This is a genomic window from Amycolatopsis eburnea (genome assembly GCF_003937945.1).
GTDB classification, from domain to species: domain Bacteria; phylum Actinomycetota; class Actinomycetes; order Mycobacteriales; family Pseudonocardiaceae; genus Amycolatopsis; species Amycolatopsis eburnea.
This window is the reverse complement of sequence record NZ_RSEC01000058.1, coordinates 57,672-286,350: the sequence shown is the minus strand read 5'-3', so window position 1 is coordinate 286,350 and position 228,679 is coordinate 57,672. Positions and strand designations below refer to the sequence as shown.

Here is a 228,679-nt window from a genome sequence, read left to right as displayed (position 1 = left end):
CCGGATGATGACCGGCGTCGGCCGCCCGCAGTTCTCCGCGGTCGCCGACTGCGCGGCCGCCGCGCGCGAGCTGGGCAAGCACGTCTGGGCCGACGGCGGGGTCCGCCACCCGCGCGACGTCGCGCTGGCGCTGGCCGCCGGCGCGTCCGCGGCGATGGTCGGCTCGTGGTTCGCCGGCACCTACGAATCCCCCGGCGACCTGCGGTTCGACGAGCAGGGCCGGCCCTACAAGGAGTCGTTCGGCATGGCGTCGAAGCGCGCGGTGGGCGCGCGGACGCGCACGGACAACTCGTTCGACCGCGCGCGGAAGGCGCTGTTCGAGGAGGGCATCTCGTCGTCGCGGATGTCGCTCGACCCGCAGCGCCCGGGCGTCGAGGACCTGCTCGACTCGATCGGCTCCGGCGTCCGCTCGTCGTGCACCTACGCGGGCGCGCGCACCCTGGAGGAGTTCCACGAGCGCGCGCTGCTGGGCGTCCAGTCGGCGGCCGGTTTCGCCGAAGGCCGCCCCCTCCCCTCGGGCTGGTAAAAGCCGTGAAGGCCTCCTTACCGGCATTTATGACCGGTAAGGAGGCCTTCACGGACTGGGGGTCTAGCCGTGGTCTTCAAGCATTTCGGTGACCAGGGCGGCGATCGGGGAGCGTTCGGAGCGCGTCAGCGTGACGTGCGCGAACAGCGGGTGGCCCTTCAGCTTCTCGATCACCGCCGAGACGCCGTCGTGGCGCCCGACGCGCAGGTTGTCGCGCTGGGCGACGTCGTGCGTGAGCACCACCCGGGACGCCGTGCCGAGCCGCGAAAGCACGGTCAGGAGCACGTTGCGCTCCAGTGACTGCGCCTCGTCGACGATGACGAACGCGTCGTGCAGCGAGCGGCCGCGGATGTGGGTCAGCGGGAGCACCTCGAGCATGCCGCGGTCGAAGACCTCGTCGAGGACCTCCTGGCTGACCAGCGCGCCGAGGGTGTCGAACACCGCCTGCGCCCACGGCTGCATCTTCTCGCTCTCGGACCCGGGCAGGTAGCCGAGGTCCTGGCCGCCGACCGCGTAGACCGGGCGGAACACCACGACCTTGCGGTGCTGACGGCGTTCCATCACCGCCTCCAGGCCGGCGCACAGCGCGAGCGCCGACTTGCCGGTGCCGGCGCGGCCGCCGAGCGACACGATGCCGACGTCGGAGTCGAGGAGCAGGTCGAGCGCGACGCGCTGCTCGGCGCTGCGGCCGTGCAGGCCGAACGCCTCGCGGTCGCCGCGGACCAGCCGGATGCGCTTGTCCGCCGTGATCCGCCCCAGCGCGCTGGACGTGCCCGCGAGCAGCCGCAGCCCGGTGTGGCAGGGCAGCGCCGCGAGCTCGTCCATGCCCCACTCGACGGGGTCGACGGTGGCGCCGCCGAACAGCGTGTCCAGCACCTCCTGCTGGACGTCGACGTCCGCCATGCCGGTCCAGCCGGACGGCGTCACCTCCTGCGCGCGGTACTCGTCCGCCTCGAGACCGACGGCCCCGGCCTTGACCCGCAGCGGGATGTCCTTCGTGACCAGCGTGACCGCCTGGTTCTCCGCCGCGAGGTTGAGCGCGCAGGCGAGGATGCGGTGGTCGTTGGAGTCGGTCCGGAACCCCGACGGGAGCACCGACGGGTCCGAGTGGTTCAGCTCCACCTGCAACGTGCCGCCGTGGTCCCCGATGGGGAGCGGCGCGTCGAGCCGGCCGTACTGGCGGCGCAGGTCGTCGAGCATGCGCAGGGATTCCCTGGCGAACCAGCCCAGCTCCGGGTGGTGGCGCTTGGCCTCCAGTTCACTGATCACGACCAGCGGAAGCACGACGGCATGCTCGGCGAAGCGGGTGACCGCCCACGGGTCCGACAAGAGGACCGACGTGTCGAGCACGTACATGTGCTGCTGGGATTCGGGCGAGGTCGAGGCTTTCTCCGGGCCAGGAACGGCACCGGTCGAAGAGTGGCCAGAGGCCTTACGGGGCAAACGCTGCGCAGTCACGACGGCATCTCCCTCGAGGGCGTGTGCACCTCACGCCCGCACTCGCTGGGCCGGGCACCTCCCTGGCTGGACCACTCCTCCTGACCTGGGTCAGGTGGCGCGGCCACGAGGGCCGGGTGCCGGCCCCCTCGTGCGTCTCGTGGGCGGCTGCGCCGCCCCCTCGATCACCGTCACGACCAGGGCCTCCCGCGAGGACCCGCACGGAACGCGCGTCCTCTCTTCGGACGGTACCCACGAATGCCGGAACGCGCAGGGAGCCAACACGGTGATTCGCCAGATCGTCACCTCACTGTCGGTCGTCCGACATCGACGACCCGTGACGACTACCGTGGGTCACCGCCATCTCGATCGATGCACACCCGGCGGAATGATCTTGGCGAAATCGCTGACCCGTTGTATTCACAAGATCGATTGACGGGCTTTTACCACGCTCGGGTACCCCGCGCATTTTACGCCGCCCAGAGAGAACCGGTCCGGGTGAAAGCGCCTGCTACAGGCTCACACAATGGGCGTACAAGCCGTACGAGGCGTCCGTTAAGCGAGTAATTTTCTTGCTGCGGGACACACCACCGGACCCCCGGTGCCCCGGATCCCAACAGTTCTACCTAGGAGTGTGCGAAGTGCTGAAGAAGGCTGGTTTCGTCGCCGCCACCGCTGCGGGTCTCATGATGATCGGCAGCACCGCGTTCGCCGCGACGGGCGACACGACGGGCACGCCGGACCCGACGTTCGGCGACGCCTACGCCACGTTCATCGAGGGCGGCGGCGCCCTGGGCTACGGTGCGGCCTCCCTGGTCGCCGGCGCCTACACGGGCATCGCCACCACCCCGGCGCTGATCCTGCACTCGCTGGAGCACCACCACCACTGAGTGTGGCGCGCGAAGGGCCCCGGAGTCCGCTCCGGGGCCCTTCGCCGCGTTCAGGAACCGAACCGCCGGTGCCGCCAGGCGTAGTCGCGCATGGCACGCAAGAAGTCGACCCGGCGAAATGCCGGCCAATACGCTTCGGTGAACCAGAATTCCGAGTGCGCGGATTGCCAGAGCAGGAATCCGGAAAGGCGTTGTTCTCCCGAAGTGCGGATGATGAGGTCCGGATCCGGCTGCCCCGAGGTGTAGAGGTGCTCGGAGATGTGGTCGACGTCGAGGATTTTCGCGAGCTCGTGAATGGTCGTGCCCTCGTCGGCGTGCTGGAGCAGCAGCTTGCGCACGGCGTCCGCGATTTCCTGGCGCCCGCCGTAACCGACCGCGACGTTGACCTCCATCCCGGTCCGCCCCTCGGTGCGCGCGGCGGCTTCGCTGAGTCGCTTGGCGACCTCGCCGGGTAGCAGGTCGAGCGCCCCGACGATCCGCAGCCGCCACGGCGTCCCGGGCGCGGCGAGCTCGTCGGTGACGTCGGTGATGATCTTCAGCAGCGGCGTGAGCTCGTCCGGATCGCGGTTGAGGTTGTCGGTCGAGAGCAGCCACATGGTGACGACCTCGACGTCGGCCTCCTGGCACCAGCTCAGGAAGTCCGCGATCTTCTTCGCGCCGGCCCGGTGCCCGTCCGCGACGTCCGTGAAGCCCGCTTCACGGGCCCAACGGCGGTTGCCGTCGAGCATGATCGCGATGTGCCGGGGATGCCGGCCCGCGGCCTGCTGGATGAGGCGTCGGCCGTAGACGCTGTACACGACGTCGGACAAGAAGGAGCGCACACTCACGTCGAAGCAGCCTACGCACCCGATGTGAGGCGCGTGACTGAGCACTGCTGGAGAACCTACGGTCCCGTAACCTGGAAGGGTGAGCCTGACGACGGAACCGCCCGAGCCGGTAGTGGACCTCCGCCCGCGCCTGCGCGGCCACATCCACTTCTGGACCTTCTTCGGCGCTCTCGCCGCGGCGGCGGCGCTGATCAGCCTGGCGGCGTCCACAGTGTCCCCGGTGGCGGCGCTCGCGACGTCGGTCTACGGCCTGACCGTGCTCGGCCTGTTCGGCGTGAGCGCGTTGTACCACCGCCGGTTGTGGAGCCCCCGCGCGTACAAGTGGATGAAGCGCGCGGACCACTCGATGATCTTCCTGTTCATCGCGGGCACGTACACGCCGTTCACGCTGCTGGCGATGTCCAAGCCGACGGGCTACGTGATCCTGTCCATCGTCTGGGGCGGCGCGATCGCGGGCGTGGCGCTGAAGATGCTGTGGCCGCACGCGCCGCGCTGGCTCGGCGTGCCGATCTACATCGCGCTGGGCTGGGTCGCGGTGTTCGTCTTCCCGGAACTGCTCTCGCACGCCGGCGTCGCGGCCTTGGTGCTGCTGTGCGTGGGCGGCCTGTTCTACACGCTCGGGGCGGCGTTCTACGGCTTCAAGTGGCCGAACCACTGGCCGGAGACGTTCGGGTACCACGAGTACTTCCACGCGTGCACGGTGCTGGCGGCGGTTTCGCACTACATCGCGATCTGGCTGGCCATGTACGCCTAAGGCCCGCCCCGCCGAGCAGGGCCTCGCTCGCACTCCCCAGCGAACGAAGCCCCTCGGCGGCCGGCTTCAGCCGAACATGCCCGGCTGGTACTCGCCCGCCGGGTTCTGGACGATCACGTTCAGGCGGTTCCAGGCGTTGATCATCGCGATCAGCGAGATCAGCGCGCCGATCTGCTCGTCGTCGAAGTGCTTGCGGACCTCCGACCACGTCGTGTCGCTGACGCCCGTGTGCGCGTCCGCCAGGCGGGTCGCCTCCTCCGTCAGCGCCAGGGCCGCGCGCTCGGCCTCGGTGAAGACCACCGCTTCGCGCCACGCCGCCACCATCGCCAGGCGGACCGCCGTCTCGCCCGCGGCCGCCGCGTCCTTCGTGTGCATGTCGAGGCACATGCCGCAGCCGTTGATCTGGCTGGCCCGGATCTTCACCAGCTCCTGCGTCGCCTTCGGCAGCGAGGACTCCTCGACCGGGTGGGACGCCGCGATCAGCCGCTTGACGAACTTCGCGGTGACCTCGTTCTCGAACATGTTGAGCCGCGCTTCCATCGTTCTTCCTTTCGTTCGGTTCACAGACATGACGACGGGGCTCCGGGCGTTGTGACAGCGGGCGGAGTGGCGCCGGTCACATCCACACGTTCGCGTCACGCGCGCCGTGTCGATCACGCGCCGCATGCCGGGTCAAGCCGCGGCGGGCACCACGCACTGGCCCGCCGGCGGCGCCTCAAACCAGCACGTTCGGGGGTCACCCACGGGGACACCACGATGGTTGCCGTGATCACCGGGCGGGCAGACCGTTGGCCAACGGACCCAACGCGCGAAAGGAGCAGCCACGACCATGCAGCCGCAGGAGCTCATCGACAGTGCCGTGGTCGACCCGGCGGGCAACAAGCTCGGCAAGGTCGGCACCGTCTACCTCGCCGACGCCACCCACCAGCCGGAGTGGATCACCGTCAAGACCGGTCTGTTCGGCACGAAGGAAAGCTTCGTGCCGCTCTCCGGTGCGCACACGGACAAGGACGGCGTGCACGTCCAGGTCGACAAGGACGCCGTCTCCGACGCGCCGCGCATCGACGCCGACGGGCACCTCTCGCCCGAGGAAAGCACGCGGCTCTACCAGCACTACGGCCTGCCCGTGCCGCGGACCTCACCCGACGGCCGGATGGGCGACCGGACGCAGGGCCGCGATCCGGCCATGGGCGGCACCGGCCGGGGCAAGGCCGGCACCGACGCCGCGAGCCGGGGCAAGCACGGCATGGACGCCGCGGGCCGCGGGAAACCGGGCATGGACACCGCGGGCCGCGGCACGGCCGACGAGGGCATGATCCGGTCCGAGGAACGGCTGAACGTCGGGACCGAGCAGGTCGAGACCGGGCACGTCCGGCTGCGCAAGTACGTCGTCACCGAGGACGAGCAGGTCACGGTCCCGGTGCGGCACGAAGAAGTGCGCGTCGAACGCGAGCCGATCACGCACGCCGAGGGGGAGGTCGAGATCGGCGAGGCCGAGCAGGACGTCACCCTCCACGCCGAGAAACCCGTGGTGCGCAAGGAAGCCGTGCCGGTCGAACGGGTGCGGCTGCGGACCGAGTCGGTCACCGACGAGGAGACCGTGTCCGGCAAGGTGCGCAAGGAGCAGTTCGAAGTCACCGACGACGAAGGCAAGCGCCGCCGCTGAAGCTCCGCGGCGGGTGGCCGGTCCCCGATGCCGGCCACCCGCCGCGGTCACGAATTCGCGTGCTGGAGGCGGGGCAGGCCCGCGATCAGCCGCAGCCCCTTCTTCCGCATCGACGGCGGGAACGGCGGCATCGACAGGGCCAGCACCTGGTCCCAGCCGTGGATGCGGAGCTCGAACTTCACCAGGAAGCCGCCTTTCGGCTCGGTGATCGCGACGTGCGTGCGCGGCACGCCGAAGAGCGCCTTGCCGGGGCCGCCGGTGTGCACGTCGGCTTCGAAGAACAGCAGCTGACGGTCGGTCAGCAGCAGGTAGAGCTCGCGCTGGGAAGTGATCGAGAACATCGTCCCGCCGCTCAGTACCGCGGTCGCGACGCTGAGCGCGAAGTGCTCGCCCAGCACCTTCCGCAGCGAGCCGACCTTGGCCATGGCGATCACTTCGGGCGTTTCGCCCGGTTGCATCATCGGTGCGGCGGTTTCGAGCAAACGTCTTTCGCGGCGTGCGCCCATCGCGGGTCCTTCGGGGAGTTCGGGAAGCGGACGCGCAAGGCTAGATCCCCGCTACCGCACCGGTTCCGCCGCCCCACCGAAGGATCCGCGCAAAACGTCCATTCAGGACTTGAGCATCGGCGCCGCCAGGAACTGCTCCGGGATCGCGAACGCGTCCACCAGGGCTCGCGCGTGCGGCCGAAGCTGCGCGCACAGGCCGTTCACCGCCGCGGTGACGGCCTTCCCGCGCGACGCCGTCAGGCGGCCGTGGCCCAGGAACCACGCCAGGTCCTCCTCGATCGCCGACAACGCGTACAGGTCGCAGACGCGCTCCAGCAGCGTGCGGGCGTCCGGGTCTTCGCAGCGCTCTATCGCCGCCGCGAACGCCGTCAGCACCAGGCGCTCGACGTGGACGCGACCGGCGCGCAGCACGTGGTCCTGCGCCGAGTTGAACACGCCGAACGGGTCCGAAGCCGCCTTGCGCAGGCGTTTCGCCACGCCCTCCACGACGTGTTCCTCGCGGTCCTCGAACAGCCGGAGCTGCCACTCGCGGCGGAAGAAGACCTCCGCGTCGGAGCCCTCGGTCAGCGCCTCGACGGCCTTGCGCGCCGACGTGCGCTCCAGGACCGCGCTGACCACCTGCTCGGCGAAGAACCGCGCGGTCGCCAGCGGCGAAAGATCTTGGAAGTCCTGCTTGTAACTGGTCAGGAGCCCCTTCGCGACCAGCTGCAGCAGCACCGTGTTGTCGCCCTCGAACGTCGTGAAGACGTCGGTGTCGGCCTTCAGCCCGGGCAGCAGGTTCTCCGCCAGGTAGCCCGCGCCGCCGCAGGCCTCGCGCGCCGCCTGGATCGTCGCGGTCGCGTGCCAGGTGTTGAGGGCCTTCAGCCCGGCCGCGCGCGACTCCAGCTCGCGCTGCTCCTCCTCGGGCGCCGACGAGTCGATGTCGTGCAGCTTCGACACCAGCTCTTCCTGCGCGAAGTGGAGGGCGTACGTCTTCGCCAGCGCCGGCAGCAGTTTCCGCTGGTGCGCCAGGTAGTCGAGGATGACGACCTCTTCGCCGTCCGGGGTCGCGAACTGGCGGCGGTGCTCGCCGTAGCGGATCGCCAGTGCCAGCGCGCGTTTCGTCGCGCTGCCCGCGCTGCCGCCGACGCTCACCCGGCCGCGGATCAGCGTGCCCAGCATCGTGAAGAACCGGCGGCTGTCGCTCTCGATCGGACTCGAATACGTCCCGTTCTCGTCGACGTCGCCGAAGCGGTTCAGCAAGGCCTCACGCGGGACGCGGACGTGGTCGAAGCTCAACCGTCCATTGTCGACTCCGTTGAGGCCGGCCTTCGGGCCGCAGTCCTCGATGGACACCCCGGGCAGCGGGTTCCCTTCGGTGTCGCGGATCGGCACCAGGAACGCGTGCACACCTCGCGACTCGCCACCGGTGATCAGCTGCGCGAAGACCACCGCCATCCGGCCGTCGCGAGCCGCGTTGCCGATGTATTCCTTCTGCGCCATGGGGTCCGGCGTGTGGACGACGAACCCGCCGTCCTCGTAGGTCGCGGTCGTGCGCAGGTGCTGGACGTCGGAGCCGTGCCCGTGCTCGGTCATCGCGAAGCACCCGAGCAGGTCGAGGTTCACGATCGAGCGCAGGTACCGCTCGTGGTGCCCCTCGGTGCCGAGCAGCTGGACGGCGCCGCCGAACAGTCCCCATTGGACACCGGCCTTGACCATCAGGGACAGGTCGCCGTAGCCCAGCATCTCGAACGACGTCACCGAACCGCCGACGTCGCCACCGCCGCCGTACGCCGGGTCGAAGCCCAGGCCGGGCCGGTCGGTCGCGGCGAGCGCGCGCAGCTGGTCGAGGACCTGCGCGCGGTGCGGCTCGGTGGCGAGGTCGATCGGGTCCCGGAACTCCGTGCCCGCCATCTGCGCCCGCACCCCGCGGCGCAGCTCGGCCCAGCGGCCGTCGAGCACGGCGGTCAGCGAGTCCGGGTCCACTTTCGACGGCACTTCGGGGACGTCCACGGCTACCTCCGGAAGGACTGACGGCAGGCTTCCTACTCGTTGGTAGTAAGCCTGCCGCAGCCCCGGCGGCCTCGCAGGTTCAGAACCGCGGGAGGCCCCTAAACGTGGACTTCTTCACGCCAGGTCCGGGCCCTTCGAGCGCAGGTCGTCGACCTTGCTCATCGCCTCGCGCAGCTCGCCCAGCCACGTGTCGGCGTGCTCGCCCACCAGCCGGACCGCCCACGCGAGCGCGTCCGACCGGGAGCGCGCGACACCGGCGTCGACCAGCGTGTCCAGCACCAGGCGCTCCGGCTGCCGCAAGCGGGTCATCACCGGGGCCGAATGCGTCGTGAACAGCGCCTTCGTCCCGCCGAGGCGGGCGCCCCACGCCACCTTGCGCTGGTAGCGGTGCTCCGCCTGGCGCGCGATTTCGATGCGCTCGTCGCGCGTCTCCTCGCGGAACCGGCTGATCCGCCCTTCCTCCGCCGCCGCGCGGGCCGCGTCGTCGGCGTGCTCTTCGCTCAACGCCGGCAGCTCGCCGACCACGATGATCTCCTCGCGGTCGACCGTCACCTCCGGAGCGCCGGTGAACCAGCCGTCGGGCAGGCGCCCGCCGAACCAGGCCGCCGCGTCGTCCGCCGAAGGCACCTCGGCCTGCTGCCAGCCCCGGCCACCTCGCCAGCCTCGTCCCATGTTCGCCACCTCCGCGATTACATGATTACAACGCTACTGACGCTACGCCGAAGACAAGAGCAACAGGGACGCGTTCACCCAGGGCGATCAGAGCTGGGCGGTCAGCGCCTCGGCCGACGTGACCGGCCGGTCGCAGACGTACCCGCGGCAGACGTAGGCCGCCGCGGCGCCGCCGACCAGCGGGCGGTCCGCCAGCAGGGGGACGCCGGGCGCGTCCGGCTCGCCCGCCAGCACGATGCCGCCGCCGTGCACGCCCCGCGCCGCCGCCAGGCGCAACGCCGGATCCGCGCCGACCACCGCGACCTGCACCGGGCCGGCCTGCAGGGCCTCGGCGACCGACAGCCAGTGCCCGGCGAACCGCGGCACCCGCGCGGCCAGCACGCCGACGCGGCGAAGCGCCTGCTCGGCGGCGTCGCGGTAGCGCGCGGAATCGGCGTGCCCGGCCAGCGCGGACGCCGTCAGCAACGCGCCGGCCAGTGCGGACGCCCCCGCCGGGCTCGCGTTGTCGCCCGGGTCGGCCGGGCGCTGGACCAGCGTCTCGGCGTCGTCGGCGGTGTCGAAGTACGCGCCGGGGACGTCCGGGGACGCGAAGCGCGCCAGCGCCAGGTCGAGCAGCCGCGTCGCCTCGGTGAGCCACTTCGCCGCGCCGGTCGCCTGGTGCAGGGCCAGGAACCCGTCGGCGACGCAGGCGTAGTCCTCGAGGACCCCGGCGGACTCGCCGACGACGCCGTCACGCGAACTGCGCCGCAGCCGCCCGTCGACGACGTGCACCCGCAGCAGCAGTTCGGCCGCCTCGACCGCGCCGTCGATCCACTGTGGACGATCCAGCGCCACGCCCGCCTCGGCCAGCGCCTTGATCGCCAGGCCGTTCCAGGCCGCGATCACCTTGTCGTCCCGGCCCGGCTGCGGCCGCCGGTTCCGCGCCGCCAGCAGCGGGACCCGGATCGACTCCGGCAGCTCGCCGAACAGGCGCAACGTCGACGTGCCGTGCTCGAAGGTCCCTTCCTCGGTGACGCCGAACAGCTCGGCGGCCGCGTCGGCGTCGTCGCCGAGCACCTCCCGCAGCTGCTCCGGCGTCCAGACGTACGTCAGGCCTTCGACGCCGTCGGTGTCCGCGTCGAGTGACGACGCGAAGCCGCCCTCCGGCGTCCGCAGGCCGTCGAACAGGAACTCCGCGGTGCCGGTGGCCACCCGCGACGCCGTGGCCGAGCCGGTCCGGCGCCAGAGGTGCGCGTAGAAGCCGAGCAGCAACGCGTTGTCGTACAACATCTTTTCGAAGTGCGGCACGAGCCACTCGGCGTCCACGGAGTAGCGCGCGAACCCGCCGGCGAGCTGGTCGTACAGGCCGCCACGGGCCATCGCCTCCGCCGTCTTGTCCACAAGGGACAGCGCGGCCGGCGACCCAGTCCGTTCGTGGTGGCGCAGCAGGAACTCGAGCACCATCGACGGCGGGAACTTCGGCGCGCGGCCGAACCCGCCGTTGACCGGGTCGGCCTCCTGCGCCAGCTTAGCGACCGCGCCGTCGAGCACCGCTTCGTCCACAACGGACTCCTTGAGCGGGCCGGTCTGCTCGGCGAGGTGCGCGACGATCTGCTTCGCGCCCTCGAGCAGCTCGTCCGGCCGCTCGCCCCACGCCTCGGCGACGGCGGCCAGCAGCTGCCGGAACGACGGCATGCCCGGCCGCGGCGTCGGCGGGTAGTAGGTGCCGCAGTGGAACGGCTCGCCGTCCGGGGTCAGGAAGCAGGTCATCGGCCAGCCGCCCTGGCCGGTCATCGCCTGCGTCGCGGCCATGTACACGGCGTCGATGTCGGGCCGCTCCTCGCGGTCGACCTTGATGTTGACGAAGTGCGCGTTCATCACCGCGGCGATTTCGGCGTCCTCGAACGACTCGTGCGCCATGACGTGGCACCAGTGGCACGCGGCGTAGCCGACGGAAAGCAGGATCGGCACGTTCCGCCGCCGCGCCTCGGCGAGCGCGTCCGGACCCCACTGCCACCACTCGACCGGGTTGTCCGCGTGCTGGAGCAGGTACGGGCTGGTCGCACTGGCGAGGCGGTTCATGCCTTCAGGGTCGCACCCCGGAAAAGCGGACGCGCGGTCACCGGGTGGTCCGCCACACTGGGCCGGTGCTGCTGACCATCACCACGACCCGGAACCCGGCCACCGACTTGGGCTTTCTCCTCCACAAGCACCCGGAGAAAGCGCAGTCGGTCGCGCTCTCGGCCGGCACCGCGCACGTCTTCTACCCGGAAGCCGGGGCGGAGCGGTGCACGGCCGCGCTGTTCGTGGAGATCGACCCGGTCGGGCTCGTCCGCGGCGGCGGCACGGCGCTGACCCAGTACGTCAACGACCGGCCCTACGCCGGCGGCTCGTACCTGGCGGTCGCGCTGCGGGCCGCGTACACGACGGCGCTCGCGGGGCGCTGCACCGCGCGGCCGGAGCTGGTCGACGAGCTCTTCGACCTCGAGGTCCGCGTGCCGTCGCTGTCCGCGCGCGGCGGGGCCGAGGCCGTGCACAAGCTGTTCGAGCCGCTCGGCTGGCGCGTTTCGGCCACGCCGATCCCGCTCGACCCGCAGTTCCCGCAGTGGGGCGAAAGCCGCTACGTCGACCTGACGCTGTCCGGCACCCACCGCGTTTGCGACGCGCTGCGGCACCTCTACGTGCTGCTGCCCGCGCTCGACGGCGACAAGCACTACTGGGTCGGCCAGGACGAGGCCGACAAGCTGCTGCGCGCCGGCGAAGGCTGGCTCGCCGGGCACCCCGAGCGGGAGCTGATCGCGAACCGCTACCTGGACCGGCGCCGCCCGGTGGTGAACTACGCGCTTTCGCGGCTGGCCGAGTCCGACGACGTCCCGGCCGAGGCCGAAGCGCGGGTCACCGAGCTGCCGGACCAGCCCGAAAGCCTCGCGTCGCAGCGCCACGGCAGTGTGCTCGCCGCGCTGCGGGCCGCGGGCGCGCGGCGCGTGCTGGACCTCGGCTGCGGCTCCGGCGCGCTGCTGCGCGTGCTCGAGAAGGAGCGGTCCTTCGTCGACATCGTCGGCGTCGACGTCTCCGCGGGCGCGCTCGCCATCGCCGAAAAGCGGCTGGGCGGCTACACCCGGGTCACGCTGCGGCAGTCCGCGCTGACCTACGCCGACCCGGCGCTGGCCGGGTACGACGCCGCCGTGCTGATGGAGGTCGTCGAACACGTCGACGCGGACCGGCTGCCGGCGCTGGAGCACGCGGTGTTCGGCGTCGCGGCGCCGCGCACGGTGATCGTCACGACGCCCAACGCGGAGTACAACCGGCTGTTCGAGTTCCTGCCGATGGGGCATTTCCGGCACGCCGACCACCGGTTCGAATGGACGCGAGCCGAGTTCCGCGCCTGGGCGGACGGCGTCGCGACCCGGCGCGGCTACGAAGTCCGGTACCTGCCGATCGGACCGGTGGACCAGGAATCGGGACCGCCGACCCAGATGGCGGTCTTTTCGACCAGTGAGGAGGTGGCCGCGTGAAGCTGACCGTCCCCGACATGGCGCTCGTCGTGCTCGTCGGCGCTTCCGGTTCCGGCAAGTCGACGTTCGCGCGCACCCACTTCGCGCCGACGCAGGTGCTCTCCAGCGACTTCTTCCGCGGGCTCGTCGCCGACGACGAGAACGACCAGGCCGCGTCGCCCGCCGCCTTCGACGCGCTGCACTACGTCGCGGGCAAGCGGCTCGCGGCCGGGCGGACGACCGTCATCGACGCGACGAACGTCCAACGCGCTTCGCGGGCGAGCCTGGTGAAGCTCGCGAAGGAACACGACGTGCTGCCCGTGGCGATCGTGCTCGACCTGCCGCTCGCCGTCTGCGTGGCGCGCAACGCGTCGCGGCCCGACCGCGACTTCGGCGACCACGTCGTCCGGCGGCAGCGCGGCGAGCTGCAGCGGTCGCTGAAGTCGCTGGAGCGCGAGGGATTCCGGCGCGTGCACGTGCTGCGCTCGGAAGCCGAGGTGGCCGAGGCGGAACTCGTCCTCGAGCCGCTGCGCAACGACAAGCGCGAGCTGACCGGGCCCTTCGACGTGATCGGCGACGTCCACGGCTGCGCGGCCGAGCTCGACGAGCTGCTCGCCGAGCTGGGGTACGTCGACGGCGTCCACCCGGAGGGGCGGACCGCGGTGTTCGTCGGCGACCTGGTCGACCGCGGCCCGGACACCCCGGGCGTGCTGCGGCGCGTGATGGCGATGGAGTCGTCCGGGAACGCGCTGGTCGTGTGCGGGAACCACGAGCAGAAGCTGGTGCGCGCGCTGCACGGGCGGAAGGTCAACGCCGCGCACGGGCTCGCCGAGTCGCTGGCGCAGCTCGGCGCGGAGAGCGAAGAGTTCCGCCGTCAGGTGCACGAGTTCTGCGACGGGCTGATCGCCCACTACGTCCTCGATGGCGGCGACCTCGTCGTCGCGCACGCGGGGCTGCCCGAGCGGTACCACGGGCGCGCGTCCGGGCGGGTGCGCAGCATGGCGCTGTACGGCGACACGACCGGCGAGACCGACGAGTACGGCCTGCCGGTGCGGCTGCCGTGGGCGCGCGACTACCGCGGGTCCGCGATGGTCCTGTACGGCCACACGCCGACGCTCGAACCGGAGTGGGTCAACAACACGATGTGCCTGGACACCGGGTGCGTCTTCGGCGGGAAGCTGACCGCGCTGCGCTACCCGGAGCGGCAGGTCGTCTCGGTGAAGGCGCACCGCGTCTGGTACGAACCGGCCCGGCCGCTGGACGCTTCGCGGCCGCTGGGCGGACGCGAGCCGGCGGTGCTGGAGCTGGGTGACGTCACCGGGAAGCGGATCGTGCAGACCGCGCACCACGGCCGGGTCGGCGTCTCGGCGGAGCAGTCGGCGGCGGCGCTGGAGGTGATGAGCCGGTTCGCGGTCGACCCGCGCTGGCTCGCGTACCTGCCGCCGACGATGGCGCCGTGCTCGACGTCCGCGCGCGAGGACTACCTGGAGCGCCCGGAGGAGGCGTTCGCCGAGTACCGGGCCGCCGGGGTCGAAACCGTGCTGTGCGAAGAGAAGCACATGGGGTCGCGGGCGGTCGTGCTGGTCTGCCAGGACGGCGTCGCGGCCAAGCGGTTCGGCATCGAGGGCGGCGGGGCGGTGTACACCCGGACCGGGCGGCCGTTCTTCCCGGCCGCGCAGAACGACGAGCTGCTGGCGGACGTGCGCACGGCGGCGGCCGGGCTGTTCCGGGAGCTGGACACGGGCTGGCTGCTGCTCGACGCCGAGCTGCTGCCGTGGAGCGCGAAGGCGGGCTCCCTCATCTCGGAGCAGTACGCGTCGGTGGGCGCGGCCGCCCAGGCGGTGCTGCCGGCGGCGGTGTCGGCGCTGACGACGGCGGCGTCCCGCGGCATCGACGTCGCGGACCTGCTGGCGCGGACGACGGCCCGCTCGTCCACAGTGGACGCCTACCGGGCGGCCTACCGGCGTTACTGCTGGCCGACGTCGGGCCTGGAGGGCGTCCGGCTGGCGCCGTTCCAGCTGCTGGCGTCCGAAGGGGCGACCCACCACGACCGGCCGCACGCGTGGCACCTGTCGACGCTGGCGCGGCTGACCGGGCCGCGGTTCCAGCCGACCCGGACGCTCGAGGTCGACCTCCTGGACGCCGCGTCGGTCGCCCGGGGCGTCTCGTGGTGGGAGGAGCTGACCGCCGGCGGCGGTGAAGGCATGGTCGTCAAGCCGGCGGCCAACCTGACGCGGGGCGCGCGCGGCCTCGTTCAGCCCGGCGTGAAGGTGCGCGGGCGCGAGTACCTGCGGATCGTCTACGGGCCGGACTACACGCTGCCGCCGAACCTGGACCGGCTGCGCAAGCGCGGGCTGAACCGGAAGCGGACGCTCGCGCTGCGCGAGTACGCGCTCGGCCTGGAGGCGCTGGAGCGCGTCGCGCGGGGCGAGCCGCTCTGGCGAGTCCACGAATGCGTGTTCGCGGTGCTCGCCCTGGAGTCGGACCCGGTCGACCCGCGGCTCTAGCTGTCGGCCTTGGTGGCCGGGGAGTCCTTCGCGGGCTTCGCGGGCTCCTCGGCCGCCTCCGGCTCGCCGGGCTTCGCTTCCGGCTGCCCGGGCGCGGCGGGCGGGTCGTCGAAGCTCGCCGGGACCCGCTTCAGGTGCTTCGTCATCGAGCGGACCAGGAAGGCCACCGCCACGAGGAACAGGATCAGCACCAGGAAGCCGACCGGGGAGGACTTGCCGAAGTCCTCCCCCTGCCCGCCGTTGTCGCCGTTGCCCGGCTGCTGCGTCAAGACCAGGGCCGACGCGGTCACCGGAAGCGCCACGCCGGCCGGCAGCGTCAGACTCATGTACTCACCTTCTCCTTGATGCCGGCGAACAGGTCGTCCTCCGGCAACGTGCTGTCCACCAGCGACTTGACCAGCTCGTACTCCTCGGTCGGCCAGACCTCGCGCTGGATTTCCAGCGGCACCGCGAACCAGCGGCTGGTGGGGTCGATCTGCGTGGCGTGCGCCTTGAGCGCCTCGTCCCGCACCTCGAAGTATTCACCGCACTCGACGCGGGTCGTCACCCGCTCCATGACATCGGCCTTGTCCGGGTCCCACTTGGCCAGCCACTCGGTGTACGGCGACTCGAGCCCGGCCTCCTTGAGCGCCTCGTCGAACAGCGTCATCCGGGCCCGCGAGAAGCCGTGGCCGTAGTACAGCTTCAACGGCTGCCACGGCTCGCCGGCGTCGGGGAACCGGGCCGGGTCCGGCGCCGCGTCCCACGCCGCCATCGACACCTCGTGGGTGCGGATGTGGTCGGGGTGCGGGTAGCCGCCGTTCTCGTCGTACGTCGTGATGACGTGCGGGCGGAACTCCCGGATCACGCGCACCAGCGCCTCGGTGGACTCCTCCAGGGGCACGACCGCGAACGACCCCTCCGGCACCGGCGGCAGCGGGTCGCCCTCGGGCAGGCCCGAGTCGACGAAGCCGAGCCAGCGCTGGCTCACGCCGAGGATCTTGGCCGCGCGGGCCATCTCCTCGCGGCGGATCTCGGCCATGTTCGCCAGCACCTCGGGGCGGTCCATGGCGGGGTTCAGGATGCTGCCCGCCTCGCCACCGGTGCAGGTGACGACCAGCACCTCGTGGCCCTCGGCGGCGTAGCGCGCCATCGTGGCGGCGCCCTTGCTCGACTCGTCGTCGGGGTGCGCGTGCACGGCCATCAGGCGCAGGCGCGGCTTGGCGGTCTTCGTCAGCTGGTCCACCATGCTGCGAACGACTCCTTCTCTACCCGTATTCCGCGACCCACCTGCGGGCCGCCCACCCAGCGGGCGGATACTCGAAGCCGTACCCGCCCCACCATTGTCCCCGCGGGTACGACAAGAACGAGCAGGAGGCCCCGCGTTGGCAGGCGGACCGGCGGAAACGGCAGCCCCCGTGCTGCCCGAAGGCCGGTACGGCACCCGGCGGGCCGCGCCGTCGCGGCGGTGGCGCCGCTGGCTCTTCCTGGCCGTCGCCCTGCTGGTCAGCGGCGTGATCGCGTGGGTCGCGTACGTCAACCTCGGCGCCGCGCCGATCGACGCCGAGCGCGTCGCCTTCAGCGCCAAACCGGGCAACGCGATGGAAATCACCATCAACGTGACGCGGGACGACAACAGCAAGCCGGGTGTCTGCATCGTGCGGGCCCGCGACAAGACCGGCGCCGAGAGCGGCCGCAAAGAGCTCCTGATCCCCGCCGGCGCGAAGTACAGCAGGATGAGCACCACGATCAAGAGCATCGGGGAGCCGGTGACCGCCGACGTGTACGGCTGCTCGTACGACATACCACGGTATCTGTCAACCCCATAGCGGCCAACGGGGTGAACCGCGCGCCCAACGCCCGGGGCCAGCGGAATTAACGGGCGTCGACCTGTCGCGCCGTGATAGTCTGACCCCTCAGCACGGCCCACGACGGGCCGTGTTTTTCCTTTATCTCAGCCACGCGGGCAACTACGCCCGTGTGGGCCGGCTTGAACACGCAAGCCTGGCAGGCCCGACGAGGAGATGGTGACCGTGAGCGACACCAAGGTGACCTGGCTGACCCAGGATGCCTACGACCGGCTCAAGCACGAGCTCGACGAAATGATCGAGAATCGTCCGGTCATCGCCGCGCGCATCAACGACAGCCGCGAAGAGGGCGACCTCAAGGAGAACGGCGGCTACCACGCCGCCCGCGAGGAACAGGGCCAGGCCGAAGCGCGCATCCGCCACCTGCAGGAGCTGCTGCGCTCGGCCAAGGTCGGCGAAGCGCCCGCGAACGACGGCACCGCCGGCCCGGGCAAGGTCCTCACCGTCCGTTACGAGGGCGACGACGAGGACGAGAAGTTCCTCCTCGCGACCCGCGAAGAAGGCGCCGAGGGCGAACTGGACGTGTACTCCCCGGAGTCGCCGCTGGGCAAGGCCCTGCTCGGCGCCAAGGAGGGCGAGTCCCGCGAGTACGAGCTGCCCAACGGCAAGCTGCAGAAGGTGACCCTCGTCAAGGCGGTTCCCTACACCGACGCGAAGTAGCCGCGGATAGCGTGTCCTCCCAGGATCCACATTCTGGGAGGACACCGCTGTGAGCACCGAACCGATCTGCCTGGCGTGCGGCATGCAGTACGCCACCGCCCGCGACGACTGCCCGGTCTGCGAGGACGAACGCCAGTACGTCCCGCAGTCCGGGCAGCAGTGGACGAACCTTTCTTCCCTGCGCGAAAGCGGCACATACACGCCGCGGATCGAAGAGCAGGGCCGCGGCATCATCGGCGTCGGCTCGAACCCCGGGTTCGCGATCGGCGAACGCGCGCTGCTGGTCCAGGCGCGGTCCGGCAACTTCCTCTGGGACTGCGCGGCCTACCTCGACGACGCGCTGGTGGCGCGGGTCCGCGACCTGGGCGGCATCACCGGCATCGCGATCAGCCACCCGCACTACTACACGACGATGGTGGAGTGGGCGCACGCGTTCGACGTGCCGATCTACCTGCACGAAGGCGACCAGGAGTGGATCGGCCGGCCCGATCCGGCGATCAAGCTTTGGTCGGGCACGACCCTCGACGTCGCCGACGACCTGCGCCTGATCAACCTCGGCGTGCACTTCACCGGCGGCACGGTCCTGCACTGGCCGGACGGCGAGGACGGGCAGGGCGCGCTGCTGTCCGGCGACATCGTGCAGGTCATCCCCGACCGGACGCACGTGGGCTTCATGTACAGCTACCCGAACCTGATCCCGGAGCGCCCGCACGTCGTCCGCCGGGCGGCCGAGCTGCTGGCCGGGTACCGCTTCGAGGCGATCTACGGCGCCTGGTGGGACGCGATCGTCCGCACCGACGGCCACGAGGTCGTCCAGCGCTCAGCCCGCCGCTACCTGACCCACGTCGGCTAAGAGCGGCACTTTCACATGAAAGTGCCGCTTGTCCACAGGGCGGGGCGGAGCTTTCACGTGAAAGTGGCGGTTGTCCACAGGTCAGCTCCGCGCGGTCCGCTCCAGCAGGGGGCGGACCCGCGGTGGCACCGGCGTCGACAACGCGATCGACGTCGACGTCCGCAGCACGTCCGGCACGCCGACCACCTCGTCGATCACGCGCTGCAGGTCGTCGTTGCCCCGCGCCACCATCCGGACGAACAGGTCGCCCTGCCCGGTCGTCGCGTGGACCTCGCACACCTCGTCGATCGCCGAAAGCGCTTCCGTCACCTCCGCGCGGCGGCCCTGGGCGATCTCCAGCCAGGCGAACGCCGTCAGGCCGTAGCCCATCGCCGCCAGGTCCAGCTCGGGCGGGAAACCGCCGAGGATGCCGCGCTCGGTCAGGCGGTCGAGGCGCGCCTGGACCGTGCCGCGCGCGACCCCCAGCCGCCGCGCGCACTCCAGCACGCCGAGGCGCGGGGAGTCGGTGAGCAACAGCAGCAGTCGCGCATCCAGCGCATCGAGGTTCTCCGGCATGCACAGATTGTCCATGATGACCGTCGATGTCCGGCGAACACCTGGCAGATTGCCCAGTCAAAATGCAAACCATTGCTCATCTTGCCGCACAGGGCTGATCCTTCGAGGTATGACCCAGACTGCCGAACCCCAGAGCGGCCTCGACGACGTCAGCTACGACCAGCTGCGTCAGCTCGTCGGGCTTGTCGACCACGACGCCTCGACCGACCCGTTCCCGGTCAAGGCCATGGACGCGGTGGTGTTCATCGCGGGCAACGCCACCCAGACGGCCTGGTACTACCAGATCGCGTTCGGGATGCAGCTCGTCGCGTACTCCGGCCCCGAGACCGGCGACTTCGAGCGCAAGTCCTACGTCCTGAAGTCCGGCTCGGCCCGGTTCGTCATCACCGGTGGCGTGAAGCCGGACTCGCCGCTGCTCGACCACCACCGCAAGCACGGCGACGGCGTCATCGACCTGGCGCTGGAGACCACCGACGTCGACAAGTGCGTCGAACACGCCCGCGCGCAGGGCGCGACCATCCTCGAGGAGCCGCACGACGTCTCCGACGAGCACGGCACGGTCCGCGTGGCGGCCATCGCGACCTACGGCGAAACCCGCCACTCGCTGGTCGACCGGTCGCGCTACACCGGCGTCTACCTGCCCGGCTACGAGCCGCGCGAGAGCACGATCAAGCGGCCCGAGGGCGCGCCGAAGCGGCTGTTCCAGGCCGTCGACCACTGCGTCGGCAACGTCGAGCTCGGCAAGATGGACTACTGGGTCGACTGGTACCACCGCGTCATGGGCTTCGTGAACATGGCGGAGTTCGTCGGCGACGACATCGCGACCGAGTACTCGGCGCTGATGAGCAAGGTCGTCTCGAACGGCAACCACCGGGTCAAGTTCCCGCTGAACGAGCCCGCCGTGGCGAAGAAGAAGTCGCAGATCGACGAGTACCTCGAGTTCTACGACGGCGCGGGCTGCCAGCACATCGCGCTGGCCACCAACGACATCATCGCGACGGTCACCGCGATGCGCGCCGCCGGCGTCGAGTTCCTGGACACCCCGGACTCCTACTACGACGACCCCGAGCTGCGCGCCCGGATCGGCGAGGTCCGCGTGTCGATCGAGACGCTCAAGGAGCACAGCATCCTGGTCGACCGCGACGAGGACGGCTACCTGCTGCAGATCTTCACGAAGCCGATCGGCGACCGCCCGACCGTCTTCTACGAGCTGATCGAGCGCCACGGCTCGCTGGGCTTCGGCAAGGGCAACTTCAAGGCCCTGTTCGAGGCGATCGAGCGCGAGCAGGAGCGCCGCGGCAACCTCTGACCGCAAAGTGCCGTGAAGGCCACCATGAGGAACTCTATGTTCCCTATGGTGGCCTTCACGGCGTTTACGGGAACCGCGCGCGGCCCGGATCCGTCAGTGTGGTGGAGCAGAGAGAAGGGGCCGGGATGCCGGACAGCATCGACGCCAGCGACGCGATGATCGACAACTGGACCAAGCGGCTCGAGGAGAACGCCGCGCGGTACCAGGCGCTGGCCGATCGCGTGCAGGGCCAGACGGTCACCGAGCGGTCGAAGGACGGCACCGTCCAGGTGACGATCGATTCGCGCGGGCTGCTGAAGAACCTCGTCATCGCCGAAACGGCGGCCGGGAAGCGGATGGCCGAGGTGTCGGCGCAGGTGATGCAGCTGGTGCAGCGCGCGCAGGCCCGGATCCCGGAGCTGCTGCAGCAGGCCATGGCGGAGACCACGGGCACCGGCGACCAGGCCGCGGCGGAGATCGTCCGCGAGGCGCAGAGCACCTTCCCGGAGCCGCCGCCGGAGCCCGAACCGGCGTTCCCGGAGCCCGACCGCGTCCGCCGGTTCCTGCCGGAGGACACCGAGGAGCAGCCGCCGGCGCCGCCGCGCACCCCGCCGCCCCCGCCCGCGCCGCCGCAACCGCCGCGGCGCCGTCGTCCGATCGACGACGATGACGACGACTTCGGCGGACCGATCCTTTCCTGAGGGGGAACCGATGACGGATGTGGAACTCAGCACCGACCTGACCGCGCACGCCCACCAGCTCGACACCATCGGTGACGGGTTGCAGCAGGCCGTCGACGCGGCGAACCAGGTCAGCATGCCGACGGACGCGTACGGCATCCTCTGCCAGCCGTTCCGGATGATGCTCGACCCGGTGGAGCAGTACGGGATCGACGCGCTGAAGGACGCGGTGGAAGCGATGACGGCGGTGTCCGGCAAGGTCCGCGAAGCCGCGTTGGCGTACCACAAGTACGAAACGGGCGTCGCCGACGACCTGAACAAGTCCGCCGGCGGCGCGTGATGCCGGAGGGGAATCCGCTCGTCGCGGAGTCGAAGCAGGACCCGGACGGCCCGGGCGCGTTCACCGCCGGCAACGGCGACTACGGCTGGGCCGGCGGCATCGGCATCGCCGAGTCGTCGATGGACGCCTTCAACGGCATCAAGGACGGCGACTGGGTCTCCGGCGGTCTCGGCATGCTGTCGCTGGCCGGGGAAATCGCCGGGGCGGCGATCGACCCGTTCGGGTACCTGATGTCGTCGGTGGCGTCGTTCCTGATGGAACACGTGCAGCCGTTGAAGGACATGCTCGACTCGGTGGCGGGCAACCCGCCGGTGATCCAGTCGTATGCCGACACGTGGGGCAACGTGTCCAAAGCGCTCGGGGAGCGCAAGACCGACTTCGACAACGCGGTCAAGAACGGCACCACCGGCTGGACCGGCGCCGGCGCGGACGCCTACCGCAAGTTCGCCGCCGAGCATTCCGAGGCGCTCTCGGGTGCGGCGACGGTGGCCGGGGCGATCAGCACGGTCACGATGATCATGGGCCAGGTCGTGTCGTTCGTCCGCGAGACGGTCCGGCAGCTGATCGCGGACCTGGTCGGCAAGCTGATCGCGTGGGTGATGGAGGAGGTCTTCTCCCTCGGTTTCGGCACCCCGGTGGTGGTCGCCCAGGCCTCGGCGGCGATCGCGAAGTGGGGCAAGAAGATCGGGGAGCTGCTGAAGAAGCTCACCGACACCATCCGGAAGGTGTCGCCGCTGCTGTCGAAGCTGGTGGACGTCTTCGAGAAGATCGCGAAGGTGTTCGGGAAGGTCCTGGGCAAGGTCTCGGGTCTGGACGGGTTGAAGGTCAAGGAGGGCGGCTTCGTCCACAAGATCCCCAAGGGGGAGGGTGGCGGGGTCCACACCCGCGCCCACGGCGGGGACGGGGACTCCCCGGACGGGGATGGCTCGCACTCCGGGGACGGCGAGGGTTCTCACTCCGGTGAGGGCGACGGGTCGCGGGGCGATTCGGGCGAGTCCGGCCGCGCGGACGGGGATTCGCCGAGTTCGGACCCGATGAACACCGATTCCGCACCCGATGCGGGATCCCGCCGCGGCTCGGACCGGGACAGCTCCACCCACAACGGGGACGAGGCACCGGACGGCAGCCCCTCGACGGCGCGGTCGGACGATGGTGCGCCCACCCACAGTGGGGACAGCACGCCGTCGCGGACCAGCGACAGCAGTCCCTCGGCTGCCCGCGGCAGCGACGGCACACCGTCGCACACCGGGGACAGCACGCCGTCGCGGGCAACCGACAGCAGCCCGTCGCCCACCCGTGGCAGCGACAGCACACCGTCGCACACCGGGGACAGCACGCCGTCGCGGGCAACCGACAGCAGCCCGTCGCCCACCCGTGGCACCGACGGCACACCGTCGCACGGTGGGGACAGCACGCCGTCGCGGGCAACCGACAGCAGCCCGTCGCCCACTCGTGGCAGCGACAGCACACCGTCGCACGGTGGGGACGGCAGCCCCTCGCCCACCCGTGGCAGCGACAGCACGCCCTCCCACACCGGCGATTCCAGCCCCTCACCGACCCGGGGCAGCGACAGCACCCCGTCGCACACCGGGGACAGCACCCCCGCCCGGGCCAGCGACAGCCCCGCACCGACACGCAGCGGCGAACCCGCCCACACCGGCGGGGACACCAGCCCATCCCCGACACGAGGCAGCGACCCCGCTCCCACCCACTCCGGCTCCTCCCCCGCCGCACGCACCGATAGCCCCGGCTCCCACGCCGGCACCGACACCCCCAGCAGCGCCGCCCCACCCCGCGCCGACGGCACCACCTCCGCCAGCGGCACCGCCCCCACCGCACCCCGCACCACCGACCCCGGGACCGTCCCCGCGCCCCGCGGCGCCGACACCCCCGGTGTCCCGCCGCAGGGCGGGGCGCCCATGGCCGGGGGGATGCCGCCCGGTGGCGCACCCGCCGCCGGTGGTGGCGGGCTCGGCGGGGGCTCCCCGCGCGCCGGTGGTGGCGGGGGCTGGACCGGCACCCCCGGCAGCCCCGGCGCGCACGTCGACGCACCCGGGCGTCCCCGCCCCGGCGGCGACCTGCCCGGGGGCCGTCCTCGCACGCCCGAGGCACCCGCCCCGGCCGCCCGCGGCGGCTACGGGCCCGGCACCCACGCCCCCGACGGCAACGCGCCTGGCACCCGGCCTCGCTCCGACGCAGGCACACCCGGCACCCGCACACCCGGCGCCGACACCCCGGCCACCCGGCCCGGCACCCCCGGCCACGGCCCCAACGGCCCCGGCACCCACCGCCCCCACGGCACCGGCTCCGACGGCACCAGCCACACCCCCGACGGCCACAGCACCCACGACAACGGCCCCAGCCACCACGACCCCACCGACCCCGACACCCCCCACCACGACCCCCTCACCCCCGACGAAATCAACACCCGCCACTCCGAAAACACCCCCGCCGGCACCTCCTACCACGCCGGCGACCCCCACATGGGCGACCTCCCCCACCGCGTCCAACCCGACCCCCACGGCCGCTACACCGTCGACGTCCACGTCACCCCCGACGGACACGCACGCATCGGCGACCGCCTCTACACCCCCGAACAATTCGCCGACGTCCTCCGCCGCAACGCCGACTACGACGGACGACCCATCCGCCTCATCGGCTGCGACGCGAGTTCCAACGACTTCGCCCACCGCCTCTCCCGCGAACTCGACACCGAAGTCCTCGCCCCCACCCGACCCGCCTGGACCGACTCCCACGGCCGCGTCTTCTCCTCCGACTACGAAATCGGACCCGACGGCCGCATGCGACCCCGGATCCCGCCGGACGGCGAGTGGAACTCCCACCACCCCGACGGCTCCACCCACCGGGCCGGCGAGGACGGGTTCGCGCCGGACAGCCACCACGGGGACGCGCACGACGTCGATGCCGACAGCGCGCTCGCGCGGGGCAAGGACCACCCGGACATGCACGACCTCGACGAGGGGTGGCAGGAACCCGAGTACAAGCGGCACGAGGACGTCACGGTCGGGCGGAACGAGCGGTTCTACGACCCCGCGAACCCGCGGCACCTCGAGCCGAACACGCGCTACGAGATCACCGATCCGGACGGGCGGTTCACGCGGGTCTACACGAACGGCGAGACGCCGCCGCGGATCACGCACGTCGACGCCGACGTGCCGAACACCCGGGTCGGGAACGACCTCTACACCCAGGTCGGCAACCCCGACGCCTCCCACCTGCTCGGCGACGTCGACTACCGCGTCAACACCGGCCAAGGCCACTTCGAGTTCCACACCGACGTGGACGGGCGGCCCGAGCTGGACATCGACCACTTCGACCCGCCGATGACGCCGCCGCCCGTCGAGCGCCGGATCACCGGGTACGACCCGAGTCACAACGGCGACGGGCCGTTCGGGGCCACGCCGCCGGAGGACCTCAAGCCGAACAGCCGGTACGAGGTCTACTCGACGGCGCCCGACGGCACCGAACAGTGGCACGGCACCTTCTACACCAGCGGGGACAACCCGCCGGAGTTCACGCACATCAAGACGTGGCACGACAACGACCGCGGCATGATCAACCCGGAGACCGGCGACAAGCACACGATGCACGACCAGCACGCGCACAACGGCAACACCGACGGCATGCCGGTGCGCGGCGCCAAGTACGAAATCGGCGACATGCACTACCACGCCGACGAGCACGGGAACGCCGCCGTCTCGTGGGAGCCCGACTACACCAGCCCGGCGACCAAGCGGGTCAACACCGACGTCCAGGACCGGGTCGGCAAGATCGGCCAGGCGGACGACGGCACCAGCACCGTCAACCGCGGCGGACACACCGCCGACCACCGCTCGGGCGGGCTGCAGGGGCGCCTCGGCATGGTGCCGCAGGACTACTACCAGAACCACAGCGTGAGCGCGGACCCGGACAACTGGCGGCGGATGGAAATCGACCGCCAGACCTTCGAACGCCACGGCGGGGACCACGGCCCGGTGCGCGTCTACGCCGACGCGCCGTCGACCGGGGAAACACCCGACCGGCTGCACGTGATGTCCGAGAGAATCCACCCCGACGGCACCCGCACGTACAACTACAGGAGCTTCCCGAATGTCGCGAACCCAGCCCCCGTGGTACCCCCCACCCGGACCTGACCTCCGGGAGGCGGACGAGGACCAGGTGGTCCGCTGGATCGGCGGCTGGCTCATGGACGCCGCTCCCGAAGGCTGGCGGCGGATCGACATGACCGCCAGGCTGACCGTGGCGGTCGAGGAGATCGCGCTGGCCGTGGTGATGCCGGACGGCGCCGCCGCCCGCATGGAGCCGCCGCCCGACGTCAGCCCGCTGCTGTTCGAGCTGCGGAACAAGAAGTACATGCGCGAGCGCGGCAGCTGGCTGTCGCTGCGGCTGGTCATCGAGCCGGACGGCGACTACCGCGTCTCCTACAACTTCGACCTGGACCCGCTGTGGGACCCGCCGATCGAGACCGCGGTCTGGGACCAGGACTTCGAGGCGTTCCCCCGCGACGACGAATGGATCCCGGCCTGGTACCGGGAAGGAATCAAGGGGGAAAGCGGCGGAAAGCGGACACCCGACGAGCCCAACGCGCTGCTGAAGGGCATCGCCGACTACCTGAAGTTCACCCTGCCCGCGGGCTGGGACTACGTCCAGCTGCAGTACCGGGCGCTCGGCGACCACGAGGAGTCCGGCGCGGTCGTCCACTCGATCACCGGCACCGTCTACCCGTGGACCCCGCCGGAGCAGGTGCTCGACCTGCTCCGCCGCCACCGCGCCGCCTCGCTGTCCGACGGCCGGGGCACGTGGGTGAGCCTGAAGTACGAAATGAAGTTCCCCGACTCGGTCAAAGCGCAGTTCAACGCGACCGAGGACCCGGGCTTCCAGGAGCGGCCGCCCGCGGCGGCGTTCGCCGAAGAGCTGCGGCGCTACCCGCGCTCCGAGCGGCGCACGCCCGAGTGGCTGCGCCAAGGCGCCGAAGGAGCCTGACCATGACCCAGCCACCGGGGCCGCTGCGCCCGGACCAGCAGCAGGAGATCGTCCGGCAGATCGGCGCGGCGCTCACCGCGTCGGTGCCGCCCGGGTGGCGGCAGCTGCGGGTCGAGTACCGCGCCGCGGGCCGGCACGTCGAGGCCGATCTGCTGGTGACCGGCCCGGACGGGCGGCCGCGCGTGGCGCAGCCGCCGCCGGAGGCCGTGCGGCTGCTCGGCGTGCTGCGCTCGGGCATGTACCAGCCCGGCTTCGGCACCTGGCTGGGCGCGATCCTCGTGTTCGAGCCCGGGCAGGCGCCCGACGTCGACTTCGTGCGGCCGGACCTCGAACCGCCGTTCCGGCAGCAGCCGCCGCCGATCGGGTTCCAGGACGAGCTGCGGTTCTTCCCGCGCGCGGACGAGCACGTCCCGGGGTGGCTGCGAGAAAAGGCCGGGCTGACGCCGCCGCCGGGTGACGGCGAGGTGCGCACCCCGCGCATCTACGACGGCCTCGACGCCGCCGGGCGCCCGCTCATCCGCCGTCAGCCGCTCCTGCCCGCCGAGATCGAGCGGGTGCTCGCCTACCTCGACGCGGCGCCGGTGATCCTGGCGTCGCGCAGCAACGGGCCGGACGCGTTCGCCCCCGACCGCACGGACGCGGTGCCGATGAACTTCCGGACCGACGGTGCATGGGCGTGGCCCGGCGCGGTCGCGTACTACCTGCGCGAACACGGCGTGCCACCGGACCCGGACCTGGTCGCCCACATCCGGGCCCGGCGCTTCACCGCGCCGGCCGAGGTGCCGGAAGCCGCGAAGGACCTCGCGCTCACCGCGATCACCGGCGAGCAGCCTCAGACGACCGTGTAACCCGCGTCGGCCAGCGCGCGCTCGACGTCCTTGCAGTGCTCGGGCCCGCGGGTCTCCAGCGCCAGCTCGACGTCGGCCTCGCCGAGGTCGAGCGTGCCGGAGATGCGCGAGTGCTCGACGTCGAGGACGTTCGCGCCGAGCTCGCTGACGCAGGACAGCACGCCGACCAGGGACCCCGGCCGGTCCGGGACGCGCAGGCGGAGCCGCAGGTAGCGGCCGCCCGCGGTCATGCCGTGCTGGATGATCTGCAGGAGCAGCACCGGGTCGACGTTGCCGCCGGAGAGGATCGCCACGACCGGCGGCTCGAAGGCGCCGACGTGCTGCAGCAGCGCCGCGACGGGCGCCGCGCCGGCCGGCTCGACGACCAGCTTCCGCCGTTCCAGGCAGAGCAGCACCGCGCGGGACAGCGACTGCTCGGACACCGTCACGACGTCGTCGACCAGCGACTCGACGTGCGCGAAGCTGACCAGGCCCGGCTCGCCGACGGCGATCCCGTCGGCCATGGTCGAGGTCTGGCCCAGCCGCACCGGCGCGCCCGCGGCCAGCGAAGGCGGGTATGCGGCGGCTTCCTCGGCCTGGACGCCGACGACGCGCACGTCCGGGCGCAGCGCCTTGACCGCCGAGGCGACCCCGCCGACCAGCCCGCCGCCGCCGGTGGCGACCAGGACGGTCTTCACGCCCGGCACCTGCTCGAGGATCTCGAGGCCGACCGTGCCCTGGCCGGCGATGACGTCCGGGTGGTCGAAGGGGTGGATGAACACCGCACCGGTCCGCTCGCCGAACTCGATCGCGGCGCGGAGCGTCTCCTCCAGGAGCGCGCCGTGGAGGTGGACGTCGGCGCCGTACCCGCGGGTCGCGGCCAGCTTCGGCAGCGGCGCGCGCAGCGGCATGAAGACGGTGGACTTGGCGCCGAGCAGCGACGACGCCAGCGCGACGCCCTGCGCGTGGTTGCCGGCGCTCGCCGCGACGACACCGCGCTCGCGCTCGGCCGGGGTCAGGCCGGCGATGCGGGTGTAGGCGCCGCGAATCTTGAACGAGCCGGTGCGCTGCAGGTTTTCACACTTCAGGTGGACCGGACCGCCGTGGAGTTTGCGCAGGTCGCGTGCGTGCTCCATCGGCGTCACCCGGGTTACTCCTTTTAGGAGCTCCCGGGCGGCTTGGACGCGCTCGAGGGTGACGAGTTCCATGGGCCGGACTATGCCACTCAGGAGATCCACAGGTTGACCGGACCGCGGTCCGGGTACCCTGGGACGCGTCAACACGCGGTAAACAGGGAGCAACTCATGGCACGGGGGAACGACGCTCGACGGGCTCGCGCCACCCGGTCCGCCGGGCTGGTCCCGCTCGTGATCGGGCTGGCCTCGGCCGCGGCGCTCACCGGAGCCGCGTACATCACGGTGGACAGCGCCTCGTGCGGCTCGCCAGCCCAGTACATCCGCCACGACAGCCACGTCGAGCTGGTCGGCGGCTGCGTCGACGGCGCGAAGCTGCCGGCCACGGGCACGCAGCAGGCCGGCGGCGTGGTGCACGGCAACTACAACCCCTGAGGAACCCCCGTTGGCGCTCAAGCGGATGGACAACGTCCTCATCGTCGTCGAAGACCTGGACGCCGTCATCGCGTTCTTCGTCGAGCTCGGGATGCGCCTCGAAGGCAAAGGCCCGCTCGAGGGGCGCTTCGCGGAACGCGTGATCGGCCTCGAGGACGTCAAGCAGGACATCGCCATGCTGCGGATGCCGGACGGCAACGGCGGCATCGAGCTGGCGCGGTTCCACCAGCCCAAGGCCGTCGTCCCGGAGCCGAAGATCGCGCCGTCGAACACGCTGGGCTACCGCCGCATCATGTTCGCGCTCGACGAGAACCTCGACGACGTCCTCGACCGCCTGCGCCCGCACGGCGCCGAGCTCGTGGGCGAGATCGAGCCGTACGGGGGCATCTTCCGGCTGTGCTACGTCCGCGGTCCCGAGGGGATCGTCGTCGGGCTCGCCGAAGAGCTGAACTGACCGCTCCCGTCTCAAGCGCCCCAATGTGGCCTTCGGTGCGTCTGACGCACCCAAGGCGGCCTTCGGTGCGTCAGATGCAACCAAGGCCGCCTTGGGGCGCTTGGGTCAGTCCAGCGCCGCCAGCAGGTCGGCGACCAGGTCGCGGCCGTCCTCGATGCCGACCGAGAGGCGCAGCAGGTCGGCCGGGACCTGCAGGGTCGAGCCCGCCGTGCTCGCGTGCGTCATCTTGCCCGGGTGCTCGATCAGCGACTCGATGCCGCCGAGCGACTCCGCGAGGATGAACAGCTTCGTGCGCGAAGCGACTTCCAGCGCCGCCTGCTCGCCGTCCGCGTGGCTGAACGAGACCATGCCGCCGAAGCGGCGCATCTGCTTCGCCGCGATCTCGTGGCCCGGGTGTTCCGGCAGGCCCGGGTAGTAGACCTTGGCCACCTTCGGGTGGTTGACCAGCGCCTGGACGATGCGCTCGGCGTTGTCGCTGTGCCGCTCCATGCGCAGGGCCAGCGTCTTGATGCCGCGCAGCGTCAGCCAGGCGTCGAACGGGCCGGGCACCGCGCCGGCGGAGTTGCGGAGGAAGAAGAACTGCTCGCGCAGCTCGTCCTCGTTCGTGATGATCGCGCCGCCGACGACGTCGGAGTGCCCGCCGAGGTACTTGGTCGTCGAGTGCAGGACGATGTCCGCGCCCAGCGCGAGCGGGTTCTGCAGGTACGGCGTCGCGAAGGTGTTGTCGACGACCAGGCGGGCGCCGGCGTCGTGCGCGACACCGGCCAGCCCCGCGATGTCGGCGATCCCGAGCATCGGGTTGGTGGGCGACTCGCACCAGATGAGCTTGGTCTCGGGGCGGATCGCCGCGCGCACCTCGTCGAGGTCGGCCAGGTTCGCGACGGTGTGCTCGACGCCCCAGAGGCTGAGCACCTTGTCGATCAGCCGGAACGTGCCGCCGTACGCGTCGTTGCCGAGCACGAGGTGGTCACCCGGGCGCAGGGTACTGCGCAGCACCACGTCGGACGCGGCCATGCCGGACGCGAAGGCCAGCGCGTGCCGGCCGCCTTCCAGCGAGGCCAGCGCCTCCTCCAGCGCCGAACGGGTCGGGTTCGCGGTGCGCGAGTACTCGTAGTCGCCCTCGCGGGTCCCGCCCACGCCGTCCTGCGCGTAGGTCGAGGTCTGGTAGATCGGCACGATCACCGCGCCGGTGCGGGGGTCGGGCTTCTGTCCCGCGTGGATCGCGCGGGTCTCGAAGCCCAGTTCGGAGTAGTCGTCCACCATCTGTTCAGCGTAAGGCCTGGCGCGAACATTCCCGTCAGGTGGGATGGGTCTCACCGCGGCGGGCGGGTCGGCTGGTGGCCAGGTCACCGGTCACGTCGCGATCGACTTCGGCGGGCGCAAGTCCGCACGGGCGGAGATCAGGCCGTCCCGACCCAGCGGGCCGCCGGCCGGGAGGCGGCCAGCGCCAGGGTGGCGACCGACGGCGGCAGCACCAGTGCGAGCGCCGCCAGTCCGCCCGCGGCCAGGTCGCCCGGGCCGCCGAGGTCGACCACCGCGAGACCGGTAGCCGCCAATATCAGCGACGTCAGCGTCGCCAGGAGCGCCGCCGAGCTGCCGGCCACGCAGCCGATCCGGCCGACCGGGTGGCGGCGCAGCAGCAGGATGCCGCCGGGGAGCAGGGCCGACGCCAAGACCGCGTCGACCGCCGCGTGCAGGCCGACTCGGGCCGCGTCGGCCGGGAAGCGGGCCAGTGTGACCACGTCCAGCACGAACCCTGCCGTGTAGAGCAGGCCGCCCAGCAGGGACAGGGCCGCCGCCGCGAGCGCTGTGCGGCCTTCGGTGGAGGTGGTCACGGCGTCACCAGCCCGGGGGTCGGCCGCCCTGCTGGTGGGGCGGGTACTGCTGCTGAGGATACGGCTGGTGACCGTACGTGATCATCGGGGGCCGCTGCCGCCGGGTCCAGCGGCCGGTGGACGGGAGCGCCGCGAACACCAGCAGCAGCACGAACGGCAGCATCGGCAGCGCGCGGCGCAGCAGCACCGAGCCGACGTCGAACGGCGCCGGGCCCCCCGCGTAGAAGGAGAAGTGCCACTCGGCGAGCACCGTGCTGGCGACCAGCGCGAGCAGCGCCAGCGCCGCGCCGACGACGCTCAGCACGCGGCCCGCACCCTTGCGGGCGAGCAGCAGGATGCCGCCGAGCACCAGCAGCAGGCCGAGCAGCGCGTCGGCGAACTGGCCGGCGATGACCTCCGGGATCGGGTGGAAGCCGCTCCACGGGATGCCCGCGAAGAACCACAGACCGGTGATCAGGGCCAGCACGGCGGCGACCACCGCGGTCCCGCGGCGGCGGAACTCACCAACTCCGCGACGACGCCGAGTACGCGCCCTGACCGGCCAGCACGGGCAGCGCGGCGCGGTAGCGCAGGTACCGGAACGTCGGCGGCAGGAAGGCCAGGACCAGCACGAGCACCGAGAGCGTGGCGAGGCCGACGCGGTCGACCATGGCGAGGCCGCCGTGCGTGAACATCGCGTCGGCGAAGCGGCCGAGCGGCACGCCCATCGACAGCGGTTCGGTGAGCAGCGCCCCGATGGCCAGCAGCGCGCCGACGCCGAGCAGGACCGCGCCCGCCGTCGCGCGGAACAGCGTCGACAGCGAACCGAGGAGCAGGACGAGCCCCGCGACGAGGTAGCCGGCGAAGTCCGCGAGCACCAGGCCCGGCAACGCGCCGAGGCTGAATTCCGCGGGCATGTCGAGGAACATCTTGACCGGCACGTATCCCGCGGCGACCGCGGCCGGAATACCGAGCAGGCCGGCGAGCACCGCCGTTACTCCGGATGGCCGAGTCGATGAATACGAATGCGAACGCGCTACCGGAAAGCCGGTCACAAGTCCCCCATCAGGCAAGCCCAGTACGACGGCGCTCACCTTAGACCGGAATGGCGGGAGTAGTCCGGAATCGGAACGGAATTCGGCCGGACGGCGGAACCCAAGATCATTATTGTGCGGTAGCGGCGGAAATCATGTCACGCGAGCTTTTGTCCTCTTCGGACAATTGCGGATTCGGCCCGTGAATGCAGCGTGCCCCGGAGCCGAATGGGCTCCGGGGCACGGGATGGCGTTCAGTTCACCACTGCTGCGGCGGCTGGCCGGGCTGGCCGAACCCACCGCTCGGCGGGCCCTGCTGGCCCGGCTGCTGGCCGTAGCCCTGCGGCGGCTGGCCCGGCTGCTGCGGGTAGCCCTGCGGGGGCTGACCCGGCTGGCCGTACCCGCCCGGCTGCTGCGGCTGACCGGGGAAGCCCCCGCTCGACGGCTGCGGGAACCCGCCGCTCGACGGGTTGGTGCCGCCCGGCTGGCCGTAGCCCGGGGGCTGGCCGTAGCCCTGCGGCGGCTGCCCGAAGCCCTGCGGCGGACCGGGCTGGCCCGGCTGGCCGAAGCCGCCCGGCTGCTGCGGGCCACCGAAGCCCTGGGGCGGACCACCGAAGCCCTGCGGCCCGGCCGGCGCGGTACCGCCGCCGAGGCCGACGAACTGCGCGGTCGCCGGGATCAGGCCGAGCACACCCGCGATGAGGATGAGCACGCCGAGGATCAGCGGCGGGAGCCCGAGGCCGAAGGTGTCCTTCGCGGACGCCGAAACCTGCGCGAGCGCCTCGGCCTTCGGCGTCATGCCGATCTTGAGCAGCAGCGCGAACAGCGTGAGCAGCGCACCGCCCGCGACGACCACGATCGGGACGAGCTTCTTGATGCCGCCCAGCTTGCCCGCGAGGGCGAGGCCGACACCGCCGGCGAGGGAGAGCAGCGAGCCGACCAGGATCATGATCACGTAGAACCAGACGGTCCCCGGGCCGATGATGCCGAGCCGGTCGAGGACGTCCTTGATCGCTTCCTGGCTGGGCGCGCTGTCGAAGAGCTTGGAGTAGTCGCTCGCGTCGCCCATGTAGCCGAAGGAGATGATCAGCGCGATCAGGCCCATGACCGCGACGACGCCGCCGGCGATGTAGCCGTACAGGGCGTTGCCGCCACCCGCCGGAGCCGCGCCGAACGGCTGCGGCTGCCCGCCGAAGCCGGGCTGCTGCGGGCCGCCGAACCCGGGGGCGCCGAAGCCCTGCGGGGGCTGGCCCGGCTGGCCGAAGCCACCCGGCTGCTGCCCGAACCCGCCCGGCTGACCGGGCTGGCCGAAGCCGCCCTGCTGCTCGGGCTGGCCGAACCCGCCCGGCTGCTGGCCGAACGCCGCGGCCGGGTTGTCGGCCGCGCTCGGCGGCGGGGTGTACGGGATCCCCTGGGGCTGGGAGCCCGGCGGGACCAGCTGGGTGGAGTCCGCGCCCGGGGCGTCGCCGCCGCCGACCGGGTTCACCATCTGGGTCGCGTTCGCGTCGACCGGCGGCATCGCCTGGGTCGCGCCCGCCCCGCCCTCACCCGGCTGGGCAGGCTGGACGACCTGGGTCGGCTCCGGCGTCTCCCCGAACGGGGAACCGCTCTGGGGCTGGGCGGGCTGGACGACCTGGGTCGGTTCCGGGCTGCCGAACGGGTCCTGCTGCGGCTGGGGGCCACTCGGCGGGCCTTGAGGTGGCTGGCCGCCACCCCACGGCTGGTTCGGTGGCTGCGGTGCACTCATGTGGGTCTTGAACCCCCTTGACGAGGACGCGAAAGTGTTCTACTCGCGCCCACGCTATCGGATCACCCGGCAGGGCGCTCGTAACGCCCCTGCCGGGTCCGCCGATTAAGACACTTCTCAGGCTCTGTTCAACGCCCGGCCAGGAAGCCCAGGAGGTCGTGCCGGGTGACGACGCCCGCGGGCTTGCCGTCGATCAGCACGAGGGCACCGTCGGCGCTCTCGAGCGCGGTCATCGCCGAGCCCACCTGCTCGCCGCCGCCGATCGTCGGCAACGGCGGGGACATGTGCCGGTCGAGCCGGTCGGCGGGCTGCGCCTTCCCGGTGAACAGCGCGTCGAGCAGGTCGCGCTCGTTGACCGCGCCGACGACCTCGGCGGCCATCACCGGCGGCTCCGCGCTGACCACCGGCATCTGGCTGACGCCGAACTCGGCCAGGATCGCGATGGCCTCGGCGACCGTCTCGTTCGGGTGCGAGTGCACCAGGCTCGGCAGCGAGCCGCTCTTCTTGGTGAGCACGTCGGCGACCGTCGCGCCGGAGGAGTCGGGCGGCAGGAAGCCGAAGGACGACATCCAGGTGTCGTTGAACACCTTGGTCAGGTAGCCGCGGCCGCCGTCGGGCAGCAGCACGACCACGACGTCGTCCTCGGTGAGCCGTTCGGCGAGCTTGAGCGCGGCCGCGACGGCCATCCCGCAGGAGCCGCCGACCAGCAGCCCCTCTTCGAGCGCGAGCCGGCGGGTGATCTGGAACGAGTCGGCGTCGGAGACCGGGATGATCTCGTCGGCGATGTTGCGGTCGTAGGTCTCCGGCCAGAAGTCCTCGCCGACGCCCTCGACCAGGTACGGCCGCCCGGTGCCGCCGGAGTAGACCGAGCCCTCCGGGTCGGCGCCGACGACCTGCACGCGGCCGTCGCTGACCTCCTTGAGGTACTTGCCGGTGCCGGAGATCGTGCCGCCGGTGCCGACGCCGGCGACGAAGTGCGTGATCTTCCCGTCGGTCTGCTTCCACAGCTCCGGGCCGGTGGAGAGGTAGTGGCTCTCCGGGTTCTGCGGGTTGGCGTACTGGTTGGGCTTCCAGGCGCCGTCGATCTCGCGGACCAGGCGGTCGGAGACGTTGTAGTAGGAGTCGGGGTGCTCGGGCGCGACCGCCGTCGGGCACACCACGACGCGGGCGCCGTACGCCTTGAGCACGTTGCGCTTGTCTTCGCTGACCTTGTCCGGGCAGACGAACACGCACTGGTAGCCCTTGCGCTGCGCGACCATGGCCAGGCCGACGCCGGTGTTCCCGGACGTCGGTTCCACGATCGTGCCGCCCGGGCGCAGCTCGCCGGAGGCTTCGGCGGCTTCGATCATGCGCAGCGCGATGCGGTCCTTGACCGAGCCACCCGGGTTCAGGTACTCGACCTTGGCCAGCACGAGCGGCTTGAGCCCCTTGGTCAACGAGTTCAGCTTGACCAGCGGGGTGTTGCCCACGAGGTCTGCGATGTGCTCTGCGTACTCCACGCTTGCCAGCCTAAACGGCCGACCGGTGGCGTTGTCCACCTCACGCGCGATCGGGGCCCGGGGGCCTCCGGGTGCGCGTCGGTGATGCCGGGCAGCGGCAGCGAGGTCGGACGGCCCGGCGAGGACTCCTCAGGCAGCCACCAAGCCGCTCGTCCGCACCGGTTCCGGCCCGAGGGCCGCCGCACGCTGAGCCGTCATCCCGTCCCGGAGGGTCCACCCGGCGCCGATCGGCACGCGGCAACCCGTCCGCAAAACCAGGCACACCCGACCGGTGATCATCGCCAGTTCACCTCCCGTGTCGTGGAACGGCGACTTCACTGAGAACACGATCCTAGCGACGCTCCGGTTGTCCCGGCTCATCCTTTCGTGTCAATTCCGCCCAGCCCGGCCGGTCGGCGAGCGCCCGTTCTTCCCAGCCCGGCGGCCAGGTCCGGGGAAATCCGCGTTGCGCGGTCGAGCCGGCCAGCCGCGCCGCCGACTTGCTGCCGAAATCGGCCGGACCAGCGAAAACGGCGCCGTTGAAGGAATCGCGCTCGCCGCCGAAAACGGTTCCGCGGAAATCGGCGCGGTCCTTGAACTCGGCTTTGTTGAAGTCCGCTTTGGTGCGGAATTCGGTACCGCGGAACGCGGCCAGCTCGAAGAACGTCGTGCCGTAGCAGACGATCGACCGGATCGAGCAGTGCGTGAGCGTCAGCCCGACGAGCTTCGCCCCGGAGAAGTCGAGGTCGATGTCGGGCCAGAAGCCGCCGTTCGGGGTCTCGGGCTTGCCGGGCCGCAGGTGCAGCAGCAGGATGCGCTGCGCGGTCTTGCGGACCTGCAGCTCCTCGAGGTGCTCGGCGTCGTGCTCGTACGGCATCCGCAGGTAGGCGCAGAAGACGTTGACGATCGTCTGCCGGTGCTCGGGGTACCCGCCGGCGAGCCGTTCGAGCGCGTAGAGCCCGGCGAGCCGCACGGGCGCCTTGTCGCTGCCGAGCTGGTCGGCGGCCTTCCCGTAGATCTCGGTGACCCGCCGCTCGGTGGCGTCGTGGTCCTTCTGCACGAGGTCCAGCTCGGCGGACCGCTGCCGCCGCGCGGCGAGCAGCAGCGCGGCGGCACCCCCGGTCCCGACGACGATGTTGGCGGCGGTCTTGAGCGCGTCCAGCCGCGCGGAATCCTCCGGACGGCCGCCGCCCAGCAGGGTGAGCAGCAGGGTGGCCGACACCGCGGCGAGCACCAGGAGCCCGGCGCCCCACAGCAGGATCGTCCTGGTCCGCAGCACGCGCTCGAGTTCGTTGGCCACGGGCCCCGATCCTGCCAGTCACCGGGCGGTCGCACACCGGGTTCGGGACGGCCGGCACCGGCCACCCGCCCTCGGCTACCTCAAATCGCCGACGCTCGCCACGACCACCCCGTACAGGTCCGCGATCGTCGCCAGCGCGCTGTGGTGCAGCTGCTCGGCACTCACCTCCGCGACCGCCGTCGCCAGCGGCCGGGTCGCGCACGCTTCCGCCACCACCGTCGGGGTGTTGCCGCGCAGGAACGCGCCCTCCGCGGTGAACGTGACGCACATGTTGGTCATGAACCCGGCCACCACCACGGTCTCGTTGCCCGCCGCGTCCACCAGCTCGCCCAGGTCCGTGCCCACGAAGGCGTTCGGAGCGGCCTTCACGACCACCGGCTCTCCCTCGGCCGGGGCGACGTCCGGGTGGATGGCGCCGATGTCGGTCCGGACGTCGTACGCGCTGCCCGCGCCGCCGTCGTGGGCGACGTGGACAACCTTCGCGCCGGCCGTTCTGGCGCGGGTCAGCAGGTCCTTGGCGGCGGTCAGCGCGGGCCGCCAGCCGTCCAGCTCCATGACTCCCCTCGTGTACGTGTTCTGGTAGTCGACCAGGATCAGCGTCGACCCGGCCAGTGCGGCGGGGGTCCGGTCGAGCCCGCTCAGCTCCCGCAGCGTCGTCCTCGGCATTTCTCGTTCCTTTCGTCGGCCCCACCGACGCTAAAGTCGGCCGTGCGTGTCGGCAATGACATGCGAGACGCAGAAACCGACATGGGAGTGCGCACGGTGGAACGGCTGATCGTCGTGGTCCTGTTCGACGGGGCCGACCTGCTCGACGTGACCGGCCCGGCCGAGGTCTTCTCGCTGCTGCAACGGGAGCTGGACCGCCCGTCCGGCTACCGCGTCGTGCTCGCGGCCGGGGCGGCGGACCCGGTGACGACGTCGGCCGGCGTGCGCGTGCTGCCGGACACCACCTTCGACGACCTCGCCGGGCGGGCGATCGACACGCTGGTCGTGCCGGGCGCCGTGACCGTCGGGCCGCACCGGGAGATCGTCGCCGAGTGCGATCCCGCCGTGGTCGACGCCGTCCGCGAGCTGGCCGCGCGGGCGCGGCGGGTGGCGTCCGTCTGCGTCGGGGCGCACGTGCTCGCGGCCGCCGGGCTGCTCGAGGGCAAGCGCGCCACCACGCACTGGTCCACCGCCCGGCAGCTCGCCGAGGAGCACCCCGGGGTCGCCGTGGACGCCGACCCGATCTTCATCCGCGACGGCGACGTGTGGACCGGGGCCGGCCTGACCGCCTGCCTCGACCTCGCGCTGGCGCTGGTGGAGGACGACTTCGGCCCGGAACCGGCGGCCCGCGTCGCCCGCCAGCTCGTCATGTTCCTGCGCCGGCCCGGCGGGCAGAGCCAGTTCAGCGTGTCCCTCGAACCGGCGTCGGCGACCCGGCGGGTCGAGCAGCTGCGCCACCACATCGCCACCCACCTCACCGAGCCGCTGACCGTCACCGACCTGGCCGCGCACGCCCACCTCACCGACCGGCAGCTCACGCGCGTGTTCAAGGCGGAGCTGGGCATGACACCCGCCGCGTACGTCGAGCACGCGCGGGTCGAGGCCGCCCGCCAACGGCTGGAAACGACCGACGACACCCTCGCCCGCGTCGCCACGACCTGCGGGTTCGGCACGGTGTCGACGCTGACCCGGTCGTTCCGCCGCCGGCTGACCACGACGCCGGGCGAGTACCGGGAGCGGTTCCGGATCCGGTAGGCCCAGCCAAGCTCACACCGGCTTCGACTTTGCGCGCCGCGCTCCAGGCGGCACTATGTGAGCAACCGCTTAGTGACCGTCGATACGAGGATGTGTCCGTCATGCCCGAAGCCGTCATCGTCTCCGCCGCGCGCTCGCCCATCGGCCGCGCCAACAAGGGCTCGCTGGTCAGCCTGCGGCCCGACGACCTGACCGTGCAGATGGTCCAGGCCGCGCTGGCCAAGGTGCCGCAGCTGGACCCCGCCGACATCGACGACCTGATGCTCGGCTGCGGCCTGCCCGGCGGCGAGTCCGGGTTCAACATGGGCCGCGCGGTCGCCGTCGAGCTGGGCTACGACCACCTGCCCGGCTGCACCATCACCCGGTACTGCTCCTCCAGCTTGCAGACCACCCGGATGGCCTTCCACGCGATCAAGGCCGGCGAGGGCGACGTCTTCATCTCGGCCGGCGTCGAGACCGTGTCCCGGTTCTCGAAGGGCAGCTCGGACTCCTGGCCCGACACCCACAACCCGCTCTTCGCCGACGCCGAAGGGCGCACCCAGGCGACCGCGGAGTCCGGCACCGACACCTGGACCGACCCGCGCACCGAGGGCAACCTGCCGGACGTCTACATCGCGATGGGCCAGACCGCGGAGAACCTCGCGCGGCTCAAGGGCGTGTCCCGCGAGGAGATGGACGAGTTCGGCGTCCGCTCGCAGAACCTCGCCGAGAAGGCCATCGCGGACGGCTTCTGGGCCAAGGACATCACCCCGGTGACGCTGGCCGACGGCACGGTCGTCTCGAAGGACGACGGCCCGCGCGCCGGCGTCACGCTCGAAGGCGTCTCCGGCCTGAAGCCGGTCTTCCGCCCGGACGGCCGGGTCACCGCGGGCAACTGCTGCGCGCTCAACGACGGCGCCGCGGCACTGGTGATCATGTCCGACACCAAGGCGCGCGAGCTGGGCCTGACGCCGCTGGCGCGGATCGTGTCCACCGGCGTGACCGGCCTGTCGCCGGAGATCATGGGCTACGGCCCGGTCGAGGCGTCCAAGCAGGCGCTCTCGCGCGCGGGGCTGTCCATCGGCGACATCGACCTGGTCGAGATCAACGAGGCCTTCGCGGCGCAGGTCATCCCGTCCTACAAGGACCTGGGCATCGACCTCGACCGGCTCAACGTCAACGGCGGCGCGATCGCGGTCGGCCACCCGTTCGGCATGACCGGCGCCCGGATCACCTCGACGCTGATCAACTCCCTGCAGCACCACGACAAGCAGTTCGGCCTCGAGACGATGTGCGTCGGCGGCGGCCAGGGCATGGCGCTGATCATCGAGCGCCTTTCCTGATCCCGGAAACGAAGAAGGCCCCCGCTCGCGAGCGGGGGCCTTCTTCGTGTGTCAGCAGACGCTGTCGGTCGGCACCGGGTTCGCCAGCCCGAACAGCGGGCGCAGCTTCAGGCCGACCCACGTGCCGCCGAGCGCGAACACGCCCCACAGCCAGCCGTGCACGCTGCCGGTGGAGATGCCGCCGAGGTACGCGCCGATGTTGCAGCCGCCCGCCATGCGCGCGCCGACGCCCATCAGGACGCCGCCGAGGATTGCGGCGACGGCCGTGCGCCACGGGATCGAGCTGTGGATCTTCCACGCGCCCGCGGCCGCGGCGGCCACCGCGGCGCCGATCATGATCCCGATGTCGGTCAGGCTGGTCTTGTCCTTCCAGATCGGGTTGGCCAGCGACGTCGCGTTGGACTTCTGCTGCCAGAACTCCCACGTCTCCGGGTGCAGCCCGAACACCTGCAGGATCTTCGCGCCCCAGAGGGAAAACGCGCTCGTGACGCCCCAGATGCCGCCGGACACCAGGAACACCGCGCCGGCCAGCACGCCCAGCACGACCGCGCCGACGAGCAGCGGCCACGAACCGCGGAAGACCCGGGCGAAGCCGCAGGCGGTCGGCACGACGTCGACCGGCGGTGGCGTGCGGCGGCGCTGCACCGCGCGCGTGACCAGGACGATCGCGGCGAGCACGGCGATCGTGATCGCCCAGGAACCGAACCAGCCGACGTGGTCGGCCAGCAGCACGCCCTTGACCTCGGGCCAGCCCGACAGCACCGGGTACGCCCAGGTGTAGAGCACCGACCCGGCGATGAAGCCGCCGAGGGTCAGCACGATCGTGGACTGGCCGGACCCGACCGCGAACAGCGTGCCGGACGCGCACGCGCCGCCGAGCTGCATGCCGATCGCGAAGAGCGTCGCGCCGACGAAGAGGGCGAGGCCGAGCGCACCCGCCGTCGGCGCCGGCTTGCTGCCGAACAGGCCGCTGCCGGTGCCCGCGATCAGCGCGATGAGCGTCGCGGCGGTGCCGAGCAGGAGGGTGTGGGCCCGCAGGCCCTGGCCGTTGCCGACGGCGATGAGCTGGCGCCACGCCGACGTGAAACCGAAGCGCGAATGGAAAAGCGCGAGCCCGAGGCCCAGGCCGAGCAGCAGCAGGACGCCGAACTTGGCGCCGTAGCTCGCCCAGACGTAGGCGGTCAGGCCGGCCGCGAGGACGCCGGCGACGGCCAGCGGAACCACGCGGACGGGCTCCTCGGGCCGCGGCACGGGCGCCGCGCAGGAGGTCGGAAAATCGAGGAACTTCTTGTCACCGGCTGGGGATTCGGTCGTCGCCACCCGCTGAAGTTAGATCCGGTGATCGATTCACCGCAGCTCGTCGCACACTGTGGGACGAGCCGCGGTGAGCCGGGGACTACTCGTTCGTCTTGACGCACATCGTCGTCGCGGGCTCCGGGTACACGGCCACGCGCGTGGCTTCCGTGTCCTGGCACAGGTTCTTGTCCGCCTGGCCCGAGATGACCTTCACCAGTTCGCCGTCCTTGGTGGGGTCGGTGCAGGAGACCTTCACGTAGCCCTTGGTCGTGGACGTGAAGTTCGCGAGGCAGTCGCCCTGCTTCGCGTTGATCATCAGGCACAGCTTGTACGAGCTGCGGCCGCTCACGGAGTAGGTGTCGTAGCCGGCGTCGGAGCCGCCCGGGCAGTCCTGGGACGAGCTGTCGAGCTTGGCCGCGATCTTGACGTTGGCCTTCGGGTCGTTGCAGTCCGCCTTCGCCGGGTCGTCCCCGCCGCGGGTGAACTCGGTGATGGTGAGGCAGTCACCGGCCTTGGAGCTGGCCGGCGAGTTCGCGAACGACACGATCCCCACGACGACGGCGACGATCACGACGACGCCGATGACGCCGAACTTGATGAAGGTGCCGGCCTTCGACTTCTTCGGCACCGGCGGCGCGGGCGGGAAGCCCTGCTGCCCCGGGGGGAACTGACCCGGCGGGAACTGGCCGGGCGGCGGGCCGTACTGGCCCTGCGGCGGCGTGCCGGGCTGGCCGTACTGCTGCTGCGGGTGACCGCCGGGAGGCGGCCCGTAGGGATCGGGCTGACCCACCGGCTGCTGGCCCCCGGGGGCCGGAGGGGGAACGCTCACTGTGAACCTCACACATGTGAAATGAAGAACCGACCGGGACATCAAACACGCAGGGTGAGCGTGATCCGCAGCGGGGTCCCCGAATGCATGAATTACCCACAGAAAAGGCGCCCCGTTGATTACGGAGCGCCTTCACTGCGGGACTGTGAGCCAAGTTACTCGCGGAGGTACGACAGCAGCCGCAGGATCTCCAGGTACAGCCAGACCAGCGTCGTCATCAGGCCGAACGCGGTGTACCAGGCCCACTTCGACGGCATGCCCTCGCGGATCATCCGGTCGGCCTGGTCGAAGTCGAGCAGGAAGCTGAACGCCGCGATGCCGATGCAGACGAGGCTGAAGATGATCGCGATCGGGCCGCCGTCGCGCAGCGGGTTGAAGCCGAAGATCAGGGAGCTGATCAGGTTGAACAGCATCAGGATCGCGACCCCGACGACGGCGCCGACGATCCACTTGGTCAGCTTCGGCGTCACCTTGACCGCGCCGGTCTTGTAGACCACCAGCATGCCGATGAAGACACCCGCGGTACCGATGATCGCCTGCAGCGCGATGCCGGGGTAGACGACCTCGAAGACGCCGCTCAGCGCGCCGAGGAAGAGACCTTCGGCAGCGGAGTAGATCAGCGTCAGCGGACCGCTCGGCTTCTGGCGGAAGATGATCACCAGGGAGATGACGAGCCCGACGATCAGGCCGCCGATCATCGCGCCGACGAGGGCGCCGGAGAGCCGGCCCGTCTCGGCCAGCGAGGTCTGGGCCCAGATCGCGGTGACGATCCCGACGAGCAGCGCGAGGCCGAGGCTCATGCCGGTCTTGACGACGACGTCGTCCACCGTCATGGGGCGGTCGCCTTCGCCGGAGGCGGCCTGGCCGGGGCCGTACCCGGGCACGCCGCCCTGGGGTTGGTTGAAGCCCACCGGGGGCCCGTACTGCCCGTAAGTCTGGGTTCCGCCGTGGGGCAGGTTGCGGAACGCCGGGTTGCTACTGGAACGCACCTGATCCTCCTGGATCTGCTGCTTTGTGGATCGACGCTGCATCGGGTTCAACGACCGCCGGGGACGTGCGGTTCCCGTCGAGTAAAGACGACTTTACTCGACCGCGGGCCCGTGGCCACGGCAGACACGGTAAGCGATGGAGATCACGACCGTTCGGCGACGGCCACTCGAAGGGCGGTAGACAGCCGGGCCCGTTCGGAGCGACGCTCACTGGGCGTGCCCGGTCGTTCACCGAACGCGCGCCGGGGAGTTGATCAATCGTGTGACCTGCGGCGATGTCGCCGCACGTCCGGCTAAGGAGCCTGCACACCATGACGTGGTCGACACACCCGCGCGCGGTCCGCCGCGCGCTCACCGCCCTCGCCGGCGCGGCACTGCTCGGCGTGCTCTCCGTGACCGCCGGCGCGCCCGCCGCGTCGGCCGCGAGCCAGGAGGGCGTCGGCCACCGGGTCGGCGCGGAGCCGGCGCCGCGGCCGGTCTGGCTGGGGTCCTACGTCGTCGGCGGGCAGCAGGTGTTCTGCGTGAGCTTCCGGCTCCGCGCGCCGGACACCGGCGAGCAGTACCGGCCCGGCGACGAGCTGCTGACGAAGTGGGGCACGAAGCTGCCCGCGGACCAGGCCGCGAACATCTCGTACCTGCTTATGCGCTACGGCGGGACCAAGGACGCCGACGAGGCGACCGCGCTCGCGCACCTGCTGCATTCGTGGACCGCGGCGCCGCGCACCCCGGCCGACCTGAACCCCGACCTGCCGTCGGACAAGATCGCCTACGACGCGCCCGGATACCTGAAGGCGATGGGCAAAGGCTCGGCCGACGCCGTCGAGCGGCTGACGACGGACGCCGAGACCAACCGTGGGCCGTGGACCGCCTCGGTGACCGCGCCGAAGGGCGACCAGCACCTCGGCGAAGCGGCCGAGTGGACCGCCACCGTGAAGAACGCGCGCGGCCAGGGCGTCCCGGACGTCGCGGTGAAGCTGACGGCGACGGACGGCACCCTGGGCGAGCCGGCCACCGCGGGCAACGCGAGCCCGCAGGCGGCCGCGAAGGGCGTCACGCTGAAGACCGGCGCCGACGGCACGGTGAAGGTGAAGCTGACCCCGGACGGCGAGCGCCCGAAGCTGGTGGCCTCGCTGTCCGCGCCGGCGGCCCGGCCCTACGTCCGCGTGCCGGTCGACACCGCGGCGCAGCGCGTCGTCTCCACCGGCGGCGAGCAGGAGCTGACCGCGCAAGGCGTCGTCCAGGTGGCGAAGCCGGGCAAGGTGCAGGTGACGAAGACCGACGCGAACACGGGCAAGGGCGTCGGCGGCGCGGTCCTGCGGATCACCGGCGCGGACAAGACGTCGGCGGCGACCGGCAACGACGGCAAACCGCTCCTCGGTGCCGACGGCAAGCCCGCGGTGGTCACCACGGACGGCGCGACCGGCGGGGTGGTCGTCGAGAACCTGCGGGCGCCGCAGGAGATCTGCGTCGTGGAGGCGAGCCCGCCGCCGGGGTACACGAACGCGTACGACCCGGAGAACCCGCCGTCGGCCTGCGGGACGGTGAAGCCGGGCGAGACGTTGGCGCTGACGGTGACCAACAAGCCGAACGAGGTCCCGCGCGCGATCCCGGCCGGGGACGCGCCGGTGGCGATGATGCGGGGCTCGGTGGAGACGAGCTATTCGGGGCTTGGGCTGGCCGGGATCGGGTTGCTGGTGGTGCTGGGCGCGGGCTTGGCGGGCTTCGCCGCGCGGCGCGCTTCGCGGAGGTAGCGGAGTGGCGAGGGACGCCGGTTGGCGGGGCGAGGACTGGTTCGTCGAGGAGTGGCATCGGGGTGTCGGCTGGGCGGCGGCCGACGACGAACCAGCCGGTGACTACGGCCAGGCCGCGGTCGGCGGCGAGCGCCAGGGCACTGGCCAGGCCGCCTCGCCCGGCGGCACCCGCTGGGCAGCAACCGGCGACCAGCAACACCGCACCGGCTGGGCGGCCGCGGATGCCGAGCACGCCACCGGCTGGGCTGCGGTCGGCGGCCAGCAGCACCGCGGCAGCTGGGTGCCCGGCGGCGACGAGTGGTCCGGCGACCACCGGAACCCGCGCGCGCCGAAACCCCGTCGTGGTCGGTTGCTCGCCGGGTTCGCGCTCGGTGCCGCCACCGTGATCGCCGTCCAGCTGGGCTCCTCCGTGGTCGCTTCACCGCCCGTGGCCGTCGTGGCCGGGACCGCACTGCCCGCCGCCGGTGCCGCCGCCCCCGCGGCCCGGACGTCCACGCCACCGCCGACGAGCACCGCGACCGCCGCCGCTCCCGCCGCCCAGCCGTCGTCGCCCGTCCAGCCGCCGCCCGCGCAACAGCCCGGGACCGTCCGGCTGCCCTCCGGCGCCACCGCCACCCTCGTGCGCAAGGACCTCGGCCCGGGCGGCGAACTCCCCATCCCCGCCGATCTCGGGCAAGCCACCTGGTGGGGCGCGGAACTCGACGCCGCCGGGGGCGCCAGCGTCTTCGCCGGGCACGTCAACTGGCGGGGTGCCACCGGGCCGTTCGCCGAGCTGTGGAGCGCCCGGATCGGCGGGGCGGTGACCGTTGTGGACGGTGCCGGGAAGACCTGGCGCTACCGGATCTCCCAGCTGCTCACCGTGCACAAGGACGACCTGCCCGCGCAGGCGGACGACCTGTTCGGCCAGTCCGGACCGCACCGCGTGGTGCTGGCGACCTGCGGTGGCCGGTGGGTCGGCGGTTCGGACGGCTACGAGGAGAACCGCATCGTCATCGCGGAGCCCGAATAAGTTACTCGTGAGTAACTTCACGTCCCGCCACGGTGGTCACGAACCTCCCGATGCAGCACAATGCCCAGGGTCAGGGCGTGGAGCGAGAGGTGTGAAGACGATGGCGACGTTCTTGGTGACCGGGGCGACCGGACTGATCGGGCGCCAGTTCACCCGGCTGCTGCTCTCCCGTCCCGACGACGACCGCGTCGCGCTGCTCGTCCGCGCGTCGTCGCGGGCCAAGCTGGCCGCGCTCGTCGACCAGTGGCCGCACTCCGACCGCGTCACGCTGGTGACCGGGGACCTCGGCGAGCCGCTGCTCGGGGTGTCCGAGGCCGACCGCGACGAGCTGCGCGGGCACGTCGACCACGTCGTCCACCTCGCCGCCCTCTACGACCTCACCGCCGACGACGAGGCGAGCATCAAGGCCAATGTGGACGGCACGCGGGCCGTCGTCGACCTCGCCGCGGACCTGCGCGCCGGCTGCCTGCACCACGTCTCCTCCGTCGCCGTCGCGGGCGACCACGAAGGCGTGTTCACCGAGGAGATGTTCGACGCCGGGCAGCGGCTGGTCACGCCGTACCACCGGACGAAGTTCGAGGCCGAGAAGATCGTCCGCGAGCAGACCGAGGTGCCGTGGCGGGTGTACCGGCCCGCGGTCGTCGTCGGGCACTCCGAGACCGGCGAAATGGACAAGGTCGACGGCCCCTACTACCTCTTCCCCGCGATCAACCGGCTCGCCGGGCTGCCGGACGTGCTGCCGATCGTCGGCCCCGACCTCGGCGACACCAACATCGTGCCGGTCGACTACGTGGCCAAGGCGCTGCTCGAGCTGGTCGTCAAGCCCGGGCTCGACGGGCACGCCTTCCACCTGGTCAACCCCGAGCCGCAGCCGGTCGTGTCCGTCTACAACGCCTTCGCGCGGGCCGCGGGCGCGCCGACGATCTCCGTGCAGCTGGGCGAAGGGCTCTCCAAGCGGATCGTCGGGCTGGTCAAGCTGACCGAGCACATCCCCGGCGTCACCATCGCCCGCGACGCCGTGATGGAGCGGTTCGGCATCCCGCCGGTGCTGCTGGAGACCATGGCGTTCCCGTCGGTGTTCTCCTCGGCCGAGACCCGCAAGGCCCTCGCGGGCACCGTCGACGTGCCGCGGCTGGAGGAGTACGCGCCGACGCTGTGGCGCTACTGGCGCGAGCACCTCGACCCGTTCCGCGCGCGCAAGCACGGCCCGCGCGGTGAGCTGGACGGCCGTCGCGTGATCATCACCGGCGCGTCTTCGGGCATCGGGCGCGCGACGGCGCTGAAGGTCGCCGCCGCGGGTGGTGTCCCGCTGCTCGTCGCGCGGCGCCAGCACGAGCTGGAAGAGGTCCGCGACGAGATCGTCGCCGCCGGCGGCACCGCGTCGGTGTACCCGGCCGACCTGACCGACGAGGACTCGGTGCGCAAGGCCGTCGACGCGATGCTGGCCGAGCACGGCCGGATCGACATGCTGGTCAACAACGCCGGCCGGTCGATCCGCCGGTCGATCAAGCTGTCCTACGACCGGATGCACGACTACGAGCGCGCGATGGCGATCAACTACTTCGGCGCGGTCCGGCTGATCCTCGCGGTGCTGCCGCACATGTCGGAGCGGAAGTTCGGGCACATCGTCAACGTGTCGTCGATCGGCGTCCAGGGCATCGCGCCGCGCTTCTCGGCGTACGCGGCTTCGAAGGCGGCGCTGGACTACTTCTCGCGGATCGCGGCGACCGAGACGCACGGCGACGGGATCACGTTCACCACCATCCACATGCCGCTGGTGCGCACGCCGATGATCCGGCCGACGAAGATCTACGACGCGTTCCCGACGAAGTCGCCGGAACAGGCCGCGGACATGGTGCTGAAGGCGCTCGTCGAGCGGCCCAAGCACATCGGCACGCCCGCCGGGCAGGCGATCGGGCTGGCGTACACGCTCACGCCGGGCCTCACCGACGCCATCGCGTACCAGGGTTTCCGGATCTTCCCGGACTCGGCCGCGGCGGGTGGTTCGGGCGGGCTGAAGATCGGCCGTGGCGAGAAACACCTTTCCAAGGCGGCGATGGCTCTCGCCCGGTTGTCGCGGGGCTTTCACTGGTGACGCTGAGTTTTCCCGCTGCGGCCGTTCCGGCGACGCGCCGCCCGGATGGCGACACGTGTTGGTGATTTGTTAAGCCGAAGGGCGTAAGCGGTCCGTGCCCAGGTACGGTCGGGCGCATGGTTCCTGAGCGCGACCCCGCCGCAACCGCCCTCAACGGCCTCCTCCCCCTCCGTCGTGAGTACACCCAGGCTTGGCACGGCTTCGACCGCAACGAAGTCCGCCAGTACCTCGACCACGTCGAGGCGCAGCTGCGCCGGGTGCTCAGCGAGCGCGACGCCGCCGTGGCGCAGGCCGCGACCGCGACCCGGGAGGCGGAGTCCGCCCGGCAGCAGGTCGCTTCGCTGGAAGCGCGCGTCGAGGAGCTCAAGAAACCGCCGGAGCGGCTCGAGGACCTCGACGAGCGGATGCAGCGGACGGTGACGCTCGCGCAGGCCCGCGCGGACGAGATCATCAAGCGCGCCGAGGCCGCCGCGGAGAAGACGTGGGCGGGCTCGACCGAGGCGTCGACGAAGCTGCGTGAGCGGTACACGAAGCTGGTCGCGGAGCTGGACAAGCAGGCCGACCTGCTGCACTCCGAGCACGAGAACGCGCTGGCGGAGACGCGCGCCGAGGTGCAGCGGCTGACCGTCGAGGCGGCTCAGCGGCGGGAGCTGCTGGACAACGAGGCGGAGCGGAAGCGGCGGAAGCTCGAGCGCGAGTTCGAGGCGTCGCAGACGGCGCAGCGGACGGCGCTGGAAAAGCACATCGCCGACCAGCGCACGGCGAGCAAGAACCAGGCCGAGCGCCGGATCGCCGAGGCGACGGCGGAAGCCAAGCGGCGGCTCGACGAGGCCACGGCGGAGGCCAAGCGCCGCCTCGACGAGGCGACCACGCAGGCGGCCCAGCGCACGACGGTGGCGAACCGCAAGGTCGAGCGGCTGGCGGAGATCCGCGAGCAGGCACGCAAGAGCCTGGCGATGGCGGAGGAAATCCTCAACCGCAGCGAGACGCAGCTGGCGACGTTGCCGGAGGAAGCGGTGATCCCCCAGGCGTCCAAGCTGGTCGGCGGCGACACGGAATCGGCCACGACGCCCGCCGCGCCGGTCGTCCCGGTGGTGCAGCCGCAGATCCCGGCGAAGGCCGCCGCGAAGCCGGCCCCGGCTCCCAAGCCCACGCCCGTCGCGAAGCCGGGCAACTCGAACGGCCCGGCCACGAAGCCCGCGAACGGCAACGGCGCCAAGCCGCTTTCCCCGACGGCGAGCAAGCCCGGCTCCTGACGCTTCCAAAAGCCGTGAAGGCCTCCTTACCGGGCAAAAAAGCCGGTAAGGAGGCCTTCACGGCTTTTACTTGCGGGCCGTGCGGGGCCAGGGGTTGGCCGCCTCCAGCTGGGCGGCCAGGCCGAGCAGCAGTGACTCGCCGCCCGGACGCGTCACCAGCTGGACCGACGTCGGCAGGCCGGAGACCACCGATCGCCCCACCGGGACCGTGATCGCCGGGTAGCCCGCGAAGTTCCACTGGCCGGTGAACCCGGCCAGGCGCGTCGACGGGAACACGTTCGTCAGCCACCGCTTCTCGTGCCAGCGGCCCGCCTTCACCGGCCAGTGCGACAGCGTCGGCGTCATCAGGACGTCGTGCGCCTCGAAGAACTCCGCCGCCCGCGCGACCCAGTTCTCGCGGGTCCGCTCGCGGATCAGGCCCGCGCGCTGGATCAGCCGTCCCGCTCGGACGTGCGCACGGGTCCGCCGCTGCAACCGCGAAAAGTCGAAGTCGCGAGCCTGGACGGCGGGTCCGGCGAGCCAGCGGGCCGTCATGCCCAGGACCATCGTCGCCGGGTAGCGCGGGGCCGACGCCGTCAGCATGTGGCCCGCGGACGCCAGGTGTCCTGCCGCGGTCGAGACCGCCGCCACCAGCTCCTTCGGGACCGGCGTGCGCAGCAGGGGCACCGTCGTGGACGTGCCGATGCGTACCGCGGACGGCGTCGGGACGGAAGCCAGCGAGGGGTCCGCGGCCAGCACCGAGAGCAGCACCGCCGTGTCGGCGACCGTCGTGGCCAGCGGGCCGTGCACCGACATGCCGAACCAGCCGCCCTCGGCCAGCAGCTGCGCGCTCGGCTTCAGGCCGACCAGGCCGCACATCGCCGCCGGCAGCCGGACCGAGCCCATGCCGTCGGAGCCGTGGGCCAGCGGGACCAGCCCGGCCGCCACCGCCGCCGCGCTGCCGCCGGACGAGCCGCCCGAGGCGTACGTCGGGTCCCAGGGGTTGCGGGCGATGCCGTCCGGGGTGTCGCTCATCGGCCAGACGCACAGCTCCGGCACGCGCGTCAGCCCGACGAGCACCGCGCCCGCGGCCCGCAGCCGCGCCGCGACCACGCCGTCCGCGGTGGCCGGCGAAGACGGACCGGCCAGCGAACCGTGCGAGGCGAACTCGCCCTCGATCTCCGTGACGTCCTTGACCGCGACGGGCACCCCGGCCAGCGGCAGCGACGCGAGGTCGGGCCGCGCGGCGACCGCCGCGGCCTCCTTCAGCGCCTCTTCGGCACGCACCCGCCGGAAGGCACCGACGACGCCGTCCGCCGCGGCGATCCGGTCGAGCGCCTCCTGGGTCACCCGGACCGGGTCGAGGGTCCCGGCGCGGACGGAGGCCGCGATCTCCACTGCCGTCAGCACCATGATCGCGACCCTAGCCGACGGAACGGCTCAGATGGCGCCCGCTCGCAGCGCGTAGGCGACGGCGTGCGCGCGGTTGTTGAGGCCGCAGCGGGTCATCAGGCCGTAGAGGACGTTCTTCACGGTCCGCTCGGAGTAGCACAGCTTCGCCGCGATCTCCTCGGTCCCGAACCCCTCGGCGACCAGGCGCAGGACGTCGCACTCGCGCGCGGCGAGCCCGGACAGCGTGAGCCCGTTCGGCTCCAGGACGTCCTTGCGCATCCGCTGGACCTGCGAAAGCAGCGCTCCTTGCAGCCGCGGCGGCAGGTTGGCCGTGCCGTCGCCCGCCGCGAGCACCGCCGTCACCAGCTCGGCGCCGCCCGTCTCGCGTCGCGGCAGGATCGCCACGACCCCGCACTCCAGCACCGCCATCAGGTCGCTCTCGCGGAAGTGCTCGACGACCAGCACCACGTGGGACGCCTTGGCCGCGCGGATCTCGCCCAGCACCGCCTCGGTGACGTGCTCCTCCATCACCAGCAGGACGTCCGGCACCAGGTCGGTCACCCGGACGTCCGGATGCGACTCCAGCAGGCTCTCGGCGCCGGCGTGCGTGATCGGGTCCGAGGCGAGGACGGTCACTTCCACGGGCTTCATGACCGCAGTGTGGCGGGCGCGCCTTCACGCCTTCCCTATTCCGTCTTCACGCGCGTGAAGACGTCTCCAGCTCCTCGACCGCCGCCCGCGCCCGCGCCAGCGAGCCGGGCATCCGCTCGGCCGCGCGCGCCCATTCGCGCTTGGCCCGCGCGTACTCCTCCCGCGCGGCGCCGGTCCAGCCGGCCAGGCCCGGTTCGACGTCGGTCTCCAGCTCGGCGAGCAGCTCGCCGAGCTCGCCGGTGATCGACCCCATCCGGTCGAGCACGAGGCCCGCGAAGCCGAACTCGAGTTCCCGCCGCGTCACGGCACGCGCTGCCGCGGCACCGGGCCGCCGCCGGTCGTCTCGAGCAGCCGGGCCAGCCGCGAGAGGATCACGTCGAACTCCTGCTCCCAGTCGTTCATCGCCTGGCCGAAGCGCACCGCGGACTCGCCCCGCCACGACGCCTGCACCATCGCCATCTCGCTGTTGACGTCGCGGAGCCGGGCGCGGGCCGCTTCGATGGTGTGCGCGAAGCGGGCGGCCGCCCGCCGCATCTCGTCCGTCGGCGCGGCTGTGGCCATGCGGAACTCCTCTCGAGGCGTTCCGAGGGTGGCAAACGCGGCGGCACCGGCGGAACCCCGCTCCCCGCCCGTTGCCCGAATGTCCGCCATCCTTGCCTGCCGGTTCACGACACCCGCGTATGCTCACGTCAGGCATCCGGCGCGTGACGTTTCGTCAGCGCACGAAGGGAGACCGATGTCGGCTGCGGACCGCTCCGCACCGAGACTCCAGCTGCTCGGCCCGGTCAAGGCGTGGCACGGCGAGGTGGAGCTCGACCTCGGCTCCGCGCACCGGCGGACGGTCCTCGCCGCGCTCGCGGTGAACCCGAACCGCACGGTCTCGCGCGAGGAGCTGATCGACGCCGTCTGGGGCGAGGCGCCGCCGCAGAGCGCCCAGGGTTCCATCTACACCTACGTCTCCGGCCTGCGGCGGGCGCTCGAACCCGGCCGCGCCAAGGGTGAAGGCCCGCAGCTGCTCGCGTCGATCGGGTCCGGCTACTCCCTGCGCCTCGACGCCGGCGCGATCGACGTCCACCGCTTCGAAGCCCTGCGCGAACAGGCGCTGCGCAAGCAGTCGGCCGGGGATCTCCGCGGCGCTCGCGAGGATCTCGAGGAAGCGCTCGGGCTCTGGCACGGCGTCCCGCTGTCCGGCCTGCCCGGGCCGTTCGCCGCCGCCCAGCGCGCGCGGCTCACCGAACTGCGGCTCGCGACGGTCGAGCGGCGCGCCGAAGTCGTCCTCGAATCGGGCGGGCACACCGAACTCGTCGCCGAGCTGACCGCGCTGACCCGCGAACACCCGTTCCGCGAAACGCTGCGCGGGCTGCTCATGCGGGCGCTGGTGCGCGCCGACCGGCGGACCGAGGCGATCGCGGTGTACACCGACGTCCGCGACCGGCTCGTCGAGTCGTCCGGCACCGAGCCCGGCCCGGCGCTGCGGCGGCTGTACGACCAGCTGCGCGAACAGCCCGCGGCCGCACCGGAACCGAAGCCCGCGCCGCCCGCGCGCCCGGCACGGCTCCCGGTCGCGGCGGTGCCCGAGCGCGCCGAGCTGTTCGTCGGCCGGGACGCCGAACTGGCCCGGCTCCGCGAAGCCGTCGACGGGCTCGGCGCGGGGACCGGCCGGTCGGTGTGGGTCGAAGGCGAGCCCGGCAGCGGCCGGACGGCGCTGCTGGCCGAACTGCTCGCCGAGGCCGCGGACTACACCCCCGCCTTCGCGGCCGCGGACGCGCTCGACCAGCGGTTCGCCCTGCGGCCGTTGCTCGACGCGCTGGGCGTGCACCCCGGCGCCGCCGGGCAGCGGGCCGTGCTGGCCACCCGGCTCGCCGAGCAACCCGGCGAGGACCCGGTCGACGGCCTGCTCGCGCTGGTCCGCGAGCTGTGCGCGGAAGGGCCGCTGGTGCTCGTGGTCGACGACCTGCACTGGGCCGACGACGCCACCCTGCGGGTCTGGCGGTACCTGAGCCGGGAGACGCGGCAGCTGCCGCTGCTGCTCGTCGGCGCCTGCCGCCCGGTGCCACGACCGGCCGCGCTCGACGAACTGCGGGCCGAGCTTGACAACGATGACACGACTGTCCTGGCACTGCCGCCGCTGCCGGAAAGCGCGGCCCGGGAGCTGGCCACCGAGCTGGTCGGGGCACCACCCGGGCCGGGCCTGCAGCTGCTGGTCTCCTACGCGGCCGGGAACCCGCGCTACACCAGGGAAATCGTCGAGACGCTGCTGGCGCAGTCGATGATCGTGCTCGACGGCGTCCACGCACACCTGGACGGCAACTCGTGCCAGAGCATCCCGGCGCCGCTGGGGTCACGGATCACGCTGTACCTGAGCTTCCTCTCCAGCGGCACGCGCGACACCCTGCGCTGGGCCGCGATGCTGGGCCGCGAGTTCTCGCTGTCGGACATCGCCGTCGCCACCGAACGGCCGCCGACGGCGCTGGTCGGCGCGGTCGACGAAGCGATCGCGTCCGGGGTGCTCGTCGAATCGGGCGACCGGCTGGCGTTCCGGCACCCGCTGGTGCGCCGGGTGCTCTACGAGAAGACGCCGGCGGCGATGCGCGTGGCGCTGCACCGGCAGCTGGCCGAGGCGTTCGCGGCCGCGGGGGCGCCCGCCGTCCGGGTCGCCGAACAGCTCGCCGCCGCGCCCGCGCAGGTGGACCCGTGGGTGACGACGTGGCTGCTGGAGCACATCGGGACGGTCGCCACCGAGACCCCGCGGATCGCCGTGGACTTGCTGCGCCACGCCATCACGCAGGGCGCGCTGGCGCCGGATGCGCGCGAGACGCTGACCGCGACCCTGGCCCGGCTGCTGTTCTGGCTCGGCCGGGAGCCCGAGGCCGAGGCGCGTTCGGTCGTGGCGCGGACGGCCGACAGCAGGCGCGCGGCCGAGATGCGCTGGATCCTGGCCTACGTCTACTACCGCCGCGGCGACTTCGCCGAGGCGACCGCCGAGCTGAAGCGGACCCTCGACGACTCCGACGTCCCGGAGATGTGGCGCGGGCGGCACGAGTCGCTGCTGGCCACGCTGGAGCGCCTCGGCGAGCAGACCGCGTTGGCACCGGCCGGGCTGCACCCGCTGGACGACGCGGCGCTGTCGGTGCCGAAGCTCGACAGCCTGGACGAAGCCGCGGAGCCGCTCGACGCCGCCCGCCGGATCGCCGCGACCCGCGCGGTGCCGGGCGAGATGCACCTGGCCGGCGCGGTGCACTACTACTGGCTGGGCCGCTGGCCCGAAGCGCTCGAAGAGCTGGACGCGGTGATCCGCGACGGCGCGGAAACGGCGTCGTACGTGTTGCGCAGCCCCGGGTCGACGTTGCTGGTGCACGGCGTCGGCGCGCTGATCGCCGGCCACCGTGGCGACCCGGACGGGGCCAGGACGCACCTGGACGCGGCCGACCGGCGGCAGTGGCCACCGGGCCTCGAGCCCGACGGCGGCGACTTCCTGCTGGCGGCCCGGGCGTTGCTGGCCGAGCAGGAGGGCCGCCCGGAAGCCGCGTTGGCCGCGCTCCTGCCGCTGCTGGAGGAGAACTACCCGCCCGCGGCCCGCCACCAGTGGCTCCCGGACCTGGTCCGGCTCGCGCTGCGGCTCGGCGAACCGCAGCGCGCCCACCAGGCCCTGCACCTGCTGGACCTCGAGGACGCTCCACCAGCCCACGCGGCGGCCGCCGCGCACTGCCGCGGCCTGGTGACCGGCGACCCCGAGCCGGTGCTCACCGCCGCCGGCCACTACCGCGTCGCCGGCCGGCTGCTCAAGCAGGCGAAGGCGACGGAGGACGCGGCGATCCTGCTGGCCGAGTCCGACCGGCTCGACGAGGCACGAGCGGCGTTCCGGGGCGCGTTGACGGCGTACACCGGGATGGGCGCGGTGTGGGACGTCCGGCGCGCGGAAGGCCGCATGCAGCCGTTCGGCATCCGCCGCGCGCACGCGGTCCGCCAGCGAGCCGCCGCCGGCGAGTGACCACCCTCCGGTCCGCACGCCCCCAATGTGGCGTTCGGTGCGCTCAACGCACCCAATGTGGCGTTCGGTGCGTCTGACGCACCCAACGCCACATTGGGGCGCTTGGGGTGCGCGCAACCTCTGCGGGGGTTGCCACGTCAGTAAGGTCACCGGTGTAACCGAGATGTCCCTGGGGGAATGGGGTCTGGGGCTCCGAGCCCCAGAGGGGACGGCAGTGGAATGCCACGGGATGCGGACAGCGGCCTGCGGGTGGGTGTGCTCGGCCCGCTGCGGGCCTGGCGCGGGGCGGCCGAAATCGGCCTCGGCCCCGCGCGTCAGCGTGCCGTCTTCGCCGTGCTCGCGGTCAACGCCGGGCGGCCGGTGCCCCGGGCCGAGCTGATCGCCGGTGTCTGGGGTGACGCCGCGCCCGCGAGCGTCGAGGGCAGCGTCCACACCTACGTCTCCGGGCTCCGCCGCGCGCTCGAACCGGACCGCTCGCGCTGGTCGGCGGCGAGTGTCCTGGTGTCGGATCCGGCCGGGTATTCGCTGCTGCTCGCGGAAGACGCGCTCGATGCCGCGCTGTTCGAACGGCACCGCGAGCACGCCCGGCGCCACCTCGACGGGGGCGATCCGCGGGCCGCCGTCGAAGAACTCGACGCCGCGCTCGCGCTCTGGCAGGGCGAAGCGCTTTCCGGGGTGCCGGGCGGGTTCGCCGAGCGGCACCGCGAATACCTCGCCGAGCTGCGGCTGGACACGCTCGAACGGCGGGCCGAGGCGGTGCTGGCCCTCGGCGGGCACCTCGACCTCGCGCCGGAGCTGGCCGTGCTGGCCGGCGAGCACCCTCTGCGGGAGTCCCTGCGCGAGTCGCTCATGCTCGCCCTCTACCGCAGCGGGCGGCACGCCGAGGCGCTCGACGTCTTCCGCGACGCCCGCGCCACGCTCGTCGAGGAGCTCGGCGTCGAGCCCGGCCCGGCCTTGCAACAGCTGCACCAGCGGATCCTCGCCCAGGACCCCGGGCTCGACGCACCCGCGGCGCCGGTCGTGGTCACCGGGCACCGGCTGTTCGGGCGGGAAGCCGAAACCAAGACCCTCGCCGGACTCGTCGCCGACGTCCGCGCCGGCCGCGGGCGGGCCGTCTGGATCGAGGGCGAGGCGGGCATCGGCAAGTCCGAGCTGCTCGCCGGTTCGCTGCCGGACGGCCCCGGCTACCAGCGGCTTTCCGCCGCCGCGGACGAGCTGAGCACCCGGTTCCCCTTGCAGGTCATCCTGGAGTGCCTGGCGATCGACGTGCATTCGGCCGACCCGCGGCGCGCGCGGGTGGCGCAGGAACTCGCCGGCGAAGGCCCGGTGCGGCGCAGCTGGGGCCCGGCCGACCCGGTGCTCGGCGCCGTCGACCGGCTGCTGGCCCTGGTCGACGAGCTCTGCGCGCACTCGCCGCAGGTGCTGGTGATCGACGACCTCCAGTGGGCGGACGAGGCGTCCGTGCTGGTCTGGCACCGGCTCTGCGCGGCGACCCGGCAGCTGCCACTGCTGCTGGTGGCCGCGACCCGCCCGGCGCCGGACCGCGCCGAGCTCGCCCAGCTGCGCCGCGGCGTCCAGGCGCGCGACGGCGTCGTGCTCGACCTCGCGCCGCTGACCGGCGACGACGTCGGACGGCTGATCGAGGACCGGATCGGGGCGCCGCCCGGGCCGGGGCTGCGCGAGCTGGCCGCCCGTGGCGCCGGGAACCCGTTGTACGTCAAGGAAATGGTCGACGTCCTGCTGCGCGCCGGCGCGGTCGAGGTGAGCGGCGGCGAGGCCGACGTCGACGACCCGGCCGAGTTCGAGGCACCCAGTTCGCTGGTCGCCGCGGTCGACCGGCGGTTGGACTTCCTCAGCACGCGGACGCAGGAAGTGCTGCGCTGGGGTGCGTTGCTGGGCATGGAGTTCGCGGTCGGGGACGTCGCCGCGGTGCTCGGCAGCCGGCCGTCGGACCTGCTGGAGCCGCTCGAAGAAGCCGTCTCGGCGAACGTCCTCATCGACACCGGCACGCAGCTCGCGTTCCGGCATCCCCTGCTGCGCCAAGCGCTTTACGACCGGTTGCCGGGGGCGACGCGGGCGGCGCTGCACCGGCAGGCGGCCGAGGCGCTCGCCGGGATCGGCGCGCCGGTGAAGCGGGTCGCCGAACAGCTGGTGGCCGCACCGGCCACAGTGGACGAATGGGTGCTGGACTGGCTCGCCGGGCACCACGCCGCCGTCTCCAACCGGGCGCCGCTGATCGCCGTCGAACTGCTGGAACGGGCGCTGGCCGCCGGGGCCGGGTCGCGCCGGGAGGTGCTGCTCGTCGCGCTGGTCAAGGTGCTGTTCCGGCTGGAGCGAAGCCCGGAAACCCAAGCGCAGCAGGCCATCGAGGTCGCCACCGATCCGGATTCCGTCGAGGAGATGCGGCACATCGTCGCGGCGCTGCGGCACCGCCGCGGCGACACCGAAGGCGCGGTCGCCACGCTGGCCGGCGTGGTCGACGACCCGGCCGTGCCCGAGATCTGGCGGGTCAAGCACCGGCAGCTGCTGGCCAACTTCCGGCGTGGTGATCTGTCCGATTTGGACGCGGCGGAAAAGGCGGCACGAGAGACCAAAGCGCTCGCCGGTGGCGACCGGTACGTGACCGCGCACGCGCTGCAGACGTTGTGGCTGGTCGATTCGGTGCGCCGCGAGCACGACCGCGCGCTCGGCCACGTCGACGCGGCGATCGAGGCCGTCGGCGACGAGCACGAGCTGGCCGACCTGCACCTCGACCTGCTCGACAACCGCGTCTTCACGCTGCAGAACCTCGACCGCCTCGCCGAAGCGGGCGACGCCCTGCGCGCGGCGGGCGAAGTCGCGGCACGGCATGCGCTACCCGTCGGGTTGCAGGTTTCCGCGGCCGTGCACCGGTACTGGGAAGGCCGCTGGGACGAGGCGCTGGTCGAGCTGGACACGGTCATCGAGGACGGCCCGGCGATCACGTTCTACGGCCTGCGCGAGCCCGGTCCGGCCGCGCTGCTGCTGCACGGCGTCGCCGCGCTGATCGCCGGCCGCCGCGACGACCGGGCCCAGGCCGCCGCCCACCTCGACGCGGCGGAGGAGTACGCCCCGGCGACCGGCGCCGAGCGCGAAAGCTTCGACTTCCTGCTGGTCGCCGACGCCCTCGCGGCCGAACAGCGCGGCGACCGGGTCCGCGCGCTGACCGTCCTCGAGCCGATCCTGAACCCGACGTACGCGGCGATGATGCTGCGCCACCAATGGTTGCCGGCGTTCGTGCGGCTGGCGATGGAGCAGGACGACCGCGTGCGCGCGCGCCGCGCCCTCGACGTCTGCGAAGAAGAGGCGGCGAAGGAACGGCGTCCGGCGCGGGCGCACGCGGCGGCGTCGTGGTGCCGCGGCCTGATCGAGGAGGACCCGGCCGCGGTGCTGGCCACGGCCGAGCACTTCCGCGCGGTCGGCCGCCGCCCGGAACTGGCGACGGCGCTGGAGGACGCGGCCGTGCTGCTGGCCCGCGCGGGCCGGCTGGACGCGGCGCAGGCGGCGTTCGAGGAGGCCGCCGAGCTCTACACGGTGTTGTCCGCGCGCTGGGACCTGCGGCGCGCGGAGACCCGCCTGCGCCGCCTCGGGGTCCGCCGCGGCGCGGTGTTCTCGCCGATCCGCCCCGGGCACGGCTGGGAATCGCTCACGCCGATCGAGGTCCGCATCGCCGGCCTGGTCGCCGAAGGCCGCTCCAACCCGGACATCGCGGCCGAGCTTTCGCTGCCGCGGCGGACGGTCCAGGCGCACGTGGCCCGCCTGCTCGGAAAACTGGAGACGCCCTCACGCTCCGGCGTCGCCGACGCCGTCCGGCGGCGCACCTAGCGCGTTGGCCTTCGCGACCCGGCCGAGGTACCGGCCGGAGTCCTTGACGGTCCGCCGCTGGGTGTCGAAGTCGACGTGCACCAGGCCGAAGCGCTGGGTGTACCCCATCGCCCACTCGAAGTTGTCGAGCAGCGACCAGGCGAAGTACCCGCGGACGTCGGCGCCGCCGCGGATCGCGTCGTGCACCGCTTCCAGGTGTTCGGCGAAGTAGTGGACGCGGTCGTGGTCGCGCACCCGGCGGTCGACCACCTCGTCCACAAAGGATGCACCGTTTTCCGCCACGATCAACGGAAGCCCGCCGGACCGCTCGTCGATCCACCGGAGCAGCTCGGTCAGCGTGCCCGGCGACTGTTCCCAGCCGAACGCGGTCAGCGGCGGCGGCGCGGGCAGCACGTCCAGGCCGCGCAAGCCCGGCAGCGGACAGTTGCTGGGGCCAACCGGGTCTTCGAGCGGGGTCACGCGCGCGGGGGCGTAGTAGTTCACGCCCAGCCAGTCGATCGCCGCCGCGATGACGTCGGTGTCGCCGTCGCGCACGGCCGCGGCGAACCGGCCGCCGTGGTGCTCGACGTCCGCTACGACGTCTTCGGGATATCCCTTGCCCAGCACGGGGTCCAGGAAGAACCGGTTGTGGATGCCGTCGAACTTGCGCGCCGCCTCGCGGTGGGCCGGGGTGTCGCCGTCCGGGATCGCCGGGGCGAAGTTCAGCGCCAGCGAGAACTCGTGCCCCGGCCGCGCCTGCTCGGTGAGCGCGCGCGTCGCCAGGCCGTGCGCGAGCAGCAGGTGGTGCGCCGCGACCAGCGCGGTGTCGTAGTCCTGGACGCCCGGCGCGTGCACCCCGCTGCCGTAGCCGAGGAAGGCCGCGCAGAACGGTTCGTTGACCGTCGTCCACTGGTTCACGCGGTCGCCGAGCGCGTCGTGCACGGCCACCGCGTAGTCGGCGAACCGCGAGGCGGTGTCGCGTTCCGGCCAGCCGCCGTCGTCTTCCAGCGCCTGCGGCAGGTCCCAGTGGTAGAGCGTCAGCACCGGGACGACGTCGCGGCTCAGCAGCTCGTCGACCAGCCGGTCGTAGAAGCCGAGGCCGGCCGCCGACTTCGTCCGCCCGTCGGGCATCACCCGCGGCCAGGCGACCGAGAAGCGGTAGGCGTTGAGGCCGAGGTCCGCCAGCAGGCCGATGTCTTCGGGGTAGCGGTGGTAGTGGTCGCAGGCGACGTCGCCGGTCGCGCCGCCGAGCACCTTGCCGTCGGCGGCCGCGAAGGTGTCCCAAATGGACGGTCCGCGGCCGCCTTCGCCGACGCCGCCTTCCACCTGGTACGACGCGGTCGCCGCGCCCCACAGGAACCCCGGCGGGAATTCGGGTCCGGTCACACTGGCGCCCCTTTCAGGATTCCCTGGACGATGTAGCGCCCCAGCAGCAGGAACAACGCGATGACGGGCACGACGCCGAGGGTCGCGCCGGTCAGCATCAGCGCGTAGTCGGTGTAGTAGCCGCTCGCCAGCCGTGACAGGGCCACCTGCACGGTCGGTGTTTCGTTGGGGTCGAGTACCACGAGCGGCCAGAAGTAGTCGTTCCACGTGGCCATGAAGGTGAGCATCGCGAGCACCGCGGCCGGCGCGCGCAACGCGGGCACGGCGACGTGCCAGTAGGTGCGCAGGACCGAGCAGCCGTCGACGGTGGCGGCGTCGACGAGGTCGGCGCTGATCGCGTTCTCGCAGGCCTGGCGCATCCAGAACACGCTGAACGCGCTGACCAGCGCCGGCACGATCACCGCTTCCAGCCGCCCGTACCAGCCGAGGTCGCCGACGACGAGGTACAGCGGGATGACCCCGAGCTGCGCCGGCACCATCGCCGAACCGACGACGAGCAGGAAAAGCGTGTTGCGGCCGGGGAACCGCAGCCGGGCGAAGGCGAACCCGGCGAGGCTGGCCAGCACGACGTTGGCCGCCATGACCGTGGTCGCGACGATCAGCGAATTCCCGGTGGCGAGCCAGAAGTCGACCGTGTCGAAGACGCGGCGCACGTTTTCGACGAGGTGCCCGCCCGGCACCAGCACCGGCGCCGGCTCCCCGATCGCCGCGTTGTCGCGCGTGGCCACGACGAACGACCAGTACAGCGGGAAGACGGACGCGCCGAGCACGCCGGTCAGCACCGCGTACACCCAGCCGCCCGGACGGCGCCGCGCGGTCACGGCGCACCCACGAACCGGCGCACCAGCCGATAGTTGACCAGCGCGAAGAGCGCGCAGACCACGAACAGCACCCACGTCAGCGCCGCCGCGTACCCGGCGTTGAACTGCGTGAAGCCCTTTTCGTAGAGGTACATCACGAGCGTCTGGAACTGGCGGTCGTTGCCGCCGGTGGCGCCGGAGCCACCGGCGTCGAACAGCTGCGGCTCGGCGAAGAGCTGGAGGCCGCTGACCGTGCCGGCGACGGCGGTGAACGCGATCGCGGGCCGGATGCCCGGCACGGTGATCGACCAGAACGTCCGCCACCGCGAGGCGCCGTCGAGCTCCGCGGCTTCGTAGAGGTCGCCCGGGACGGCCTGCATCGCGGCCAGGTAGATCAGCGCGTTGTAGCCGGTCCAGCGCCAGAGCACCATGCTCGCCACGGCGAAGTGCGACGTCCAGGTCGTCGCCTGCCAGTTGACCGGCGCGACGCCGAACCAGCCGAGCACTTCGTTGACGACGCCGTAGTCGCGGCTGAACAGCTGCCCGAACACCAGCCCGATGGCGACGACGGAGACGACGTTCGGCAGCAGGATCCCGGTGCGCCACCAGGTCGCGGCGCGCAGCGGCCGGTCGAGCAGCGCCGCGATGCCCAGTGCCAGCAGGAATTCCGGGACGGCGGCCAGCAGGAAGATGCTCACGGTGTTGGCGAGCGCGTTGTAGAAGTGCGGGTCGGCGAGCAGTTCGCCGTAGTTGGCGAGGCCGAGCCGGCCCTGGCCGCCTTCGAGCAGGTTCCAGTCGTGCAGCGAAACCCACGCGGTGTAGAGCAGCGGGTAGACGCCGAAGACGGCGAACAGCCCGAAGAACGGCGCGACGAGCAGCAGCGGCGTGACCTTGCGGTCGAAGCGGGCGAGCCGGTGGCGCACTATTTCAGCAGGGCTCGGGCTTGCTGGACGGCTTGCGCCCAGGCCTGGTCGACGGTCTGCGTCTTGTCCTCGATCCGCCCGAGCGCGCGGCCGAACTCCGGCCGGACGTCGGCGTCGTGCAGGCCTCGGTAGTTCGGCCGCAGCCGGTCGGCCGAGGCCGCGAAGATCCGCCCGGTCGGCGCGTCCCCGAAGTACGGATCGGTGTGCGCGATGACCTGCGGGTCTTCGTAGACGGACGGTTCGCTGGGCAGGATGCCTTCGGCGAGGAACAGTTTCTTCTGCTGCTCCGGCGCGGTCAGCCAGCGCGCGAGCTCGTAGGCCTCCTTCTGGTGCGTGCCCTGCTTCGGCACGGTCAGGAACGAGCCGCCCTGGTTGCCGCTCTTGCCCGGCACGGTCGTGACGTCCCACTTGCCCTTGTTGGCGTCCCCGCCGGCTTCCTTGATCTGGCTGAGCATCCACGCCGGGCACGCGACGGTGGCGAACGAGCCCTGCTTGATCGCGACGTTCCACGCCTGCGTGAACGTGGTCGCCGCCGCCGTCTGCCCCTTCGCGGCGATGCCGCCGGACAGCTCGAAAGCCGTGCGGACGCTGGGATTGGTGTCGGCGATGAAGGAGTCGTCCCGCTGGGAGAAGTAGTTCTCGGGCGACTGGTTGAGCATCGCCGTGTAGACGGTGCCGGCGGAGTCGGCGAACTTCACGCCGGGCGTCTTCTGCGTGAAGCGATCGGCCGCGGCGGCGTAGGCGGGCCAGTCGGGGATGAGCTTCGCGACCTCGTCGCGGTCGGTCGGCAGGCCCGCGGCCTGGAAGAGGTCGCGCCGGTAGCAGAGGGCGAGGCTGCCCATGTCGGTGCCGAGCCCGAGCACGAAGTCCCCGTCGGTGCCCTGCGCCCACTTCCACGGCGCCCACTGCTTTTCCAGGTCACGGGCACCGAAGGACGCGAGGTCGGTGAACTTGTCCTTCGCCTTCCGGTACTGCGGGATGTACTGCTCTTCGATCGCGACGACGTCGGCGGCACCGCGCCCGGTGGCGAGCTGCGTCGCGAGGCCCTTGTGGTGGGTGTCGAAATCGGTGACGCGGTTCTGCACCGTGATGTCGGGGTGCAGCTTCTCGTACTCCGCGATCAGCGGCGCGTAACCGAACTCGCCGAAGGTCGCGATCGTGAGCTTCGTCCGGTCACCGGACTCGGCGGGGCTGCAGGCGGCGAGCAGGGTCAGCGCGGCGACCGCGGCGGCGGTCCGGCGAACGGTCGTGGGCACGGGCTCCCTCAGATCACCCCGGCCCGTACGGCGTACGCGACCGCGTGCGGCCGGTTGCGCAGGTTGAGCCGGTTGGTCATGGCGTAGATGACGTTCTTCACGGTCCGCTCCGAGTAGCAGAGCTTGCCCGCGATCTCGGCAGTGTCCCAGCCTTCGGCCATCAAGCGAAGCACATCCACCTCGCGCGGCGTCAGCGCGGCCCCGCTGCCCTCCTGCGCCAGCGCCTCGACCTGCTCGCGCAGCGACGTCGTGCGCCCCCGCGCGGCGGCGAGCACGCTCTCGGTGAGCCGGTCGAGCGCGGTCCGCGGCAGCACGGCGGAGACGTGGCAGTCGGCCAGCACGCTCAGGTGCGCCGGGTCGACGTGCCCGGCGACGAGCACGATGGCGGCCGGCGACTCGGCGGCCGCGGCCCGCAGCGCGGCGACGACCTCCCGGTCCACCTGCCCGACGGCGAACACCAGGACCGAAGCCTCACCCCGGCGGGCCCGCGGGACGACCAGCAGCTCCGGACGCGACTTCAGGTGGTTGATCAGCCCGGTCAGGGCGATCGGGTCCGACGCCCACGCCGCCACTCGCACCTGGTCCATCGAGCCCTCCTCAGCCATTTTCCGACAGCCTCACTCTGCTGGGGGCGCCTTCACGAATTCTCTAACCGCGGTGGAGCCGTTCTTCACGCCGTGAAGTCGACTACGGTCGTGGGGCACGCAGACGAGTGAAGGGACCGATGAACCGCCGACGTCTTGCCGCCTTCGGGGTGGCGTTCTCCCTCGTGGCCGGGTGTCTGCTGGTCGTGGGCCTGCAGCCGCGGACGGTGTCCGGACTGGCGTTGCCCCTGGCTTCCCCGCCCCCTTCTTCCGCCAGCGCGGCTGTCCCGCCCGCGGCGCCGGCCCCGACGTCGAGGCTGGCCCGCCCGGGCGACTGCGCGTCGCTGGCCGGGACCCTCGACGCCCGCGCCCAGGTCGCGCAGCTGGTCGTCGTCGGCGTCTCCGGCGACAACCCGGCCGCCACGGTTTCCCTGGTGCGCGAGCACCAGGTCGGCGGGATCTTCATCGGCGGTAACGCAACAGCGTTGTTGAAAGACCGCGCCCTGGCCGCGGTCCAGGCGGTGGCCAGGGTGCCGGTGGCGGTGTCGGTCGACGAGGAGGGCGGCCGCGTCCAGCGCATCGACGACCTCGACGGCGACCTCCCCTCGGCCCGGACGATGGCCGCGACGAAGTCCCCGGACCAGGTCCGCGCCCTGGCCGCCGAGCGCGGCCGCCAGCTGCACGCCCGCGGCGTGACGGTCGACTTCGCCCCGGACACCGACGTCACCGACTCCCCGGACGACGACGTGATCGGCGACCGCTCCTTCAGCCCGGACCCGGCGCGCGTGAAGACGTACGCGAAGGCGTTCGCCGAGGGTCTGCGCGAGGCGGGCGTCCAGCCGGTGCTGAAGCACTTCCCCGGCCACGGCCACGGCTCGGGCGACTCCCACAAGGGCACGGTCGTGACACCCCCGCTCGCGCGGCTGCGGTCGGTCGACCTGGTCCCCTACCGCGACCTCGCCGACTACGGCCCGGTCGCGGTGATGGTCGGCCACCTCGACGTACCCGACCTGACCGCCGGCGTCCCGGCGTCCCTGGCACCCCCGGCGTACCAGCTGCTGCGCGGCGAGTTCGGCTTCACCGGACCGGTCCTCACGGACGACCTCGGGGCGATGAAGGCGATCACGGCGCAGTATTCCTTGCCGGACGCGGTGCTGAAGGCCCTGCAGGCCGGCGCCGACCAGGCGTTGTGGTCCTCCGGGGGCCGCGTGGACGAGGTACTGGACCGGCTGGTGAAGGCCGTGCGGTCCGGGGAGCTGCCGCAGCAGCGGGTGCAGGAGTCGGTGACGCGCGTGCTGCGGGGCAAGGGCCTCTGCGGCTGAGTTTCCCGCTCGGCGCTCGGTAGTGTCGCCCGGTGGGGTTCGGACAGCGGGCACGCCGGGTGCCTGGCGCACGGGCGACGGGTCGCGGCCCTGTGTTCGTGCGTGGGTCCCTACCACCCGATCGGGCACCGGGCGCTTCCCCGCCGAGCTGGCCGGGCCCTACCAGCGGCACGAGCGCGCGGGGCTGCGTGCGCTGGCGGCGCTGGAGGTCTGGCGCGCGGTGGCCACGGCGTACGAGGTCCGCGCCCTCGTCGTTCGCTGCATCGCCTCCGGCGCCCGGCTTGCCTCCGACCAGCCGGGGTGGCCCTCGTGGCATCCGCCGCGAATCTCCGAAAAGATTTCGCCGGCGGTGTCGGATCGGCGCGGTGGCGTTCGTAGCAGGGGTGAGGCCGCCCGCGAGGGGCGGCGCCGAGACGGAGGAGCCCCACCATGAAGCTGACGACCGTGACCCAGCTGACCCTCGACGGAGTCGTCCAGGGCAACGGCGGCGCGTCCGACGAGGACCGCCGCAACGGCTTCGACCGCGGCGGCTGGGCCCTGGGCCGGGGCGACGACGAGACCCGGGCGTTCATCACGCGGACCTACCAGCGCGCGGACGCCTTCCTGTTCGGCCGGCGCACCTACGACCTGTTCTTCAGCTCCTGGGGGACGGTCGACCAGATGCGCGCGCACCCGATCGGCGTGGCCCTGGAGCAGGCCCCCAAGTACGTCGCGTCGACGACGTTGACCGACCCGGCGTGGCCGGGCACCACCGTCCTGCCCGCCGACCTCGCCGCGGCCATCGGCGAGCTGAAGGCCAAGCCCGGCGGCGAGCTGCAGGTGCACGGCAGTGGCACCCTGGTCCGGTGGCTGCTGGCGAACGACCTGGTCGACGAGCTGGTCCTGACCGTGGTCCCGGTCGTCCTCGGCCAGGGCAAGCGGCTCTTCCCGGCCGACGGCCCCGACCTCGCGCTCGAGCTGGTCGAGTCGCGAGTGGACTCGAAGGGCGTGACGACCCAGGTCCTCCGCCCCGCCGGCCGGCCCCAGTACCCCGCGACCGCGTGACGCCCCCGACCACCCAAGACGAGGAGTTTCGGATGCAGTACCTGGTTTCCGTGATCGACGACAAGGACAACCCCGGCAGCACGGACCGCCAGCCCGCCATCAGCGAGTTCAACGAACGCCTGATCGCCGAGGGCTACTGGGTCTTCGCGGGCGGCCTCGCGGCCACCGACGCCGCCACGGTCGTCGACAACCGCGGCGAGCAGACCGTGGTCACGGACGGGCCGTTCGTGGAGTCGAAGGAGTACCTCGCCGGCGTCTGGGTGTGGGAGGCCCCCGATCTGGACGTCGCCCTCCGGCTCGCCACCGAGGCGTCGAAGGTCTGCGACCGCAAGATCGAGGTCCGGCCGTTCCTGTGACCGACGCCGAGGAAGCGATCACCCAGGCTCACCACGAGGAGTGGGCGCGGGTCGTGGCCGCACTGACCAGGCGCTTCGGCGACCTCGACATCGCCGAGGAGGCCGCGGCCGAGGCGTTCGCGACCGCCGTCGAGCGCTGGCCGTCCGACGGCGTGCCGCCCAACCCCGGCGCCTGGCTGACCACCACCGCCAACCGCAAGGCCATCGACCGCATCCGGCGCGAGAGCAAGCGCGACGACAAGCAGAAGGAGGCGCAGCTGGTGTACGACGACGACCCACCCGAACCCCTCGGCGCCATCGACGACGACCGGCTCCGGCTGATCTTCACCTGCTGCCACCCGGCGCTGGCGACCGAAGCCCGCCTGGCGCTGACGCTCCGCATGGTCGGCGGCCTGACGGTGCCCGAGATCGCCCGCGCCTTCCTGGTCGCCGAAACCACCATGGGGCAACGGATCACCCGCGCGAAGGCCAAGATCAAGGCCGCTCGCATTCCGTATCGTGTGCCGTCCGCAGAGGACCTCCCTTCCCGCGTTTCCGGCGTGCTCGCCGTGTTGTTCCTGGTCTTCAACGAGGGCTACCTGGCGACCGGCCCGGACACCGATCCCGTGCGCCAGGACCTGACGGCCGAGGCGATCCGCCTCACCCGCCTGATCCGCGCCCTCCTCCCGGAGGACGGCGAGGTGACCGGCCTGCTGGCGTTGATGCTCCTCACCGAAGCCCGCCGTTCCGCTCGTCTCTCGGCGAGCGGCGAACTGGTCGCCCTCGACGAGCAGGACCGCGGCGCCTGGGACGCGGAGCTCATCGCCGAGGGGCATCGGCTGGTGCGCGAACGCCTTGCCAGCGGGGTCGCCCCGGGGCGGTATCAGGTTCTTGCCGCGATCAACGCCGTGCACACCTCCGCTCGGGACATGCGCGATACCGATTGGTCACAAGTCCTCGCTCTCTACGATCAGCTCGTCCGTCTTGATCCGTCGCCGGTCGTCGCGCTCAACCGGGCTGTGGCGGTCGCCGAGCTCGACGGGCCCGAGGTGGCGCTGGCTGCTGTGGGTCGTCTCGAGTCCCGCTTGGCCGGTTATCACCCTTTCCACGCCACACGGGCTGATTTGCTGCGTCGGCTGGGTCGTGGTGAGGAGGCGCGGGCGGCTTATGACGAGGCCATTGCTTTGGCGGGCAACACCGCGGAGACCGCCGCGTTGACTCGCCGGCGGGATCAGTTGGGCGGGGCATGATCGGGCCCGTACAGGTTCAAGTCTTCACAGTGATCTCCTTTCGCGGGCCCGCTCTCCCGGCCACACCACCAACGCTACCGAACAAGCGTGCGAAAGATCATCGCTGGATCGGGTGAAACCGAGCCGTCGTTTTCCCTTGCGCCGCAACGGAAATCGACGTGAGCAGCCCCCAATTCCATCCTACCGGCGACCACCGACAAAACCGGTCGCGCCGAGGTGCCGCCTACACTCCACACAACAGCACCCGACGCAAGGAGCGGCATGGCGAACCTGGGCGGCACCTACCCCCTCGGCGGCGAATTCACGGTCACCCGCATGGGATACGGCGCCATGCAACTGGCCGGCCCCGGCGTCTGGGGGCCGCCGAAGGACCACGACACCGCCGTCGCCGTGCTGCGGGAGGCCGTCGACAGCGGGGTCACCCACCTCGACACCAGTGACTACTACGGTCCGCACACCGTCAACGCGCTCATCAAGGAGGCGCTCCACCCGTACCCCGAAAACCTGTGCATCGTCACGAAAGTCGGCGCGCGGCGGAGTGCGGACAAGGCGTGGCCGGCCGCGTTGTCGGCGGAGGAACTCACCCAGGCCGTGCACGACAACCTGCGGAACCTCGGGGTCGACGCGCTCGACGTCGTCAACCTGCGGCTGAGCAACGCCGCCGGGGACTACCCCGTCGAGATGTCGCTCGCCGAACCGTTCGGGGTGCTCGCGGACCTGCGGGCGCAGGGGCTCATCCGGCAGCTCGGCGTCAGCCACGTCACCGCCGAGCAGCTCGACGAGGCCAAGGCCATCGCGCCCGTCGTGTGCGTGCAGAACCAGTACAACCTCGCGCACCGGGAAAACGATCCCCTCGTCGACAAGTGCGCCGCCGAGGGGATCGCGTTCGTGCCGTACTTCCCGCTCGGCGGGTTCAGCCCGCTGCAGTCCGGGCTGCTCGACGACTGCGCCGCGCGGGTCGGGGCCACGCCGATGCAGGTCGCGCTGGCCTGGCTGCTGCAGCGGTCGCCGTCGATGCTGCTGATTCCCGGTACCTCCTCGCCGGAACACCTGCGGGAGAACCTCGCCGCCGCCGAACTCGAACTGCCCGGCGACGTTCTCGCCGATCTCGACCGGATCGGCGCGCCCTGATCGCTACGCTGAGCACGCACACAGGCACGAGAACGGAGAAAAGCGTGGCGCAGTGGGGCGATCTGGTCGCTTACATCAGGGAGTCGTACCGGGTGGTGCGCGACGAGCCCGACGAGATCCGCATCCGCCTGGTCTTCGGCGACGAGCCCGACACCGAACAGCGTGCGCAGATCGTCGTGATCGCCCGCGAAATCCTCGACCAGCGCGAGGACTGGGTGCAGATCGCGACGCCGTTCGCGCGGCACGACGAGGTCGACCTCCTCGCCGTGCTGACCGAGGTCGGCGAGGCGATCGTGGTGGGCGGGATCGCCGTGATGGGCGACCACCTCGTGCTGCGCCACTCGCTGCCGCTGATCAACCTCGACATCAACGAGTTCACCGACCCGCTCGAGCTGGTCGCCGGCGCGGCAGAGCTGCTGGAGCAGCAGTTCACCGGCCGCGACGACTACTGAGCGGGACCACGGCGGCGGCCGCGGCGACGACCAGCCCGGCGCCGAGGCCGAGCGGTGCCGTCGCGGTGCCGCTGCCCAGGTAGAGCCCGCCGAGGAGGGCGACGCCGAGGGTGCCGCCCAGCTGCTGCACGGCGTTGAGCAGTCCGGCCGCCGAGCCCGTCTCGTGCGGCCGGACGCGGGCCAGCGCCGCGGTGAAGAACGGCACGGTGAACGTGCCCATCCCGAGCCCGCACAGCGCCAGCGCGACCGGCAGCGGCCACGGGTAGCCCGGCACCGAGGCGTAGACCGCGACCGCGGCGAGGATTCCGAGCAGCAGCAACGCCAGCCCGCCGAACATCACGCGCGCGCCGAACCGCGGCACCAGCCGCGCGCCGGCGAACCACGACGAAACCGCGAGCCCGGCCGAGAGCGGCAGCAGGGTCAGGCCCGCAGTGCGGACGTCGGCGCCCAGACCGAGCTGGAGCTGCATCGGGACCACCTGCATCAGCCCGGTCATCGCCGCGAAGAACAGCAGCGACCCGGCGAGCGCCGCCGGGAAGCCGCGGTGGGTGAACAGGCTCGGCTCGACCAGGGGTGCGGCCGAGCGGCGCTGGTGGAACCCGAACGCGACGAGGGCCGCGGCGCCGGCCGCGAGCAGGCGCCAATCCGGGCCGGCCGGGTCGAGGAGCGGGTAGACGAGGAGGGCCGTGCCCGCGACGACGAGCGCGGTGCCGATGGGGTCGATCCGGGGCCGGGCTTGCTCTTCGGGCGACCTCGCACCGGGAAGCGCCGGGTCCGGTTGCGGCCGCGCGGCGGCCTGGTCCTCGCACGACCCCGTAGCGGCGGCGAGCGCGGTGCCCGCGGGGTCCGGCTGCGGCCGCGCGGCGGGCCGGTCCTCGCACGACCCCGCACCCGCTGAGTCGATCTGCGGCCAGGCTGCGGCCCGCTCGCCGCGCAGCCCTGCCCCGGCAACCGAGGTGCCCGCGAGGTCCAGCTGCGGCCGCGCCACGGCCCGGACCTCGCACGACCCCGCACCCGCTGAGTCGATCTGCGGCCAGGCTGCGGCCCGCTCGCCGCGCAGCCCTGCCCCGGCAACCGAGGTGCCCGCGGGGTCCAGCTGCGGCCGCGCGGCGGGCCGCTCCTCACACGACCCCGCCGCAGCGGGACCGACCCGCGGCCGGGCGGCTTGCACTCCGCCCGGTCCCGCACCGGCAAGCGCGGCCTGGTCGACCCGCGGCCCCGCCGTAGCACCGTCCTCGTGCAACAGCCGCGCCGCGAAGAACACCGTGAGGCCGAGCGGGACGTTCACCAGGAACGCCGCCCGCCACGACACCGCCTCCGTGAGCAATCCGCCGAGCAGCGGACCCGTCACCGCCGACAGGCCCATCACCGGGCCGATCGTGCCGAGGGCCTTCGCCAGCTCCGCGCCGTCGAAGAGGGCTCGGATCAGGCCGATCGTCTGCGGGATGACCAACGCCGCCGCCGCTCCCTGGGCTGCTCTCGCGCCGATCAGGACTCCCGCGTTCTGGGCGGCCGCGCACGCCACTGAAGCCAGCACGAAACCCGCCACGCCGATCTTGAACACCTTGGCGCGCCCGAACACGTCGCCCAAGCGGCCGCCGGTGATCAGGAAGGCCGCGAACGGCAGTGTGTACGCCGCGGTGAACCACGGGACGGCGGCGGCCGGGGCCGGGATCGCCGGGCCCGCGACCTGCACGATCGTGGCGTCGAGGAGGTTCATCGCCTCGGCGGTGAGCAGGACGGCGAGTGCGGCCCAGCGGAGGCGGTACGTGGTGATCGGCATGAGGCAACCCTTTCGCCGGCCACCACCGGGCTTCCAGCTGCCAGCGGAAAACTGCGGATTTCTTCCAGGCAAGACCCCTAAAATGACGGATATGGACGACCTCGACCGCGCGCTGATCCACGCGCTGCACGTCGACGGGCGGGCGCCGTTCACGAAGATCGGGGACGTCCTCGGCGTCTCGACGCAGACCGTGGCGCGGCGCTATCGGCGGCTTCGCGCCGAGGCGTCTCTACGCGTCGTCGGGTTGCCGGATCCGCAACGCGCCGGGCAGGCCGAGTGGATGGTCCGGCTGATCGCGACGCCGCACGCCGCGCAAGACCTCGCGCACGCGCTCGCGCGCCGCGCGGACACCGCGTGGATCAAGCTCATGTCCGGCGGTACCGAAATCTGCGTCAACGTCCAGACGCCCGCCGCCAGCGACCATTCGCTGCTGCTGCGGGACATCCCGCGCACGGCGAGCGTCACGGCGGTGTCGGCGCACCAGCTGCTGCACCGCTACTTCGGTGGCCCGAACGCGTGGCTCGGCCGGGCGAACGCGCTCGACGCCGCGCAGGTCTCGGCGTTGACGCCGCCGTCGCCGGGCGGGGGCAAGCCGCTGACCGGGGACGATGCCGCGTTGCTGGCCGCGCTGCAGCGGGACGGCCGTGCGAGCCTCGCCGAGCTGGCCACCGCGACGGGCTGGTCGGCGGCGACCGTCGCGCGCCGGCTGGCCGACCTCCAGGCCGGGGGCACGGTGTTCTTCGACCTGGAGATCGACCCGGCGCTGCTGGACGCGACGACGCAGGCGCTGCTCTGGATGGCCGTCGCGCCGGCGCGGCTCGACCACGTCGCGAGGACGCTCGCGACGCACGAAGAACTCGCGCTCGTCGCCGCGACGACCGGCCCGGCCAACCTGGTCGCGCTGGCCCTCTGCCCGGACGCGGCCGCGCTGCACCGCTACCTGACCCACCGGCTGGGCGCGCTCGACGCGATCCGGACGCTGGAGACCGCGCCCGTGCTGCGGACAATCAAGGCCGCCGCGTCCCGCTGAAGCTCACTCCGGTTTCCGCGCCAGCACCCTCCCCTGCGGCACCCGGGCCGCCGGATCGCGCAGCACCTGCGTGACGACTTCGAACCCGGCGCCGGTCACCAGCTCGCAGACCCGCTCCACGGGCAGCCAGTAGATGTCGAGCGAGAACCCCTCCTTGCCGTAGCCGTCACTGCGGTGGTGCCGCTTGTCGCCGACGTGGAACCCCAGCTGCAAGTAGCCGCCCGGGCGCAGCACCCGGAACAGCTCGGCGCACACCGCAGGCAGCCGCGACGGCGGCGTGTGGATGATCGAGTACCACGCCACCGCACCCGCGAGACCACCGTCCGGCAGGTCGAGCGCCAGCAGCGAGCCCACGGAAAACCGCAGGCCGGGGTGCTCGCGGCGGGCGACGGCGAGCATCTCCGGCGACAAGTCGACACCGACGACGTCCAGGCCCGCTTCGGCCAGGAACGCCGTCACGCGACCCGTGCCGCAGCCGAGGTCGGCGACCGGGCCGTCGCGCACCAAGTCGGCGAACGCCGTGAACAGCCCGCGGTCTTGGACGTCTTCGGCCAGCGGCGGCACGAACTCGTCGTAGCTCTCGGCCACGATCGCGTACGTGTGCCGGGTCGGGTTCAGGAACTGGTCGTCAGTCACGTGCCGGACCGTACCGGCGGGCACCGACAATTCCCGGCAGAGTCCTAAGTGGACTTCGCTTGGACGAGGTGGTCGAGCAGGCCGCGGACGGCCTCGAACTCGCGCACCTCCCGGCGGCAGTCCTGGCACGCCGCCAGGTGCCGCTCCACGCGCGCCGCCTCGGCGGTCTCGAGCAACCCCAGGCTGTAGGCCCCGAGGTCGGTCCGGTCGTACCGGCCCATGGATCGCGTCTCCGTTTCCGCGTCCCGCGAAGGAACACCCGTACTACCGGACGTCTCCAGGGTCCTGGCCGGGACGCGCGACCGGCGAGGTTCCCCCGTTTTCCACCCGATCGGCGGACAACTGCAGTAGGCATCCGCGCCGTGTGAGTGAAAAGCGGTCACGGTACCGACCGGTCACGACACGGAAAGCGTTTGTGCGCGGAACTTCGCCGATTCCGCGTCATGGCTCCCCGACTGCGTCGTCCGACCTGCGTCGGACCCGGATTTTCCGGCTCCGACCTGGGTAAGCAGGGCGATCCGAAACGAGGAGAGCGATGACCGTACGGAGCCACCGGGCGGACGACGTCGTGGACGAGGTCGGGGTGTGGCTGGCCGGGGAGTTCGCGGGGCGGCTCCCCGCCTCGGAGATCGACCGCGTCGTCAAGGTGACGCGGGTCGACCTCGAAGGGAGCATCGCGCCGGAGGAGCTCGGGGAGATGCTCCACCGGCTGGGCCGCGCGCGGCTGCAGCGCATCCTGCAGTTCGCGCCGGCCGCACAGGTGCGGATCCCGCAAGCGCGGTGACGAGGGGACGGCCGGGCCCGGGCCCGGCCACTCCCCCGCGAAGCACGTGATCCCGCGGTGAAGAACCGGCTCCGAGACCGCGTCCGGAGCCGGGGCGGAGCGGACGTTCGCGCAGACCCGTTGCCCGGATCGCCGGGTTTCTTGACTGGACTAGACCAATCTGCTCTAGTGACCGGTGTCACCCTCGTCTCGGCCGGATGAGCACACCCCTCCGACACCGGGCGCCCCCGCGTCCGGACTCCGTCGTGGCCGAAGGAGTGAGCCAGTCTTGAGAAGACGTCTTGTCGCGGTCCTGTCCGCGTTCGCCGCCGCAGCCGGGCTCGTGCTCGGCGTGCCCGCCGCCACCGGGCAGGCCCCGCGGGCCGCGGCCGCCGCCTGCAGCGCGCCCAACTGGGTCGCCGGCCAGTGGTACGACGTGGGCGCGGTCGTCAAGTACACCAACGGCGGCTACTACCGCGCCAAGAACGCCAACCCGGGCTACGACCCCGTCATCAGCACCTGGTACTGGGAGCCCTACAGCTGTGACGGCGGGGGCGGCGGCACCACCTGCAGCTACCCGAACTGGGTCGCGGGCCAGTGGTACGACGTCGGTGCGATCGTCAAGTACACCAACGGCGGCTACTACCGCGCCAAGAACGCCAACCCGGGCTACGACCCGATCATCAGCACCTGGTACTGGGAGCCGTACAACTGCGGCGGCGGCACCAACCCGGGCAACCCCGGCTCGTTCGTCGTCAGCGAGGCGCAGTTCAACCAGATATTCCCCGGCCGCAACAGCTTCTACAGCTACAGCGGCCTGACCGCGGCCCTCTCGGCGTACCCCGGCTTCGCGAACACGGGCAGCGACACCGTGAAGAAGCAGGAAGCCGCCGCGTTCCTCGCGAACGTCAACCACGAAACCGGCGGCCTCGTCTACATCGTCGAGCAGAACACCGCCAACTACCCGCACTACTGCGACGCGAGCCAGTCCTACGGCTGCCCGGCCGGCCAGGCCGCCTACTACGGCCGCGGCCCCATCCAGCTCAGCTGGAACTTCAACTACAAGGCCGCCGGCGACGCACTCGGCATCGACCTGCTCGGCAACCCCTGGCAGGTCGAGCAGAACTCCGCGATCGCGTGGAAGACCGGGCTCTGGTACTGGAACACCCAGACCGGCCCCGGCACGATGACCCCGCACAACGCGATGGTCAACCAGCGCGGCTTCGGCGAAACCATCCGCAGCATCAACGGCTCGATCGAGTGCAACGGCGGCAACCCCGCCCAGGTCGAGAGCCGGGTCTCGAAGTACCGCCAGATCGCGTCGGTCCTCGGCGTCGACCCGGGCGCGAACCTGTACTGCTGACCCCGGGGGCGGCCGGCTCGCTCAGCGGGCGAGCCGGTCGCCGATCAGCCGGATGACCGCCGGGGCGTGGTCGTTGAGGTAGAAGTGCCCGCCCGGGTAGGTGTGCAGCTCGAACCCGCCGGACGTGCGCTCCGCCCACTGCCGCGCCTCGTCCTCGGTGACCTTCGGGTCGCGGTCGCCGATCAGGGCCACCACCGGGCAGCTCACGTCCGGGCCCGGGCGGTAGCGGTAGAGCTCGGCGGCCTTGTAGTCGCTGCGCAGCGCGGGCAGCACCATGCGGAGGATCTCGTCGTCCTCCAGCACCCGCGAATCGGTGCCGCTGAGCCGCTTGACCTCGGCCAGCAGCTCGTCGTCGTCCTTCTCGTGGACCCGCTCGTCGCGGAACGCCGAAGGCGCGCGCCGTCCGGACGCGAACAGGGCGAGCAGCCGCGTGCCGCGCTCCTCGAGCCGTCGCGCGACCTCGAACGCCAGGCTGGCGCCCATGCTGTGGCCGAAGAACGCGACCGGCCCGCCGAGCTCCGCGGCCAGCACGTCGGCCAGCCGGTCGGCGAGCACGAACAAGTCGTCCACCGGCGCTTCGGCGTACCGGTCCTGGCGGCCGGGGTACTGCACGGCCAGTACCTCCACCGACGGCGCCAGCGCGGCCGACACGGGGTGGAAGTAGCTCGCCGATCCCCCGGCGTGCGGGAAGCACACCAGCCGCGCCGGCGCGGCCGGCGCCGGGTGGAAGCGCCGGATCCACTCCGCGGCTTCGATGGAAATGCTCATGCTCGCCAATCTGGCAGGCGAACCGTCCCGCGTCGACCCCTAACGGCGGATTCTGGGGGGTCGGCGGGCCCCGGTGTGCGGACCGGGACCCGCCGGTTCTTCCCTCCCTCCTCAGGAGCACCTCTGACGGGAGGTCACCCGGCCCGCCACAGGGCCGGGACGTTCGGGGGTTCCCAGCCCGGCTGGGCGGTGTGCCCCTGCAGGCACACGTACCCCTGCCCGCCGTAGGTGACCCGGGCACCCGCCGCGTAACTGGTGCCCACCGCCCAGGTGGTGCCCCCGGGTGGCGTGGAGGTCGGCCCGCCCGTCGTCGACGTCGGCGGGGTCGGGGTGCCGGTCTGCGGCACGTTGAGCACGAAGTCGAACGCCGCCTCCTTCGCGGAACCGTTGTCGCGCACGGTCATCAGCAGCCGCGCGTCGAAGATCGTGTCGGTGTTGTTGCGCGGCTCGTTGGGGAAGTAGAGCTGCGTGGTCAGGATCGGCCGGCCGGGGGCCTGCACCTTGACGTGGATGTGCCGCGTCCGGCCCGGGTAGAGGCCGGGCACGATCGTGGACAGCGTGAACGCGCCCTGTGCGTTGGTGTACTGGTGCCCGCGGAAGGTGTAGCCGACGTTGTCGTACGCGCCGTTGACGTCCGCCTGCCAGAAGTCCAGCAGAGCGCGGCTGACCGGCTGGCACGCGAGACCGAAGACGTACCCGGTCACGGTGAGCCGGGTGCCCTGGGTGCCGGGCGTGACGAGGTTGGTCCGCTCGGGCGAGTTCGGCTTGAAGTACGGGCCTTCGGTCTGCTCGATCGTCGGCTCGTCGCCGTCGTGGCATTCGGGAGTCAGCGCCGGGACGGCGCCGTTGGCGACGGTGGTGCGGGCGAGCGCGGGGCCGCCGATCAGCGCGACCGGCGCGGCGACGCCCGCCGCGAGCGCGGCCTTGAGCACCGTCTTGCGGCTGAGCTTGTTCTCTTCGTCCATGCCTTGCTCCTCGTGGGGGCGTCGGGGATCCCCTCGAACGTAGGCAGCCCACCGGCCGGGCGACGATGGACTGGACCGGTCAGTCGTGGTGAATCTCCCCGCCGCGCCGGAAGTCGCCGGGGCTCAGCCCGGTTTCCCGGCGGAAGAACCGGCAGAAGTAGGCCGGATCGGCGAACCCGACGCGGCTCGCGACCTGCCGCACGGTGAGGTCCGTCCGGAGCAGGAACCGTTGCGCCTCCCGGATCCGGGCTTCGCGCAGCAGCTGCGCGGCGGTGCGGCCGGTCGCCGCCTTCACGGCTTCGGTGAGGTGGCCGGGGGTGACGCCGATGCGTTCGGCGTGCGCGGTCACCGACCACAGCCCGAGCTCGGTGCGGGCGGCGAGCCGGGCGAACTCCGCCGCCACCGCGCCGGCGGGCGCGGGCGGCGCTTCTGGCGTCCCCGGCAGCCGTGCCGCGCGCACGACGAGGACGTGCAGCAGCGCGCGCAGCACCGACTCGGTGTCGTCGCCACCGCGCCGGTATTCGTCCTCCAGATCGGCGATCAGCCTGGTGACACCGGCGTTCGCGCGTGCGTCCAGTTCCAGCCACGGCCGCGCGCTCAGCCGGCGCAGCAGCTCGCGGTCGGCCGGGTAGTCGAGGAGGAAGTCGTCGGTGAACACGACGACGTGCCCGTCGAGGCCGCGGACGTCCGCCCACTGGTGCACCTGGCCCGGCGCGATGAAGCCGAGGTGCGGCGGCCGCAGCGGCCAGCGCGCCAGCTCGACGACGTGCGCGCCGGTGCCGCCGGTGACGTGCACGAGCTCGTGGAAGGTGTGCCGGTGCGGGAACTCCGCGCGCGACAGCGGTCCGAGCGCGTCGAACGTGCCGACGGCGATCGGGGGCGCGTGCGGGGCCGGCACCTCCAGCCGGTGCATCGGCAGTTCGCCCGCCCGCGGCGTCGGACAGGGCGTGCCCAGCGGAACGGTGGTACCGCGCATGGCCGAAAAGTCTAGACCAATTACGGGGTGATTCGTCTGGTTGTACCCCGATGATCGCAATCCGAACGTCGGGGAAACGAAACGGGGCCGGTCCACTGTGGACCGGCCCCGTTCGCGGGGTCTTGCCTACGCGCGGCTGCGGCGCCGGTTGAGCAGCAGCATCAGCGCGCCGCCGCCCAGCAGCAGGCCGCCGACACCGAACGGAACCGCGGCGTCGACACCGGTGTTGGCCAGGTCGCCGCCACCGGACTGGGCGCCACCCGGGGTGGTCGGCGCCGGGCTGGTGGCCGGGGCGCCCGCCTCGGTCCAGCTCGCGGCCGCCTTCGCGGTCACCTGGGTCTTCTCCGAGTCGGCGACGATCAGCGACTGCGCCGGCTTCTTGGCGTAGTTGTCGGCGACGAACAGGCGGCCGGTGTCCAGCTCGCCGGTGACCTTGAGCGAGAACGAGCCGTTGCCCGGCTTCGCGTCCGCCGGGACGTCGACGAACAGCTTGCTGCCGTCCTTGACGTCGGTGGACTTCAGCTCCTTGCCGTCGGCGTCGGTGACCTTGACGCCGTCGGGCAGCTCGGTGCTCAGCGACGTGATGTCACCGGAGGTGGCGACGCTGAACGGGCCGATCTTGGTGCCCGCGGCACCTTCGGTCTTGTCCGCGGCGATGTTCAGGGTCGGCTTCGGCTGCTGCGCGATGCCCTTGTTCTCGTCACCGGTCAGGTAGCCGTACAGCGCGGCGACGTCGGCGTTGGTCTCGGCCGGGTTGTTCTCGGCCAGCGGCTTCGTGAGGTTCAGGTTCACGCCGTCGCTGAAGTGCCACACGGCGGCCTGCGTCGCGGCGATGGCCTCGCGCTCGGAGATGCCGTCGTTGACCTTGACGCCGGCCTTCGACAGCGTGCTGCCCAGCGCGTCCAGCCCGACACCCGGGTAGCCGTGGTGCAGCACCCAGTTGATCTTCGCGCTGTTCTTCTCGAAGGGCGAGTTCTCGGCGGGGTACTTGTTCCACGGGCGCTCGACCATGTCGACGTCGGTGCGCATGCCGACGGTGATCTGCACGCAGTAGAGCTTGAGCGTGCTGCCGTCGGACAGCTTCAGCGAGAACAGCTTGGTGATGTAGTCGCCGCCGCCGTCGAGGTTGAGCCGGTAGCCGACGGTACCGGCGTTTTCGCTGACCCGGCCGCGCGCCGCGCCGTCGTCCGCGAGGGCCGACGGGGCGCCGACCATGACCGCGGCGGCCGCGGCGAGCACCGCGATCCCGCCACGCACGAGAGTGGACCTGACCTGCATAAATCTCCTATCCGAGCCCGAACCACGACGTGGGGGCCGCGCAGAGGACAGACGTCGATCGCTGCGGCCACCGATTCGGGTGAGTGATCACCCGGTCAAGCGAGTCCGGAGCTTACACAGACCGCACAAGTACTACTCAGGGTGCCCCCTTAAACACGAATGTGCCCGAATGGCCGCGAAAGCTGCCTTGAAAAAGGCAGCTCACAGTGTTCTTTCCGGCCCCGGCGGCGACCCGGCGTCGATTCATCGCCGTTACCCCGAACGGCGCAACCCCGAAGCCATCCGGCCGATGACCGCCGCGTATTCCGCCTTCAGCCGCGCTTTGTCCACATCGGACGCTTCGGCCAGCGCCATCCCGGCCGTGCCGAGCATGCCGAACACCAGCCGGGTCGTGGTTTCCAGCGGCTGGCCGTCGAGGTCGCCGTCGTCCACCAGCGCCTTGATCAGCTGCTCGACGAGGCCGTACGCGAACTGCTCCTCGGCCGCCTGCCAGCGCAGCCAGCCGAGGGCGATCGGGGCTTCCTGCCAGACCAGCCTGCCGTACACCGGGTCGCAGCAGCGGTCGAGGAACGCGTCGAGCGCGGCGAAGGCCGCCGCCCAAGGGTCGTCCGCGCCGGCCGCCGCGGCCGCGGACAGTTCCATCGCCTCGGTTTCGAGCTGCTCGAACACCGCCTCGAAGAGCGCCGTCTTGTTCGCGAAGTGGTGGTAGATCGCGCCGCGCGTCGCCTGGATGTCGGTGGCAATGTCCTCCAGCGCCGTGCCGCCGAAGCCGTGTTCGGCGAAGCGGCGGGTGGCCGCCGACAGCAGAGCGGCCCGCGTGGCCTCGGAGTACTGCTCCCGCCGGCTCTTGACGGTCGACATGCGCAGAGCATACGACATACACTGTGTATGTCACCGACACGGCGTAGGTATCTCTGGGGGTTTGCGATGACGAACACCGACGAGCTGCTCTTCAACCCGTTCGCGCCAGGGTTCTTCGAAGACCCGTACACGCAGTACAAGCTGCTTCGCGACGAGGATCCGGTGCAGAGCCACCCACTGGGTTTCTGGTTCGTCTCGCGCTACGAAGACGTCTCGGCGCTGCTGCGCGCCGGGCTCTCGGTGGAGATGCGGAACCTGGCCGAGGGCCCGTTCCTCGACCAGCAGGCCGCGCTGACCCCGGACGGCGAACCCGGCGCGCTGAACCTGTCGATGCTCGACCGCGACCCGCCCGACCACACCCGCCTGCGTTCGCTCGTGACGAAGGTGTTCACCCGCCGCGCGGTCGCGGCGCTCGAACCGCAGATCGCCGCGCTGGTCGACGCCGCGTTGGATCGGATGGCCGAGAAGGGCACGTCGGACCTGGTCGAGGAACTGGCGTTCCCGCTGCCGTTCGCGGTGATTTCGGCGATGCTCGGCATGCCGCCGACCGACCACGCGCGCATCCGCGAGCTGAGCGGAACCCTGGTGCGCTCCCTGGAGATCGTGGCCGACGACGACACGATGCGGGCGATCGCGGCGGCGGACGCGGAGCTGTCGGCGATCACCCGTTCGGTGATCGAGTGGAAGCGCGACCACCCGGCCGACGACCTCCTCACGGCGCTGATCGCGGCGGAGCACGACGGCCAGGTCCTCGACGGCGACGAGCTGGTGGCCCAGGTGGTCCTGCTGTACGTGGCCGGGCACGAGACGACGGTCAACCTGATCGCCAACGGCGTGAACGCGTTGCTGCGGAACCCGGACCAGCTCGCGCTGCTGCGTTCCCGGCCCGAGCTGGCGCCGAACGCGGTGGAGGAGTTCCTGCGGTACGACTCGCCGGTGCAGCAGACCCGGCGGATCACGACTTCGCCGTATTCGGTGGCGGGCAAGGAAATCCCGCCGGGCACGTTCGTGCTGGCCTGCCTGGCTTCGGCCAACCGCGACGAGCGGTTCTTCGGCCCGGACGCGGCGGACCTGCGCCTGGACCGCGCGGAGGCCCGCCACCAGGTGTCCTTCGGCGCCGGACCCCACCACTGCCTGGGCGCGGCGCTGGCCCGGCTGGAGGGTCAGGTGGCGATCAGCCGGCTGGTGCGGCGGTTCCCGGACCTGGAGTTCGCGGGGAAGCTGGAGTGGAACGGCCGGATCAACCTGCGCGGCCCGGCGAAGTTCCCGGTGACCGTCCGGGGTTGAGCGTCGCACGCGCCTCGGCGATCTCCGTCCCGCTGACCTGGGTGGATGGTGCCCCCGACGGGACTCGAACCCGCACTGAGTCGATTTTAAGTCGACTGCCTCTGCCGATTGGGCTACGGGGGCACCACACACTCTAGGTCACGCGCTCGGTTCACCGGTGAACACGGCGAAGTCCTCCCCTACACCTCGACGACGCCACCGTCGAGGAGACCCGGGCCGCGCTCGCGGCGCCAGTCCTCCGAGCGGCGGCGGCGCCGCTCTTGTTCGCGCGTGATCCAGTCGCGCCCTTCCGCGGACACCGCCTCCAGGACGTGCAGGGCGCCCGCGATTCCGGAGACCTCGAGCGCGATGCGCTGGAGCGCCGTCTCGCTCTCGAGGCTGGTGTCGGTGAGGCCGTCGAAGCTCTCCGCCACCACCGAAATCTGCTCGCCGCTGATCAGGCTGAGCCGCAACGCGCGCCGGCGCAGGGATTCCGACTGCAGGAGCGTTGCCTGGTCGCCGCTGAGGATCTGGTAGCGCCAGCCGTCGGCGTAGCGGATGCCCACTTCGGCCACGCGCGCGGCGGCCAGCGAGGTGTACTGGAACGACGTCCGCTGCTCGTTGTGCACGTTCCCGGTGAGGAAGTCGAGTTCGACCTCGATCTCGCGCACGCCGCTTTCGGACAGCAGGAAGATCAGCACGACGTACCGCGAGTACCGCATCGGGCCGTGGATGACCCGCGCCCGCAGCGCGTTCGCCGCGCCCTCGGTCAGCACCACGTGCGTGACCAGGTCGCGGTTGCTCAGCCCGTGCCGGCGCAGCGCCTCGGTCTTCAGGAACGTCTTGTCCAGGTCGAGCCAGCGGGCCATTTCCGCGTCGTCCGGCCGGTCGCGCAGGACCGCGAGCCACTCCGCGTAGCCCTGCTCCTCTTCCGCGAGCAGCTCCCGGCCGCGCAGCTCTTCCTCGGCGCGGTGCCGCCGCTCCGCCACGATCTTGATGGCGCCGTTCACCGCGAAGAACCCGCCCAGCGCCAGGAAGACCGCCGCCACGGCGAAGCCGCTCTGCCCGCCCAGCATCAAGAGCGCGCCGAAGATCGCCGTGCCGAGGCCGATCCGGTGGACGGCGACCGCCGTGCCCGACGGCCGCAGCTCCTGCCGGTAGGCGAACAACGTCCCGGCGCGCCACTGCGCCGCCGCCCGCTTCGCGTGCCACCGGATGAGCCAGTCGACGGCGTTGGCCTCGACCTGCGCGTTCCCGAACAGCGCCACGAAACGCCACTTGTAGTACTCGCAGAGCCCCTTGGTGTCGTTCAGCCAGCTGCCCTCGACGTGCGGGCGCGCGTCCCAGAACCGGGCCTCCACCAGCTTGTGGATCTGCTGGACGAAGTCCGTCCGCACCCAGTGGCCCGGCGACGCGGCCGCCTGGTACTGCAACGGGATCCCGTGCTCGCGGTCGCGCTGCACGAGCCGGCGCAGGGCCAGTTCCCGCTCCGCGCCACCCCAGAACGCGGCCGCGACGCCGGCCGCGAAGAGCAGCAGCGCGGGGATGGCGATCCCGGGCCGGCCACTGCCGAAGCCGCCGAGGAAGACGACCAGGCCGAGCAGCACGCCGAGGCCGCCGAGCACCGGCTTCGCCCACTCCGACGCCGAAAGCGCCGTCGCCTGGGTGGTGAAGTACCGCGGCGCCGCCGGGTCCGGCTCGAAGAACTTCCACGCCCGGCCCGCGCGGTCCGGCTGCAGCCGTTCCTCGCGGACGCGCTGCGCGTCCTCGGCGTCGAGGCTGTCCTGCAGCGCACCGCCGAGGACCATCGCGAGGTGCCGGGTGATCTCGCCCTGCCGGTCCTTGGGCAGCTCGCGGAAGTTCGAGAGCGCTTTCGCGAGGTCGGCCGCGTCGAGCGTCTCGCCGATTTCCTGCCGCCACACGCAGGAGATCAGCTCCCACACGACGTTGAGCGCGGTGCGCCAGCCGTCGTGCGGGAACCGGCGCGCGGTCACGTCGGCGGCACGGAACCGCAGGTAGACGTCGTCGCCGATCTCGTTGAGCGAACGGTCGCTGAGCACCGAGAGGGCGTAGTAGTAGGCGAGCCGCGTCGACGCGTCGCCGTGGTGCAGGAGGTCCTGGAAGATCGACTCCGCCATCCGGGACGTGCCGCCCTGCAGGTGGTTGAGCGCCACTTCGAACTTCCGCTCCGGAGGGTCCGACTCGTGGATGTTGTAGATCGTCTCGTTGCGGTGGAAGGTGCCCCCGAAGATCGCGCCCACCTGCTGCTCGACGTGCGCCTGACCGCTCGCCTCGTTGGTGTTGTGCATTCCCGGGAACCCTTGGGGGAACGTCATTTCCGGTCTCCTCGCTGCGGCCCGACGGTCAAGTCCCCGTACACGGCGCCGATCTGCTGGCCCACCCGCGCGTGGCCGGTGGCGACGTTCTGGTTGCTGAACCCGCGCGGCTCCCGCGCCGGCTCGGCGGTGGCTTCCGCGTCCTCGTCGTCGATCTCGGCGATGAGCGCTTCGGCGAAGGCGGCCGCGTTGCCGGCCGCGACGGGCTGCCACCCGGCCCCGTCGGTGACTTCCTTGGCGCCGCCCGCGTGGTCGCTGACGCCGCGGACGCTGATCGCCGGGAGGTCGTCGTTGAGGTGGCCGGCCAGCGCGAAGCCGGCGCTCTCCATTTCGACCGCGACGGCGTCGGCGTAGTGCTCGTGCAGCCACCGCGCGACCTCGGACGTCCGCGAGTCGAGCACGACTTCGCCCGAGGCAACGGGCTCGAAGTGGACACCGGGACGGCCGTCCGGCGGCACGGCCGCGCACCATTCGCCCGCGCGCCCTACCGACCGGGCGAGCTCCAGCAGCCGGTGCGACGGCGCCCACGCCTGCGGGCGGCTCCGCATGCCGTCGTCCGTGCTGCGACCGCCGTGGTAGCCGTAGACCTTGGTCGCCACGACGACGTCGCCGAGCCTGGTCCAGTCGCGGAGCCCGCCCGCGACGCCGACGAACACCATCGCGGCCGGCGAGAACTCCGCCACGGCGCGTTCGGCGATGGCGGCGGCCGGGGCGTTGCCCGCCCCCACCAGCCCGAGGGCGACCCGGCGCCGGCCGAGCTGCCCGACGTGGAACAACGTGCCGGCCCGGTGCGCGCGGACCGCGGCGCCGGTCATCCGGTCGAGCACGGCGGACCGTTCGACCTCCAGCGCGGTCAGGACGACGATCACGCGATCACCACTTCCCCGCGTTCCACCATGGCGTTTCCTCCCTCGTTGCGATTTGCCGGGTGCAAAGTAGTCCTGACGGACCGTTCTCGTCAACGAGACGAATATTGACCGCCCGCTACACTGTGCACTATGGACAGTTCCGTCGTGATCGCTTCCCCGGTTGTCGAACATGCCTGAACCCGAGGAGTGGACGATCCCCGAGGTAGCGCTCGCCGTCGACCTCGCCGTCTTGACGATCCACGACGGTTCCCTGCAGATCATGTTGATCAGGCGGGGAATTCCCCCGTACGAGGGGATGCTCGCGCTCCCCGGCGGCTTCCTCGCCTCCACGTCCGAGGACCTCGACCGCGCCGCCACTCGTGAGCTGTCCGAAGAAACGGGTCTCGACGCGAATGCGTTACACCTGGAGCAGCTGCGCACGTACGGCGCACCCGGACGAGACCCCCGGCAGCGCGTGATCACCGTTTGCTACGTCGCGTTCTCCCCCCAGCTCCCGGCCCCCATCGCGGGCGGCGACGCGCGCGACGCCGTGCTGATGCCGGTCGAGAAGGTGCTCCGCCCCCGGACGCAGATCGCCTTCGACCACAAGAAGATCATCGCCGACGCGGTGGAGCGCGCCCGCGCCAAGCTGGAGTACACGACGCTCGCGGCGGCGTTCTGCGCGCCGGAGTTCACGATGACGGACCTGAGGGAGGTTTACGAGATCGTCTGGGGTGAGCAGCTCGACCCGCGCAACTTCCACCGGAAGATCACCGGTGTCGAGGGGTTTTTGATCCCGACCGGGGAGCGCGTTTCGCGGCAGCCGGGGCGGCCGGCGGCGTTGTACCGGCGGGGGCCGGCGACCGTGCTGCACCCGGCTATGCTGCGCGGCCGGTCGTAATCGTCAGCTTGACAACAATGGGATGGAGAGGGTGATCTGCCCGCCGGGATGGTCGACGGCCAGGGTGAGAAGGCGTGCTTGCTCCGGTGGACCTGGTTCGAACGTGCGCCTCTCGGCGAACAGGGCATGCGACCCCGAGCCACCCCCGCTTCCGCCTCGGTACTGGGTTCCGGCGTCATCCCACCCGCGCCAGCGCACACCCGGTCCGAACCGTTCCCGCATCCGGCGCGCATCGATGCCGACGTGCGCGAGGTTCAGCACGAGGAAGGTCGACCACGCCTCGATGCCCGCTCGCTTCGCCACAACCTCGCCACTGCTCGTAGCCGAGGCTTCCTGTCGAACGACCGTGAGCCGACCGGACCGCCGCAGAGTCTCGTCGAGGTCGGCGAGGATCTGCTCGGCTTCCGCCTGACGAAGCGCTCCCGCGGCCACCAGTCCGATCGCCACCCCGCGGATCTCGAACCGGAAGGCAACCGCTGAAACGCCGAAGACCTCCCGCACCAAAACGGGAGGCCTTCGAAAGCGAACCGTCAGGACTTCGAAACCCGCGCGAACTCGTCCTTCGGGTTGTTGATCTGCCCCAGCGAAATCACCTCACGCCGGAACAACCCGCCGAGGATCCAGTCGAACAGGATGCGGATCTTGCGGTTCCAGGTCGGCATCGCCTTGAGGTGGTACGCGCGGTGGAAGAGCCACGCCGGGAAGCCCTTGATCTTCAGGTTCAGCGCGTCGGCCACGCCCTTGTGCAGGCCCAGGCTGGCGACCGCGCCGAGGTTCTTGTGGTAGTAGTCCTTCGGCTTGCCGCCGCGGATCACCTTGATGATGTTCTTCGCCAGCAGGGTTGCCTGGCGGACCGCGTGCTGCGCGTTCGGCGGGCAGGTCGCCGTCGGGTCCTCTTCGGTGCGCGAGAGGTCCGGGATCGCCGCGTTGTCGCCCGCGGTCCAGACGTCCGGGTGGCCGACGACCTGCATGGCGGCCGTCGCCTCGACGCGGCCGCGCTTGTCGAGGGGGAGGTCCGAGTTGGCCAGGACCGGGTTGGCCTTCACGCCCGCGGTCCAGATCAGCGTGTCGGTGTCGAACTCCGTGCCGTCCGAAAGCACGACGTGGCCGTTTTCGAACGACTTCGCCGCGGTCGAGAGGTAGACCTCGATGCCGCGCTTCTCCAGCTGCTCGACCGTGTACACGCCCAGGGTCTCGCGGACCTCGGGCAGGATGCGCCCGGCGGCCTCGACGAGCACCCAGCGGACGTCGGACGGCTGGATGTTCGGGTAGTAGTTCTCCACCGCGAAGCGGGTCATGTCCTCGAGCTCGGCCAGCGCCTCGATGCCGGCGAAGCCGCCGCCGACGACGGTGAAGGTCAGCAGGCGCTTGCGCAGCTCGGGGTCGAGCGTGCTGGCGGCCTCGTCGAGCTTGGTCATGATGTGGTTGCGCAGGTAGATCGCCTCGCCGATGGTCTTGAAGGCGATGCCCTCTTCGACCAGGCCGGGGATCGGCAGGATGCGCGCGACGGCGCCGAGCGCGACCACGAGGACGTCGTAGCCCAGCTGCTCGATGTGGCCGTCGGCTGCCTCGACCGTGACCGACTTCTTGTCGTTCTCGATCTTGGTGACGCGCGCGGTCAGCACGTGGCAGCGCTTCAGCACCCGCCGCAGCGGCACGACCACGTGCCGGGGCTCGATCGCGCCGGCCGCGGCCTCCGGGAGGAACGGCGCGTAGGTCATGTGGGGCTGCGGGTCAACGACGGTCACGGAGGCCTCGTTGGCCCGGAGCATCTTCTGGAGGCCGTACGCCGTGTAGAGCCCGACGTACCCACCACCGAGGACGAGGATCCGAGTCGGTTCCGACTTCGACTTCGCAGCAGCCATGTCCTCATGGTGACACCTTCGCGGGCGGCCCGCTCGGGGACCCCATCCGGCTGTGACCAGCGTCGCGGCGGTTTCCGTAACGATTCAGTCGTGGCCCGTCACCGAGGTCGCGGCGCGGAACACGGCCGCCACCATGTCGTGGGTCACGCGGTGTGTCTGGACATTGCGCGGCGAGACGTGGTAACAGCCGAAAACACGCAGGTCGCCCAGCTTCAGGACGGCGCCGTGGGCGAACGCCGGCCGCGGCTGCGGGACCGGCCAGCCGGCCGCGGCGAGCACGGGCAGTAACGCCTGCCAGCCGAACGCGCCGAGCACCACGATCGAGCGCAGTGTCGGACGTAACAGCGTCAGCTCCTCCGCGAGCCACGGACGGCACGTGTCGCGCTCGGCCGGCGTCGGCTTGTTCTCCGGCGGGGCGCAGCGCACCGGCGAGACGAGGCGCGTGCCGTACAGCTCCAGGCCGTCGCCGATGCGCTCGGACGTCGGCTGGGACGCGAGCCCGACCTCGTGCAGCACCCGGAAGAGGAAGTCACCCGACGGGTCGCCGGTGAACATGCGGCCGGTGCGGTTCGCGCCGTGCGCCGACGGCGCCAGGCCGACGACCGCGAGCGACGCGTCGGGCGGCCCGAAGCCCGGCACCGGGCGGGCCCAGTACTCCTCGTCCCGGAACGCGGCCTTCGTGCCCGCGACGCCTTCGCGCCAGGTCACCAGCCGCGGGCAGGCCCGGCAGCCGGAGACAGCCGCGTCCAGCTCGGCGAGCGACCTCATCGCAGCGCCGCCCGGGACAGCCGGTCGGCCCGGCGGGTCGTCTCGGGCAGGCGGTAGCGCGGGGTCAGCGCCAGGGTCAGCCGGCAGGCGTGGGCCAGGCCGATCCGGTGCCCGGCCGAGACGTACACCGGTTTGACGCCGTCCCGCGTCCGCAGCACCGCGCCGACCTCCTCCCCGGCGTCGACCAGCGGCACCGACGCCCCGCGGGCGGGCCCGAGCGGCTCGTGGGTGCCGACGAACCGCGTCTTGCCGACGCCGAACGCGGGCCGCCCGGTCAGCACGCCGAGGTGGCAGGCCAGGCCGAAGCGCCGCGGGTGGGCGAGGCCGTGGCCGTCGCAGACCAGGACGTCCGGCTCGCGTTCCAGGTCCGAGAGGGCGGCCAGCAGCGGTGGCAGCTCGCGGAAGGCGAACAGGCCCGGCTCGTACGGGAAGACGGCCTTCGCGCGGTGCGTCCGCTCCTCGACCACGGTGAGCCCGGCGGTCTCCAGGGTGACGACCGCCGCGGCGATGCCGTCGTCCTCGTCGTAGGCGACGTCGAGACCGGTCACCGTCGGCGGCAGCTCCGGCAGGTCGTCGGTGAGCTCGACCCGCCCGCGCAGCGCTTCCTGGACGGCGAGGGCCTCCTCGGCCGTCGACGGCCAGTCCCCGGTGTGCACCAAGTCACCCTGCCACAACTAAGTTGGGGGCCATGGCGGACACGACCCCCGAAGAGGCTCCCGAGCAGAAGGCGCCGGAAACCACGGAGATCCCGGCCGAGCCAACCGACGACATCGTCACGACCAAGCACACGCTCACCGTGAAGCGCAAGAAGCTCGCGTACACGGCGAAGGCGGGCCGGGTCGTGCTCCGCAAGGAGGTCTTCAAGGACGGCAAGTCGGAGGGCTTCAAGGCGAAGGCCGAGGTGTTCGTCACCTCCTACACCCTCGACGACGCCGACCCGGGCACGCGGCCGGTGACGTTCGCCTTCAACGGCGGTCCCGGCTCGTCGAGCATCTGGCTGCACCTGGGCCTGCTGGGCCCGCGCCGGGTGCTGTCCGGCGACGTCGACGACCTGGAGCCGCCGCCGTACGGGCTGGCCGACAACCCCGAGACGCTGCTGGCGCACAGCGACCTGGTGTTCATCGACCCGGTGTCGACCGGCTACTCGCGGGTCGCGGGCGGCGAGGAGACCAAGGACTTCCACGGGTACCAGGGCGACATCGAGTCGGTCGGCGAGATCGTCCGGCTGTGGGTGTCACGGCACCAGCGCTGGCTGTCGCCGAAGTTCCTGGCCGGCGAGTCGTACGGCACGCTGCGCGCCGCCGGGCTGGCCGCGCACCTGCAGGACCGGCACGGGCTCTACCTGAACGGCCTGCTGCTCATCTCGTCCGTGCTCGACCTGGGCACGCTGCAGTTCACCGAGGGCAACGACCTGCCGTACTCGCTGTACGTGCCGACGTACGCGGCGATCGCGCACTACCACGGCCTGCACGGCGACCGCCCGCTCGACGACGTCCTGGCCGACGCCGAGGACTTCGCGGCGAAGGAGCTGCCGTGGGCGCTCGCCCGCGGCGCGCGGCTGTCGACGCAGGACCGGGCCGAGGCGGTGGCCACGCTGGCGTCGCTGACCGGGCTCACCGAGTCCTACGTGGACCGGGTGAACCTGCGGATCGAGCACGTCCGGTTCTTCACCGAGCTGCTGCGCGACCGCGGCCTGACGGTCGGCCGGATGGACGGCCGCTTCACGACGTGGGAGCCGGACGGCGGCCGCGAGCACATGAGCGACGACCCGTCGATCTCCCGCGTGGTCGGCGCCTACGCGGCGGCGTTCAACCACTACGTGCGGGCGGAGCTCGGGTACGAGAACGACCTGCCGTACGAGATCATCCACGAGGACACGTTCAAGGCCTGGTCGTACAAGGAGTTCGAGGGCCGCTCGGTGTCGGTGGCCGATTCGCTGGGCGCGGCGATGCGCGCGAACCCGCACCTGCGCGTCCACGTGGCGTTCGGCCACTACGACGGCGCGACGGCGTACTTCGCGGCCGAGCACGTGCTGGCCCACCTGCAGATCCCGGAGGAACTGCGCGACAACATCGACACGGCGTACTACCCGGCCGGGCACATGATGTACATCCACGAGCCGAGCCGGGTGCAGCAGTCGAAGGACCTGGCGAAGTTCGTCAAGAAGGCGTCGAACCGCTGACGTAGCGCCGACCAGCGGGTCGACCAGAACGGGAACGGTCCGGAGCGGCAGTCCGTCACGCCGCTCACCGGGCCTGCGTTCCGTAGTGGCCGGGCGGCAGGCGGTGGCGCCGGACCTCGATCAGCGCGCAGCTGTGGACCGCCACCCCGAGGACGGAGTACGCGGCGCCGATCACCAGCGCCGCGGCCCAGGCCACCGGGTGAACGCCGATCCCCGCGCACAGGACCGCGCTGCCGGCGAACGTCGTGGCCACCGCGGCCAGGTACCACCAGCCCACCTGGCCCGCCGCCGGCCGCGCACCCGCCGGAACCACCCGGACGGCGGCGCGATCGGCATCGCGGACCCGGCGCCACCGCAGCAGTGGATGAGCGACGACGAACGCGGTGAAGACCAGGAACCGGGCGAGCACCGGGACCTGCGGCAACACGGCAAAGGCCCAGACCACGCCGGACAGCACGCTGTAGACCGGGAAGGACCACGTGGCCAGCACCCGGGGCCCCGACGCGCAGCGCGAGCAGCGGCGCCGGCTCGTCCACCTCGGCGCCGTGCCGGGCCAGCCACATCCGCGCGCCCTGTCTCTCGGCGAGCGTCGTCCGCACTGTTGTCACCATCGAACCTCCCCGCCAGGACACACCCGAGACGCCGAACCGGTTTACCGGCCGTAGCAGCCGGGTGGCAGCCGGCGGTGGCGACGGCGGGCAAGCAGCCAGCCGAGCAGCTGCAGCACCAGCACGACGACCAGGTACGCGAGCGAAATCCAGCCCAGCGGGCCCGGCCACGCCCAATCGACCACGTAGATCGGCATCGCCAACACCGCGTACGCGGCGCTCGGGGCGAACCGGTAGGGGTCCTCGGCGCGCAGCACCCCGTCGACCGCGTGCGATGCCGCGTCCTCGGCGATCACCGGCGCGCGCAGCACCCGGCCGAGCACCAGCGCCGTCGCGCCGGCGCCGAAGGCCAGCGCGAACGTGTTCAGCCCGATCGCGACCTCCGGCGGGTACCAGTGCTTCCAGGTGAACCGCGGCCCGGTCAGGAACGCCGCCGCGCACAGCGCCGCACCGCCGAGGAACGTGAGGCCCGTCGAGACCAGGTACCACCAGCCGACCTGCCCGGCCGCCACCCGCAGCGGCGGCGGCACCGCGGCGCCGGTCAAGCCCTCGGCGAGCTGCTCGCGGCTCTGCGCCCGGCGCCAGCGCGTCACCTGGAACGAGGCGTAGAGCACGGAGAGGGCCGCCGCTTCGCCCGGCAGGTCGTGCCGGCGGAACACGGCCCCGGTCAGCGCCCACAGCACCGCGAAGACGATCGCGTAGACCGGTGTTCCCCGGGTACCGAGTCCCCGCCCGCCGAGGCGCAGCGCGAGCACCCGGGTCGGCAGCCAGACCGCCACCCCGCGCCGGGCCAGCCACGCCCGCGCCTTGCCGACTTCGAGCACCGTCGGCTCGCCCGGCCACCGCGGATCGACCGGGAGCGCCGGTTCACGCACGTCCACGCCGAATCCCCCTCGTTCGGCTCTACCACGCAGCCGGCCCCGGGGAGGTTGCCTCCCCGGGGCCGGCTGCCGGAACTTCCGCTACTTCAGGTACTGCGACCCGCGCGTCACCGCCGCGTAGGCGTCGACCGCGCCGTGGCCGTAGAAGCCGTTGAACGACGGGTCACCCTGGCAGGTCGCGGTGAACGTGGCGTCGCGGCCTTCCTTGAGGTAGTCCACCGTCCGCGGGACCGGGCAGGCGATCTCCGACGCCGTGCCCTCGAGGACCCGCTGGACCTTGTCCGGGTCCAGGCCGAATTCGCCGTGCGACTTCTTGCCGTACTGCGAAACGATCAGCGCCGCGACGCCCGCGGCGTGCGGGGTCGCCATCGACGTGCCCTGCAGCCACTGGTAGTAGCCGACGCGGCCGTCCGGCGCGGTGGCCTTCTTGACGCCCGCGGCCAGGCCGGCCTCGGTGATGTTGCCGTCCGCGTCGATGTTCCCGTCGACGATGCCGACGTTCTTCGGGTACGCCGAGAGGATCTCGTTCTCGACCGTGCGGTACCACGGCGTGCCGAAGCCGTCGCGGAAGAAGCCGCCCGGGGCGGACACCGAGATCTGCTCGGTGCCGTAGTTCGAGTAGTCCGCCTTCTTCTGCGACGGGCCGAACGAGCTGACGCCGATGGTGTGGTTGCCCTCGACCGGCAGGTTGAGGCAGCTCGAGTTGTCGATCGTGCGCGGGTGCGTCGTGTTGGCCGGGTAGTCCGGGCTGGTGGTGTCCGGCTGCGGCGCGCCCAGGTCGGTGTGCTGGTTGCCCAGCGCGACGACCATGGTGACGCCCTTCTTGTGCGCGTAGTTCAGCGCGCGCTGGGTGGCCTCGATGATCGTGCGCTGCTCGGCCTGCTCGGCGGCCGAGTCGGCCGGGTTCGCCGTGCAGTTGTACAGCCACGGGTCGGTGTAGAACGACATGTTGACCACGTCGATGCCGGCGTCGCCGGCGTAGGTCAGCGCGTCTACGGTCGGCTGCAGGAAGAAGTAGCCCGAGTCCTGGCCGGCGCGGATGTTCACCAGCGTCACGTTCGGCGCGACACCGGAGATGCCGAAGCCGTTGGCCGCCGCGGCGATCGTGCCGGCGACGTGCGTGCCGTGCGCGCCGTCGTCGTGGTTGACCGGGTCGACGCAGCCGCGGAACTCGCACGGGCCGTCGACCTCGACGCCGTTGACGTCGAACGGGATGTCCTTGACGAAGTTGCGCGAGTCGGCCTCGTCGAAGTTCGGCGCGATGTCCGGGTGCGTGCCGTCGACGCCGGTGTCGATGACGCCGACCTTCACCTGCTTGCTGCCGGGCTGCTTGGTGCGCGACAGGTCCGAGCGGACGGACTTGAGGCCCCAGAGCTGGTCGTCCAGCGGGTCCATCCCGGCGGCCTGGTTCGCCGCGGCCTTCTTCGCGGCGGCGCCGCGGCCTTCCTTCTCGACGTTGTCGCTCTTGGTCTTCTTGCCGTCCTTCGGCACCGAGCCGATGACCTGCGCCTTGGCGGCGCCGAACACCGCGCGGTTCGAGGACACGCGCTCGGTGAACCCGGTGGCCGGGGCGCTGGCCTTGATCAGGCCGACCGCGGAGTTGGTCTCCAGGACCGTGCCCCCCGCGGCCCGGATCGCCTGCTGCGCGGTCGCGATGCTGCCGACGTCCTTGGCGAGCACGGTGAACTCGGTCGCCGGGCCGGCCAGCGCGGGCTGGGCCGTGGCCGCCGGCACCGCGACGGCCGAGATCGCTCCGAACAGCGGAACGGCCATGGCCGCGGCGAGAAGCCTGGGTCTCTTCACGATTCTCCTCCTCGGGAAAGCGGTTCCTGCACCGTATAGATCGGACATTGCGCAAACAACGGCCAAACGTACGTTATGGAACAACCGACTTCTGCTCCGCGAAGTGACAAGCTGACAAGTGCCCGTCCGTCCTGGGCGCGAGCGCAGGTACCTCCTCCGCGCACTTCTCCTGCGCTTTCCAGCACCGCGTGCGGAACCGGCACCCGGACGGGGGATCCAGGGGACTCGGCACGTCGCCGGTCAGCCGGATCACCTGGCGGCGGCCGCGCACGGCCGGGTCCGCCACCGGTACCGCGGACAGCAGCGCCTGGGTGTACGGGTGGGACGGTCGTTCGTAGATCTCCTCGTCGGTGCCGACCTCGACGATCTTGCCGAGGTACATCACCGCGACCCGGTTGGACAGGTGCCGCACCACCGACAGGTCGTGCGCGATGAACACGTACGACAGCCCGAACTCGCTCTGCAGGTCGCCGAGCAGGTTCATCACCTGCGCCTGGATCGAAACGTCCAACGCGGACACCGGCTCGTCGCAGATGATCACCTTGGGCCGCAGGGCCAGTGCCCGCGCGATGCCGATGCGCTGGCGCTGCCCGCCGGAGAACTGGTGCGGGTAGCGGTTGATGTGCTCGGGGTTGAGCCCGACCACCTCCAGCAGCTCACGCACCTTCGCCGCGCGCGACCCCTTGGGTGCGACGTCCGGGTGGATCTCGAAGGGCTCGCCGACGATGTCGCCGACCGTCATCCGCGGGTTGAGCGAGGTGTACGGGTCCTGCAGCACGATCTGGATCTCGCGCCGCAGCCTGCGCAGTTCGGCGCCGCGCAGCGAGAAGATGTCACGGCCCTCGAACTTCGCGGTGCCGGCGGTCGGCTCCTCCAGCCGCATCAGCACCTGGGCCAGGGTGGACTTGCCGCAGCCGGATTCGCCGACGACGCCGAGGGTTTCGCCGGGCATCAGGTCGAACGAAACACCGTCGACCGCCTTGACCTGGCCGATCGTGCGCTTGAACAGGATTCCGGTGCGGACGGGGAAGTACTTCTTCAGGTCGGTGACCGACAGGATGGGCTCAGGCACGGGAGTTCACCACCTCTTCGGCGAAGTGGCACGCGCTGGTCCGGCCGAAGCCGATCCCGAGCGGTGGCGGGACTTCCTCCGCACAACGGGCTTCGGCGCGCTTGCACCGCGGGTGGAACGCGCAGCCGGGCGGGATGTCGAGCAGGCTCGGCGGCAGGCCCTTGATGGTCTCCAGTGTCTGTCCTTTGAGGTCCAGCCGCGGCAGCGAGTCCATCAGCGCGGCGGTGTACGGGTGGCCCGGGGCGCGGAACAGCTCGCCGACGTCGGCCTGCTCGACGATCCGGCCCGCGTACATCACCGCGATCCGGTCGGCGACCTCCGCCACGACGCCGAGGTCGTGGGTGATGAGGACGAGCCCCATCTTCCGCTCGGCCTGGATCTCGGCCAGCAGGTCCATGATCTGGGCCTGCACGGTGACGTCGAGCGCGGTGGTCGGCTCGTCGGCGATGAGCAGGTCGGGGTCGAGCGCGAGCGACATCGCGATCATCGCGCGCTGGCGCATGCCACCGGAGAACTGGTGCGGGTAGTCCTTGACCCGGCGCTCGGCGGCGGGGATGCGGACGGTGTCGAGCAGTTCGATCGCCCGCTTCCGGGCGTCCTTTTTGGACATCCCGAGCCGGACGCGCAGCTGCTCCTCGATCTGGAAGCCCACGGTGAACACCGGGTTCAGCGCGGAAAGCGCGTCCTGGAAGATCATCGCGATCTCGCTGCCGCGAACCTCGCGGCGGCGTTCTTCGGACGCCGTCAGCAGGTCCTCGCCGCGCCAGCGCACGGCGCCGCCGGTGATCACGCCGGGCGGCACGTCCAGGATGCCCATCACGGTCTGCGCCGTGACGCTCTTCCCGGAGCCGGATTCGCCCAGCACGGCCAGGGTTTCCCCGGCGTGCACGGAGTAGCCGACGCCGTTGAGGACGTTGGCCACGCCGTCGGAGGTCCGGAACTCGACGTGCAGATCCTCTACTTCGAGCAGGAGTTCGTTGTCGGACAAGGGGATCTACCTCGACTTCGGATCGAGCGCGTCGCGGATGCCGTCGCCCAGCATCACGAAGGCCAGCACGGTCAGGGTGACGAAGGCGCCGGGGAACAGCAGCATGTGCGGGTCGACGCGGAAGTAGTCCCGCGAGTCGCTGATCATCACGCCCCACGAGATCACCGGCGGGCGCACCCCGATGCCGAGGTAGGCCAGCGTCGCTTCGGCGCCGATGAACGCGCCGAGCGCGATGGTCGCGTACACCAGCACCGGCGCGATCGTGTTCGGCAGCAGGTGCCGGAAGATGATCCGCGGGGTGCTCGCGCCGAGGCCGCGCGCGGCCTTGACGTAGTCGAGCTGCTTGGCCACCAGCGTCGCCGAGCGCATGATGCGCATGGCCACCGGCCAGCTCAGCACCGCGATCGAGCAGACCACCTGGACGATGATCGTGACCGCGCCGGGGTTGGTGCCGGGCGCGTTGAACGTCGTCAGGATGACGATCGCGCCGAGCACGAACGGCAGTCCGGCGAAGATATCGCCGAAGCGGGACAAGAGGCTGTCGACGAGCCGGCCGTAGTAGCCGGCCAGGATGCCGACGATCGATCCGATGAGGACGGTCAGCAGTGTCGAGAACACCCCGACCAGCAAGGACGCGCGGGCGCCGTAGATGGTGCGCGCGTAGACGTCGTAACCCTGGTTGTCGTAGCCGAACCAGGCGTCCGCGGACGGGCCTTCGTTGGCGTGCGTGAGATCGCTGAAGCCCGCGTCGCGCGAGCTGAACAGGCCGGGCGCGATCGCGATCAGCACGACCAGGGCGATGATCACCGCGGACGCGACGAACGCCGGCTTGCGCCGCAGCTGGCGCCACGCGTCGTTCCACAGGCTGCGGGGCTTGTGCGGGCCGGTGGCGGAGTCGTCGACGCGGGACAGCTCGGCCGCGTCGGCCCCGCCGCCGCCCACCAGGTTCGGGTCAGTCATAGCGGATCCTCGGGTCGAGAACGGCGTAGAGCAGGTCGACGATCAGGCTCATCAGCAGGTACACCAGCACCAGCAGGACGACGACGCCGACGACGGTCGCGCTCTCCCGGTTCTGGATGCCGCGGAAGATGAGCCCGCCCAGTCCGTTGATGTTGAACACGCCTTCGGTGACGATCGCGCCGCCCATCAGGGCGCCGAGGTCGGTGCCGAGGAAGGTGAGCACCGGGATCACCGAGTTGCGCAGCAGGTGGACACCGACGACGCGGCTTTGCGGCTGGCCCTTGGCGATCGCCGTCCGGACGTAGTCGGCGCGGCGGTTCTCGGCGATGCTCGTCCTGGACAGCCGCGCGACGTAGGCCATGGACAGGCTGCCGAGCGCGATGCCCGGCACGATCAGCTCGCCGACGCCCGGGTTGTCGGAGACGCTCGCTTCGATCAGGCCGAGCCCGTTGCTGCCCAGGGCGAGCTGCAGCACGATCGCCGTCACGAACACCGGCAGCGAGATCAGGAACGTGGTCGAGACCAGCACGAGGTTGTCGAGGAAACCCTTGCCGCGCAAGCCGGTCAGCACGCCGGCGGTGAGGCCGATGACCGCCTCGATGATCACCGCGACGACCGCGAGGCGCAGCGTGATCGGGTACGAGGTGCCGATCAGCTCGCCGACCGAGGTGCCGTTGAAGGTTTCGCCCCAGTCACCGGTGAACAGGCTCCCGAGGTACTTGAAGTACTGGACGAAGACGTTGTCGTTCAGGTTGAACTTCTCGGTCATCTGGGCGATGTAGGCCGGCGGGCAGGCGGTCTGGCCGCACTTGCCGGAGAACGGGTCGCCGGGCACGGCCCAGACGAGGACGTAGATCAGGAACGTGGTGCCGAAGAACACCGGGATCAGCTGGAGCAGCCGTCGCAGGACATAGCGGATCATGACGAGTTCCTAGTGCGCGCCGGCCGTCGTGAGTGTTTAGGGCGGTTAGAACCGCCCTAAACACTCACGACGGCGTGGTGGTGGGTGCGATCGGTCAGCGCGTCACTTCTTCAGGACCTCGATGGACGGGTAGTCCGGCATGCGGCGGAAGTCCAGCGCCGCCGACTTGAGGTTCTTCGACTTCGCCGCGACACCCTTCTCGTCCCACACCGGGATCGAGGGCAGGTCCTTGGCGATCAGGTCCTCGGCCTGCTGGTACAGCTTGACCGCGGCGTCCTTGTCGGCCGTGGCGTCCGCCTGGGCGAGGATCGCGTCGACCTGCGGGTTCGAGTAGGTCGAGTCGTTCGAGGACCCGCCGGTCTTGTAGATCGGGTTGAGGAAGTCCTCGATGGACGGGTAGTCCGCCGACCAGTCCGAGCGGCCCATGCCGGTCAGCTTGTGCCCGGTCACGATGCTGCGCCACTGGCCGAAGTCGGTCGCGGGCACGAAGTCGCACTCGACGCCGAGGGTGTTCTTGATGCTGTTGCACGCCGCGACCAGCGGTTCCTTGCGGCCACCGTCCGCGTTGGACGCGATGGTCAGCTTGCCCTTGAACCCGGACTTCGCGAAGGCCTCCTTGGCCGCCGCGGGGTCGAACTTGCAGAACTGGCAGACACCGGCCCGCGCGCCCGGGATGCCCTGCGAGATGTAGCCGTCGGCCGGCACGTAGGTGTCGTTCATGACGGTCTTGGTGATCTGCGCGCGGTCGATCGACATCGAGATCGCCTTGCGCAGCTCGAGGTTGTCGTACCCCGGCACGTAGTACGGCACGGCGATGGTGCTGATGCCGAGCAGGTGGCCGGTGACGAGCCGGTCGCCGAGGTCGGCCTTGTACTTGCCGCCCGCGACCGCCGACGGCGGCAGCGCCTCCATGAAGTCGAGCCGCCCGCTCAGCAGGTCCTGGTAGGCGGTCTCCTGGCTGGAGTAGATCTTGATGTCGAGGTTCTTGAACTTGACCTTGTCCTCACCCTTGTAGTCGTCGTTGCGGGTGAGCTTGATGTCCTGGTTCGGCGTCCGCGACACGAACTTCAGCGGGCCGTTGCCGATCGGGTGCTGCTCGAAGGCCTTGGGGTCCTTGAAGAACGAGTCGGGCAGCGGCGCGAAGGCCTGGTAGCCGACCTTGATGTCGAACACCGAGAACGGCGCGTTCAGCGTCACCTGGAACTCGTAGTCGCCCTTCGCGACCAGGCCGGACATCTTGTCCGTGGCCGGCTTGGCGTTCTCGTCCTCGGGGTGGACGTCCTTGTAGCCCTGGATGTTGGAGAAGAAGTCGGTGTTGAGCTGGCCGTTGGGGCCGTAGGCGCCGTAGTTCCAGGCGTCGATGAAGTTGTGCGCCTTCACCTCGGTGCCGTCGTGGAACTTCCAGCCCTGCTTGATCTTGATGTCGTAGACCTTGGAGTCGGTCGTGGTGATCGAGTCCGCCATCAGGTTGAACGGCTTGGCGTCCGCGCCCTTGAAGCCGACGAGCGTGGCGAACATCGGCTGGATCGCCTTGGTGCCGCCGAGGTCGTTGATGTTGGTCGGGACCAGCGCGTTCTGCGGTTCGGTGCCGTAGACGCTGACCGTGCCGTCCGGGTCCGTCCCGCCGGCCCCCGCGGAACTGCCCGACCCGCCACCGCACGCGGCGAGCGCGAGCGCCAGCGAAGTCATCACCACCGTGGGTCCCCAGAGCCTGCGCGAACGACGCATGATCCCCTCCATCTCCGTCTGCCCGAAAGGTGAGACGCACGCTATCGGGGGCGGTGAAGCCGATCACAGGACTGCGGTGTTGCAAATCAGTGACGACCGTCAGGACCACCTGGTTGGAGCACAACCAAGGTAGTAAACGGGATGCTCCGGACGGCCCAGCGCGGACTGCTGGTCATCACGCGCTCACCCTGGGTTTCCCTTGTGGCGCAAGCTCTTTGGGGCGGCCGAACGGTCGGTCGGGAGGCTGGGGGTGCCGACGCGGACGAGCGGGGACCCGACGTCATGAACGAGTCGTTCACCCGCGCCCGGCGACAGGGCTCCGGCAAAGTCGCCGGGCCGACCGCCCCCGGTCTGAACCACCGGCGCGGACCGTGGCGAGTGCGCCGGGCGGTCCTGCGGTGTCTTGAATGAGTCATTCAAGACCTCCGAAGACCTGAATGACTCATTCAAGACGACGGCACAGCCGCCGCCGGGCGAACCGCCGCGACTTTGCCGGGACCCTGGCGCCCGGCGAGGTGAACGACCCGTTCATGACATCCGGGAACGGGAAGCTCAGGCGAGGGACAGGGCGATGCCGTCCAGGATGTCGTGCTCGCTCACCACCAGCTCCGTCGGGCCGCCGCGGGCCGCGAGCTGCTCGGCGAGGGTCTGGACCACTACCGCGCCGCCGCCGATGACGTCGACGCGGCCCGGGTGGATGACCGGGTTGGCCGCGCGGGTGGCGTGGTCGCTCTGGAGCAGTTCCGAGGCCAGCCGGTCGATGTCCGCCGGGCTCAGCTTGGACAGGTGGACCCGGTCGCTGTCGTACTCCGGCAGCCCCAGCGCGATCGCGGACAGCGTGGTCACCGTGCCGGCGACGCCCACCCACGTGCGCGCGCGGGCGACGTCGACGACGTCGAACGCGTCGGTCAGGACCTTGCCCGCCAGGTCGCGGGCGGCGGCGATCTCGTCGGCGGTCGGCGGGTCGCTCTTGAGCGCGCGCTCGGTGATCCGGACGCAGCCGATGTCGACGGACTTCGCGGCGAGCACCTCGGCCTGCCTGCCGTCCCAGGTGCCGAGGACCAGCTCGGTCGAGCCGCCGCCGACGTCGACCACCACGAAGGGGCCGTCGTCCGGGTCCTGCTCCCCGACGGCGCCGGTGAAGCTGAGCCGCGCTTCCTCGTCGCCGCTGATCACCTCGGCCTCGACGCCGAGGGTCTCGCGGGTCATGCGGAAGAAGTCGTCGCGGTTCTTCGCGTCCCGGGTGGCGGAGGTGGCGACCATGCGCACCTTCTCCACGCCCTTGCGCCGCGCGGCGATCGTGTAGTCGGCGAGCGCGGCCCGCGTGCGCTCGAGCGCCTCGGGCGCGAGCTGCCCGGTGGCGTCGACACCCTGGCCGAGCCGGACGATCCGCATCTCGCGGTGCAGGTCGCGCAGGTCGACCGTGCCGTCGTGGCGCGGCGTCAGCTCGGCGACGAGCAGGCGGATGGAGTTGGTCCCACAGTCGATCGCGGCAACACGAGGCATGCGATCACCCTAACCGGCGGCCGCCGTCGTCCCCACGGTCGTGGTCGTCGGCGTGGTCGACGTCGTCACCGAGGTGATCACCGCGCCGCAAGTCGGCTTCGGCGGGGTGGTCGTCGGCTGGGACGTCGTCCCACTGGGGGACGGCGGGTCGGTCGGCGACGGCTCGGTCGTGACGCTCGTGACCGTCGTCGTGGTCACCGTCGTCGTCGGCGGCGCGCACGGCACCGTCGGCTTCGACGTCGGCACGGTCGGCGTGGTCGTCGTCGGCGGCGGTGTGGCGACCGTCGTGGCCGGGACCGGCGGTGGCGGGATCGGCGGCGGCGCGGGGAGCGCCGCCGCGTTCGGGGCGCCGATCGGGACCGTGCTGTCCGGGACCTGCATGATGCCGTTGCGGTAGGCGTCGGCCCAGAGGATCACCGTGTTCACGTACGTGTCGGAGTTGTTGTACCGGTAGATCGCGCCGCGCAGCTGGTCCGGCTTGGCCAGGTCGAAGCCGCCGGAGCACAGGTAGCGGCCGGTGGCCAGCGCCGCGTCGTAGATGTTGTTCGGGTCGGACTTGCCGTCGCCGTTGCCGTCCGAGGCGTAGCCCTTCCACGTGCCCGGGATGAACTGCGTCGGGCCGACCGCGCGGTCCCACACCGGGTCGGTGTCCAGCAGGCCCTGGTCGGTGTCCGGGATCGCGGCGAAGCCGCCCTGGCCGTTGAGCTGCGGGCCGAGGATCGGCTCGCGCGTGGTGCCGTTCGCGTCGACGTAGCCGCCGCGGGCGTGGTTGGACTCGATGCGGCCGATGCTGGCGATCAGGGCCCAGTCGATGTGGCACGCGGCCTGCTCGCGGCCGAGGATGTCGGCGGCGTTCTTGTACGCGGCGAGCGCGGTGGCCGGGATGCCTAGCGGGCCGTCGGGGAGCTCGTAGGCCGGGAGGGGCAGCGGGGTGGGCGCGCCGGGCAGGGTCCCGTCGACGGCGATCTGCTGGATGGCGGCGTGGCCGGGGTCGTAGCCCTGGCCGAGCGCGGCGTCGCGGGTGTGGTCACCGCTCCCGCCGAGCCAGCCGAGGGTGCCGCCGCCGGCGAGCAGGGCCGGGATCACCGCGAAGATGCCGGTGATCAGGGGGTACGCCGTGCGGTGGCGGAGCCCGAGTCTTCGGCTGTAGCTCCCGACTGCGTCTGGCAGCCGCCGCACGCGCATGACTCAGAGCCCTCCTGGCCGGATCGATCCCGCTCTCGGGTGACAGCCTGCCGTACCCGAGGCAAGGTTTCACCCCTTCGAGAGGCCCGATCGGGGTTTTCGCTCACCCAGCCCCGTTATCTCTTCACACGGCGCGAGTGTTACGCGGCGCAGTCACCCGAGGGCCACCCGTTCGCCTTAAGCATGGCGAGAGTCTCGTCACCGAACGGGTTCACGCCGGGACCGACGGCGAGCGTGTGGGCCACGTGCACGTGCAGGCACTTGACGCGCCCGGGCATGCCGCCGGCGGTGACCTGGTGGCCGAGCGGCTCGATGGCGTCGCGCTCGGCGAGGTACGTCTCGTGGGTGCGCTGGTAGTGCGCGGCCAGCTCGGGATCGGTGGTGAGCCGCTCGGTCATCTCCTTCATGATCCCGGACGCCTCGATGGTGCCGATCATGGAGTTGAGCCTGGGGCAGGTCAGGTAGTACAGCGTCGGGAACGGGGTGCCGTTCTCCAGCCGCGGGCTGGTCTGCACCACCGACGGGTGCCCGCTCGGGCACCGCGCGGCGACGGCGCGCAACGCCCGCGGCGGCCGCCCGAGCTGCTCCGCGATGACCTCGCGGTCGGCTTCGGTGACGGGCTCGAACCGGTGCTGCTGCGTGCTGTTCACGGGCCCAAGGTTAATGCGTGGCCACCGCCACCCGGCCCGCGCCCCAAGCGCCCCAATGTGGCCTTCGGTGCGTCTGACGCACCCAAGGCGGCCTTCGGTGCGTCTGACGCAACCAATGTGGCCTTGGGGCGCTCGGGACTCAGCCGCCCGAGACCTGGTTCCAGAGGTTCTCGTACCAGGAGCCGCCCGCGACCTGCTGCTGTCCCGGCGGCGGGGCCGCGTCCGGGGCCTTGTCCTCCGGCAGCTGGACGATGTACGGCGTCTCGCCCGGCTTGACGTACCGCAGCCGCCGCCGGGCTTCGGCCTCGACCTGCGCGGGGTCGCTCAGCTCCGCCTTGCGGCCCTGGAGCTGAGCGACCTCCTGCTGCAGCTGTGCCTGCTGCGCCTGCTGTTCGCGGACCTCGGTCCGCTGGGCGAGGTACGTGCGCAGGGGCACGGCGATGGTGAACGCCAGCGCGCACACCACGATCGCCACCACCGCCGCGCGGCGGGTGGTGGACATGCCGAGCACCTTCGCCGCACCCGACGCGCGCTTCGCCGCCAGGCTCCGGCGCAGCCGGGCCCGGGTGGTGTCCGCGTCGCCGGTGCGCCGCCGCGCGGCCGCCGTGCCGTCGGCGGGCCGACGCGCGCGCGCCGCTTCGGGGCGGCGGGTCCGCGTCGGCCCGCCGACCCGCGAAGCCCCGCCGCCGCCCCGGCGGTTGCGCGTCGTCCTCCCCCGGTCCGCCATGCGGGTCAGCCCTCGGCGCTGAACCGCGGGAAGGCCAGCTCGCCGGCGTACCGGGCGGCGTCACCGAGGGTCTCCTCGATGCGCAGCAGCTGGTTGTACTTGGCGATCCGCTCGCCGCGGGCCGGGGCACCGGTCTTGATCTGGCCGACGCCGGTGGCGACCGCCAGGTCCGCGATGAACGTGTCCTCGGTCTCGCCGGAGCGGTGGCTCATCATCGACTTGTAGCCGAACGACGTGGCCAGCGAGATCGCGTCGAGCGTCTCCGACAGGGTGCCGATCTGGTTGACCTTCACCAGCAGCGCGTTGGCGGCGCGGCGGGTGATGCCCTCCTCGAGGCGGTCCGGGTTGGTGACGAACAGGTCGTCGCCGACGATCTGGACCTTCTCGCCGACCTCGGCGGTCAGGGTGACCCAGCCGTCCCAGTCGTCCTCGCTCAGCGGGTCCTCGATGGACACGAGCGGGTAGTCGCGCAGCAGCTCGGCGTAGTAGGCCGACATCTGCTCGGCGCTCTTCTTGCTGCCTTCGAAGGTGTACGCGCCGTCGGCGAAGAACTCCGTCGCGGCGACGTCGAGCGCGAGCGCCACGTCGCGGCCCGGGGTGTAGCCGGCCTTCTCGATGGCCTGCAGGATCAGGTCGAGCGCCTCGCGGTTGTTCGCCAGGTTCGGCGCGAAGCCGCCTTCGTCGCCGAGGCCGGTGGACAGGCCACGGCCCTTCAGGACCGACTTCAGCGAGTGGTAGACCTCGGCGCCCCAGCGCAGGGCCTCGCGGAAGGTCTCCGCGCCGATCGGCGCGATCATGAACTCCTGCACGTCGACGTTGCTGTCCGCGTGCGAACCGCCGTTGAGGATGTTCAGCATCGGAACGGGCAGCACGTGCGCGTTCGGCCCGCCCAGGTAGCGGAACAGCTCCAGCTCGGCCGACTCCGCGGCGGCCTTCGCGACGGCCAGCGAGACGCCGAGGATGGCGTTCGCGCCGAGGCGGGACTTCGCCGGCGTGCCGTCGAGGTCGACCAGCTTCTGGTCGACGATCCGCTGGTCGACGGCCTCGATGCCGACCATCTCCGGGCCGATCTCGTCGAGCACCGCGGCGACCGCGCGCTCGACGCCCTTGCCGTTGTAGCGGCCGGTGTCGCCGTCCCGCAGCTCGACCGCTTCGTGCTCACCGGTCGACGCACCCGACGGGACCGCGGCCCGCGCCAGGGTGCCGTCGTCGAGAGCCACCTCCACCTCGACCGTCGGGTTGCCGCGCGAGTCCAGAATCTCGCGCGCGCCTACCTGCTCGATGAGAGCCACGCCATGCTCCTCGGTGCGTCGTGCCTGCGGGTTCGCGCCCAGCCTAGCCGTCGCCGCAGTTCACCCGTTGGAGGCACGGCCGGTCGCTCACCCGTCGGTGCGGATCGCCTGCCAGCCCGGCGGCAGCTCCACGGTCTCGGACGTCTGCTGCCAGAACGTCCAGCTGTTGCCGCCGAGATCGGCGACGGTGAACACCCGGGCGCCGTAGGGCTGGTCCTGCGGCGGGTCCAGCTCGCCCTCGTCGCCGAGCGCGGCCTCGATCCGGCCGAAGTGCTCGTCGACGTCGTCGACGTAGACGATGTTGAGCTGGCCGACCGGCCCGTCGACGCCCTTGGCCTGCCAGTAGTCCGCTCCGACGCCCGCGATCTGGACCTTCGCGTCGCCGACGCGGAGCGTCGCCTGGAAGACCTCGCCCGCCGCGTCGCAGAAGCGGACTTCCTCGGTGAACCCGAAGACCCTGGTCAGCCAGGCGAGGGCCGCCGTGGCGTCGGCGTAGTAGAGGTAGGGCGCCAGGCCCCGGTACCCGCTGCTCATGGCGGGACAGTCCATCACGTCCCGTTCGGCGGCGTGTGCAACCCCCTCCTCCGGGGTAACGTGGGAGTGACCATGACGGACGCCGCAGCTGCTTCGCAGCCTCCCGAAGAGTCGCGGTTCCACGCCTTCCGCCAGGCCGAAGACCTGGTCGCGCGCCGCCGTCCGCTGGACGCGCTGAAGGTCCTCCAGCCCTTGCTGGACGCCGAGGAGGACAAGCCGTCGGTCCACCTGCTGGCCGGGCGCGCGTACTTCCACTCCGCCCAGCTGCGGCGCGCCGAGCAGGCGTTCACCCGGGTGCTGGAACTCGACCCGACCGACCACTACGCACGGTTCGTCCTGGGCCGGACCCTGCAGCGCCTCGGCCGGTTCGTCGAGGCGCTGGCGCAGATCCGGATGGCGTCGGCGATGAACCCGGTGCCCGAGTACCTCGAAGCGGCCAGCGAGGTCAAGGCCCGCATCGCGCTGCGCGACGCCTGAGACCAGGGCCGTTCGGCCCCTCGGCGATCAGACTTTCGGCCGATCGACGCGGGCCCGTCGGCCGATCCGCGGACCCCCTCCCGGCGGCGAAGCTGGTTCCAGACCGAACAGGGAGGAACCAAGATGTCGATCTTCACCACGTTGGGCGCGTACGCCGGGGTGCTGCTGCTGGTGCTGACGGCCGTGACGCCGTTCTTCGCCGACCGCGAGCTTTAAGGCGCGACACTCGCTTCGGCGTAGGCGTCCGCCGCGCTGAAGACGTCCTGGCCGTAGGCGACCGCCTGGTTGTAGAACAGGATCGCCCGCCACCAGCCGGCCGGGGTGCCGAGGTCGTCGCCGCCCGAACAGAGGAAGCGGGCCGCCGTGAAGGCCGCGTCGTCGACGTTCTGCGGGTCCGGCGCGCCGCCGTCGCCGTTCGCCCGCTCCTGGTACTTCTTCCACGTCGACGGCAGGAACTGCATCGGGCCGATCGCGTGGTCCCACGACTTGTCGCCGTCGAGCTTGCCGCCGTCGGAGTCGTGCACCGCCGGGACGCCCGGCGAGCCGTCCAGCGGCGGGCCGACCACCGGTTTCACCAGGCGGCCGCTCGCCGCGATCGCCGCGAGGTCGAAGTCGCCGCGCTCGGTCTCGACCCGGCCGATGCCCGCCAGGGTCGCCCACGAGAGGTGGCACGTCGGCTTCTGGCGCTGCATCCACATCTCCGCCCGGCCGTACGCGGCGAGCACGCGCGCGGGGATGTGCGTCTTGTCCGCGACCCGGGTCGCCCACGCGTCCAGCTCGGCCTGATCGGACACCTGCGGCCGGTCGACCGGGGCGGCGAGGCCGGCCCGCGGCGCTTCGGCGCCGGGCTGCGGGCGCTGTTCCGGGATGGCCAGCGCCGGCTGGACGGCCGGCGGCGCGGCGGGCGCGTCCGGGTTCCGGACACCGATGGTGACGACCAGGACGACGCCGGTGACCACCAGGCCCAGCGAGAGCGCGATCCGCCCGACGTACCGCCGGGGCGGGCCGCCCGGGGGCGACGACGGGGGCGTGACGGTCGGCTGAGCGGTTTCGGCCACCCGATCAGGTTACGGAGCCACTCAAGAGGGTCACCCGAGAGCCTGATCAGGCAAGCGGATGGTTAAAACAACGCCACTGCCAGCGACATCACAGATTTCGTTATCGAGTCGACGCGCAGGCCCCTGACCTGCGGTTACCCTAACCTAACTTCGATCCGCTGCCCTGTTTGTCCGATTGCATCGTTTCGAGCCGGCGGCCGCCCCCTGGACTTACAGGTGAGCCTTACCTAAAACCATCTCGGAAGCAGAACTCAGGGAGGCGGACCGGTGTTGTTCTCGAGCGCGCTGATCGGGCTGCGCGAAGGCCTGGAAGCCGCGCTGGTCGTCAGCATCCTGGTGGCCTTCCTCGTGAAGACCGAGCGGCGGCACGCGCTGCGCTGGGTGTGGCCCGGCGTCGGCGCCGCGGTGCTGCTGTCGGTCGCCGTCGGCGCGGTCCTCACCTACACGACCGCGCAGCTGTCGTTCGAGCACCAGGAGCTGCTCGGCGGGAGCCTGTCGATCGTCGCCGTCGTGTTCGTCACCGCGATGATCTTCTGGATGCGCAAGGCGTCGAAGAGCATCGCCGCCGAGCTGCGCGGGAAGATGGACGACGCGCTCGACGTCGGCCCGGCGGCCGTGCTGCTGCTGTCGTTCCTCGCGGTCGGGCGCGAAGGGCTCGAGACCGCGGTGTTCTTCTACTCCGCCGTCCAGACCGCGCAGTCCGACACCGTGCAGCCGCTGATCGGGTTCGCCATCGGCATCGCGGCCGCCGTGGTGCTCGCCTGGCTGCTCTACAAGGGCGCCGTCCGCTTCAACCTGGGCAAGTTCTTCACGATCACCGGCGTCCTGCTCGTGTTCGTCGCCGCGGGCGTGCTCGGCTACGGCCTGCACGACCTGCAGGAAGCCGCGTTCCTGCCGGGCATCGGCACGCTCGCCTTCGACGCTTCGGCGACGCTGCCCGAGACGTCCTGGTACGGCGCCCTGCTCAAGGGCGTCTTCAACTACTCGCAGCAGACGACGGTGCTGCAGGCCGTCGCGTGGGTCGCCTACGTCGCCATCGTGCTGCCCCTGTTCCTCAAGCCCAGCAAGAAGACCGCGCCGGCACCCGCCGTCGCGGCCGCCCCGAAGGAGTGACCGTGCGCAAGACCACCCCGTTGGCCGTCGTGGCCGGCGCCGCCGCCCTGGTGGCGCTGTCGGCCTGCGACAGCAAGAGCGACACCGCCGGTGCCGCGGCGGACGGCGGCCCGATCAAGGTTTCCGCGACCGACACCGCGTGCGAGGTCTCCGCGACCACCGCGGGCGCCGGCAACGTGACGTTCGAGATCACCAACAAGGGCACCAAGGTCACCGAGTTCTACCTCTACGCCGAGGGCGACCGGATCATGGGCGAGGTCGAGAACATCGCGCCCGGGCTGAACCGCAGGCTGATCGTCGAGGTCGCCAACGCGGGCAAGTACCAGACCGCGTGCAAGCCGGGCATGGCGGGCAACGGCATCCGCGGCGACTTCACCGTCACCGGCGGCGTCGCGAAGCAGAACGACACCAACGCGCAGAAGGGCGAGGCGACCAAGAGCTACGCGAGCTACGTCGCCAACAACACCGCGGCCCTGCAGGACGAGACGGCGAAGTTCGCCGACCTCGTCAAGGCGGGCAAGGTCGACGAGGCGAAGGCCGCGTACGCGCGCACCCGCGTCTACTACGAGCGGATCGAGCCGGTGGCCGAGAAGTTCGGCGACCTCGACCCGGCCATCGACGTCCGCGAGGCCGACCTCGAGCCGGGCCAGCAGTTCACCGGGTTCCACCGGCTGGAGAAGGACCTGTTCAAGACCGGCCTGCAGGCCGACAGCGCGCAGATCGCCGACAAGCTGGTGACCGACGTCAAGGACCTGGTCGCCAAGTCCAAGACGCTGGAGCTGTCCGCGCTGGACCTCGCCAACGGCGCCAAGGGCCTGCTCGACGAGGTCGCGACCGGAAAGATCACCGGCGAGGAGGAGACCTTCTCGCACACCGACCTGTGGGACTTCCAGGCCAACCTGGACGGTTCGAAGGGCGCGATCACGTCCCTGCGCCCGATCCTGCAGGCGAAGGACCCCGCACTCGTGTCTACTTTGGACAAGGAGTTCGCGAACGTCCAGGGCCTGCTGGACAAGCAGCGCGCGGGCGACGGGTTCAAGCTCTACACCGACCTGTCCCAGGACCAGGTGAAGGAGTTCGCCTCGGCGGTCGACGCGCTGAGCGAGCCGCTGAGCAAGGTTGCGGAGGTCGTCTCGAAGTGACGTCGGCAGAGGGCACGCGGGTCTCGCGGCGGAAGCTCTTCGGCCTGGCGGGCGCGGGGGTCGCGCTCGCCGGGGCGGGGGCCGCCGCCGGCATCGGGATCGACAAGGCGACCAGCGGCAACGCCGAGGCGTCGGTGAACACCGTCGACTTCCACGGCGAGCACCAGGCGGGGATCGTCACGCCGACGCAGGCGAACCTGCACTTCGCGGCCCTCGACGTCACCACGAAGGACCGGGAGAAGCTGCGGCAGCTGCTGAAGACGTGGACCGACGCCGCCCGCCGGATGACCGCCGGCCAGGAGGTCGTGGCGGGCGGCGCGGTCGACGGCGGCCAGTACGCCCCGCCCGGCGACACCGGCGAGGCGCTCGACCTGCCGCCGTCGAACCTGACGCTGACCATCGGCTTCGGGCCGTCGCTGTTCGACGGCCGGTTCGGCCTGGCGGGCAAGCGGCCGCCGCAGCTGATCGACCTGCCGCTGTTCCCGAAGGACAAGCTCGACCCGGCCCGCAGCGGCGGCGACCTGTGCATCCAGGCCTGCGCGGACGACCCGCAGGTGGCGGTGCACGCGGTCCGCAACCTCGTGCGGCTCGGCTTCGGCGTCACCGAGGTCCGCTGGTCGCAGCTGGGCTTCGGCCGCAGCTCGTCGACGTCGCGGGCGCAGGCGACGCCGCGGAACCTGTTCGGCTTCAAGGACGGCACGAACAACATCAAGTCCGAGGACGCGGACTTCCTGCGCGACCAGGTGTGGGCCTCGGCCGACGACGGCCAGGCCTGGATGGCGGGCGGCTCGTACCTGGTGGCGCGCCGGATCCGGATGCACATCGAGACGTGGGACCGCGAGTCGCTGGACGGCCAGGAGAAGATCGTCGGCCGCACCAAGGGCACCGGCGCCCCGCTCGGCCAGACCGCGGAGTTCGACGAGCTGGACCTGGACGTCGGCGGCGCGGGCGGCGAGAAGGTGATCCCGGAGGACGCGCACGTCCGGCTGGCCTCGCACCAGGCGCTGAACGGCGTCCGGATCCTGCGCCGCGGCTACAACTTCGTCGACGGGTCCGACGGCGTCGGGCACCTGGAGGCGGGGCTGTTCTTCCTGGCGTTCAACCGGGACACGCGCAAGCAGTACGTGCCGATGCAGCAGGCGCTGTCGTCCAAGGACGCGATGATGGAGTACGTCCAGCACACCGGCTCGGCGCACTTCGCGGTCCCGCCGGGCGTGACCCGCGAGTCGAGCTGGGCGGACGCCCTCTTTTCCTAAAGACTTTAGGCTGAGCTACACTCCCTTTAGGCAAGAGGGAGTGAGTTCATGGTTCGAGCCGGGTTGACCACCGAACGCGTGGTGCGCGCGGGCGCGGAGCTGGCCGACGAGGCCGGCTTCGAGAACGTGACGCCGTCGGAGCTGGCGCGGCGCTTCGACGTCAAGGTCGCGAGCCTGTACTCGCACGTCAAGAACGCACACGACCTGCGGACGAAGATCGCCCTGCTCGCGCTGGACGAACTCGCCGACCGCGCCGCCGCCGCGCTGGCGGGCCGGGCGGGCAAGGACGCGCTCGTGGCGTTCGCCGACGTCTACCGCGACTACGCCCGCGAGCACCCCGGCCGGTACGCCGCCACGCGGTTCCGGCTCGACCCCGAAACCGCCGCCGCGAGCGCGGGGCCCCGGCACGCCGAGATGATGCGCGCGATCCTGCGCGGCTACGCCGTGTCCGGGCCGGACGAGACGCACGCCGTGCGCCTGCTGGGCAGCGTCTTCCACGGGTACGTCGACCTCGAAGCCCACGGCGGGTTCGACCACAGCTCGCCGTCCTCGCAAGAGTCCTGGAACCGGATCCTCACGGTGCTCGACACCGTCCTCCGCGATTGGCCCGCCCCGTGATCACCACCCCGCTCACCGCCGATCTCGTCCGCGGCGCCCTCGAACTCGAGCACACCGGACGGGGCCTCGCGCCGCACCGGCTGCCCGCCCGTGCCCGCGCGCAGAACACCGACCCGCGGCTCGCCGTGGCCGAAGCGCAGCCCGCCGGTGTCCGGCTGCGGTTCCGGACCGCCGCCGACGTCGTCGAGCTGGAGACGTTGCCGACCAAGCTCGTCTACACGGGCGCGCCACCGCGGCCGGACGGCGTCTACGACCTGCTGGTCGACGGCGAACTCGTCGCCCAAGGGACCGTCCAAGGCGGCAACACGCTCACCGTCGACCCGCGCACCGGAGCGGGCGAGCGGCGTGCGGGATCAGCCGGGACCGTGCGGTTCGGCGGGCTGGGCGCGCACCCCAAGGACGTAGAGATCTGGTTGCCGCACCACGAGATCACCGAACTGCTCGCCCTGCGCACCGACGCGCCCGTCGAGGCCCTGCCGGAGCGCCGGGTGTGGCTGCACCACGGCAGTTCGATCAGCCACGGCTCCAACGCCGCGAGCCCGGCGGGCACCTGGCCCGCGCTGGCCGCCACCGCGGCCGGCGTCGACCTGGTCAACCTCGGGTTCGGCGGCAACGCGCTGCTCGACCCGTTCACCGCCCGCGCGCTGCGCGACACCCCCGCCGACCTGATCAGCGTCAAGCTCGGCATCAACGTCGTCAACGCCGACCTGATGCGCCTGCGCGCGTTCGGCCCGGCCGTGCACGGCTTCCTCGACACCATCCGCGACGGCCACCCGGACACGCCGCTGGTCGTCGTCTCCCCGCTGTACTGCCCGATCCACGAGCGGACGCCGGGGCCGGGCGACTTCGACCACGAGGCGCTGGCCCGCGGCGAGGTCCGGTTCCGGGCGACCGGGGACCCCGCCGAACGCGCCGCGGGCAAGCTGACCCTGGAGGTCGTCCGGGACGAGCTGGCCCGGATCGTCACGCAGCGGCAGGCCGAGGACGCGAACCTGCGCTACCTCGACGGCCTCGCCCTGTACGGCGAAGCCGACTTCGCCGAGCTGCCGCTGCCGGACGCCCTCCACCCGTGCCCCGCGGCCCACCGCCGGATCGGCGCGCGGTTCGCCGGGCTGGTCCTTGACTTCAAGGGAGCTTGAAGTCCGAGACTGGCCGCATGTTCACGGACGCAGAACTCGCCTACCTCGCCGCCCAGCCGCTGGGCCGCCTCGCCACCCGGCAGCCGAACGGGACGCTGCAGGCCAACCCCGTCGGCTTCCGGTACAACCCGGACGAGAAGACCATCGACGTCACCGGGCACAACCTGCGGAACAGCAAGAAGTTCCGCAACATCGCCACCGACGACCAGGTCGCCTTCGTCGTCGACGACCTCCCTTCGACGAACCCGTGGCGCGTGCGGTGCCTGGAGATCCGCGGCCGCGCCGAGGCGCTGACCGGCGTCAACCTCCCGGACAACCACTTCGACGACGCCGTGATCCGCATCCACCCGGAGCGCATCCTCGCCTTCGGCGTCGAGGACTGGGACCGGGAGCCGCTGGAGCTGGAGACGAACATCCGCAACGTCTGAGCGTCACGGCACCGGCACCGGGGCCGCGGCGAGCCCGGCCAGCTCCGGCGGCAGCGGGCCCCGGTGCAGGACGCCGAGGCGCTGGGTGGCGCGGGTGAGCGCGACGTACAGCTCGGCCGCGCCGCGCGGCCCGTCGGCGAGGATCCGGTCCGGGTCCACGACCAGCACGGCGTCGTACTCGAGGCCCTTCGTCTCGGACGCGGGTACGGCGCCGGGCACCCCCGGCGGCCCGATCACGACGCTCGTGCCCTCGCGCCCGGCTTCCGCATCGGTGAATTCCGCGACGGCCGCGGCGACTTCGTCGTCGGTGACCCGTCGCGCCCACGGCGGGACCCCGCACGCGCGGACCGATTCCGGCGGCCGCACGTCGGGCGCGAACCCGGCCAGCACCGCGGCGGCGACGCTCATGATCTCCGCCGGGGTGCGGTAGTTCACCGTCAGCGAGCGGTAGACCCAGCGGCCGGGCACGTACGGGTCGAGCATCGCGCCCCACGACCGCGCCCCGGCTTCCGACCGGCGCTGCGCGAGGTCGCCCACCACCGTGAAGGACCGGCCGGGGCACCGCCGCATCAGCACCCGCCAGTCCATTTCGGACAGTTCCTGCGCCTCGTCGACCACGACGTGCCGGTAGGTCCAGTCCCGGTCCGCCGAGGCGCGTTCGACGAGGGTCCGGGTGTCGGTTTCGACGAACCGGTCCGCCAGCTCCTCCCCGAAGAGCAGGTCCTTGGCGATCAGGCCGACGTCCTCGTCGACATCCTCGCGTTCGATGAGGTTGTCCAGGACGTCGGCGGCGTAGGCGGCCTTGGCCTTGCGCTCCCGCTCGGCCGCCCGTTCCGCTGCCTTTTCGGCCGCGAGGTCGCGGCCCAGCAGGTCGACCAGCTCGTCGAGCAGCGGCACGTCCGACACCGTCCAGGCGTCCCCCTCGGCCCGCGCCAGCACGGGGTCGCCGCCCGCCGCGCGCAGCCGTTCCGGCGACGAATACAGCTGCGCCAGCAGGGTTTCCGGGGTGAGGATCGGCCACAGCTCGTCGAGCGCGCGGGTGAACACCGCGTCGGCGTTGAGGTCCTTGACCAGCTCGGCCCGGAACCGTTCCCACTCCTCGCGGTCGTCGCGGCTCAGCCAGCCCTGGGCGATCCGCTTCATCGCCCGTTCGGTGAGCACGTAGGTGACGATGTCGGCGAACACCGCGCGGGCTTCGTTGTGCGGCTGACCGCTGTCGCGCGCCTCCTGCCGGGCCCACTCCGCGGTCGCGGCGTCGATCCGGACGGTGGCGTCCCGCAGCTGGATCTCCACGGGCTCGGCCGGCAGCCGCTGCCGGTCGGCGATGGCGGCGGCGAGCACGTCCAGGATCTTCCGGGATCCCTTGAGCCGCGCGGCTTCCGGCCCGTCCTCGGCCGTGACGTGCAGGCCGGGCACGAGGTCGCCGGTCGTCGTGAAGACGACGTCGGTCTCCCCGAGCGACGGCAGCACGCGCCCGATGTGGTTCAGGAACGCCGGGTTGGGCCCGACCACGAGCGCGCCGTGGCGTTCCATCCGCTCCCGCTGGGTGTAGAGCAGGTAGGCGACGCGGTGCAGCGCCACCACCGTCTTCCCGGTGCCCGGCCCGCCTTCGATCACCAGCACGCCCGGGTGGTCGAGCCGGATGATCTCGTCCTGCTCGGCCTGGATCGTCGCGACGATGTCCCGCATGCCTTCGCCGCGCGGCGCGTTGACGGCCGCGAGCAGCGCCGCGTCCCCCGAAGCGTCCCCGCCCGGACGGCCGAGGTCCTCGTCGGTGAAGTCGACGACGTCCCGCCGGTGGGTGTGGAACTGCCGCCGTCGCCGCATGCCCTCCGGGTTCGCGCCGGTCGCGGTGTAGAACGGCCGCGCGGCCGGCGCCCGCCAGTCCAGCAGCACCGGTTCGTGGTCGCGGTCCTCGTCGAACAGGCCGATCCGGCCGATGTACGAGCGCTCCCCCGAAACGGCGTCGAGCCGCCCGAAGCACAGCCCGTTGTCGACGACGTCGAGCCGCCGCACTTCCCGGCTCAGCGCCCGCACCCGGACGTCCCGTTCCATCGCGCCGAGGTCGTTGCCGCCGAGCGCCGCCTGGTACTCGGCCCGCACGCGCTCGCGTTCCGCGTCGAGCCGGGCGTAGAGCCCGGCGACGTGAGCGCGTTCGGCGCGCAGTTCCGTTTCGTGTTCCGTCATGCGTCCCCTCACGCCTCGGCCGGCGCGCCGAACCACCGCGCCAGCCGGTCCTGCAGCTGTTCCTGGTCTTCGCCGACCCACGCGACGTGGCCGTCCGGCCGCACGAGCACCGCCGGCGCGGCCAGCTCTTCGCTGACGTCCACGACGTGGTCGACCCGGGCCGCCCAGCCGGCCACCGACAGGCTCCCGGTCTGGTCGAGCAGCAGGCCGCGGCCGCTGTGCATGAGGTCGTACAGGCGCCCTTGCTTCAGCGTGAGGTCGCGCAGCCGCCGTCCGACGAGGTCGGTCTCGTCGCCGAAGTCGTAACGGATCTCGATGCCGACGATCCGCCCGATCAGGTACCGGTTCACCTCCTCGAAGTCCATCAGCTTCGCCAGCAGCCGCCGCACGGCCTGCGGTCCGGCGTCCGGCCGCATCAGCTCGCCCTGGGCGCGGGTGTTGTCGAGCACGTCGGCGGCCACCGGGTGCCGCTCGGCCTGGTAGGTGTCGAGCAGCCCGGCCGGGGCCCACCCGCCGAGCTCGGCGGCCAGCTTCCAGCCGAGGTTCAGCGCGTCCTGGAGCCCGAGGTTGAGGCCCTGCCCGCCCAGCGGCGGGTGGATGTGCGCCGCGTCGCCGGCCAGGAAGACCCGGCCGTCCCGGTAGCGCTCGGCGAGCCGCGTCGCATCACCGAAGCGCGACAGCCACAACGGCGAATGCACGCCGAAGTCGGTGCCCGCGTAGGCGCGCAGCTGCTGCTTGAACTCGTCGAGGGTCGGCGGGACCGAACGGTCTTCGCTCACCTGCGCGGCGGGCACGAGCACCCGGTACCGCCCCGTCTGCCCGAGCGGGCCGAGCCCGAAGAACTTCTCCGTCTTGCGGATCTCGGTCACGATCGCGGCCACCTCTTCGGCCGGCGCGGTCACCTCCATCTCGCCCAGGAGCGTCTCGTGGCTGGCCGGTTCACCGGGGAAGCCGATGCCGAGCAGCTTCCGGACGGTGCTGCGCCCGCCGTCGCAGCCGACGAGGTAGCGCGCCCGCAGCCGCTCGCCCCCGGCCAGCTCGACCGTGACGCCTTCGTCGTCCTGGCTCAGCCCGGTCACCTCGGCGCCGCGCCGGACCTCGGCGCCGGCCTCGAGCGCGTGCTCGGTCAGCAGCCGCTGGGTGACCGGCTGCGGGATGCCGAGGACGTAGGCGTGCGCGCTGTCCAGCCGTTCCGGCCACGGCTTGTCGATGCCGGCGAAGTACCCGGCCATCTGGAACTGCTTCCCCTCTTCGAGGAAGCGGTCCAGCAGGCCGCGCTGGGCCATCACCTCGATGCTGCGCACGTGCAGGCCGAGCGACCGGACCTCCTTGACCGGCTCCGCCTCCCGCTCCAGCACGACCACCCGCACGCCGTGCAGCCGCAGTTCGGCGGCCAGCATCGTCCCGGTCGGGCCGCCGCCGGCCACGATCACGTCGATCATGAAATCCCCTGTTCGTCTTCGTCGGTGGTGGTCAGGCGGGCTGGGTTTCGCGGCTGCCGAGCAGCAGCGTCGCGGCTTCACCCGCCCCGTCGGCGCGGATCGCGGCGGCGACCGCGGCCGCCCGCGCCCGGGTCGCCGGCGCCAGCGCCGTCTCGAGCGCGGCGGACAGCGAAGCGACGGTCGGCACCGGACCGTCGTGGGCGACCCCGGCGCCCAGCGCGGCCACCCGGCCCGCCCAGTACGGCTGGTCCGTCGCCTGCGGCACCACGACCTGGGCCGCGCCGGCCCGCGTCGCGGTCATCGTCGTGCCGGCGCCACCGTGGTGCACGACGGCCGCGACCCGGCCGAACAGCTCCTGGTGGTTGACCTCCCCGACGACGAAGCAGTCGTCGCCGTCGTCGAGCAGGTCGAGGTCGGCCCAGCCGCGCGAGACGACCACGCGGCGCCCCCGCGCCCGGACCGCCTCGACGGCGACCTGGGCGACGTCCGCCGCCGCGGCCATCGGCATGCTCCCGAAGCCGACGTAGACGGGCGGCTCACCCGCCGCCAGGAACTCCTCCAGCGCGGCGGGCAGCGGCCGCTCGTCCGGCACGAGCCACGCGCCGGTCTGCACGACGTCGAGGCCGGGCACCGCCTCCCACGGGTCAAGCACCGGGTCCGTGGCCAGCCAGACCGGGTTGCGGAAGACGTACCCGCGGACGTCGCCGACCGGCGGCAGGCCGTTCGCGACGCGGTGGGTGTTGAGCCCCTCCCGGAAGAGCGCGTTGACGTTCTCGGCGTCGTGCTCCCACAGCACCCGGTTGTCGGTGACCCCCGCCGGGAACGGCTTGCCCGGGTACGCCAGCGGCGCGTGGTGCGGCGACGGCAGGACCACCTTTTGGAAGGCGACGGCCACCGCCCGGATGCCCAGCTTTTCCGCGATCGACAGCGCACCGGCCATGGTCGGCAGCAGGCCGGTCGCCACGACCACGTCACAGCCCCGCGCCGCCGCGGCCACGACGTCGAACTGCGCCGCGATCAGCTGCGCGGCCCGCTCCGGCAGCGACGACGGCGCGGGCGCCGCCTTGGTCAGCGCCTTGGCCGACGGTCCGTAAGGCACGAACTCCACCCCGGCCTCGGCCAGCCGCCGGGCGAAGTCCTCGTCGGGCGGCGCGCACACCCGCACCTCGGCGCCCCGGGCCCGCAGCGCCGCCCCGAACCCCGCCACCGGTTCGACGTCCCCTCGCGAGCCGTACGTCGACAGCAAAACACGCACTGGCAAAACCCCCGTTTGATCCCTGAGCCGGGGTTTTCCGGCTCAGGGCGACGATTTTGCGGGATGACCGGGGTCTTGTGGCAAGCCCCCCAATGCGGTATACGTTTAACATGGAGGGAGTTGGTTTTCCCTCGTTCACACTTCCGGGGTCCTTCAGCGACGCCCTCCCCAGGCCGTGTATGCCACCGCACCGGCCACCGCCAGCACTACCGCCGTCCAGGTGGCCGCCGGTGTTCCCGGGGGTTGCAGCAACCACGCCGTGACGCGGGCCGCCGTCGTGTCCTCCCGCGGGACGAACGGGCTGATCGCGCACCAGGCCAGCGGCAGCGTCCAGCCGAACTGCCCGCCCGCGACCGTGGCGGCCAGCCCCGCCAGCCCGGCCAGCCCCACCGCGTCCCGGATGACGATCGCGAGGTCGACCGCCGCCGTCCCCAGCTCCTGCACGCCGGCCACCAGCACCCCGGCGGCCACGGCCACCAGCGCGAGGTGCGCGAACCGCCGCGGCGGCCACGGGAGCGCCGCGGCCCGGTCGAGGTCGGCGTCCTGCCCGCTCAGGCCGATCGCCGCCACCGCGATGCCCGCCGTCAGCGTGACGGCCACCAGCACGAGGTTCCAGGAGCCCCGCCCGAGGAACCACACCCCGAGCGTCACGGCGAGCAGCGCCGCGGCCGCCGCCGGCAGCTGGCGCGAGCGGGCGTACAGCGCCGCCCACCTCATCTGAGCGCTCCGGGCACGAGCGTGTCGAGCGGTTCACCCGTGCAGGTCAAAAGAGCCTGCCGCAGTGCGGCGATCCGCGTGGCTTGGACGTCGGGCGGCAGGGCGCGGAACTGCCGCCACACCTGCTCGATCGACGGCAATTCCCGCTTGAACCAGTTCCGGGTGTATTCGGGCAGCAGTTCGAGCTTTCCGGTGAAATACCCCGCCGCGATCGCGCGGGCGGCCTGGTCCGGGATGCTGCCGACGCTCGGCCGCACGCAGCTGGGCACCCCGCCCCCGGATAGGACGGCCAGCCGCAGATCGGCCGCGCCCGCGGTGAGCAGCAGGTCGTTGCGCTGGAAGTCCAGGTAGACGACGTGCGGATCACGCCGCGGCGGCTCGGTCACCGGCGGCGCCAGCACCTGCTCTTCGATCCGGGTGGGCGGATCGGGCAGTTTCGCCAGCATCGCGAGCGCTTCGCGACCGGGGTCCCGCAACGCGGCGAGCCGGTCCCGGTGCAGTTCGGACACGCAGATCGGCCCGTCGCAGACCTTCCGGCCGGCGACGCTGTCGGTCGTGAGCGCGTCGGCGGGCACCGCCGGGAACAACGGCAGGGCCACGGCGAGCCCCGCGGCGAGCGGCAGCAGGCTGAGCAGCCGCGCCCGCACGGAACGCGCGGACAGCAGCAGGAACGACGTTACGGCCAGCCCGAGGAACCACACGCCCTGCCCGAGGTCGAGCGACGCGGTGGTCGTCACCATCTCCCCGCGCGGCTCCGCGAGCGACGGCGCCAGCGGCCCCACCCGGGCGGGGAACACCGGGTCCAGCCCGCTCTCGAGCGACATCCAGCAGAGGATCGTCAGGACGAACGCCAGCACGGCCACCCCGGGCGCGGCCAGCGGGTGCGGCAGCAGCCGCCCGACCGCCAGCCCGAGCCAGCTGCCCGCGAGCACCCCGAGCGCCCCGACGAGCAGCACCGGCAGGAAGCCGAGCGAGAAGAACCCGTCGTGCGCGAGGACCTCGACGGCCCCCACGGCGAACACGACCAGGAAACCGGCCACGCTGAGCCCGCCGACGGCCCCGGCCAGCCGCGCCAGCCGCTGCCAGCCGGGCCGCGACGTCGTGGCAAGCAGCTCGACCATCCCGGAGCGGCTGTCACGCATGCCCTGGATGGCCCCCGCGCCGACGACGATCGGCCAGAGGAAGACCAGCAGGAACCGCAGCCACAACGCGGTGGTGGTGCTGTGCGCGGTCCACGCCGCGGGCGCTTTCCACCACGGCCCGGTGAGCAGGAAGAGGAACCCGACCGCGAAGACGACGACCGCCAGCCCGGCCCAGGGCGCGATGGAGCGCCGGAGTTCGGTGCGGAGGATCATCGGGCCACCGCCCGGGTGATCGAGGCCGCAGGCACGAGTTCGACCGTGCCGCGGGCCCGCGCGAGCACGACCGGGCGGCAGCTGAGCGCGAGTCCATGCCCGACATGGCCCGCCGCAAGCCCGGGTCCGCCACGACTCGCCGCAAACCCGGCAGCAAGGCAGGCAAGCCCAAGCCCGGCCCCGCCATGACCCACCGCGAGCCCAGCCCCACCGCGGCTCGCCGCAAACCCGGCAGCAAGGCAGGCAAGCCCAAGCCCGGCCACCCCACGGCCCAGCGAAAGTCCGGCAGCCTCACGCCCCTGCGCCAGTCCGCCCCCGCCGAGACCCCGCGCGAGTCCAGCCCCGCCACGGCCCACCGCAAGCCCGGCCCCGCCACGACCCAGTGCCTGTTCCACGGACATCACCACGCCCCCTTGCCCGGTTCGTGGTTCAGCAGCGCCGAATAGCCGCGCTCGATGGGGCTGTCGCCGACGTGCTCCGGCGTGCCCGCTTCGGCCAGCTCGCCCGGCGTCCCCTGGAAGACCAGTTTCCCCTCCGCGAACAGCACCACGTCCGAGCACGCCGTCGCGACGTCCTCGACCAGGTGCGTCGAAATCAGCACGCACGAGTCGCGGCCCAGCTCCTGCACCAGCTCGCGGAAGCGCACGCGCTGCGCCGGGTCGAGGCCCGCCGTCGGCTCGTCGAGGAGGAGGATGTCCGGGTCGTTGACGATCGCCTGGGCGATGCCCACCCGGCGCACCATGCCGCCGGACAGGGTTTTCATCCGGTCGTCGGCCCGGTCGGCGAGCCCGACGCGCTCGATCGCGCGCTGAACCGCGCCCGGGATGTCCTCTTTGGACACCTCCTTGAGCCACGCCAGGTACTCGACGAACTCCCGGACCGTGAACCGCTTGTAGTAGCCGAAGTTCTGCGGCAGGTACCCGATCCGGCGGCGCAGGCCGCGGTGGCCGGCGTGCCCGCCCGCCGGCGTGCCCAGCAGCGTCAGGCTGCCCGCCGCCGGCCGGAGCACCGTCGCCAAAGCCCTGATCAGGGTCGTCTTGCCCGCGCCGTTGGGCCCGAGCAGGCCGTGCACCCCCTTGCCGAGGGACAGGTCCAGCCCGTCCACGGCCATCTTCCGCCGCCCCACCCGCACCTTCAGCCCCTGCGCCCGGATTTCCCAGGCGTAGGTCGCCGGTGCGACCTCGGCGGCCCCCACTGCCCGCATGCTTGCCTCCCTAGTGGTGCGCGCCGAGCCGGGTGTACGCCGCCTTGTGCAGGGCGACGACCACCGTGGTCAGCGCGAAGATCCCCGCCCACACCGGCAACGCGCCGGTGGTGAGCGCAAACGCTTGCCCCCGCTGGACGAACGCGGGCAGCACGACGATCGCCACCCACACCGCGATCAGCGCGTACGCCGCCCGGCTGACGCCGAACACCCCGCCGAGCGCGAGCGTGCCGGTGGTGAACGCCAGGCTCGGCAGCAGCCAGAGCGCCGGCGCGGTGCCGGTCAGCCAGCCGGCGAGGCCGAGCACCGGCAGGACGACGGCGAGCACCGCCACCGTCCGCCGGACGACCAGGTAGAGCCCGGCCCGCGGCGTCGCGGCGACGACCTCGTATGCCGGGTCGAGCCCCCGCGCCCACGACGCCGCGACCCCGAGCACCGGCAAGATCGGGGCGAAGAGCTGCACCGCCGGCACGTGGAGCACCGCGTGCCCGACCCCGTCGAGCAGCACCGCGACCAGGGTGACCGCCACGATCATCGCCAGCCACGGCGCCATCGCCGGCGTGACCCAGGTGCCGAGCCGGCGAAACCGCCGCCGGGGTCGTGCCACCGGCGAGTCGTGGAACGGGACCGGTGACAGCCGGAACTCGAGTTCGGGTGCGAGCCGGTTCCACACGACGTCCACCACCGGCTGGACGGGCGCGACCTCGGCGACCTTCGCCCGGCACACCCGGCAGCTCTCGAGGTGGGCCTCCAGGCCCCACAGCTGGTCGCCCGGGAGGTCGCCGCCCGTCACGTACACGGCGATGAGCCGGTCCGGCGCGTGGTTCATGACAGTGCCTCCCGCATCGCGATCCGTGCCCGGCGAGCGCGGGTCTTGACGGTGCCTTCCGGCAGCCCCAGCAGGACGGCGGTCTCGCGGACGGTCAGCCCGTCGAGCACCATCGCCTGCAGGACCGCCCGCAGTTCGGGCGCGAGGTCGCGCAGCGCGTCGCCGATCTCGTCGCCCAGCGCCACCGACAGCGCTTCGTCTTCCGCGGCCGCCACCGGCGCGCAGTCGAACGCGATCTCCGGCGGCGGCTGCGCGTGGTGCGCGCGGCGGCGGAACGCGTCGACCAGCCGGCGCGCCGCGATCGTCCACACCCACCCGACCGCGCTCCCGCCGGTGACGGCCCCCGCGAACGAACCCGCCGCGCGCCAGACCGCCAGGTACGTCTCCTGCATGACCTCGGCGACGATCTGGTCGTCCGCGCACCGGCGGCGCAGGCGCACGGCGAGCCAGGGCGACGTGCGGCGGTAGAGCTCCTCGAACGCCGCGCGGTCGCCCTTGGCCGTGCGCCGGACGAGGTGCTCCTCGTCCGCGCTGTCCAGTGGCAGGTGTCTCACACCAGGCAAGACGCCCGATGATCGGAAACGGTTCTCACCCGGATGTGTGCTGCGTCACACCGATCGGGTGGGCCAGAATTTCCGCCAGCCGTCGGCTTCGAGGGTCGTCGGCTCCAGGCCGGCGTCGCGGGCGGCCTGCTCGGCGCTCCGGACGTCCCGCGCGAACTGCTTCGCCACCGCGCGCAGCTCGTCTTCGGGGTCGACGCCCGCACGGCGCGCAGTCGCCGCGATGCGGAACAGCTGGGCGGCGGCGCCCGAACCTTCGGGGAAGAGGTCGAGCGGGATGCCCGCCCGCCCGGACCGCTGCCCCAGCTTGCCCGCCAGCGCGGCGGCGGGCTGGCCGAGCGCCACGCCGTCCACAATGGACTTGCGCTGCTTCTCGCGCTGTTTCAGCTCTTCCCACTTGACGTTCTGGTGCTCGACCGTGTGCACCTCGTCCGCGTCGGCGAAGACGTTCGGGTGCCGCCCGACCAGCTTCTCGACCAGCGCGGTGGCGACGTCGTCGATGCCGAACGGGTCGGCCGGGTCCTCGGCCGCGACGCGCGCGTGGAACAGCACCTGCAGGAGGACGTCGCCGAGTTCCTCGCGCAGCGCTTCACGATCGCCGTCTTCGATGGCGTCGAGCAGCTCGTAGGTTTCCTCGACCAGGTACTGCCGGAGCGATTCGTGCGTCTGGACCGCGTCCCACGGGCAGCCGCCCGGCGAGCGGAGCCGGTCCATCACCTCCGCGGCCCGCACCAGGGGCGGCGCCGGCGTCTCGATGACGACCGCGCCGGTCGCGATGAGCAGCGACGCGGCGGGCTCGTCCCGGGACCCGGCCAGCAGCACGACGTCCTTCAGCGAAGGCGCCTCGGTGACGGCCGGGACCCCGAACGCGGCCGGGTCGACGTCGGTGGCCGCGTAGACCTCCGTGGACTCGCGAAGGAGCTTCAGTGCCGCGCCGGGCAGCGTCGTCCCGCGGACGACAACGACGACACCCGTGGTCACTGCTGCGCGGGCGCGGCACCGCGCACGGGCAGCACGATGCCCTGGGTGGCGTCGGAGTTCGGCACGAGGTTCATGCCCACAACATCCCACACGCCGTAACGCGGGTTGACGCGCAGGCCGCTCTGGCCGAGGTACGGCTGCAGCAGCCGGGTGCCGATCGACGTCAGCTGCGCGTCCGTCGGCTTCTGCGCTTCCTGGTCGGCCGGCACGGCCTGGTCGGTGCCGCGGGCGCGGATGACGAAGACGAACCAGTCCGCGCTCTGCGGCTTCTGCGCCTGGAAGACGACGACGCTGTTCTTTTCGGAGCCGAACAGCGCGGTCTGCGCGAGACCCGGGTACTGCGCGGCACCGAAGAGCTCGGCGGTCTGGCCCGCGGAGTAGCCGCTCTGCGGGGCCGGCATCCCGGTCTGCTGAGCCTGCTGCGCCTGCTGGGCTTCCTGCTGCGCCTGCTGGACGGTGGCCTGCACCTTGCCCGGGTCGGCGGCGAACTCCTTCGCGAGGTCGAACGCGCGGGTGCGGGCCGCCTGGTCGTTGTCCCCGGTGGCGGTGATGCCGATGTAGTCCGCGCCGACGGACAGCTTCGGCAGCGTCTTCTGGGCGAGCTGCTGCTCCAGGACGACGTCGCTCGCGACCTCGTTCCGGTCGCGCAGCTTCGAAACGATCTGCGTGACGGCGACCTGGTCGCCCTGCCCGGTGTCGGTGACCGGGGCCGGGGTCACCTGCGCGGCCAGCGCCGCGATCTTCGCCTGGTCCGCGACGAGGTTCTCCTGCTTGCCGGCGCGCGCGGTCAGCTCGTGGAGGACGGTCTGCCGGACGATCTCGCGGCCCAGCAGGTCGAGCTTGTGCTCACCGGCGAGCTTCTTCGCGTACGGGTGTTCGCGGACCGCCTGGTCGATCATCGACTGGACCGAGTCGATCGACACCGACCGGTCGCCGACGATGACGGCGCTGCCGACCTGGCTGGGGCCGGCACCGCACCCGGCGAGCAGAAGAGCACCGGCAACGACCGCGACCAGCGCGCGAGGGCGCCCCATGATCCGCATCACAGGGCATACCCTCTCACACCATCGGTGCCGAAACGCAACACCCTTGGGGTACCGGCGGCCGTAATGTCGACTTATGGACCATTGGCTGACCATCGAAGTCTTCGACGGTGAGCACACGGCCACGAAGTGGCGGCTCGCCTATGGTGACGCACTCACCGAAGCGGCGCTGACGAACGGCGCCGAGCAGTGGGTGTGGCACGAGCACCGATGGGGTGTGGTGCTCGAAATCGAGTTCGGGAGCGGGGAACGGCGCGACGCGTTCCGGGGCCTGCCGGTCGTGACGGCGGCGCTGGACGCCGTCCCGGATCCCGCGCGGGGGTTGCTGGTGTACCCCGGACGGGGCGGGGGTTCGGGTTCGCGCATGCCGCGCAAGCCCCGGCCGCTGCCGATGGCCGGGGCCGGCGCGGTCCCGGTGCCCCAGGAGCAGGTGCGGATGGGGCTGGCGGAGGCGCTCCCGCCGATGTTCAGCGAAGTCGGCTGACCCCGCGTTTCGTGAAGGCCACCTTGAGGAAGTTGTGCTTCCTCAAGGTGGCCTTCACGAACGTTCGCTAAACCGCGGCAGGCTTCTTCGTCAGCTGTAGCAGCAGCTTCGTGCACCAGTCCAGCAGTTCCTCGTCCCGCAGCGTCGGCGCGCCGATCCGGCCGCCCGCCGGGCCCTCGGTCGGCTTCGGCACCGACACCGTGTTCGTCACCGCCTTGTACACCGCCTTCGGGTACAGCCGCTTCAGGCGCACCATCTGCGAATCGGCCAGCGGCAGCGGCGCGAAGCGGATCGTGTTCCCCTGGACCGCAACCTCCGTCACGCCCGCCTCGCGGCACGTGTGCCGGAACTTCGCCACCGCCAGCAGCCGGTTCACCGGGGCCGGCGGCTGGCCGTAGCGGTCGATCAGCTCTTCGCGCACCGCGTCGAGGCCCTCGGTGTCCGGTGCCGCCGCGATCTTGCGGTACGCCTCCAGCCGCAGCCGCTCGCCCGGGACGTAGTCGTGCGGGATGTGGGCGTCGATCGGGAGGTCGACGCGGACTTCGGCCAGTTCCTCGTCTTCCGCCGGCTCGGCGCCCGCGTGCCGCCGGAACGCGTCGACCGCTTCGCCGACCAGCCGCACGTAGAGGTCGAAGCCGACGCCCGCGATGTGGCCGGACTGCTCCGCGCCCAGGATGTTGCCCGCGCCGCGGATTTCGAGGTCCTTCATCGCGACCGCCATGCCCGCGCCCAGCTCGGTGTTCTGCGCGATCGTCGCCAGCCGGTCGTGCGCCGTCTCCGTCAGCGGGGCCTCCGGCGGGTACAGGAAGTACGCGTACCCGCGCTCGCGCCCGCGCCCGACGCGGCCGCGCAACTGGTGCAGCTGAGCCAATCCGAGCAGGTCGCCGCGTTCGACCAGCAGCGTGTTCGCGTTCGAGATGTCGAGCCCGGTTTCGACGATCGTGGTGCACACCAGGACGTCGTACTCGTTTTCCCAGAAGCCCTGGATGATCTTTTCGAGCTTCTCCTCGTTCATCTGCCCGTGCGCGGTGACGACCCGCGCCTCCGGCACCAATTCCCGGATCCGCCGCGCCGCCTTCTCGATCGAGGAAACGCGGTTGTGGACGTAGAAGACCTGGCCGTCACGCAGCAGCTCGCGGCGGATGGCCGCGCCGACCTGCTTGTCATCGTACGCGCCGACGTAGGTCAGGATCGGGTGGCGGTCTTCCGGCGGGGTCAGGATCGTGGACATCTCGCGGATGCCGGCCAGCGACATCTCCAGCGTGCGCGGGATCGGCGTCGCCGACATGGTCAGCACGTCGACGTGCGTGCGCAGCGCCTTGATGTGCTCCTTGTGCTCGACGCCGAACCGCTGCTCCTCGTCGACGATCACGAGGCCGAGGTCCTTGTAGCGGATACCGGTCTGCAGCAGGCGGTGCGTGCCGATGACGATGTCGACCTCGCCGCTCGCGAGCTGCTCGAGGATGGCGTCCGACTCCGCCTTGTTCGTGAACCGGGACAGGCCCTTGATCTTCACCGGGAAGGAGCGCATGCGCTCGGTGAAGGTGTTCAGGTGCTGCTGCGCGAGCAGCGTGGTCGGGACGAGCACCGCGACCTGCTTGCCGTCCTGGACCGCCTTGAACGCCGCGCGCACGGCGATCTCCGTCTTGCCGTAGCCGACGTCGCCGCAGATGACGCGGTCCATCGGGACGCCGCGCTCCATGTCGGCCTTGACCTCGTCGATGGCCGCGAGCTGGTCGTTCGTCTCCGTGAACGGGAAGGCGTCTTCCAGCTCGCCCTGCCACGGCGTGTCCGGGCCGAACGCGTGCCCGGGCGCGGCCTGGCGCGCCGCGTACAGCTGCACCAGCTCGGCGGCGATCTCCTTGACCGCCTTCTTCGCCTTGGCCTTGGTGTTCTTCCAGTCCGAGCCGCCCAGCTTGTTGAGCGTGGGCAGCTCACCGCCGACGTAGCGGGAAACCTCGTCCAGCTGGTCGGTGGGCACGAACAGCCGGTCACCCGGGTGGCCGCGCTTCGACGACGCGTACTCCAGCAGGAGGTACTCGCGGGTGGCGCCGGCGACCGTCCGCTGCACCATCTCGACGAACCGGCCGATGCCGTGCTGGTCGTGCACGACGTAGTCGCCCGCCTTGAGCGCCAGCGGGTCGACCGCGTTGCGCCGCCGGGACGGCATCTTCGTGTTCAGGTCCTTTGTGGACGTTCCGGCGCCCGCGCCGCGGCCGGTGAGGTCCGCCTCGCTCAGCACGACCAGGGCCAGCTCCGGCGACACGAAGCCGTCGGTGAGGCCGCCGCAGGTGACCGTGACAGTGCCCGGCGCCGGTGCCGCGGTGAGCCCGTCGCCGGCCTGCGTCGCCGGGACGTCGGCGCCCGACAGCTGCTCGACGGCGCGGGACGCGGTGCCCTGGCCGGCGACGACGAGCACCGCGGTGCCGCCCGCCGCGGTGTGCGCGCGCAGGTCCGTCATCGCGCGCTCGAGCTCGCCCCGGTACGACGGCGCGGCCTCGACGGAGACGCGCAGGACGTCCGGGTCTTCGGTGGTCAGCTGGGTCAGCGTCCACCAGGCGCGCTTGGTGTCCTGCGCGTGCGACGCGATCTCGTCGAGCCCGCGGTAGGCGGACGCGCCGAGGTCGATCGGGGCCTGCCCGCCCGCCGCGGCCGTCGTCCAGGACGCTTCGAGGAACTCCTGGCCGGTGCGGACCAGGTCGTCTGCGCGGGCGCGGATCTTCTCCGGGTCGGTGAGCAGCACGTGCGCGCCCACCGGCATCGCGTCGGTGAGCAGCTCCAGCTCGCCTTCGCAGAGCACCGGGATGAGCGCCTCCATGCCCTCGACCGGGATGCCGTCGGCGAGCTTGGTGAGCATCTCGGCCAGGTGCGCGTCCGCTTCGTACGTCTTCGCCAGCTCCGCGGCCTTCTCCTTGACCGGCCCCGTGAGCAGCAGCTCGCGGCACGGCGGCGCGGTGACGCGCGGGATCTCGCCCGGCAGCGACCGCTGGTCGGAGACGGCGAACGCGCGGATCTCGCTGACCTCGTCACCCCAGAACTCGACGCGCACGGGGTGCTGCGCGGTCGGCCCGAACAGGTCGAGGATGCCGCCGCGGACGGCGAACTCGCCGCGCTTCTCGACCATGTCGACGCGGGTGTAGGCCAGCTCGACGAGCCGTTCGAGCAGCTCCTCGAACGGCTCCTCCTCGCCGACCACGAGGTCGATCGGCTTCAGCGAGCCGAGGCCGGGCGCCATCGGCTGGATCAGGCTGCGGACGGTGGCGACGACGACGCGCAGGGAGTCGTCGCCGGTCTTGAGCCGGTGCAGCACCTCCAGGCGGCGGCCGACGGTGTCCGCGCGCGGCGAGAGCCGCTCGTGCGGGAGCGTCTCCCAGCTCGGGAAGTCGGCGACCCGGCCCTTGCCGAGCATGGCGCCGAGGGACGCGGTCAGCTCGTCGGCCTCGCGGCCGGTGGCGGTGACGGCGAGCACGGGTTTGCCCGCCCCGTCGTCCGCCGCGAGGGCGGCCGCGACGAGCTGCCGGGCGGCGATCGGGCCCTGCAGCTCGAGCAGCGGCGCGCCGGCGCGCTCGACCACGCCGCGCAGGGCCGGGTCGGGAAGGATGGCGGTGAGGAGTCCGGACAGTGGAGCTTCGGTCACGTTCCCAGCCTACGTGCCACCCCCGACAAGTTTTCGATCACGGCTGGTCGCGCAGCAGTTCCACCACCTCCGCGACCCGGGTCAGCTGCCCGTCGAACACCTTCGGCTCGGTGCTCGCGATGCGCAGCAGGAAGTGCTCCGCGCCTTCGTACTCCCGCAGCTTCGAAGCGACCTCCGCGGCGGTCCCGGTGACCTGCATCTGGATGCCCTGGACGAAGTCGGCGGGCATCCCGTAGTTGCGCCGGCAGTACTGCTCCAGCAGCTCGCGCCCGCGCACCGGGTCGTCCTCGACCAGGACCGTCGCGAACAGCGCCGGGGTCACCGGCCGCGTCGCCCGCGCGCGGATCCGGGCCAGGCCGGACCCGTAGTCCGCGGGGTCCGGCGGGTACGGCAGCCAGCCGTCGTAGAGCCGGCCGACCCGCTCCAGCGCCCCCGGCGTGTACGCGGCCAGCCACACCGGCGGGCCGCCGTCCCGCGCGGGCGAGGGGAACGCGGGCAGCGAGTCGTGGTGCAGCACTTCGCCGTGGAACGACTTCTCGCCGCGCCACGCCGCCCGCCACAGGCCCACGATGTCGTCCAGGCGGGCACGCCGTCGCTCCCAAGGCACCCCCACGAACGCGAACTCCGGCTCGCTGCGCCCGGCGAACCCGGCGCCGACCGCCACCGTGAGCCTGCCTTCGCTGAGCAGGTCGACCGACAGCAGCTGGTTCGCCGTCTGGATCGGGTCGCGCAACGCCGGGAGCAGGGCGGACGTCCCCAGCGTCACCCGTGAGGTGCGGGCCGCGAAAGCGGAAAGAACGGTCAACGCGTCCAGCGGAGCGCGCGCGAGGGTGTCGCCGACCCACACCGAGTCGAGACCGAGGCGCTCCGCTTCGACGGCGACGCCGACCAGCTCGGGCGCGGTCCGCCCGGCGTCGAGGATGGGCTGGTAGGTCGGGACGACCAGGCCGTATTTCGTCATGGCCGAACCCTCGCCGAATCCGGGGAGCCGCTCAATTCCCCGCGGGGAATGGGGAAGATGGACGCGTGGACTTCGGAACGGCGCTCAAGGACTGGCGCACCCGGCGGCGGCTCAGCCAGCTCGACCTGGCGCTGCGCGCGGGCACGACGCAGCGGCACGTGAGCTTCATGGAAAGCGGGCGCTCGGTGCCCGGCCGCGGCATGGTGCTGCGCGTCGCCGAGTCCCTCGAACTGCCGCTGCGCGAGCGCAACGGGCTGCTCCACGCGGCCGGGTACGCGCCGACGTACCCCGAGACGCGGCTCGGCGACCCCGCGATCCGCCCGGTGCTCGACGGGCTGCGCCGGCTGCTCGACGGCCACCGGCCCTACCCCGCGATCGTCGTCGACCGCTACGGCGTGCTGGTCGCCAAGAACGACGCCTTCACGCTGCTCACCGAAGGCGTCGCGCCGGAGCTGCTCGAAGAACCGGTGGACACGCTGCGGCTCGCGCTGCACCCGCGCGGGATGGCGCCGCGCGTGCGCAACCTCGACGACTGGGCGCGGCACATCCTCGAACGCCTCCGCAACGACCTGGCCCGCATCCCCGACGAGCGGCTGGCCGCCCAGCTCGCGGAGCTGGAGGGGTACCTGCCGCCGCCGTCCGCGCCCGGGCCGGAGCACCTCGGGTTCGCGGTGCCGGTCCGGCTGGCCAGCTCGGTCGGCGAGCTGCGGCTGATCACGGCGATCACCACGTTCGCGACGGCGGCGGACGTGACGGTGTCGGAGCTGAAGCTGGAGACGTTCCTGCCCGCGGACGCCGAAACCGCGGAACGGCTTCAGAGCACCAGCGCCGTCGTGTGACCGACCAGCAGTTCCGCGCCCGCCCACAGCACCGCCGCCGTCACGCTGCCCGCCGCGAACCGGCGGTACGGCATGGCCGCCGAGCCCGCGACGCGCGGCACCAGCGTCCGCAGCCCGACCAGGCAGCGACCCGCGATGACAGCCGGGACGCCGTAGCGCGAAACCGCCTTTTCCGCGCGGTCCCACCGATCCCGGCCGACGCGGCGGGCGAGCCGCGGTCCCCAGTGCCGCCCTTCCAGGTAGGCGAGCTGGTCGCCGAAGACCGCCGAAGCGACCGCCACCGCCAAAGCGAGCCCGAAGTCGAGCGTGCCGCGCTCGGCGAGGAAACCCATGAGCAGCAACGTCGACAGCGTCGGCAGCACGATGCCCGGCAGCAGCGCGGTTTCCGCCGCGATCACCAGCGCGCAGACCAGGTAGACGACCGCCGGGGGCGCGTCAAGCAACGGCCGCAGCAGGCTGTCCACGCCGGGCCCTCCCCACCGCGACCGGGAGCGCCGCGCGGTAGACGAACGCGGGCGGCAGGTTGCCCCAGACCACCGGAGTGCGCTCCACGACCGCGAAACGGCTTCGCAGTGAAGCGGCGAAGCGGCGCGCGGGCGGTGTCCAGGCCGCGTGGGCGTAGGCGAACGTCGTGAACCGGCCGGTCGGGGCGAGCGCCGCGACGACCGCGTCGAGGATGCGGTGCTGCCGGGCCGCGGTCATGGCCCTCCACGGCAGCCCGGAAACGACGACGTCGAGACCGGCTTGGTCGAGGTGTTCCGCGCTGCCGGTGACGACGTCGACCTGCGGGAAGCGCTTGCGGAGGGCCTCGGCGAAACGCGGGTTGATCTCGACGGCGGTCAGGTGCGCTTCGGGGCGAAGCAGCGCGAGGACCGCTTCGGTGAAGACGCCGGTGCCCGGGCCCAGTTCGGCGACGCGCGTCGCGCGTTCCAGGCCGAGGCCCGCCGTCATCGGTTCGGCCAGCCGCGGGGAGCTGGGCGCGATCGCGCCCGTCAGCAGCGGGTGGCGGAGGAATTCACTGGTGATCGACATGATCCCGACGGTAGGAACGGCGGGGGTGGCCGCGAATCCGTCGGATCGACCGGTCGTGTCCTCCTTCGGGAGGACCCGGTCGGACCGAAGTGATGACGACGCGGGCCGGGTCGCCGCGTTACGTTCGGTGGCGTGGAACGACTCGTGAAGTGGGTGCGCGGACACCGGTGGACAGTGGATCTCCCGCTGTACGCGGTGTTCCTGTTCCTCATGCCGAACTGGGCCGGGGAGACCCCCTGGGCGGTTCGCGCGCTCTCGATGGTCTTCGTGCTGCCGGTGGTCGTGCGGCGGCGGTTCCCGCGCACGGCCGCGGTGCTGATCGTCGCCGGGGGCGCGTGCGTGTACCTCAACGAGATCTGGGCGTACGACCGCGGCCGCACCGAGCTGGCCATGGCGGTCGTGCTGTTCAACCTGGTCAAGCTGGGCGACCGGCGGTTCGCGGCGGTGATCGCCGTCGCGGTGTTCGCGCTAGGCTGGCAGTGGGGCTTCCTCTGGGGCACCTACACCGAAAACCCGACCATCACCATCGTCGGCATCTGGCCGCTGCACATCGCCGCGTGGGCGCTCGGGGAGTTCTTCCGCGCCAAGGAGCAGCTGACCGCGGAGGAGGCGAAACTCGGCGAAGCCCGCTCGCGCGCCGCGGTCGCCGAGGAGCGCACGCGGATCGCGCGCGAGCTGCACGACGTCGTTGCGCACAGCATGAGCGTTATCGTGCTGAACGCCGAAGGCGCGAAGCTCGCCCGGCACCGCGATCCCGACGCCGTCGACCGCACGCTCGACACGATCGTCCACACGGGCCGCGACGCACTCGCCGAGTTGCGGCGGCTCCTCGAAGTCCTGCACGCCGGCCAGGCGGCGCGCAGCCCGCAGCCGACGCTCGACGAGCTGCGCGACCTCGTCGGGCAGTCCGGCCGGGACGTCACCCTCGACGTCACCGGCGACCCGGGCGAGCTGCCCGCGAGCGCCGCGCTGCAGGCGTACCGGATCGTCCAGGAGGCACTGACCAACATGATCAAGCACGCCCCGGCCGACGCGACCGGACGGGTCCGCGTCGCCTTCGAACCACCCCGCGTCCGGATCGAGGTGACGAACACCGGCGGCCGCGCGTCGCCGTCCCCGGCCTTGCCGTCGTCCGGCCACGGCCTGACCGGCATGCGCCAGCGCGTCGAGATGTACCACGGCGACCTGACCACCGGCCCGTTGCCCGACGGCGGCTACCGGGTGTGCGCGAGCCTGGTGGTCGGGTCGTGACCACCCGGATCCTGCTCTGCGACGACCAGCAGCTGGTCCGCGTCGGCCTGCGGATGATCGTCGAAAGCCAGGACGACCTCGAAGTCGCGGGCGAGGCGGCCAACGGCGAGGAAGCCGTCGCCCTGGCCCGGGAGCTGCGGCCCGACCTGGTGCTGATGGACGTCCGGATGCCGGTCCTCGACGGCGTCGCGGCGACCGCGCGCATCTGCGCCGAGCTGCCTGAGGTGCGCGTCCTGATCATCACGACCTTCGACCTCGACGAATACGCGTACGCGGCGTTGCGCGGCGGGGCCAGCGGGTTCCTGGTGAAGGACGCGCCGTCCGAGGAGATGCTCGTGGCCATCCGCGGCGTGCTGCGGGGCGACTCGATGGTCTCCCCGTCGGTCACCCGCCGGCTGCTCGACCGCTACCTCGCCGACGAGCGCGACCCGGTGGACACCGCCCGGCTCGACGCGTTGACGGAACGGGAGAAGGACGTTCTGGGCCTGGTCGCCCGCGGCCTCTCGAACGGCGAGATCGCGGCGAAGCTGTACATCGGCGAGACGACGGTGAAGACCCACGTGGGCCGCATCCTTGCCAAGCTGCGGCTGCGCGACCGGGTGCACGCGGTGGTGTTCGCCTACGAGTCCGGGCTGGTACGCCCTGGCTCCTGATCCGGCGGCCGCCAACGTCATGAAAGGGTCGTTCACCTCACCAGACGACATGAACGACCCTTTCATGACATCCCGCGGCGCCGAGAAGACCACGCGGCCAGCCACCCTGTCGCCAGAAGCGGTGAACGGGTCGTTCATGACCTCCGGGCGCAGGCGGCCCCGGAGTTCCTGACCCACGCCGTGGCGAACGGTGATTTCACCGGTTGGTGGCAGGATGAGGCCTATGCGGCGTGTGCTGGGTCTCATCGGTGTCGTGTCCCTGCTGGTCGCGGGCTGTTCGGGGGCCGCGAGCGAGCCGGTCCAGAGCGTGCCGCCCGCCGCGACGCCGGCGGCCTCGAGCGGGAAGTTCAAGGTCGAGACGGTGACGGCCGGGCTCGAGCACGGCTGGGACGTCGGGTTCCTGCCCGATGGGGGCATCCTCGTGCCGCAGCGGCCCGGCAAGCTCGCGCTGGTCCGCGACGGGAAAGCGGCCGAAGTCCGCGCCGACTTCTCCGACGTCCTGGTCAAGGGCGAAGGCGGGCTGCTCGGCATGGTCGTCAGCCCCGACTTCGCCACCAGCCGCGAGTTCATCACCTGCCAGGACCACCAGGAAGACGGCAAGGCCGTCGACATCCGGCTGGTCACGTGGAAGCTGGCCGACGACGGCGCAAGCGCGACCAAGGTGAAGAACCTGCTCACCGGCCTGCCGGTGAACCCCAGCGGCCGCCACTCCGGCTGCCGCCCGACGTTCGCGCCGGACGGGGCGCTGCTGGTCGGCACAGGCGACACCGCACGCGCGTCGATCTCGCAGGACCGCCACTCGCTCGGCGGCAAGGTGCTGCGGCTGGACGCGAAGACCGGGAACCCGCTGCCGGACAACCCGTTCATCACCTCGCCGGACCCGCGCGAGCGGCTGATCTACACCTACGGCCACCGCAACGTCCAGGGCGTGGCGATCCGCCCGGGCAACGGGCAGGTGATCACGGCCGAGCACGGGCCGACGTTCGACGACGAGGTCAACCTGCTCAAGCCGGGTGCCAACTACGGCTGGGACCCGTCCAAGGGCGGCACGGACACGAGCTACGACGAGAGCGTCCCGATGACCGACCTCAAGCGCTTCCCGGACGCGGTGAGTCCACTGTGGACGTCCGGCAAGATCACCGAGGCGATCAGCGGCGACGCCTTCCTGACCGGCGCCCAGTGGGGCCCGAACGACGGCGCGCTGGTCGTGGTGGCGCTGAAGGGCCAGAAGCTCCTGCTGTACCACTTGGACCCGGCGGGCAAGGTCCTCGACGTCACGCTCCCCCCGGAGTTCGACGACAAGTTCGGCCGCCTCCGCGCGGTCCGCAGCGGCCCCGACGGCGCGCTGTACGTGACGACGTCCGACGGCACCGACGACAAGCTGCTGAAGGTCACGCCGGCCTGACCGGTGGGTCACGGCGGCGTGACCATGAAAAAAACACACCGAGCCGGTGCCCGGAACACTGTCGTCCGGGGGTTCGATCGCGGAACATGGTTTGCACCAAGAGTTTTCGCCCGCCCCCGACGCGTGTTGGACGCGGTCCGAAGAAAGCGTTCCCGCGGCAGCACCGCGCCGGTCCCCGGGCGCCATCGCCGACCTGGCGATCGGGGACCGGCCTCCAGCCACGACCCCCGGCTCCGGCCGGGAGCACGAGAAGCCGCTAGTTACCCAGGTGAGCCCCGCCGTTGACGTGCACCACTTGGCCGGTGACGTGCCCGGCGGCGGGGCTCGCCAGAAACGCCACCACCGCGGCCACGTCTTCCGGCGTGCCCGGTCGCTTGTTCATCGTGTTGCCGATCAGCCACTCGCGACGGCGGTCGCTGAGCTGGCCGTGGAAGAACTCGGTGTCCCCGACCAGCCCGGGCGCGACGACGTTCGCGGTGATCCCGCGCGGGCCGAACTCCCTGGCCACGCTCACGTTCCAGCCCTCGACCGCGGCCTTCGCGGCACCGTAGGAACCCGCGCCGGTGTGGGCGGCGATCGAGCCGATCGTCACGATCCGCGCGCCGTCGGCGAAGCGCTCGCGCAGCGCGTGCGTCACCAGCGCCGCACTGACCACATTGGACCGGAGGTTCCGTTCGAACGCGGCCGCGAAGCCGGCGAGGCCTTCTCCGCCGGCGTCGAGGAAGTCGGTGTTGCCGCCGGCGTTGTTGACGAGCACGTCGACGCGGTCCGGCAACTCCGCCAGTGCGGCTTCGACGGCCGCGGGATCGGCGGCGTCGAACACGACGGGCCGCGCGCCCAGCAGCGTCGCGGCCTCGCTGAGCACCTGCTCCCGGCGGCCGGTGATGGTGACGCGCTCGCCGGCGAACGCGGCCGCGACCGCGTAGCCGATGCCCGTGCCGCCGCCGGTCACCACGACTTCCCTGGTGTTCCCCATGCCCCCGACCCTAGTGCCTAGGATCGGGGCATGACCAAGATCGATCCGGCCACGTCCGCACTCGTGCTCGTCGACCTGCAGGAGCGGATCGTGGCGTTGCCGACCACGCCCCACCGCGGCGAAGACGTGGTGCGGAACGCCCTGCGCCTGCGGAACGCCTTCCGCGAAGCCGGCGCGCCGGTGGTGATCGTGAAGGTGTCCCGCCCGGACAACCCGCCCGGCAGCGAGCTGGTCTTCGACGCGCAGGACGACAAGATCGTCACGAAGTACACGATCGGCGGCTTCGCCGGCACCGACCTGGACGAGTACCTGCGCGGCAAGGGCGTCCGCACGGTGTTCTTCGGCGGCATCGCGACGGAGTTCGGCGTCGAGTCGACCCTGCGCGCGGCCTCCGACCACGGCTACGACACGGTGGCGGTCTCCGACGCGATGACAGCGCTTTCCGACCTCTCCCACGAGAACGCGATCACGAAGATCTTCCCCCGCCTCGGCACGGTCACGACGACCGACGAGGTGCTGTCGTGATCGACAAGGTCGCCTGGCTGCACGTCGTGGACGGCCGGGTCCTGGCCGCGCGTTCCCGGGGCAAGGACAAGTTCTACCTGCCGGGCGGCAAACGCGAGCCGGGCGAATCGGACACCGAAACACTGGTCCGCGAAATCCGCGAAGAGCTGGACGTCGAGATCACCCCGTCGACGATCACCCCGGCCGGCACGTTCGAAGGCCAGGCCCACGGCAAAGCGGCGGGCACCCTGGTCCGGACGACGGCCTACACGGCGGAGTACACGGGCACGCTCAAGGCCAGCAGCGAAATCGAGGAGATCGCCTGGCTCACCCACGCGGACCGGCCGCGGGTCTCCCTGGTCGCCCAGCTGATCTTCGACCACCTGCACGACACCGGCCGGCTCAGCTGACGAGGAACTCCGCCACGTCCGCGCTGAACCGCCGCAGCTCCTCGCCCGGCGTGACAGGCGTCCGGACCGTGCACTCCCACCCGTGACGGCGCAGCGTCCACACGAGTTCGACCACGCGCCCGGTGTGCGCCGCGCTCAGTTCGAGGTCGCTGCGGAACGACGTCCAGGTTCGCGTGCCGGTCCAGCCGCGGAAGTCCCGGTCGAGGCCCGCCGCGAAGGTGTCGAGGCTGTCGCCGTGGAGGGTCTCCACGCTCACCTCGGCGGACAGGCCGTCGCCTTCCGCCCGGGCCGTGAACCAGACCAGGTCGCGTTCGGACCGGTCCAAGTCCACGAGGGTCAGCGTCACGCCCGCCCCCGGGACGACAAGCGTCATCCCAGCCGTAGCTTCGGCTTGTGCTCCAGGTGGGACAGCCCGTTCCAAGCCAGGTTCACCAGATGAGCCGCGACCTCGTCCCGCTTCGGCTTCCGCGCGTCCAGCCACCACTGGCCGGTCAGCGCGACCATCCCCACCAGCGCCTGGGCGTACAACGCCGCCAGCTTCTCGTCGTACCCCCGCGCCGCGAACTGCTGGGCCAGGATGTGCTCCACCTGGCTCGCGATGTCGTTCAGCACCGTCGAAAACGTCCCCGTCGAACTCGCCACCGGCGAATCCCGCACCAGGATGCGGAACCCGTCGTGGGAGTCCTCGACGTACGACAGCAACGCCGTCGCCGCCTGTTCGAGCATCACGCGGGGGTGGCCGCCGTGCAACGTGGACACCATGCGGTCCAGCAGGAGCTGGGTTTCGCGGTCGACGACCACCGCGTAGATGCCCTCTTTGCCGCCGAAGTGCTCGTACACCACCGGCTTCGACACGTTGGCGCGGTGGGCGATCTCCTCGATCGACGTGCCGTCGAAGCCCTTCTCGGCGAACAGGGCCCTGGCCACGTTCAGCAGCTGACGGCGCCGTTCGCTGCCGGTCATCCGCACCCTCGTCACCGGGGCGGCCGGACGTGCCCCGGTGACCTGCTGCTCTCGCTTCGAACGTCGTCTCCCCGCCACCGTGGCAGCCTAGTTGACTAGCCCTTTTCCGTCGCGATACGGGCCAGGCGCTGCGGCGTCGGCCAGCGGACGTCGTGCACCCAGCCGAACTTCTCGAAGATCCAGATGAGCCGCGCGGAGATGTCGATCTGGCCGCGCTTGACGCCGTGGCGGGCCGACGTCGGGTCGGCGTGGTGCAGGTTGTGCCACGACTCGCCGAACGAGAAGATCGCCAGCGGCCAGAAGTTGGCCGACTTGTCGCGGGCGGCGAACGGGCGCTCGCCGATCATGTGGCAGATCGAGTTGACCGACCAGGTCACGTGGTGCAGCACGCAGATGCGCACCAGGCCCGCCCAGAAGAACGCGGTGACCGCGCCCCACAGCGACCACGAGATGAGCCCGCCCAGCAGCGCCGGCAGCAGCAGGCTGACCAGCGACCACAGCCAGAACAGGTCGTCGACCTTCTTGATCGCCGGGTCCTTGACCAGGTCCGGGGCGAAGCGCTCGGCGTTGGTCTGGTCGCGCTCGAACAGCCAGCCCATGTGCGCGTGCCAGAAGCCCTTCGCGATGGCCCACGGCGAGGTGCCGAACGCCCACGGCGAGTGCGGGTCGCCGTCGCGGTCGGAGAACGCGTGGTGGCGGCGGTGGTCGGCGACCCAGGTGATCACCGGGCCCTGCAGGGCGATGCTGCCCGCGATGGCCATGAACACGCGCAGCCACTGCTTGGCCTTGAAGGAGCCGTGCGTGAAGTAGCGGTGGTACGACACCGTGATGCCGAGCCCGCTGATCGCGTAGAACACCACGAAGATGCCGACGTCGACCCAGCTCAGTCCCCAGCCCCAGGCGAACGGCACCGCGACCAGCAGTGCCACCAGCGGCGCGATCACGCCGAAGTAGACCGACAGCTGGACGCCGATTCCGCGCTTGCCGTCGATGACGGGCTTGGGCCCCTTCGCCGCCGGCGGATCCCCGGCGGGCTGAGAACGGTCGAGCGTGGCCGTCATACGCTTCACTTCTTCCTACACTGGCGCCCTTACGAAGGGTGACCTAACCTACGATGCCGTAAGTTACGGTACAGGAGGTTCGGGCCCCTGGGGAGTGCCCGAACCCACACACCGGTCGTTCGAACCCGGGTACCCGGCGGACGGGCCGCTAACGCATCCCCCGCGCGGACGACACCCGATCGTCGCTATCCTGACCAGGATCGATCCGCCGTAGTGTAATCGGCAGCACTTCAGATTTTGGTTCTGACAGTTCAGGTTCGAATCCTGGCGGCGGAGCAGCAGAAGGACCGGAAACCCACGAGACCGGGAGGTTGGCGCTGACCGACGAGGCGACCGACCCGGTGGCGGCCAGGCGTCCCGCCCTGGCCGAGATGTCCGACGCCTGGCTCGTCGGGCGCGCGCGGGAGCTGATCGCCGCCGTCCAGCGGCAGGAGTACACGCAGCAGCTCCAGATCGTCGAGCTGATGGACGAGCTGCTCGACGAGACCCAGCGCCGCGGCGAGCCGACCATGGTCGCGCAGCTGCTGCGCGCGTCCGCCATCGCGCGGCTGATCACCAAGGGCCTGGCCGCCGAGGCCGAGCCGCGGCTCGACGAGATGCTCGCGCACACCCGGCGGCACGGCCTCGCGCTGCTGCGGGCCGACGCGCACGCGTTGCGCGGGCGCCGGCTGGTCATCGCCGCGCAGGAGGACCCCGCGCTCACCGAGATCGCCCGCGCGCTGGCGATCCTCGACGACTCCGCGATCCCGAACCGGCAGGTCGGCATCCGCGCCTGGAACCGGATGCTGTGGTCGACGCTGAACGACTGCTGGATCGTGCTGAACCAGCTCGGCGTCTACGAGGCCGCCGAAGAGGTCATCGGCCGCGCCGCGAGCGCGATCCGCGAGAGCGCGAGCCCGCACGAGATCACGCTGCAGCTGATGAACCGCGTCAAGATGCTGCTGGGCTGGGGCCTGCGGCTGGAGCGGATCGACGAGTACGACGAGAGCGCCGAGAAGTTCCGCACGGCCGCGTCCATGGCCGTCGCCGCCGAGGGGCCGTTCACCGAGTCGCTGTTCCCGCGGCGGGCGAACGTCCCGGCCGTCGACCAGGTGGGCGTCCTCGCCGCCGCGCAGGCGCTGCACAACCCGACCACCGACCAGATCGACCGGCTCCGGCAGCTGCACGAAGGCACCGGCTACCCGGGCGAACGCGAGATCGTCGCGATCGCGCTGGCCCGCTGCCTGGACAAGGGCGGCCGCCGCGAAGAGGCCCTCGACGTGCTGCGCTCGGCCCGCGAATTCCTCGGCGACGACACCTCGCAGCCGTCGATGCGGCTCAACATCGCCCGCGAGCTGGCCCGGCTCGACACGAGCCCGGACTACGCATCGGGCGCGAGCCAGTCGCTGATCGACTACGCGACCCGCCTCGAGACCGAGATGTGGAGCCTGCGCGAGTCGCAGATCGCCACGCTGAACGCCCGCCGGGAGCACGAACGGCTGTCCGCCGAGCACGGCGCCATCACCCAGCAGGCGCTGCAGGACCCGCTCACCGGCCTGCCGAACCGGCGCGCGCTGGACGAGAAGCTGCGCCAGCTCGCCTCGTCGGCCGACGCGCAGCCGCTCGCCGTCGCGCTGGTCGACCTCGACGGCTTCAAGGGCGTCAACGACAAGCAGTCGCACGCCGAAGGCGACAACGTGCTGCGTGTCGTCGCGAGCACGCTCCGTGACGCCCTGCGCGGGGACGACCTGGTGGCGCGCTACGGCGGCGACGAGTTCATCGTGCTGCTGCCGGGCACGCCGGCGTCCGCGGCGAAGATGGCGCTGGGCCGGGCCGTGAAGTCCGTCGCAGGCCTGCCGCACCACCTCTCGCACGGCGTCACGCTGTCGATCGGGCTCGTTTCGCTGCGGCCGCAGGAGCGCGGCGAGCAGGTCCTCGCCCGCGCGGACGCGGCCATGTACCAGGCGAAACGCGGTGGCGGCAACCAGGTGGCGTCGGCGAACTCGATGGCCGCCGACCCGGCGGCCGCGTGGGCGGCCGAGGCCCCTCCGACCGACCCCGCGTGGGACGCCGACGAGCACAGTTAGGATCGGTGCCCGACAGAAGCCACTTTCTGGTTACCGTTGGGAGCGCCGTTGACCGGCCCGCTGAGCACGTTGATCCTCGCCGCGGGTGAGGGCACCCGCATGCGTTCCTCGACGCCCAAGGTGCTGCACCCGATCGCCGGGCGTCCCCTGGTCGAGCACGCCGTCCGGGCCGCCGCCGGGCTGGACCCCGAGCACCTCGTGGTCGTCGTCGGCCACGGCCGCGAAGCCGTCGGCGAGCACCTCGCCCAGGTCGCAGGCGCCCTCGGCCGCGCGGTGGGCACCGCGGTGCAGGACCAGCAGAAGGGCACCGGCCACGCCGTGTCCTGCGCGCTCGCCACCCTGCCCGCCGACCTGACCGGCACCGTGCTCGTCAGCTACGGCGACGTCCCGCTGCTCGACACCGAGACCCTGCGCGCCCTGCTCGAGGAGCACATCGAGGCGAAGAACGCGGTCACCGTGCTCACCGCCGTGGTCGCCGACCCGACCGGCTACGGCCGCATGGTGCGCGACGCGGCGGGCAAGGTCACCGGGATCGTCGAGCACAAGGACGCCACCCCGGAGCAGGCGGAGATCACCGAGATCAACTCCGGCGTGTACGCGTTCGACGCCGCCGTGCTGCGGGACGGCCTCTCGCGGCTCTCGACCGACAACGCGCAGGGCGAGCTGTACCTCACCGACGTCCTGGGCATCGCGAACGGCGACGGCCTGCACGTCGGCGCGCTGGTCGTCGACGACCCGTGGCTGACCGAGGGCGTCAACGACCGGGTCCAGCTGTCGGTGCTCGGCGCCGAGCTCAACCGCCGGATCGTGCGGCGCTGGCAGCGCGAGGGCGTCACGGTCGTCGACCCGGCCACGACGTGGATCGACGCCGGCGTCACCCTCTCGCGTGACGTCGTCATCGAGCCGGGCGTGCAGCTCAAGGGCACGACGTCGGTCGGCGAGGGCACGACGGTCGGCCCGGACAGCACGCTGACGAACATGACCATCGGCGCCCGCGCCTCCGTGGTCCGCGTGCACGGGTCGGACTCCGAACTCGGCGACGGCGTCAACGTCGGCCCGTTCACCTACCTGCGGCCCGGCACCAAGCTGGGCGAGAAGGGCAAGCTCGGCGCGTTCGTCGAGACGAAGTCCGCCGACATCGGCGCCGGCACGAAGGTGCCGCACCTGACCTACGTCGGGGACGCCACGATCGGCGAGCACAGCAACATCGGCTGCTCCAGCGTGTTCGTGAACTACGACGGGGTGAACAAGCACCGCACCGTTATCGGGTCGTATGTCCGGTTGGGCGCGGACAACACGTTCGTCGCCCCGGTGCAGGTCGGTGACGGCGCTTACAGTGGAGCGGGTGCCGTGATCCGCGAAGACGTCCCGCCGGGCACACTCGCGGTGTCGGCGCCGCCGCAGCGCAACATCGAAGGCTGGGCGATCCGGCGCAGGCCGGGTACGCCCGCGGCGGAAGCGGCCCAGGCCGCGCTCGACGCCGAGTCAGCAGCAGGAACCGACGGGGAGTCGCCAGCATGAGTCCGAAGCAAGGCACGCCGAAGAAGAATCTGATGCTCTTCTCCGGACGCGCGCACCAGGAGCTCGCCGAAGAGGTGGCCGAGCACCTCAACGTGACGATCACCCCGCAGACGGCGCACACGTTCGCCAACGGCGAGCTGTTCGTCCGGTTCGAGGAGTCCGTCCGCGGCACCGACGCCTTCGTCATCCAGGCGCACACCACGCCCATCAACGAGTACGTGATGGAGCAGCTGATCATGGTGGACGCGCTCAAGCGGGCGAGCGCGAAACGGATCACCGTGGTGATGCCGTTCTACCCGTACGCGCGCCAGGACAAGAAGCACAAGGGCCGCGAGCCGATCTCGGCGCGGCTGATCGCGGACCTGTTCAAGACCGCCGGCGCCGACCGGATCATGACGGTCGACCTGCACACCGCGCAGATCCAGGGCTTCTTCGACGGCCCGGTCGACCACCTGATGGCGCAGACCGTGCTGGCCGACCACATCAAGGCCACCTACGGCGACGCCGACATCACGGTCGTCTCGCCGGACTCGGGCCGCGTGCGGCTGGCGGAGAAGTGGGCGCAGCAGCTGGGCGACCGGCCGATCGCGTTCATCCACAAGACGCGCGACCCGGACAAGCCCAACCAGGCCGTGGCCAACCGCGTGGTCGGCAAGGTCGAGGGCAAGCTCTGCGTCCTGATCGACGACATGATCGACACCGGCGGCACGATCGTGAAGGCCACCGAGGCCCTGATCGACGAGGGCGCGGCGGACGTCGTCATCGCGACGACCCACGGCATCCTCTCGGACCCGGCGACCGAGCGCCTCTCGCAGTGCAAGGCGCGCGAGGTCATCGTGACGAACTCGCTGCCGATCCCGGAAGAGAAGCGGTTCCCGGGCCTGACGGTCCTGTCGATCGCCCCGATGCTGGCGGAGGCCATCCAGCAGGTCTTCGAGGACGGCTCGGTGACTTCGCTGTTCGACGGCAACGCCTGAGAGAACGGCCGGGAAGCCCGCTCACCCTTCGTGGTGGGCGGGCTTTCCGCTGCCCGCGAAAGGCGGTTCCCCCCGCCACCCGCCCGCCGCTAACGTGCCATTCATGGGGAAATTCACATTCGGGGTCAGCCTCCGCGAAATCAGCGACCGGAAATCGTGGATCGACCGGTGCCGCCGGGCCGAAGAACTCGGCTACGACGTCATCACCGTGCCCGACCACCTCGGGAACGGGAGAATGGCGCCGTTTCCGGCGCTCGCGATGGCCGGGGCCATCACGGAACGGCCGCGGCTCGGGACCCTCGTTTCCAACGTGCCGTTCTACAACCACGCGCTCTTCGCGCGGGAAGCGTCATCAACGGCCGCGCTGCTCGACGGCAGGCTCGACCTGGGGCTCGGGGCCGGCCACATGAAAGCCGAGTTCGACGCCGCCGGGCTGCCGTGGCACAAGGCGTCCGAGCGGATCGACTACCTCGACGAAAGCCTCGTCCACCTGCGGAAGCACTTCGAAGCCGAGGGAATCCCGCTGCCCCGCCTGCTCATCGCGGGCAACAGCGACGGCGTGCTCGGCCTGGCCGCGGAGCACGCGGACGTCGTCGGGTTTTCCGGGCTCCGGCAGCAGCCCGGGAAACCGCCGGGCACCTTCAAGTTCGACAACGCCGAAGCGATGGACGAGCGGATTTCGTACGTCCGAGGGAAAGCGCACCGCGAAATCGAGTTCAACATGCTGGTCCAGCACGTCGAAATCACCGGCGACCGGCGCGCGGCCGCCGAGGCGTGGCACGAAAAAACGAAGCGGAGCACCGTCGCCGACGCCGGCGAACTCCTCGACGCGCCGCAGCTGTTGCTGGGCACGGTCGAGGAGATCGCCGGGCAGCTGGTGGCGCGGCGCGAACGCTACGGCTTCACCTACATCAGCGTGTTCGAGCCGGCGCTCGAAACGTTCGCGCCGGTGCTGGCGGAGCTCAGTAAGCGACCGTGAAGCGCGCGCGGCTGTGCTTCGGCCGCTCGATCTCGTCGACGTAGGCGATCGCGTAGTCGTCGCCGCCGATGAAGGACCGGCCGTTCTCGTCCGTCAGCAGGACGTCGCCGCCGAGGCGGAACTTCTCCGTGCGCTCGCCCGGGACCCAGGCGCCGAACTCGGCGGCGGGGCTGACGTAGAACCAGTCGAGGTCTTCCGGCTGCTCGCGCAGCAGGTACAGCACCTCGGCGTGGTTGCCGGCCTCTTCCTTGTACTCGGCCGGGAACTCCGGGGTGTCGAACAGCCGCGGGCCGCCCTCGGCGACCAGCAGGCTCGACGCCCCGCCCACGAACGACAGCCGGGCGCCGTGCTCGCGCGCGGCGCGGACCAGCCCGGGCACGGCGTCGATGAGCTTCTTGCCGTCGATCGCGCGGGCCGGCGTCGCGACCACGATCACGTCGGCGTCCTTCGCGACCTGCGCGACGAACTCCTCGTCGTGCAGCGAACCCTGCCGCGCCTCGACGCCCTCGGGCACCGCGCCCTCGTGGCGCGAGACCCCGACGACCTCGTGCCCGCGGCGCAGCGCCTCGGCGCCGATCTTGCCGCCCGCGTACCCCGTCGCCCCGAAAACCACCAGCTTGGCCATGGAAATCTCCTCGTTCGAATTCGGCCTTCGCGGCCGATGTTAAGAACGGAAGATCACGTACTTCAACGGGAGCAACGCACCCCCGGGTAGGTGTCCAGGTCAGCCGCCGAGACCGGCGAACTCCGCGGCCACCTTCTGCTTCACGGCGTTCGCGTCGAGCGCCGCGCGGACCTCCGCGGTCGCGTTCGGCTTGGACAGCACCTGGTAGCTGGCCGTCTTGTTGGGCAGCTTGAACTTGACCGTGCAGGACATCTTGACCGTCGCGTACGGCTCGGCGTCGGCCGCGGCCGTGCACGTCTGCGCGCCGAGCGAGTCGGCGCTCACCTCGACCGAGAGGTTGATGTGCACGACGCTCTTCTCGCCCCCCGCCGGCGAGCCGACCACGCTGGTGGAGACGTCGACCGTCGTCGTGCAGGAGCCGACGAAGTCCTTGCAGTCGAGCTTGTCGTTGGTGACCACGGCGCTGGCCTGGACCAGGCCCTCGAACGGCGAGCCGAGCGCGCCGACGGCGGTGTCGAGGTCGGTGTGGAACGTCTTCAGCGCGTCCCCGGTGAGCGCGGCGACCTGGAACTCGGCGCCGTACTTCGGCCCGGCCTGCGGGTCGAGCAGCGCCGGCGCGAAGCTGACGACGCGGTTCGGCTTGGCCGCGGTGACGCGCAGGACGCTCGGCGCGGCGCCGAGCTGGTAGACCTCGGTCCCGTCCGCGAGCTTCTGCTTGACCGGCTCGCCCAGCCGGTCGAGGCCGGGCAGCGCCTTGCGCAGGCCGTCGGCGAGCGCGGCGGGGGCGAACCGGGCCGCCGGGTCCAGCGGCAGCTCGGAGCCGAGCGAGCGCACCCAGCTCGTGCCGAACTGCGTGCCCTCGTCGATCGCGTGCGCCTTCCAGTAGTCGGCGTCGGCCTGGAGGTAGAACTGGCCGCCGGCGGCCGTGACCTGGACGATCCCGCCTTCCAGCGGCAGGCCGCCGGTGGCGGTGCCGCCGCGGGTGACCCGGAACTGCTGCTCGGCGCCCTTGACCGTGGCCTTGAGCGCGACCGCGGGGGCCTGGCCCAGCGCGGTCAGCGCGGCGTCGACCGCGGTGCGCTGCTCGGCGCGGCGCTCCGCCGTCTGCCGGTCGGCCGCGGAGACGCCGGCGCTGCCGGGGACCGCCACCTGGCAGCCCGCCAGCAGTCCGCCCAGCAGCAGCACGGCCACCGCCGTGCCCCGTCCAGCCCGCATTGCCCCTCACTCTCCCGCGGTGCCCGAGCGCACCTGAATCCGGTGAAGTCCCGCCGCCGGGTTCGTGTCGTCACGCACCGGGGTTCAGGAGGGTTCTAGCCTGGCCGGTGCCCCCGCCGCAACCCACCGTGATGAGGTTGGTTTACACTCTTGAGGTTGTCTCGGCGAGGCGGGGCCCTTCTGGGGTGCCCGGCGTGATCGACGCGGCGGCTCGAGTAGCCCCGGCTGTCGTGCACGCCCGAAACTCGCCGCCGAACGCAACCGCCTGAACAGAACAACGCAAGCATCCCCGCCGCAGCATGCTGTCTCCCGCACCATGTTCGTGATTTGAAGGAGTGCCACACCGTGTCCGAGGTACGTCTGTCCGTCGAGCCGCGCACCGAGTTCGGCAAGGGCGCCGCGCGTCGCACGCGTCGCGCCGGCAAGATCCCCGCCGTGCTGTACGGCCACGGCTCGGACCCGCGGCACTTCGCGCTGCCGGCCATCGAGTTCGCCCGCGTCGTCCGCGAGAACGGCTCGAACGCCGTCATCACCCTGGACCTGGAGGGCGCCAGCGAGCTGGCCCTGACCAAGACCATCGTGGTGCACCCGCTGAAGAACTACATCGAGCACGTCGACCTGCTGGTCGTCAAGCGCGGCGAGAAGGTCACCGTCGACGTCCCCGTCGTCGTCACCGGCAACCCCGGCCCCGGCGGCCTGGTCAACCAGGACGTCGACAGCCTGCAGGTCGAGGTCGAGGCGCTGCACATCCCGGAGCAGTTCGAGGTTTCGATCGAGGGCGCCGAGGTCGGCACCCAGATCCTCGCGGGCCAGGTCGAGCTGCCCCAGGGCGCGACCCTGGTCACCGACCCGGAGGCGCTGGTCGTGGCCGTCAACGAGCCGCAGCGTGAAGAGGCCGCCGACGACGAGGCCGCCGAGGGCGAAGAGTCCGCCGAAGCGGCCGAATAATAGAATCACCGCGTGACCGAAGACCTGCCTGGGGCCGGCGAGCTGATCTTGCTCGCCGGCCTCGGCAATCCCGGACCCCAGTACGCCGGAAACCGGCACAATGTCGGGTTCATGGTGCTGGACGAACTCGCCTCCCGCATCGGCGGCAAGTTCAAGGCGCACAAGACCGGTGGCGAGGTGCTCGAAGGCCGGCTGGCCGGCCGCCGCGTCGTGCTGGTGAAGCCGCGGTCGTACATGAACCTCTCCGGCGGCCCGGTGGTCGGCGCGGCGCGGTTCTACAAGGTGCCGCCGACCGGCGTCGTGGTGGTGCACGACGAGCTGGACGTCGATTTCGGGGCGCTGAAGCTGAAGTTCGGCGGCGGCGACAACGGCCACAATGGACTCCGCTCGATCACGAAGTCGCTCGGCACCCGCGACTACTACCGCGTGCGGTTCGGCATCGGCCGACCGCCCGGCCGCCAGGACCCGGCGGACTTCGTGCTGAAGGACTTCTCGACGGTCGAGCGCAAGGAGCTCCCGTTCGAGGTGGACCGGTGCGCGGACGCGACCGAGGCACTCGTCGGCACCGGCCTGGCGGCCGCGCAAAACGCCTTCCACGCGGGCTGACATGGGTGGGATGGTGAAGCCATGACCCCTGACGAAGTCCGGGCGATCGCTTTCGGCAAACCCCGGTTCGGCCGGCGCGGCTACAACGAGGACGAGGTCGACGCGTTCCTCGACCTGATCGCCGAGGCGCTGTCCGGCCGCAACATCCTGACCGCGGACGACATCCACTACGTCGAGTTCACGATCATGCCGGTCGGCATGCGCAGTTACGACCAGGGCCAGGTCGACCTGTTCCTGGACGAGGCCGAGGCGGCGCTGGTCGAGCTGCGCAACCCGCGGCCGGTGGTCGAGGAGCCGCGTCCGCAGGGCCCGCGGAAGTGGTTCGGGCGCACCTAACGGTGTGAAACGGGCCACACAGCGCTGCGTAGTCCCGGCTCACTCACAGGCGGACGGCGACCGCCCGTCGGGGTGAGCTTCGGGGTCCGCCCCTTCCGGGGGAGCCTGTTCGCGGGCTAGGACGGTGTACGGCAGTTCGCACCGCCCAACCCCGGAATCGGAGAGTTGCATGTCGTTCACCGCCGAAGACCTCGCCGAGGTCACCTTCGGTAACGCCCCGATCGGCCGCCGTGGCTACGCGAAGCACGAGGTCGACGAGTTCGTCCGGCGGATCGCCAAGACGTTCGCCGAGGAGGACGACCTGACCGCCGCCGAAGTGCACCACGTGATGTTCTCGAAGCCGCTGATCGGCAAGCGCGGCTACGACGAACGCGAAGTGGACGAGTTCCTCGACGCGGTCGAGGACCAGCTCGCCTCGCGCACCGGCCACGCCCCGGACCTGCCGGGCGCCCGCACCCCCGCGGAGGCGACGACCGAGCGCGCCACCCCGCCCACCCTGCGAGCCGAACGCCTCCAACAGCGCTAGAGCGGAGCTTTCACGTGAAAGCTCCGCCTCCAGGTGGGAGCTTTCACGTGAAAGCGACGCGTCAGGCGTCCGCGTTCTTCTTGATCTTGTCCGCGAACTGCGTGGCCGTGGCCGCGCGCTTGACCTTGCCCGACGGCGTCTTCGGCAGGCTGCCCGCCGGGAGCACGACCACCGCGTACGGGCGCATGTCGACCGCGTCGCGGACCCGGGCCGAGACCTGCTTCATCAGGTCCTTCTCGGCCTCGGCGTCGCCCGCCAGCTTCGACTCGACGACCACCGCGAACCGCTCGCGGCGGCTGCCCGCGTCCAGCCGGACCGCGACCGCGTTGCCGGCTCGCACCCCTTCGACCGAGGTCGCCGCGCGCTCGATGTCCGTCGGGTAGAGGTTGCGGCCGCCCATGATGATGACGTCCTTGCGGCGGCCGCAGATGACGATCTGGCCGTCGACCAGGTAGCCGAGGTCGCCGGTGTTGAGCCAGCCGTTCTCGTCCTGCGTGGCCAGCGGCCCGTCCATGGTCAGGTAGCCGGGCGTCACGGCCTCGCCGCGCAGCCGGATCTCGCCGACTTCGCGGTCGCCGACGCGCTGACCGGCCTCGTTCACGATCTCCGCTTCGAGCCCGTCCAGCGGACGGCCGAGCAGCGCGAACGACCGGACGTCGTCGGTGCCGCGCCGCGGGTCGCCCTCGGGGACCGGCACCGCGCGGTTGTCGGCCTCGAGCGCGTCGGCTTCGACGACGTCGAGGGTCAGCCCGGTGAACAGCGGCGCGAACGAGACCGCGAGGGTCGCCTCGGCCATGCCGTAGGCCGGGAAAACGCATTCCGCCGGCATCTTGAACCGGGCACCGGCGTCGACGAACGTCTGGACGGCGGTTTCGTCGATGGGCTCGGCGCCGTTGAGGGCGATGCGCAGCTTCGAGAGGTCGAACTCGTCGTCGTCCTCGACGCGGGCCATCCGGCGCCCGACGATCGCGTAGGCGAAGTTCGGCGCCGCGGTCGTGGTGCCGTGGTACTTGGTGATCAGCCGGGGCCAGATCAACGGCCCGGACAGGAACTCGACCGGCGTGATCTTGACGAGCTCGACGCCGAAGGTCATCGGCACGGTCAGGAAGCCGACCATGCCCATGTCGTGGAAGGTCGGCAGCCAGGACACCATCACGTCGACGTCGAAGTCGAACTCCGCGCGGTCGACCATGGCCTTGACGTTGGAGTACAGGTTGCCGTAGGTGATCCGCACGGCCTTCGGGTCGGCGGTGGACCCGCTGGTCAGCTGCAGCAGCGCGGTTTCGCCCTCGTCGGTGACGACGACGTCTTCGAGCGGCTCGGCGCCGGTCAGGTCGCTGATCAGCCGGTAGCCGATGCCCTTCTCGGCCAGCACCGGCGCGAGCTGGTCGAACGGCTCGCCCAGCAGCACCAGGTTCGACCCGATCATCCCGAGCACCCGCACGGTGTCCTCGGCCCACTCGGCCAGATCGGTGCGCGGCGTCGGCTGGTGCAGCATGGTGACGCTGCCCCCGGCCAGCCAAACGGCCTGCACGGTCGGCGCGATCAGCACCGGCGCCGCGGCGAGCACCGCGACGGCACCCCCGCGCTCGAACCCGCCTGCCACCAGCCCACCGGCGATCCGCCGCGCCTCCTGGTGCACCTCGGCCCAGGTCCGCCGGACCGGCTCCGTCGGCTCCCCCGTGACCATGCCCCGCTGCTGTCCCCGCCCCGTCGCGGTGGCGACCAGCGTGTCCACGAACCTGCTCATGGCGGGAACATTACTGGGACACCCGCACGGTTCGCGTGCCAACGCGTGAACAACTGTCACTCCAGCAGTTCGGAAGTCTCCAGCCAGCGGGCTTCGACGTCCTCGATCTCGCCCTGCACGCCCTTCAGCTCGGCGTTCAGCTCCATCAGCTTCGCCGGATCCGTCGCCGCCGCAAGCAAGGACGCGTGGAGCTTCTCCTCCTTGCCGTGCAGCTGGTCGAGCTTGCGCTCCAGCCGGCCAAGCTCCTTCTGCGCCGCCCGGAGATCCGCCGCGGACTTCTTCGCCTCCACCTTCGCCGCGGAGGGGGCCGGGCCCGTGACCTCCTTGGCGGCCGAGCGGCGGTTCAGGTACTCCTCGATGCCGCCGGGGAGGTGGGTGATGCGGCCGTCGCCGAAGAGGGCGACGATCGTGTCGCAGACACGTTCGACCAGGTAGCGGTCGTGCGAGACCACGACCATCGTGCCCGGCCAGCCGTCCAGGAGGTCTTCCAGCTGCTGCAGGGTGTCGATGTCCAGGTCGTTCGTCGGCTCGTCCAGCAGCAGCACGTTCGGCTCGGCCATCAGCAGGCGGCACAGCTGCAGCCGGCGCCGCTCGCCGCCCGAGAGGTCGCCGACCGGGGTCCACTGGCGGGCCTGGGGGAAGCCGAGCTTCTCGCCCAGCTGCGACGCCGTCATCTCCTGCTTGCCGAACACCACGCGGCCGGCCACCTGCTCGATCGCCTGCAGCACGCGCAGGTCGCCGGGCAGGTCGTCGAGCTCCTGGCGCAGGTGCGCGAGCGCGACCGTCTTGCCCTCGATCCGGCGGCCGGTCGACGCCTCGACGTCGCCGCCGAGCAGCTTCAGCAGCGACGTCTTGCCCGAGCCGTTCACGCCGACCAGGCCGATCCGGTCGCCCGGGCCGATGCGCCAGGTGACGTGGTCGAGCAGCGTCCGCTCGCCCACCGCGTACGTCGTGTCTTCCAGCTCCAGCACCGTTTTGCCGAGGCGTCGCTTGGCGAACGCCTGCAGCTCGACGGAATCGCGCGGCGGCGGCACGTCGGCGATCAGCGCCTCGGCCGCTTCGACGCGGTAACGCGGCTTCGACGAGCGCGCCTGCGGGCCGCGGCGCAGCCACGCCAGCTCCTTGCGGGCCAGGTTCTGCCGCTTCTCCTCGGCCGTCGCGGCCAGCCGCGCGCGCTCGGCGCGGGCGAAGATCCAGTCGGCGTAACCGCCTTCGTACTGCTCGACGCGGCCGTTCGCGACCTCCCACGTCAGCGTCGCGACGGTGTCGAGGAACCACCGGTCGTGCGTGACGACCACGACCGCGACCCGCCGCGAGAGCAGGTGGTCGGCGAGCCAGCGGACACCTTCGACGTCGAGGTGGTTGGTCGGCTCGTCGAGCACGACCAGGTCGAGCTCCCCGGTCAGCGCGGCGGCCAGCGAAACGCGGCGCCGCTCGCCGCCGGAGAGGTTCTTCGTGGGGGTGTCGAGCCCGATCGCGGTGATCCCCAGTCCGTCCACAATGGACCGCACGCGCGCGTCGGCGGCCCACTCGTGCTCGGCGCCGTAGCGTTCGAGGACGACGTCGCCGACCGTGCTGCCGTCCGGCAGCTCCGTGCGCTGGGTGACGACCGCCATCCGCAGGCCGCCGACGTGGCTCACCCGCCCGGAATCCGGCTCGGCGAGTCCGGAAAGGACTTCCAGGAGCGTGGTCTTGCCACCGCCGTTGAGCCCGACGACGCCGATGCGCTGCCCGGCCGCGACTCCGAGCGACACGCCGTCCAGGAGCGGGCGAATCCCGTAGGACTTGCTCACCGACTCCAGGTTGACCAGGTTGGCCATCCGCTAGCCGATCCTTTCCACGATCGAAAACCGCGTCGCCACGACCTGCGTCGTGTCGTCCACGGTGAATTCCGGATCCTCCACGGCGGCGCGCATTTCGGCGCTCTGCCAGAACTCCTCGTGCCCGGCGCGCCACTCGGCGACGCTCGTGAAACCCTCGCCTTCGCCGAGCGCGTGCCGGAGGTCCACTTCGGACAGTGGGAGAACACGCACCTCGGCGGTCTCGATGACCGCGACCCCGGCGCCGGCGGAGTCGAGCACGAGTTCGCGCTCGCCCACGGAAGGCAACGCTTCGCCCGCCCGCTCGTATTCCACCAGCAGTGCGGAGGTCGTCGTCTTTTCCCCGGCCAGGATCGCCGCGACCAGCTTGTCGCGCAGCGGGCCGGGGAACGCGAATTCCGCGTGCTTCACGCGTGCACCCGCGGCGGTGCCGGGCGCGGGGCGTCGTCGCCGCCGACCACCCGGGCGCCGGGGACCGGGCCGTGGGCCACGCGGACCGTGCGGCAGACGCCGGCACCCGAGAGCTCCGCGGCGACCTCCACCGCCGACTGCGCGTCTTCGCAGAGGAACGCGCAGGTCGGGCCGGAGCCGGAGACCGTGCCCGCGAGCGCGCCCGCGTTGACGCCCGCCCGGAGCGTGCGGCGCAGCTCGGGCCGCAGCGAAACCGCCGCCGCCTGGAGGTCGTTGCCCAGCAGGAGCGCCAGCTGGCGCGGGTCGCCCGAGGCCAGCGCCTCGACGACCGGCGTGTGCGACCCGATCCGCGGCGGGTTGCCCGCCTCGCGCAGCCGGTCCAGCTCCTTGAACACCTTCGGCGTCGACAGGCCCTCGGAGTCGAACGCCAGCACCCAGTGGAACGTGTGCCGCGACAGCACCGGGACGAGGTGCTCGCCGCGGCCGGTGCCCAGCGCGGTGCCGCCGTAGAGCGCGAACGGGACGTCGCTGCCCAGTTCCGCCGCGATGCCGGCCAGCTCGTCGCGCGTGACGTCGAGGTTCCACAGCGACGCGAGCCCGACCAGGGTCGCCGCCGCGTCGGCGCTGCCGCCCGCCATGCCGCCGGCGACCGGGATGCCCTTGCGCAGCACCACCCGGACCTTGGGCTCGCCGGTGCGCCCGACGTGCGCGGACAGGGCTTCGACCGCCCGCCAGGCCAGGTTTTCCGGCCCGGTCGGGACGGCGCCCTCACCCTCGCCGTAGACCTCGATGCCGGGCTCGTCGGTGACCGCGACGGTCACCTCGTCGGTCAGCGACAGCGCCTGGAACACGGTCACCAGCTCGTGGTAACCGTCTTCGCGCAGGTCGTCGACCGAAAGGTGCAGGTTGACCTTGGCCGGGACCCGGACGGTGACTGGGGGCGGAACTACGGCGAGCACCCGACCAGCCTACGTGTCCGCGTTCCGACCAGGAGAAAGGATGTCGAGCCCGACGGCCAGCGCGACGTCCGGCGGGGTTTCCGGGCCGTCTTCGGCGCCGGCGAGCTGCACGGCGACCAGCGCGAGCCGCGCGCGCAGGCTCGCTTCGGGGGTGTCGGACCCGCCGCGCAGCAGGTCGTGGAGCCGGAGCATCCGGTCCGCGAGGCCGGCGCCCGCGGCGATGGCCTTCAACGCCGTCGCGTTGCGCTGCACCAGGCCGATGACCGGGCCGAACCGGCGCTCGACCAGCCCGGCGTACTCGGTGAGCAGCGCCTCGGGCCGGGTTTCGCGTGCGAGGAGATCGTCGAGCGCCGCGCCCCAGTCCTCGAGGAGGCTGGTGACGATGTCCTCCTTCGTGCGGAAGTGGTAGTACAGCGCGGCTTTCGTCACTTCCAGGCGCTCGGCGATCTCCCGCAGCGAGCTGCCCTCGTACCCCTGTTCGGCGAACAGTTCGAGCGCGACGCGCTGGATGCGTTCGCGCGTGTCGGTGCGCCGCCCGGCCATGCCCTGCTCCTCAACTTACTTGACGGCCGACTAGTAATCACTTAGCTTGGCATTGCTTGTCGGCCGACAAGCAATGCATCCACAGCTTACCCGGGGGTTCACCATGACCACGATCGCGCCACCGCGCGTCGCGGGCCGCTGGCTCGCACTCGCCGCGCTGGGCCTGGCCCAGCTGATGGTCGTGCTGGACACGACCGTCGTGAACATCGCCCTGCCCTCGGCCCAGCGCGCGCTGGGCCTGTCCGACACCGGCCGCCAGTGGACGATTTCGGCGTACACGCTGGCGTTCGGCGGCCTGCTGCTGCTCGGCGGCCGGCTGGCCGACCGGCTCGGCCGCCGCACCACCCTGCTCGCCGGCATCGCCGGGTTCGCCGTGGCCTCCGCGGTGGGCGGCGCGGCCCCGTCGGGCGGCTGGCTGATCGGGGCGCGGGCGGCGCAGGGCGTGTTCGCCGCGCTGCTGGCGCCGTCGACGATGTCGCTGCTGACGCTCACCTTCACCGACCCGCGCGAACGCGGGAAGGCGTTCGGGATCTTCAGCGCCATCATGATGTCCGGCTCCGCGCTGGGCCTCACCGTCGGCGGCGCGCTCACGCAGTTCCTCGACTGGCGCTGGAGCCTCTACGTCAACGTGCCGATCGCCGTGCTCGCCGGGCTGGGCGCCTGGTTCGCCGTGCCGCCGACAGCCGCGCACCGCGAAACCCGGCTGGACTGGACCAGTGCGGCGCTCAGCTGCGGCGGCGTCGTGCTGCTCGTGCACGCACTGTCCGAAGTGGCCACTCAGGGATTTTCGGGGCCAGTAATCGGTTTCCTCGCACTTTCGGGGGCACTGCTCGGCTGGTTCGTGGCCCGGCAGGCCCGGCACCCGCACCCGCTGCTGCCGCTCGCGGTGGTGCGCGACCGCGCTCGCGCCGTCGCCTACCTGACGGTCGGGGCGGCGTCGTTCGGCGCGTTCGGGATGTTCCTGTTCCTGACCTACCAGCTGCAGGTCGTGATGGGCTACGGCGCGCTCGCCGCGGCGCTGGCGTTCCTGCCGACGCTGGGGGCGAACATGCTGACGTCGACGCAGCTGTCGGGACGGCTGCTCCCGCGCGTCGGCCCGCGGCCGCTGCTGGCGGGCGGGTTGTTCGTGCTGGCCTGCGGGCTCGTGGCGGCCACGCGGCTGACGCCGGACGCGTCCTACGCCGCGGTCGTCCTGCCGATGCAGCTGCTGCTCGGCGTCGGGGCCGGGCTGTGCATGCCAGTGGTGCTGAACGTCGCGACCCGCGACGTCGGCGCCCGGGACGCGGGCGCGGCCTCGGCGTTCGTGACGACGTCGCAGCAGGTGGGCGCCTCGCTCGGCACCGCGGCCCTGAACACGATCGCGACGGCGGCCTCGGCGGGCCTCACCACGCCGTCGGCGATCGTCCACGGCTACACGACGGCGTCAGCCTGGGCGGCGGCGATCGTCGGCGCGGCCGCCCTCACCGCGTTCCTGGTCCTCCCGCGCGGCACCCGGTAAAGGCCGTGAAGGCCTCCTTACCGGCTTTTATGCCCGGTAAGGAGGCCTTCACGGATGTTCGGGTCAGGCGGCGACGACGGCCTGGGGGCCGCGGGCGGTCTGGGTGACGTGGCCGCCGCGCTCGGCGACCCACGCCAGCGCCGCGTCGGCGCGCTCGCCGCGGACGCCGAGGCGGAAGCGGCCGACCGGGGTGTCGCCGATCCGGGTCAGGCCGCCGCCGATGGTGGCGAACTCGACGTCGAAGCGGCCGGCGGCCTCGGGCAGCAGCGCGCCCACCGACGCGAAGCCGACCAGCACGACGTCGACCGCGCGGTCGTAGCGCGCGCCCTGCGAGCGCGGGGTCTCGATGGCCGGCAGCAGCGCCTGCGCGGTGCGGCTGCCCGGGTTCGAGATCAGGTCGAGCACGGTGCCGCGCTCGACGACGGTGCCGTCTTCCAGCACCGCGACGTCGTCGCACAGCCGCCGGACGACGCCCGCGTCCGGCGTGGTGACGACGACGGTGGTGCCGAGTTCGGAGCGCGCGCGGTCGAGCACGGTGAGCACCGAGCCGGCCTCCTCCGGGTCGATCCCGGCGGTCGGGTCGTCGGCGAGCAGCACGGCCGGCGCGGCGGCCAGCGCCTTGGCGACCGCGACGCGGCGGAGCTGCCCCGCGGTGAGCTCACCGGGACGCTGCGCGGCGCGCGGGGTCAGGCCGACCAGGTCGAGCAGCGAGCCGACCCGGCTGCGGCGCTGCGGGCCGTCGACGCCGAGCTGCTCCAGCGGCGAAGCGATGTTGCCGGCGATGGTGCGCTCGGCGATCAGCTCCGGCTTCGACGAGACGACGCCGAGCTGACGGCGGATCTCGCGGAGGCGGCGGCCGTCGAGGGTGCCGGTGTTGAGGCCGTCGAGCCGGACGACCCCGCGGTCGGGGCGCTCCTGCAGCGCGATGCAACGGGCCAGGACGGACTTGCCGGAACCGGCCGGGCCGACGACGCCGAACAGCGAGCCGGCCTGGACGTCGACGCTCACGTCACGCAGGGCGACGACCGAATTTCCGTTGGTGGCAAAGGATTTGGACAGGTTTTCGACGGTGATCACGACAGCTCCAGAAAAACAGGGCGCAGCGCACGAGGGCGCGCCCGGCCGCAAGCGAATGTCCGTCCGCAGTGGACGGTGCGTTGAGAAGGGTGGTTCGGCTCAGACGAAGCTCAGCGCGAGCGGCGACATGCGGAGACGGAGCGGCGGCCTTCGTCGACGACGCGACGCCTGGTCAGCAGCAGGGGGCGAGCTACCCTCTTCATCGAAAACGGCCTCCATCGGTCCTGGCGGTAGCACCTGCCCTGCGGAGGGTGGTTGCTGCGACTTCGACGAGCCAGGTCTCTCGGTCGCTCGGGATGGACGTACTGAGTTAAGCCGATCCCACGGAGCGAAAGCAAGCCCGTTGGCCCACATCACACGACTGGAGGTGTCGCAGTCACGAGGTGACGGCGAAAACGTGCGTTTTTCACCGTCTCCACTGTGGTGGATTCAGCGGCCGACCTGCGCACTGGCGGCGATCCGGGCGAAGTCGCGCACGTCGAGCTGCTCGCCGCGGGTCTTCGGGTCGATGCCCGCGGCCGCCAGGAGCTCGCCGGCCCGCTCGGCCGAGCCCGCCCAGCCGGCGAGCGCGGCGCGAAGCGTTTTCCTGCGTTGTGAGAAAGCGGCGTCCACCAGGGAGAAGAGACTGTCCCGGTCTTCGGACGCGGGCGCGTCGCCGCGTTCGAACGCGACGAGCGCGGAGTCCACGTTGGGCACCGGCCAGAACACCGAACGTGGCACCGCGGCGACTTTCCGTGCGGGGCCGTACCAAGCGAGCTTGACGCTCGGGACGCCGTAGATCCGGCTGCCCGGCCCGGCCGCCATCCGGTCGGCGACCTCGGTCTGCACCATGACGAGCCCGGACCGCAGCGACGGCACCTCGGCGAGCAGGTGCAGCACGACCGGCACGGCGACGTTGTAGGGCAGGTTGGCCACGAGGGCGGTCGGCGCACCCGGCAGGTCGTCGTTCGCGACCCGCAGCGCGTCGGCCCCGACGACGGTCAGCCGCTCCGCGGCTTCCGGCCCGCGCTCGGCCACGGTCTCGGGCAGCCGCGCGGCGAGCTTGGGATCGATCTCGACGGCGACCACCCGCGCCCCGGTCGCGAGCAGCCCCAGCGTCAGCGACCCGAGCCCGGGCCCGACCTCGAGCACGACGTCGTCCGCGGTGACGCCCGCCAGCTCGACGATCCGCCGGACGGTGTTGGGATCGTGCACGAAGTTCTGCCCGAGCTTCTTGGTCGGCCGCACGTCCAGCTCGGCCGCCAGCCCGCGGATTTCGGCGGGTCCCAGCAGTTCAACCACCGGACGAGCTTACCGACCGTGGTCAGGAAGCACCCCGAGGGCGGCGGTGGCCAGGTCGCGCACGCGCTGCCAGTCCGGTTCGGTCACGAGCGCTTCGGCGTCCCAGAGGTGCGCGTTGACCTCGCCGCTCATGCGATCGAGCACGCCGTCCAGCTCGGCCAGGGCGGGGGTCGCCTCGCCGAGGCCGGTGCTGCGACCGAGGTCCGCGTAGAAATCGTCGAACTCCATCGCGAGTTCGTCGGCGGCGTAGGGGATGCCGATTTCGCGCAGCCAGGCCTGCTGCCGCTCGGCGGGCCACGTCAGCCGGGTGAGCGCCTCGCGGAAGTACCCGAGCTTGTACCGCTGGTAGTCCTCCACGAGGTCAGTGTCGCGCGGCCGCGCCCTTCAGCGCACACGAAAAAGCCCCCGCCCACGGGGAGGACCCAGCACGGCCAGGATCCCTGGCCCGCCGCTGTCAGGGGCGGGCCGCATGGTCGAGGTCGCGAATGACTCATTGGGGGCCTCGGAGGTCCCGAATGAGTCATTCGCGGCACCACAGTGGCCGAGCCGGGCCGCGCCACCCGCGCACCTTGCCGGACTCCGGCAGCCGGATCGGCCGCGCCGACCTGACTTTTCCGCACGCGAAAAGGCCCCCGTCCACGAAGGACGGGGGCCGTTCCGAAGCGAAACTCAGGCCTTCTTGCCGCAGACCGGCCAGGCGCTGTACCCGCCACGAGCGTCGCGGACCTTCTCCGCGATCGCGATCTGCTGCTCGCGCGACGCCTGGTTCGGGTAGGCCGCGTACGCGTCGCCGCCGTAGGCGTCCCACGTGCGCTTGTCGAACTGGAGGCCGCCGTAGTAGCCGTTGCCCGTGTTGATGGCCCAGTTGCCGCCCGACTCGCACTGCGCGATGCGGTCCCACGCGGAGCCGTCGCCGATGGCCGGGGTCGGGGCCTTCTTGGTGCCGACGTGGATGATCTTCGGCTTGGCCTCGGTGATGACCTGCTCGGAGATGCTCTCGCGGGAGACCTCTTTGCCGTTCTTCTGCGTGACCTTGTAGGTCACCATCTTCTCGCCCGGGGTGCCCGGGTCCTCGACCGAGGTCTTGCCCTTGTCGAGGTTCGGGTCGTCGACCTTCTGCTCGGGCGGGTCGATGGTCTCCTTCTGGACGACCGTCGAGACGCCGGTGCGGCTGATGTGCACCTCGGCGCCGTCGGTCAGCTTGACGTCCAGGCCGCCCTCGGCCTGGTCCTCCGGGCCCAGGGTGAGCTTGTACTCGCCCAGGAACTCCTTCGTCGTGACCGCGGTCGTCTTCACCTGCTTCGGCGCGTTGGCGCCGTCGTACAGGGTGATGTTCTTCAGGGTCTTGATCTCGACGGTGGCGCCCTGCAGGGGCAGCTCGCCGTCCTTCGGCATCGACATCCACGTGCCGGGCTTGTCGACGCCGGCCATGCCCAGCTGGGTCAGCGCGTCGCCGAGGTGGGTCGCGCGCACCCAGGAGGTGTGCTCCGCGCCGTCGACGATCATCTTCAGCTGGCGGCCGCGCTCGAGCTTGATGACGCCGCCGTCACCGACCTCCGCCTGCGGGGAGGGGGACAGCGAGTCGTGCTCGCCGACGGACAGGCCCGCGTCCTCCAGCACCTCGCCGACGGTGTCGCCGAACGAGTGCACGGTCTGCTGCTGGCCGTCGACGTCGACGGTGACGCTCTTGTTCATCGCCAGCGCGGCCGCGCCGCCGCCGGCGATGCTGATCATGACGCTCAGGACGGCGCCCTTGAGGAAGCGGCGCTTCCAGACCTTGGTGGTCTCGCGCAGGCCCTCGTCCAGCGCGGCGCGCTTGGCCTGCGGCGACGCCGTGCGGTCCGCCTCGACGGCGTCCGGGATGACGATCGGGGGCAGGTACGTCGTCTCGGCGTTGATGAGGCGGATCAGTTCGTCGACGTCGACGTCGATCTCGGCCATCATCGCGTCGGCGTCGGGGCCGAGCGCGGCGAGGATGTCCTGCTGCGTGATGTTCGGGTCGTCGGAGAAGTCGAGCTGGCCATACGCGGTGTCCTCGAAGTAACTGCGTTCGAGGACGGCGGAGCGCGCTCCAGCCTGTCTGCTACCTGTCACCGGGGATCGTTCCCTTTCACGAGACGGCGGTCGGGGGCGCCGTCTCTACGACTGGGCGTGACGATCGGAAACTGCTGAGCGCAGGTCCGACCGGCACGATCACGGGACAGTAACGGGTCCCGCCGGGTTGCGCAAACACCCCCCGGAGTGTCGTGATCCCCGTCACTCCATCAGGTGGACGATCAAGGAACCCTGATGTCGCAATGCGTTCAACCCGTTGTGACACTGGGGAGTCGGTACACCCGCTCGGCAGTGGTCCGGACCGATTCGGCGACTTCGTGGACAGCTTCGCCCCTGAGCGCCGCGAGGTGACGGACGGTGTAGGCGGCGCCGAACGGCTCGTTCGGCCGCCCACGGAACGGGTGGGGGGTCAGAAACGGCGCGTCGGTCTCGACGAGGTACTGACCCGGCGGGCAGAGCCGCGCCGCCTCGTGGAGGCCCTTCGCGTTCTTGAACGTCACCGTGCCCGCGAAGGAAAGGACGTATCCCGCGTCCACGCACTTACGGGCCATTTCCGCGTCCCCGGAAAAACAATGGAAGATTACGGCATTCGGCGCATTCTCTTCGGCCAGGATGCGCAGCACGTCGTCGTGGGCCTCGCGGTCGTGGATCATCAGCGGCTTGTCCAGCCGCTTGGCGAGGTCGATGTGCCAGCGGAACGCCTCCTGCTGGGCGTCGTGCGGCGAGTAGTCCCAGTAGTAGTCGAGGCCGGTCTCGCCGACCGCGACCACGCGGTCCTGGGCGGCCAGGCGCTCCACTTCGGACTTCTCGGCCTCGCCGAACTCCTTGGTCCGCGTCGGGTGGATGGCCACGGCGGCCCACACGCGCGGGTCCCAGCCGGCGGCCTCGGTGGCCCAGCGGGCCGAGGCGAGGTCGTCCGCGACCGTGACGACGCGGGCGACGCCGGCGCGCTCGGCGCGGTCGACCATGGCCGTGACATCGGCCGCGGTGACCGCGCCGCACGCGTCGAGATGAGTGTGCGCGTCCACCACCGACACCGGGAGCCTGTCCGGGACAGGCGGCAGCTCGCGCTTCTCGTCACCCATGCAGTACCTCTTACTCCTTGATGATCGGCGCCCACTCCGGCCCGGTCTCGCCGAGCGCCGGGTCGAGCTTGGTGAACAGCGGCGACGGCTTCTGCAGGGGCTTGCCGACCTCGATCGGCGTCGACTCCCACTTGGCCTGCTCGGCCGCGTAGTCGCCGGTGAGGATCGGGTTGACCCGGCCGTCGATGTCGAGGTCGTCGACCTCCTTGAGCTCCGGCTGGGCGGCCCAGACGCCGGTGCCGCCGAGTGCCTCGTGCACCTTCTGGGCCGAGTGCGGCAGGAACGGCGTCAGCAGCGTGTTGGCGTCGGAGACGACCTGCAGCGCGGTGTGCAGCACGGTGTCGCGCCGGGTGGGGTCGTCCTTGAGCTTCCACGGCTCCTGGTCGGAGATGTACTTGTTCGCCGCGGTGACCACCTTCATCGCCTCGGCCGCCGCCAGCTTGAACCGGGACCGGGCCAGGTGTGCGCCCGCGGTGTCGAACGCCTTGCGCGAAAGCGCCTTCAGCTCCTCGTCGGCCGCCGTCGGGGCCTCCGGCCGCGGGATGGCGCCGACGTTCTTGTGCGCCATCGAGATGGACCGGTTGACCAGGTTGCCCCACTCGTTGGCCAGCTCGAAGTTGGTCCGGCGGACGAACTCGTCCCAGGTGAAGTCGGTGTCCTGGGTCTCCGGGCCGGCGACCGAGATGAAGTACCGCAGCGTGTCCGGGCCGAAGTCGCGCAGGAAGTCCTCGACGTAGATCACGCGCCCGCGCGAGGTCGAGAACTTCGAGCCGCTCATGGTGAGGAACTCGCTGGAGACGATCTCGTCCGGCAGGTGCAGCCGGCCGTACTTGCCGGGCTCACCGCCCTTGTCGCCCTCGCCGTTGTGCCCGAACAGCAGCGCCGGCCAGATCTGGGCGTGGAAGGTGATGTTGTCCTTGCCCATGAAGTAGTACGACCGGGCGTCGGCGTTGTTCCACCACTCCTGCCACGCGTCCGGGTTGCCGGAGCGCCGCGCCCACTCGACGCTGGCCGAGAAGTACCCGATCACCGCGTCGAACCAGACGTAGAACCGCTTCAGCGGCTGGTCGCGCCAGCCTTCGAGGGGGATCTTGACGCCCCAGTCGAGGTCGCGGGTGATCGGCCGGGGCCGCATGTCGTCGATCAGGTTCTTGGTGAAGTTGAGGACGTTCGGGCGCCAGTCGGTCTTGGTGCCCAGCCAGTCGCCGAGGGTCTTGGTGAACGCCGGCAGGTCCAGGAAGTAGTGCTCGGTCTCGACGAACTTCGGCGTCTCGCCGTTGATCCGCGACTTCGGGTTGATCAGCTCCGCGGCGTCGAGCTGGTTGCCGCAGTTGTCGCACTGGTCGCCGCGCGCGCCGTCGTACCCGCAGATCGGGCAGGTGCCCTCGACGTAGCGGTCGGGCAGCGTGCGGCCGGTGGACGGGCTGATCGCGCCCCGGGTCGTCTTCGGGACGACGTAGCCGTTGCGGTGCAGCGCCAGGAAGATCTGCTGCGTCACCTCGGCGTGGTTGCCGGTCGTGGTCCGGGTGAACAGGTCGTAGGAGAGGCCGAGGCCCTGCAGGTCGGTGCCGATCTGGCGGGTGTACTTGTCCGCCGTCTCCTGCGGGGTCGAGTCCTCCTTGTCCGCCTGGACGGTGATCGGGGTCCCGTGTTCGTCGGTGCCGGACACCATGAGCACCCGGTTGCCGGCCATTCGCTGGTAGCGGGAGAAGACGTCGGACGGGACGCCGAATCCGGACACGTGGCCGATGTGGCGGGGGCCGTTGGCGTAGGGCCAGGCCACCGCGGTCAACACAGGGGTGCTCATACCTTATTAGCCTACGGAGGCCGTCACGCGCTTTGTCGGGAGGGAGGCCCGGTGGGCGCCACGCCCCCGGCCGGCCGCGGCGAGTGGCGCCGCGCGGACCGCTGTGACCGTGCCGCGGTACCCGAGGAGCGGGAAACCGCCTGATCAACCGCGTGTGTGTCACTGCGGGTCCGCCGTCCGCGACGTATGGTGTGCTCTCCACCGAAGTGGCGGGGGCGGGACTGTGACGGAGCCGGAGAGCGAACGCGGGATCTCGCTGTCCCACCGTGAGCGGGTGTCCGACTGGCACGCCGTCCGCGCGGCGGACACGAAGTTCGTGTCGGTGACGATCAGCGAGAACGTCAACTGGAGCAACGGCGCCGCGGAGCGGAACCTGGCCGGGGCGCAGGAGGCCGGGCTGCACGTCGGCGGGCGGCACTACGCGCGGCCCGGCGCGGTGCACGACCAGGCCGACCACTTCGTGCGCACGGCCAGCAGGCTCGGCGCGTTCGCCACCGGGTCGCTCGCGCCGGCGCTGGAGGTGGCGGCGCCGAGCGTCGACGACCGGTTCATCAAGGCGTGGATCAAGCACGTCCGGCACGCGGCGCGCATCGAGCGGGTGCTGGTCTACGCCGACCACGACTGCTGGGCGAACCGGCTGCACCCGGACCGCTGGGCCGACAGCGAGGTCATCCTCTGGCTGACCCGGCACAACGGCATCCCCGGCCGGCCGGGCTGGTTCCACTCGCGGCTCGGCCTGCACCAGCACGCGTGCGCCGCGGACGTCCCCGGCATCACCGGGCCGGTGGAGCAGAACGCCGTCGTGTACCCGTTCACATTGGGCGACTTGCTGCTCTGACCTGTGGTGGTATGGCGCCATGCGCGTGTCGAGCACCCCACTGCGGACGGACGTCACGCCCGCGCGCGCGTTCGCGGTGCTCGCCCGCCACGCCGCCGCCCGCGGGCTGCCGCCGCCCGCGATGCTGTCCGGCGAGTGGTTCGGCGCGCAGGCGGTGATCGCGCCTTCGCTCACCGTGTCCCCCGGCGCCTTCCCCGTCGCGCCGGTGCTCGACGCCCCGCCGGACGTGATCGGCGGCGGCTGGTTCGGCTACCTCGGGTACGACCTCGCGGACCCCTCGGGCCGCACCGGGTTCCTGCCGCCGTCGGCGTGGGGCTGGGCGGACCACGTGCTGCGGTGGTCCGGTTCCGGCACCTGCCACCTCGAGTCCCTGGACGGCGGCGGCCCGCCGGTGTCCACGATGGAGGCGCTGCTGGCGTCCGCCCCGCCCGCGTCGACGTGGTCGGCGGGACCGCTGCGGCGGCCGCTGCCCTCGGAGCACCGGGACGCGGTGAAGGCGTGCGTGCACGCGATCGAGGCGGGCGAGCTGTTCCAGGCGAACATCTGCTCGCGGTTCACGGGCACGTTCTCGGGCTCGCCCGCGGCGTTGTTCGCGGCCGGGGTTTCGTCGCTGGCCCCGCGCCGCGCGGCCTTCCTGTCCGGCGCGTGGGGCTCGGTGGTCTCGTTCTCGCCGGAGCTGTTCCTCGCGCGCCACGGGCGGGCGGTGCGCTCGACGCCGATCAAGGGGACGCTCCCCCGGCGCGGGCCCGCCGACGACGGCAACGCCGAGCTGCTGCGCCGGTCCGCCAAGGACGTCGCGGAGAACGTGATGATCACCGACCTGGTGCGCAACGACCTCGGCCGGGTGTGCGAGGTCGGGTCGGTGACCGTGCCTTCGCTGCTGCGGGTCCGCCCGGCACCGGGCGTGTGGCACCTGGACTCGACGGTGACGGGCACGCTGCGCCCGGCGGTGTCCGACGCCGACCTGCTGGCCGCGACGTTCCCGCCGGGCTCGGTGACGGGCGCGCCGAAGATCCGCGCGCTCGACCTGATCGCTTCGCTGGAGCCCGGCGGCCGCGGCGTCTACACCGGCGCGATCGGGCTGCTGTCGCCCGCGGCCGGGCTGGAGCTGAACGTCGCGATCCGGACGTTCGAGATCGCGGCCGGCGCGATCGCCCTCGGCGTCGGGGGCGGGATCACGGCGGATTCGGACCCGGAGGCGGAGTGGCAGGAGTGCCTCCACAAGGCGGCACCCCTGGAAGCCCTACTTGCCGGGGTCGAGCAGTAGCTTGCCGACGGTCTTGCGGGAGCGCAGGGCTTCGTGCGCGGCGCGGGCGTCCGCGAGCGCGTACTCGCCGCCCGGGATCGCCTTGAGCTTGCCCGCCAGCACCAGGTCGAAGAGGTCGGTCAGCGCTGTCCCGAAGACGTTGCCGGGCAGGCGGAAGACGTGCGGGAGCCACATGCCGCTGATGGTCGTGCTGTGCCCGAGGAGGTTGCGCAGCTCGACCGGCTTCGGGCTTTCGCGCCCGGCCATGCCGTAGAACGCCAGCCTGCCGAACGGCGCCAGCGCGGCGATGCTCTGGTCGGTGGTGGTCCCGCCGACCATGTCCAGCACGACGTCGACGCGGCGGCCGCCGTTCGCCTCGACCAGCGCGGCGGTCATGTCCTCCGCGCGCGAGTCGATCGCGACGTCGGCGCCGAGTTCGAGGGCGAGCGCGCGCTTCTCGTCGCTGCTGGCGGTGGCGATGACGCGGCCGGCGCCCCAGGCCTTGGCGAGCTGCACGGCGATGGTCCCGACCCCGCCGGCGGCGGCGTGCACGACGACCGACTCGCCCGGCTCGAGGTGGGCGTTCTTCTTCAGCAGGACCCACGCGGTGGTGCCCTGGACCAGCATGGACAGCGCGGTGAGGTCGTCGACGCCGTCGGGCACCGGGAACGTCGTGGCCTCGGGCGCGACGGCCTTCTCGGCGTACCCGCCCCCGCCGTTCAGCAGCGCGACGACCCGCTTGCCGCCGCTGGTCCCGACCACCTCGCCGCCGGGGACGAGCGGCAGCTTCGACGGCGCCAGGTAGCTGTTCTCGGCCTGGTGGGTGTCGGCGTAGTTGACGCCGATCCGCTCGACGTCGATGAGCACCTCACCGGGCCCGGCCACCGGGTCGGGCAGCTCGACCGGCGTGAGCACCTCGGGTCCGCCGAACTCGGTCACCTGCACTGCGCGCATGTCGTGTTCCCTCTCCGTCGTGGCTGTGAGACATTCTGGCATATGTCTCAGGAGTTCGAACGGGCCCGCGAGTGGTTCCTGTCCGGCCGCCGCGTCGACATGGGCGAACTGGCGGAGGACCTGGCCATCAGCCGCGCCACCCTGCACCGCCGGGTGGGCTCCCGCGACCGGCTGCTGGGCGAGATCCTGTGGTCGCTATCGTCGGCGTCGATCGCCCGCTTGTGGCCCACGTGCGCGGGGCGCGGCGCGGCGGGGGTGGCGGACTTCGTGAGCGGGTACGTCCGGTTCGCGAACGACTCCCCGCCGTTCCGCGATTTCCTGCGCCGCGAACCCGAGCGCGCGCTGCGGCTGCTGACGACGCGCGCGAGCGTGTGCCAGCAGCGGACGACCGCGAAGCTGGCGGAGCTGCTGTCGGGAGAGGTCTCGGCGGGACGGCTGGTGCCGCCGTTGCCGGTGCCGGATCTGGCCTACCTGCTGGTGCGGATCGGCGAGTCGTTCGTGTACACGGACGTGATCACGGGTGACGCCCCGGACGCGGCGAAGGCACACGCCGCGGTGACGGCGCTGCTCACCTGAGCGCGGCCGCTTCGGCCCGGGCCGCACGCGCTTCCGCCTCGGCCCGCTGCCGGTCCTCGGGGAAGAGCAGCCGGGGTGCCAGCTCCTCGAGCGCTTCAGCGATCGCCACCCGCCAGGCCGCGAAGGCCGCCGTGCCGAGTTCATCGCCGGGCTTCTCGGCCCGCACCCGCCGAAGGTTCCTCAGCGCCGCTCGCAGCTCCGGCGTCATCACGCCTTCCGCGCCGCCAGCACGGCGTCGTAAAGCTCCTTTTTGGACACCCCCGCCGCCTCGGCGACCTCCGCCGCCGCGGACTTGAGGCGCTCGCCCGAAGCCACCCGGTCCGCCACCTCGGACACCAGGTCCGCCACCGACACCTCCCGCGGCGCGGCACCCGCGACGACCACCGTGATCTCCCCGCGCACCCCCTCGGCCGCCCACTCCGCCAAGGACGCCAGCGTTCCCCGCTTCACCTCTTCGTACGTCTTCGTCAGCTCCCGGCACACCGCGGCCCGCCGCTCGGGACCCAGCACCGAAACCGCGTCCGCGAGCAACGACGCCAAGCGGTGCGGGGATTCGAAGAGCACCGCCGTCCGCGGCTCGTCGCGCAACGACGTCAGCCACCGCGTGCGCTCGCCCGGCTTCCGCGGGGCGAAACCCTCGAAGCAGAAGCGGTCGCACGGCAAACCGGACAAAGCGAGCGCCGTCGTCACCGCGGAGGGGCCGGGCAGGCACGTCACCGGGAGGTCCGCGGCGACGCACGCCGACACCAGCCGGAAGCCCGGATCGGACACACTGGGCATACCGGCGTCCGTCACCAGCACGACCGTCTCGCCCGCGCGTAACGATTCGAGCAGCTTCGGCAGGCGGGCGGTCTCGACGTCCTCGTAGAAGCTCACCACCCGGCCGCGCGGGGTGATCTCCAGCGCGGCCGCCAGCGACCGCAGGCGGCGGGTGTCTTCGGCCGCGATGACGTCGGCTTCCGTCAGCGCTTCGGCCAGACGGGGCGAGGCGTCGCGGACGTCGCCGAGCGGGGTGGCAGCGAGGATGAGACGGCCCTGGGTCACCCGGCCAGCCTAGGCTGATCAGCGGATCCGGACGACGGACGCCCTGTCCCGCCCGTAGGATCGCCCCCGTGACCGCCGTGCTGACCCGTCCCGACGACGAGAGCGTCCGGCCGGACCCGGTCGAAGCGCTCCGGCCGCCGACCGACCGCGAAGTGACCCTGCTCGGCCGCGGCATGCCGACCGACCGGCTGCGCGGCTGGGTCGTCACCCTCGTGCTGACGCTGATCGGCGGGATCGTCCGGCTGCAGAACCTCGGCGTGCCGACGGACAAGGGCAGCCCGGTCTTCGACGAGAAGCACTACGTGCCGCAGGCGTGGCAGGTGCTGCGCAACGGCGGTTACGAGGACAACTACGGCTACGAGCTGGTCGTCCACCCGCCGCTGGCGAAGCAGCTCATCGCGATCGGCGAATGGCTGTTCGGCTACAACGGCTGGGGCTGGCGGATCATGCCCGCGCTGGCAGGCACGCTGATCGTGCTGCTGACCATCCGCATCGCCCGCCGCCTCACGCGCTCGACGCTGCTCGGCGCCATCGCCGGCATCCTCGTGATCAGCGACGGCGTGCTCCACCTGCAGTCGCGCATGGGCATGCTCGACATCTTCATCGCGCTGTTCGTGCTCGCCGCGTTCGCCTGCGTGCTCGCCGACCGCGACCAGGTGCGCGAGCGGCTCGCGACCGCCGTCCGCGAAGGCTGGGTCAACGAATCGGTGTGGGGCCCGAAGCTCGGGTTCCGCTGGTGGCGGTTCGGCACCGGCCTGATGATCGGCCTGACGTTCGGCGTCAAGTGGTCGGCGCTGTACTACATCGTCGCGTTCGGGCTGCTCACCGTCTTCTTCGACGTCGCGGCCCGGCGCGCGGCCGGCGTCGAGCGGCCGTGGCTGGGCACGATCCGCCGGGACGTGCTGCCCGCGCTGTGGGCGATCCTGGTCATCCCGTTCCTCATGTACTTCGCCGCGTACTGGGCGTGGTTCGCCAGCGAAACCGCGACCGACCGGCACTACACGGAGATCAAGGACATCGCGCCGGGCTTCTTCGCCTGGGTCCCGCCGGCGCTGCGCTCGCTCGCCGACTACACGGGCAACGTGCTGCACTTCCACGAAACGCTGGTCACGCCCAAGGACAACCCGCACCCGTGGGAGTCGAAGCCGTGGACGTGGCCGATGGGGCTGCGCCCGATGCTCTACAGCTACAACGGCGAGGCCACCGGCTGCGGCGAGTCCCGCTGCATCAGCGCGACGATGCTGATCGGCACCCCCGCGATGTGGTGGGCGGCGATCCCGATGCTCGGCTGGGCGGCCTGGCGCTCGATCTTCCGCGCGGACTGGCGCTACGCGGCGGTGCTGGTCGGCTACCTCGGCGGGTACGTCTTCTGGTACACGAACATCGACCGCCAGATGTACTTCTTCTACGCGACGCCGCTGGCGGCGTTCCTGGTGCTGGGCTTGACGTTGTGCCTCGGCCAGATCCTGGGCAGCGCGCGGCGCGGGTTCGAGAGACGCGGGACCGGTCTGCTCGTGGTGTCGCTGTACGTCGGGCTGGTGGTGGCGAACTTCGCCTGGCTGTGGCCGATCCTGAACGGCATCGCGATCACGAACGGCCAGTGGGAAGCCGAACGCTGGCTCCCCTCCTGGCGGTGACCCTGGCCGATCCCGGCCCGCGGTACCACCGGTCGTTCCTCGACGCGCTGCGCGAGTACCACCGGGAAGGCCTGCACACCGACCTCGACCCGCGGCTGCTCGCGGACCGGTCGCGGTTCCTGCGCTGGCTCGACGAGGTGCGGGAAGCCGGCGTCCACGGGACGGCGCCGCTCGAGCGGGACCGGGTGCCGCACCGGATCCTCTGGTGGATCGAGGGCGACGAATACCTCGGGCGCGCCCGGCTCAACCTGCGGCTCAACGACGAGCTGGCCGAGTTCGGCGGCCACATCGGCTACGACATCCGGCCGTCGGCACGCGGCCGCGGCCACGCCACCGCGCTGCTTCGCGCCGTGCTCCGGGTCGCCGGCGAGGCGGGTATCGAGAACGCGTTGCTGACCTGCGCTCCCGGCAACCACGCTTCGCGCCGCGTCATCGAACGCAATGGCGGGGTCCTGGCGGACACCAGCGCGGCCGGACGGCTCCGCTACTGGTGCCTCACCCGGCGAAGTACGCCCCCGGCGTAACCCCGACCGCCCGTCGGAAGGCCGCCACGAACGCGCTCGCCGAGCTGTAGCCCACGCGGTACGCCACCGTCTCCAGCGGTGTCCCCTGTGCCAGCAGTGGCAGCGCCGCCCGCAGCCGGACCTGGGTGCGCCAGGTGCCGAACGGCATCCGGCACTCGGCGGCGAACACCCGCGCCAGCGTCCGCTCCGACGCGCCGACCGCCCGGCCGAACTCCGCGAGCGTGCGGGGGTCCGCCGGGTTCGCGAGCAGGGCGCGCTCGACGTCGCGGGCGCGCGGGTCGGTGGGGGCGGGTACCGCGATCGGCACCACGTCGAGGGGTTCCAGCAGGTCGAACGCCACCGCTTCGGCCCGCACCCGCGCGGCCGGCGCGACGCCGTCGGCGGTCAGGTACTCCAGGAGCTCGCGCAGCAGCGGCCGGACGACGACCATCCGCGGCGACGGCCACGACACCGGGGACAGCGCCGGGTCGGCGTAGATGCCGCGCAGCGCCGCCCGGCCGAGCGCGCCCGTGCGGTGCCGGACGCCGGCGGGCATCCAGAGCGCGCGCGTCGGCGGCAGCACCCAGCCCGCGTCCCCCGACTTGACCGCGACGACCCCGCGCGCGGACCAGACCAGCTGGTGCGCGGGGTGTTCGTGCCACGGGAACCAGGTGCCGGCGGGCAGGTCGAACTCGCCGAGCAGCATGGCCTGTCCGGTTGACGACATGAGGTGGCACGATATCGGCTTCCGGCCACGGCGGCGCCGAAATAGCGTCGGGCGCATGCCGATGAACCTGATCCACCGGAAGATCTGCAGCTCGGAGAAGTGGGCCGCGACCGTCGAGGAGCGCCTGACGCCCTGGCTGGCGCAGCGCGACCTCGGCGACGACGTGCTCGAGATCGGACCCGGCTTCGGCGCCACGACGCAGGTGCTGCTCGGCGCCGTCCCGAAGCTCACCGTGCTGGAGATCGACCCCGCGTCGACCGAGCTGCTGCGTGCGAAGTTCGGCAGCCGCGCCGAGGTGGTCGAGGGCAGCGGCGCCGAAATGCCGTTCGAGGACGGCCGCTTCTCGGCGGTGGTGTGCTTCACGATGCTGCACCACGTCCCGACGAAGGAGCTGCAGGACGCGATCTTCGCCGAAGCGGCACGGGTCCTGCGCCCGGGCGGCACCTACTGCGGCAGCGACGGCCAGCTCAACCTCAGGTTCCGCCTGCTGCACCTGGGCGACACGATGAACGTCGTCGACGCGGCGACGTTCCCGGCCCGCCTCGAGAAGGCGGGCTTCGAGCAGGTCGACGTCCGCTTGGAGCCGAGGCAGCTCGTGATCTTCTCGGCGGTCAAGCCCGGCTAGCGGCGGGGCGCCTGGCCACCCGGCTGCCGCGGCACCACCCGGGTCACCGGGCCGTCCGCGGACTTGCCCGCGCGCGACAACCAGCCCTCGACCTCGCGACGCACCGAGTTCAACGTCGGACGCCGGCGCGGCTCCGGGTCCAGCGACGCCGCCAGCAGGCGGGCGTGCGCACTGCGTTGGGGCAGCCGCGACACCGGTTCGGCGCGGGCCGCCGCCATCAGGGCCGCCATCGGGGTCTCGCGCGTGCCGCGCGGGGGCTGGCCGGACAGCGCGTAGCTGATCGTCGCCGCCAGCTGCCACGCGTCGGACGCCGGGGAGGCCGCCGAGCCCATGGCCTGCTCCGGGGCGACGAAGTCGGGTGTGCCGATCATCATGCCGGTGGCCGTCATCTTGGAGTCGCCCTGGCTGCGGGCGATGCCGAAGTCGATCAGGTGGGCCAGGCCGCTCGGGTCCAGCACGATGTTCGACGGCTTGATGTCGCGGTGCAGGACGCCCTTCTCGTGCGCCGCGGCGAGCGCGCCGGCCATCGTCGCCCACAGGCGGCCGGCCGCGACGTCGTCCAGCGGGCCCTGGCCGTCGACCAGCTCGGCCAGCGGGCGGCCTTCGAGGTACTCCATGACCAGCGCGAGGCCGTCCGGCTCCTCGGCCAGGTCGTACACCTTGACGCAGTTCGGGTGGCTGACCACGGCCAGCGCGCGGGCTTCGCGCTGCATGCGCTCGGCCGTGTCGCGGTCCGGCGCGTGCGCGATCTTCAGCGCGACCGTGCGGTTCAGCTGGGTGTCGACGGCCTGCCAGACCGTGCCGAAACCGCCCGCGCCGAGCTGCTTGACGCGCCGGTAGCGGCTGCCGCCGGCGTTGCGGGAGCCGGGCGGCGGCGGGATCGGGCCGGGGGCCGCGGCCAGGGCGCCCGCCATCGGCGGGGGTTCGGGTGCCGACGCCAGCGCCGTCTTCGGGTACGGCTTGTTGACCGGCGGCGGAGGCGGAGGCGGGGTCGGGCGGGGCTGCATCTGGGACGCCGACGGCGGTGGCGGCCGGTACGGCTCGGGTTCGCGGCGCGGCGGCGCGTCCGAGCGGTTGATCACCGACCACGGCGGTGGCCCGACCATCGCGACCGGGATCAGGCCCAGCACGCTGAACGGCAGGAAACCGAGCCAGAAGTGCAGCGCGGTGTTGGCCTCCATGCCGACGCTGAACGCGAGCATCGCGGCGAACGGGATCCAGATGAACCGGGACGGCCACTTCGGGCCGCGACGGAAGGCGGTGCGGCCCTGCAGGATGACGAACAGCAGCGAGCCGGCGGGCAGCAGGATGAACGCGGCCACGTAGACGAAGGTCGGCAGCGCCGCGTTGTTCTTGTAGAACAGCACCTCGTAGACGTTCGGTCCGCCGCCCAGGTACTCCTTCTGCGTGTCCACCCAGCACGAGCCGCTCGTCAGCGTCGAGGCCTCACTGGCGGTCAGCCCGGACTTCGTGCCCGCCCGCTCGGCGCGGAAGACACCCGAGACGCCATTCGACAGCAACCACGGCAGGATCAGCGCGGTGACCAGGCCGATCGCCCCGAACACCGACAGCGTCGTGGCGTCGTAGCGGTTGCCGGTGCCCTTGCGGATGATCGAGATCGCCAGCGCGCCGATCGGCGGGAGCAGTGCGACGAGCGCGCCCGCCGCACTCGTGGCCCAGACCCAGTCGCCGGGGCAGAAGCCCGGGCCGAACAAGGAATGGGCTAGCGAGAGCAACGCGCTCGCGAGTCCGTTCACCGCCGGGCTCCCCTCACTGTCCGTGTTCTCTTCGTACCGCGCTGCGGCGTTTCCCCGCCGTCCAGCTTAGGACGCAGCCGGCCGCCGTGAGGTTGCCGGGTCTTCAGCCTGCCCGGAATCCGGCGAGCCCGCCGATCCCGCGCCATGATGGGGGCGGCGTGACGTTCGACGCGAGGGAGCGGGCATGGGTGCGTACTCCGAGGCCTACCGGCGCAGCCTGCGGGAGCCGGAGGCGTTCTGGCTGGCCGCGGCCGGTGCGATCAGCTGGACGAAGGCGCCGGAGCGGGCGCTGGACGCCTCGAACCCGCCCTTCTTCCGGTGGTTCCCGGACGCCGAGCTGAACACCTCGTACAACGCGCTGGACCGGCACGTCGAGGCCGGGCGCGCGGACCAGGCCGCGCTGATCTGGGACTCTCCCGTGACCGGACGGCAACGCACCTACACCTACGAAGAACTGCGGGACACGGTCGCGCGCTTCGCCGGCGCGCTGCGCTCACTGGGGGTCACGAAGGGTGACCGCGTCATCGTCTACCTGCCGATGGTGCCCGAGGCGGCGATCGCGATGCTGGCCTGCGCGCGGATCGGCGCGGTGCACTCGGTGGTCTTCGGCGGGTTCGCGCCCAAGGAGCTGGCCGCGCGGATCGAGGACGCCAAGCCCAAGGTGATCCTGGCGGCGTCCTGCGGCATCGAGCCGACGCGGGTGGTCGAGTACCAGCCGATCATCCGGGCCGCGCTCGAGCAGACCGAGCACCAGCCCGACCACGTCGTCGTGCTGCAGCGCGAGCAGGCGCCGGCGACGCTGGCCGGGCGCGAGCGGGACTGGCGCGAGCTGGCCGCGAGCGCCGACCCCGCCGATCCGGTGCCGGTCGCGGCCACCGACCCGCTGTACATCCTCTACACGTCCGGCACGACCGGGAAGCCGAAGGGCGTCGTGCGCGACACCGGCGGCCACGCGGTCGCGCTCGCGTACTCGATGGACGCGGTCTACGACGTCCACGCCGGCGACGTCTGGTGGACGGCGTCCGACGTCGGCTGGGTCGTCGGGCACTCCTACATCGTCTACGCGCCGCTGCTGGTCGGGGCGACGACGGTGATGTACGAGGGCAAGCCGGTCGGCACGCCGGACGCGGGCGCGTTCTGGCGGGTCATCGCCGAGCACGGCGTCGAGGCGCTGTTCACCGCGCCGACCGCGCTGCGGGCCGTCAAGAAGGTGGACCCGGACGCGCGCGAGCTGGAGAAGTACGACCTGAAGGCGTTCAAAACGCTGTTCATGGCCGGCGAGCGGCTCGACCCGGAGACCCTGCACTGGGCGCACGAGAAGCTCGGCGTGCCGGTGATCGACCACTGGTGGCAGACCGAAACCGGCTGGCCGATCGCCGCGAACCCCCGCGGCCTGGAGCCGATGGCCGTCAAGGCCGGCTCCGCCACCAAGCCGGTCCCCGGCTGGGACGTCCGGATCCTCGACCAGGCGGGCGAGGAGCTGCCACCGGGCCGCGAAGGCGCCATCACGGTGCGGCTGCCGCTGCCGCCGGGCTCGCTGCCGACGCTGTGGGGCGACGACGAGCGCTACCGCGAGGCCTACCTGTCCCGCTACGACGGCTACTACCTCACCGGCGACTCCGGGTACGTCGACGAGGACGGCTACCTGTTCGTCATGGGCCGCACCGACGACGTCATCAACGTCGCCGGGCACCGGCTCTCGACCGGGTCGATGGAGGCGGTGCTCGCCTCGCACCCGGCCGTCGCCGAGTGCGCCGTGATCGGCGTCGCCGACCAGCTCAAGGGCCAGCTGCCGCGCGGGTTCGTGGTGCTGAAGGCAGGCGCGGACGTCGACGCGGAGCAGCTGCGGGACGAGCTGGTGGCCATGGTGCGCCGGGACATCGGGCCGGTCGCCGCGTTCCGCGACGTGTCCATTGTGGACGCGTTGCCGAAGACGCGGTCGGGCAAGATCCTGCGCAAGACCATGCGCGCGATCGCCGACGGCCGCGACGAGGCCGTGCCGTCCACGATCGAAGACCCGAGCGTGCTGGAAGCCATCCGCGCGGCCCTTCGTTAAGAACTGTTCCAAATGCCCCGGCTGGTCTGTACCTTTGGGAGGAGTCCCCGACCGGAGGTGCCCTGATGCGCTTGTCCAGAGCCGTCTCGACCGCGGCGATCGTGAGTCTCACGGCCGTCGGCGTGCCCGCCGCCGCGGTGGCGGCACCCGCCGCGCCGGAACGCAGCGTGACCGACGTCGTCCCGGCGCCGGTCTCGGCGAAGGCCGACCCGCGCGGCGCTTTCAAGCTGACGCCGTCCACCGTGATCGCGGCCGATCGCGGCGCCGGCCAGGTCGCGGACTACCTGCGCGGCCTGCTCCGCCCGGCCACCGGCTACCCGCTGCCGGTCGTGCCGCGTGCTGGGGGTGTCCCCGCGATTTCGCTGCAGCTCGGCCACGACACGCGGATCGGCACCGAGGGTTACGAGCTGAAGGTGTCGCGCGACGGCGTCACCTTGAAGGCCAACACCGCCGACGGGCTCTTCGAAGGCGTCCAGTCGCTGCGGCAGCTGCTGCCCTCGGCCATCGACGCGAAGCGCGTCCAGCACCGGACGTGGACGGTCGCCGGCGGCACGATCCTCGACTACCCGCGCTTCGCCGAGCGCGGCGCGATGCTCGACGTCGCCCGGCACTTCTTCAAGCCCGACCAGGTGAAGCGGTACGTCGACCAGATCGCCCAGTACAAGGTCAACACCCTGCACCTGCACCTCGCGGACGACCAGGGCTGGCGCATCGAGATCAAGAGCTGGCCGAAGCTGGCGACCGTCGGCGGCAGGACCGCGGTCGACGGCGACCCGGGTGGCTACTACACGCAGGCGCAGTACCGGGACATCGTCGCGTACGCGGCTTCGCGGCACATCACGGTGATCCCGGAGATCGACATGCCGGGCCACACGAACGCGGCGCAGTCGACGTACGCGGAGCTGAACTGCGACGGCAAGGCGGTCCCGGTCCGCACGGACACCGAGGTCGGCTACAGCTCGCTGTGCATCTCGTCGCCGATCACGTACAAGTTCGTCGAGGACGTCGTGCGCGAACTGGCGGCCCTCACGCCCGGCCCGTACCTGCACATCGGCGGCGACGAGGCGCACTCGACGCCGCCCGCGGACTACATCGCGTTCGAGCAGAAGGTCCAGCCGATCGTCGCGAAGTACGGCAAGAAGGTCACCGGCTGGCACGAGATCGCGAAGTCGAACCCGCCCGCGTCGGCCGTTCCGCAGTACTGGGACTTCGGCGGCGACAACCCCTCGGTGGCGGCGGCCGCGGCGCGCGGCAGCAAGATCCTGATGTCCCCGGCGAACTACGCGTACCTGGACATGAAGTACGACGCGTCGACACCGCTGGGCCAGGACTGGGCCGCGTTGATCGAGGTCCGCGACGGCTACAACTGGGACCCGGCGTCGCTGGTGACCGGGGTCGGCGAGAACCAGGTCGCGGGCGTCGAAGCGCCGCTGTGGACAGAAACGATCCGCACGAGCGCCGACATCGAGTACATGGCGTTCCCCCGGCTGCCGGGCATCGCGGAGATCGGCTGGTCGCCTCGCGCCACCCACGATTGGAACGCCTACCGGGCGCGCCTGGCGAAGCAGTCCCCGCGCTGGGTCACCCAAAGCATCAACTTCTACCGCAGCCCGCAGGTCGACTGGAAGTAGCCAAAAGCCGTGAAGGCCTCCTTGACGGGCATAAATGCCGGTAAGGAGGCCTTCACGGCTTTTCGGCGGAGGCGAGGCGGGACTCGATGGCGCGGCGGGCCAGGCGGTAGGCGTGGGTGCCGCCGTTGAGGACCGCGTCGGCGTTGGCCGCGCGGCCCAGTGCGTGCAGCTCGAACGCCAGGACCTCCGGGTCCGCGTCGAGGTGACCGAGGGACACGGCTTCGGCGGCCGTCTCGCGGATGAACGCGGCGAACGAGCCGCTCGCCGCGGCCACCGCGTCGTGGACCCGGCCGGGCCGCGCGTCGAACTCCGCGCCGACGTTGAAGAAGAAGCACCCGCCGGGAAAGACCCGCTTTTCCGAGTACTCCAGCCAGTTTTCGCAGATCGCGCGTAACCGCGGCAACCCCGGCGCGACGTCGCGGGACGGCGTCACGACGTGCGCCTCGAAGATGGAAAAGGCCGCCTCGATCGTCGCGAGCTGCAGTTCCTCCTTCGAGCCGAACAACGCGAACACACCGCTCTTGCTCAGCTCCAGTTCGGTGGCCAGCCGGCCGAGGGACAGCCCCTCCAGGCCGTCGACCGACGCGACGTCCACCGCCCGGCGCAGCACCAGGCGGCGGGTCGCGTCGCCGCGGGCGAGGCGGCCGTCACCCGGCACGCCGCGCCCGCCAGCGGTCCACTGTGGACTGGACGCCGTCGCGGTAGGACTCGGAAAGCGCGGGTGTCGCCAGCACGCGGTCCGCGAGGTCCAGCGCCGCTTCGACCTTGTCCTCCGGCAGCTGCCCGTAGTTGGCGAACGAAACGACGTACACCTCGGCGATCGTCGGCCCGTCCGCGCGCTCCACCAGCTCGATCGCGCCGGACGTCGGTACCGTGCCGGGCCGCAGCACGCGCAGGTACCAGCCGCTGCGCCCGGAGTCGATCATCAGCGGCGTGACGTCCTTCCGGCCGGTCTTCATGGCCAGCTTGAAGCACGGCTGCCGCGGCTGCGACACCTGCACGAGCGCGTCGCCCCAGGCCCAGACGTCCCCGATCCGGACGTCGTCCTCGGTGACGCCGGACAGCGAGACGTTCTCCCCGAAGCCGGCCGGCTCCGCGTCGAAGCCGTCCTCGCGCCAGGCCGGGTAGTGCTCGGCCGGGTAGACGTAGACCGCTTTGTCGACCCCGCCGTGCACGGTCAGGTCGGCCTGCCGGTCGCCGTCGAGGTTCAGCTCGGTCAAGGCCAGCTCCGGCGCCGTGACCCGCGCCTTCGTGATCGCGCTCAGCACCGGGCGCTCCCGCCGGTAGCCCAGGACGCTCGGTTCCCCCACGTACACGCCGTCGACGTTCATGCTCCGAAGATAGCACGACCGTTCGTATAGTTTGCCGCCTTTACAGTGGCGCCATGGATCTGCTCGGCAAGGCCCGCGCCCACGTCGACTCCGGCGCCCTCTTCACCGAACTGGCCCGGCTGGTCGCCTACCCCACGGTCAGCGACGCCCCCGAAGGCCGCGCCGCCGTCCAGGCCTACCTCGACGAGGTCCTGACCCCGGCACTGACCGGCCTCGGCTGCGAAGTCACCCAGCACGCCAACCCGGACCCGGCGGGCGGCCCGTTCCTCGTCGGGGTCCGCACGGAGGGAGAAGACCTGCCGACGCTGCTGTGCTACGGCCATGCCGACGTCGTCGGGGAAGCCGGGCAGTGGCGCGACGGGCTGGACCCGTGGACGCTCACCGCGGACGGCGACCGCTGGTACGGCCGCGGCACCGCCGACAACAAGGGCCAGCACCTGATCAACCTCACGGCGTTGCGCCTGGTGCTGGCCGCACGCGGCAAGCTGGGCTTCAACCTCAAGTTCCTCTTCGAAACCGGCGAAGAGATCGGCTCCCCCGGTCTCACCGAGTTCGCGGCCCAGGAGAAGGACCTGCTGAGCGCGGACGTCCTCATCGCCTCCGACGGCCCGCGCCTCGACGCGGCGACCCCGACGTTGTTCCTCGGCGCCCGCGGCGGCATCCGCATCACCCTCGACGCCGACCTGCGCCCGGACGCCGCCCACTCCGGCAACTGGGGCGGGATCCTGCGCAACCCGGCGACGACGCTCGCCGCCGCGATCGCGAGCCTGGTCGACGGCCACGGCCGCGTCCAGGTCCCGGAACTGCTGCCGCCCGCACTGCCGGACAGCGTGCGCACCGCGCTGGCCGACGTGGTCGTCGACGCGGACGAGGGCTGGGGCGATCAAAACCTGACGCCCGCCGAGCGGCTCTACGGCTGGAACACCCTGGAGGTGCTCGCGCTCGGCGCGGGTGACCCCGCCCGCCCGGTGAACGCGATCCCCGGCCGGGCGCGAGCGGTCCTCCAGCTGCGGTACGTCGCCGGCACCGACGTCGGCGGCGTCGCACCTGCCATCCGGAAGCACCTTGCCGCGCAAGGGTTCCCGATGGTCGACGTGCGTGCCGACGCCACCTTCCTCGCCAGCCGGACCCCGGTCGGCGACCCGTGGGTGACCTGGGCCCGCGAAGCGCTGAGCGCAGTCACGGACAAGCCCGTCGCCCTGCTGCCGAACTTCGGCGGCGGCCTGCCCAACCACGTCTTCACCGACGTCCTCGGGCTGGCGACGCTCTGGCTGCCGCACTCCTACCCGGGCTGCCTGCAGCACGCGCCGGACGAGCACCTGCTCGCCCCGGTCGCCCGGGAGGGACTGGTGCTCGCCACGGCGTTGTTCGACGCCCTCAGTTCAACGCCGCCGACTCCTCGTCGGTGAGCAGCCGGGAGCGGATCAGGAAGCGCACGCCTTCGGGCGCCTCCAGGGAAAACCCGCTCCCGCGCCCGGGCACGACGTCGATCGTGAGGTGCGTGTGCTTCCAGTACTCGAACTGCGGCCCCGACATCCACACCGGCACGTCCTCGATGCCCTCGACTTCGAGCGAACCGAGGTTCACGTCGGACGCGCCGGTGCGGAACTCCCCGGCCGGGTAGCACATCGGGGCGCTGCCGTCGCAGCACCCGCCGGACTGGTGGAACATCACCGGCCCGTGGAGCGACACCAGCCGCCGCAGCAGCTCCGCGGCGGCCGGTGTCAGGTCTACTCGTTGGGTCATCAGAAGAATCCGAGCGCCTGGTCGGAGTAGGAGACGAGCATGTTCTTCGTCTGCTGGTAGTGGTCGAGCATCATCTTGTGGTTCTCGCGGCCGATGCCGGACGCCTTGTAGCCGCCGAAGGCCGCGTGCGCCGGGTAGGCGTGGTAGTTGTTCACCCAGACGCGGCCCGCCTGGATGTCGCGGCCGGCGCGGTAAGCCGTGTTGCCGTCGCGCGACCAGACCCCGGCGCCGAGGCCGTACAGCGTGTCGTTGGCGATCTTGATGGCGTCGTCGTAGTCGTCGAACTTCGCCACGGACACCACCGGGCCGAAGATCTCCTCCTGGAAGATCCGCATCTTGTTGTCGCCGGCGAACACGGTCGGCTCGACGTAGTAGCCGCCGGACAGCTCGCCGCCGAGGTCGGACCGCACGCCGCCGGTGAGGATCTCGGCGCCTTCCTGCTTGCCGATGTCGATGTAGGACAGGATCTTCTCGAGCTGGTCGTTGGACGCCTGCGCGCCGATCATCGTCTCGGTGTCGAGCGGGTGGCCCTGCTTGATCTTGCGGACGCGCTCGACGCCGTCGCCGAGGAACCGGTCGTAGATGCCCGACTGGATCAGCGCCCGCGACGGGCAAGTGCAGACCTCGCCCTGGTTGAGCGCGAAGAGCGCGAAGCCCTCCTGCGCCTTGTTGTAGAAGTCGTCGTTGCGCGCGGCGACGTCGTCGAAGAAGATGTTCGGGCTCTTGCCGCCCAGCTCGACGGTCACCGGGATGATGTTCTCGCTGGCGTACTGCAGGATCAGCCGCCCGGTCGTGGTCTCGCCGGTGAAGGCCACCTTGCGCACGCGGTTGCTCGACGCCAGCGGCTTGCCGGCCTCGACGCCGAAGCCGTTGACGATGTTGACCACGCCCGGCGGGATCAGGTCGCCGATGATCGAGAACAGCAGGTGGATCGACGCCGGGGTCTGCTCGGCCGGCTTGAGCACGATCGCGTTGCCCGCGGCCAGCGCCGGGGCGAGCTTCCAGACCGCCATCAGGATCGGGAAGTTCCACGGGATGATCTGCGCGACCACGCCGAGCGGCTCGTGGAAGTGGTAGGCGACGGTGTTCTCGTCGACCTGCGAGATGCCGCCCTCCTGGGCGCGCAGGGCGCCGGCGAAGTAGCGGAAGTGGTCGATCGCGAGCGGGATGTCGGCGGCGAGGGTCTCGCGGACGGCCTTGCCGTTCTCCCAGGCCTCGGCGACGGCGATCGCTTCGAGGTTCTGCTCCATCCGGTCGGCGATCTTGAGCAGGATGTTGGCGCGTTCCTCGGGCGAGGTCCGGCCCCACGCCGGCGCGGCGCCGTGGGCGGCGTCGAGCGCCTTCTCGACGTCCTCGGCGTTGCCCCGCGCGATCTCGCAGAAGGTCTTGCCGGTGACCGGGGTCGGGTTCTCGAAGTACTGGCCGCCGGCCGGGGGCACGTACTCGCCGCCGATGTAGTGGTCGTAGCGCGCTTCGTAGCTGACGACGCTGCCTTCGGTGTTCGGTGCGGCGTACTGGACCATCTTCCCTGCCTCGTTGCTCGGAGTGACGGTTGGGCTGATGGCCGCCGAAGGTAGGTGCGGCAACGTTGCACGCGCGTTGCAACGCTGTGAGCTGGGTCTCTAGGCTGGTGGACGTGGCAGAGGCGCCCGAACCGGAGCTGCTGCGCGACCCCGAGTCCTACGCGCGGCTACTGGAGCACGTCCGCGAAGCGGTGCTCCAGGGCGTGCCCGGGCCCCGGCCGCCGCGGTCGGTCGTCTCCGACTCCTGGAACCGCTCGCTCGCCGCCCGGGTCGACCCGGACCAGGGCGAAGCGCCGTTCGTCTACGACACCGGCGACCTCGCCGCGCTCCGCGAAGCCCACCCGCTGGCGCCCGTGCTGCCGGTGCTGCGGCAGATGCTGGTGAGCATCGCCGACGACGCCGACCACGTGATGATCGTGACCGACGCCGACGGCCTGATCCTGTGGCGCGAGGGCGCCGCGGGCCAGCTGCTGCGCGGCGACCGCGTCGGCCTCACCGAGGGCACCCGGTGGAGCGAAGCCGCGATCGGCACGAACGCCATGGGCACGGCGCTCGCGACCGGCGACCCGGTGCAGATCTACTCGGCCGAGCACCTGGTCCGCCGCTACCACGCGTGGACGTGCGCGGCGGCGCCGGTGCGCGACCCCGAGACCGGCGTGCTGCTGGGCTCGATCGACGTCAGCGGGCCGCTGCGCACCGTGCACCCGGCGATGCTTTCGCTGGTCACGGCGACGGCGCAGCTCGCGGAAGGGCAGCTGCGGGCCCAGCTCGCGGTCCGCGACGAGCAGCTGCGGCGGGCGAACATGCCGCACCTGGAGGCGTTGCGCGGCCGGCCCGGCGCCCTGCTTTCGGCGGGCGGCCGGGTGCTCGCCGCGCAGGCGTGCCTGTTGCCGTCCACAGTGGACGTCCGGCGCGGCGGCGGCGCGGTGAACCTGCCCGACGGGCGCATCGCCACGGTCGAACCGCTGGCCGAGGGCTACCTGCTGCGGCTGTCCGCTCCCGGGGGCGGCGGCCCGCGGCCCCGGTTGTCGCTGGAGTACCTCTCGGACGGCGCGTTCTCGACCACTGTGGACGGTCGCGAGGTCCCGCTCACGTTGCGGCACGCGGAAATCCTGACCCTGCTGACCCTGCACCCCAACGGCCTCTCGGCGGAACGGCTGGCGCTGCAGCTCTACGGCGAGTCGGGCAACCCGGTGACCGTCCGCGCGGAAATCCACCGCCTGCGCTCCCAGCTGGGCGCGGCGGTGGTGCAGACGCGGCCGTACCGGCTGGCGGCCGACGTCGACGCGGACTTCACCCGCGCCCGCACGGCGTTGCGCACCGGCACGCCCGCCGACGTCCTGCGCGCCTTCCGCGGCCCGCTGCTGCCGGACTCGGAGGCACCGGCGATCCGCGAAGAACGGGAAACGCTCACCGCGCAGGTCCGCCAGGTGGCGCTGAACAGCGGCGACCCGGGCGTGCTGTGGTCGTTCTGGGAAACCGCGTGCGGGGTGGACGACTTCGCGGTGCTCGACGCGCTGCTGAAGACGCTCCCCGCGGCCGATCCGCGGCGGGCCGCCGTGACGGCCCACCGCGCCCGGCTCGGCTGAGCCGTCAGGGTTCCAGGTCGCTGCACCCCCGCCCGGTCGCGATGTCGAACGGCACCGACGCCTGGTCGTGCACGATCACCCAGCCGTCGGGGGTGTCCCGGAAGACGAACGTGGCCCGGACCCACATGCCGTCGGTCACGACGCCGTTCTTCAGGGTCCCGCTGACCCGGCCGAAGCCGTGCCCGACCGCGAGGTCGCCGCGCACGGTGACGGTCAGGTCGCGCAGCTCGTAGTCCACCTCCTCGAAGACGGTGAACACCCGCGCCCAGTTCTTCAGCTTCGCGTCCACGCCGACGTGCTGCAGCGGCGGTTCGACGTCGAAGGACACGACGTCCGGGGCGTAGCTCAGCCGCAGCGCCTCGAGGTCCTTGTTCCGGAGCCCGTCGACGATCGCGGCCAGCCGGGCCCGGACCGCGGCTTCGGCGTCCCCGTGCCGCAGCGGCGCGAGCGCGGTGCTCCAGGCGACGACGTGGTCGAGCACCGTGTCCAGCGCGGCGAGCTGGTACTCGCCGGGCGCGAAGGTGGCGCGGTTTTCGAACTCGGTCGCCAGCGGCAGCGTGACCTGCGGGGCGACGTCCGCCAGCTGCAGGGCACCGCAGACCAGCCGCAGCTGCTCGACCGAGCGGGCCCCGCCGACGCCGCCGTAGGAGACGAACCCGGCGGCCTTGGTGTTCCACTCGACGTGCACGTGGTCCAAGGCGTTCTTGAGCACGCCGGGAACGGAGTGGTTGTACTCCGGCGTGACGAACACGAACCCGTCGCACGCGGCGACGGTCGCGGCCCAGGCCCGCGTGCGCTCGTCCGGGTACTGCCCCGAGAAGCCCGGCGGCTGCTCGAGGTGGGGCAGCGGGTGGTCACGCAGGTCGATCAGCGTGAACCGGGCGTCGGCGCGCTCGCTCGCCCGCTCGTGGACCCACCGGGCCACCTGGTCGCCCACCCGGCCGTCGCGGGTGCTGCCCAGCACGATTCCGATCTCGATCATCGTTTCTCCCCTGTTCGTTCGGCTTCGAGGAGTACGACGAAGCAGCCCGGCGGGATGTCAGGCCTGACGTTCGGGGAGGCTGTGTCGTCGGAGGGAGCATGACGACACCACCGGAACCGGTCGTCGGCGAACGCCGGCACCTGCTCAACCTCGCCTACCGGCTGCTCGGGTCGCTGGCCGAGGCCGAGGACGCGGTGCAGGAGACCTACGCCCGCTGGTACGCGCTCACGCCGTCCCAGCGGGCCGCGATCTCCTCGCCGGGCGCGTGGCTGACGACGGTCGCCGGCCGCGTCTGCCTCGACGTCCTCGGTTCGGCGCGGGCCCGGCGCGAGCAGTACGTGGGCGAGTGGCTGCCCGAGCCCGTGCCCGAGCAGCCCGACTCGGTCGCCGACCGGATCACCCTCGACGAGTCGGTCACCATGGCCTTCCTGGTGACGCTCGAAGCGATGACCCCGGCGCAGCGGGTCGCGCTCGTGCTGCACGACGTGTTCGGCTACGCGTTCGCGGAGGTCGCGGAGATCACCGGGCGCACGCCGGCGGCGTGCCGCGAACTGGCGTCGTCGGCCCGCCGCCGCGTCCGCGCCGCCCGCCCCGCCACTCCGGCGACCGGCCACGCGGACGTGATCCGGGACTTCAAGCACGCGTGGGAAGCGGGCGACATCGCCGCGCTGGTCGGCCTCCTCGACCCCGCGGCAACCCTCACGGCCGACGGCGGCGGCGTGGTCCGCGCGGCGCTGACCCCGATCGAAGGCGGCGAGGCGGTCGCCCGGTACGTCGCGGCGCTGGCGTCCGGCGCCGGCGGGTCGTTGCGGCTCGCGGAGCGCGCGGTCAACGGCCTGCCCGGCCTGCTGCTCACGCGGGGCGGGGATCTTGTGGCGGTGTACGCGTTCGACGTCGCCGACGGGCGGATCACCCGCATCTGGGCGATGCGGAACCCGGAGAAGCTCCGCCCCTGGCTCGGGTGACCTGCTCCCGCACGACGGCCAGGGTTCGACGGCAGGCCCCGGCTCGGCTGAACCCGAGTAGACACCGTCTACATGAGTTTGATAGACAGTGTCCACAAGGTGAACCGCGGGTTACGGAGATCGGAATGAGTTACCACCGTTTCGTCGTCCTCGGCGACAGCTGCGCCGAAGGTCTCGACGACCCGTACCCCGGCCAGGACCACTACCGCGGCTGGGCCGACTTCGTCGCCGCCGACCTCGCCGAGCGGGAACCGGGCTTCCGCTACGCCAACCTCGCCGTCCGGGGACGGCGGCTCGACCAGATCGTCCCCGAACAGGTCCCGGCCGCCACGCGCCTCGAGCCGGACCTGATCGCACTCTTCGGCGGCGGCAACGACGTCATGAGCCGGGGCTGGGACGCGCGGACCGTCGCCCGCCGCGTCGATGCCGCCATCCGCGCGTGCACCGAAATCTCGCCGACCGTCGTGACGTTCACCCTCAGCGACGTCTCCAGCCGGATGCCGCTCGGGCGGCGGATGCGGCCGCGGATCGTCGCGCTCAACGAGGCCATCCGCGAAGCCGCCGTCAGCTACGGGGCACTGCTCATCGACCTGTGGCCCGACCAGGCCGTCACCGACTCCCGCTACTTCGGCGCCGACCGGCTCCACCTGTCCGAGCACGGGCACCGCAGGCTCGCCGCGTACGTCCTCGGGCGGCTCGGGCTCGAGCACGATCCCGGCTGGCTGGCGCCGCTGCCGGGTGTCGCGGCCGCGGGGAGCTGGCGCGCCGACCTGCACTGGCTGCTGCGCGAGGTGCTGCCGGTCGCCGTGACGCGCACGCGCAACCGGCTCATCGGCCGCCAGCCGGGCGACGGCTTCGGGCCGAAGCGCCCGGAGCTGCTCCCCATGACGAGGGACGAAGCGTGGGCACCCGGCAACGCCTGATCGACACCGCGGCCGAGCTCCTGACCGGCGAAGGCGTCGAAGCCGTGACGCTGCGCGGAATCGCGAAGGCGGCCGGTGTCTCGCACGGCGCGCCGCTGCGGCACTTCTCCGGCCGCGCCGAGCTGCTGTCCGCCGTCGCGACCCGCGGGTACGCCGACCTGCTCGCCCGCCGCGACACGCTGCCCGGAACCTCGCCGCGGGAGCGGCTCACCGCCGCCTGCCACAGCTACCTCGACTTCGCGCTGGCCAACCCGGCGATGTTCGAGCTGATGTTCCGCCGCGACCTGGTCGACGCGGACGACCCGGCCCTCTCGGCGGCGGCGAGCGCGGTGTTCGACACCTTCGCCGTGCTGGTCGCGGCGGTGCCGACCCCGGTCGCGCGCTCGGGCGCCGACCTGCGGCTGGTCGCGGCGTCGCTGTGGGCCGCGCTGCACGGCCTCGCCCAGCTGTGGCTGTGGGGCGGCCTGGCGGGGGCGAGCTTCGCGCCGTCCCCGGAGGCTGCGCTGGCCGTCACGCTCGACGCCTACCTGGGCTGAGCAACGCGTCGACGTCCTGCCGAACGGCGATCAGGGCCGGCAACGAGCGGAGGCCGAGTTCGCGGTTGACCCGGATCATGTGCGCGTTCTCCGCCCCCGTCGTCGTGCTGATCCGCCGGAGCCCGGGCCGCTCGGCGACCAGCCACCGGATCATGTGCGCCTTGACGCAGCGCCCCAGCCCGTGCCCGCGGTGCGCGGCGAGCACCGCGGTGTCCCGCTGGTAGCCCCAGTCCGGTCGGCGCGGGTGTACGCACACCTCGGTGAACCCGGCGACCTCCCCGGTTCCCTCGTGAACCGCGGCGACGATCCGCTGGTCGAGACCCTGCGACCGAGCCTCGGCTTCGGCCGCGCGCACCCGCGCGGGCGTCCACTCCGGCCACCGGAAGCCCGAATCCCCGAGCGGAGCGTCGTGGATCGCCGCCCGCGCGCGGGCGTAGGACTCGAGCAAGCCGTCCGGGGCCGCGCCCTTCCACCGCACAACCCGATAGCCCGGCGGGACGGCCACGTCCCAGCGCGACCGCTCCGCTTCGGCGACGACCAGGACCTGGCGCACGATCGTCCGCACCGGCCGGAACCCGAGCGCCTCGGCCCACGGCTCCCCGGCGGACCCGGCGACGACCTGCCAGCCTTCGACGCTCCGGCGGCCCCGCGCGCGCAGTTCCGGCAGCACCGCGCGCAGCAACGCGGTGCCGATTCCCGAGCGCCGCGCGGCCGGGTGCACGACGACGTCGGTCAGCCCGATCCCGCGGTTTTCGGCGTCGAGGAAGTGCACCTCGGCGAACGCGACGAGCTCGTCGCCGCGGTACGCCACCCACTGCGCCGCCTCGCCCATCCCGGGCAGCGGCCTCGTCAGCCGTCCGGCCAGCTCGCCGAGCGGCAGCACGGGTTCGCCGGGCCGGTCGGTTTCCCGGCTCGCCGCGAACACGGCGTGGTAAGCGGCGATTCCGCCTTCGCCGGCCGACAGCGGGTCGAAGCGTTCGATCGTCACCATCCCTCCAGTGTCCCGGTCCGCGACACGCTGCGACCCGGTGCACGCGCCCGAACACCTGATCGAATACCCTGCCTCCATGACCGAGTCAGACCCGCAGCTCGAGCGCATCCGCAAGCTGCTGGCGAAGGCCGAGGACCCGGCGGTCACCGAGGCGGAAGCCGAGGCGTACAACCGGAAGGCCGCCGAGCTCGTCGCGCGGTACGGGATCGACCAGGCGATGCTCGCCGCGTCCGGCGCGACCGCCGACGAGATCGGCACGCTCAAGATCCCGATGAACGACCCGTACAGCCGCGACAAGGCGAGCCTGCTCACCTCGGTCGCGTACCCGCTGCGGTGCCGGACGCTGCTGCACCGCTACGGCCAGAAGGTCGACAGCGTCACGGTGTTCGGCTTCCACTCCGACCTCGGCCGCGTGGAGCTGCTGTTCACCAGCCTGCTGCTGCAGGCGAGCACCCAGCTGACCCGCGTCCGGCCGGACGGCTTCTTCCCCGGCGAATCGCTGGCCGCGTACCGGCGCACGTGGCTGCACGGCTTCGCCCGCGCGGTGCACGAGCGGCTCACGCACGCCGAATCGGAAGCCGTCCGCACGGCGGCGCCCGGTGCGCGGTCGGCGGAGCTGGTCGTCCGCGACCGCGCGCAGCTGGTGCAGCACGCGTTCGACGCCGAGTACGGCGACCTGCGCTCGGCCGCGCCGCGGCGGCTGTCGGGCAGCGGCTACCTCGACGGCCACGACGCCGGCACGAAGGCGAACCTCGACCCCTCGGCGCTGACCCGCCGTCAGAAGGCCTTGCGCTGACTCGCACGGTTGCCGCTATCGCCGTCCCGGAGTACGCGGCCCGCCGCCGCCCGGACGGCCTGCTCGCCGACCGCCGGCTGCGCACCCACGAACGCCTGGGCGCCCGCGTGGTGAAGGTGTGCCCGTTCGCCGTGGTACTGGCCGGCTCGCTCGCCGACTGGCGCGCGTGGACGGGCGTGAAGCTCCAGGACGGCGAGAACTTCATCCCCGGCGGCATCGCCCCGGTGTTCGCCTCGGCGGAGCACCCGATGTAGCAATGCTTAACGGTTCATCCAGAAACGTTCGCTTGTTCTGATAGGACACCTTGGGCACCGTGGAACCGTGACTGGTTGGGTGCGCGTCGCGGTACTGGCCCTGCTGTGGGGCTCGGGGTTCCTGTGGATCAAGCTGGCTCTGACCGGGCTGAGCCCCGTCCACCTCACGCTGATCCGCTGCGCGCTCGGCGCGGTTACGCTGCTGGTGCTGGCTTTCGCGGCCCGCCAACGGCTTCCGCGCGACCGCCGGACCTGGGGACGGCTGGTCGTCGCCGCGTTCTTCTGCAACGCGCTGCCGTTCGCGCTCTTCGGCATCGGCGAGCGCACGGTGGACTCCGGGGTCGCCGGGGTCATCAACGCCACGACGCCGTTGTGGTCGCTGCTGATCGGCGTCGCGCTCGGGACGGAACGCCGCCTCAACCCCGCGCGCCTGCTCGGGCTGGGCCTCGGCTTCGCCGGCATCGTGGTGATCTTCGCGCCGTGGGAACAGGCAGGCCTGCTGAGCACCGGCGCCCTCGCGCTGCTCGCGGCCGGCCTCAGCTACGCGATCGCGTTCGCTTACATGGCGCGGAAACTGCCGCCGGACGGCGCCCCGCTCGCCCTGTCGGCCGCCCAGCTGACGACCGCCACCGCGTTGACCGCCCTCGCCCTGCCGGTGGCCGGGACCGCGCCGCACGTGAACCTGACGGCGCTCGGCGCAGTGACCGTCCTCGGTGTCTTCGGCACCGGGATCACCTTCTACCTCAACTACCGCGTGATCGCGGACGAAGGCCCGACCGCGGCCGCCACGGTCGGGTACCTCCTCCCGGTCGTGTCGGTCGGGCTCGGCACGCTCTTCCTCGGCGAGCCCCTGACGCCGCGGGTGGTCGGCGGCATGGTGATCGTCCTGTTCGCCGTCGCCCTCACCCGGCTGCGGCCTCAGGCGCCGGCGAACTGCCCGGCGAACTCGGCGGCCGGGCCGGCGACCCCGAAGTAGTCGCCCGTGGCCAGGTCGGCGCCCGCCGTGCGCCACCAGCTCGCCTGGTCCTCGGTGTGGATGCCGTCGACGACGAGCGTCGCGCCGACCTGCCGGACCAGCGGCACCAGCGCGCCGAGGAACGTCGAGTCCGACCACGCCTGCCATTCGGCGAGACGCCGGTCGACGCGCACGATGTCGACCGGCAGGTCCTGGACGGCCCGCAGGTCGTCCGGACCCAGCCCGAAGTCGTCGAGCATCACGTGGACGCCGAGGTCCGCCAGCGCGGTGACGTTCTCGATCACCCCGGACACCGGCAGCGCGCCGACCGGCACGCCGAGCATCAGCTGCTCCGGCGGCAGGCCGGTGTCGGCCAGCAGCCGCGTCACGCGCGTGCCCAGCGCGTCGTCCGAAACCTGGTGCCCGGTCAGGCCGGCGACCACCGGGAGGCCGAATCCCGCGCGCTGCCGCCACCACTCGCCCTGCCGGCCCGCCGCGCGCAGCAGCCAGTCGCCGAGCGGCAGCACCAGGCCGGTCGACTCGGCGAGTTCGGCGCACTGCTCGTGGGCCGGCGCCGGTTCGTCCGGCCGGGCCCAGTGCAGGCGGGCTTCGACGCCGGCCACCCCGCCGTCGGCCAGCCGCGCCATCGGCCGGTACCGGACGCTGATCTCGCCGTGCTCCCACGCCCCGGCCATGCCGACGGCCAGTGCCTGCGTCCGCCGGTCTTCGGCGTCGGCCTCGCGGTCGAACATCTTCCACTGGCCGCGCCGTCTTTCCTTGGCGCGCCGCAGGGTCTGGTCCGCCGCGCGCAGCAGCTCGACCGGGTCGATGCCCTTCGACGGCCGGTGCACCACGCCCGCGCTGGCCGACAGCGCGAGCCCGTGCCCGTCGACGAAGAACGGCTCGGCGAGCTCGTCGTTGATGGCGCGCACGATGGTGCCGATGTCCGGCGTCGTCGCCGTGTTCTCGACCAGGATGCCGAACTCGTCGCTGTGGAACCGCGCGATCATCGCCTTTTCCCCGGCCATCACCGCCTTCAGCCGCTGGGCGAAGTGGATCAGCAGCTGCTCGCCGACCCGGCGGCCGAGGCTGTTGCAGACCATCCCGAAGGCGTCGAGGTCGACGTGGAACAGCGTCACGCCGTACACCGGGTCCGCGCGCCGCAGCGCCGTCTCCAGGTGGGTGCCGAAGTACTGCCGGTTCGGCAGCCCGGTGAGGACGTCGTGGAGGGCCTGGCGGCTCAGTTCCCCTTGCAGCAGCATGAGTTCCGTGCCGTCCTCGACCACGACGACGAAGTGCCCCGGCCGGTCCTCGGCGTCGCGCAGCAGGGACGCGGTGAGCGAGATGCGCGCGACGTCGCCGTCCTTGCGCAGCAGCCGCTGCGACTGCCGGACCCGCTCCTTGCCGCCGTCGAGCAGCGCCGTCATCGCCTCGCGCAGGACGCCGACGGTCTCGGGGTGGACGACGTCGTACAGCGCGGACCCGGTCAGCTCGCCGGGCTGGTGCCCGAGCATCTCGGCCAGCGCCGCGTTGGCCCGCACGATCCGGCCGTCGAGCGCGACCAGCGCGATGCCGCTCGCCGACGACGTCACCACCTCTTCGAAGCGCGCCTCGCTTTCCTTGAGGTGCCACTGCGCGTCCCGCACCGCCTTGAGCAGCGAGAGGTGCATGATCTCCTGCTGGTCGAGGACGCTGCGCTCGTGCGCGAGCAGGAACCCGCACGAGAGCGCGCCCAGCGTCAGCGCGACGCGCTCGGCCAAGCGGTCCACCGCTTGCAGTTCGGGCAGCGCGGGCAGGCCCTTCGCGAGGACGTCGAGCGTGCACCGCAGCCCGGGCTCGCCGACGTAGCCCAGGCCGACCAGCCGCGCGCCGATCCGCTCGGCGGGCGCGGTGTCGGCGGAGGCGCCGCGCAGCGCGTCGCACAACGTGCCGAGCACGCCGCGCAGTTCGACGTCGAGCTCCTCGCGGTTCAGCGAAACGACGGTGACGCCGCTGAGGAGGTACGCCCACTTGCGGGCGAGCAGGTTCCGCGCGCGTTCCGGGTCGGGGGCCGCGGGCCGGTTCACTGGGGGGTCGGGCATCGGCATCGGGCGCGTCCGATCAGTTCTTCCGGCCGATCCCGGCGTAGACCAGCATGTTCATCGCCGCGGCGGCGGAGATGTCCGCCGGCCCGGCCGGCCGCCATTCCCCGCAGCCGACCAATCCCGGTTCGACGATTTCGAAACCGGTGAAGAGTTCGGTCACCTGGGCGTGCGTCCGCAGGTTCACCTGGTCGGGACTCCGGCTTTCCTTGATCGCTTCGGTCGCCTCTTCGAGGTTTTCGCCTTGGTGATCTCCGGTGACGTGGGTGATCGCGAGGAAACTGCCGGGCGCGAGCGCCGCGCCGTAGCGCCCGACGAGTTCGAGCGGGCCGGATTCGTCCGGTACCCAATGCAGCATCAAGAGCATCAGCAACCCGACGGGTTTCTCGAAATCGAGCAAAGCGCGCACCTGCGGCGCATCGAAAATCTTCTCGGGATCCCGCATGTCGGCCTGCACGATCGCTGCACGGTCGTTGCCGACGAGCATCAACTCGCTGTGCGCGACCGCCACCGGGTCGCGGTCGACGTACACCACGCGGCAGTCCGGGTCCTGCGCCTGGGCGACCTCGTGGACGTTCGCCACCGTCGGGATTCCCGAGCCGATGTCGAGGAACTGCCGGATCCCCTGCGCCGTCATGAACCGCACGGCGCGGCCGAGGAACGCGCGGTTCACGCGCGCCGCGTCGCGCAAGCCGGGCATCGCGCGTTCGATCTGCTCACCGACCGCGCGATCGACGGCGAAGTGGTGCCCGCCGCCCAGCATGAAGTCGTACGTGCGAGCCATGCTCGGCACGGAGATATCGACACCCGGTGGTACCCATTCCGGTGATCGTGTCACGAAGAACACCTTCTCAGTCTGTCGGGACCGGAAAGAGCTTAGCGATTCCCCCGGATTCGGCGACTGCGCCATATGCGTGAGCCCACGCCACCCGATCGGGCACTGTACCGTTCGCCCGGACGCGCCTACCGTAGGCCGTCTCCTTGGGAAATCCACACAATGGCGCAACGAGGAGTCCCCATGACCGCCCCGGTCGCACCGGGCCGGTGGCCTTTTCTCGGGCACACTCCGGCACTGCTGAGGCAACGCTTCGCGTTCACCAGTTCATTGCACGAACACGGCGAGATCGTGAAACTCTACCTCGGCCCGGCACCCACCTACTTCGTCACGAGCCCGCGCCTGGCACACGAAGTGCTGGTCACCGCGGGCCCGAAGTTCCGCAAGGGCGCCATGTTCGACAAGTTCCGGCCGTTCGTCGGAAACGGCTTGGTGCTTTCGAACGGCGACTTCCACCGGAGCCAGCGGCGGCTGATGCAGCCGGCGTTCCACCGCGACCGCCTGATCGCCTACGCGGAGATCATGCGGCGCGCGGCGGCCGCACTGGGCGATTCCTGGCGGGCCGGCGAGGTGCGGCCGGTCGACGAGGACATGCAGCGCCTCGCGGTGACGATCGTCGGCGAGGCGTTGTTCTCCACGGAACTGGGAAAAGAGGCGATCGCCGAAGCGCGGAGATCCATTTACCTGATCATCCAGCAGGGAATGATTCGCGCGTTGTCGCCGAAGTTCGTCGAAAAGCTGCCGGTGCCCGGGAACCGGCGGTTCGACGAGGCGATCACGAGGATGCGGGAGATCGTGCTCGCGGTGATCCGCGAGTGGCGGGCCGACGGCACCGACCACGGCGACCTGCTCTCGACGTTGCTGCTCGCCGGCATGACCGACGAGCAGGCGCGGGACGAGGTGCTCACGCTGCTCACCGCGGGCATCGAAACGACGGCGCTGGCGCTGTCCTGGACGTTCCACGAACTCGGCCGCCACCCGGAGGTGGAGGCGCGGGTGCACGCCGAGGTCGACGAGGTGCTGGGCGGCGATCCGGTCACGGCCGAGAACCTCGGGCAGCTGACCTACGTCCGCCAGGTGGTCGACGAAGTGCTGCGCCGGTACCCGCTGTGGATGCTGATGCGCCGCACCCTCGAGGAGGTCGACCTCGGCGGCGTCCGGCTCCCGGAAGGTGCCGAGGTGATCGTCAGCCCCCACGCGCTGCACCACGACCCCGCGTCGTTCCCCGACCCCACCCGCTTCGATCCCGGCCGCTGGGCCCCGGACCGCGCCGCCGAACCGCCGAAGGGCGCGTTCATCCCGTTCGGCGCGGGCAACCGGCAGTGCATCGGGAACCGCTTCGCCCAGAACGAAATCGTCATCACGGTGGCCACGGTGGCCGCACGCTGGCGGCTGGTCCCGCTCCCGGGCCACCCGGTCCGCGTGAAGTTCACCTCCGCCGCCTACCCGGACAGCCTGCCGATGACGGCTGTTCCCCGACGCTGACTGAGAGGTCGTACCCCCCGTGTTCCGCCTACGTGTTTGCGCTGCGGTTTTCCTGCTGCTGACCCTGCTCCCGGCCCCCGCGCGAGCGGCCACGGCGACGTGCGAGGACCTCAACGTCCCGGTGACGGTGGCCCTGCTCCCCCAGACGATGCACGGCCGCCTGTGCGCCCCACCGGAAGCGCGCACGGTGGTGGTCCTCATCCCCGGCGGGACGTACAACGCGTCCTATTGGGACATCGGCTACACCCCGGAGACCCGGTCGTTCCGGCTGGCGATGAACAACGCGGGCATCGCGACCCTGGCCTTGGACCGCCTGGGAACCGGAGGAAGTTCGAAGCCGTTGAGCACCCTGCTGAACGCCTCGGTCCAGGCCACGGCGGCCCACCAGGTGATCCAGTCCGTCCGGTCCCGCTTCCCCGAGGTGATCATCGGCGGCCACTCGATCGGCGCGGCGATGGCCATGATCGAAGCCGGCCGCTACCACGACGTCGACGGCGTCCTGGTGACGGGAATGACCCACCGGATGAACCTGATCACGGTGATCCCGGTCCTCGCCAACATGATCCCGGCCCCGCTGGACCCGGCCGTCCCCGGCCGCGACGCGGGCTACCTGACCACGAGCCCCGGCACCCGCTACACGGCGTTCCACGCCCCCGGCCCCCTCGACGAGGCGGCGATCGCGTACGACGAGTCCACAAAGGACGTCTTCGCGACGACGGAAGCGGTGGACAGCCTGACGTTGACGACGGTGGTCACCCCGGCCTCCCAGCAGATCACCGTCCCGGTCCTGCTGGTGCTGGGCAACGACCCCCACTTCTGCGGAACCCTGGGCAGCGACTGCTCATCCCCGGAAGCCCTGCGCGCATCGGAAGCCCCGTTCTTCGGCGGCCCCCTGCGGACGTTCATCCTCGACGGCTACGGCCACGCGATCAACTACGCCCCCAACGCCCCGACGTACTTCGGCGTGGTGTCGGACTGGCTGAAGTCGATCTGAGCCGGCCGGGTGGTCACGCGCCCAGCCAGGTCCGCGCGCCGGTCACCTCGGCCAGCCGGTCCGGGATCGGCGTGACGCCGAGGCCCGGGCCCGACGGCACCGGCAGGTACCCGTCCTCGAGCACGAACGGCTCGGTGATGTCGGTGCGGTAGAAGCGCGCGGACGCGGACGTGTCCCCGGGCAGGGTGAAGCCCGGCAGGGACGCCAGCGCGACGTTGGCGGCGCGGCCGAGGCCGGACTCGAGCATCCCGCCGCACCACACCGGGACGCCGTTGGCCGCGCACACGTCGTGCACCCGGCGCGCCTCCAGGTACCCGCCGACGCGACCGGGCTTGATGTTCACGATCCGGCACGCGCCCAGCCGGATCGCGTCCGCCGCCGAGCGGGCCGACACCACCGACTCGTCCAGGCAGATCGGGGTGCGCACGTGCCGGGCCAGCTCGGCGTGGCCGTGCAGGTCCTCCTCGTCCAGCGGCTGTTCCAGCAGCAGCAGGCCGAACGGGTCGAGCCGGGCGAGCTGGGGCGCGTCCGACAGCGTGTACGCCGTGTTCGCGTCGACCTGCAGCAGGACGTCGTCGCCGAACCGCTCCCGGACCGCGCGGACCGGCTCGACGTCCCAGCCCGGCTCGATCTTCAGCTTGATCCGCCGGTAGCCCGCCGCGAGGTAGCCCTCGACCTCGTCGAGCAGCCGCGGGACGGAGTCGGCGATCCCGACCGAAACCCCGCACGGCACCTTGTCCTTCGTGGACCCGAGCGCGGTCGCGAACGACGTCCCGTGCGCCCGCAGCTCGGCGTCGAGGACGGCCATCTCCACGGCGCTCTTGGCCATCCGGTGCCCCTTGCACCCCGCCAGCAGCGGCCCGACCCGGTGGGCGGCGAGCTCGCCCGCCGCCAGCAACGCCGGCACCAGGTACGTCCGCAGCACGTGCTCGACGCCGTCGGCGTACTCCGGGGAGTACACCGGCGCGGCCATCGCGCCGCACTCGCCCCAGCCCTCCGCGGCCGGAGTCACCGCCCGCACCAGCACCAGGTCCCGCACGTCCTGCGAGCCGAACGAGGTCCGGAACGGGGCCACCAAGGGCATCCGCACGCGCAGGATCTCGACCCCGGTGAGCTTCACGGCCGCTCCTTCGACACCACGTACCGGCCCGCCCGGTCGAACCCGGTGACCCGGGCGCCGCCGGTCATCAGGCCGTGCAGCACTTCCCGCAGCGCGATCCGCCAGGCGCGGCCCAGCCCGGGGTCGCTCGCCCGCACGGCTTCGATGTCGGGTGGCACCGCGACCAGCACGACCGGCCCGTCGGCCGGGCCGGGCACCGGGCCGCCGTCCGCGCCGACGGACAGCGCGGGCACACCGCCCGTTCCGTCCACAATGGACAACTGGCCGTGCGCCGCCGCTTCGACCGCCGGGCTGGTGAGGTCCCAGGTGGTCATCAGCCGGTCCGTGGCGCCGGAGCCGTTGATGGCGTCCCCCATCGGGCCGTAGAAGTCCGGCAGGTAGCGCACCGGGCGGGCGGCCAGCTTGGCCAGGTTGAAGTGCGCGTTGCGGCGCACGAGCGGGTCGAACGTCCAGGAGACGTGGGTGGCGCCCGCGCGCAGCGCCCAGGCGCGCTGGTGCAGCTTGAGCGCGAAGCCGACGCCCCGGCCGGCCCCCGCGCGGGCGACCCCGGCGATGTGGCTGTGCAGGCCGGCCTTGGCCGGGTTGCCGAAGAACCCGAGGCAGCCGCCGAGGAGCCGGTCCCCGTCGAAGGCCCCGGCCACGTAGTTCCCGGCCGCCGCCATCGCCTTCAGCAGCTCGACGGTGACCAGCGTGCCGCCCCAGATCGACTGGAAGAGCGCGCACACGGCGGTCAGCTCCGGTACGCCGGCCAGCTCGCGGACCACCACCCCGGCCGCCGCGGCGGCGTCGCCCGCCACCAGTTCCGGGTTCTCCGTCACCACTTCGGCCATCGGACCGTCCTTTCCGCCGTCATCGCGGCTCACCTCGCACCGGCCGCCCGGGCAGCACGTCGGAGCGCAGCTCCCCGTCCGCGACCACCGGGACCCCGGCGACGTACAGGTGCCGGACCCCGGCCGACGGCCGGGTGGGATCGGCGAAGGTGGCGGCGTCGGTGATCGTCTCGGGGTCGAGCACCACCAGGTCGGCGTCCGCGCCGACGCCGAGCCTGCCCTTGTGCCGCACCGCGGGGGCGACGTCGTCGAGAACCCGCGCGGGCAGGTGGGAGCACCGGCGGAAGGCCTCCAGCCACGTCCACGTGCCCGTCTCGCGCACCATCACCCGCAGCGCGCGGGCGAAGGTGCCCGCGGTGCGGGGGTGGGTGGACCCACCGGGCGGCAAGGGCCAGTCCGTGCTCTCCCGCACGCCGCCGGGCCAGGTGACCGGCATGGCGTCGCTGGCCACGATGGCGCCGGGGAAGGCCAGAGCCGCGTGCAGCAGCGCCCGGTCGGCGGCGACCCGCTCGTCCAGGAACTCCAGGACGCACGCCGCGCCCGGGTCGGCGCGCCGCAGCTCGCGCAGGCGGGACTCGTCCGCGACGCGTTCACCGGATTCGAGCATGACCACGCTGGCCGGGCCGAGCCCCTTCAGCCGCAGCCGTTCCGGGTCGAGGAACGCGGCCCCGACCGCCGTGCTGCCCGCGCCGTACGGGTAGGCCTCCACGGTCACCCGCGACCCTTCCCGCCGCGACGCGTCCAGCGTGCCCAGCACCCGCTCGAGGTGCCGCCCGGACGTGCTGTTGACGTGGCAGTGGTGCATCGCCGCGCCCGTTTCCGCCGCGGCCAGCGCGAGTTCCGCCGCCCCGTCGACCGGGATCGCCGGATCGACCTCGGCCAGCTCGCGCACGTGCGTGTAGGCCGGCACCCCGGCGTTCGCGGCGAGCCGCGCGACGGCGAGGAACTCCGACGGCGCCGAGTAGGGCGCGTACCCCATCAGCACCCCGATGCCCAGTGCCCCGGCGGCCAGCTCGTCGTCCAGGAGGGACAGCCAGGCGGCCAGCTCCGGCGGGGACGAGGACCGTTGCCACCGCGGGTCGCCCAGCGCCGCCATGGTGGTCTGGACCCGCGCGTCGGGCTCGACGCCGGCGAGCACGCTCGCCCGGGCCGCACCCCACGAAGCGGAGAAGCCGTAGTTCACCGGCCGCCCGGCCGCGGCCGCCTCGGCGTACGCCCGCGCCAGCGGCATCAGCCCGGCCTCCAGCTCCAGTGCCGTGGTGACCCCGTCCATCGCCTGCAGCCGCAGCCCGGCGATCGACTGCGCGTGGCTGTGCAGGTCCACGAACCCCGGCCCGACCACGAGCCCCGCGACGTCGACGACCGTGGTCCCCGGTTCCGGCGCCGGCACCGCGCCGACCGCGGTGATCCGGTCGCCGGTCACCAGGACGTCGGCGACGCCGTCGAAGCCGCCGGCCGGGTCGATCACCCGGCCGCCGCGCAGGAGCGTCCGCGCCGCGCTCATCCCCGGCCGTGCCCGGCGCCGGCGGCGATCGCGCCCAGCGCGGCGAACCACAGGTCCGCCAGCTCGCCGACTTCGTGCTCGGTCAGGTGCCCGCCGGCGAAGGTCCAGTTCGCCACCAGCTGCGGGCCGTCGGGCGTGTCGTAGGTGATCGCGTTGAGGTCGAGCACGTGCAGCAGCGGCATGTCGGCCTGGCCGCCACCGAGGAAACCGCCGCCTTCGCCGGGCCCGGGCAGCGGGGTCCACGGGCTGCCGCCGGTCGAGGACGACACCCGGCCCAGGTAGTTGAACCCGGTGTCCGGCCGGACCGTCGGCTCCAGCCGCGCGCGCGTCCGCGCGTTGAGGTGGCGCAGCAACCCGAACCCGAGGCCGTCGGGGACCGCACGCAGGTTCTCCTTGATCCGCTCGACCCCGCGCCGGGCTCCGGCCCCGCCGGCGAGCAGGTCGTCCCAGTCCACCGCGTCCGGGTCGAGGCGGACCGGGTACATGCTGGTGAACCAGCCCAGCGTGCGGGACAGGTCGACGCCCGGCGCCACGGATTCGTCGCGCCCGTGCCCTTCGACGTCGACCACGAAGGGCCCGCTCGCCCGCCCACGCAGGCGCGCCCACCGCGCCGCCGCGAACGCGAACGCGGCCAGCAGGACGTCCTGTACCCCGGCGCCGAGCGCCGCCGGGACCGTCCCCAGCAGCGGAACCGTCCGCGCCACCGACAAGCGCTTCGAGACCTTGGCGGCGGTGGCGTAGACGTCCTTCTCCGGGTCGAGGTCCCGGCTCACCAGCGGCTCGGCCGGGGCCAGGATCCCTTCCCACACCGGCAGTTCCGCCGTCCGCGCCGGGGCGTGGGCCTGCGCGGCCAGCAGCAGGGACCAGCGCCGGAACGAGGTCCCGGTGGCCGGCAGGCCGATCGGCTCGCCGGCGCTGATCGCCGCCCAGCCCGCCGCGAGGTCCTGCAGCAGGATCCGCCACGACACGCCGTCGACCGCAACGTGGTGGATCAGCACCAGCAACGTCCCGGGCCGGTCCGGCCCGTGGTCGAACCAGACCGGCTGCAGCAGCGAGTCCGCGGTCAACCGGAGCCGGTCACCGGCCGCTTCGTATTCGGCCGCGAACGCGGCCTCGGCCTGCTCGCCGGACAGCCCCCGGCAGTCGACGCGCACGAGGTACCGCGCGACGGGAACGGCTCCGGCGGGCCGCACCGTCAGCGCCAAGCCGCCGTCGTCGCCGAACGCCACCCGCAGGCGGAGCACGTCGTGGTGGTCGACGACCGCCTGCAGCAACCGGGACACCCCGGCCAGGTCCAGCCCGGCCGGCGTGGCGATCAGCATGGCCTGGAAGAACCGGTCGACCAGCCCGCCGTGGGCGTGGAACGCCTCGATGATCGGGGTGACGGCCACCGCACCCACCCCGACGTCGTCGAGCGGGTCCGCCGAGGCCCCGCCCTGGCGGGCGAAGGGCGCCAGGGCGGCCGGGGTCTCGTGCTCGGCGACGTCGTCCGGCTTCAGCAGCACGCCGGCCGCGCGGGCCCGCCTGACCAGCTGGAGCGCCGACACGTCGTCCCCGCCGAGGTCGAAGAAGCTGTCGTCGGGCCCGACGTCGTCGAGCCCGAGGACCTGGGCGTACAGCTCCGCCAGTGCCCGCGGGGTCACCGGCAGGGTTTCTTCGATGGTCCAGTGGTTTTCGTCGGTCATGCCCGCCTCGGAACGCCGGGGTCGAATCGGCCGGGGTCGGCGAAGTCCAGCGCGACCGCCGGTGGCCGGCCGAGGACGGTGTCCGCGAGCACCTCGCCCAGCCCGGGCGCGTGCTTGAACGCGTGCCCGCTGTCCCCGCCGCCGAGCACCAGCCGCGGGTCCCCGTGCGGCCGGCCGACGAGGAACTGCCGGTCGGGGGTCAGCGTGTACATGCACACGGTCGTCTCGGCGGGTTCGATCACCAGCCCCGGTGCGGCCCAGCGCGCGATGGCTTCGATCCGCTTCCAGTCCTGCTCCGCGATCCGCCGGTCGCAGTCCGCCGCCGACGTTTCGCGGAACACCGCGGCGTCGTCGTCGTACTCGAGCGCGAACTTGACCAGGCCGCCGTCCCGGGTGCCGTGGCCGTACACGATGCCGGCCCCGCCCAGGTCGCGCAGGAAGATGGGGAACTGCTCGACGCCGAACCGGCCGGATCCGCCGGCCGGCCGGAACCACGTCATCGGGGTCCGCACCACGGTCAGCGGCAGCTCCGGAACGAGCCGCGGCAGCCACGGGCCTGCCGTCACGACGGCCTGCCGGGCGCGGATCGTCCCGGTGCCCGTCGTGACGACCACCCCGCCGTCGACCAGCTCGATGCCGGTCACCGCGGCCCCGGTCCGCACTTCGGCACCGGCCCGCCCGGCCGCGCCGGCGGCGGCGCGGACGGCGTCCTCGGCGCGGAGCACCCCCGCGGTGGAATCGAGGACGGCGATGTGGTCGTCCGGCACGCCGCCGTGCTCCGGGAAGCGGCGGGCGATGGCCGGGGCGTCCAGCACCTCGACCGCCACGTCGTGGACGCGCGCCGCCTCGAGCGTGCCGGCGACCAGGTGGCAGCCGGGCGGGCCGATCAGCAGCCCGCCGGTCTCGGCCAGCAACGGCCGGCCCGCTTCCGACTCCAGCTCCCGCCACAGCCGGCGGGACAACCGCGCCAGCGGAACGAGACCCGGGTGCTCGAGGCAGGTCGTCCGGAACATCCGCGTCGAGCCGTGCGACGACCCCCACGGGTGCCCGACCGTGAACTGTTCCACGCCGACGACGTCGACGCCGCGGGCGGCCAGCCGCCACAGCGTGGCCGCACCGACCACCCCCAGCCCGACGACGACGACCTCGGCGGCCCGGTCGTGCTCAGCCACCCTGCCGACCGCCGATCCCCCAGCGGTGCGGCGGCACCGGGTCCAGCGTGATCCACGTCGTCGGCCGGATCTCCTCCCCGTAGACCGCGACGACGGCTTCGGTGAGGCGTTCGATCAGGGCCGGCTCGGTGTCGGCGTCGAGCCGGTGCTCGTAGATCTTGACGTTGATGTACGGCATCGTCGCTCCTCCCGGCGTCAGGCGGTCTCGGCGAACTTCGGCATGACGTCCCGCACGAACAGGTCGAACGAGCGCCGCGACTGCGCCTCCGGCATCGCACCCGGGTTGAACTGCAGGCTGACGCTGATGTCCGGGCCGAACCACCGCGCGATGGTTTCCAGCTGGGCCGTCACCTCCGCGGGGGTGCCGACGAGCACCTTGTTGTCCGCGAGGGCCTTGCCCAGGCTGTACTTCTTCACCTTGTCGGCGAAGGTTTCGTAGCCCGGGTAGTCGGCGCTCCGGACCTCCGCCAGCGCGGCGACCTCCCGCGCCATCATCGCGATGTAGTTGCGCTCCCAGGTGTCCGCGACCGTCATCGCCGTTTCGCGGTCGTCCGCGACGTAGCAGGTGTACTTGATCTGCACGCGGGGAGCCGGCTCGGCGTGCCCGGCCTCGGCCCACGCGTCGCGGTAGCGCCGCACCATCTCCTGCAGCCGGTCCACCGAAACGACCGACGGGACGACCTGCACGCCGTAGCCCTCGCGGCCGGCCGCGGCGCAGGAGTCCGGTGTGGACGCCGAAGCGACGTAGACGCGCGGGTGCGGCGTCGAATACGGCCGCGGCTGCAGGGTGACCGGGCCGAAGCTGTGGAACTTGCCGTCCCAGACCACGTCGGTCTCGCTCCACAGCCGCCGGCACGCTTCGATGCCTTCCTGGAACCGGGCCCGGCTTTCGTCCATCGAGAACCCGAACAGCTCGAACTCGCGGGGCAGGAACCCGCGGCCGAACCCGACGTCCAGGCGCCCGCGGGACAGGTTGTCCAGCACGGCGAGCCGGGACGCCAGCTTCACCGGGTGCTCGAACGCCGCGATCACCGCGCCGGTGATCAGGCGGATCCTGCTCGTCCGCATGGCCGCGGCGGTCAGGAAGAGCACCGGGTCCGGGCTGTAGCCGCCGTAGGGCGAGCAGTAGTGCTCGACCGTCTGGACGTGGGCGAACCCGGCGGCCTCGGCGGCTTCGACGAGGCGGAGGCTTTCTTCGTAGTACTGCGCCGGTCCCTTGCTCGCCGGGTCGACGACGGGGAAGAAGTTGATTCCGAATTCCACGACAACCTCTCGAAAATCGGTCGGAGCTTGGTCAGCGGGCCGTCAGGGCACCGGCTGTCTCGGCGAGGGCGGTGGCCAGCGCCTGGGTCATGTGCTCGACCTGCCCGTCGCTCAGCGAGGGGTAGCAGGGCAGGTTGACCTGCGCGCCGAACCAGGACCGCTCGGCGACCGGGCACTCGCCCGGCCCGTGCCCGCGCCACCGCCACTCGGGCAGCAGGTGCAGCGGGAAGTAGCGGAGCTCGATCTGCACGCCCTGCCGGTCGAGCGAGCGGACCAGGCGTTCCCGGGCCTCCGCACCTTCCGACACCATGAACGTGTACAGGTGGTAGGCGTGTTCGGTGTCCACCGAAAGGCTCTGCGGCCGGGCCGCCGAGCTCAGCCCGATCACCTCGTCCAGGCTCGCCGCGATCGCCCGGCGCCGCTCCACGAGGTCGTCGAGCCGGTCCAGCTGGACGCTGCCGACGACCGCCGCGGGCTCGGACAGGGTCGCGTTCGTGCCGGCCCGCAGGATGCGGAGGTAGTCCGACGTGTAGACGTCGTCGGCGTCCCGCATCCAGGGCAGCAGCGAACCGCCGGGCAGGCTGTACTCCCAGCTCGGCCGGACCGAGCCGTCGACCCGGTTGGACCGGATCTGGTTCAGCCGCTCGGCCCAGTCGTCCCGGGCGAAGGTGATCATGCCGCCTTCGCCGAGCGTCGTGATGTTCTTGAGCGAGTGGAAGCTGAAGCAGCCGATGTCGGCCAGCGCGCCGGGGTGCTCGCCGTGGTAGCTCGCGCCCAGCGCGTGCGCGCAGTCTTCGAGCACGAGGCTGCCGTGGTCGTGGGCGATCCGGACGATCTCCCGCATGGCCGCCGGTGCCCCGCCGTAGTGCACCACGATGACCGCGCGGGTGCGTTCGCTGATCATCGACCGCAGCGCTTCGGGGTCCATGTTCAGCGTGTCCGGGTCGATGTCGCAGAACCGGACGTTGACGTCGAGGTCGAGCAGCGGCTGGGCCATCGCCCGGTAGGTCTGCGGGGTGACGATCACTTCGTCGCCGCGGCTCAGGCCGAGCAGGTGGATCGCCAGGTCGAGCGCGACCGTCCCGCTGGTCACCGAAAAGGCGTACCGCGAGCCGATCCGGTCGCGGAAGCGCTGTTCGAACAGCTGCCGGTGGCGCCCCTGCGAAAGGATCTCGCCGGAATCGATCAGCTCCGCCAGCGCGGCCAGTTCCTCGCCACCGAGAATGCTTCCTCTGCGTGCCGCCGGCACGATGTACCGCGACGTCGTCATCCTGCCTTCACCTTCTCGGAAAACCGCTCGCGCAAGGTCTTCTTGTCGATCTTCCGCGCCGGCGTCAGCGGCAGCGCGTCCAGGATTTCCAGCTGTGCCGGGACCTTGTACTGCGCGACGCCGATCTCGGCGAAGATCGCGCGGACGTCGGACAGGTCCAGCCCGGTCCCGGGGTGCAGGACCACGCAGGCGCAGATCCGTTCGCCGGTCCGCTCGTCCGGGACGGCGATCACCGCCGCGTGCTGCACGGCGGCCAGCAGGTACAGGTGGTTCTCCACCTCTTCGGCCGAGATCTTCTCGCCCGCCCGGTTGATGATGTCCCGCGACCGGCCCTCGACCACGAGGTTCCCCGACTCGTGCACGCGCACGATGTCGCCGGTGCGGAACCAGCCGTCCGGGGTGAACGACTGCGCGTTCACTTCGCGGGCGTCGTAGTACCCGCGGATCGTGTACGGGCCGCGCGTCTCCAGCAGCCCCATTTCCCCCTGCGGCACGGGATTCCCGTTCGAGTCGACGACGCGGATCTCGTCGGCCGGGCTCATCGGGCGGCCCTGGGTGGCGTCCACCACCTCGTCGGGGTCGTCCAGCCGCGTGTAGCACAGCAGGCCCTCGGCCATCCCGTACACCTGCTGCAGCCGGCAGCCGAAGATCGGCTGCACCCGCTTGGCCAGCTCCGTCGCCAGCCGCGCCGACCCGATCTGCAGCGTCTCCAGGCTGCTCAGGTCGAACCGGCCGGGGTCGGCCGCGAGGGTGTCCATCCAGTGCTTCGCCACCGACGGCGCGAGCGCCGTCACGGTGACGCGTTCCCGTTCGATCGCCGCGAACGCGTTGCGCGGGCTCGGGGTGGGTACGAGGACCGCGGTCCCGCCGACGGCGAAGGTGCCCAGCAGCCCGGGGCAGGCGAGGGAGAAGTTGTGCGACGCCGACATCGTGGCCAGGTACACGGTCTTGGCGGTGAACCCGCAGACCTCCGCGCTGCGCCGGGCGTTGTACTCGTAGTCGTCGTGGGTGCGCCCGATCAGCTTCGGCAACCCCGTGGTGCCGCCGGAAAGCAGGAACGTGACGACGTCCCGGCTGCTGACAGCGCTTTCGTCGAGCTTCTTCCGGCGCTCGTCGGCGTCCCCGGCCGGGATGCACATCGCCGTCAGGTCGAGGCAGCCGTCCGAGGGCGTCCCGGGCGCACCGTCCTCGCGGACGACCAGGAGCGTGCGCACGGCGGGTACGGCTTCGCCGACCCGGTGCGCGAGCTGCTCGTGCTCGTACCCGCGCCAGGTCGACGGGGTGGCCAGCGCCGTCGCCCCGCCGTGGCGCGCGATGTGCACCAGCTCGTGGTCCCGGTGCGGCATCAGCGTCATGATCGGCACGACGCCGATCCGCGCGCAGGCGAAGAACAGGACCACGAACTGCCAGCAGTTGGGCAGCTGCACGACGATCTTGTCCCCGCGCGCCAGCCCGGTCCCGAGCAGCTTCTCGGCGAGGGCGTCGGCCTGCACGGCGAGGTCGGAGTAGGACAAGGTGACCGCGCCGTCGACCACGGCGGTGTCGTCGCCGCGGTCGTCGGCCCACTCCCACATCAGGGTTCCGAACGTCTTCCCCCGCCAGTACCCCGCGGCGGTGTACTCCGCCGCGAGCCGGTCCGGCCAGGTGGGTGTCCCAGCCGACACCCGGTTCTCCATGCTGTCCATGCACTTCCTCACAAAGTTCGGTTCGGGCCGGGGTTCTGCCGCACCAGCGGCGAGACCTCCTGATAACACCCGTCGCGGTAGACGAGCGGGCGGGACGCCGGCAGGTGCGCGCGGTCCGCGAAAACCTGCTCGACGGCGCAGACCACGACGCTGTGGTCGCCGATCGGGATCCGGTCCACCAGGCTGACGTGGAAGCGGACCGGGACGTCGTGCAGCACCGGCGCGCCACCGGCCGGGCGGTGCCAGAGCGACGGGTCGGCGAAGCGCTCTTCCGCCGGACCGGAGAAGCGGCGCGCCAGCTCCTCCTGCCCGGTCGAAAGCAGGTGGATCACCGCGGTGTCCGACGCGCGCAGCACCGGCATGCTCGAGGAGCGGTGGGCGATGTTGAACGACACCGCCGGCGGCCGCAGCGACAGCGACGCCAGCGAGCTGACCGTGAAGCCCGCGGTCGCGCGGCCGGAGTCCACCGTGACGATCGCGACGCCCGCCGCGTGGAACCGCATGGCCAGGCGGAAGTCTTCGGCCGCCGGCACCTGGCCGACCGCCACCGGATCTGACATCACTTGTCCCCCAACGCAGTTCAGTTCGCCGTCGCGGGTACCTTCTGCTCCCACACCTGGCGGAGTTCGCCGAGCCGGTCGAGTCCGTCGAGGACCAGCTTGCCGTCGACGCCGAAGTCGATGAGGCACGCGAGCTCGTCGACGCCCGCGTCCGCCAGGCGGGCGCAGATCTCCACCCCGTCCTCGACGCTGCCGAAGAGGCCGTTGGTGAGGAAGTACCGGTCGAACGCGGCGTCGATCAGGAACCGGCGGTCGGCGTCGGTGAGCGCGGCGATGTCGCTCGCCATCCCCGCCGAGCCGGTGCGCCCGACCGCACGCGCGATCAGGTCGAACGAGCTCAGCAGGTACTGGCTGAACGGCTCCCGCACGACTTCCTTCACCTCGGCCCGGTCCGTGCCGAGGAAGGTGTGGATCATCAGGCTGACGTGCCCGCGCCCGGCGTGCCCGGCGTGCTGCCAGGCGGCGTGGTACGCCTTGACCTTCTGCTCGATGTCCGCGAGCTCCTGGCCCAGCAGGTGCGTCAGGACGTTCACCCCGAGCCGGCCGGCGGACTCGAACGACTCGAGGCTGCCGCTCGTGGTCAGCCAGACCGGCAGTTCGCCTTGTACCGGCCGCGGCAGGGTCCGGATCTCGACCGGGTTGCCCACGCCGTCGGGCACCGTCACGGACTCGCCGCGCCACAGCCGGCGAACCTGTTCCAGCGCGGCGACGTTGTCCGTGCGGCGGTCGTGGTAGCGGCCGGGGCTGAACACGAAGTCCCCCGCGTGCCAGCCGGAGGCGAACGCGATCCCGGCGCGCCCGCCGGACAGGTTGTCGACCACCGACCACTCTTCGGCGATCCGGATCGGGTTGTGCAGCGGCGCGACCACGCTGCCGGCCCGGATCGCCACGTGCTCGGTGACCGCCGCGATCGCCGCCCCGGTCACCGCCGGGTTCGGGTAGATGCCGCCGAACTCGTGGAAGTGCCGCTCCGGGGTCCACACCGCCGAAAACCCGTTCCGGTCGGCGAACCGCGCCCCTTCCAGCAGCAGTTCGTACCCCTGCCGGTGGTCGTCCGCGTTGGCGAAGTAGAACAGTCCGAACTCCATCAGCGCGCACCGCCCTCCATCGCCAGCCGCAGGCTCTCGGGCCGCATGTCCGTCCAGTTCTCCTCCACGTACGCCACGCACTCCGCGTGGCCGTGCTCCCCGAACACGACCTTCCAGCCGCTCGGCACGGGGACGAACACAGGCCACAACGAGTGCTGCCCCTCGTCGTTGGTCAGAACGTAGAACCGGCCGTTCTCGTCATCGAACGGATTGCCACTCATGACTATGCAACTCCCGCACTAGAAATCGCCGCGCGCACCACGCGCTGAACGAGAAGATCCCCGATGAAAAGCACCCCAGTCGCACAGTGAAGAAATTCAATGAACTGTGCTTTCCGATATCTCCGATCCTGTCACGCCCCGCTGCGGGCAGTCAAGGTCGTCCCAATCCGGCGCCGGATCGACGACCGGAATTCTTCGGCGTTCTGCGGAACCAGAATCGAAGCCACAATGGCGATCACCGGACCGGCCGCCAGCATGGCGAACCCGGCGCCGTAGGACGCGTGGTCGACGACGAAGCCGAACGCGTACGGGGCGACCATCCCGGCCAGCTGGCTCCCGGACATCACCAGGCCCGCCACGAGCCCGAGCCACCGGGTGGGCAAGGCGCGCAACGGAACCGAGAACGAGGACGTCAGGCACAGCCCGAGCGTCGAGTACAGCAACGTCAGCACGACCATGAACCAGGTGACCGAGCCCGCCCTCGGCAGGAGGAGCTCGAGCCCGCCGACGACCGCCATCGCGGGCACGACGATCACCCGTGGCCGGCCGCCGAGGCGGTCGGCCAGCCTGCCACCGAGGATGATGGTGCCCGCGCCCAGCACCGTCGGCAGGGTCATCAGCAGGGCCGCGGTCCCGACCGGCACCCCGCGTTCCTCGGTCAGGTAGCTCGGCACCCACGTGGTGACGCCCCAGGCCAGCAGGTTGAAGCCGAAGGAAAGCGTGGCGCAGCCGAGGATCGCGGGCGACCGGACGAACGCCCACCGCGACGGCGTGGGACCGAGGTCGGCCGTCACCGGCTCCGGCAACGCGGGCGGCAGCCACCACTTCCAGGCGAGGGCCACCAGAACCCCGAGGCCGGAAATGGCGAGGAACATCCCGCGCCACCCGATCACGGGCAGCATCGCCGCGGCGAGCAGGCCGGCCCCCAGGATCGCGAAGGAGCTCGACGCGTTGACCCAGCCGTTGGCGGTGTTGCGCTGCTCGGGCAGGGTGCGCTCGGAGAGCGCTTTCACCGACGCGGCGGGGAACATGCCCTGCATGACGCCGAACGCCGCCCGCGTCGCGAGCAACGCGGCGAACGACCAGGCCGCCGCGGTGAGCCCGGTGCACACCGACCACGCGAGCATCGCGAAGACGCACATCCGGACCGCGCCGAACCGGTCCGCGAGCACCCCGCCGGGGATCTGCACCAGCGCGTAGGCCACGAAGAACACGGACACCGCGAGCCCGCGCTGCGCGTGGTCGAGGTCGAGGTCGGTGCCGATCTGCGGCAGGGCGTTGCCGATCGCGAGCCGGTCGATCAGGTCGACGGCGTAAGCGGCGAACAACAAGAAGACGGTCTTCCGGACAGTTGGTGGCATCGTTGCATCCTTCGAGACACCGACCCGGCGCCCTGCGCCTTCACATGGTGTCGTGGTAGACGGTTCCGGCCTTCATGACGAGGTTCAGATGCCGTTCGGGTGCGGCGAGGACGGAGATGCCGGCCAGCGGATCGCCGTCGACGACGAGGAGGTCGGCGTACGCCCCCGGCGCGACGACGCCGATTTCGCCTGCCATGCCGAGCAGCCGCGCGGGGGTGGTGGTGGCCGAGCGGATGAGGTCGGCCGGGGGCTGGACCTCCGCGCGCAGCGTCAGCTCCTCCAGCTGCCGCGTCTGCAGATCGCCCAGGAGATCGGTGCCGTAGACGAGGTTCACGCCGCCGCGGTGCGCGCGCTCCAGCGCCGTCATCCCGGCCTCGAAGACTTCGGCGCTCTTGGCGAGCACGTCGCCGGACAGGCCCATGGCCGGCCCGAGCTCCTGGATGGCGCGCACGATGGTCAGGGTCGGCACCAGGAAGGCGTCGTGTTCGGCGAACAGCCCGACCGAGGTGTCGTCGATGAAGTTGCCGTGCTCGATGCACCGGACACCCTGGCGCAGCGCGGAATTGATGGCACCGGCCAGGAAGGTGTGGCCGGTGACGTACTTCCCGGCCGCGTCCGCCTCGCGCACCGCCACGGCGATCTCCTCGGCGGTGTACTGCACCGAAGTGATGCTGTCGGTCGGCGAAAGCACCCCGCCGGACAGCATGAGCTTGATGTGGTGCGCCCCGCCGCGCAGCACGTCCCGCACGACCCGGCGCACCTCGTCCGGGCCGTCGGCGAGCCGGAAGATGGTCGGGCAGCGCAGGCAGCCGTGGCCGCCGAAGTCGCCGCGGGACCGGAAGTCGCCGTGCCCGCCCGTCTGCGACAGCGCCGGGCCGCCGTGGATCAGCCGCGGCCCGGTGACCAGGCCTTCCTCGATCGACTGGGCGAGCGCGAAGTCCGCGCCCCCGACGTCGCGGACGGTGGTGAACCCGCGCCGGAGCATCTCGCCGAGCGCCTTGGCCGCCTTCGGCACCAGGTAGGACGGCAACCACGACTCCACCTGGGACAGATCCATGCTCTGCACGTAGACGTGCACGTGCGCGTCGATCAGGCCCGGCATCAGCGTGCGCCCGCGCAGGTCGACGACCCGGTCGGGGTCCGGCGGCCGCACTTCGGCCGCCGACCCGACCTCGGCGATCCGGTCACCGACCACCAGCACGGACCGGTCACCTTCGAGTTCACCGCGCTCGGCGTCCAGAACGGCCGCGCCGCGGAACAGCGTCGTCACCGACATCGTTTTCCCCCAGGTTTTTCGCGGACCGCCGGCCGGTTCAGGAAACGGCCGGGACCTTCGTCGCGAACCGCGCGAGCATCGTCAGTTCTTCGACCCACATCCGCATCAATTCTTCGACAACGGATTGTTCGACGATGTTTTCGTGGAACGTGAACAGGCCCTTCAGCACCGGCCCGGCACCCGACTGCACGATCAGCGCGTTGACGTCCACGGCGAGCGGCACCGGCATTTCCGGGTCCCGCTGCGCGCCGAGGCTCCCCGGCACCGCGCGCCACGCGCCGCCACTGTCCTGTTCGGACTGTCCGCCGGCCGCGAACCGGCCCATGTAGTTGAACCCGAACTGCGGGCCGTCGAACTTCTTCAGCTCCGCCGCGGTCTCCTCGTTGAAGTACCGCAGCAGGCCGTAGCCGATGCCCCCGCCGGGCACGGCACGCAGCCGGCGCCCGACCGCGCGGACGACCTCGCCCGCCGCGGGACCGCCGGCCAGCGCGTCGTCGAGGTCGATCCCGCCGATGTCCACCCGGGCCGGGTACACCTTGGCAAACCAACCGACCGCCTGCGAGAGGTCGGCCCCCGGCACCAGCTCCTCCTCGCGCCCGTGCCCGGTGAGCTGGACCAGGAACGACTCGTAGTGGTCACCGCGGGCCCGGCGGTACCGCGCCACCGCCAGCACGAGTGCCGCCAGCAGGCCGTCGGTGAGCCCGCCGCCCAGCGCCTTCGGCAGGGCCTTGGACACCGCCTTGGTGACCGCCACCGGGACCTCGACCGTCAGCATGGATTCGCCGCCGCAGAGGTCCTTTTCCGGGTCCGGCCGGTGCGCGCCGAAGAGCGGGTCCCGGCCGCTGAGGATGCCGACCCAGTCCGCCAGCTCGGCGGTGCGCGAGGCGCTGTGCGCTTCGGCCTCCAGCGCCGTCGCCCACCGCCGCATCGACGTTCCCGAAGGGACGGCGCTCGGCAGCACCCCGCGCGCCACCTGCGCCGACACGGTCCCGAGGTCTTCGGCGAGGATCTGCCAGGAGGCACCGTCGATCAGCAGGTGGTGGGCGATGACGAGGAGCCGGTCCGGCTCGCCGTCCACCGAGGTGAACCACACGAACTGGACCATGACGCCGTTCTCCGGGTCGAGGCGCTCGAGCGCGGCCGACAGCTCGGCGTCCCACTGCCCGGCGCCGGTCACGCGGTGGACGAGCCGGTCCAGTGGCAGGTCGTCCGCGCCGACGGGCAGCAGCCCCCACTTTTCCTGGCTGCCCTTGACCACCAGCCGCGAGCGGAGCAGCTCGTGCCGGTCGACGAGCGCGGAAACGGTGTCGTGGAAGACCTTCTCGCCGGTCCGGGCCGGCAGTTCGAACGTCATCCACTGCGCGAACCGCGGGTGCGGGCCGGACTCCAGCAGCGACCGGGCCGCCGGGAGCAGCGGGATCGGTTCCCGGACGTCCGGCTCGGCCGCCGCCGCCCGTTCGCCGGAGCCGGCGTCCGCGGGCAGCGCCTCGAAGAGGCTCGCGATGCTGCGGTGCTCGAACAGCTGGCGCGGGGTGACCGCGACGCCGAGCGCCTTCACCCGCGAAACCACCTGCATGGACGCGATGCTGTCGCCACCCAGCTCGAAGAAGTTGTCGTCGATCCCCACCCGCTCGAGCCCCAGCACCTCGGCGAACACGCCGGCCAGCAGCTCCTCCTGTTCGGTCCGCGGCGCGCGGTAGCGCTCCGGGGCGAATTCGGGCTCCGGCAGCGCCCGCCGGTCCAGCTTGCCGTTGACGGTCAGGGGCAACCGGTCCAGCTCGACCACGGCCGACGGCACCATGTACTCCGGCAGCCGCCCGCCGACGAACCGGCGCAGCTCGTCCGGCCCGGCGGGCGGGTTCCCCGCGGCGGGGACCACGTAGGCCACCAGCCGGCGGTCCGGCTCGCCGGACCGGCTCCGCACCACGACCGCCACCTGGGCGACCGAGGGGTGCGCCGCCAGCGCCGCTTCGACCTCGCCGAGCTCGATCCGGAACCCCCGGAGCTTCACCTGGTTGTCCGCCCGGCCGAGGTACACCAGTTCACCGGAAGCGTTCCACCGCACCAGGTCCCCGGTCCGGTACAGCCGGGATCCCGGGACGCCGAACGGGTTCGCCACGAACCGCCCGGCCGTCAGCGCCGGACGGCGCAGGTAGCCGCGCGCCACCCCGGCGCCGGACAGGTACAGCTCACCGGTCACCCCCTGCGGCACCGGCCGCAGCCCGTCGTCGAGGACCACCGCCGAGATCCCGGCCAGCGGAACGCCGATGGGCACGGGGCCGGGCGCCACCGCCGACCCGGGCGCGAACGGCCGCGTCACCGCGAACGTCGTCGTCTCCGTCGGGCCGTAGCCGTTGGTGACCGTGGCCCGGACCGTGTTCAGCGCCCGGGTCAGCGTCTCGCCGGGGATCTCTTCGCCGCCGGCCCAGACCTCGGCCACGCCGTCGAAGACCTCGGGGCGTTCCCGGACCAGCAGCTCGAACAGGCGGGTCGTCAGGAACAGCGCCGAAACGCGCCGCGAGACCAGGAGCTCCCCGATGACGACCGGGTCCGGCTGCCCGGGCGGGGCCAGCACCGCCGTCCCGCCGCCCAGCAGCGGCACCCACAGCTCGTACGTCGAGGCGTCGAACACCAGCGGCGAATGCACCAGCACCCGGCGGTGCCGGCCGCTCGCGTACACCGGCTCGGCCGCCAGGTCCGCGATCGCCGCCTGCGGCACCGCGACGCCCTTCGGGGTCCCCGTCGACCCGGACGTGTAGATCACGTACGCCACGTTCGCCGGATCGGGACGGCCCGCCCGGTCGGCGCCGGTCAGCACGCCGTCCGTGCACGCCGCCAGCTCGGCGCCGGTGACCGGGTCGTCGATCGACACCACCGGCACGTCGAAACCCGCCAGCGCCGGGGCGGACTCGTCGGTGGCGACCGCCAGCCGCGCGCCGGCGTCCCGCAGCATGAAGCCGATCCGCTCGGCCGGGTACCCGGCGTCGATGGGCAGGTAGGCACCGCCGGCCTTCAGCACCCCCAGCAGCAGCGCGACCAGTTCGGGCGAGCGCGGCACCGCCACGCCCACCACCGATTCCGGCCCGATCCCGCACCCGGCGAGGAACCGCGCCCACCGGTTCGACGCCGCGTCCAGCTCCGCGTACGACACGGTCACCGCGCCGGCCTCGACCGCGACCGCGTCCGGCGCCGCCTTGACCCGCTCCGCGAACACCCGGTCCACCGTCACCGGCGCACCCGACGGCGTCGCGGCCACGCGGCCCCACCCGGCCAGCCGGTCCTGCTCACCCGGCAGCAGGACGCTGACCCGGCGCACCGGGGCCCCGGCGTCGGCGACGATCGCCCGCAGCACCGCGGTGAACCGGGCACCGATCGCCTCGACCGTGCTCCGGTCGAAGAGGTCGGTCGCGTATTCGATCTTGCCCCGCACCCCCCGCTGTCCCGTCTCCGGCAGCTGTGCGACCTCGGTCAGGCTGAAGTCGAGGTCGAACTTCGCGGTGCCGGTCTGGGCCATCTCGATGCTGCCCCGCACCCCGGGGAAGTCCAGCACCGGCAGCTCGATGTCGTGCCAGGCGAACATGACCTGGAACAGCGGGTGGTAGGCGGTCGAGCGCTCCGGGTTGAGCAGCTCCACCAGCAGTTCGAAGGGGGCGTCCTGGTCGGCGTACGCGGCCAGCGCCCGGCGGCGGACCTGCTGGAGCAGGTCGCCGAAGGTGTCCCGCTCGCCCACCCGCACGCGCAGCACCCAGCTGTTGACGAAGAACCCGACCAGCTCCGAGAGCGCCTCGTCGATCCGGCCCGCGGTCGGCGCCCCGACGGCGATGTCGTCGCCGGCGCCGAGCCGGTGCAGCAGCACCACCAGCGCCGTCTGCATGACCATCGACCGGGTCACGCCTTCCTTGCGCGCCAGCTCTTCGACGGCTTCGAGCAGCTCCCCGTCGATCGAGAACCACACCGTGCCGCCGTCCCCGCCCGCCGACGCCGGCCGCGGCCGGTCCGTCGGCAGCGTGATCGGCTGCGGCAGGTCCGCCAGCTCGGCCCGCCAGCGCTCGAGCTGCTTGGCCGTCACGCTCTCCGGGTCGTTCTCGTCGCCCAGCAGTTCCCGTTGCCACAGCGTGTAGTCCGCGTACTGCACCGGCAGCGGCTCCCAGCTCGGCGGCCGCCCGGCGCACCGCGCGGCGTAGGCCTCGGAGAGGTCGCGGATCAGCGGCCGCGTCGACCACCCGTCGCCCGCGATGTGGTGCAGCACCAGTGCCAGCACGTGCTCGGTCGCCGAGGACCGCAGCAGCGTCGCCCGCAGCGGTGTCTCCGCGGCCAGGTCGAACTCGTGCCGGGCCAGTTCCGCGGCCACGGCGTCCACCCGGTCCGGCGGCACGTCGGAGACCGGGAGCGGGGGCGGCAGCTCGGAAAGCGGCCGCACCCGCTGGAAGGACTCACCCCGCTCGTCCTGCACGACGACGGTCCGCAGGCTTTCGTGCCGCTCGAGGACGTCTCCGACCGCGCTCCGCAGCGCCGGTACGTCCAGCGCCCCCGACAGCCGGATGATCAACGGGATGTTGTACGCCGCCGAAGCGCCTTCGAACTGGTGCAGGAACCACAGCCTGCGTTGCGCGAAAGACAACGGGATCATCGGATTCGCCCCCATGGAATTCGTGAACGGTCGCGTCGTGCTCCGGTCGGTCAGGCCTCGGCGTCGGACGGCTCCACCGCCGGTTCCGCGGCCGCCGGCTGCTCGGGTTTCTCGGCGGGCAGCCAGAACCACGCGACGACGACCATCGCCGCCGCCAAGCCGGCGAGGGTCCAGGACGCGGTGTGGAAGCCGTCGTAGAAACTCGACTGCGCGGCGCCGATCAGCCGGTCCGCCAGCGCCGGCTGCCCCTCGGCGGTGTACCGCGCGGCTTCGGTGATCGCGTTGCCGATCGAGTCCTGGGCCTTGGTCAGCGACTCCGGCGGCAGCCCCGGCACCGCCTCGCCGATCAGGTGGTGGGTGTAGAGCGACTGGAAGAGGCTGCCGACGATCGCGATGCCGAGCGTGCCGCCGAGCAGGCGGGTGGCGTCGTTCATCGCCGAGCCGACGCTCGCCTTCGCCGCCGGGACCACCCGCATGATCGCGTCGGTCGCCGGGACGCCGACCGTGCCGAGGCCGACCCCGATGAGCGTCATCTGGAGGGCGAGGACCGCGGCGCTCGTGTCGTTGGATTCGCCGGTGAACCACACGAACAGGAGGGTCAGCACGCCGAGCCCGGCGGTGATCACGATCCGGGAACCCCACTGCACGGCCAGCTTCCCGCCGAGGATCGACCCGATCACCATGCCGACCGCGACCGGGATGAACCGCAAACCGGTCTCCAGCGGGGAGTACAGCTTCAGGAACTGCAGGTACAGCGTGAGGAGGAAGGTCAGGCCCATCAACGTGAACGTCGCGATCGTCATCGCCCCGCAGGCCGCCGAGAAGCGCGCGTCGCGGAACAGCCGGACGTCGAGCATCGGGGTGCGGGCCTTGATCTCGCGCACGTACAGCGAAACGAAGAGCACGACGGCGGCGGCGAAGCCGGCGATCACCCGGGCGCTGTCCCAGCCCGACGCGGGTGCCTCGATGATGGTGTAGACGAGGATGCCGAACGCCAGGCACGACAGGAGCAGGCCGCTCTTGTCGAGCGCGGGCGTTTCCGGGTCACGCGAGGTCGGCACGAACGCCGCGGTCAGCCCGAGCGCGATCAGGCCGATCGGCGCCATCACGAGGAAGATGCTGCCCCACCAGAACGCCTGCAGGAGCGCACCGCCGGCGAGCGGGCCGAGGACCATGCCGATCCCCGAGCACGCGCCCCAGATCCCGATCGCGGCCGCCCGTGCCTTCCGCTCGACGAAGACCGTCGTGAGGATGGACAGGGTCGTCGGGTAGATGAAGGCCGCGCCGAGGCCCATGACGGCCCGCGCCGCGATCAGCTCGCCCGCGGTGCTCGCGTAGGCGCCCAGCCCGGAGGCCAGGGTGAACACCGCCAGGCCGAAGACCAGCGCGCCCCGGCGGCCGAACCGGTCGCTGAGGCTCCCGGCGGCGATCACCAGCGCCGCGAAGACGAGGTTGAAGGCGTCGGAAACCCATTGCAGGTCGACGGTACTGGCGTGCAGCTGGTCCACCAGCTCGGGCAGCGCCACGGTGACGATCATGGTGTCCATGTTGATCACGACCACACAGACACACAGGACGGCGAGGATCATCGCCGGCGATCGAACGGATTTCGTTGCTGTACTCATGCCATCTTTCTTCTTCGGTTTCCGGGGCCGATGCGGCGTTGCCGCGTTTTCTCAGCCCGCTTCCTGACTCCTGCGGCGGAGCTGAGGCCGGTGGGACGCCCGCAGTTCGGTCCAGCGCTGGGCCAACCGGGCGACGGTGGGTGCTTCGAAGATCAGCTGGATCGGCACCTCGACCCCCATCATCGAGCGGATCCGGGCGATCAGGCGGGCCGCCAGCAGCGACTGGCCACCGCGCTCGAAGAAGTTGTCGTCGATCCCGACCTGGTCGAGCCCCAGCACTTCGGCGAACGCTTCGGCGAGCGTCCGTTCCTCGGGGGTGCGGGCCGCGCGGTAGCGCGCCTGGCCGAACTCGGGGTCGGGCAGGGCCCGCCGGTCCAGCTTCCCGTTCGCCGTCAGCGGCAGCTGCGGCAGCACGACCACGGCCGCGGGCACCATGTACTCCGGCAGCCGGGCGCCCACGTGGCTGCGCAGCTCGGCGACGTCGTGGACGGCCGCGCCCTCCTCGGCCACCACGCGGCTCAGCTCCGCGACCTCGCCGATCGACGCGCCTTCGGCCGGGACGACGTAGGCCACCAGCAGGCCGGATCCTTCGCCGGCCCCGCGCGCCACCACGACCGCCTGGGCGACCGCGGGGTGCTCCAGGAGGACCGCTTCGACCTCGCCCGGTTCGATCCGGAAACCGCGGACCTTCACCTGGTGGTCGACCCGGCCGAGGTACCGCAGCAGCCCGTCGTCGCCCCACTTCACGAGGTCGCCGGTCCGGTACATCCGGCCGCCCGCCGGGTCGAGCGGGTCGGCGACGAACCGCGAGGCGGTCAGGCCGGCCCGGCCGCGGTAGCCGCGGGCGACCCCGGCACCGGCGATGTACAGCTCGCCGGCCACCCCCACCGGCACCGGCCGCAACCCGGGCCCGAGGACGTGGACGCGCTCGTCGTCCAGCGCGCTGCCGATGGGCATCGAGGCGTCCGTCGCGGTCCACGGCCGGGATTCCCACGGCTCGGCGAGGGCGTGCTCGGTCGAGGCGACCGCGGTTTCGGTCGGGCCGTAGCCGTTGACGATCGTGGTGCCCGGCAGCGCTTTCTGGACCCGCTTGACCAGCGACGTCGGAAGTGCTTCGCCGATGAAGACGATCGTGTCGGCGGTGACCGAGCCCTCGAGGCTGTCGACCATTTCCGCGAAGACCGACGGCACCGTGCTGATCACCCCGCCCGACCAGCCGCCGCGCTCGGCGAGGACCAGCGCGTCCCGGACGACCTCGAGGGTGCCGCCGGTGCTCAGCGCCCCGAACAGCTCCAGCACCGAGACGTCGAAGCTGACCGACGTGCTGGCCAGCATCCGCGAGCCGGGTGCCACGCCCATCCGCTCGGCCACCTGGGCGACGAACGCGACGACGTTGGCGTGCGCGAGGGCGACGCCCTTGGGCTTGCCCGTGGACCCGGACGTGTAGATCACGTAGGCGAGGTTCCGCGGCCCGGCACCGCCTTCGAGCGCGCCGGCTTCGGCCCGCGGCTCGCCGGCGTCCTCCACGAGGAGCGTCGGCGGCAGGTCCGGCGGCAGCTTCTCCCGGGTCGCTTTGTCGGTGATGAGCAGGACCGGCCGGGCGTCGCCGAGCACGAACTCCAGGCGCTGAGCGGGATAACCCGGGTCCAGCGGCAGGTACGCGCCGCCGGCCCGCAGGACGGCCAGCAGCGCCACCACCAGCTCCGCCGTGCGCGGCAGCGAAACCGCGACGACCGATTCCACGCCGACGCCCCGGCCGCGCAGCACGCGCGCCAGCCCGTCGACCCGGTCGGCCAGCTGCCGGTAGGTCAGCTCGACGTCGTCGCACACCACGGCGAGCGCGTCCGGCGTCCGGTCCACCTGCGCGGCGAACAGGTCCGGCAGCGTGGCGTCCGGCAGCTCGACCGGCGCGGCGGCCCGGGCCGCGACGAGCGCGCGTTCCGCCGGCACCAGCACGTCGACCTGGCTGACCACGATCGCCGGATCGGCGGTCACCTGGCGCACGACCGCGCGGAAGCGCTCGGCCAGCCGCTCGACGGTCCCGCGGTCGAACAAGGCGGTGGCGAACTCGATGCGGCCTTCGACCACGCGGTCGCCTGCGGCGTCGAGCGCCTCGACGAGGTCGATCGTCAGGTCGAACTTCGACGACCCGTTCCCGATCCACCGGACCGTGCCCTTCAGCCCGGGCAGTTCAAGCTCCGCGGCCTCGGTGTTGTGCCACGAAAGCATCACCTGGAACAGCGGCGCGTACGCGGTCGAACGCTCCGGGTTCAGCAGTTCCACCAGCAGCTCGAACGGCGTGTCCTGGTGCTCGTAGGCCGCCAGCGCCTTTTCCCGCACCTGGTCGAGCACTTCGGCGAAGGTCGGGTGGGCGGACAGGTCCGCCCGCAGCACCACGTTGTTGATGAACATGCCGACCAGGTCGTCGAGCGCGTCGTCGGTGCGCCCGGCGATGGGCGAGCCGATCGTGATGTCGTCGCCGGCGCCGAGCTGGTGCAGCACCACGGCCAGCACCGCCTGCCACACCATCGCCACCGTGGCGTCGTGCTTGCGCGCCAGTTCCTCGATGAGCCGGAACTCGGCCGTGCCGACCACGAACCGCACGAAGTCGCCGTCGTAGGAGATGTTCTGCGGGCGCGGGCGGTCGAGCGGCAGCTGCAGCGGCTGCGGCACCCCCGCCAGCTCGGTGCGCCAGTACTCGAACTGCCGAGCCAGCACGCTCTTCGGGTCCGCCTGCGAACCCAGCAGTTCCCGTTGCCACAGCGCGTAGTCCGCGTACTGCACCGGCAGCGGCGCCCAGCCGGGCGCGTGCCCGGCCAGCCGGGCCGTGTACGCCTCGGACAGGTCGCGCACCAGCGGTGCGGTCGACCAGCCGTCGGCGGCGATGTGGTGCAGCAGGGCCAAGAGCACGTATTCGTCGTCGGCGTGCCGGATCAGCGCCACCCGCAGCGGGATCTCGGCCGTCAGGTCGAACTTGTGCCGCACCTGCGCGTCGATCGCGGCGTCGAGCTCGCCGCCGGGCACGGTGAGCTCGGCGAACGGCACGTCGGCCTCGTGGGCCGGGAGGATGCGCTGGACGGCCCCGCCCTGGTCGTCCTCGGCGATCAGCGTGCGCAGGCTCTCGTGCCGCGCGACGACGTCCGCCCAGGCCGCCCGCAGTGCCGGGACGTCCGGCTGTCCCGAGAGGCGCATGAGCAAAGGCGCGTTGTAGGTCGAAGACGGTCCCTGGAAGCGGGACAGGAACCACAAGCGGCGCTGGGCGAACGACAGCGGCAGCGCGTCCGGGCGGCGCCGGGCGAGCAGCGCGGGCCGGACCTCGGTCCGGTAGTCGAGGCTCGCGAAGACGCCGGCCACGGTCGGGGTTTCGAAGACCACCTGGATCGGCACCTCGACGCCCATCCGCGCCCGGATGCGGGTGATCAGCTTGACCGCGAGCAGCGACTGCCCGCCGAGGGAGAAGAAGTTGTCGTCGATCCCGACCTGGTCGAGCCCCAGCACTTCGGCGAACACGTCCGCCAGCAGCTTCTCCCGCTCGGTGCGCGGCGCGCGGTAGCGGTCCCGCGCGATCTCCGGCTCCGGCAGCGCCCGCCGGTCGAGCTTCCCGTTGGCGGTCAAGGGGAAGCTGTCCAGGACGACCACGGCGGCGGGGACCATGTACTCCGGCAGCCGCGCACCGGCGAACCGGCGCAGCTCCGCCGGGTCGGCGTCGCCCACCACGTACGCCACGAGCTGCCGGTCCGCCCGGTCCCGCTCGCCCGCGCGGCCGTGCACCACGACCGCGACCTGGGCGACCGACGGGTGGGCCGCCAGCACCGCTTCGACTTCCCCCGGTTCGATCCGGAACCCGCGGATCTTCACCTGGTCGTCCACCCGGCCGAGGTACACCAGCTCACCGGAAGCGGTCCACCGCACCAGGTCCCCGGTCCGGTACAGGCGGGAACCACCGGGGTCGAACGGGTTCGCCACGAACCGGGCCGCCGTCAAGCCCGGGCGGCGCAGGTAACCGCGCGCCACGCCGTCCCCCGAGACGTACAGCTCGCCGGTCACCCCCGGCGGCACCGGGCTCAGTCCCGGGTCCAGCACCACCGCGGACATCCCCGGCAGCGGCGTGCCGATCGGCACCGGGCCGTCCGGCACGCCGTCCCGGTCCGCGAACGGCCGCGTCACCGCGAACGTCGTCGCCTCCGTCGGGCCGTAGCCGTTGGTGATCGTCGCCGAGACGGTTTCCAGCGCGCGGGACAGCGTTTCGGCCGGGATCTCCTCGCCGCCCACCCAGACCTCGTCCACCCCGTCGAAGACACCGGGGCTCTCGCGGACCAGCAGCTCGAACAACCGGGTCGTCATGAACAACGCCGAAACCCGGTGCGACACCAGGACTTCCCCGATGACCGCGGGGTCCAGCCGCCCCGGCGGAGCCAGCACCGCCGTCCCGCCGCCCAGCAGCGGCACCCACAGCTCGTACGTCGAAGCGTCGAACACCAGGGGCGAATGCACCAGCACCCGGCGGTGCCGGCCGGACGCGTACACCGGCGCGGCCGCCAGGTCCGCGACCGCCGCCTGGGAAACCGTCACGCCCTTGGGCGTTCCGGTCGACCCGGACGTGTAGATCACGTACGCCGCGTTCAGCGGCTCCAACCGGTCCGCGACCGCGTCGCCCGGGCAGGCCCGCACCTCGGCGCGTACGGCTTCGGCGTCGATCACGACCTGGGGCACGTCGAAGCCGGCGGTCGCGCCGCTGGGCTCTTCGGTGGTCAGCACCAGCCGCGCACCCGCGTCGGCGAGCACGAACCCGATCCGCTCCGCCGGGTACCCCGCGTCGATCGGCAGGTAGGCCCCGCCCGCCTTCCAGATTCCCAGCAGCACCGGGACGAGCTCGAGCGAGCGCGGCAGCACCACCGCCACGATCGACTCCGGCCCGATCCCGCGTCCGGACAGGAAACGCGCCCACCGGTTCGCCCGCTCGTCCAGCTCCGCGTACGAAAGCGTTTCCCCGCCGAGCGCCACGGCCGCCGCGTCCGGGCACGACGCCGCCCGCTCGGCGAACGCGGCCGTCGCCGTCGCCGCTTCCGGCCGCGGCGCGCCCGCGCGGCCCCACTCGGCCAGCCGGTCCCACTCGCCCGGCAGCAGCGTGCTCAGCCGGCCGACGGCGGTCCGCGGGCCGGCGGCGATCTGCGTCATCACCGCCTCGAAGCGCCCGGCCAGCGCGGCCAGGTCCGCGGCGGCGTACCGGGCCGCGTTCGCGTCGAACCGCACGACCAGCCCGCCGGTCCGCTTGTCCTCGTACGCGGTGACCGCCAGGTCGTCGACCACTCCCGCCGACTCGATGGCGAACGCGCCCGGCGCGCCCCCGAAGTCCAGCGCGTCGGAGAACGGCAGGATCCCCAGCACCGGCCCGAGGTGCTCGCTCACCGACCAGCCGGCGGCCGAGATCACGTCCGACGTCGAGCACCCGGAGTGCCGCACCGCTTCGCGCACCTCGCCGGCGATCCGCTCGGCGACCTCGGCGAACGGCGCCTGCTGCGGGATCGCAACCCGGAGCGGGACGAACCCCGCGCGCAGCCCGGGCTCCGCCTTCGTCGCGCCCGTGCGGTTGGCCATCGTCAGCCGGACGGCGAAGTCGTCCGCGCCGGAAAGCCGCTGGATCAGCACCGACAAGCCCGCGATGAAGTAGCTGGAGAACCGGAGCCCGAGTGCGTCGGCGGCGGCGCGCCAGCGGTCGAGTTCGGCGGCCTCGACGTGCAGCACGTGGTGTTCGAGGCCGACGCGCCCCGGTGCGCGCTGCCCCGCCAGCGAAACCGGGGCCGCGACGGCGGCCAGCCGCTCCTGCCAGAACGCCCGGTCGGCGGCCGCGGCCGCCGACTCCCGGTACTCGCGATCGGCGTCGGTGAGGGTTTCGGGGCCGGTGAACCCGCTCGGGCCGACCGGGGTGCCGGCCAGCTTCGCGGAGTAGACCGCCGCGACCCGGCGCATGAAGACGGTGTAGCCGAACACGTCGTTCAGCAGGTGGTGCATGGCGACGAACACGAAGAACCGGGCGGGCCCGACCTTGACCGCGCCCACCCGGCACAGGGTGTCCGTCGCGAGGTCGAGCGGGCCCCGCCGGTTCCAGGCGACGGCCGCGAGGGCCGCCGCGACCGGGTCCGGTTCCGCGCTGACGTCGGTGATGACGGCCTCGGTGGTCACGTCGTCGCGGACGAACTGGTACGGCCCGTGCTCGTCCTCGTCGAAGTTCGTCAGGAACGGCCGCGCTTCGGCCAGCACGTCGCGGAACGCCGCGCGCAGCACCGGCAGGTCCAGCTCGCCGTCGACGTCCCAATACACCGCGGTCAGATTGGGGAGCTCCGGCCGCAGTTTCTGCGCGAACCAGATGGACTGCTGGGCGGCGGACAATCGGAGCGCTTCAGTGGCGGGCACAGCATCCCCCAGATGCGGAATTGTTTGAAAGAGGAATTCGGCGGCTATATCGAGCACTTTCCGAGTGGAATCACCTTGGCACGCTCCGCTTCGGATCGTCAAACCTTGGGGCTCAGCGAACGGCCCCACGCCAGCGATCCCGACGGGATTTCGGCCAGCTCGTACCCGGCGGGCGGCGTGGCGTCCATGAGGTGGCGCACGAAGTAGTCCCATTTCCGCCGGGTGACGTAGGCCTCGCGGTGGAACATGGTGTGCCCGGCGCCGGGCACCATCAGCAAATCGAAGTCCTTGTTCGCCTCGATCAAGGCGTCCACCAATCCCAGTGTTTGGTACGGCAGCGCGTTGTCGTCGAGCTCGCCGTGGATCAGCAGCAGTTTTCCGCGCAGGTTCCCGGCGAGTTCGGCGTTGACGCACCGGAGGTAGCGCTCGGGTTCGTACGGGCCCTGGTAGACCTCGCCCCACCACGGCAGCTGCAGCCGCGGGTCGTGGCACCCGGACACCCCGATCGCCACCCGGTAGAACTCCGGGTAGGCGAGCACGGCGCGTACAGACGCGGATCCGCCGGCGGAGTTGCCGGTGATCCCGACGCGCCCGGTGTCCAGCCACGGGTACCGGCTGCCCAGCTCGGTGATGGCCGCCACGTGGTCGTCGAGGCCGCCGAAGTCGTCGATGTGCCCGTAGGACAGGTCGTGGAACTCCTTGTCCCGGCCCGGTGTGCCGCGGCCGTCCACCGAGACCACGGCGAACCCCAAGGCCGCGTACGCCTCGAAGTCGCCGGTGCCGGTGTTGTCGAACCCGGGCGGCGCGTGCTGGGAATGGGGTCCGGGGTAGATGCGGTCGACGACCGGGTACCGCCGCTGCGGGTCGAATCCGTACGGGCGCCAGAGCAGGCCGTAGATGTCGGTGGTGCCGTCGGCCGCCTTGACCCGGAACCGCTCGGGGGGCGTCCAGCCGGCCCGTTCGAGCGCGGAGACGTCGGCTCGCTCCAGCTCCACCACCACCTTGCCGGTCCGGTCGCGCACCACCGCGACCGGCGGCCGGTCCGCAAGGGACGCGGTGTCGACCAGGTAGCGGCCCGACGGCGCGGCCTGCACGACGTGGTCGTCGAGGTCGCCAGTCAGCCGGGTGAAGCCGCTGCCGTCCAGCTCGGCCCGGCACAGCTGCCGGACGTACGGGTCGGCGTCGACCAGGCCGGCCGCGGTGAAGAAGACGACGCCGTCGTCCTCGTCGACGTGGACGATCTCCCGCACCGCCCAGGCACCCTTCGTCACCTGGTTGACCAGAACCCCCGAAGCGGAATACCGGTAGAGGTGCCCCCAGCCGTCGCGCTGGGAGTACCAGAGCACTTCCCCGTTCGCCAGGGTGCGCACCAGCGGCGGCTGGAAGATCATCTGGTTGGGCTCGACCCGGGTCTGGCCGGTTTCTTCGACGACCACCCGGGATCGGCCCGTCGCCAGGTCGACCGCGATCAGCCGCAGGCGCAGGTAGAACCGGCCGGGGTCGAGGTAGAAGAGCGTCCCGCCGTCGGCCGACAGCCACGCCCGGTCCCACGCCAGCGGCGAGCGGAACGACGCGTAGAAGGGCTCGGCGTCCGACGGCGTCACCGTCCGGCGCTCCAGGTCGACGACGACCAGGTGCAGCATCGGCTGGTTTTCCTCGCCCGCCATGGCGTACCGGTAGGCGTGCGAAACCGGGCGGCCGCCACCCTCCGGCGCCGACTCGACCAGGTGCAGCAGCCCGACCTCGCGTTCGTCGATCCGGTGCGTCACCAGCTTCGCGCCGTCGGGGGCCCACAGCACCACCGGGGGCGCGACCGCCCCCGCCTTCCGCATGATCGACCGGTGCTGCCAGAACGTCGTTTCGGTCGCGTACGCGTTGTCGGCCGAGCCGTCGTGGGTGAGCGCCGACTCGGCGCCCGTTTCGTCGCGCACCCACAGGTTGTGGTCGCGGACGAAGACCGTCCACCGCCCGTCCGGCGAGCGGGATTCCCCGGGGGCCGCGGAAACCGGCGCCTCGACGGGCGTGCACGCGTAGTCCGCCAGTGAAACCCGCCACCGGCGGCCACCGGATTCGACGACCACGGCGGCGCTTTCGACGTCGAGCACCGACAACCGCGGTATCACGCGCTCGACCGGTTCCCCGGTCGCGGCCGCCAGCGCGGTGGCCATCCGGGCGTGGTCGAAGGCGGGTTGCCGCGTGCCCGCGGCCGGATCGACCAGCACGTGTTCCGCGCCGTGCGCGCCCGACGTCGGGTACCAGAACGAATCCGACCGGGCCGACCACGTCAGCGGCCCGACCACGCCGGTGATCAGCGAAGAACGGCGCGGCCGCAGCATCTGCTCCGCCCGCCGGTAGTCCTCGACGGCAATGGTGCGCTCCATGAGCGCGACGATACGGCATAGTCTACGCCGTAGACAACTACCCGATCCGAGCCCCCGCGAGGTCGATTAGGCTGGTCGCGTGACCGAAAAACCCGCGAAGAACACCACCCGGACGGCAACGCCGCGCGGCTCCCTCAACCGCCGCCTGATCCTCGACGCGGTGGCGGCGACGGTCGCGGAGAAGGGCGTCGACGCGGTCACGATGCGCGCCATCGCCACGGATCTCAAGGTCGACCCGATGGCGCTCTACCGGCACTTCCGGGACAAGGACGCACTGCTCGCGGCCTTCGTAGACGACGTCTTCGCGGAGATCGGGCCGCCGGAGCAATCCGGCGTCGAAGGGGCGAAGGAACTCGCCCGGCAGTACTTCCGGGTCCTGGTCGCCCACCCCGGACTGGTGAACATCACGCTCGAGCACGCCCTCGACAGCCCGCACCAGCTCCTGATGGGGGAACGGATCTACCGGGGCATGCTCGACGCCGGCTACGACATCGAGACGGCCGTCATGGTGTTCAGCGGCCTGCAGCGGTTCGTCCTCGGCAGCGCGCTGATGTACCCGCGCCGGACCGATCCCGAGGACGTCCCCGGCTGGAACCGCGTCCGCGGCCTCTTCCGGGAGCTGGACCCCGAACGGTTCCCCACCCTGCGCCAGGTCAACGAAGAGGTCCCGAGGATGAACCAGGAAGAGGTCTTCGGCCGCTGGCTCGACTGGATCTTCGACCCGCCGGGGGCGCCGGCCGGCTCGCGCGCGTCCGGCGCCTGACGCGGCTCACGTGCAGTGGTCGAGCAGCTCGGCCAGCTGGTCCCAGTCGCGCGAGCGCTGCCGGGCGACCTCGGCGAGGCCGGGCGCGCAGTGGCTCGGGATCTTGTCCACGACGGTCCGCAGGTCGGCGCCGCCGAACGGGACCTCCAGCCAGCGCAGCACCGCGCGGCCGGATTCGGTGAACCGCAGCGCGGGGTCCCGGCGCATCCGGTCCAGCACGTAGGCCGGGTCCGCACGCCGCCCGGCGGTCCCGATCGCCGCGCCGCGAGCCGGCTTGCTTCCCTTGCGGGACACCGGTTCTTCCCCGTCGCGCAGCCGTTTGCGCACGTCCTTGGCCGTGGTGACCGAAACCCCGGCCGCCAGTGCCACTTCGCGCGCCGACGCGTCCGGGTCGGCCTCGAACAGCTCGGCGGCACGCCGCCTCGCCTGCTCGTTGGACCGGTACAGCACCCCGTTGCTCGCGAGCCGGCCGGTCGAACGGGGAAATTCCCCATCCGACCGCCGCCGGATCGCGGCCACCGTTTTCGGCGAGAGCCCGGCGACCCCCGCGATCCGCCGGTCCGACCACTCCGGGTACAGGGACAGGATTTCCCGCGCCGCGGCCTTCCGGTCGGCCAGGGTCAGCGGCAGGCCGTGCGTCGCGTTCAGCTTCACGGCCAGCACGTACGCCTCTTTGACGTCACCGTCGAAGTACACCGCGGCGATGGTCTTCTCGCCGCGCAGCTGCGCCGCCCGGAGCCGGTGCAGCCCGTCGACGACCTGCGACGTCGCGCGGTGGACGACGATCGGCGGCGGCGCGATCGCCGATTCCGCGAGCGCGCGGACGTGGTCGGCGTCCTCCGCCGTCCGGGGCGCCGCCGCGAAGGGCGTCAAGTCCCGGATCGGGACGTTCACGACGTTCGAATAGAACCGAGATTCACGATTCAAGGGGTCGGCGAAGTTTTCCTCCGCCGAAACTGCAGATACGGTCATGGGATCCCCCCGGATGCGAAAGCCGCTCCGCCCGATGACAACCGCGCCGCGTGCCGATTCTGCTCGACTCCGTTGTCACGGCGACCGAACGAACCTATCGTGTGGAAAACCGGTGTTCCCCGCCAAGACGCATCCTCCCGAGGGCGACGGCCGGGTAAACTCAGATGACCGATGCTGCCCTGTCGGTCACACCAGCGAACACCTGGAGCCTACGACGCACCTCGGTTCGCGTCAACTATCGTGACCAGCAGGCTATGCTCTGTCCATGACAGCGACCTCCAGAGGAGCGTTAGTGCCGTGACCACCCCAGCTCCTTCCCTGGCAGCCAAGATCGAGAAGCTGTTCGAGACGGTCCAGCCGCTCGGCCGCGAGTACAGCAACGACGAGGTGGCCAAGGGCTGCGCGGAGATGGTCGGCGGCACGTTTTCCAAGACCTACGTCTGGCAACTGCGGACCGGTCAGCGGGACAACCCGACCAAGCGCCACCTCGAGGCGCTGGCGTCCTTCTTCCGGGTGCCGCCCGCGTATTTCTTCGACGACGAGACGTCCGAACGGGTGGACTCGCAGCTGGCGTTGATCGCCGCGTTGCGCAATGCCGACATCCGCAACATCACGCTGCGCGCGCTCGAACTCGACAGCTCCGGCCGGGAGTTCATGTCGCGTATGATCGAAGAGATCGGTCGAATGCAGACGCGACGCTGAGGGTGCGTCGAACACCGGACCCGACATGAGGGCAGACGTGGACCGCCGAAGCCGCCATCAACCGTTCGACGTCGTGTCGCTGCCGGCGATGCGACGGGCCGCCAAGCGCAAGCTCGAGTCCCTGCACCTGCCGCCGTGCCGCGATGTCGTCGAGTTCGCGGACGCGCTGAGCGCCAAGCGGGGGATCCCGCTGCACGTGCTGCCGGTGACGATCCGGCCGTCCGACCCGTGCGGGCTGTGGCTGTCCACGCCGGAGGCCGACTTCATCACCTACGAGGCGGCGGCGAGCCGGCCGCACCAGCACCACATCATCGCGCACGAGCTCGGGCACATGATCTACGGCCACCGCGGGGTTTCCGCCGCCAGCAGCGTCACGACCCAGCTGCTCTTCCCCGACCTGGACCCGAGCCTCGTCCAGGACCTGCTCGGCCGCTCCGGGTACACCGAACGCCAGGAGCAGGAAGCGGAAATGATGGCCACGATCATCCAGGACCGCCTGCGCGAGGCGCCCGAGACCGCGGACCCGGCGTCGGCCGACGGCATCCTCGACCGCATCCGGCGGTCGCTCACGTGACCGGGAAGGGCTACCACGACTGAGCGTCCCACCGTAGTTTGGAGGACCGGCGCTCGACGACCAGCTGGGGGACGCTCGGGATGGATCTGCTGGAAGCCACCAGACCCGCGATGGCGGCGTTCTGCTTCATCGCACTCGTCTACAAGCTCCTGACTTCGTCCAAGGCCCGCCGCGACCCGGCGACGATGGCGCTGCTCGCCGTCTTCGCCTCGGGCGCGATCGCCTGGACCGTGACGTCACCGGGGATCAGCGAGGCCCTCGAGCTCCGCACGGGCCTGCCGAACCTGTCGACCCTGGTCATGGAACTCCTGGCCGCGGTCGTCCTGAGCCCGGCGCTCCTGGTCGCGGTGATCACGTGGTCCAATTCCCCGGCGGACGCCAGGCGCAAGCGCCGAGCGGTGATCGCCCGCGGCTCGGCCGTCGGAGCGGTGATGATCGCCCTCTGGATCGCGGCGGCGGTGAAGACCCCGGACGGCACGGAATACCTCGTCCAGAACGCGAACCGCCCGATGGTGATCGCGTACCTGCTGGTCTTCGAGCTGGGCTTCGGCCACGGCCTCACGGTGCTGCTCAGGCTCTGCTGGCCCTACGCCCGCCTGAGCCGGGACACGTGGCTCCGGCGCGGCCTGTTCGTGACGATGATCGGCGCGGGCGCCGATCTCCTGGTCATCGCCGGCCGCCTGATCTCGGTCCCCGCCCTGATGCTGGGCTACGACCCGATGGCCTGGGAGGTCGCCCTGGGCGTCGTCAGCCGCCTCGGCACGATCGGGATCGTCCTGGGCCTGCTGATCCCATCCCTGGCCGCCCAGTGCAAGAACGTGACGACCTGGTGGCGCGACGTCCGGTCGTACCAGGCGCTGGGCAGTCTCTGGCGGGACCTCAACCAAGCGTTCCCCGACGTGAGCCTCCTGACCGGCAAGGTCCCCCGCCGCGCCTACCTCCGCGTCGAGGAGATGCGCTACCTCCTGGGCCGCAGGGTGATCGAAATCCGGGACTCCTGGCGAGCGTTGCGCCCTTACGTACCGCACAACAACACGAGGGTCGACACGGACGTGAGGCGCTTGGCGGTCGAAGCGGCCTGGTCCCTCCGCGCGGCCTTGGCCGCGAAGTCGGCGGGCTGGGCGGCGAACGAGGAATCCGGCGCGAGCCGCCTGGAGCGCCTGGAGGCAACGGACCTGGACGACGACATCGAGTGGCTGGTCCGGGTGGGCCGTGCGTACACGGCTACGCAGCCACCGGAGAATCCGAAGGTCCTCCAACCCGCCACCAGCTGACGCACCGTCTCCACGGATTCGTCATTCTCGGACCTCGTCCAGCGCCCTGAGGTCATGCGCGAGATTGTTCGCGGAAGTCAGGGTGTCGGGATGGTCGTCGCCGAGGACACGCCGGCGGCGATCCAGCGTGTCCTCATCCAGCTCACGAGCTTGCCGGTACTCGCCCAGCCCCCTGAGGTCGTGCGCCAGATTGCTCGCGGAAGTCAAGGTGTCGGGATGGTCGTCGCCGAGGACACGCCGGCGGCGATCCAGCGTGTCCTCATCCAGCTCACGAGCTTGCCGGTACTCGCCCAGCCCCCTGAGGTCGTGCGCCAGATTGCTCGCGGAAGTCAAGGTATCGGGATGGTTTTCGCCCAGCAGGCGCTTGGAACGCTCGAGGGTGTCCTCGTCCAATTCCCTGGCCCGCTCGTACTCGCCCAGCCAGCTGAGATCGATGGCGAGGTTGCAGGCGGAATTCAGGGTGCTGGGGTCGTCATCGCCCAGAAGGCGCTTGGAACGCTCGAAAGTGTCCTCATCCAATTCCCTGGCGCGCTGGTGCTCACCCAGCTCCCTGAGATCGATGGCGAGGTTGGTGGCGGAATTGAGGGTGTCGGGGTCGTCGTCGCCCAGCACGCGTTTGCGACGCTCAAGGGTGTCCTCATCCAATTCCCTCGCCCGCTGGAACCCACCCAAGTCCTGGTGGTCGACGGCGAGGTTGTTGGCGGAGTTGAGGGTGTCGGGATGGTCGTCACCAAGGAGGTTCCTGCGCAGTGCGTAGGCCCGCTCGAACAAGGGCAGTGCGGCCCGCGGGTCGCCACGGGTTTGCAGGAAGGTCGCGGTGCGATCGAGCAGCCAGGCGACTTCCGCTGTCACCGGCTGCCACGCGCGTTCGGGGTCGCACACGAGGAGCAGGTGCGGGAGAAGCTCCCACCAGCG

The 228,679-nt window shown here is 71.9% G+C and carries 206 protein-coding genes, 2 tRNA genes and 1 riboswitch (2 of these 209 only partly in view); of the genes, 83 read left to right on the top strand and 125 right to left on the bottom strand.

What is annotated here, in order from left to right:
* Positions 1–526 carry the 3' portion of a GMP reductase gene (guaB1, locus tag EIY87_RS26740; protein WP_125312633.1) on the top strand. The gene continues 914 nt to the left of window position 1, outside the view, so 526 of the gene's 1,440 nt are visible here — the last part of the coding sequence; its start codon lies beyond the left edge, outside the window; the stop codon is at positions 524–526.
* 63 nt (positions 527–589) lie between these two features.
* On the opposite strand, the gene EIY87_RS26735 is transcribed toward guaB1, so the two are convergent.
* Positions 590–1,882, bottom strand: a complete 1,293-nt coding sequence (locus EIY87_RS26735; RefSeq protein WP_125312632.1) for a PhoH family protein — start codon at positions 1,880–1,882, stop codon at positions 590–592.
* 722 nt (positions 1,883–2,604) lie between these two features.
* On the opposite strand from EIY87_RS26735, the gene EIY87_RS26730 reads away from it, so the two are divergent.
* Entirely contained in the window at positions 2,605–2,853 is a 249-nt protein-coding gene (locus EIY87_RS26730) for a hypothetical protein (RefSeq protein WP_086683841.1), read from the top strand.
* 50 nt (positions 2,854–2,903) lie between these two features.
* Here the strand turns inward: EIY87_RS26730 and EIY87_RS26725 are convergent, their stop codons facing one another.
* A complete protein-coding gene (locus EIY87_RS26725) occupies positions 2,904–3,680 on the bottom strand; it encodes an isoprenyl transferase (RefSeq protein ID WP_191984275.1) in 777 nt (258 codons plus the stop codon).
* A 112-nt stretch (positions 3,681–3,792) separates the two neighbouring features.
* On the opposite strand from EIY87_RS26725, the gene trhA reads away from it, so the two are divergent.
* Positions 3,793–4,434, top strand: a complete 642-nt coding sequence (gene trhA, locus EIY87_RS26720) for a PAQR family membrane homeostasis protein TrhA (protein ID WP_125313536.1) — start codon at positions 3,793–3,795, stop codon at positions 4,432–4,434.
* A gap of 66 nt (positions 4,435–4,500) precedes the next feature.
* On the opposite strand, the gene EIY87_RS26715 is transcribed toward trhA, so the two are convergent.
* The gene (locus tag EIY87_RS26715; RefSeq protein WP_125312631.1) at positions 4,501–4,974 is read right to left on the bottom strand and encodes a carboxymuconolactone decarboxylase family protein; all 474 of its coding nucleotides are present in this window, start codon (positions 4,972–4,974) and stop codon (positions 4,501–4,503) included.
* Positions 4,975–5,263: 289 nt separating this feature from the next.
* Between EIY87_RS26715 and EIY87_RS26710 the strand changes: the two genes are divergently transcribed.
* A complete protein-coding gene (locus EIY87_RS26710) occupies positions 5,264–6,100 on the top strand; it encodes a PRC and DUF2382 domain-containing protein (RefSeq protein WP_125312630.1) in 837 nt (278 codons plus the stop codon).
* Between the two features lie 47 nt (positions 6,101–6,147).
* On the opposite strand, the gene EIY87_RS26705 is transcribed toward EIY87_RS26710, so the two are convergent.
* The 4 genes from EIY87_RS26705 to EIY87_RS26690 all read right to left on the bottom strand — a co-directional run bounded on the left by EIY87_RS26705 (position 6,148) and on the right by EIY87_RS26690 (position 11,331).
* On the bottom strand, positions 6,148–6,606 hold the full coding sequence (locus EIY87_RS26705) for a hypothetical protein (protein WP_125312629.1): 459 nt from the start codon (positions 6,604–6,606) through the stop codon (positions 6,148–6,150).
* Positions 6,607–6,708: 102 nt separating this feature from the next.
* Positions 6,709–8,598 (bottom strand): acyl-CoA dehydrogenase family protein, encoded by a 1,890-nt coding sequence (locus EIY87_RS26700; protein ID WP_125312628.1) that lies wholly within the window; start codon positions 8,596–8,598, stop codon positions 6,709–6,711.
* 114 nt (positions 8,599–8,712) lie between these two features.
* Positions 8,713–9,270: a hypothetical protein gene (locus tag EIY87_RS26695; protein WP_125312627.1), complete on the bottom strand. Its 558-nt coding sequence runs from the start codon at positions 9,268–9,270 to the stop codon at positions 8,713–8,715.
* Positions 9,271–9,357: 87 nt separating this feature from the next.
* Entirely contained in the window at positions 9,358–11,331 is a 1,974-nt protein-coding gene (locus tag EIY87_RS26690; RefSeq protein ID WP_125312626.1) for a thioredoxin domain-containing protein, read from the bottom strand.
* 65 nt (positions 11,332–11,396) lie between these two features.
* Here EIY87_RS26690 and EIY87_RS26685 point away from each other — a divergent pair, with 65 nt between their 5' ends.
* Entirely contained in the window at positions 11,397–12,764 is a 1,368-nt protein-coding gene (locus tag EIY87_RS26685) for a 3' terminal RNA ribose 2'-O-methyltransferase Hen1 (protein WP_125312625.1), read from the top strand.
* Entirely contained in the window at positions 12,761–15,250 is a 2,490-nt protein-coding gene (locus tag EIY87_RS26680; RefSeq protein WP_125312624.1) for a polynucleotide kinase-phosphatase, read from the top strand. Before EIY87_RS26685 ends, EIY87_RS26680 begins: the two co-directional genes overlap by 4 nt.
* Here the strand turns inward: EIY87_RS26680 and EIY87_RS26675 are convergent.
* A complete protein-coding gene (locus tag EIY87_RS26675; RefSeq protein ID WP_125312623.1) occupies positions 15,247–15,576 on the bottom strand; it encodes a preprotein translocase subunit SecG in 330 nt (109 codons plus the stop codon). The genes EIY87_RS26680 and EIY87_RS26675 overlap by 4 nt on opposite strands.
* Entirely contained in the window at positions 15,573–16,478 is a 906-nt protein-coding gene (mca, locus tag EIY87_RS26670) for a mycothiol conjugate amidase Mca (protein WP_125312622.1), read from the bottom strand. Before mca ends, EIY87_RS26675 begins: the two co-directional genes overlap by 4 nt.
* A gap of 136 nt (positions 16,479–16,614) precedes the next feature.
* Here mca and EIY87_RS26665 point away from each other — a divergent pair, with 136 nt between their 5' ends.
* The 3 genes from EIY87_RS26665 to EIY87_RS26655 all read left to right on the top strand — a co-directional run bounded on the left by EIY87_RS26665 (position 16,615) and on the right by EIY87_RS26655 (position 18,610).
* Entirely contained in the window at positions 16,615–17,058 is a 444-nt protein-coding gene (locus EIY87_RS26665) for a DUF4307 domain-containing protein (protein WP_125312621.1), read from the top strand.
* A 195-nt stretch (positions 17,059–17,253) separates the two neighbouring features.
* Positions 17,254–17,757 (top strand): transcription elongation factor GreA, encoded by a 504-nt coding sequence (greA, locus tag EIY87_RS26660; RefSeq protein WP_086857442.1) that lies wholly within the window; start codon positions 17,254–17,256, stop codon positions 17,755–17,757.
* Positions 17,758–17,806: 49 nt separating this feature from the next.
* On the top strand, positions 17,807–18,610 hold the full coding sequence (locus EIY87_RS26655; protein ID WP_125312620.1) for an MBL fold metallo-hydrolase: 804 nt from the start codon (positions 17,807–17,809) through the stop codon (positions 18,608–18,610).
* 81 nt (positions 18,611–18,691) lie between these two features.
* Here EIY87_RS26655 and EIY87_RS26650 read toward each other — a convergent pair whose 3' ends face one another.
* Positions 18,692–19,165: an Lrp/AsnC family transcriptional regulator gene (locus EIY87_RS26650; RefSeq protein ID WP_125312619.1), complete on the bottom strand. Its 474-nt coding sequence runs from the start codon at positions 19,163–19,165 to the stop codon at positions 18,692–18,694.
* Between the two features lie 109 nt (positions 19,166–19,274).
* Between EIY87_RS26650 and hppD the strand changes: the two genes are divergently transcribed.
* From hppD to EIY87_RS26620, 6 genes are all read left to right on the top strand, one after another.
* Positions 19,275–20,474 carry a 4-hydroxyphenylpyruvate dioxygenase gene (gene hppD, locus EIY87_RS26645; RefSeq protein WP_125312618.1) on the top strand — a complete coding sequence of 400 codons (1,200 nt, stop codon included), beginning with the start codon at positions 19,275–19,277 and terminating at the stop codon, positions 20,472–20,474.
* Between the two features lie 125 nt (positions 20,475–20,599).
* Positions 20,600–21,154, top strand: a complete 555-nt coding sequence (locus EIY87_RS26640; RefSeq protein WP_125312617.1) for a YbaB/EbfC family nucleoid-associated protein — start codon at positions 20,600–20,602, stop codon at positions 21,152–21,154.
* Positions 21,155–21,164: 10 nt separating this feature from the next.
* Positions 21,165–21,473 carry a type VII secretion target gene (locus EIY87_RS26635; protein WP_125312616.1) on the top strand — a complete coding sequence of 103 codons (309 nt, stop codon included), beginning with the start codon at positions 21,165–21,167 and terminating at the stop codon, positions 21,471–21,473.
* Entirely contained in the window at positions 21,473–25,627 is a 4,155-nt protein-coding gene (locus EIY87_RS26630) for a hypothetical protein (RefSeq protein WP_225440059.1), read from the top strand. The genes EIY87_RS26635 and EIY87_RS26630 overlap by 1 nt, the downstream gene beginning before the upstream one ends.
* Before the next feature lie 25 nt (positions 25,628–25,652).
* The gene (locus EIY87_RS26625; RefSeq protein WP_125312615.1) at positions 25,653–26,477 is read left to right on the top strand and encodes a hypothetical protein; all 825 of its coding nucleotides are present in this window, start codon (positions 25,653–25,655) and stop codon (positions 26,475–26,477) included.
* A 2-nt stretch (positions 26,478–26,479) separates the two neighbouring features.
* Positions 26,480–27,325, top strand: a complete 846-nt coding sequence (locus EIY87_RS26620) for a ferredoxin (protein WP_125312614.1) — start codon at positions 26,480–26,482, stop codon at positions 27,323–27,325.
* On the opposite strand, the gene ilvA is transcribed toward EIY87_RS26620, so the two are convergent.
* Complete coding sequence (gene ilvA / locus EIY87_RS26615; RefSeq protein ID WP_125312613.1) at positions 27,310–28,512, bottom strand: threonine ammonia-lyase; 1,203 nt, start codon at positions 28,510–28,512, stop codon at positions 27,310–27,312. The two genes, EIY87_RS26620 and ilvA, sit on opposite strands and share 16 nt — an antisense overlap.
* 96 nt (positions 28,513–28,608) lie before the next feature.
* Here ilvA and EIY87_RS26610 point away from each other — a divergent pair, with 96 nt between their 5' ends.
* Together EIY87_RS26610 and EIY87_RS26605 are read left to right on the top strand one after the other, a co-directional pair.
* Positions 28,609–28,872, top strand: a complete 264-nt coding sequence (locus EIY87_RS26610; protein WP_125312612.1) for a hypothetical protein — start codon at positions 28,609–28,611, stop codon at positions 28,870–28,872.
* Between the two features lie 10 nt (positions 28,873–28,882).
* Positions 28,883–29,326 (top strand): VOC family protein, encoded by a 444-nt coding sequence (locus EIY87_RS26605; RefSeq protein ID WP_125312611.1) that lies wholly within the window; start codon positions 28,883–28,885, stop codon positions 29,324–29,326.
* 105 nt (positions 29,327–29,431) lie between these two features.
* On the opposite strand, the gene EIY87_RS26600 is transcribed toward EIY87_RS26605, so the two are convergent.
* The 8 genes from EIY87_RS26600 to EIY87_RS26565 all read right to left on the bottom strand — a co-directional run bounded on the left by EIY87_RS26600 (position 29,432) and on the right by EIY87_RS26565 (position 37,365).
* Positions 29,432–30,589: a cystathionine gamma-synthase gene (locus tag EIY87_RS26600; protein ID WP_125312610.1), complete on the bottom strand. Its 1,158-nt coding sequence runs from the start codon at positions 30,587–30,589 to the stop codon at positions 29,432–29,434.
* A 137-nt stretch (positions 30,590–30,726) separates the two neighbouring features.
* Positions 30,727–31,161 (bottom strand): hypothetical protein, encoded by a 435-nt coding sequence (locus tag EIY87_RS26595; protein WP_125312609.1) that lies wholly within the window; start codon positions 31,159–31,161, stop codon positions 30,727–30,729.
* A 4-nt stretch (positions 31,162–31,165) separates the two neighbouring features.
* Positions 31,166–31,627: a hypothetical protein gene (locus tag EIY87_RS26590; protein WP_125312608.1), complete on the bottom strand. Its 462-nt coding sequence runs from the start codon at positions 31,625–31,627 to the stop codon at positions 31,166–31,168.
* Between the two features lie 34 nt (positions 31,628–31,661).
* A complete protein-coding gene (locus EIY87_RS26585; RefSeq protein ID WP_225440058.1) occupies positions 31,662–32,129 on the bottom strand; it encodes a hypothetical protein in 468 nt (155 codons plus the stop codon).
* Positions 32,130–32,433: 304 nt separating this feature from the next.
* Positions 32,434–33,921, bottom strand: coding sequence for a hypothetical protein (locus EIY87_RS26580; protein ID WP_125312607.1), 1,488 nt, complete (start codon positions 33,919–33,921; stop codon positions 32,434–32,436).
* A 128-nt stretch (positions 33,922–34,049) separates the two neighbouring features.
* Positions 34,050–35,420: a cystathionine beta-synthase gene (locus EIY87_RS26575; RefSeq protein WP_125312606.1), complete on the bottom strand. Its 1,371-nt coding sequence runs from the start codon at positions 35,418–35,420 to the stop codon at positions 34,050–34,052.
* Between the two features lie 331 nt (positions 35,421–35,751).
* Complete coding sequence (locus EIY87_RS26570) at positions 35,752–36,699, bottom strand: pentapeptide repeat-containing protein (protein ID WP_125312605.1); 948 nt, start codon at positions 36,697–36,699, stop codon at positions 35,752–35,754.
* A gap of 75 nt (positions 36,700–36,774) precedes the next feature.
* Positions 36,775–37,365: a cysteine hydrolase family protein gene (locus EIY87_RS26565; protein ID WP_125312604.1), complete on the bottom strand. Its 591-nt coding sequence runs from the start codon at positions 37,363–37,365 to the stop codon at positions 36,775–36,777.
* Positions 37,366–37,446: 81 nt separating this feature from the next.
* On the opposite strand from EIY87_RS26565, the gene EIY87_RS26560 reads away from it, so the two are divergent.
* Both EIY87_RS26560 and EIY87_RS26555 read left to right on the top strand, forming a co-directional pair.
* A complete protein-coding gene (locus EIY87_RS26560; protein WP_125312603.1) occupies positions 37,447–38,439 on the top strand; it encodes a GlxA family transcriptional regulator in 993 nt (330 codons plus the stop codon).
* Between the two features lie 101 nt (positions 38,440–38,540).
* The gene (locus EIY87_RS26555; RefSeq protein WP_125312602.1) at positions 38,541–39,761 is read left to right on the top strand and encodes an acetyl-CoA C-acetyltransferase; all 1,221 of its coding nucleotides are present in this window, start codon (positions 38,541–38,543) and stop codon (positions 39,759–39,761) included.
* Between the two features lie 51 nt (positions 39,762–39,812).
* On the opposite strand, the gene EIY87_RS26550 is transcribed toward EIY87_RS26555, so the two are convergent.
* The 3 genes from EIY87_RS26550 to EIY87_RS26540 form a co-directional block, all read right to left on the bottom strand.
* On the bottom strand, positions 39,813–41,081 hold the full coding sequence (locus EIY87_RS26550) for a YeeE/YedE family protein (RefSeq protein ID WP_125312601.1): 1,269 nt from the start codon (positions 41,079–41,081) through the stop codon (positions 39,813–39,815).
* Between the two features lie 76 nt (positions 41,082–41,157).
* Entirely contained in the window at positions 41,158–41,847 is a 690-nt protein-coding gene (locus EIY87_RS26545) for an LppU/SCO3897 family protein (protein ID WP_125313534.1), read from the bottom strand.
* 194 nt (positions 41,848–42,041) lie between these two features.
* On the bottom strand, positions 42,042–42,875 hold the full coding sequence (locus EIY87_RS26540) for a Bax inhibitor-1/YccA family protein (RefSeq protein ID WP_125312600.1): 834 nt from the start codon (positions 42,873–42,875) through the stop codon (positions 42,042–42,044).
* A 311-nt stretch (positions 42,876–43,186) separates the two neighbouring features.
* Between EIY87_RS26540 and EIY87_RS26535 the strand changes: the two genes are divergently transcribed.
* From EIY87_RS26535 to EIY87_RS26520, 4 genes are all read left to right on the top strand, one after another.
* Complete coding sequence (locus EIY87_RS26535; protein WP_125312599.1) at positions 43,187–44,626, top strand: MSCRAMM family protein; 1,440 nt, start codon at positions 43,187–43,189, stop codon at positions 44,624–44,626.
* 349 nt (positions 44,627–44,975) lie between these two features.
* A complete protein-coding gene (locus EIY87_RS26530; RefSeq protein ID WP_225440150.1) occupies positions 44,976–45,635 on the top strand; it encodes a class F sortase in 660 nt (219 codons plus the stop codon).
* 100 nt (positions 45,636–45,735) lie between these two features.
* Positions 45,736–47,730, top strand: coding sequence for an SDR family oxidoreductase (locus EIY87_RS26525; RefSeq protein ID WP_125312598.1), 1,995 nt, complete (start codon positions 45,736–45,738; stop codon positions 47,728–47,730).
* Between the two features lie 116 nt (positions 47,731–47,846).
* A complete protein-coding gene (locus EIY87_RS26520; protein ID WP_125312597.1) occupies positions 47,847–48,986 on the top strand; it encodes a coiled-coil domain-containing protein in 1,140 nt (379 codons plus the stop codon).
* Between the two features lie 66 nt (positions 48,987–49,052).
* On the opposite strand, the gene EIY87_RS26515 is transcribed toward EIY87_RS26520, so the two are convergent.
* The 4 genes from EIY87_RS26515 to EIY87_RS26500 are packed head-to-tail and all read right to left on the bottom strand — an operon-like array spanning position 49,053 to position 51,569.
* Positions 49,053–50,378, bottom strand: a complete 1,326-nt coding sequence (locus tag EIY87_RS26515) for an amidase (protein WP_125312596.1) — start codon at positions 50,376–50,378, stop codon at positions 49,053–49,055.
* A gap of 27 nt (positions 50,379–50,405) precedes the next feature.
* Complete coding sequence (locus EIY87_RS26510) at positions 50,406–51,008, bottom strand: helix-turn-helix transcriptional regulator (RefSeq protein WP_125312595.1); 603 nt, start codon at positions 51,006–51,008, stop codon at positions 50,406–50,408.
* Positions 51,009–51,054: 46 nt separating this feature from the next.
* On the bottom strand, positions 51,055–51,312 hold the full coding sequence (locus EIY87_RS26505) for a WXG100 family type VII secretion target (protein WP_125312594.1): 258 nt from the start codon (positions 51,310–51,312) through the stop codon (positions 51,055–51,057).
* Positions 51,309–51,569: a WXG100 family type VII secretion target gene (locus EIY87_RS26500; RefSeq protein WP_125312593.1), complete on the bottom strand. Its 261-nt coding sequence runs from the start codon at positions 51,567–51,569 to the stop codon at positions 51,309–51,311. Before EIY87_RS26500 ends, EIY87_RS26505 begins: the two co-directional genes overlap by 4 nt.
* A gap of 175 nt (positions 51,570–51,744) precedes the next feature.
* Here EIY87_RS26500 and EIY87_RS26495 point away from each other — a divergent pair, with 175 nt between their 5' ends.
* Together EIY87_RS26495 and EIY87_RS26490 are read left to right on the top strand one after the other, a co-directional pair.
* Complete coding sequence (locus EIY87_RS26495; protein ID WP_125312592.1) at positions 51,745–54,999, top strand: BTAD domain-containing putative transcriptional regulator; 3,255 nt, start codon at positions 51,745–51,747, stop codon at positions 54,997–54,999.
* 219 nt (positions 55,000–55,218) lie between these two features.
* Entirely contained in the window at positions 55,219–58,842 is a 3,624-nt protein-coding gene (locus tag EIY87_RS26490; RefSeq protein WP_225440056.1) for a BTAD domain-containing putative transcriptional regulator, read from the top strand.
* Here the strand turns inward: EIY87_RS26490 and EIY87_RS26485 are convergent.
* Genes EIY87_RS26485 through EIY87_RS26465 form a run of 5 tightly spaced genes read right to left on the bottom strand, consistent with a single transcriptional unit; the run spans position 58,801 to position 63,773 of the window.
* Positions 58,801–60,207, bottom strand: a complete 1,407-nt coding sequence (locus tag EIY87_RS26485) for a GH1 family beta-glucosidase (protein ID WP_125312591.1) — start codon at positions 60,205–60,207, stop codon at positions 58,801–58,803. The genes EIY87_RS26490 and EIY87_RS26485 overlap by 42 nt on opposite strands.
* The gene (locus EIY87_RS26480) at positions 60,204–61,028 is read right to left on the bottom strand and encodes a carbohydrate ABC transporter permease (protein WP_125312590.1); all 825 of its coding nucleotides are present in this window, start codon (positions 61,026–61,028) and stop codon (positions 60,204–60,206) included. Before EIY87_RS26480 ends, EIY87_RS26485 begins: the two co-directional genes overlap by 4 nt.
* Positions 61,025–61,930: a carbohydrate ABC transporter permease gene (locus EIY87_RS26475; protein ID WP_125312589.1), complete on the bottom strand. Its 906-nt coding sequence runs from the start codon at positions 61,928–61,930 to the stop codon at positions 61,025–61,027. Before EIY87_RS26475 ends, EIY87_RS26480 begins: the two co-directional genes overlap by 4 nt.
* A complete protein-coding gene (locus tag EIY87_RS26470) occupies positions 61,930–63,186 on the bottom strand; it encodes an ABC transporter substrate-binding protein (RefSeq protein ID WP_125312588.1) in 1,257 nt (418 codons plus the stop codon). Before EIY87_RS26470 ends, EIY87_RS26475 begins: the two co-directional genes overlap by 1 nt.
* Before the next feature lie 8 nt (positions 63,187–63,194).
* Positions 63,195–63,773, bottom strand: coding sequence for a helix-turn-helix transcriptional regulator (locus tag EIY87_RS26465; RefSeq protein WP_125312587.1), 579 nt, complete (start codon positions 63,771–63,773; stop codon positions 63,195–63,197).
* Between the two features lie 137 nt (positions 63,774–63,910).
* Here EIY87_RS26465 and EIY87_RS26460 point away from each other — a divergent pair, with 137 nt between their 5' ends.
* The 6 genes from EIY87_RS26460 (at position 63,911) to EIY87_RS26435 (ending at position 69,304) form a co-directional block, all read left to right on the top strand.
* Positions 63,911–65,092: a glycoside hydrolase family 3 N-terminal domain-containing protein gene (locus tag EIY87_RS26460; protein ID WP_191984274.1), complete on the top strand. Its 1,182-nt coding sequence runs from the start codon at positions 63,911–63,913 to the stop codon at positions 65,090–65,092.
* 429 nt (positions 65,093–65,521) lie between these two features.
* Entirely contained in the window at positions 65,522–66,136 is a 615-nt protein-coding gene (locus EIY87_RS26455; protein ID WP_125312586.1) for a dihydrofolate reductase family protein, read from the top strand.
* A gap of 32 nt (positions 66,137–66,168) precedes the next feature.
* Positions 66,169–66,492 (top strand): YciI family protein, encoded by a 324-nt coding sequence (locus tag EIY87_RS26450; RefSeq protein WP_125312585.1) that lies wholly within the window; start codon positions 66,169–66,171, stop codon positions 66,490–66,492.
* Positions 66,489–67,721 (top strand): RNA polymerase sigma factor, encoded by a 1,233-nt coding sequence (locus EIY87_RS26445; protein ID WP_125312584.1) that lies wholly within the window; start codon positions 66,489–66,491, stop codon positions 67,719–67,721. Before EIY87_RS26450 ends, EIY87_RS26445 begins: the two co-directional genes overlap by 4 nt.
* A 261-nt stretch (positions 67,722–67,982) precedes the next feature.
* Positions 67,983–68,852 carry an oxidoreductase gene (locus tag EIY87_RS26440; protein ID WP_125312583.1) on the top strand — a complete coding sequence of 290 codons (870 nt, stop codon included), beginning with the start codon at positions 67,983–67,985 and terminating at the stop codon, positions 68,850–68,852.
* A gap of 44 nt (positions 68,853–68,896) precedes the next feature.
* Positions 68,897–69,304, top strand: coding sequence for a hypothetical protein (locus EIY87_RS26435; RefSeq protein ID WP_125312582.1), 408 nt, complete (start codon positions 68,897–68,899; stop codon positions 69,302–69,304).
* Here EIY87_RS26435 and EIY87_RS48480 read toward each other — a convergent pair.
* Positions 69,282–71,087, bottom strand: a complete 1,806-nt coding sequence (locus tag EIY87_RS48480) for an MFS transporter (RefSeq protein WP_225440055.1) — start codon at positions 71,085–71,087, stop codon at positions 69,282–69,284. The two genes, EIY87_RS26435 and EIY87_RS48480, sit on opposite strands and share 23 nt — an antisense overlap.
* An 82-nt stretch (positions 71,088–71,169) precedes the next feature.
* Here EIY87_RS48480 and EIY87_RS26420 point away from each other — a divergent pair, with 82 nt between their 5' ends.
* On the top strand, positions 71,170–72,117 hold the full coding sequence (locus tag EIY87_RS26420; RefSeq protein ID WP_125312581.1) for an Lrp/AsnC family transcriptional regulator: 948 nt from the start codon (positions 71,170–71,172) through the stop codon (positions 72,115–72,117).
* Between the two features lie 3 nt (positions 72,118–72,120).
* Here the strand turns inward: EIY87_RS26420 and EIY87_RS26415 are convergent, their stop codons facing one another.
* Both EIY87_RS26415 and EIY87_RS26410 read right to left on the bottom strand, forming a co-directional pair.
* Positions 72,121–72,753 carry a class I SAM-dependent methyltransferase gene (locus EIY87_RS26415; RefSeq protein ID WP_125312580.1) on the bottom strand — a complete coding sequence of 211 codons (633 nt, stop codon included), beginning with the start codon at positions 72,751–72,753 and terminating at the stop codon, positions 72,121–72,123.
* Positions 72,754–72,797: 44 nt separating this feature from the next.
* The gene (locus tag EIY87_RS26410; protein ID WP_125312579.1) at positions 72,798–72,974 is read right to left on the bottom strand and encodes a zf-HC2 domain-containing protein; all 177 of its coding nucleotides are present in this window, start codon (positions 72,972–72,974) and stop codon (positions 72,798–72,800) included.
* A gap of 314 nt (positions 72,975–73,288) precedes the next feature.
* Here EIY87_RS26410 and EIY87_RS26405 point away from each other — a divergent pair, with 314 nt between their 5' ends.
* Together EIY87_RS26405 and EIY87_RS26400 are read left to right on the top strand one after the other, a co-directional pair.
* A complete protein-coding gene (locus tag EIY87_RS26405; RefSeq protein ID WP_086861777.1) occupies positions 73,289–73,537 on the top strand; it encodes a hypothetical protein in 249 nt (82 codons plus the stop codon).
* Positions 73,538–73,859: 322 nt separating this feature from the next.
* A complete protein-coding gene (locus EIY87_RS26400) occupies positions 73,860–74,879 on the top strand; it encodes a chitinase (protein WP_125313530.1) in 1,020 nt (339 codons plus the stop codon).
* Positions 74,880–74,900: 21 nt separating this feature from the next.
* Here EIY87_RS26400 and EIY87_RS26395 read toward each other — a convergent pair whose 3' ends face one another.
* The 5 genes from EIY87_RS26395 to EIY87_RS26375 all read right to left on the bottom strand — a co-directional run bounded on the left by EIY87_RS26395 (position 74,901) and on the right by EIY87_RS26375 (position 79,727).
* Positions 74,901–75,647, bottom strand: coding sequence for a thioesterase II family protein (locus EIY87_RS26395; RefSeq protein ID WP_125312578.1), 747 nt, complete (start codon positions 75,645–75,647; stop codon positions 74,901–74,903).
* A gap of 134 nt (positions 75,648–75,781) precedes the next feature.
* Complete coding sequence (locus EIY87_RS26390; RefSeq protein ID WP_125312577.1) at positions 75,782–76,612, bottom strand: dioxygenase family protein; 831 nt, start codon at positions 76,610–76,612, stop codon at positions 75,782–75,784.
* Between the two features lie 79 nt (positions 76,613–76,691).
* Positions 76,692–77,588, bottom strand: coding sequence for a helix-turn-helix transcriptional regulator (locus EIY87_RS26385; RefSeq protein WP_191984273.1), 897 nt, complete (start codon positions 77,586–77,588; stop codon positions 76,692–76,694).
* 126 nt (positions 77,589–77,714) lie between these two features.
* Positions 77,715–78,845 (bottom strand): thioester domain-containing protein, encoded by a 1,131-nt coding sequence (locus tag EIY87_RS26380; RefSeq protein ID WP_225440054.1) that lies wholly within the window; start codon positions 78,843–78,845, stop codon positions 77,715–77,717.
* Between the two features lie 273 nt (positions 78,846–79,118).
* Positions 79,119–79,727, bottom strand: coding sequence for a TetR/AcrR family transcriptional regulator (locus tag EIY87_RS26375; RefSeq protein ID WP_125312575.1), 609 nt, complete (start codon positions 79,725–79,727; stop codon positions 79,119–79,121).
* Positions 79,728–79,793: 66 nt separating this feature from the next.
* On the opposite strand from EIY87_RS26375, the gene EIY87_RS26370 reads away from it, so the two are divergent.
* The gene (locus EIY87_RS26370; RefSeq protein WP_125312574.1) at positions 79,794–81,014 is read left to right on the top strand and encodes a cytochrome P450; all 1,221 of its coding nucleotides are present in this window, start codon (positions 79,794–79,796) and stop codon (positions 81,012–81,014) included.
* Between the two features lie 46 nt (positions 81,015–81,060).
* On the opposite strand, the gene EIY87_RS26365 is transcribed toward EIY87_RS26370, so the two are convergent.
* The 3 genes from EIY87_RS26365 to EIY87_RS26355 all read right to left on the bottom strand — a co-directional run bounded on the left by EIY87_RS26365 (position 81,061) and on the right by EIY87_RS26355 (position 84,198).
* A tRNA-Leu gene (locus tag EIY87_RS26365) sits at positions 81,061–81,137 on the bottom strand.
* Positions 81,138–81,193: 56 nt separating this feature from the next.
* A complete protein-coding gene (locus EIY87_RS26360; RefSeq protein WP_225440053.1) occupies positions 81,194–83,329 on the bottom strand; it encodes a hypothetical protein in 2,136 nt (711 codons plus the stop codon).
* On the bottom strand, positions 83,326–84,198 hold the full coding sequence (locus tag EIY87_RS26355) for a 5'-methylthioadenosine/S-adenosylhomocysteine nucleosidase family protein (protein ID WP_125312573.1): 873 nt from the start codon (positions 84,196–84,198) through the stop codon (positions 83,326–83,328). The genes EIY87_RS26360 and EIY87_RS26355 overlap by 4 nt, the downstream gene beginning before the upstream one ends.
* Before the next feature lie 169 nt (positions 84,199–84,367).
* Between EIY87_RS26355 and EIY87_RS26350 the strand changes: the two genes are divergently transcribed.
* Positions 84,368–85,078 carry an NUDIX hydrolase gene (locus tag EIY87_RS26350; RefSeq protein WP_125312572.1) on the top strand — a complete coding sequence of 237 codons (711 nt, stop codon included), beginning with the start codon at positions 84,368–84,370 and terminating at the stop codon, positions 85,076–85,078.
* Positions 85,079–85,081: 3 nt separating this feature from the next.
* On the opposite strand, the gene EIY87_RS26345 is transcribed toward EIY87_RS26350, so the two are convergent.
* From EIY87_RS26345 to EIY87_RS26330, 4 genes are all read right to left on the bottom strand, one after another.
* Positions 85,082–85,579, bottom strand: coding sequence for a hypothetical protein (locus EIY87_RS26345; RefSeq protein ID WP_125312571.1), 498 nt, complete (start codon positions 85,577–85,579; stop codon positions 85,082–85,084).
* Between the two features lie 29 nt (positions 85,580–85,608).
* Positions 85,609–86,943, bottom strand: coding sequence for an NAD(P)/FAD-dependent oxidoreductase (locus EIY87_RS26340; protein WP_125312570.1), 1,335 nt, complete (start codon positions 86,941–86,943; stop codon positions 85,609–85,611).
* Positions 86,944–87,027: 84 nt separating this feature from the next.
* Entirely contained in the window at positions 87,028–87,711 is a 684-nt protein-coding gene (locus tag EIY87_RS26335; RefSeq protein WP_125312569.1) for a uracil-DNA glycosylase, read from the bottom strand.
* Positions 87,708–88,367, bottom strand: a complete 660-nt coding sequence (locus tag EIY87_RS26330; RefSeq protein ID WP_125312568.1) for an endonuclease V — start codon at positions 88,365–88,367, stop codon at positions 87,708–87,710. The genes EIY87_RS26335 and EIY87_RS26330 overlap by 4 nt, the downstream gene beginning before the upstream one ends.
* 32 nt (positions 88,368–88,399) lie before the next feature.
* Between EIY87_RS26330 and EIY87_RS26325 the strand changes: the two genes are divergently transcribed.
* Entirely contained in the window at positions 88,400–89,893 is a 1,494-nt protein-coding gene (locus EIY87_RS26325; protein ID WP_125312567.1) for a S10 family peptidase, read from the top strand.
* A gap of 64 nt (positions 89,894–89,957) precedes the next feature.
* Here EIY87_RS26325 and EIY87_RS26320 read toward each other — a convergent pair whose 3' ends face one another.
* The 14 genes from EIY87_RS26320 to EIY87_RS26255 form a co-directional block, all read right to left on the bottom strand.
* Positions 89,958–90,383, bottom strand: a complete 426-nt coding sequence (locus EIY87_RS26320) for a hypothetical protein (protein WP_125312566.1) — start codon at positions 90,381–90,383, stop codon at positions 89,958–89,960.
* Between the two features lie 162 nt (positions 90,384–90,545).
* Positions 90,546–91,382 carry a hypothetical protein gene (locus EIY87_RS26315; protein ID WP_125312565.1) on the bottom strand — a complete coding sequence of 279 codons (837 nt, stop codon included), beginning with the start codon at positions 91,380–91,382 and terminating at the stop codon, positions 90,546–90,548.
* Positions 91,383–91,463: 81 nt separating this feature from the next.
* The gene (locus EIY87_RS26310; protein WP_191984325.1) at positions 91,464–93,155 is read right to left on the bottom strand and encodes a S8 family serine peptidase; all 1,692 of its coding nucleotides are present in this window, start codon (positions 93,153–93,155) and stop codon (positions 91,464–91,466) included.
* Between the two features lie 103 nt (positions 93,156–93,258).
* Positions 93,259–94,257 carry an ABC transporter ATP-binding protein gene (locus EIY87_RS26305; protein ID WP_125312563.1) on the bottom strand — a complete coding sequence of 333 codons (999 nt, stop codon included), beginning with the start codon at positions 94,255–94,257 and terminating at the stop codon, positions 93,259–93,261.
* Entirely contained in the window at positions 94,250–95,245 is a 996-nt protein-coding gene (locus EIY87_RS26300; RefSeq protein ID WP_125312562.1) for an ABC transporter ATP-binding protein, read from the bottom strand. The genes EIY87_RS26305 and EIY87_RS26300 overlap by 8 nt, the downstream gene beginning before the upstream one ends.
* 6 nt (positions 95,246–95,251) lie before the next feature.
* The gene (locus EIY87_RS26295) at positions 95,252–96,205 is read right to left on the bottom strand and encodes an ABC transporter permease (protein WP_125312561.1); all 954 of its coding nucleotides are present in this window, start codon (positions 96,203–96,205) and stop codon (positions 95,252–95,254) included.
* Positions 96,198–97,127, bottom strand: coding sequence for an ABC transporter permease (locus EIY87_RS26290; protein WP_125312560.1), 930 nt, complete (start codon positions 97,125–97,127; stop codon positions 96,198–96,200). Before EIY87_RS26290 ends, EIY87_RS26295 begins: the two co-directional genes overlap by 8 nt.
* A gap of 102 nt (positions 97,128–97,229) precedes the next feature.
* The gene (locus tag EIY87_RS26285; protein ID WP_225440052.1) at positions 97,230–98,855 is read right to left on the bottom strand and encodes a peptide ABC transporter substrate-binding protein; all 1,626 of its coding nucleotides are present in this window, start codon (positions 98,853–98,855) and stop codon (positions 97,230–97,232) included.
* A 552-nt stretch (positions 98,856–99,407) separates the two neighbouring features.
* Positions 99,408–100,361, bottom strand: coding sequence for a Ppx/GppA phosphatase family protein (locus EIY87_RS26280; RefSeq protein WP_125312558.1), 954 nt, complete (start codon positions 100,359–100,361; stop codon positions 99,408–99,410).
* Between the two features lie 9 nt (positions 100,362–100,370).
* Positions 100,371–101,546 carry a lytic transglycosylase domain-containing protein gene (locus EIY87_RS26275; RefSeq protein ID WP_125312557.1) on the bottom strand — a complete coding sequence of 392 codons (1,176 nt, stop codon included), beginning with the start codon at positions 101,544–101,546 and terminating at the stop codon, positions 100,371–100,373.
* A gap of 140 nt (positions 101,547–101,686) precedes the next feature.
* Positions 101,687–102,196 carry a DUF501 domain-containing protein gene (locus tag EIY87_RS26270; protein WP_125312556.1) on the bottom strand — a complete coding sequence of 170 codons (510 nt, stop codon included), beginning with the start codon at positions 102,194–102,196 and terminating at the stop codon, positions 101,687–101,689.
* 139 nt (positions 102,197–102,335) lie between these two features.
* Entirely contained in the window at positions 102,336–102,698 is a 363-nt protein-coding gene (locus EIY87_RS26265; protein WP_125313527.1) for an FtsB family cell division protein, read from the bottom strand.
* Between the two features lie 230 nt (positions 102,699–102,928).
* On the bottom strand, positions 102,929–104,215 hold the full coding sequence (gene eno / locus EIY87_RS26260; protein WP_086865093.1) for a phosphopyruvate hydratase: 1,287 nt from the start codon (positions 104,213–104,215) through the stop codon (positions 102,929–102,931).
* An 87-nt stretch (positions 104,216–104,302) separates the two neighbouring features.
* Positions 104,303–104,749 carry a VOC family protein gene (locus EIY87_RS26255; RefSeq protein WP_125312555.1) on the bottom strand — a complete coding sequence of 149 codons (447 nt, stop codon included), beginning with the start codon at positions 104,747–104,749 and terminating at the stop codon, positions 104,303–104,305.
* A gap of 72 nt (positions 104,750–104,821) precedes the next feature.
* Between EIY87_RS26255 and EIY87_RS26250 the strand changes: the two genes are divergently transcribed.
* Positions 104,822–105,226 (top strand): tetratricopeptide repeat protein, encoded by a 405-nt coding sequence (locus EIY87_RS26250; protein ID WP_191984272.1) that lies wholly within the window; start codon positions 104,822–104,824, stop codon positions 105,224–105,226.
* Between the two features lie 212 nt (positions 105,227–105,438).
* On the opposite strand, the gene EIY87_RS26245 is transcribed toward EIY87_RS26250, so the two are convergent.
* On the bottom strand, positions 105,439–106,185 hold the full coding sequence (locus EIY87_RS26245; RefSeq protein WP_125313526.1) for a lysozyme family protein: 747 nt from the start codon (positions 106,183–106,185) through the stop codon (positions 105,439–105,441).
* Between the two features lie 366 nt (positions 106,186–106,551).
* Between EIY87_RS26245 and efeU the strand changes: the two genes are divergently transcribed.
* From efeU to EIY87_RS26215, 6 genes are read left to right on the top strand one after another with little or no spacing between them, the layout of a single operon-like run.
* Positions 106,552–107,397 carry an iron uptake transporter permease EfeU gene (gene efeU / locus EIY87_RS26240; RefSeq protein ID WP_125312553.1) on the top strand — a complete coding sequence of 282 codons (846 nt, stop codon included), beginning with the start codon at positions 106,552–106,554 and terminating at the stop codon, positions 107,395–107,397.
* Positions 107,394–108,539 carry an iron uptake system protein EfeO gene (gene efeO, locus EIY87_RS26235; protein WP_125312552.1) on the top strand — a complete coding sequence of 382 codons (1,146 nt, stop codon included), beginning with the start codon at positions 107,394–107,396 and terminating at the stop codon, positions 108,537–108,539. Before efeU ends, efeO begins: the two co-directional genes overlap by 4 nt.
* Entirely contained in the window at positions 108,536–109,795 is a 1,260-nt protein-coding gene (efeB, locus tag EIY87_RS26230; RefSeq protein ID WP_125312551.1) for an iron uptake transporter deferrochelatase/peroxidase subunit, read from the top strand. Before efeO ends, efeB begins: the two co-directional genes overlap by 4 nt.
* A gap of 48 nt (positions 109,796–109,843) precedes the next feature.
* Positions 109,844–110,413, top strand: a complete 570-nt coding sequence (locus EIY87_RS26225; RefSeq protein WP_191984271.1) for a TetR/AcrR family transcriptional regulator — start codon at positions 109,844–109,846, stop codon at positions 110,411–110,413.
* The gene (locus EIY87_RS26220) at positions 110,410–111,552 is read left to right on the top strand and encodes a GDSL-type esterase/lipase family protein (RefSeq protein WP_125312550.1); all 1,143 of its coding nucleotides are present in this window, start codon (positions 110,410–110,412) and stop codon (positions 111,550–111,552) included. The genes EIY87_RS26225 and EIY87_RS26220 overlap by 4 nt, the downstream gene beginning before the upstream one ends.
* Positions 111,553–111,569: 17 nt before the next feature.
* Positions 111,570–111,980 carry a PPOX class F420-dependent oxidoreductase gene (locus EIY87_RS26215; protein ID WP_125312549.1) on the top strand — a complete coding sequence of 137 codons (411 nt, stop codon included), beginning with the start codon at positions 111,570–111,572 and terminating at the stop codon, positions 111,978–111,980.
* 3 nt (positions 111,981–111,983) lie between these two features.
* Here the strand turns inward: EIY87_RS26215 and helR are convergent, their stop codons facing one another.
* From helR to EIY87_RS26165, 10 genes are all read right to left on the bottom strand, one after another.
* Positions 111,984–114,167, bottom strand: a complete 2,184-nt coding sequence (gene helR / locus EIY87_RS26210; RefSeq protein ID WP_191984270.1) for an RNA polymerase recycling motor ATPase HelR — start codon at positions 114,165–114,167, stop codon at positions 111,984–111,986.
* A gap of 8 nt (positions 114,168–114,175) precedes the next feature.
* Positions 114,176–115,609 carry a rifampin monooxygenase gene (gene rox, locus EIY87_RS26205; protein ID WP_125312548.1) on the bottom strand — a complete coding sequence of 478 codons (1,434 nt, stop codon included), beginning with the start codon at positions 115,607–115,609 and terminating at the stop codon, positions 114,176–114,178.
* A gap of 31 nt (positions 115,610–115,640) precedes the next feature.
* Positions 115,641–116,864, bottom strand: coding sequence for a glycosyltransferase (locus EIY87_RS26200; RefSeq protein ID WP_125312547.1), 1,224 nt, complete (start codon positions 116,862–116,864; stop codon positions 115,641–115,643).
* A gap of 153 nt (positions 116,865–117,017) precedes the next feature.
* Complete coding sequence (locus EIY87_RS26195) at positions 117,018–117,581, bottom strand: hypothetical protein (RefSeq protein ID WP_125312546.1); 564 nt, start codon at positions 117,579–117,581, stop codon at positions 117,018–117,020.
* On the bottom strand, positions 117,578–118,936 hold the full coding sequence (locus EIY87_RS26190; protein WP_125312545.1) for a hypothetical protein: 1,359 nt from the start codon (positions 118,934–118,936) through the stop codon (positions 117,578–117,580). The genes EIY87_RS26195 and EIY87_RS26190 overlap by 4 nt, the downstream gene beginning before the upstream one ends.
* A gap of 400 nt (positions 118,937–119,336) precedes the next feature.
* Entirely contained in the window at positions 119,337–120,140 is an 804-nt protein-coding gene (locus EIY87_RS26185) for an ABC transporter ATP-binding protein (RefSeq protein ID WP_125312544.1), read from the bottom strand.
* Between the two features lie 10 nt (positions 120,141–120,150).
* On the bottom strand, positions 120,151–120,969 hold the full coding sequence (locus tag EIY87_RS26180) for a zf-HC2 domain-containing protein (RefSeq protein ID WP_125312543.1): 819 nt from the start codon (positions 120,967–120,969) through the stop codon (positions 120,151–120,153).
* Positions 120,966–121,523 carry an RNA polymerase sigma factor gene (locus tag EIY87_RS26175; RefSeq protein WP_125313523.1) on the bottom strand — a complete coding sequence of 186 codons (558 nt, stop codon included), beginning with the start codon at positions 121,521–121,523 and terminating at the stop codon, positions 120,966–120,968. Before EIY87_RS26175 ends, EIY87_RS26180 begins: the two co-directional genes overlap by 4 nt.
* Before the next feature lie 54 nt (positions 121,524–121,577).
* The gene (locus EIY87_RS26170) at positions 121,578–122,510 is read right to left on the bottom strand and encodes a MazG family protein (protein ID WP_125312542.1); all 933 of its coding nucleotides are present in this window, start codon (positions 122,508–122,510) and stop codon (positions 121,578–121,580) included.
* Positions 122,507–123,553, bottom strand: coding sequence for a hypothetical protein (locus EIY87_RS26165; protein ID WP_191984269.1), 1,047 nt, complete (start codon positions 123,551–123,553; stop codon positions 122,507–122,509). Before EIY87_RS26165 ends, EIY87_RS26170 begins: the two co-directional genes overlap by 4 nt.
* A 76-nt stretch (positions 123,554–123,629) precedes the next feature.
* Between EIY87_RS26165 and EIY87_RS26160 the strand changes: the two genes are divergently transcribed.
* A complete protein-coding gene (locus EIY87_RS26160) occupies positions 123,630–124,037 on the top strand; it encodes a hypothetical protein (protein WP_125312540.1) in 408 nt (135 codons plus the stop codon).
* A 67-nt stretch (positions 124,038–124,104) separates the two neighbouring features.
* Here the strand turns inward: EIY87_RS26160 and mfd are convergent, their stop codons facing one another.
* Both mfd and EIY87_RS26150 read right to left on the bottom strand, forming a co-directional pair.
* Positions 124,105–127,659, bottom strand: coding sequence for a transcription-repair coupling factor (mfd, locus tag EIY87_RS26155; RefSeq protein ID WP_125313522.1), 3,555 nt, complete (start codon positions 127,657–127,659; stop codon positions 124,105–124,107).
* Between the two features lie 52 nt (positions 127,660–127,711).
* The gene (locus EIY87_RS26150) at positions 127,712–128,635 is read right to left on the bottom strand and encodes an LLM class flavin-dependent oxidoreductase (protein WP_125312539.1); all 924 of its coding nucleotides are present in this window, start codon (positions 128,633–128,635) and stop codon (positions 127,712–127,714) included.
* Between the two features lie 65 nt (positions 128,636–128,700).
* On the opposite strand from EIY87_RS26150, the gene EIY87_RS26145 reads away from it, so the two are divergent.
* Positions 128,701–129,474 carry a helix-turn-helix transcriptional regulator gene (locus EIY87_RS26145; protein ID WP_125312538.1) on the top strand — a complete coding sequence of 258 codons (774 nt, stop codon included), beginning with the start codon at positions 128,701–128,703 and terminating at the stop codon, positions 129,472–129,474.
* Here the strand turns inward: EIY87_RS26145 and EIY87_RS26140 are convergent.
* Positions 129,450–129,938 carry a DedA family protein gene (locus EIY87_RS26140; protein ID WP_125312537.1) on the bottom strand — a complete coding sequence of 163 codons (489 nt, stop codon included), beginning with the start codon at positions 129,936–129,938 and terminating at the stop codon, positions 129,450–129,452. The two genes, EIY87_RS26145 and EIY87_RS26140, sit on opposite strands and share 25 nt — an antisense overlap.
* Complete coding sequence (locus EIY87_RS26135; RefSeq protein WP_125312536.1) at positions 129,910–130,506, bottom strand: class I SAM-dependent methyltransferase; 597 nt, start codon at positions 130,504–130,506, stop codon at positions 129,910–129,912. The genes EIY87_RS26140 and EIY87_RS26135 overlap by 29 nt, the downstream gene beginning before the upstream one ends.
* Before the next feature lie 132 nt (positions 130,507–130,638).
* Here EIY87_RS26135 and EIY87_RS26130 point away from each other — a divergent pair, with 132 nt between their 5' ends.
* From EIY87_RS26130 to EIY87_RS26120, 3 genes are all read left to right on the top strand, one after another.
* Positions 130,639–131,757, top strand: a complete 1,119-nt coding sequence (locus EIY87_RS26130) for a sensor histidine kinase (RefSeq protein ID WP_225440051.1) — start codon at positions 130,639–130,641, stop codon at positions 131,755–131,757.
* Positions 131,754–132,410, top strand: coding sequence for a response regulator (locus tag EIY87_RS26125; RefSeq protein WP_125312535.1), 657 nt, complete (start codon positions 131,754–131,756; stop codon positions 132,408–132,410). Before EIY87_RS26130 ends, EIY87_RS26125 begins: the two co-directional genes overlap by 4 nt.
* Positions 132,411–132,633: 223 nt before the next feature.
* Positions 132,634–133,815 (top strand): PQQ-dependent sugar dehydrogenase, encoded by a 1,182-nt coding sequence (locus tag EIY87_RS26120; RefSeq protein WP_125312534.1) that lies wholly within the window; start codon positions 132,634–132,636, stop codon positions 133,813–133,815.
* Between the two features lie 256 nt (positions 133,816–134,071).
* Here the strand turns inward: EIY87_RS26120 and EIY87_RS26115 are convergent, their stop codons facing one another.
* On the bottom strand, positions 134,072–134,791 hold the full coding sequence (locus EIY87_RS26115; RefSeq protein WP_125312533.1) for an SDR family NAD(P)-dependent oxidoreductase: 720 nt from the start codon (positions 134,789–134,791) through the stop codon (positions 134,072–134,074).
* 30 nt (positions 134,792–134,821) lie between these two features.
* Between EIY87_RS26115 and EIY87_RS26110 the strand changes: the two genes are divergently transcribed.
* Complete coding sequence (locus EIY87_RS26110) at positions 134,822–135,316, top strand: isochorismatase family protein (protein WP_125312532.1); 495 nt, start codon at positions 134,822–134,824, stop codon at positions 135,314–135,316.
* A complete protein-coding gene (locus EIY87_RS26105) occupies positions 135,313–135,705 on the top strand; it encodes an NUDIX hydrolase (RefSeq protein ID WP_125312531.1) in 393 nt (130 codons plus the stop codon). The genes EIY87_RS26110 and EIY87_RS26105 overlap by 4 nt, the downstream gene beginning before the upstream one ends.
* Here EIY87_RS26105 and EIY87_RS26100 read toward each other — a convergent pair.
* The 3 genes from EIY87_RS26100 to EIY87_RS26090 all read right to left on the bottom strand — a co-directional run bounded on the left by EIY87_RS26100 (position 135,698) and on the right by EIY87_RS26090 (position 137,729).
* Positions 135,698–136,078, bottom strand: a complete 381-nt coding sequence (locus EIY87_RS26100; protein WP_125312530.1) for a DUF6228 family protein — start codon at positions 136,076–136,078, stop codon at positions 135,698–135,700. The genes EIY87_RS26105 and EIY87_RS26100 overlap by 8 nt on opposite strands.
* The gene (locus tag EIY87_RS26095) at positions 136,075–136,668 is read right to left on the bottom strand and encodes a TetR/AcrR family transcriptional regulator (protein WP_125312529.1); all 594 of its coding nucleotides are present in this window, start codon (positions 136,666–136,668) and stop codon (positions 136,075–136,077) included. Before EIY87_RS26095 ends, EIY87_RS26100 begins: the two co-directional genes overlap by 4 nt.
* Positions 136,669–136,763: 95 nt before the next feature.
* A complete protein-coding gene (locus EIY87_RS26090) occupies positions 136,764–137,729 on the bottom strand; it encodes an acyl-CoA desaturase (RefSeq protein WP_125312528.1) in 966 nt (321 codons plus the stop codon).
* A gap of 204 nt (positions 137,730–137,933) precedes the next feature.
* On the opposite strand from EIY87_RS26090, the gene EIY87_RS26085 reads away from it, so the two are divergent.
* The 5 genes from EIY87_RS26085 to EIY87_RS26065 all read left to right on the top strand — a co-directional run bounded on the left by EIY87_RS26085 (position 137,934) and on the right by EIY87_RS26065 (position 143,272).
* Positions 137,934–138,005 (top strand) — tRNA-Gln (locus EIY87_RS26085).
* Positions 138,006–138,040: 35 nt separating this feature from the next.
* Complete coding sequence (locus EIY87_RS26080) at positions 138,041–139,795, top strand: GGDEF domain-containing protein (protein WP_125312527.1); 1,755 nt, start codon at positions 138,041–138,043, stop codon at positions 139,793–139,795.
* 48 nt (positions 139,796–139,843) lie between these two features.
* Positions 139,844–141,316 (top strand): bifunctional UDP-N-acetylglucosamine diphosphorylase/glucosamine-1-phosphate N-acetyltransferase GlmU, encoded by a 1,473-nt coding sequence (gene glmU, locus EIY87_RS26075; protein WP_125312526.1) that lies wholly within the window; start codon positions 139,844–139,846, stop codon positions 141,314–141,316.
* Positions 141,313–142,293 (top strand): ribose-phosphate diphosphokinase, encoded by a 981-nt coding sequence (locus tag EIY87_RS26070; RefSeq protein ID WP_125312525.1) that lies wholly within the window; start codon positions 141,313–141,315, stop codon positions 142,291–142,293. Before glmU ends, EIY87_RS26070 begins: the two co-directional genes overlap by 4 nt.
* 103 nt (positions 142,294–142,396) lie before the next feature.
* Positions 142,397–143,272 carry a TIGR03621 family F420-dependent LLM class oxidoreductase gene (locus EIY87_RS26065; RefSeq protein WP_125312524.1) on the top strand — a complete coding sequence of 292 codons (876 nt, stop codon included), beginning with the start codon at positions 142,397–142,399 and terminating at the stop codon, positions 143,270–143,272.
* Here the strand turns inward: EIY87_RS26065 and EIY87_RS26060 are convergent.
* Both EIY87_RS26060 and EIY87_RS26055 read right to left on the bottom strand, forming a co-directional pair.
* A complete protein-coding gene (locus EIY87_RS26060) occupies positions 143,256–143,897 on the bottom strand; it encodes an NAD(P)-dependent oxidoreductase (RefSeq protein WP_125312523.1) in 642 nt (213 codons plus the stop codon). The genes EIY87_RS26065 and EIY87_RS26060 overlap by 17 nt on opposite strands.
* Before the next feature lie 99 nt (positions 143,898–143,996).
* Entirely contained in the window at positions 143,997–145,112 is a 1,116-nt protein-coding gene (locus EIY87_RS26055; protein ID WP_125312522.1) for a hypothetical protein, read from the bottom strand.
* A 345-nt stretch (positions 145,113–145,457) separates the two neighbouring features.
* Here EIY87_RS26055 and EIY87_RS26050 point away from each other — a divergent pair, with 345 nt between their 5' ends.
* From EIY87_RS26050 to EIY87_RS26035, 4 genes are all read left to right on the top strand, one after another.
* Complete coding sequence (locus EIY87_RS26050; protein ID WP_125312521.1) at positions 145,458–146,060, top strand: 50S ribosomal protein L25/general stress protein Ctc; 603 nt, start codon at positions 145,458–145,460, stop codon at positions 146,058–146,060.
* Positions 146,061–146,072: 12 nt separating this feature from the next.
* Positions 146,073–146,666 carry an aminoacyl-tRNA hydrolase gene (gene pth / locus EIY87_RS26045; protein WP_125312520.1) on the top strand — a complete coding sequence of 198 codons (594 nt, stop codon included), beginning with the start codon at positions 146,073–146,075 and terminating at the stop codon, positions 146,664–146,666.
* A gap of 21 nt (positions 146,667–146,687) precedes the next feature.
* The gene (locus EIY87_RS49135; protein ID WP_125312519.1) at positions 146,688–147,002 is read left to right on the top strand and encodes a DivIVA domain-containing protein; all 315 of its coding nucleotides are present in this window, start codon (positions 146,688–146,690) and stop codon (positions 147,000–147,002) included.
* 169 nt (positions 147,003–147,171) lie between these two features.
* Positions 147,172–147,528 carry a DivIVA domain-containing protein gene (locus tag EIY87_RS26035; protein WP_125312518.1) on the top strand — a complete coding sequence of 119 codons (357 nt, stop codon included), beginning with the start codon at positions 147,172–147,174 and terminating at the stop codon, positions 147,526–147,528.
* A gap of 61 nt (positions 147,529–147,589) precedes the next feature.
* Here EIY87_RS26035 and EIY87_RS26030 read toward each other — a convergent pair whose 3' ends face one another.
* The 5 genes from EIY87_RS26030 to EIY87_RS26010 are packed head-to-tail and all read right to left on the bottom strand — an operon-like array spanning position 147,590 to position 153,011.
* On the bottom strand, positions 147,590–149,278 hold the full coding sequence (locus EIY87_RS26030; RefSeq protein WP_125312517.1) for a fatty acyl-AMP ligase: 1,689 nt from the start codon (positions 149,276–149,278) through the stop codon (positions 147,590–147,592).
* Positions 149,279–149,334: 56 nt separating this feature from the next.
* Positions 149,335–151,098, bottom strand: coding sequence for an ABC-F family ATP-binding cassette domain-containing protein (locus EIY87_RS26025; RefSeq protein WP_125312516.1), 1,764 nt, complete (start codon positions 151,096–151,098; stop codon positions 149,335–149,337).
* 3 nt (positions 151,099–151,101) lie between these two features.
* Positions 151,102–151,509 carry an ASCH domain-containing protein gene (locus EIY87_RS26020; RefSeq protein WP_125312515.1) on the bottom strand — a complete coding sequence of 136 codons (408 nt, stop codon included), beginning with the start codon at positions 151,507–151,509 and terminating at the stop codon, positions 151,102–151,104.
* A complete protein-coding gene (locus EIY87_RS26015) occupies positions 151,506–152,468 on the bottom strand; it encodes a 4-(cytidine 5'-diphospho)-2-C-methyl-D-erythritol kinase (protein WP_125312514.1) in 963 nt (320 codons plus the stop codon). The genes EIY87_RS26020 and EIY87_RS26015 overlap by 4 nt, the downstream gene beginning before the upstream one ends.
* Before the next feature lie 9 nt (positions 152,469–152,477).
* Entirely contained in the window at positions 152,478–153,011 is a 534-nt protein-coding gene (locus EIY87_RS26010) for a TetR/AcrR family transcriptional regulator (RefSeq protein WP_125312513.1), read from the bottom strand.
* Positions 153,012–153,114: 103 nt separating this feature from the next.
* Between EIY87_RS26010 and EIY87_RS26005 the strand changes: the two genes are divergently transcribed.
* Entirely contained in the window at positions 153,115–154,509 is a 1,395-nt protein-coding gene (locus tag EIY87_RS26005; protein ID WP_125312512.1) for an MFS transporter, read from the top strand.
* Between the two features lie 63 nt (positions 154,510–154,572).
* Here EIY87_RS26005 and EIY87_RS26000 read toward each other — a convergent pair whose 3' ends face one another.
* The 6 genes from EIY87_RS26000 to metG form a co-directional block, all read right to left on the bottom strand.
* A complete protein-coding gene (locus EIY87_RS26000; RefSeq protein WP_125312511.1) occupies positions 154,573–155,586 on the bottom strand; it encodes a methionine ABC transporter ATP-binding protein in 1,014 nt (337 codons plus the stop codon).
* 212 nt (positions 155,587–155,798) lie between these two features.
* Positions 155,799–155,889: riboswitch (SAM riboswitch) on the bottom strand.
* 126 nt (positions 155,890–156,015) lie between these two features.
* Positions 156,016–156,867, bottom strand: a complete 852-nt coding sequence (gene rsmA, locus EIY87_RS25995) for a 16S rRNA (adenine(1518)-N(6)/adenine(1519)-N(6))-dimethyltransferase RsmA (RefSeq protein ID WP_125312510.1) — start codon at positions 156,865–156,867, stop codon at positions 156,016–156,018.
* Between the two features lie 9 nt (positions 156,868–156,876).
* Positions 156,877–157,224: a thioredoxin domain-containing protein gene (locus EIY87_RS25990; RefSeq protein WP_125312509.1), complete on the bottom strand. Its 348-nt coding sequence runs from the start codon at positions 157,222–157,224 to the stop codon at positions 156,877–156,879.
* 312 nt (positions 157,225–157,536) lie between these two features.
* The gene (locus tag EIY87_RS25985) at positions 157,537–158,961 is read right to left on the bottom strand and encodes a resuscitation-promoting factor (protein WP_125312508.1); all 1,425 of its coding nucleotides are present in this window, start codon (positions 158,959–158,961) and stop codon (positions 157,537–157,539) included.
* A 209-nt stretch (positions 158,962–159,170) separates the two neighbouring features.
* Complete coding sequence (locus EIY87_RS25980; RefSeq protein ID WP_125312507.1) at positions 159,171–160,007, bottom strand: TatD family hydrolase; 837 nt, start codon at positions 160,005–160,007, stop codon at positions 159,171–159,173.
* 10 nt (positions 160,008–160,017) lie between these two features.
* Entirely contained in the window at positions 160,018–161,814 is a 1,797-nt protein-coding gene (gene metG / locus EIY87_RS25975) for a methionine--tRNA ligase (protein ID WP_191984268.1), read from the bottom strand.
* Positions 161,815–162,037: 223 nt separating this feature from the next.
* Here metG and EIY87_RS25970 point away from each other — a divergent pair, with 223 nt between their 5' ends.
* Positions 162,038–162,652, top strand: a complete 615-nt coding sequence (locus EIY87_RS25970; RefSeq protein WP_125312506.1) for a glycoside hydrolase family 25 protein — start codon at positions 162,038–162,040, stop codon at positions 162,650–162,652.
* A gap of 19 nt (positions 162,653–162,671) precedes the next feature.
* Positions 162,672–163,919: an aminodeoxychorismate synthase component I gene (locus EIY87_RS25965; RefSeq protein WP_125312505.1), complete on the top strand. Its 1,248-nt coding sequence runs from the start codon at positions 162,672–162,674 to the stop codon at positions 163,917–163,919.
* Here EIY87_RS25965 and EIY87_RS25960 read toward each other — a convergent pair.
* Positions 163,896–164,852, bottom strand: a complete 957-nt coding sequence (locus EIY87_RS25960) for a quinone oxidoreductase family protein (protein WP_125312504.1) — start codon at positions 164,850–164,852, stop codon at positions 163,896–163,898. The two genes, EIY87_RS25965 and EIY87_RS25960, sit on opposite strands and share 24 nt — an antisense overlap.
* Before the next feature lie 42 nt (positions 164,853–164,894).
* On the opposite strand from EIY87_RS25960, the gene EIY87_RS25955 reads away from it, so the two are divergent.
* On the top strand, positions 164,895–165,428 hold the full coding sequence (locus tag EIY87_RS25955) for a QsdR family transcriptional regulator (RefSeq protein ID WP_125312503.1): 534 nt from the start codon (positions 164,895–164,897) through the stop codon (positions 165,426–165,428).
* Here EIY87_RS25955 and EIY87_RS47745 read toward each other — a convergent pair.
* Positions 165,421–165,594 carry a hypothetical protein gene (locus tag EIY87_RS47745; RefSeq protein ID WP_158641362.1) on the bottom strand — a complete coding sequence of 58 codons (174 nt, stop codon included), beginning with the start codon at positions 165,592–165,594 and terminating at the stop codon, positions 165,421–165,423. The genes EIY87_RS25955 and EIY87_RS47745 overlap by 8 nt on opposite strands.
* Before the next feature lie 41 nt (positions 165,595–165,635).
* Positions 165,636–166,472: a 16S rRNA (cytidine(1402)-2'-O)-methyltransferase gene (rsmI, locus tag EIY87_RS25950; RefSeq protein WP_125312502.1), complete on the bottom strand. Its 837-nt coding sequence runs from the start codon at positions 166,470–166,472 to the stop codon at positions 165,636–165,638.
* Between the two features lie 68 nt (positions 166,473–166,540).
* On the opposite strand from rsmI, the gene EIY87_RS25945 reads away from it, so the two are divergent.
* Together EIY87_RS25945 and EIY87_RS25940 are read left to right on the top strand one after the other, a co-directional pair.
* Complete coding sequence (locus EIY87_RS25945; RefSeq protein WP_125312501.1) at positions 166,541–168,109, top strand: dolichyl-phosphate-mannose--protein mannosyltransferase; 1,569 nt, start codon at positions 166,541–166,543, stop codon at positions 168,107–168,109.
* Positions 168,106–168,633, top strand: a complete 528-nt coding sequence (locus EIY87_RS25940) for a GNAT family N-acetyltransferase (RefSeq protein ID WP_158641361.1) — start codon at positions 168,106–168,108, stop codon at positions 168,631–168,633. Before EIY87_RS25945 ends, EIY87_RS25940 begins: the two co-directional genes overlap by 4 nt.
* On the opposite strand, the gene EIY87_RS25935 is transcribed toward EIY87_RS25940, so the two are convergent.
* Positions 168,605–169,318 carry an AraC family transcriptional regulator gene (locus EIY87_RS25935; RefSeq protein ID WP_125313519.1) on the bottom strand — a complete coding sequence of 238 codons (714 nt, stop codon included), beginning with the start codon at positions 169,316–169,318 and terminating at the stop codon, positions 168,605–168,607. The two genes, EIY87_RS25940 and EIY87_RS25935, sit on opposite strands and share 29 nt — an antisense overlap.
* A 76-nt stretch (positions 169,319–169,394) precedes the next feature.
* On the opposite strand from EIY87_RS25935, the gene EIY87_RS25930 reads away from it, so the two are divergent.
* Positions 169,395–169,964, top strand: coding sequence for a class I SAM-dependent methyltransferase (locus tag EIY87_RS25930; RefSeq protein WP_125312499.1), 570 nt, complete (start codon positions 169,395–169,397; stop codon positions 169,962–169,964).
* On the opposite strand, the gene EIY87_RS25925 is transcribed toward EIY87_RS25930, so the two are convergent.
* Positions 169,961–171,721, bottom strand: coding sequence for a serine/threonine-protein kinase (locus tag EIY87_RS25925; protein WP_125312498.1), 1,761 nt, complete (start codon positions 171,719–171,721; stop codon positions 169,961–169,963). The two genes, EIY87_RS25930 and EIY87_RS25925, sit on opposite strands and share 4 nt — an antisense overlap.
* A gap of 184 nt (positions 171,722–171,905) precedes the next feature.
* Here EIY87_RS25925 and EIY87_RS25920 point away from each other — a divergent pair, with 184 nt between their 5' ends.
* Together EIY87_RS25920 and EIY87_RS25915 are read left to right on the top strand one after the other, a co-directional pair.
* Positions 171,906–173,777, top strand: a complete 1,872-nt coding sequence (locus tag EIY87_RS25920; RefSeq protein ID WP_125312497.1) for a propionyl-CoA synthetase — start codon at positions 171,906–171,908, stop codon at positions 173,775–173,777.
* Positions 173,778–173,842: 65 nt separating this feature from the next.
* Positions 173,843–175,408: a beta-N-acetylhexosaminidase gene (locus tag EIY87_RS25915; RefSeq protein ID WP_125312496.1), complete on the top strand. Its 1,566-nt coding sequence runs from the start codon at positions 173,843–173,845 to the stop codon at positions 175,406–175,408.
* A 52-nt stretch (positions 175,409–175,460) separates the two neighbouring features.
* Here EIY87_RS25915 and EIY87_RS25910 read toward each other — a convergent pair whose 3' ends face one another.
* A complete protein-coding gene (locus tag EIY87_RS25910) occupies positions 175,461–176,066 on the bottom strand; it encodes a TetR/AcrR family transcriptional regulator (RefSeq protein WP_125312495.1) in 606 nt (201 codons plus the stop codon).
* A complete protein-coding gene (locus EIY87_RS25905; RefSeq protein WP_125312494.1) occupies positions 176,056–176,739 on the bottom strand; it encodes an MOSC domain-containing protein in 684 nt (227 codons plus the stop codon). Before EIY87_RS25905 ends, EIY87_RS25910 begins: the two co-directional genes overlap by 11 nt.
* A 53-nt stretch (positions 176,740–176,792) precedes the next feature.
* Between EIY87_RS25905 and EIY87_RS25900 the strand changes: the two genes are divergently transcribed.
* A complete protein-coding gene (locus EIY87_RS25900) occupies positions 176,793–178,148 on the top strand; it encodes a M20 family metallopeptidase (protein ID WP_125312493.1) in 1,356 nt (451 codons plus the stop codon).
* Here the strand turns inward: EIY87_RS25900 and EIY87_RS25895 are convergent.
* Together EIY87_RS25895 and exaC are read right to left on the bottom strand one after the other, a co-directional pair.
* On the bottom strand, positions 178,117–178,485 hold the full coding sequence (locus EIY87_RS25895) for a DUF779 domain-containing protein (protein WP_125312492.1): 369 nt from the start codon (positions 178,483–178,485) through the stop codon (positions 178,117–178,119). The two genes, EIY87_RS25900 and EIY87_RS25895, sit on opposite strands and share 32 nt — an antisense overlap.
* A complete protein-coding gene (gene exaC, locus EIY87_RS25890; RefSeq protein WP_125312491.1) occupies positions 178,485–180,008 on the bottom strand; it encodes an acetaldehyde dehydrogenase ExaC in 1,524 nt (507 codons plus the stop codon). The genes EIY87_RS25895 and exaC overlap by 1 nt, the downstream gene beginning before the upstream one ends.
* A 113-nt stretch (positions 180,009–180,121) precedes the next feature.
* On the opposite strand from exaC, the gene EIY87_RS25885 reads away from it, so the two are divergent.
* Positions 180,122–181,597: a helix-turn-helix domain-containing protein gene (locus EIY87_RS25885; RefSeq protein ID WP_404800098.1), complete on the top strand. Its 1,476-nt coding sequence runs from the start codon at positions 180,122–180,124 to the stop codon at positions 181,595–181,597.
* Positions 181,598–181,601: 4 nt separating this feature from the next.
* Here EIY87_RS25885 and EIY87_RS25880 read toward each other — a convergent pair whose 3' ends face one another.
* Complete coding sequence (locus EIY87_RS25880) at positions 181,602–182,579, bottom strand: NAD(P)H-dependent oxidoreductase (RefSeq protein WP_125312489.1); 978 nt, start codon at positions 182,577–182,579, stop codon at positions 181,602–181,604.
* Positions 182,580–182,677: 98 nt separating this feature from the next.
* Here EIY87_RS25880 and sigJ point away from each other — a divergent pair, with 98 nt between their 5' ends.
* The 3 genes from sigJ (at position 182,678) to EIY87_RS25865 (ending at position 185,003) form a co-directional block, all read left to right on the top strand.
* A complete protein-coding gene (gene sigJ / locus EIY87_RS25875; protein WP_125312488.1) occupies positions 182,678–183,544 on the top strand; it encodes an RNA polymerase sigma factor SigJ in 867 nt (288 codons plus the stop codon).
* A 125-nt stretch (positions 183,545–183,669) separates the two neighbouring features.
* Positions 183,670–184,467 carry an SGNH/GDSL hydrolase family protein gene (locus EIY87_RS25870; protein ID WP_125312487.1) on the top strand — a complete coding sequence of 266 codons (798 nt, stop codon included), beginning with the start codon at positions 183,670–183,672 and terminating at the stop codon, positions 184,465–184,467.
* Positions 184,446–185,003 carry a TetR/AcrR family transcriptional regulator gene (locus EIY87_RS25865; RefSeq protein ID WP_125312486.1) on the top strand — a complete coding sequence of 186 codons (558 nt, stop codon included), beginning with the start codon at positions 184,446–184,448 and terminating at the stop codon, positions 185,001–185,003. The genes EIY87_RS25870 and EIY87_RS25865 overlap by 22 nt, the downstream gene beginning before the upstream one ends.
* Here EIY87_RS25865 and EIY87_RS25860 read toward each other — a convergent pair.
* On the bottom strand, positions 184,978–185,994 hold the full coding sequence (locus EIY87_RS25860) for a GNAT family N-acetyltransferase (protein WP_158641360.1): 1,017 nt from the start codon (positions 185,992–185,994) through the stop codon (positions 184,978–184,980). The genes EIY87_RS25865 and EIY87_RS25860 overlap by 26 nt on opposite strands.
* Positions 185,995–186,070: 76 nt before the next feature.
* On the opposite strand from EIY87_RS25860, the gene EIY87_RS25855 reads away from it, so the two are divergent.
* The 3 genes from EIY87_RS25855 to EIY87_RS25845 all read left to right on the top strand — a co-directional run bounded on the left by EIY87_RS25855 (position 186,071) and on the right by EIY87_RS25845 (position 188,020).
* Positions 186,071–186,790, top strand: a complete 720-nt coding sequence (locus tag EIY87_RS25855) for a DUF2786 domain-containing protein (RefSeq protein ID WP_125312484.1) — start codon at positions 186,071–186,073, stop codon at positions 186,788–186,790.
* Positions 186,791–186,897: 107 nt separating this feature from the next.
* Positions 186,898–187,044: a hypothetical protein gene (locus EIY87_RS49280; protein WP_404800097.1), complete on the top strand. Its 147-nt coding sequence runs from the start codon at positions 186,898–186,900 to the stop codon at positions 187,042–187,044.
* Between the two features lie 67 nt (positions 187,045–187,111).
* Complete coding sequence (locus tag EIY87_RS25845; RefSeq protein WP_225440050.1) at positions 187,112–188,020, top strand: DMT family transporter; 909 nt, start codon at positions 187,112–187,114, stop codon at positions 188,018–188,020.
* Here the strand turns inward: EIY87_RS25845 and EIY87_RS25840 are convergent.
* A complete protein-coding gene (locus EIY87_RS25840) occupies positions 187,963–190,080 on the bottom strand; it encodes a putative bifunctional diguanylate cyclase/phosphodiesterase (RefSeq protein WP_225440049.1) in 2,118 nt (705 codons plus the stop codon). The two genes, EIY87_RS25845 and EIY87_RS25840, sit on opposite strands and share 58 nt — an antisense overlap.
* A 19-nt stretch (positions 190,081–190,099) precedes the next feature.
* Positions 190,100–190,918, bottom strand: a complete 819-nt coding sequence (locus EIY87_RS25835) for an SAM-dependent methyltransferase (RefSeq protein ID WP_225440148.1) — start codon at positions 190,916–190,918, stop codon at positions 190,100–190,102.
* A 180-nt stretch (positions 190,919–191,098) separates the two neighbouring features.
* Between EIY87_RS25835 and EIY87_RS25830 the strand changes: the two genes are divergently transcribed.
* Both EIY87_RS25830 and EIY87_RS25825 read left to right on the top strand, forming a co-directional pair.
* On the top strand, positions 191,099–192,400 hold the full coding sequence (locus EIY87_RS25830) for a cytochrome P450 (RefSeq protein ID WP_125312481.1): 1,302 nt from the start codon (positions 191,099–191,101) through the stop codon (positions 192,398–192,400).
* Between the two features lie 127 nt (positions 192,401–192,527).
* Positions 192,528–193,394, top strand: coding sequence for an alpha/beta hydrolase (locus EIY87_RS25825; RefSeq protein WP_404800109.1), 867 nt, complete (start codon positions 192,528–192,530; stop codon positions 193,392–193,394).
* Between the two features lie 13 nt (positions 193,395–193,407).
* On the opposite strand, the gene menC is transcribed toward EIY87_RS25825, so the two are convergent.
* The 18 genes from menC to EIY87_RS25735 form a co-directional block, all read right to left on the bottom strand.
* Positions 193,408–194,514 (bottom strand): o-succinylbenzoate synthase, encoded by a 1,107-nt coding sequence (gene menC, locus EIY87_RS25820; protein WP_125312480.1) that lies wholly within the window; start codon positions 194,512–194,514, stop codon positions 193,408–193,410.
* Positions 194,511–195,344 (bottom strand): GNAT family N-acetyltransferase, encoded by an 834-nt coding sequence (locus tag EIY87_RS25815; protein ID WP_125312479.1) that lies wholly within the window; start codon positions 195,342–195,344, stop codon positions 194,511–194,513. The genes menC and EIY87_RS25815 overlap by 4 nt, the downstream gene beginning before the upstream one ends.
* 19 nt (positions 195,345–195,363) lie before the next feature.
* A complete protein-coding gene (locus EIY87_RS25810; protein WP_125312478.1) occupies positions 195,364–196,848 on the bottom strand; it encodes an amidohydrolase family protein in 1,485 nt (494 codons plus the stop codon).
* Positions 196,845–198,533, bottom strand: a complete 1,689-nt coding sequence (locus EIY87_RS25805) for a condensation domain-containing protein (RefSeq protein ID WP_125312477.1) — start codon at positions 198,531–198,533, stop codon at positions 196,845–196,847. The genes EIY87_RS25810 and EIY87_RS25805 overlap by 4 nt, the downstream gene beginning before the upstream one ends.
* On the bottom strand, positions 198,530–199,705 hold the full coding sequence (solA, locus tag EIY87_RS25800) for an N-methyl-L-tryptophan oxidase (protein ID WP_125312476.1): 1,176 nt from the start codon (positions 199,703–199,705) through the stop codon (positions 198,530–198,532). Before solA ends, EIY87_RS25805 begins: the two co-directional genes overlap by 4 nt.
* Positions 199,698–199,883: a tautomerase family protein gene (locus tag EIY87_RS25795; protein WP_125312475.1), complete on the bottom strand. Its 186-nt coding sequence runs from the start codon at positions 199,881–199,883 to the stop codon at positions 199,698–199,700. Before EIY87_RS25795 ends, solA begins: the two co-directional genes overlap by 8 nt.
* Before the next feature lie 17 nt (positions 199,884–199,900).
* Entirely contained in the window at positions 199,901–200,968 is a 1,068-nt protein-coding gene (locus EIY87_RS25790; protein WP_125312474.1) for an LLM class flavin-dependent oxidoreductase, read from the bottom strand.
* 31 nt (positions 200,969–200,999) lie between these two features.
* Positions 201,000–202,238 carry a DegT/DnrJ/EryC1/StrS aminotransferase family protein gene (locus tag EIY87_RS25785; RefSeq protein WP_125312473.1) on the bottom strand — a complete coding sequence of 413 codons (1,239 nt, stop codon included), beginning with the start codon at positions 202,236–202,238 and terminating at the stop codon, positions 201,000–201,002.
* Positions 202,235–203,923: a (2,3-dihydroxybenzoyl)adenylate synthase gene (locus tag EIY87_RS25780; protein ID WP_225440047.1), complete on the bottom strand. Its 1,689-nt coding sequence runs from the start codon at positions 203,921–203,923 to the stop codon at positions 202,235–202,237. Before EIY87_RS25780 ends, EIY87_RS25785 begins: the two co-directional genes overlap by 4 nt.
* A gap of 8 nt (positions 203,924–203,931) precedes the next feature.
* A complete protein-coding gene (locus EIY87_RS25775) occupies positions 203,932–204,483 on the bottom strand; it encodes a flavin reductase family protein (RefSeq protein WP_125312472.1) in 552 nt (183 codons plus the stop codon).
* A 20-nt stretch (positions 204,484–204,503) separates the two neighbouring features.
* Positions 204,504–205,571: an LLM class flavin-dependent oxidoreductase gene (locus EIY87_RS25770; protein ID WP_125312471.1), complete on the bottom strand. Its 1,068-nt coding sequence runs from the start codon at positions 205,569–205,571 to the stop codon at positions 204,504–204,506.
* Positions 205,571–205,792 (bottom strand): MbtH family protein, encoded by a 222-nt coding sequence (locus EIY87_RS25765; RefSeq protein ID WP_125312470.1) that lies wholly within the window; start codon positions 205,790–205,792, stop codon positions 205,571–205,573. Before EIY87_RS25765 ends, EIY87_RS25770 begins: the two co-directional genes overlap by 1 nt.
* A gap of 131 nt (positions 205,793–205,923) precedes the next feature.
* The gene (locus EIY87_RS25760; RefSeq protein ID WP_125312469.1) at positions 205,924–207,153 is read right to left on the bottom strand and encodes an MFS transporter; all 1,230 of its coding nucleotides are present in this window, start codon (positions 207,151–207,153) and stop codon (positions 205,924–205,926) included.
* A gap of 40 nt (positions 207,154–207,193) precedes the next feature.
* Positions 207,194–208,429: a metal-dependent hydrolase family protein gene (locus EIY87_RS25755; RefSeq protein WP_125312468.1), complete on the bottom strand. Its 1,236-nt coding sequence runs from the start codon at positions 208,427–208,429 to the stop codon at positions 207,194–207,196.
* Positions 208,430–208,466: 37 nt separating this feature from the next.
* A complete protein-coding gene (locus EIY87_RS25750) occupies positions 208,467–213,059 on the bottom strand; it encodes a non-ribosomal peptide synthetase (protein WP_158641359.1) in 4,593 nt (1,530 codons plus the stop codon).
* A 50-nt stretch (positions 213,060–213,109) separates the two neighbouring features.
* Positions 213,110–214,648 (bottom strand): MFS transporter, encoded by a 1,539-nt coding sequence (locus tag EIY87_RS25745; protein ID WP_225440147.1) that lies wholly within the window; start codon positions 214,646–214,648, stop codon positions 213,110–213,112.
* Positions 214,649–214,735: 87 nt separating this feature from the next.
* Positions 214,736–221,098 carry a non-ribosomal peptide synthetase gene (locus EIY87_RS25740; protein WP_158641357.1) on the bottom strand — a complete coding sequence of 2,121 codons (6,363 nt, stop codon included), beginning with the start codon at positions 221,096–221,098 and terminating at the stop codon, positions 214,736–214,738.
* 98 nt (positions 221,099–221,196) lie between these two features.
* Positions 221,197–223,479, bottom strand: a complete 2,283-nt coding sequence (locus tag EIY87_RS25735) for a S9 family peptidase (RefSeq protein WP_125312464.1) — start codon at positions 223,477–223,479, stop codon at positions 221,197–221,199.
* A 79-nt stretch (positions 223,480–223,558) separates the two neighbouring features.
* On the opposite strand from EIY87_RS25735, the gene EIY87_RS25730 reads away from it, so the two are divergent.
* A complete protein-coding gene (locus tag EIY87_RS25730) occupies positions 223,559–224,242 on the top strand; it encodes a TetR/AcrR family transcriptional regulator (protein WP_125312463.1) in 684 nt (227 codons plus the stop codon).
* 6 nt (positions 224,243–224,248) lie between these two features.
* On the opposite strand, the gene EIY87_RS25725 is transcribed toward EIY87_RS25730, so the two are convergent.
* Entirely contained in the window at positions 224,249–225,136 is an 888-nt protein-coding gene (locus EIY87_RS25725; RefSeq protein WP_158641356.1) for a ParB/RepB/Spo0J family partition protein, read from the bottom strand.
* A 375-nt stretch (positions 225,137–225,511) separates the two neighbouring features.
* Here EIY87_RS25725 and EIY87_RS25720 point away from each other — a divergent pair, with 375 nt between their 5' ends.
* The 3 genes from EIY87_RS25720 (at position 225,512) to EIY87_RS25710 (ending at position 227,764) form a co-directional block, all read left to right on the top strand.
* Positions 225,512–225,916 carry an XRE family transcriptional regulator gene (locus tag EIY87_RS25720; RefSeq protein WP_125312461.1) on the top strand — a complete coding sequence of 135 codons (405 nt, stop codon included), beginning with the start codon at positions 225,512–225,514 and terminating at the stop codon, positions 225,914–225,916.
* Positions 225,917–225,941: 25 nt separating this feature from the next.
* Complete coding sequence (locus EIY87_RS25715; RefSeq protein WP_125312460.1) at positions 225,942–226,490, top strand: toxin; 549 nt, start codon at positions 225,942–225,944, stop codon at positions 226,488–226,490.
* Between the two features lie 80 nt (positions 226,491–226,570).
* Positions 226,571–227,764 carry an MAB_1171c family putative transporter gene (locus EIY87_RS25710; RefSeq protein ID WP_125312459.1) on the top strand — a complete coding sequence of 398 codons (1,194 nt, stop codon included), beginning with the start codon at positions 226,571–226,573 and terminating at the stop codon, positions 227,762–227,764.
* A 21-nt stretch (positions 227,765–227,785) separates the two neighbouring features.
* Here the strand turns inward: EIY87_RS25710 and fxsT are convergent, their stop codons facing one another.
* Positions 227,786–228,679 carry the end of an FxSxx-COOH system tetratricopeptide repeat protein gene (fxsT, locus tag EIY87_RS25705; protein ID WP_125312458.1) on the bottom strand. 1,629 nt of this gene lie beyond the right edge of the window, so 894 of the gene's 2,523 nt are visible here — the last part of the coding sequence; the start codon falls outside the window, past its right edge; its stop codon occupies positions 227,786–227,788.

Bases quoted from the DNA above. Each gene is read 5' to 3' on its own strand.
- EIY87_RS26735 (WP_125312632.1), bottom strand. From the start codon at position 1,882: ATGTACGTGCTCGACACGTCGGTCCTCTTGTCGGACCCGTGGGCGGTC.
- EIY87_RS26715 (WP_125312631.1), bottom strand. From the start codon at position 4,974: ATGGAAGCGCGGCTCAACATGTTCGAGAACGAGGTCACCGCGAAGTTC.
- EIY87_RS26710 (WP_125312630.1), top strand. From the start codon at position 5,264: ATGCAGCCGCAGGAGCTCATCGACAGTGCCGTGGTCGACCCGGCGGGC.
- EIY87_RS26705 (WP_125312629.1), bottom strand. From the start codon at position 6,606: ATGGGCGCACGCCGCGAAAGACGTTTGCTCGAAACCGCCGCACCGATG.
- EIY87_RS26695 (WP_125312627.1), bottom strand. From the start codon at position 9,270: ATGGGACGAGGCTGGCGAGGTGGCCGGGGCTGGCAGCAGGCCGAGGTG.
- EIY87_RS26690 (WP_125312626.1), bottom strand. From the start codon at position 11,331: ATGAACCGCCTCGCCAGTGCGACCAGCCCGTACCTGCTCCAGCACGCG.
- EIY87_RS26675 (WP_125312623.1), bottom strand. From the start codon at position 15,576: ATGAGTCTGACGCTGCCGGCCGGCGTGGCGCTTCCGGTGACCGCGTCG.
- mca (WP_125312622.1), bottom strand. From the start codon at position 16,478: ATGGTGGACCAGCTGACGAAGACCGCCAAGCCGCGCCTGCGCCTGATG.
- greA (WP_086857442.1), top strand. From the start codon at position 17,254: ATGGTGACCGTGAGCGACACCAAGGTGACCTGGCTGACCCAGGATGCC.
- EIY87_RS26650 (WP_125312619.1), bottom strand. From the start codon at position 19,165: ATGCCGGAGAACCTCGATGCGCTGGATGCGCGACTGCTGCTGTTGCTC.
- hppD (WP_125312618.1), top strand. From the start codon at position 19,275: ATGACCCAGACTGCCGAACCCCAGAGCGGCCTCGACGACGTCAGCTAC.
- EIY87_RS26640 (WP_125312617.1), top strand. From the start codon at position 20,600: ATGCCGGACAGCATCGACGCCAGCGACGCGATGATCGACAACTGGACC.
- EIY87_RS26635 (WP_125312616.1), top strand. From the start codon at position 21,165: ATGACGGATGTGGAACTCAGCACCGACCTGACCGCGCACGCCCACCAG.
- EIY87_RS26630 (WP_225440059.1), top strand. From the start codon at position 21,473: ATGCCGGAGGGGAATCCGCTCGTCGCGGAGTCGAAGCAGGACCCGGAC.
- EIY87_RS26620 (WP_125312614.1), top strand. From the start codon at position 26,480: ATGACCCAGCCACCGGGGCCGCTGCGCCCGGACCAGCAGCAGGAGATC.
- ilvA (WP_125312613.1), bottom strand. From the start codon at position 28,512: ATGGAACTCGTCACCCTCGAGCGCGTCCAAGCCGCCCGGGAGCTCCTA.
- EIY87_RS26610 (WP_125312612.1), top strand. From the start codon at position 28,609: ATGGCACGGGGGAACGACGCTCGACGGGCTCGCGCCACCCGGTCCGCC.
- EIY87_RS26600 (WP_125312610.1), bottom strand. From the start codon at position 30,589: ATGGTGGACGACTACTCCGAACTGGGCTTCGAGACCCGCGCGATCCAC.
- EIY87_RS26580 (WP_125312607.1), bottom strand. From the start codon at position 33,921: ATGAGTGCACCGCAGCCACCGAACCAGCCGTGGGGTGGCGGCCAGCCA.
- EIY87_RS26565 (WP_125312604.1), bottom strand. From the start codon at position 37,365: ATGCCGAGGACGACGCTGCGGGAGCTGAGCGGGCTCGACCGGACCCCC.
- EIY87_RS26560 (WP_125312603.1), top strand. From the start codon at position 37,447: ATGGGAGTGCGCACGGTGGAACGGCTGATCGTCGTGGTCCTGTTCGAC.
- EIY87_RS26555 (WP_125312602.1), top strand. From the start codon at position 38,541: ATGCCCGAAGCCGTCATCGTCTCCGCCGCGCGCTCGCCCATCGGCCGC.
- EIY87_RS26535 (WP_125312599.1), top strand. From the start codon at position 43,187: ATGACGTGGTCGACACACCCGCGCGCGGTCCGCCGCGCGCTCACCGCC.
- EIY87_RS26525 (WP_125312598.1), top strand. From the start codon at position 45,736: ATGGCGACGTTCTTGGTGACCGGGGCGACCGGACTGATCGGGCGCCAG.
- EIY87_RS26520 (WP_125312597.1), top strand. From the start codon at position 47,847: ATGGTTCCTGAGCGCGACCCCGCCGCAACCGCCCTCAACGGCCTCCTC.
- EIY87_RS26515 (WP_125312596.1), bottom strand. From the start codon at position 50,378: ATGGTGCTGACGGCAGTGGAGATCGCGGCCTCCGTCCGCGCCGGGACC.
- EIY87_RS26510 (WP_125312595.1), bottom strand. From the start codon at position 51,008: ATGAAGCCCGTGGAAGTGACCGTCCTCGCCTCGGACCCGATCACGCAC.
- EIY87_RS26500 (WP_125312593.1), bottom strand. From the start codon at position 51,569: ATGGCCACAGCCGCGCCGACGGACGAGATGCGGCGGGCGGCCGCCCGC.
- EIY87_RS26495 (WP_125312592.1), top strand. From the start codon at position 51,745: ATGTCGGCTGCGGACCGCTCCGCACCGAGACTCCAGCTGCTCGGCCCG.
- EIY87_RS26490 (WP_225440056.1), top strand. From the start codon at position 55,219: ATGCCACGGGATGCGGACAGCGGCCTGCGGGTGGGTGTGCTCGGCCCG.
- EIY87_RS26465 (WP_125312587.1), bottom strand. From the start codon at position 63,773: ATGGACCAGGTGCGAGTGGCGGCGTGGGCGTCGGACCCGATCGCCCTG.
- EIY87_RS26460 (WP_191984274.1), top strand. From the start codon at position 63,911: ATGAACCGCCGACGTCTTGCCGCCTTCGGGGTGGCGTTCTCCCTCGTG.
- EIY87_RS26455 (WP_125312586.1), top strand. From the start codon at position 65,522: ATGAAGCTGACGACCGTGACCCAGCTGACCCTCGACGGAGTCGTCCAG.
- EIY87_RS26450 (WP_125312585.1), top strand. From the start codon at position 66,169: ATGCAGTACCTGGTTTCCGTGATCGACGACAAGGACAACCCCGGCAGC.
- EIY87_RS26440 (WP_125312583.1), top strand. From the start codon at position 67,983: ATGGCGAACCTGGGCGGCACCTACCCCCTCGGCGGCGAATTCACGGTC.
- EIY87_RS48480 (WP_225440055.1), bottom strand. From the start codon at position 71,087: ATGCCGATCACCACGTACCGCCTCCGCTGGGCCGCACTCGCCGTCCTG.
- EIY87_RS26420 (WP_125312581.1), top strand. From the start codon at position 71,170: ATGACGGATATGGACGACCTCGACCGCGCGCTGATCCACGCGCTGCAC.
- EIY87_RS26410 (WP_125312579.1), bottom strand. From the start codon at position 72,974: ATGGGCCGGTACGACCGGACCGACCTCGGGGCCTACAGCCTGGGGTTG.
- EIY87_RS26405 (WP_086861777.1), top strand. From the start codon at position 73,289: ATGACCGTACGGAGCCACCGGGCGGACGACGTCGTGGACGAGGTCGGG.
- EIY87_RS26395 (WP_125312578.1), bottom strand. From the start codon at position 75,647: ATGAGCATTTCCATCGAAGCCGCGGAGTGGATCCGGCGCTTCCACCCG.
- EIY87_RS26390 (WP_125312577.1), bottom strand. From the start codon at position 76,612: ATGGACGAAGAGAACAAGCTCAGCCGCAAGACGGTGCTCAAGGCCGCG.
- EIY87_RS26385 (WP_191984273.1), bottom strand. From the start codon at position 77,588: ATGCGCGGTACCACCGTTCCGCTGGGCACGCCCTGTCCGACGCCGCGG.
- EIY87_RS26375 (WP_125312575.1), bottom strand. From the start codon at position 79,727: ATGTCGACCGTCAAGAGCCGGCGGGAGCAGTACTCCGAGGCCACGCGG.
- EIY87_RS26370 (WP_125312574.1), top strand. From the start codon at position 79,794: ATGACGAACACCGACGAGCTGCTCTTCAACCCGTTCGCGCCAGGGTTC.
- EIY87_RS26360 (WP_225440053.1), bottom strand. From the start codon at position 83,329: ATGACGTTCCCCCAAGGGTTCCCGGGAATGCACAACACCAACGAGGCG.
- EIY87_RS26350 (WP_125312572.1), top strand. From the start codon at position 84,368: ATGCCTGAACCCGAGGAGTGGACGATCCCCGAGGTAGCGCTCGCCGTC.
- EIY87_RS26340 (WP_125312570.1), bottom strand. From the start codon at position 86,943: ATGGCTGCTGCGAAGTCGAAGTCGGAACCGACTCGGATCCTCGTCCTC.
- EIY87_RS26335 (WP_125312569.1), bottom strand. From the start codon at position 87,711: ATGAGGTCGCTCGCCGAGCTGGACGCGGCTGTCTCCGGCTGCCGGGCC.
- EIY87_RS26325 (WP_125312567.1), top strand. From the start codon at position 88,400: ATGGCGGACACGACCCCCGAAGAGGCTCCCGAGCAGAAGGCGCCGGAA.
- EIY87_RS26310 (WP_191984325.1), bottom strand. From the start codon at position 93,155: ATGGCCGTTCCGCTGTTCGGAGCGATCTCGGCCGTCGCGGTGCCGGCG.
- EIY87_RS26295 (WP_125312561.1), bottom strand. From the start codon at position 96,205: ATGACTGACCCGAACCTGGTGGGCGGCGGCGGGGCCGACGCGGCCGAG.
- EIY87_RS26290 (WP_125312560.1), bottom strand. From the start codon at position 97,127: ATGATCCGCTATGTCCTGCGACGGCTGCTCCAGCTGATCCCGGTGTTC.
- EIY87_RS26285 (WP_225440052.1), bottom strand. From the start codon at position 98,855: ATGCGTCGTTCGCGCAGGCTCTGGGGACCCACGGTGGTGATGACTTCG.
- EIY87_RS26280 (WP_125312558.1), bottom strand. From the start codon at position 100,361: ATGCCTCGTGTTGCCGCGATCGACTGTGGGACCAACTCCATCCGCCTG.
- EIY87_RS26275 (WP_125312557.1), bottom strand. From the start codon at position 101,546: ATGCGCGTGCGGCGGCTGCCAGACGCAGTCGGGAGCTACAGCCGAAGA.
- EIY87_RS26265 (WP_125313527.1), bottom strand. From the start codon at position 102,698: ATGTCCACCACCCGCCGCGCGGCGGTGGTGGCGATCGTGGTGTGCGCG.
- EIY87_RS26255 (WP_125312555.1), bottom strand. From the start codon at position 104,749: ATGAGCAGCGGGTACCGGGGCCTGGCGCCCTACCTCTACTACGCCGAC.
- EIY87_RS26250 (WP_191984272.1), top strand. From the start codon at position 104,822: ATGACGGACGCCGCAGCTGCTTCGCAGCCTCCCGAAGAGTCGCGGTTC.
- EIY87_RS26225 (WP_191984271.1), top strand. From the start codon at position 109,844: ATGGTTCGAGCCGGGTTGACCACCGAACGCGTGGTGCGCGCGGGCGCG.
- EIY87_RS26215 (WP_125312549.1), top strand. From the start codon at position 111,570: ATGTTCACGGACGCAGAACTCGCCTACCTCGCCGCCCAGCCGCTGGGC.
- helR (WP_191984270.1), bottom strand. From the start codon at position 114,167: ATGACGGAACACGAAACGGAACTGCGCGCCGAACGCGCTCACGTCGCC.
- rox (WP_125312548.1), bottom strand. From the start codon at position 115,609: ATGATCGACGTGATCGTGGCCGGCGGCGGCCCGACCGGGACGATGCTG.
- EIY87_RS26195 (WP_125312546.1), bottom strand. From the start codon at position 117,581: ATGAGGTGGGCGGCGCTGTACGCCCGCTCGCGCCAGCTGCCGGCGGCG.
- EIY87_RS26190 (WP_125312545.1), bottom strand. From the start codon at position 118,936: ATGATCCTCCGCACCGAACTCCGGCGCTCCATCGCGCCCTGGGCCGGG.
- EIY87_RS26185 (WP_125312544.1), bottom strand. From the start codon at position 120,140: ATGCGGGCAGTGGGGGCCGCCGAGGTCGCACCGGCGACCTACGCCTGG.
- EIY87_RS26180 (WP_125312543.1), bottom strand. From the start codon at position 120,969: ATGAACCACGCGCCGGACCGGCTCATCGCCGTGTACGTGACGGGCGGC.
- EIY87_RS26165 (WP_191984269.1), bottom strand. From the start codon at position 123,553: ATGCGGATCATGGGGCGCCCTCGCGCGCTGGTCGCGGTCGTTGCCGGT.
- EIY87_RS26160 (WP_125312540.1), top strand. From the start codon at position 123,630: ATGGACCATTGGCTGACCATCGAAGTCTTCGACGGTGAGCACACGGCC.
- EIY87_RS26150 (WP_125312539.1), bottom strand. From the start codon at position 128,635: ATGACGAAATACGGCCTGGTCGTCCCGACCTACCAGCCCATCCTCGAC.
- EIY87_RS26135 (WP_125312536.1), bottom strand. From the start codon at position 130,506: ATGTCGATCACCAGTGAATTCCTCCGCCACCCGCTGCTGACGGGCGCG.
- EIY87_RS26120 (WP_125312534.1), top strand. From the start codon at position 132,634: ATGCGGCGTGTGCTGGGTCTCATCGGTGTCGTGTCCCTGCTGGTCGCG.
- EIY87_RS26115 (WP_125312533.1), bottom strand. From the start codon at position 134,791: ATGGGGAACACCAGGGAAGTCGTGGTGACCGGCGGCGGCACGGGCATC.
- EIY87_RS26110 (WP_125312532.1), top strand. From the start codon at position 134,822: ATGACCAAGATCGATCCGGCCACGTCCGCACTCGTGCTCGTCGACCTG.
- EIY87_RS26100 (WP_125312530.1), bottom strand. From the start codon at position 136,078: ATGACGCTTGTCGTCCCGGGGGCGGGCGTGACGCTGACCCTCGTGGAC.
- EIY87_RS26095 (WP_125312529.1), bottom strand. From the start codon at position 136,668: ATGACCGGCAGCGAACGGCGCCGTCAGCTGCTGAACGTGGCCAGGGCC.
- EIY87_RS26090 (WP_125312528.1), bottom strand. From the start codon at position 137,729: ATGACGGCCACGCTCGACCGTTCTCAGCCCGCCGGGGATCCGCCGGCG.
- EIY87_RS26070 (WP_125312525.1), top strand. From the start codon at position 141,313: ATGAGTCCGAAGCAAGGCACGCCGAAGAAGAATCTGATGCTCTTCTCC.
- EIY87_RS26065 (WP_125312524.1), top strand. From the start codon at position 142,397: ATGGGGAAATTCACATTCGGGGTCAGCCTCCGCGAAATCAGCGACCGG.
- EIY87_RS26060 (WP_125312523.1), bottom strand. From the start codon at position 143,897: ATGGCCAAGCTGGTGGTTTTCGGGGCGACGGGGTACGCGGGCGGCAAG.
- EIY87_RS26055 (WP_125312522.1), bottom strand. From the start codon at position 145,112: ATGCGGGCTGGACGGGGCACGGCGGTGGCCGTGCTGCTGCTGGGCGGA.
- EIY87_RS49135 (WP_125312519.1), top strand. From the start codon at position 146,688: ATGACCCCTGACGAAGTCCGGGCGATCGCTTTCGGCAAACCCCGGTTC.
- EIY87_RS26035 (WP_125312518.1), top strand. From the start codon at position 147,172: ATGTCGTTCACCGCCGAAGACCTCGCCGAGGTCACCTTCGGTAACGCC.
- EIY87_RS26030 (WP_125312517.1), bottom strand. From the start codon at position 149,278: ATGAGCAGGTTCGTGGACACGCTGGTCGCCACCGCGACGGGGCGGGGA.
- EIY87_RS26025 (WP_125312516.1), bottom strand. From the start codon at position 151,098: ATGGCCAACCTGGTCAACCTGGAGTCGGTGAGCAAGTCCTACGGGATT.
- EIY87_RS26010 (WP_125312513.1), bottom strand. From the start codon at position 153,011: ATGGCCGGGCGGCGCACCGACACGCGCGAACGCATCCAGCGCGTCGCG.
- EIY87_RS26005 (WP_125312512.1), top strand. From the start codon at position 153,115: ATGACCACGATCGCGCCACCGCGCGTCGCGGGCCGCTGGCTCGCACTC.
- EIY87_RS25980 (WP_125312507.1), bottom strand. From the start codon at position 160,007: ATGGGTGACGAGAAGCGCGAGCTGCCGCCTGTCCCGGACAGGCTCCCG.
- metG (WP_191984268.1), bottom strand. From the start codon at position 161,814: ATGAGCACCCCTGTGTTGACCGCGGTGGCCTGGCCCTACGCCAACGGC.
- EIY87_RS25965 (WP_125312505.1), top strand. From the start codon at position 162,672: ATGCGCGTGTCGAGCACCCCACTGCGGACGGACGTCACGCCCGCGCGC.
- EIY87_RS25960 (WP_125312504.1), bottom strand. From the start codon at position 164,852: ATGCGCGCAGTGCAGGTGACCGAGTTCGGCGGACCCGAGGTGCTCACG.
- EIY87_RS25955 (WP_125312503.1), top strand. From the start codon at position 164,895: ATGTCTCAGGAGTTCGAACGGGCCCGCGAGTGGTTCCTGTCCGGCCGC.
- EIY87_RS25935 (WP_125313519.1), bottom strand. From the start codon at position 169,318: ATGCTGCTCGGCGAGTTCGACCTGCCCGCCGGCACCTGGTTCCCGTGG.
- EIY87_RS25930 (WP_125312499.1), top strand. From the start codon at position 169,395: ATGCCGATGAACCTGATCCACCGGAAGATCTGCAGCTCGGAGAAGTGG.
- EIY87_RS25920 (WP_125312497.1), top strand. From the start codon at position 171,906: ATGGGTGCGTACTCCGAGGCCTACCGGCGCAGCCTGCGGGAGCCGGAG.
- EIY87_RS25915 (WP_125312496.1), top strand. From the start codon at position 173,843: ATGCGCTTGTCCAGAGCCGTCTCGACCGCGGCGATCGTGAGTCTCACG.
- EIY87_RS25905 (WP_125312494.1), bottom strand. From the start codon at position 176,739: ATGAACGTCGACGGCGTGTACGTGGGGGAACCGAGCGTCCTGGGCTAC.
- EIY87_RS25900 (WP_125312493.1), top strand. From the start codon at position 176,793: ATGGATCTGCTCGGCAAGGCCCGCGCCCACGTCGACTCCGGCGCCCTC.
- EIY87_RS25895 (WP_125312492.1), bottom strand. From the start codon at position 178,485: ATGACCCAACGAGTAGACCTGACACCGGCCGCCGCGGAGCTGCTGCGG.
- exaC (WP_125312491.1), bottom strand. From the start codon at position 180,008: ATGGTCCAGTACGCCGCACCGAACACCGAAGGCAGCGTCGTCAGCTAC.
- EIY87_RS25880 (WP_125312489.1), bottom strand. From the start codon at position 182,579: ATGATCGAGATCGGAATCGTGCTGGGCAGCACCCGCGACGGCCGGGTG.
- sigJ (WP_125312488.1), top strand. From the start codon at position 182,678: ATGACGACACCACCGGAACCGGTCGTCGGCGAACGCCGGCACCTGCTC.
- EIY87_RS25870 (WP_125312487.1), top strand. From the start codon at position 183,670: ATGAGTTACCACCGTTTCGTCGTCCTCGGCGACAGCTGCGCCGAAGGT.
- EIY87_RS25860 (WP_158641360.1), bottom strand. From the start codon at position 185,994: ATGGTGACGATCGAACGCTTCGACCCGCTGTCGGCCGGCGAAGGCGGA.
- EIY87_RS25855 (WP_125312484.1), top strand. From the start codon at position 186,071: ATGACCGAGTCAGACCCGCAGCTCGAGCGCATCCGCAAGCTGCTGGCG.
- EIY87_RS25840 (WP_225440049.1), bottom strand. From the start codon at position 190,080: ATGCCCGACCCCCCAGTGAACCGGCCCGCGGCCCCCGACCCGGAACGC.
- EIY87_RS25830 (WP_125312481.1), top strand. From the start codon at position 191,099: ATGACCGCCCCGGTCGCACCGGGCCGGTGGCCTTTTCTCGGGCACACT.
- EIY87_RS25815 (WP_125312479.1), bottom strand. From the start codon at position 195,344: ATGGCCGAAGTGGTGACGGAGAACCCGGAACTGGTGGCGGGCGACGCC.
- EIY87_RS25810 (WP_125312478.1), bottom strand. From the start codon at position 196,848: ATGAGCGCGGCGCGGACGCTCCTGCGCGGCGGCCGGGTGATCGACCCG.
- EIY87_RS25805 (WP_125312477.1), bottom strand. From the start codon at position 198,533: ATGACCGACGAAAACCACTGGACCATCGAAGAAACCCTGCCGGTGACC.
- EIY87_RS25795 (WP_125312475.1), bottom strand. From the start codon at position 199,883: ATGCCGTACATCAACGTCAAGATCTACGAGCACCGGCTCGACGCCGAC.
- EIY87_RS25785 (WP_125312473.1), bottom strand. From the start codon at position 202,238: ATGACGACGTCGCGGTACATCGTGCCGGCGGCACGCAGAGGAAGCATT.
- EIY87_RS25780 (WP_225440047.1), bottom strand. From the start codon at position 203,923: ATGGACAGCATGGAGAACCGGGTGTCGGCTGGGACACCCACCTGGCCG.
- EIY87_RS25775 (WP_125312472.1), bottom strand. From the start codon at position 204,483: ATGTCAGATCCGGTGGCGGTCGGCCAGGTGCCGGCGGCCGAAGACTTC.
- EIY87_RS25770 (WP_125312471.1), bottom strand. From the start codon at position 205,571: ATGGAGTTCGGACTGTTCTACTTCGCCAACGCGGACGACCACCGGCAG.
- EIY87_RS25765 (WP_125312470.1), bottom strand. From the start codon at position 205,792: ATGAGTGGCAATCCGTTCGATGACGAGAACGGCCGGTTCTACGTTCTG.
- EIY87_RS25760 (WP_125312469.1), bottom strand. From the start codon at position 207,153: ATGCCACCAACTGTCCGGAAGACCGTCTTCTTGTTGTTCGCCGCTTAC.
- EIY87_RS25755 (WP_125312468.1), bottom strand. From the start codon at position 208,429: ATGTCGGTGACGACGCTGTTCCGCGGCGCGGCCGTTCTGGACGCCGAG.
- EIY87_RS25750 (WP_158641359.1), bottom strand. From the start codon at position 213,059: ATGATCCCGTTGTCTTTCGCGCAACGCAGGCTGTGGTTCCTGCACCAG.
- EIY87_RS25745 (WP_225440147.1), bottom strand. From the start codon at position 214,648: ATGATCCTCGCCGTCCTGTGTGTCTGTGTGGTCGTGATCAACATGGAC.
- EIY87_RS25735 (WP_125312464.1), bottom strand. From the start codon at position 223,479: ATGGAGCGCACCATTGCCGTCGAGGACTACCGGCGGGCGGAGCAGATG.
- EIY87_RS25715 (WP_125312460.1), top strand. From the start codon at position 225,942: ATGAGGGCAGACGTGGACCGCCGAAGCCGCCATCAACCGTTCGACGTC.
- EIY87_RS25710 (WP_125312459.1), top strand. From the start codon at position 226,571: ATGGATCTGCTGGAAGCCACCAGACCCGCGATGGCGGCGTTCTGCTTC.